This is a genomic window from Hymenobacter gelipurpurascens, from assembly GCF_900187375.1.
GTDB classification, from domain to species: Bacteria; Bacteroidota; Bacteroidia; order Cytophagales; family Hymenobacteraceae; genus Hymenobacter; species Hymenobacter gelipurpurascens.
Window position 1 is genome coordinate 2531801 of the sequence record NZ_FYEW01000001.1, and the last position, 230686, is coordinate 2762486.

General features: G+C 57.3%; 208 protein-coding genes, 1 other RNA gene and 1 pseudogene (2 of these 210 cut by a window edge). 109 read left to right on the plus strand and 101 right to left on the minus strand.

The features are described from left to right. The 6 genes from CFT68_RS10725 to CFT68_RS10750 form a co-directional block, all read left to right on the plus strand. Positions 1–3463: the 3' portion of an alpha-2-macroglobulin family protein gene (locus tag CFT68_RS10725; protein WP_088843412.1), read on the plus strand. Its footprint begins 2111 nt before the window's first position; 3463 of the gene's 5574 nt are visible here — the last part of the coding sequence; its start codon lies off the left edge, out of view; it ends in the stop codon at positions 3461–3463. A 97-nt stretch (positions 3464–3560) separates the two neighbouring features. Next, positions 3561–5981, plus strand: a complete 2421-nt coding sequence (pbpC, locus tag CFT68_RS10730; RefSeq protein WP_088843413.1) for a penicillin-binding protein 1C — start codon at positions 3561–3563, stop codon at positions 5979–5981. Between the two features lie 320 nt (positions 5982–6301). Next, entirely contained in the window at positions 6302–7654 is a 1353-nt protein-coding gene (locus CFT68_RS10735; RefSeq protein WP_088843414.1) for a TolC family protein, read from the plus strand. 24 nt (positions 7655–7678) lie between these two features. Then, complete coding sequence (locus CFT68_RS10740) at positions 7679–8839, plus strand: efflux RND transporter periplasmic adaptor subunit (protein ID WP_088843759.1); 1161 nt, start codon at positions 7679–7681, stop codon at positions 8837–8839. Positions 8840–9023: 184 nt separating this feature from the next. Then, positions 9024–12251: an efflux RND transporter permease subunit gene (locus CFT68_RS10745; protein WP_088843415.1), complete on the plus strand. Its 3228-nt coding sequence runs from the start codon at positions 9024–9026 to the stop codon at positions 12249–12251. 169 nt (positions 12252–12420) lie between these two features. Further along, complete coding sequence (locus tag CFT68_RS10750) at positions 12421–13341, plus strand: alpha/beta hydrolase (RefSeq protein ID WP_088843416.1); 921 nt, start codon at positions 12421–12423, stop codon at positions 13339–13341. A 17-nt stretch (positions 13342–13358) separates the two neighbouring features. Here CFT68_RS10750 and CFT68_RS10755 read toward each other — a convergent pair whose 3' ends face one another. Further along, positions 13359–13655, minus strand: a complete 297-nt coding sequence (locus CFT68_RS10755; RefSeq protein WP_088843417.1) for a hypothetical protein — start codon at positions 13653–13655, stop codon at positions 13359–13361. 194 nt (positions 13656–13849) lie between these two features. Here CFT68_RS10755 and CFT68_RS10760 point away from each other — a divergent pair, with 194 nt between their 5' ends. Both CFT68_RS10760 and CFT68_RS10765 read left to right on the plus strand, forming a co-directional pair. Then, positions 13850–14383, plus strand: coding sequence for a glycine zipper 2TM domain-containing protein (locus CFT68_RS10760; protein WP_088843418.1), 534 nt, complete (start codon positions 13850–13852; stop codon positions 14381–14383). Positions 14384–14487: 104 nt separating this feature from the next. After that, complete coding sequence (locus tag CFT68_RS10765; RefSeq protein WP_088843760.1) at positions 14488–14955, plus strand: YybH family protein; 468 nt, start codon at positions 14488–14490, stop codon at positions 14953–14955. Positions 14956–15035: 80 nt separating this feature from the next. On the opposite strand, the gene CFT68_RS10770 is transcribed toward CFT68_RS10765, so the two are convergent. Beyond that, the gene (locus CFT68_RS10770) at positions 15036–15443 is read right to left on the minus strand and encodes a DUF779 domain-containing protein (protein WP_088843419.1); all 408 of its coding nucleotides are present in this window, start codon (positions 15441–15443) and stop codon (positions 15036–15038) included. A 142-nt stretch (positions 15444–15585) separates the two neighbouring features. Next, entirely contained in the window at positions 15586–17115 is a 1530-nt protein-coding gene (locus tag CFT68_RS10775) for an aldehyde dehydrogenase family protein (protein ID WP_088843420.1), read from the minus strand. A gap of 168 nt (positions 17116–17283) precedes the next feature. Between CFT68_RS10775 and CFT68_RS10780 the strand changes: the two genes are divergently transcribed. Together CFT68_RS10780 and CFT68_RS10785 are read left to right on the plus strand one after the other, a co-directional pair. Then, complete coding sequence (locus CFT68_RS10780) at positions 17284–18234, plus strand: AraC family transcriptional regulator (protein ID WP_245815345.1); 951 nt, start codon at positions 17284–17286, stop codon at positions 18232–18234. Positions 18235–18381: 147 nt separating this feature from the next. Then, positions 18382–19608 (plus strand): MFS transporter, encoded by a 1227-nt coding sequence (locus tag CFT68_RS10785; protein WP_088843422.1) that lies wholly within the window; start codon positions 18382–18384, stop codon positions 19606–19608. A 73-nt stretch (positions 19609–19681) separates the two neighbouring features. On the opposite strand, the gene rfbD is transcribed toward CFT68_RS10785, so the two are convergent. The 5 genes from rfbD to CFT68_RS10805 form a co-directional block, all read right to left on the minus strand. Continuing rightward, the gene (gene rfbD / locus CFT68_RS10790; protein ID WP_262490708.1) at positions 19682–20593 is read right to left on the minus strand and encodes a dTDP-4-dehydrorhamnose reductase; all 912 of its coding nucleotides are present in this window, start codon (positions 20591–20593) and stop codon (positions 19682–19684) included. A 242-nt stretch (positions 20594–20835) separates the two neighbouring features. After that, positions 20836–21765, minus strand: coding sequence for a TIGR03915 family putative DNA repair protein (locus tag CFT68_RS10795; protein ID WP_088843424.1), 930 nt, complete (start codon positions 21763–21765; stop codon positions 20836–20838). After that, a complete protein-coding gene (locus tag CFT68_RS10800; RefSeq protein WP_088843425.1) occupies positions 21762–22658 on the minus strand; it encodes an alpha/beta fold hydrolase in 897 nt (298 codons plus the stop codon). The genes CFT68_RS10795 and CFT68_RS10800 overlap by 4 nt, the downstream gene beginning before the upstream one ends. Positions 22659–22715: 57 nt before the next feature. Next, on the minus strand, positions 22716–22901 hold the full coding sequence (locus CFT68_RS21505) for a hypothetical protein (protein ID WP_141106517.1): 186 nt from the start codon (positions 22899–22901) through the stop codon (positions 22716–22718). 111 nt (positions 22902–23012) lie between these two features. Further along, complete coding sequence (locus CFT68_RS10805) at positions 23013–24278, minus strand: putative DNA modification/repair radical SAM protein (RefSeq protein ID WP_088843426.1); 1266 nt, start codon at positions 24276–24278, stop codon at positions 23013–23015. Positions 24279–24501: 223 nt separating this feature from the next. Here CFT68_RS10805 and CFT68_RS10810 point away from each other — a divergent pair, with 223 nt between their 5' ends. From CFT68_RS10810 to CFT68_RS10830, 5 genes are all read left to right on the plus strand, one after another. Continuing rightward, the gene (locus CFT68_RS10810) at positions 24502–26436 is read left to right on the plus strand and encodes a BamA/TamA family outer membrane protein (RefSeq protein ID WP_088843427.1); all 1935 of its coding nucleotides are present in this window, start codon (positions 24502–24504) and stop codon (positions 26434–26436) included. A gap of 72 nt (positions 26437–26508) precedes the next feature. Continuing rightward, positions 26509–27402 (plus strand): CvfB family protein, encoded by an 894-nt coding sequence (locus CFT68_RS10815; RefSeq protein ID WP_245815346.1) that lies wholly within the window; start codon positions 26509–26511, stop codon positions 27400–27402. Positions 27403–27471: 69 nt separating this feature from the next. After that, positions 27472–27921 carry a hypothetical protein gene (locus CFT68_RS10820; RefSeq protein ID WP_141106518.1) on the plus strand — a complete coding sequence of 150 codons (450 nt, stop codon included), beginning with the start codon at positions 27472–27474 and terminating at the stop codon, positions 27919–27921. Between the two features lie 155 nt (positions 27922–28076). Next, a complete protein-coding gene (locus CFT68_RS10825) occupies positions 28077–28742 on the plus strand; it encodes an NAD-dependent epimerase/dehydratase family protein (protein WP_088843430.1) in 666 nt (221 codons plus the stop codon). A 76-nt stretch (positions 28743–28818) separates the two neighbouring features. Further along, entirely contained in the window at positions 28819–29388 is a 570-nt protein-coding gene (locus tag CFT68_RS10830) for a hypothetical protein (RefSeq protein ID WP_088843431.1), read from the plus strand. 68 nt (positions 29389–29456) lie between these two features. On the opposite strand, the gene CFT68_RS21510 is transcribed toward CFT68_RS10830, so the two are convergent. From CFT68_RS21510 to CFT68_RS10860, 7 genes are all read right to left on the minus strand, one after another. Then, on the minus strand, positions 29457–29750 hold the full coding sequence (locus CFT68_RS21510) for a hypothetical protein (protein ID WP_141106519.1): 294 nt from the start codon (positions 29748–29750) through the stop codon (positions 29457–29459). Between the two features lie 198 nt (positions 29751–29948). Further along, entirely contained in the window at positions 29949–30605 is a 657-nt protein-coding gene (locus tag CFT68_RS10835; protein ID WP_088843432.1) for an OmpH family outer membrane protein, read from the minus strand. Between the two features lie 142 nt (positions 30606–30747). Further along, positions 30748–31809, minus strand: coding sequence for a succinylglutamate desuccinylase/aspartoacylase family protein (locus tag CFT68_RS10840; RefSeq protein WP_245815347.1), 1062 nt, complete (start codon positions 31807–31809; stop codon positions 30748–30750). Positions 31810–31989: 180 nt separating this feature from the next. Next, complete coding sequence (gene rimK / locus CFT68_RS10845; RefSeq protein ID WP_088843433.1) at positions 31990–32934, minus strand: 30S ribosomal protein S6--L-glutamate ligase; 945 nt, start codon at positions 32932–32934, stop codon at positions 31990–31992. A gap of 78 nt (positions 32935–33012) precedes the next feature. After that, complete coding sequence (locus CFT68_RS10850) at positions 33013–33477, minus strand: ATP-dependent zinc protease family protein (protein ID WP_088843434.1); 465 nt, start codon at positions 33475–33477, stop codon at positions 33013–33015. 150 nt (positions 33478–33627) lie between these two features. Next, on the minus strand, positions 33628–34764 hold the full coding sequence (locus tag CFT68_RS10855) for a PQQ-dependent sugar dehydrogenase (RefSeq protein ID WP_170934765.1): 1137 nt from the start codon (positions 34762–34764) through the stop codon (positions 33628–33630). A 124-nt stretch (positions 34765–34888) separates the two neighbouring features. Further along, the gene (locus CFT68_RS10860) at positions 34889–35173 is read right to left on the minus strand and encodes a 2TM domain-containing protein (protein ID WP_088843763.1); all 285 of its coding nucleotides are present in this window, start codon (positions 35171–35173) and stop codon (positions 34889–34891) included. A 177-nt stretch (positions 35174–35350) separates the two neighbouring features. Here CFT68_RS10860 and CFT68_RS10865 point away from each other — a divergent pair, with 177 nt between their 5' ends. After that, positions 35351–35920 (plus strand): O-acetyl-ADP-ribose deacetylase, encoded by a 570-nt coding sequence (locus CFT68_RS10865; protein WP_088843435.1) that lies wholly within the window; start codon positions 35351–35353, stop codon positions 35918–35920. Between the two features lie 99 nt (positions 35921–36019). Then, positions 36020–36478 carry a DoxX family protein gene (locus CFT68_RS10870; RefSeq protein ID WP_088843436.1) on the plus strand — a complete coding sequence of 153 codons (459 nt, stop codon included), beginning with the start codon at positions 36020–36022 and terminating at the stop codon, positions 36476–36478. Positions 36479–36493: 15 nt separating this feature from the next. Here the strand turns inward: CFT68_RS10870 and CFT68_RS10875 are convergent, their stop codons facing one another. From CFT68_RS10875 to CFT68_RS10895, 5 genes are all read right to left on the minus strand, one after another. After that, complete coding sequence (locus CFT68_RS10875) at positions 36494–37300, minus strand: alpha/beta fold hydrolase (protein ID WP_170934766.1); 807 nt, start codon at positions 37298–37300, stop codon at positions 36494–36496. Positions 37301–37357: 57 nt separating this feature from the next. Beyond that, positions 37358–37912, minus strand: a complete 555-nt coding sequence (locus CFT68_RS10880; protein WP_088843438.1) for a DUF502 domain-containing protein — start codon at positions 37910–37912, stop codon at positions 37358–37360. 134 nt (positions 37913–38046) lie between these two features. Continuing rightward, positions 38047–38934 carry a 4-hydroxy-3-methylbut-2-enyl diphosphate reductase gene (locus CFT68_RS10885; RefSeq protein ID WP_088843439.1) on the minus strand — a complete coding sequence of 296 codons (888 nt, stop codon included), beginning with the start codon at positions 38932–38934 and terminating at the stop codon, positions 38047–38049. Positions 38935–38987: 53 nt separating this feature from the next. Then, a complete protein-coding gene (cmk, locus tag CFT68_RS10890; RefSeq protein WP_088843440.1) occupies positions 38988–39728 on the minus strand; it encodes a (d)CMP kinase in 741 nt (246 codons plus the stop codon). Between the two features lie 35 nt (positions 39729–39763). Next, a complete protein-coding gene (locus tag CFT68_RS10895) occupies positions 39764–40159 on the minus strand; it encodes a hypothetical protein (protein ID WP_088843441.1) in 396 nt (131 codons plus the stop codon). 362 nt (positions 40160–40521) lie between these two features. Between CFT68_RS10895 and ade the strand changes: the two genes are divergently transcribed. Further along, on the plus strand, positions 40522–42177 hold the full coding sequence (gene ade, locus CFT68_RS10900; protein WP_088843442.1) for an adenine deaminase: 1656 nt from the start codon (positions 40522–40524) through the stop codon (positions 42175–42177). 268 nt (positions 42178–42445) lie between these two features. On the opposite strand, the gene CFT68_RS10905 is transcribed toward ade, so the two are convergent. Together CFT68_RS10905 and CFT68_RS10910 are read right to left on the minus strand one after the other, a co-directional pair. Further along, positions 42446–42865: a response regulator gene (locus tag CFT68_RS10905; protein WP_088843443.1), complete on the minus strand. Its 420-nt coding sequence runs from the start codon at positions 42863–42865 to the stop codon at positions 42446–42448. Between the two features lie 41 nt (positions 42866–42906). Next, positions 42907–43881: pseudogene (locus CFT68_RS10910) on the minus strand (PLP-dependent cysteine synthase family protein); the annotation flags it as partial. A gap of 296 nt (positions 43882–44177) precedes the next feature. Here CFT68_RS10910 and sucD point away from each other — a divergent pair. Then, complete coding sequence (sucD, locus tag CFT68_RS10915) at positions 44178–45059, plus strand: succinate--CoA ligase subunit alpha (RefSeq protein ID WP_088843445.1); 882 nt, start codon at positions 44178–44180, stop codon at positions 45057–45059. Between the two features lie 368 nt (positions 45060–45427). Then, on the plus strand, positions 45428–46078 hold the full coding sequence (locus CFT68_RS10920; protein WP_141106520.1) for a hypothetical protein: 651 nt from the start codon (positions 45428–45430) through the stop codon (positions 46076–46078). Between the two features lie 5 nt (positions 46079–46083). On the opposite strand, the gene CFT68_RS10925 is transcribed toward CFT68_RS10920, so the two are convergent. Next, a complete protein-coding gene (locus CFT68_RS10925; protein WP_141106521.1) occupies positions 46084–46821 on the minus strand; it encodes an outer membrane beta-barrel protein in 738 nt (245 codons plus the stop codon). Positions 46822–46969: 148 nt separating this feature from the next. Between CFT68_RS10925 and CFT68_RS10930 the strand changes: the two genes are divergently transcribed. After that, positions 46970–48361 carry a mercuric reductase gene (locus CFT68_RS10930; protein ID WP_088843448.1) on the plus strand — a complete coding sequence of 464 codons (1392 nt, stop codon included), beginning with the start codon at positions 46970–46972 and terminating at the stop codon, positions 48359–48361. A 19-nt stretch (positions 48362–48380) separates the two neighbouring features. Here the strand turns inward: CFT68_RS10930 and CFT68_RS10935 are convergent, their stop codons facing one another. The 7 genes from CFT68_RS10935 to radC all read right to left on the minus strand — a co-directional run bounded on the left by CFT68_RS10935 (position 48381) and on the right by radC (position 56371). After that, the gene (locus tag CFT68_RS10935) at positions 48381–49115 is read right to left on the minus strand and encodes a hypothetical protein (RefSeq protein WP_141106522.1); all 735 of its coding nucleotides are present in this window, start codon (positions 49113–49115) and stop codon (positions 48381–48383) included. Positions 49116–49298: 183 nt separating this feature from the next. After that, complete coding sequence (gene rny, locus CFT68_RS10940; protein ID WP_088843450.1) at positions 49299–50996, minus strand: ribonuclease Y; 1698 nt, start codon at positions 50994–50996, stop codon at positions 49299–49301. Between the two features lie 128 nt (positions 50997–51124). Continuing rightward, positions 51125–51415 (minus strand): cell division protein ZapA, encoded by a 291-nt coding sequence (locus CFT68_RS10945; RefSeq protein WP_088843451.1) that lies wholly within the window; start codon positions 51413–51415, stop codon positions 51125–51127. Positions 51416–51445: 30 nt separating this feature from the next. Next, positions 51446–51742 (minus strand): hypothetical protein, encoded by a 297-nt coding sequence (locus CFT68_RS10950; protein ID WP_088843452.1) that lies wholly within the window; start codon positions 51740–51742, stop codon positions 51446–51448. Positions 51743–52031: 289 nt separating this feature from the next. Next, a complete protein-coding gene (pheT, locus tag CFT68_RS10955; protein ID WP_088843453.1) occupies positions 52032–54467 on the minus strand; it encodes a phenylalanine--tRNA ligase subunit beta in 2436 nt (811 codons plus the stop codon). Between the two features lie 216 nt (positions 54468–54683). Continuing rightward, positions 54684–55331, minus strand: coding sequence for a DUF1684 domain-containing protein (locus CFT68_RS10960; RefSeq protein WP_088843454.1), 648 nt, complete (start codon positions 55329–55331; stop codon positions 54684–54686). A gap of 275 nt (positions 55332–55606) precedes the next feature. Further along, complete coding sequence (gene radC / locus CFT68_RS10965; RefSeq protein WP_088843455.1) at positions 55607–56371, minus strand: RadC family protein; 765 nt, start codon at positions 56369–56371, stop codon at positions 55607–55609. A gap of 114 nt (positions 56372–56485) precedes the next feature. Here radC and CFT68_RS10970 point away from each other — a divergent pair, with 114 nt between their 5' ends. The 5 genes from CFT68_RS10970 (at position 56486) to CFT68_RS10990 (ending at position 61022) form a co-directional block, all read left to right on the plus strand. Continuing rightward, positions 56486–57736: a metallophosphoesterase gene (locus tag CFT68_RS10970; RefSeq protein WP_088843456.1), complete on the plus strand. Its 1251-nt coding sequence runs from the start codon at positions 56486–56488 to the stop codon at positions 57734–57736. Between the two features lie 178 nt (positions 57737–57914). Next, on the plus strand, positions 57915–58571 hold the full coding sequence (locus tag CFT68_RS10975) for a hypothetical protein (RefSeq protein WP_088843457.1): 657 nt from the start codon (positions 57915–57917) through the stop codon (positions 58569–58571). Between the two features lie 190 nt (positions 58572–58761). Then, positions 58762–59403, plus strand: coding sequence for a carboxypeptidase-like regulatory domain-containing protein (locus CFT68_RS10980; RefSeq protein WP_170934767.1), 642 nt, complete (start codon positions 58762–58764; stop codon positions 59401–59403). A 311-nt stretch (positions 59404–59714) separates the two neighbouring features. Continuing rightward, the gene (gene uvsE / locus CFT68_RS10985) at positions 59715–60629 is read left to right on the plus strand and encodes a UV DNA damage repair endonuclease UvsE (RefSeq protein ID WP_088843459.1); all 915 of its coding nucleotides are present in this window, start codon (positions 59715–59717) and stop codon (positions 60627–60629) included. Positions 60630–60656: 27 nt separating this feature from the next. Further along, positions 60657–61022 carry a hypothetical protein gene (locus CFT68_RS10990; RefSeq protein WP_088843460.1) on the plus strand — a complete coding sequence of 122 codons (366 nt, stop codon included), beginning with the start codon at positions 60657–60659 and terminating at the stop codon, positions 61020–61022. A gap of 28 nt (positions 61023–61050) precedes the next feature. Here CFT68_RS10990 and CFT68_RS21515 read toward each other — a convergent pair whose 3' ends face one another. From CFT68_RS21515 to CFT68_RS11015, 6 genes are all read right to left on the minus strand, one after another. Then, complete coding sequence (locus CFT68_RS21515) at positions 61051–61524, minus strand: hypothetical protein (protein ID WP_141106523.1); 474 nt, start codon at positions 61522–61524, stop codon at positions 61051–61053. Positions 61525–61558: 34 nt separating this feature from the next. After that, on the minus strand, positions 61559–62890 hold the full coding sequence (locus tag CFT68_RS10995; RefSeq protein WP_088843461.1) for a sensor histidine kinase: 1332 nt from the start codon (positions 62888–62890) through the stop codon (positions 61559–61561). A gap of 7 nt (positions 62891–62897) precedes the next feature. After that, complete coding sequence (locus tag CFT68_RS11000; protein ID WP_088843462.1) at positions 62898–63578, minus strand: response regulator transcription factor; 681 nt, start codon at positions 63576–63578, stop codon at positions 62898–62900. A gap of 11 nt (positions 63579–63589) precedes the next feature. After that, positions 63590–64456, minus strand: a complete 867-nt coding sequence (locus CFT68_RS11005) for a hypothetical protein (RefSeq protein ID WP_141106524.1) — start codon at positions 64454–64456, stop codon at positions 63590–63592. A 68-nt stretch (positions 64457–64524) separates the two neighbouring features. Further along, a complete protein-coding gene (locus CFT68_RS11010) occupies positions 64525–64905 on the minus strand; it encodes a hypothetical protein (protein WP_141106525.1) in 381 nt (126 codons plus the stop codon). Between the two features lie 149 nt (positions 64906–65054). Continuing rightward, positions 65055–65453 (minus strand): hypothetical protein, encoded by a 399-nt coding sequence (locus CFT68_RS11015; protein WP_088843465.1) that lies wholly within the window; start codon positions 65451–65453, stop codon positions 65055–65057. Between the two features lie 214 nt (positions 65454–65667). On the opposite strand from CFT68_RS11015, the gene CFT68_RS11020 reads away from it, so the two are divergent. Next, positions 65668–67002, plus strand: a complete 1335-nt coding sequence (locus tag CFT68_RS11020; protein WP_088843466.1) for an NAD(P)/FAD-dependent oxidoreductase — start codon at positions 65668–65670, stop codon at positions 67000–67002. 62 nt (positions 67003–67064) lie between these two features. On the opposite strand, the gene ssrA is transcribed toward CFT68_RS11020, so the two are convergent. Continuing rightward, positions 67065–67434, minus strand: a transfer-messenger RNA (tmRNA) gene (gene ssrA, locus CFT68_RS11025). Between the two features lie 244 nt (positions 67435–67678). Here ssrA and dnaX point away from each other — a divergent pair. The 3 genes from dnaX (at position 67679) to icd (ending at position 74512) form a co-directional block, all read left to right on the plus strand. Next, on the plus strand, positions 67679–69850 hold the full coding sequence (dnaX, locus tag CFT68_RS11030) for a DNA polymerase III subunit gamma/tau (RefSeq protein WP_088843467.1): 2172 nt from the start codon (positions 67679–67681) through the stop codon (positions 69848–69850). Between the two features lie 311 nt (positions 69851–70161). After that, complete coding sequence (locus CFT68_RS11035; protein WP_245815348.1) at positions 70162–73125, plus strand: M16 family metallopeptidase; 2964 nt, start codon at positions 70162–70164, stop codon at positions 73123–73125. A gap of 124 nt (positions 73126–73249) precedes the next feature. Next, positions 73250–74512 (plus strand): NADP-dependent isocitrate dehydrogenase, encoded by a 1263-nt coding sequence (gene icd, locus CFT68_RS11040; RefSeq protein WP_088843468.1) that lies wholly within the window; start codon positions 73250–73252, stop codon positions 74510–74512. A 644-nt stretch (positions 74513–75156) separates the two neighbouring features. Here the strand turns inward: icd and CFT68_RS11045 are convergent. Together CFT68_RS11045 and CFT68_RS11050 are read right to left on the minus strand one after the other, a co-directional pair. Then, positions 75157–76644 carry a serine hydrolase domain-containing protein gene (locus CFT68_RS11045; RefSeq protein WP_088843469.1) on the minus strand — a complete coding sequence of 496 codons (1488 nt, stop codon included), beginning with the start codon at positions 76642–76644 and terminating at the stop codon, positions 75157–75159. Between the two features lie 242 nt (positions 76645–76886). Then, positions 76887–77573, minus strand: a complete 687-nt coding sequence (locus tag CFT68_RS11050; protein ID WP_088843470.1) for a ferritin-like domain-containing protein — start codon at positions 77571–77573, stop codon at positions 76887–76889. A gap of 235 nt (positions 77574–77808) precedes the next feature. Between CFT68_RS11050 and CFT68_RS11055 the strand changes: the two genes are divergently transcribed. From CFT68_RS11055 to CFT68_RS11075, 5 genes are all read left to right on the plus strand, one after another. Beyond that, positions 77809–78108: a DUF3817 domain-containing protein gene (locus tag CFT68_RS11055; protein ID WP_088843471.1), complete on the plus strand. Its 300-nt coding sequence runs from the start codon at positions 77809–77811 to the stop codon at positions 78106–78108. A 138-nt stretch (positions 78109–78246) separates the two neighbouring features. Beyond that, on the plus strand, positions 78247–78564 hold the full coding sequence (locus CFT68_RS11060) for a cupin domain-containing protein (protein ID WP_088843472.1): 318 nt from the start codon (positions 78247–78249) through the stop codon (positions 78562–78564). Between the two features lie 563 nt (positions 78565–79127). After that, positions 79128–80366, plus strand: coding sequence for a DNA/RNA non-specific endonuclease (locus CFT68_RS11065; protein WP_170934768.1), 1239 nt, complete (start codon positions 79128–79130; stop codon positions 80364–80366). 48 nt (positions 80367–80414) lie between these two features. Further along, positions 80415–84701: a T9SS type A sorting domain-containing protein gene (locus tag CFT68_RS11070; RefSeq protein ID WP_088843474.1), complete on the plus strand. Its 4287-nt coding sequence runs from the start codon at positions 80415–80417 to the stop codon at positions 84699–84701. A gap of 120 nt (positions 84702–84821) precedes the next feature. After that, the gene (locus tag CFT68_RS11075) at positions 84822–85199 is read left to right on the plus strand and encodes a hypothetical protein (protein WP_088843475.1); all 378 of its coding nucleotides are present in this window, start codon (positions 84822–84824) and stop codon (positions 85197–85199) included. Positions 85200–85276: 77 nt separating this feature from the next. On the opposite strand, the gene CFT68_RS11080 is transcribed toward CFT68_RS11075, so the two are convergent. After that, positions 85277–85798 carry a DinB family protein gene (locus CFT68_RS11080; protein ID WP_088843476.1) on the minus strand — a complete coding sequence of 174 codons (522 nt, stop codon included), beginning with the start codon at positions 85796–85798 and terminating at the stop codon, positions 85277–85279. Between the two features lie 110 nt (positions 85799–85908). On the opposite strand from CFT68_RS11080, the gene CFT68_RS11085 reads away from it, so the two are divergent. The 4 genes from CFT68_RS11085 to CFT68_RS11100 all read left to right on the plus strand — a co-directional run bounded on the left by CFT68_RS11085 (position 85909) and on the right by CFT68_RS11100 (position 90080). Continuing rightward, the gene (locus CFT68_RS11085) at positions 85909–87105 is read left to right on the plus strand and encodes a pyridoxal phosphate-dependent aminotransferase (RefSeq protein ID WP_088843477.1); all 1197 of its coding nucleotides are present in this window, start codon (positions 85909–85911) and stop codon (positions 87103–87105) included. A 141-nt stretch (positions 87106–87246) separates the two neighbouring features. Next, on the plus strand, positions 87247–87735 hold the full coding sequence (locus CFT68_RS11090; RefSeq protein WP_088843478.1) for a hypothetical protein: 489 nt from the start codon (positions 87247–87249) through the stop codon (positions 87733–87735). A gap of 38 nt (positions 87736–87773) precedes the next feature. Beyond that, positions 87774–88442, plus strand: coding sequence for a hypothetical protein (locus tag CFT68_RS11095; protein WP_088843479.1), 669 nt, complete (start codon positions 87774–87776; stop codon positions 88440–88442). A 99-nt stretch (positions 88443–88541) separates the two neighbouring features. Further along, a complete protein-coding gene (locus tag CFT68_RS11100) occupies positions 88542–90080 on the plus strand; it encodes a serine hydrolase (RefSeq protein WP_088843480.1) in 1539 nt (512 codons plus the stop codon). 96 nt (positions 90081–90176) lie between these two features. Here CFT68_RS11100 and CFT68_RS11105 read toward each other — a convergent pair whose 3' ends face one another. Continuing rightward, positions 90177–91217: an NAD(P)-dependent alcohol dehydrogenase gene (locus CFT68_RS11105; protein WP_088843481.1), complete on the minus strand. Its 1041-nt coding sequence runs from the start codon at positions 91215–91217 to the stop codon at positions 90177–90179. 160 nt (positions 91218–91377) lie between these two features. On the opposite strand from CFT68_RS11105, the gene CFT68_RS11110 reads away from it, so the two are divergent. Continuing rightward, positions 91378–92034 (plus strand): cytochrome b/b6 domain-containing protein, encoded by a 657-nt coding sequence (locus CFT68_RS11110; protein WP_088843482.1) that lies wholly within the window; start codon positions 91378–91380, stop codon positions 92032–92034. A gap of 106 nt (positions 92035–92140) precedes the next feature. On the opposite strand, the gene CFT68_RS11115 is transcribed toward CFT68_RS11110, so the two are convergent. Both CFT68_RS11115 and CFT68_RS11120 read right to left on the minus strand, forming a co-directional pair. Beyond that, positions 92141–92869 (minus strand): DUF1990 domain-containing protein, encoded by a 729-nt coding sequence (locus CFT68_RS11115; protein ID WP_088843483.1) that lies wholly within the window; start codon positions 92867–92869, stop codon positions 92141–92143. Beyond that, positions 92862–93434, minus strand: coding sequence for a DUF1990 family protein (locus tag CFT68_RS11120; RefSeq protein ID WP_088843484.1), 573 nt, complete (start codon positions 93432–93434; stop codon positions 92862–92864). Before CFT68_RS11120 ends, CFT68_RS11115 begins: the two co-directional genes overlap by 8 nt. 151 nt (positions 93435–93585) lie before the next feature. Between CFT68_RS11120 and nfi the strand changes: the two genes are divergently transcribed. Then, entirely contained in the window at positions 93586–94272 is a 687-nt protein-coding gene (gene nfi / locus CFT68_RS11125) for a deoxyribonuclease V (protein ID WP_088843485.1), read from the plus strand. A gap of 73 nt (positions 94273–94345) precedes the next feature. Here nfi and CFT68_RS11130 read toward each other — a convergent pair whose 3' ends face one another. After that, complete coding sequence (locus tag CFT68_RS11130; RefSeq protein ID WP_212590385.1) at positions 94346–95908, minus strand: dienelactone hydrolase family protein; 1563 nt, start codon at positions 95906–95908, stop codon at positions 94346–94348. A gap of 126 nt (positions 95909–96034) precedes the next feature. Next, a complete protein-coding gene (locus CFT68_RS11135; protein WP_088843765.1) occupies positions 96035–96946 on the minus strand; it encodes a glutamate--tRNA ligase family protein in 912 nt (303 codons plus the stop codon). 232 nt (positions 96947–97178) lie between these two features. Between CFT68_RS11135 and CFT68_RS11140 the strand changes: the two genes are divergently transcribed. The 5 genes from CFT68_RS11140 to CFT68_RS11160 all read left to right on the plus strand — a co-directional run bounded on the left by CFT68_RS11140 (position 97179) and on the right by CFT68_RS11160 (position 102429). Continuing rightward, on the plus strand, positions 97179–97892 hold the full coding sequence (locus CFT68_RS11140) for a pirin family protein (protein WP_088843487.1): 714 nt from the start codon (positions 97179–97181) through the stop codon (positions 97890–97892). A 133-nt stretch (positions 97893–98025) separates the two neighbouring features. Beyond that, a complete protein-coding gene (locus CFT68_RS11145) occupies positions 98026–98604 on the plus strand; it encodes a nitroreductase family protein (RefSeq protein ID WP_088843488.1) in 579 nt (192 codons plus the stop codon). Positions 98605–98607: 3 nt separating this feature from the next. Next, entirely contained in the window at positions 98608–99318 is a 711-nt protein-coding gene (locus CFT68_RS11150) for a pirin family protein (protein WP_088843489.1), read from the plus strand. Between the two features lie 187 nt (positions 99319–99505). After that, positions 99506–101956, plus strand: coding sequence for an alpha/beta hydrolase family protein (locus CFT68_RS11155; RefSeq protein WP_088843490.1), 2451 nt, complete (start codon positions 99506–99508; stop codon positions 101954–101956). Between the two features lie 185 nt (positions 101957–102141). Beyond that, entirely contained in the window at positions 102142–102429 is a 288-nt protein-coding gene (locus CFT68_RS11160; protein ID WP_212590386.1) for a YMGG-like glycine zipper-containing protein, read from the plus strand. A 134-nt stretch (positions 102430–102563) separates the two neighbouring features. Here the strand turns inward: CFT68_RS11160 and CFT68_RS11165 are convergent, their stop codons facing one another. Continuing rightward, positions 102564–103613, minus strand: a complete 1050-nt coding sequence (locus CFT68_RS11165; protein ID WP_088843491.1) for a methyltransferase domain-containing protein — start codon at positions 103611–103613, stop codon at positions 102564–102566. 144 nt (positions 103614–103757) lie between these two features. Between CFT68_RS11165 and CFT68_RS11170 the strand changes: the two genes are divergently transcribed. Continuing rightward, positions 103758–104690, plus strand: a complete 933-nt coding sequence (locus tag CFT68_RS11170; protein WP_088843492.1) for a D-2-hydroxyacid dehydrogenase — start codon at positions 103758–103760, stop codon at positions 104688–104690. Between the two features lie 43 nt (positions 104691–104733). On the opposite strand, the gene CFT68_RS11175 is transcribed toward CFT68_RS11170, so the two are convergent. Beyond that, complete coding sequence (locus CFT68_RS11175) at positions 104734–105258, minus strand: GreA/GreB family elongation factor (protein ID WP_088843493.1); 525 nt, start codon at positions 105256–105258, stop codon at positions 104734–104736. Between the two features lie 148 nt (positions 105259–105406). Between CFT68_RS11175 and CFT68_RS11180 the strand changes: the two genes are divergently transcribed. Continuing rightward, on the plus strand, positions 105407–105985 hold the full coding sequence (locus tag CFT68_RS11180; protein ID WP_088843494.1) for a GNAT family N-acetyltransferase: 579 nt from the start codon (positions 105407–105409) through the stop codon (positions 105983–105985). On the opposite strand, the gene CFT68_RS11185 is transcribed toward CFT68_RS11180, so the two are convergent. Continuing rightward, the gene (locus CFT68_RS11185; protein WP_088843495.1) at positions 105974–106696 is read right to left on the minus strand and encodes a DUF72 domain-containing protein; all 723 of its coding nucleotides are present in this window, start codon (positions 106694–106696) and stop codon (positions 105974–105976) included. The genes CFT68_RS11180 and CFT68_RS11185 overlap by 12 nt on opposite strands. Before the next feature lie 318 nt (positions 106697–107014). Beyond that, a complete protein-coding gene (locus CFT68_RS11190; protein WP_088843767.1) occupies positions 107015–107761 on the minus strand; it encodes a DUF72 domain-containing protein in 747 nt (248 codons plus the stop codon). 331 nt (positions 107762–108092) lie between these two features. Between CFT68_RS11190 and CFT68_RS11195 the strand changes: the two genes are divergently transcribed. The 5 genes from CFT68_RS11195 to CFT68_RS11215 all read left to right on the plus strand — a co-directional run bounded on the left by CFT68_RS11195 (position 108093) and on the right by CFT68_RS11215 (position 115171). Beyond that, entirely contained in the window at positions 108093–108731 is a 639-nt protein-coding gene (locus tag CFT68_RS11195) for a 2Fe-2S iron-sulfur cluster-binding protein (RefSeq protein WP_088843496.1), read from the plus strand. After that, a complete protein-coding gene (locus tag CFT68_RS11200) occupies positions 108728–109711 on the plus strand; it encodes an FAD binding domain-containing protein (RefSeq protein ID WP_088843497.1) in 984 nt (327 codons plus the stop codon). The genes CFT68_RS11195 and CFT68_RS11200 overlap by 4 nt, the downstream gene beginning before the upstream one ends. Positions 109712–109922: 211 nt before the next feature. After that, entirely contained in the window at positions 109923–112145 is a 2223-nt protein-coding gene (locus tag CFT68_RS11205) for a xanthine dehydrogenase family protein molybdopterin-binding subunit (protein WP_088843498.1), read from the plus strand. Between the two features lie 47 nt (positions 112146–112192). Then, entirely contained in the window at positions 112193–114433 is a 2241-nt protein-coding gene (locus CFT68_RS11210) for a xanthine dehydrogenase family protein molybdopterin-binding subunit (protein ID WP_088843499.1), read from the plus strand. Between the two features lie 147 nt (positions 114434–114580). Beyond that, a complete protein-coding gene (locus tag CFT68_RS11215) occupies positions 114581–115171 on the plus strand; it encodes a hypothetical protein (protein WP_088843500.1) in 591 nt (196 codons plus the stop codon). A gap of 372 nt (positions 115172–115543) precedes the next feature. Here the strand turns inward: CFT68_RS11215 and CFT68_RS11220 are convergent, their stop codons facing one another. Both CFT68_RS11220 and CFT68_RS11225 read right to left on the minus strand, forming a co-directional pair. Next, positions 115544–115930, minus strand: coding sequence for a DUF3037 domain-containing protein (locus CFT68_RS11220; protein WP_088843501.1), 387 nt, complete (start codon positions 115928–115930; stop codon positions 115544–115546). Then, positions 115908–116699, minus strand: a complete 792-nt coding sequence (locus CFT68_RS11225) for a HipA family kinase (RefSeq protein WP_088843502.1) — start codon at positions 116697–116699, stop codon at positions 115908–115910. Before CFT68_RS11225 ends, CFT68_RS11220 begins: the two co-directional genes overlap by 23 nt. A 217-nt stretch (positions 116700–116916) precedes the next feature. On the opposite strand from CFT68_RS11225, the gene CFT68_RS11230 reads away from it, so the two are divergent. The 3 genes from CFT68_RS11230 (at position 116917) to CFT68_RS11240 (ending at position 120072) form a co-directional block, all read left to right on the plus strand. Next, positions 116917–117873, plus strand: a complete 957-nt coding sequence (locus tag CFT68_RS11230) for a 1-phosphofructokinase family hexose kinase (RefSeq protein ID WP_088843503.1) — start codon at positions 116917–116919, stop codon at positions 117871–117873. A 384-nt stretch (positions 117874–118257) separates the two neighbouring features. Further along, positions 118258–119049, plus strand: coding sequence for an SDR family NAD(P)-dependent oxidoreductase (locus CFT68_RS11235; RefSeq protein ID WP_088843504.1), 792 nt, complete (start codon positions 118258–118260; stop codon positions 119047–119049). Between the two features lie 240 nt (positions 119050–119289). Further along, positions 119290–120072: a DUF3891 family protein gene (locus CFT68_RS11240; protein WP_088843505.1), complete on the plus strand. Its 783-nt coding sequence runs from the start codon at positions 119290–119292 to the stop codon at positions 120070–120072. A gap of 22 nt (positions 120073–120094) precedes the next feature. Here CFT68_RS11240 and CFT68_RS11245 read toward each other — a convergent pair whose 3' ends face one another. The 3 genes from CFT68_RS11245 to CFT68_RS11255 all read right to left on the minus strand — a co-directional run bounded on the left by CFT68_RS11245 (position 120095) and on the right by CFT68_RS11255 (position 121611). Next, positions 120095–120526, minus strand: a complete 432-nt coding sequence (locus tag CFT68_RS11245) for a carboxymuconolactone decarboxylase family protein (RefSeq protein WP_212590387.1) — start codon at positions 120524–120526, stop codon at positions 120095–120097. An 89-nt stretch (positions 120527–120615) separates the two neighbouring features. Beyond that, on the minus strand, positions 120616–121194 hold the full coding sequence (locus CFT68_RS11250; RefSeq protein WP_088843507.1) for a Crp/Fnr family transcriptional regulator: 579 nt from the start codon (positions 121192–121194) through the stop codon (positions 120616–120618). A gap of 39 nt (positions 121195–121233) precedes the next feature. Continuing rightward, entirely contained in the window at positions 121234–121611 is a 378-nt protein-coding gene (locus CFT68_RS11255) for a cupin domain-containing protein (protein WP_088843508.1), read from the minus strand. A gap of 457 nt (positions 121612–122068) precedes the next feature. Here CFT68_RS11255 and CFT68_RS11260 point away from each other — a divergent pair, with 457 nt between their 5' ends. Continuing rightward, positions 122069–122410 carry a hypothetical protein gene (locus CFT68_RS11260; RefSeq protein ID WP_088843509.1) on the plus strand — a complete coding sequence of 114 codons (342 nt, stop codon included), beginning with the start codon at positions 122069–122071 and terminating at the stop codon, positions 122408–122410. A gap of 123 nt (positions 122411–122533) precedes the next feature. Here CFT68_RS11260 and CFT68_RS11265 read toward each other — a convergent pair whose 3' ends face one another. Next, entirely contained in the window at positions 122534–123028 is a 495-nt protein-coding gene (locus CFT68_RS11265) for a hypothetical protein (RefSeq protein ID WP_088843510.1), read from the minus strand. Between the two features lie 489 nt (positions 123029–123517). Then, a complete protein-coding gene (locus tag CFT68_RS11270; protein ID WP_088843511.1) occupies positions 123518–123802 on the minus strand; it encodes a TIGR03643 family protein in 285 nt (94 codons plus the stop codon). A 249-nt stretch (positions 123803–124051) separates the two neighbouring features. Here CFT68_RS11270 and CFT68_RS11275 point away from each other — a divergent pair, with 249 nt between their 5' ends. From CFT68_RS11275 to CFT68_RS11305, 7 genes are all read left to right on the plus strand, one after another. Beyond that, complete coding sequence (locus CFT68_RS11275) at positions 124052–125641, plus strand: ABC-F family ATP-binding cassette domain-containing protein (protein ID WP_088843768.1); 1590 nt, start codon at positions 124052–124054, stop codon at positions 125639–125641. Between the two features lie 270 nt (positions 125642–125911). Next, the gene (gene bla / locus CFT68_RS11280) at positions 125912–126805 is read left to right on the plus strand and encodes a subclass B3 metallo-beta-lactamase (protein WP_170934769.1); all 894 of its coding nucleotides are present in this window, start codon (positions 125912–125914) and stop codon (positions 126803–126805) included. A 67-nt stretch (positions 126806–126872) separates the two neighbouring features. Further along, a complete protein-coding gene (locus CFT68_RS11285; protein WP_088843513.1) occupies positions 126873–128117 on the plus strand; it encodes a DUF4153 domain-containing protein in 1245 nt (414 codons plus the stop codon). A 300-nt stretch (positions 128118–128417) separates the two neighbouring features. Further along, complete coding sequence (locus CFT68_RS11290) at positions 128418–128987, plus strand: hypothetical protein (protein WP_088843514.1); 570 nt, start codon at positions 128418–128420, stop codon at positions 128985–128987. A gap of 50 nt (positions 128988–129037) precedes the next feature. Continuing rightward, positions 129038–129502, plus strand: coding sequence for a hypothetical protein (locus CFT68_RS11295; protein ID WP_088843515.1), 465 nt, complete (start codon positions 129038–129040; stop codon positions 129500–129502). A gap of 329 nt (positions 129503–129831) precedes the next feature. Continuing rightward, positions 129832–132447 (plus strand): ATP-dependent chaperone ClpB, encoded by a 2616-nt coding sequence (clpB, locus tag CFT68_RS11300; protein WP_088843516.1) that lies wholly within the window; start codon positions 129832–129834, stop codon positions 132445–132447. 86 nt (positions 132448–132533) lie between these two features. Beyond that, positions 132534–132917: a hypothetical protein gene (locus tag CFT68_RS11305; protein WP_141106527.1), complete on the plus strand. Its 384-nt coding sequence runs from the start codon at positions 132534–132536 to the stop codon at positions 132915–132917. Between the two features lie 39 nt (positions 132918–132956). Here the strand turns inward: CFT68_RS11305 and CFT68_RS11310 are convergent, their stop codons facing one another. From CFT68_RS11310 to CFT68_RS11340, 7 genes are all read right to left on the minus strand, one after another. Then, positions 132957–133433 carry a hypothetical protein gene (locus tag CFT68_RS11310; protein ID WP_088843518.1) on the minus strand — a complete coding sequence of 159 codons (477 nt, stop codon included), beginning with the start codon at positions 133431–133433 and terminating at the stop codon, positions 132957–132959. Between the two features lie 336 nt (positions 133434–133769). Further along, the gene (locus tag CFT68_RS11315) at positions 133770–134030 is read right to left on the minus strand and encodes a hypothetical protein (protein ID WP_088843519.1); all 261 of its coding nucleotides are present in this window, start codon (positions 134028–134030) and stop codon (positions 133770–133772) included. A 131-nt stretch (positions 134031–134161) separates the two neighbouring features. After that, entirely contained in the window at positions 134162–134602 is a 441-nt protein-coding gene (locus CFT68_RS11320; protein WP_088843520.1) for a hypothetical protein, read from the minus strand. Between the two features lie 164 nt (positions 134603–134766). After that, on the minus strand, positions 134767–135492 hold the full coding sequence (locus tag CFT68_RS11325; protein WP_088843521.1) for a hypothetical protein: 726 nt from the start codon (positions 135490–135492) through the stop codon (positions 134767–134769). A 16-nt stretch (positions 135493–135508) separates the two neighbouring features. Further along, the gene (locus CFT68_RS11330; protein WP_088843522.1) at positions 135509–136426 is read right to left on the minus strand and encodes a hypothetical protein; all 918 of its coding nucleotides are present in this window, start codon (positions 136424–136426) and stop codon (positions 135509–135511) included. A 23-nt stretch (positions 136427–136449) separates the two neighbouring features. Beyond that, positions 136450–137157 carry an anti-sigma factor gene (locus tag CFT68_RS11335; RefSeq protein WP_088843523.1) on the minus strand — a complete coding sequence of 236 codons (708 nt, stop codon included), beginning with the start codon at positions 137155–137157 and terminating at the stop codon, positions 136450–136452. Then, complete coding sequence (locus CFT68_RS11340; RefSeq protein WP_245815349.1) at positions 137154–137702, minus strand: RNA polymerase sigma factor; 549 nt, start codon at positions 137700–137702, stop codon at positions 137154–137156. The genes CFT68_RS11335 and CFT68_RS11340 overlap by 4 nt, the downstream gene beginning before the upstream one ends. 445 nt (positions 137703–138147) lie before the next feature. On the opposite strand from CFT68_RS11340, the gene CFT68_RS11345 reads away from it, so the two are divergent. The 6 genes from CFT68_RS11345 to CFT68_RS11370 all read left to right on the plus strand — a co-directional run bounded on the left by CFT68_RS11345 (position 138148) and on the right by CFT68_RS11370 (position 146228). Beyond that, positions 138148–141588 (plus strand): T9SS type A sorting domain-containing protein, encoded by a 3441-nt coding sequence (locus tag CFT68_RS11345; protein ID WP_088843525.1) that lies wholly within the window; start codon positions 138148–138150, stop codon positions 141586–141588. Positions 141589–141703: 115 nt separating this feature from the next. Beyond that, positions 141704–142309 carry a HupE/UreJ family protein gene (locus tag CFT68_RS11350; protein WP_088843526.1) on the plus strand — a complete coding sequence of 202 codons (606 nt, stop codon included), beginning with the start codon at positions 141704–141706 and terminating at the stop codon, positions 142307–142309. Between the two features lie 200 nt (positions 142310–142509). Beyond that, a complete protein-coding gene (locus CFT68_RS11355; protein ID WP_088843527.1) occupies positions 142510–144876 on the plus strand; it encodes a M1 family metallopeptidase in 2367 nt (788 codons plus the stop codon). Positions 144877–145024: 148 nt separating this feature from the next. Continuing rightward, positions 145025–145381: a hypothetical protein gene (locus CFT68_RS11360; RefSeq protein WP_088843528.1), complete on the plus strand. Its 357-nt coding sequence runs from the start codon at positions 145025–145027 to the stop codon at positions 145379–145381. 30 nt (positions 145382–145411) lie between these two features. Further along, positions 145412–145786 carry a PH domain-containing protein gene (locus tag CFT68_RS11365; protein WP_088843529.1) on the plus strand — a complete coding sequence of 125 codons (375 nt, stop codon included), beginning with the start codon at positions 145412–145414 and terminating at the stop codon, positions 145784–145786. A 70-nt stretch (positions 145787–145856) separates the two neighbouring features. Next, a complete protein-coding gene (locus tag CFT68_RS11370) occupies positions 145857–146228 on the plus strand; it encodes a hypothetical protein (protein WP_088843530.1) in 372 nt (123 codons plus the stop codon). Positions 146229–146366: 138 nt separating this feature from the next. Here CFT68_RS11370 and CFT68_RS11375 read toward each other — a convergent pair whose 3' ends face one another. Beyond that, a complete protein-coding gene (locus CFT68_RS11375; RefSeq protein WP_088843531.1) occupies positions 146367–148415 on the minus strand; it encodes a S9 family peptidase in 2049 nt (682 codons plus the stop codon). 230 nt (positions 148416–148645) lie between these two features. Between CFT68_RS11375 and CFT68_RS11380 the strand changes: the two genes are divergently transcribed. Then, positions 148646–149503, plus strand: a complete 858-nt coding sequence (locus CFT68_RS11380; RefSeq protein WP_088843532.1) for an urease accessory protein UreD — start codon at positions 148646–148648, stop codon at positions 149501–149503. A 115-nt stretch (positions 149504–149618) separates the two neighbouring features. Further along, positions 149619–150788, plus strand: a complete 1170-nt coding sequence (locus CFT68_RS11385) for an acyltransferase family protein (protein ID WP_088843533.1) — start codon at positions 149619–149621, stop codon at positions 150786–150788. Between the two features lie 64 nt (positions 150789–150852). Here the strand turns inward: CFT68_RS11385 and ureG are convergent, their stop codons facing one another. The 7 genes from ureG to CFT68_RS11420 form a co-directional block, all read right to left on the minus strand. Beyond that, entirely contained in the window at positions 150853–151605 is a 753-nt protein-coding gene (gene ureG, locus CFT68_RS11390) for an urease accessory protein UreG (protein ID WP_088843534.1), read from the minus strand. 6 nt (positions 151606–151611) lie between these two features. After that, positions 151612–152295 (minus strand): urease accessory protein UreF, encoded by a 684-nt coding sequence (locus CFT68_RS11395; protein WP_088843535.1) that lies wholly within the window; start codon positions 152293–152295, stop codon positions 151612–151614. Positions 152296–152333: 38 nt separating this feature from the next. Next, entirely contained in the window at positions 152334–154049 is a 1716-nt protein-coding gene (gene ureC, locus CFT68_RS11400) for an urease subunit alpha (protein ID WP_088843536.1), read from the minus strand. A 157-nt stretch (positions 154050–154206) separates the two neighbouring features. Beyond that, complete coding sequence (locus tag CFT68_RS11405; protein ID WP_088843537.1) at positions 154207–154902, minus strand: urease subunit beta; 696 nt, start codon at positions 154900–154902, stop codon at positions 154207–154209. Between the two features lie 2 nt (positions 154903–154904). After that, on the minus strand, positions 154905–155573 hold the full coding sequence (locus tag CFT68_RS11410; protein ID WP_088843538.1) for an urease accessory protein: 669 nt from the start codon (positions 155571–155573) through the stop codon (positions 154905–154907). A gap of 169 nt (positions 155574–155742) precedes the next feature. Further along, positions 155743–157128: an NAD(P)/FAD-dependent oxidoreductase gene (locus CFT68_RS11415; RefSeq protein ID WP_088843539.1), complete on the minus strand. Its 1386-nt coding sequence runs from the start codon at positions 157126–157128 to the stop codon at positions 155743–155745. A gap of 362 nt (positions 157129–157490) precedes the next feature. Continuing rightward, positions 157491–158189: a peptidase associated/transthyretin-like domain-containing protein gene (locus CFT68_RS11420; RefSeq protein ID WP_141106528.1), complete on the minus strand. Its 699-nt coding sequence runs from the start codon at positions 158187–158189 to the stop codon at positions 157491–157493. Between the two features lie 111 nt (positions 158190–158300). On the opposite strand from CFT68_RS11420, the gene CFT68_RS11425 reads away from it, so the two are divergent. From CFT68_RS11425 to CFT68_RS11440, 4 genes are all read left to right on the plus strand, one after another. Continuing rightward, positions 158301–158699, plus strand: a complete 399-nt coding sequence (locus CFT68_RS11425; RefSeq protein WP_088843541.1) for an ArsR/SmtB family transcription factor — start codon at positions 158301–158303, stop codon at positions 158697–158699. A gap of 35 nt (positions 158700–158734) precedes the next feature. Beyond that, positions 158735–159064 (plus strand): (2Fe-2S) ferredoxin domain-containing protein, encoded by a 330-nt coding sequence (locus tag CFT68_RS11430; RefSeq protein ID WP_088843542.1) that lies wholly within the window; start codon positions 158735–158737, stop codon positions 159062–159064. 53 nt (positions 159065–159117) lie between these two features. Continuing rightward, entirely contained in the window at positions 159118–159813 is a 696-nt protein-coding gene (locus CFT68_RS11435; RefSeq protein ID WP_088843543.1) for a YjjG family noncanonical pyrimidine nucleotidase, read from the plus strand. A gap of 110 nt (positions 159814–159923) precedes the next feature. Then, positions 159924–160472: a hypothetical protein gene (locus CFT68_RS11440; protein WP_141106529.1), complete on the plus strand. Its 549-nt coding sequence runs from the start codon at positions 159924–159926 to the stop codon at positions 160470–160472. 506 nt (positions 160473–160978) lie between these two features. Here CFT68_RS11440 and CFT68_RS11450 read toward each other — a convergent pair. Next, positions 160979–161977 (minus strand): glycoside hydrolase family 43 protein, encoded by a 999-nt coding sequence (locus CFT68_RS11450; protein WP_088843546.1) that lies wholly within the window; start codon positions 161975–161977, stop codon positions 160979–160981. Positions 161978–162111: 134 nt separating this feature from the next. Here CFT68_RS11450 and pruA point away from each other — a divergent pair, with 134 nt between their 5' ends. From pruA to CFT68_RS11505, 11 genes are all read left to right on the plus strand, one after another. Continuing rightward, positions 162112–163779: an L-glutamate gamma-semialdehyde dehydrogenase gene (gene pruA / locus CFT68_RS11455; protein ID WP_088843769.1), complete on the plus strand. Its 1668-nt coding sequence runs from the start codon at positions 162112–162114 to the stop codon at positions 163777–163779. Positions 163780–164079: 300 nt separating this feature from the next. Beyond that, positions 164080–164469 carry an NADH-quinone oxidoreductase subunit A gene (locus tag CFT68_RS11460; protein WP_088843770.1) on the plus strand — a complete coding sequence of 130 codons (390 nt, stop codon included), beginning with the start codon at positions 164080–164082 and terminating at the stop codon, positions 164467–164469. A gap of 73 nt (positions 164470–164542) precedes the next feature. Further along, on the plus strand, positions 164543–165097 hold the full coding sequence (locus tag CFT68_RS11465) for an NADH-quinone oxidoreductase subunit B (protein ID WP_088843547.1): 555 nt from the start codon (positions 164543–164545) through the stop codon (positions 165095–165097). Positions 165098–165198: 101 nt separating this feature from the next. Beyond that, the gene (locus tag CFT68_RS11470) at positions 165199–165765 is read left to right on the plus strand and encodes an NADH-quinone oxidoreductase subunit C (RefSeq protein ID WP_088843548.1); all 567 of its coding nucleotides are present in this window, start codon (positions 165199–165201) and stop codon (positions 165763–165765) included. A gap of 17 nt (positions 165766–165782) precedes the next feature. Next, positions 165783–167051 carry an NADH-quinone oxidoreductase subunit D gene (locus tag CFT68_RS11475; RefSeq protein ID WP_088843549.1) on the plus strand — a complete coding sequence of 423 codons (1269 nt, stop codon included), beginning with the start codon at positions 165783–165785 and terminating at the stop codon, positions 167049–167051. A gap of 22 nt (positions 167052–167073) precedes the next feature. Beyond that, positions 167074–167643: an NADH-quinone oxidoreductase subunit NuoE family protein gene (locus tag CFT68_RS11480; RefSeq protein WP_088843550.1), complete on the plus strand. Its 570-nt coding sequence runs from the start codon at positions 167074–167076 to the stop codon at positions 167641–167643. A 20-nt stretch (positions 167644–167663) separates the two neighbouring features. Beyond that, positions 167664–169004 (plus strand): NADH-quinone oxidoreductase subunit NuoF, encoded by a 1341-nt coding sequence (nuoF, locus tag CFT68_RS11485; RefSeq protein ID WP_088843551.1) that lies wholly within the window; start codon positions 167664–167666, stop codon positions 169002–169004. Positions 169005–169047: 43 nt separating this feature from the next. Then, positions 169048–170049, plus strand: coding sequence for a 2Fe-2S iron-sulfur cluster-binding protein (locus tag CFT68_RS11490; protein ID WP_088843552.1), 1002 nt, complete (start codon positions 169048–169050; stop codon positions 170047–170049). A gap of 103 nt (positions 170050–170152) precedes the next feature. Beyond that, on the plus strand, positions 170153–171232 hold the full coding sequence (nuoH, locus tag CFT68_RS11495; protein WP_245815373.1) for an NADH-quinone oxidoreductase subunit NuoH: 1080 nt from the start codon (positions 170153–170155) through the stop codon (positions 171230–171232). Between the two features lie 55 nt (positions 171233–171287). Beyond that, entirely contained in the window at positions 171288–171854 is a 567-nt protein-coding gene (locus tag CFT68_RS11500; RefSeq protein WP_088843554.1) for a NuoI/complex I 23 kDa subunit family protein, read from the plus strand. 89 nt (positions 171855–171943) lie between these two features. Beyond that, entirely contained in the window at positions 171944–172453 is a 510-nt protein-coding gene (locus tag CFT68_RS11505; protein WP_088843555.1) for an NADH-quinone oxidoreductase subunit J family protein, read from the plus strand. Positions 172454–172578: 125 nt separating this feature from the next. Here CFT68_RS11505 and CFT68_RS11510 read toward each other — a convergent pair whose 3' ends face one another. Then, positions 172579–172956 carry a hypothetical protein gene (locus CFT68_RS11510; protein WP_212590388.1) on the minus strand — a complete coding sequence of 126 codons (378 nt, stop codon included), beginning with the start codon at positions 172954–172956 and terminating at the stop codon, positions 172579–172581. A 120-nt stretch (positions 172957–173076) separates the two neighbouring features. Then, positions 173077–173682: an RNA polymerase sigma factor gene (locus CFT68_RS11515; protein WP_245815350.1), complete on the minus strand. Its 606-nt coding sequence runs from the start codon at positions 173680–173682 to the stop codon at positions 173077–173079. Between the two features lie 344 nt (positions 173683–174026). Between CFT68_RS11515 and nuoK the strand changes: the two genes are divergently transcribed. The 4 genes from nuoK to CFT68_RS11535 all read left to right on the plus strand — a co-directional run bounded on the left by nuoK (position 174027) and on the right by CFT68_RS11535 (position 179533). Next, the gene (gene nuoK / locus CFT68_RS11520; protein ID WP_088843556.1) at positions 174027–174359 is read left to right on the plus strand and encodes an NADH-quinone oxidoreductase subunit NuoK; all 333 of its coding nucleotides are present in this window, start codon (positions 174027–174029) and stop codon (positions 174357–174359) included. Positions 174360–174512: 153 nt separating this feature from the next. Beyond that, positions 174513–176471, plus strand: coding sequence for an NADH-quinone oxidoreductase subunit L (nuoL, locus tag CFT68_RS11525; protein ID WP_088843557.1), 1959 nt, complete (start codon positions 174513–174515; stop codon positions 176469–176471). Positions 176472–176529: 58 nt separating this feature from the next. After that, the gene (locus tag CFT68_RS11530) at positions 176530–177999 is read left to right on the plus strand and encodes a complex I subunit 4 family protein (protein ID WP_088843558.1); all 1470 of its coding nucleotides are present in this window, start codon (positions 176530–176532) and stop codon (positions 177997–177999) included. A 124-nt stretch (positions 178000–178123) separates the two neighbouring features. After that, positions 178124–179533: an NADH-quinone oxidoreductase subunit N gene (locus CFT68_RS11535; protein WP_088843559.1), complete on the plus strand. Its 1410-nt coding sequence runs from the start codon at positions 178124–178126 to the stop codon at positions 179531–179533. An 81-nt stretch (positions 179534–179614) separates the two neighbouring features. On the opposite strand, the gene CFT68_RS11540 is transcribed toward CFT68_RS11535, so the two are convergent. From CFT68_RS11540 to aspS, 6 genes are all read right to left on the minus strand, one after another. After that, entirely contained in the window at positions 179615–180994 is a 1380-nt protein-coding gene (locus CFT68_RS11540) for an OmpA family protein (RefSeq protein WP_141106530.1), read from the minus strand. A 228-nt stretch (positions 180995–181222) separates the two neighbouring features. Beyond that, positions 181223–182014 carry a 3'-5' exonuclease gene (locus CFT68_RS11545; protein ID WP_212590389.1) on the minus strand — a complete coding sequence of 264 codons (792 nt, stop codon included), beginning with the start codon at positions 182012–182014 and terminating at the stop codon, positions 181223–181225. A 627-nt stretch (positions 182015–182641) separates the two neighbouring features. Next, positions 182642–183316 (minus strand): SdpI family protein, encoded by a 675-nt coding sequence (locus CFT68_RS11550; protein ID WP_088843561.1) that lies wholly within the window; start codon positions 183314–183316, stop codon positions 182642–182644. Continuing rightward, entirely contained in the window at positions 183313–183585 is a 273-nt protein-coding gene (locus CFT68_RS11555) for an autorepressor SdpR family transcription factor (protein WP_088843562.1), read from the minus strand. The genes CFT68_RS11550 and CFT68_RS11555 overlap by 4 nt, the downstream gene beginning before the upstream one ends. A gap of 74 nt (positions 183586–183659) precedes the next feature. Further along, positions 183660–184229 (minus strand): hypothetical protein, encoded by a 570-nt coding sequence (locus CFT68_RS11560; RefSeq protein WP_141106531.1) that lies wholly within the window; start codon positions 184227–184229, stop codon positions 183660–183662. 120 nt (positions 184230–184349) lie between these two features. Continuing rightward, complete coding sequence (gene aspS, locus CFT68_RS11565) at positions 184350–186113, minus strand: aspartate--tRNA ligase (protein WP_088843564.1); 1764 nt, start codon at positions 186111–186113, stop codon at positions 184350–184352. 300 nt (positions 186114–186413) lie between these two features. On the opposite strand from aspS, the gene CFT68_RS11570 reads away from it, so the two are divergent. From CFT68_RS11570 to CFT68_RS11600, 7 genes are all read left to right on the plus strand, one after another. Beyond that, positions 186414–187313 carry an ABC transporter ATP-binding protein gene (locus CFT68_RS11570; protein WP_088843565.1) on the plus strand — a complete coding sequence of 300 codons (900 nt, stop codon included), beginning with the start codon at positions 186414–186416 and terminating at the stop codon, positions 187311–187313. Positions 187314–187636: 323 nt separating this feature from the next. After that, positions 187637–191173, plus strand: coding sequence for an ABC transporter permease/M1 family aminopeptidase (locus tag CFT68_RS11575; RefSeq protein WP_245815351.1), 3537 nt, complete (start codon positions 187637–187639; stop codon positions 191171–191173). Positions 191174–191514: 341 nt separating this feature from the next. After that, entirely contained in the window at positions 191515–191976 is a 462-nt protein-coding gene (locus tag CFT68_RS11580) for a hypothetical protein (protein ID WP_088843567.1), read from the plus strand. 123 nt (positions 191977–192099) lie between these two features. Next, positions 192100–192666: a hypothetical protein gene (locus tag CFT68_RS11585; protein ID WP_088843568.1), complete on the plus strand. Its 567-nt coding sequence runs from the start codon at positions 192100–192102 to the stop codon at positions 192664–192666. Between the two features lie 110 nt (positions 192667–192776). After that, on the plus strand, positions 192777–193223 hold the full coding sequence (locus CFT68_RS11590) for a nucleoside deaminase (RefSeq protein WP_088843569.1): 447 nt from the start codon (positions 192777–192779) through the stop codon (positions 193221–193223). Between the two features lie 146 nt (positions 193224–193369). Next, complete coding sequence (locus CFT68_RS11595) at positions 193370–193978, plus strand: superoxide dismutase (protein ID WP_088843570.1); 609 nt, start codon at positions 193370–193372, stop codon at positions 193976–193978. Positions 193979–194183: 205 nt separating this feature from the next. Then, a complete protein-coding gene (locus CFT68_RS11600) occupies positions 194184–195476 on the plus strand; it encodes a nucleoside permease (RefSeq protein ID WP_088843571.1) in 1293 nt (430 codons plus the stop codon). 81 nt (positions 195477–195557) lie between these two features. On the opposite strand, the gene CFT68_RS11605 is transcribed toward CFT68_RS11600, so the two are convergent. Beyond that, entirely contained in the window at positions 195558–195977 is a 420-nt protein-coding gene (locus tag CFT68_RS11605) for a nucleoside-diphosphate kinase (RefSeq protein WP_088843572.1), read from the minus strand. A 374-nt stretch (positions 195978–196351) separates the two neighbouring features. Between CFT68_RS11605 and CFT68_RS11610 the strand changes: the two genes are divergently transcribed. The 6 genes from CFT68_RS11610 (at position 196352) to CFT68_RS11635 (ending at position 201347) form a co-directional block, all read left to right on the plus strand. Continuing rightward, complete coding sequence (locus CFT68_RS11610) at positions 196352–197395, plus strand: DHH family phosphoesterase (protein WP_088843573.1); 1044 nt, start codon at positions 196352–196354, stop codon at positions 197393–197395. A gap of 49 nt (positions 197396–197444) precedes the next feature. After that, a complete protein-coding gene (locus tag CFT68_RS11615; protein ID WP_088843574.1) occupies positions 197445–198503 on the plus strand; it encodes an FKBP-type peptidyl-prolyl cis-trans isomerase in 1059 nt (352 codons plus the stop codon). An 88-nt stretch (positions 198504–198591) separates the two neighbouring features. Further along, on the plus strand, positions 198592–199110 hold the full coding sequence (locus tag CFT68_RS11620) for an FKBP-type peptidyl-prolyl cis-trans isomerase (protein WP_088843575.1): 519 nt from the start codon (positions 198592–198594) through the stop codon (positions 199108–199110). A gap of 54 nt (positions 199111–199164) precedes the next feature. Continuing rightward, a complete protein-coding gene (locus tag CFT68_RS11625) occupies positions 199165–199752 on the plus strand; it encodes an FKBP-type peptidyl-prolyl cis-trans isomerase (RefSeq protein ID WP_088843576.1) in 588 nt (195 codons plus the stop codon). A 9-nt stretch (positions 199753–199761) separates the two neighbouring features. After that, the gene (locus CFT68_RS11630) at positions 199762–200259 is read left to right on the plus strand and encodes an FKBP-type peptidyl-prolyl cis-trans isomerase (RefSeq protein ID WP_088843577.1); all 498 of its coding nucleotides are present in this window, start codon (positions 199762–199764) and stop codon (positions 200257–200259) included. A 119-nt stretch (positions 200260–200378) separates the two neighbouring features. Continuing rightward, positions 200379–201347: an FKBP-type peptidyl-prolyl cis-trans isomerase gene (locus tag CFT68_RS11635; RefSeq protein ID WP_088843578.1), complete on the plus strand. Its 969-nt coding sequence runs from the start codon at positions 200379–200381 to the stop codon at positions 201345–201347. An 84-nt stretch (positions 201348–201431) separates the two neighbouring features. Here the strand turns inward: CFT68_RS11635 and recO are convergent, their stop codons facing one another. The 4 genes from recO to CFT68_RS11655 all read right to left on the minus strand — a co-directional run bounded on the left by recO (position 201432) and on the right by CFT68_RS11655 (position 206000). After that, positions 201432–202154 (minus strand): DNA repair protein RecO, encoded by a 723-nt coding sequence (recO, locus tag CFT68_RS11640; protein ID WP_088843579.1) that lies wholly within the window; start codon positions 202152–202154, stop codon positions 201432–201434. A gap of 174 nt (positions 202155–202328) precedes the next feature. After that, entirely contained in the window at positions 202329–204650 is a 2322-nt protein-coding gene (gene porZ / locus CFT68_RS11645) for a type IX secretion system anionic LPS delivery protein PorZ (protein WP_170934770.1), read from the minus strand. A 168-nt stretch (positions 204651–204818) separates the two neighbouring features. After that, complete coding sequence (locus tag CFT68_RS11650) at positions 204819–205445, minus strand: thymidine kinase (RefSeq protein ID WP_088843581.1); 627 nt, start codon at positions 205443–205445, stop codon at positions 204819–204821. Between the two features lie 222 nt (positions 205446–205667). Further along, the gene (locus tag CFT68_RS11655) at positions 205668–206000 is read right to left on the minus strand and encodes a 2Fe-2S iron-sulfur cluster-binding protein (protein ID WP_088843582.1); all 333 of its coding nucleotides are present in this window, start codon (positions 205998–206000) and stop codon (positions 205668–205670) included. Positions 206001–206034: 34 nt separating this feature from the next. On the opposite strand from CFT68_RS11655, the gene CFT68_RS21520 reads away from it, so the two are divergent. Then, entirely contained in the window at positions 206035–207216 is a 1182-nt protein-coding gene (locus CFT68_RS21520; RefSeq protein ID WP_141106533.1) for a hypothetical protein, read from the plus strand. 69 nt (positions 207217–207285) lie between these two features. Here CFT68_RS21520 and rodA read toward each other — a convergent pair whose 3' ends face one another. The 6 genes from rodA to purH all read right to left on the minus strand — a co-directional run bounded on the left by rodA (position 207286) and on the right by purH (position 215151). Further along, on the minus strand, positions 207286–208584 hold the full coding sequence (gene rodA / locus CFT68_RS11675; protein ID WP_088843586.1) for a rod shape-determining protein RodA: 1299 nt from the start codon (positions 208582–208584) through the stop codon (positions 207286–207288). A 26-nt stretch (positions 208585–208610) separates the two neighbouring features. Continuing rightward, on the minus strand, positions 208611–210455 hold the full coding sequence (gene mrdA, locus CFT68_RS11680) for a penicillin-binding protein 2 (RefSeq protein WP_088843587.1): 1845 nt from the start codon (positions 210453–210455) through the stop codon (positions 208611–208613). Positions 210456–210682: 227 nt separating this feature from the next. Continuing rightward, the gene (locus tag CFT68_RS11685; protein WP_088843588.1) at positions 210683–211216 is read right to left on the minus strand and encodes a hypothetical protein; all 534 of its coding nucleotides are present in this window, start codon (positions 211214–211216) and stop codon (positions 210683–210685) included. Continuing rightward, on the minus strand, positions 211213–212139 hold the full coding sequence (gene mreC / locus CFT68_RS11690; RefSeq protein WP_088843589.1) for a rod shape-determining protein MreC: 927 nt from the start codon (positions 212137–212139) through the stop codon (positions 211213–211215). The genes CFT68_RS11685 and mreC overlap by 4 nt, the downstream gene beginning before the upstream one ends. A 104-nt stretch (positions 212140–212243) precedes the next feature. Next, complete coding sequence (locus CFT68_RS11695; RefSeq protein WP_088843590.1) at positions 212244–213269, minus strand: rod shape-determining protein; 1026 nt, start codon at positions 213267–213269, stop codon at positions 212244–212246. 346 nt (positions 213270–213615) lie between these two features. Then, on the minus strand, positions 213616–215151 hold the full coding sequence (purH, locus tag CFT68_RS11700) for a bifunctional phosphoribosylaminoimidazolecarboxamide formyltransferase/IMP cyclohydrolase (protein WP_088843591.1): 1536 nt from the start codon (positions 215149–215151) through the stop codon (positions 213616–213618). A 301-nt stretch (positions 215152–215452) separates the two neighbouring features. Here purH and CFT68_RS11705 point away from each other — a divergent pair, with 301 nt between their 5' ends. Genes CFT68_RS11705 through CFT68_RS11715 form a run of 3 tightly spaced genes read left to right on the plus strand, consistent with a single transcriptional unit; the run spans position 215453 to position 218074 of the window. Further along, positions 215453–216664: an acyl-CoA dehydrogenase family protein gene (locus CFT68_RS11705; RefSeq protein WP_088843592.1), complete on the plus strand. Its 1212-nt coding sequence runs from the start codon at positions 215453–215455 to the stop codon at positions 216662–216664. Further along, on the plus strand, positions 216657–217430 hold the full coding sequence (locus CFT68_RS11710; RefSeq protein ID WP_088843593.1) for a PIG-L deacetylase family protein: 774 nt from the start codon (positions 216657–216659) through the stop codon (positions 217428–217430). Before CFT68_RS11705 ends, CFT68_RS11710 begins: the two co-directional genes overlap by 8 nt. A 38-nt stretch (positions 217431–217468) precedes the next feature. Beyond that, on the plus strand, positions 217469–218074 hold the full coding sequence (locus CFT68_RS11715) for a class I SAM-dependent DNA methyltransferase (protein ID WP_088843594.1): 606 nt from the start codon (positions 217469–217471) through the stop codon (positions 218072–218074). Between the two features lie 55 nt (positions 218075–218129). On the opposite strand, the gene CFT68_RS11720 is transcribed toward CFT68_RS11715, so the two are convergent. The 8 genes from CFT68_RS11720 to CFT68_RS11755 all read right to left on the minus strand — a co-directional run bounded on the left by CFT68_RS11720 (position 218130) and on the right by CFT68_RS11755 (position 224503). Beyond that, the gene (locus CFT68_RS11720) at positions 218130–219332 is read right to left on the minus strand and encodes a glycosyltransferase (RefSeq protein WP_170934771.1); all 1203 of its coding nucleotides are present in this window, start codon (positions 219330–219332) and stop codon (positions 218130–218132) included. Positions 219333–219552: 220 nt separating this feature from the next. Continuing rightward, positions 219553–220836: a BamA/TamA family outer membrane protein gene (locus CFT68_RS11725; protein WP_088843596.1), complete on the minus strand. Its 1284-nt coding sequence runs from the start codon at positions 220834–220836 to the stop codon at positions 219553–219555. Between the two features lie 118 nt (positions 220837–220954). Beyond that, the gene (locus CFT68_RS11730) at positions 220955–221869 is read right to left on the minus strand and encodes a geranylgeranylglycerol-phosphate geranylgeranyltransferase (protein WP_245815352.1); all 915 of its coding nucleotides are present in this window, start codon (positions 221867–221869) and stop codon (positions 220955–220957) included. A 172-nt stretch (positions 221870–222041) separates the two neighbouring features. Further along, the gene (locus CFT68_RS11735) at positions 222042–222236 is read right to left on the minus strand and encodes a cold-shock protein (RefSeq protein ID WP_088843597.1); all 195 of its coding nucleotides are present in this window, start codon (positions 222234–222236) and stop codon (positions 222042–222044) included. A 128-nt stretch (positions 222237–222364) separates the two neighbouring features. Continuing rightward, positions 222365–222868, minus strand: coding sequence for a KdsC family phosphatase (locus CFT68_RS11740; RefSeq protein ID WP_317044104.1), 504 nt, complete (start codon positions 222866–222868; stop codon positions 222365–222367). Positions 222869–222942: 74 nt separating this feature from the next. Next, positions 222943–223179: a Fe-S cluster assembly protein IscX gene (gene iscX / locus CFT68_RS11745; protein ID WP_088843599.1), complete on the minus strand. Its 237-nt coding sequence runs from the start codon at positions 223177–223179 to the stop codon at positions 222943–222945. Between the two features lie 105 nt (positions 223180–223284). Further along, on the minus strand, positions 223285–223647 hold the full coding sequence (locus CFT68_RS11750) for a 2Fe-2S iron-sulfur cluster-binding protein (RefSeq protein ID WP_245815353.1): 363 nt from the start codon (positions 223645–223647) through the stop codon (positions 223285–223287). 31 nt (positions 223648–223678) lie between these two features. Beyond that, positions 223679–224503, minus strand: coding sequence for a Rossmann-like and DUF2520 domain-containing protein (locus tag CFT68_RS11755; RefSeq protein ID WP_088843601.1), 825 nt, complete (start codon positions 224501–224503; stop codon positions 223679–223681). A gap of 162 nt (positions 224504–224665) precedes the next feature. Between CFT68_RS11755 and CFT68_RS11760 the strand changes: the two genes are divergently transcribed. Beyond that, on the plus strand, positions 224666–227386 hold the full coding sequence (locus tag CFT68_RS11760) for a T9SS type A sorting domain-containing protein (protein WP_088843602.1): 2721 nt from the start codon (positions 224666–224668) through the stop codon (positions 227384–227386). 239 nt (positions 227387–227625) lie between these two features. Here CFT68_RS11760 and ccsA read toward each other — a convergent pair whose 3' ends face one another. Together ccsA and CFT68_RS11770 are read right to left on the minus strand one after the other, a co-directional pair. Then, the gene (gene ccsA / locus CFT68_RS11765) at positions 227626–230229 is read right to left on the minus strand and encodes a cytochrome c biogenesis protein CcsA (RefSeq protein ID WP_088843603.1); all 2604 of its coding nucleotides are present in this window, start codon (positions 230227–230229) and stop codon (positions 227626–227628) included. Positions 230230–230248: 19 nt separating this feature from the next. Beyond that, positions 230249–230686: the final stretch of a hypothetical protein gene (locus tag CFT68_RS11770; RefSeq protein WP_141106534.1), read on the minus strand. Its footprint extends 699 nt past the window's final position; only the last 438 of its 1137 coding nucleotides appear in the window; its start codon lies beyond the right edge, outside the window; the stop codon is at positions 230249–230251.

Below are 230686 nucleotides of genomic sequence, written 5' to 3' on the forward strand. Positions count from 1 at the left end.
AGCCCAGAACCTGTTTGGCCCACCGGCCGCCGACCGCAAGTTCGAGGTAGAATTTTCGCTCAAGGAAAAGCCCTTCACCCCAAAAAACTACGCCGATTACACCTTCGCCATCAATAGCGGCGACAAACAGCGCGGCACCTACGGCGACCAGGTTTCTACGCCTATTTCCGACCGTTTCGAGAAGACCACCCGCGAAGGCACCACCGATGCCGCCGGCCGCGGCACCGCCACCTACGAGGTGCCCGATTATTCTGACCTAGGCATCCTGGAAGGCGCGGCCTTCACGACGGTATTTGATGAAACTGGCCGCCCCGTAAACCGCCTAGCTACCTTCGAGGTGCAAACCCAGCCGGTGCTGTTTGGGGTGAAAAACATGGATGAGCTGGTGCAAACCCGCCAGGCCCTGCCGGTACGGCTGGTGGCCCTCACGCCGGCCGGCAGGCCTACTTCGGCCCAGGCCACGGTGCGCGTGGTGCGCCTGCTCTGGGAAACGGTAATTGAGCGCCAGGGCGGCCGCTACATCTACAACTCGCAGAAGCGTGAGCAGGTGGTGCTGAGCCGCAACGTGACGGTAGCCAGCGGCGGCTCTGATGCCGGTCTGGGCTTCACGCCCACCTATTCCGGTGAGTACGAAATCCGGGTTTCTAGGCCAGGGGCCGTGACCTACGTGGCTCAGCGCGTGTATGCCTACGGCTACGGCGACACCCAGAGCAATTCCTTCGAGGTGAACAACGAGGGCGAGGTGACCATTGAGGCCGACAAGCCCAAGTACGAGCCCGGCGAAACCGCCAACCTCCTGCTGAAAACGCCCTTCCCTGGCCGCGTGCTTGTGACGGTGGAGCGAGACCGGGTGCTCGACCACTTCTACGTGAACACCGACGAGAAATCGGCCCGCGTGAGCATTCCCATTCGTACCGGCCACGTGCCCAACGTGTACGTGACGGCCACCGCCATCCGCGAAATCAAGGACAACCGCCTACCTCTCACGGTGGCCCGGGGCTTTGTGCCGCTGACGGTAGAAAAGCCCGGTGCCAAGCTGCAAGTAGCTATTAAAGCCCCCGCGCAAAGCCGCTCCCAGACCGCCCAGACCATTGAGGTAACCACCGCCCCCGGCGCCCAGGTAACGCTGGCTATGGTAGACGAGGGCATTCTGCAGATGAAGGATTACCGCAAGCCCGACCCCTACGGCTACTTCTATCAGAAGCGCGCCCTGGAAGTACAGGCCTACGACGTATACCCTTTCCTGCTGCCCGAACTAGGGACCAGCAGCACCGGCGGCGACGGCTACGACCTCTCGCGCCGCACCACGCCCGTGCCCAACCGCCGCGTGAAGCTGCTGGCCAAATGGAGCGGCGTGCTCACCGCCGACGCCAGCGGAAAGGCTCGCTACAAGCTGCAAGTGCCCCAGTTCAGTGGGGCCGTGCGCATCATGGCAGTGGCCTACAAAAACGACGCCTTCGGTTCCGCCGAGCACACCATGCGCGTTGCCGACCCGGTAGTCATCAGCACCGCCCTCCCCCGCTTCCTCAGCCCTGGCGACACGATTGACGTGCCCGTCACGCTGACGAATACGACGGGGAAAGCCATAGATGTACAAGCACTGCTAATTTCTGGCTCCATTAATCAAGCAGAAGTATTTTCAAAAAGCGGAGATGAAATTGATGAACTACCAGGTCATGAACATGAATATCTAAATCCGAAGGGTACAAGAAGCTATTTCATCAGACTACGCCCTAATGCTGAAAGGCGGGTACTATTTCATCTGGTAGCCAAATCAGTTGGTAATTCTGTAATCAAGGTTCGTGCTCATGACCTGAAGATGTCGGCTAAAGGTGGCGCTTCAGATATCTTCACTGAAACCATCGAACTACCCATCCGCCCAGCTTCGCCGCTGCAGAAGCGCACGGGAGCGGGCGTGGTGGCGGGCGGCGCGGCCAAGCAGCTGAACCTGAAAACCGACTTCCTGCCTTCGTCGCTGCGGAGCCAGCTGGTGGTGAGCCGCTCCCCAATGACGGAGTTTGCCAAGGACCTGCGCTACCTGCTGCAATACCCCTACGGCTGCCTGGAGCAAACCGTGTCGGCGGCTTTCCCACAGCTGTACTATGGTGATTTGGCCGCCACGCTAGGCCAGAAAACCGGCAAAACCGGCAAGGCTGGCCTGTTCAACCCCAACTACCACGTGCAGGAAGCCATCCGGAAGGTGGAAGCCCAGCAGATGTACAACGGCTCCCTCAGCTACTGGCCCGGCGGCGACTACGACAACTGGTGGGCCACCATCTACGCCGCTCACTTCCTGCTGGAAGCCCAGCAAGCCGGCTTTGATGTGAACAAGAATGTCCTCGATAGGGTGCTGCGCTATCTGCAAGCCCGCGTGCGCAAGCGTGAAACCGATACCTACAACATCATCCAGACCGGCGGCGTGATTCAGCCCGTTACGCTGGCCAAGAAGGAAGTGGCCTACTCCCTCTACGTACTAGCCCTGGCCGGCCGCCCCGATGCCGTAGGCCTCAACTATTACAAAGCCAACCGTCCCCAACTGGCCGAGGATTCGCGCTACTTGCTGGCGGCAGCCTTCGCCCTGAGCGGCAACCAGCGCGGCTACCAGAGCACCGTGCCCACCCGCTTCGGCGCCTCGCCCAGCATCGCCGGCCGTCAGCTCGATGGGGCTTTCTCCTCCCCCATCCGCGACGAGGCCCTGGTGCTCAACGCCCTACTCGCCGCCGACCCAGCCAACCCACAGGTAAACACGCTAGCCCGTCAGCTCAGTCGCCAGGTGAAACAGGCCGGCTGGCTTAACACCCAGGAACGGGCATTTGCGCTGCTGGCCCTGGGCAAGCTGGCGAAGAAAAACGCCGGTAGCACCGTAGTAGCTAGCCTGTTGGCCGATGGCAAAACTATCGGTAACTTCTCGGGCAAAGACCTCACGGTAAGCAACGTGGCCAACCGCCAACTGGCCCTGCGCACCAGCGGTAAAGGCAACCTCTACTACTTCTGGGAAACCGAGGGTATTTCGCCCACCGGCCAGGTGCGCGAGGAAGACGCCTACCTGCAAGTTCGTCGCCAGTTTCTGGACCGCAACGGCAACCTGGTGGGCTCTACCTCCTTCAAGCAAAACGACCTAGTAGTGGTGCGTATCACCATCCAGTCGGCGGAAACAGCAGGCGAGGTGAAGAACGTAGCCATTACGGACCTGCTGCCCGCCGGCCTGGAAATTGAGAACCCACGCATCGGGGCCGTCCGGGACCTGACCTGGGCCAAGGACGCAGCCCAACCCGATTATATGGATGTGCGCGACGACCGGATCAACCTCTTCACCACCGTTACTACCCAGCCGAAGTCGTTCTACTATCTCTGCCGCGCCGTAAGCAAAGGCACCTTCAAGCTCGGCCCCGTCAGTGCCGATGCCATGTACAACGCCGAGTACCACAGCTACAATGGGGCCGGCGTGGTGCGGGTACGATAAAATTACTTGTTGAAAGTTACCGTCATCCTGAGCGGTGCTTAGGATGACGGTAAGATTTGCTTTGTGCAGAGGAGTAGAAGTGATTTACCTTGCTAATATGAAACGGCGCACCGGCATGCGGATTCTGCTAGGCCTAGGCCTCTCCGTGCTGCTTCTGCTCGGCCTAGACCTGGCGTTTCCGTTACCTCCCGCGCCCCAATATTCGCCCATTGTGCTGGCCGCCGATGGCTCGGTGCTGCACGCCAACCTCAACCCCACTCAGAAGTGGCGGATGAAGACGGAGCTGCGCGAGATTACGCCGGTGCTGCGCAAGGCCATACTAGAGAAGGAAGACCGATGGTTTCGGTGGCACTTGGGCGTGAACCCGGTGGCGCTGGTGCAGGCGGCGGGGCGCAACGCGTTTGGCACTGGGCGCACTACCGGGGCCAGTACCATCACCATGCAAGTAGCCCGGCTACTAGAGCCGAAGGAGCGCACGTTTGGCAATAAGCTGCTGGAGATACTGCGCGCCACGCAGTTTGAGCTGCACTACAGCAAAGTCGAGATTCTGCAGCTGTACCTCAATCTTGTGCCCTACGGCGGCAATGTGGAAGGCGTGAAGTCGGCGGCGCTGCTCTACTTTCAGCAAACGCCCGATTACCTGTCTCTAGCCCAGACCGTCACGCTGGCTATCATCCCGAATAGGCCTAGGGGACTGGTGCTGGGCAAGAACAACGCGGCTGTGCTGCAGGAGCGCAACCGTTGGCTCCGGCGCTTTGGTGCGGCGGGGCTGTTTCCGAAGCAGGATGTGGAGGATGCCCTGCTGGAGCCCCTGGACGTGCAACGCCACGCAGCGCCGGCGTTGGCCCCGCATCTGTCGCGGCGACTAGTGCGGCAGTTTCCGCATCAGGCTATAATCCGGAGTGGCCTAGAGCGCAGCAAGCAAAGCAAGGCCGAAGACCTGACGCGCAACTACGTGCGCCGCCTCTACGAGCTGGGCATTACGCAGGCCGCCGTGCTGGTAGTAAATAACCGCACGCGGCAGGTAGAGGCCTATGTGGGCTCCGCTGATTTTCGGGACTTCGGAAACCAGGGCCAGAACGATGGTGTGGTTGCGGTTCGCTCACCGGGCAGCACGCTCAAGCCGTTTCTGTATGCCTTGGCGATGGACAGAGGCCTAGTAACGCCCAAGTTTCTATTGCCTGATGTGCCCACCAACTTCCAGGGCTACCGTCCCGAGAACTTCGACAAGCACTGCAACGGTGAGGTGACACTGGAGCGTGCCCTCGCCTATTCGCTCAATATTCCGGCCGTGCGCGTGCTAAACCAGCTCGGCGTGCCCACCTTCACGGATAAGCTGCGCCAAGCCGGCTTCCAGAATGTCACGCGCAACCGCACGAGGCTAGGCCTCAGCAGCATTCTGGGAGGCTGCGGGGCGAGCCTGGAAGAGCTCACGAACCTATATGTGACGCTGGCTGACGGAGGGCGGTATGAGAAGTTGCAGCTGACGGCACCTCACGATTCGCCTCACTCCCCGGCCCCCTCTCCAAGGGGAGAGGGGGAGCCTGATAACAATGGCAGCACAGAATCGTCAGGCTCCCCCCTCTCCTTTTCCGGAGAGGAGGGCCGGGGGGGTGAGGCGCCCGGAACCGCCCTTATCTCGCCTTCCGCCGCTTTCCTCACCACCGATATCCTCGCCCAGCTTACCAGGCCCGACTTGCCACTTGGCGCCGCCAGCAGCATGCGTCTGCCCAAAATTGCCTGGAAAACCGGCACCAGCTACGGCCGCCGCGACGCTTGGAGCATTGGGTACAATAAGCAGTACACCATTGGCGTCTGGGTGGGCAACTTCAGTGGGCAGGGCAGCCCGGCTCTCACGGGTTCCGAGGTAGCCACGCCCCTACTCTTCGACCTGTTCAATGCCCTGGCCTACAACTCGCCCAACGACTGGTATGTGCCACCGGCAGCGCTGGATTTCCGGCTGGTGTGCGCAGAGAGTGGCCTGGTGCCCAGCGAGAACTGCCCGAATCAGGTTATCGACTATTTTCTACCTGGTATCTCGTCGGGGCAGCGGTGCCAGCATGTGCGGGAAGTGCTGGTATCGGCGGATGGCGCTTTCACGTATTGCCGGGCCTGCGCGCCGGCGGCCGGGTATCGGCGGGAGCTTTACCCGAACCTCCTGCCTGAGGTAGTGGCCTACAAGGAAGCGCAGGGCATTCCGTATCGGCGGCTGCCGGTGCATAACCCACAGTGCCAGCTGGTACGAGGTGGCCTAGAGCGGGCGCCCAGCATCACTTCCCCAAGCGCCAATACGGAGTACGTGCTCAACCGCCACGAAAAGCAGCAGCTCCTGCTCAGCTGCACCACCGACAACGAGGTGCGCCAGGTGAGCTGGTACGTGAACGACCAATTTTTGCGAACAGCGGCGGTTACGGAGCGGGTTTTCGTTCGCCCGACTCCCGGCACCCTGAAGATTTCCTGCGCCGACGACCATGGCCGCAACACCGATGTGCTGGTGACCGTGACGGAGCTGGAATAGAGCGGCGTATGGTTGTGCTTATAAGTCGCTGTTCACGACAACTTTTCCCCGACTTCGCACGTCTCAAATAGACTTATTTCTACCGGCACGCTAACAAATCTGCTAGTAGCTGGTTTACACACTCTGTATTCCGGCACCGGGATACTTTTAGCGTCCGCTGCCGGTAAGCACTGGCCCCAGACGCTATTGCCCGCTCCGCTGAACATGCAGCCCCATTAGGCGCTCGTGTGTCCATCGGAGCAGCCGCTCTATCTGCCCCTATTGGGTCACCCAGCCCGCACAGCTTAGCTACGAATTGGCGTAGCTGCTATTCTTTTCCTATGAAACACATACAACAGGCGCTTCGGCTTCTGCTAGGCCTCATATTGCTTGCTCCGGCCTGGGTACAGGCACAACCTACGGCCCCACCAACGCCTGCCAACCAACTCACGCTGGAGCAGTGCCTGCAATACGCGCTGCAAAACCAGCCGGTGCTGCGCCAGGCCCGCATTGATGAGGAAACCAACGACGCCGACATTCGCATCGGGAAGGCTGGCTGGCTGCCCCAACTGGGCCTCAACGCCACCGGTCAGCACTACTTCCAGCTGCCCTACACGGTATTTCCGAATGCCGATGGCGTGAACGTGCCCCGTCAGATTGGCCTCAAAAACACTTCTACCATTGGCCTGGCCGCCACCCAGACCATCTATAACAACGATGTGCAGCTGGCTACCCGGAGCGCGCGGCCTTCCCGCCAGTTCTTCCAGCAGAACACGGCCAGTGTGCGCATTGATGTGGTATCGGACGTGAGCAAGGCGTTTTATGATGTGTTGCTTTCTCAGCGCCAGCTCGATGTGCTCAGCGAAGACATTGTGCGACTACAGCGCAGCCTGAAAGATGCCAAAGCCCGCTACGATGCCGGTATCGTGGATAAAACTGACTACAAGCAGGCTGAGATTCTGCTCAACAACTCGATAGTGGCCCGCAAGCAGGCCTTCGAGGCAGTAAAGGCGAAATCGGCGTATTTGAAGGAGCTGATGGGTATAGCCGGCACCCAACCGCTGGCCCTGCAATACGACACCGTGCGCCTCATGCGCGATGCCGTGCTGGACACCACCGTAGCCCTCGACCCTGCCAACCGCATTGAGGTGCAGCAGCTGCAAACCCAGAAAGCGCTGCAGGCCGCCCAGATCAGTTATTACCGCTGGGGGTTCCTGCCCTCGCTTTCGGCTTTCGGCAACTACAACTCCGTTTTCCAGAACAACAATTTCGGCGACCTGTACAGCCAGCGCTTCCCGAGCTCTTATGCTGGTTTGCAGCTGAGCCTGCCGCTGTTTACGGGCGGCCGGCGCCTCCAGAACCTGCGCCGCGAACGGCTCACCGACCAGCGCATCGACCAAGATATTCTCCTGACCCGCAACCGCATCAACACCGAGTTTGAGCAGGCCATGGCCAGCTACAAAAGCTACTACGCCGACTACATGATAGGCCAGCGCAACCTCGATTTGTCCAGGGAGGTGTACTCGGTGGTAAACCTGCAGTACCGCGAGGGCATCAAGACGTACCTCGACGTGATTGTGGCCCAAACTACGCTGCGCACGGCCCAGCTTAATTATTACAGCGCCCTGTTTCAGGTGCTGAGCAGCAAAGTGGATTTGCTGCGCGCCCAAGGCAACCTGCCTACCTCCTACTAGCCTTTCGCTGCTTCCCGAATGTATATGAACAAGACTCTTATTGCGCTGTCGTACGCTGCCAGCCTGCTGGCCTTTGCGAGCTGCGGCAAAAAAGAAGACGAAAAAGCCGCCGGTCCGCCGCCGGCGACGCCCGTGACCCTGGTAGCTGCTAAAGCTACTGATGCCGTGTATTACGATGAGTATCCGGCTACCGTGGTGGCCATTAATAATGTAGAGCTGCGCAGTCAGGTGGCCGGCTTCATCACCCAGATATTTTTCAAGGAGGGCGAAGTAGTACAGAAGGGCAAAACGCTCTACGAAATCGACCGCCGCAAATACCAGGCGGCCTACCAGCAGGCACTGGCAGGCCTAGCCAGCACCCGGGCCACCGTGCAGAATGCCAAGGTAAACCTCGACCGGTACCAGCGCCTAGCCCAGCAGGATGCCATTGCCAAGCAGATTGTCGATAATGCCTCCACGGCCTACGCCACGGCCCAGGCTCAGGTAGCGGTAGCCCAGGCCAATGTAGCCGCCGCCCGCACCGACCTCGACTATTCCCTGATAAAAGCCCCCTTCACGGGCCGCATTGGCATTTCGCAGGTGCGCCTAGGGTCGCAGGTGAGCCCAGGCTCTACGCTCCTCAACACCATCAGCGGCGAAGACCCCATGGGGGTTGACTTCGTGATTACGGAATCTGACCTCAGCCGCTTTGCCGATTTGCAGCGCCAGGCCGGCGGCAAAGACGACTCTACGTTTCGCCTGGAGCTACCGGATGGCTCGCGTTACACTCAGCCCGGCAAAATTCTGGCTATTGACCGCGGTGTAAATCAAGGAACCGGCACCGTCCAGATTCGGGTGCAGTTCACTAACCCCGACCGCAAGCTGAAAGACGGCATGAGCACCGTGCTGAGCGTGCTGAACCGCCAGTCGGGCCGCCGCATTGTGGTGCCTTACAAAGCTGTGGTGGAGCAGATGGGTGAAAACTTCGTGTTTATCGCCGGCGACAGCAGCAAAGCCTATCAGCGCAAAGTGGAGCTCGGCCCGCGCCTGCGCGACCAGATTGTGGTAATGAACGGCATTAAGGAAGGCGACAAGGTGGTAACCGAAGGCCTCCAGCGCCTCCGCGACGGCGGTCAGATTCAGGTGGGCACGCCCGCCCAGGCGCAAGCCGGCGGCAGTGCCCCCGCAGCTGCCGGAGCCAAGTAAAAAATTTAGAGCCAGCAGCTAACTCCCCTCCTCAGATGAGGAGGGGTTGGGGGTGGTTGACCAATCGTTGAACATCAACTAGCACTAGTCCTAAAAATCGTTCTAGGCCACTTCAACCACCCCCAGCCCCTCCTCATCTAAGGAGGGGAGCTAGCTAAGTAGCGCATCAGGTAAATACAACGACATGATTGCAGAAACCTTTATACGGCGCCCCGTCACGGCCATTGTCACCTCCCTGGTGATTGTGCTGGTGGGGGTGCTGGCCATCTTGAACTTGCCCGTAGGCCAGTATCCAGAGATTACGCCGCCTACCGTATCGGTAAGCGGCACCTACACCGGCGCCGATGCCCAGACGGTAGAGCAAACAGTGGCTACCCCCGTGGAAGTGCAGGTAAATGGCACGCCTGGCATGACTTATCTGCAAAGCAACAGCACCAGCAATGGGCAGATGAGCATGACGGTAAACTTTGAAGTCGGCACCGACATCAATATTGCCGCCCTGGATGTGCAGAACCGCGTAGGCATTGCTCAACCTACACTGCCGCAGGAAGTGCAGCGCTTAGGCCTAGTGGTGCGCAAACGTAACCCTAGCATTCTGATGCTGGTGGCTATGTATGCGCCCAAAGGCTCGCACAACACTACCTTCCTCGATAACTACGCCAACGTATTTGTAAAGGACGCTTTGCTCCGCACCAAAGGTGTCGGCGACATCGTGAGCCGGGCCGATGACTTCTCGATGCGCGTGTGGCTGAACCCCGATAAGCTGGCGCAGCTGGGCGTTACGGCCCAAGAAGTAACGGCTGCCATTCAGGAGCAAAACGCCCAGATTGCGGCAGGCTCCATTGGTGCCCCGCCCGCGCAAACCGGCCAGACATTTGAGTACATCGTGTTCGTGAAGGGCCGTTTGGTGGATACCGAGGAGTTCGGCAATATCATCGTCCGGACGCGCCCTGAGGATGGCTCCGTAGTGTACCTCAAGGATGTGGCTCGCCTAGAGCTAGGCAAGTTCAACTACTCCAGCAACTCCTTCGTGGATGGCAAGCGCGCCGCTTATCTACTGGTGTATCAGGCCCCCGGCGCCAACGCCCTCGAAACCTACGAAAACGTGCTGGCCACCATGGATCAGCTCAAAAAGCGGTTTCCCGTCGATCTGGACTACGTGGTGCCGTTTGAGTCGGCTACGGTGGTAAAGGTTTCGATTGAAGAAGTGCTGCACACGCTGGTAGAAGCCTTAGTGCTGGTAATTATTGTGGTGTTCCTGTTCCTGCAAAGCTGGCGCTCCACACTCATTCCGGTGCTGGCTATTCCGGTATCCATCGTCGGCACGTTTATACTGTTTATCCCGCTGGGCTTCACCATCAACACCCTCACTATGTTCGGCTTCGTGCTGGCCATTGGTATTGTGGTCGATGACGCCATTGTGGTGGTAGAGGCCGTGGAACATAACATGAACGAGCGGGGCCTGAGCCCCATGGAAGCCACGCTGCAGGCCATGCGCGAAATCTCGGCCCCGGTTATTGCCATTGCCCTGATTCTGGCGGCGGTATTCGTGCCAGTGGGCTTTATTCCCGGCATCACTGGCCGCTTATATCAGCAGTTCGCTATCACCATTGCCATTTCGGTAATCATCTCGGCCTTCGTGGCACTTTCGCTTACGCCGGCTTTGTGCGTGCTGCTGCTCAAGCCCCACAAACGCGACGAGAACTCCACTGGCCTAGACAAGCTGTTCTACAAGTTCAACACCTGGTTTGACAAGGTGACGGGCAAGTACGGCAACGGCGTACAGAGCGGCATCAAGCACTCACGCCTGGTCGTGATTATTCTGGTCTGCATTGTGGCCGGTACTGGCCTACTGTTCAAGAATAAGGCCTCCGGCTTTATTCCGACCGAAGATGAAGGCCGCCTCATTGTGACCTTCAACTTGCCCGAAGCTTCCTCTACGGAGCGCACCGTGAGCACCCTGAAGGAGGTCATGAAGGAGCTGAGCCAGGTGAAAGGCATCAAGCATTATGCTGGCCTAGGAGGTCTGAATGCCGTAAACTTCTCGTCTAAGTCGAACAGCGGTACCGTATTCTGCCAGCTGCAGCCTTGGGAAGACCGCAAAAGCAAGGAAGAGCAGCTGCAGGGCCTGATTGCAACGGTGCAGAAACGCCTGAGCCGCCTGCGGGAAGCTAATATTGTCGTGATTTCGCCGCCGGCTATTCCGGGCCTCGGCAACACGGGCGGTTTCTCGTTTGTACTGCAAGAGCGCGAAGCGGGCGGCGATATCAAGAACTTTGATGCCCAGCTCCAGAACTTCCTCGGCGCCCTGCGCAAGCGGCCTGAAATTGCGGCGCCATTCTCGTTCTTCACCGCCAACACACCAGGTTACCAGCTCACTATTGATCGTGAGAAAGCCAAGAAGCTGGGCGTATCTATTGCCGACATTGGCACGGCGCTCCGCACCTACCTGGGCTCCTCCTACGTGAACGACTTTACGGTGTACGGCCGCAACTTCCGCGTCGTGACGCAGGCCGACTCCATGTACCGCGCTGATATCAGCAACCTAGGCCAGTACTACGTGCGCAACTCTTCGGGCGGCATGGTTCCCCTGAGCACGCTCACGAGCTACAAACGCTCCGAAAGCGCCCCGCTGATTTCGCACTACAACCTTTTCCGCTCCGCTGAAATCAACGGCAACGCGGCGCCCGGCTACAGCTCCGGCGACGCCATTAAGGCGCTGCAGGAAACGGCGGCGCAGTCGTTGCCGGCTGGTTACGGGTTTGAGTTTTCGGGCCTGACTAGAGAAGAGCTGCTGGCTGGCGGACAAACGGTGTACATCTTTGCCTTGTCTCTGGCCTTCGTGTTCCTGTTTTTGGCCGCGTTGTACGAAAGCTGGTCGGTGCCGTTCTCGGTGCTGCTGGCTGTGCCGCTGGGCGCGTTTGGGGCCATTCTGGCGCTTACGTTCCTGCCCAAGCTCACCAACAACATCTACGCCCAGATTGGTCTGATTACGCTGATTGGTTTGTCGGCCAAAAACGCCATTCTGATTATCGAATTCGCCAAAGAACGGGTGGATAAAGGCATGCCGCTGGTAGATGCTACACTGGAGGCCGTGCGCCTGCGCCTGCGCCCTATCATTATGACGTCGTTGGCCTTTATTCTGGGCGTGCTGCCGCTGGTGTTTGCCTCCGGCGCCGGCGCCCAAAGCCGCCAGACCATCGGCTGGACGGTACTGGGCGGCATGCTCTCGGCTACCATCCTGGCCATCTTCATCGTGCCGGTGCTCTACGTGCTTATCACGCGCTTTGCCTACGGCAAGGAGAAACTGGCGGAGCTGGAAGCTAACTACAAGCCTGATGAAGAGCACGGTGGCCCCGCCCCCGATAAGCCCACCGACGAAGGCCAGCACCCCACTCCCAGCCCGGCGTAATAGGTCGATGACTTCAGCTTAAGTCAGACGTCATGCTGAACGGAGCCGAAGCATCTCTACCATGACTAATCAAATGATTTAGCCAGCGGTAGTGATGTTTCGGCTCCGCTCAGCATGACGTTCTTTTTTACCTTATGCCGTCCTACTCTATTCCTACTACCTACCCATTATGCGCAAACTCCTCTCCTTCCTCTTCTGTCTTACTATCGTGACAACTGCTCTGGCTCAAACTCCCTCTGTGATTCCATTGTACGCTGGCCTCGTTCCGGATTCCAAGCCCAGCAAAGTGCAGGAAACAATAGTCAACGAAAAGGGCAAAATCCGCATATCCAACGTGGTACAGCCCACACTCACGGTATACCGCGCGGCACCAGACAAGGCCAATGGCACGGCCGTTATCATTTGCCCGGGTGGGGGCTACGCGCGCCTCGCTGTAGACCATGAAGGCTACGATGTAGCCAAGCGCTTCAACGAAATGGGCATTACAGCCTTCGTGCTGAAATACCGCTTGCCCAATGCGCAAAGCCAAACAGATAAATCCATTGCGCCGCTACTCGATGCCCAGCAGGCCATCCGGCTGGTGCGGCAGCGGGCCAAGGAGTTTGGCATCAACCAGGCCCGGGTAGGCCTCATGGGTTTTTCGGCGGGCGGGCACCTGGCCTCTACAGCCGGTACACACTTCGCTAGGCCAGTCGGCGACACAAAAGACCAGACCTCCGTTCGGCCCGATTTTCTGATGCTGCTGTATCCGGTCATCAGCTTTTCAGATAGCCTCATGCACGCGGGCTCACGCAACAACCTCATTGGCGAGAAACCCACGGTAGAGCAAACGCGCCAGTATTCCAACGAACTACAGGTATCGGGGCAAACCCCTCCCACCTTCCTGGTGCATGCCCAGGATGATGCCACGGTGCCGGTACAGAACAGCTTAGTATTCTACGAAGCCTGCCTCAAACATAAAGTGCCCGTTGAAATGCATTTGTACCCGAAAGGCGGCCACGGCTTCGGGATGAACAATGCCACCACCAAAGACAACTGGACCGACCGCCTGCAGAACTGGCTGGATGCCGCCGGCTGGCTAGCGAAGTAAGCAGTGACCTAGCGGCACTATTCCCACCCAGGCTCCTCCCCAGTCCACCACACTTCCGTACCGGGCGGCACAGGTCCTGCGCCTTCCTGGGTGAGTAGCAAGGCGCGCATGTCGGCCACTTCCGGGCGCGATACTTCTTCCACGCTGGCAATTGCGGGCTCCTCCTGCCCGTTGGGGAAGCGCAGCGTAAGGGCTAGGCCAGTATGCAGGGCATAGCCGGCCAGCGCAGGCAGCGGAATAGATGGTAGCAACAGTACGCCTAGGCCAGTTAGGGGCACGCTCTCTGCCACATGCATCAGCAAGAGTTTTTTCATGGACAGACTTACGCAAAAATTCAGTTGAGAAGTGATGGAGAGTGTTTTTGCGTAAAATAACTCTCCATCATTGTTGTAGAGCCGGATAATTGTCGGGCTAAACCTAGCTCCCATCTGGTGCGTATTGGCATGGTGCTTGCAAAAGCCTACTCACCTAGTTAAATACAAGCACTCTGAACCCTAAAATTTTAGTCATGAAAAAGGTCAGCTTGATTTTCGCCTTTGTGATTCTGTTCTCCACTGTTTTCAGTGGTTTCGCCCAAGCGCAAAATAAAATTAGCTCCAGTGCCAAAGGTGCCGTTATTGGTGGCCTAGGCGGTGCTGCAGCCGGTGCACTTATCAACAAGAAAAACCGCGTAGTAGGTGGTGCCGTGGGTGGTGTTGCCGGGGGTGGCCTAGGCTACGCCATCGGTCGGAACGCCGACAACAAGCGCCGGGCCGAAGCTGCCCGCGTAGCTGCTGCTCGTCGGGCCGAAGCTAACCGCGCCGCTGCTTACCGCCAGGGCATTGCCCGTGGTGAAGCTAAGAGCCGCGCCAACGCAAACAACTCGGCTCTGGCAGCTGCCGCTGCCGCCCCTGCCGCTGCTCCTGCCATGATGAACAGCTTTGCCGGTGCAGGTGCTCCTGCCGGTAACTTCGCCATGAGCTCGGCTTATTTGCCTAACCAGCAGTACGGTCAGCGCGATGCTGCTTATCCTTCTTCGGAAGTACGTCGCAAGAGCTGGTAATCTGCTTTTTTGCTTCTAACACAAAGCCCAGGTCATTGTACCTGGGCTTTGTGTTACTTCGCATTTCGTTTCTTCGTTCTTCTCTCTACCAAAACCTTGTTTCCATGAAATCCTTTCTTGGCCTCCTGATGGGAGGCGCCTTGCTGGCCTCCTGCTCAAGCCCCAAAACTGATGCGGCTACGGCCGTGAATGTGCAAACGCTCAACCAGCAATTCATTGGGGCCTGGAACGCCAAAAATACAGCCGCGCTCGATACGCTGCTGGCCGACGACGTGCAGTACGCCCAGGGCGAGTCGCGCTTCAATGGCAAATCGGAGGTGGCTGACAAGTGGGTACGCGCTACCATGGGCACTATTTCCGACTTGAAAACCTACACCACAAGCACGGGTGCTGGCGACAACATCGCCTACGAGGCCGGCACGTTCTCTACGGACGTTCTGCCCGAAACGCCCGGCCAGCCCCACGGCGAAGGCGAAGGCAACTTTGTGCTGCTCTGGAAAAAGCAAAAGAACAACAGCTGGAAGCTGAGCTATGTGCAGCTGGAAGGCCTACCCGTAAAGGTTCGCAACTAATATACATTCTCCCTATTCCAGAAAAAGCCTCGTCTGCTAGCAGACGAGGCTTTTTCATGCCCATTCGGGTTTGTAGTGGCCTACTGCGTTTGTCCGGCCAGATATTCTTCGCCTTCCAATACCGGCGCCATATTCCGTGATTCTTCCTCCGTGAACAGCCTGGACCGAATCAGGAACCGCACGCCCAATGGTATTTCCAGCGAGAAGCTGGCGCCCCGGCCCTTAGTTACATCTACGGTGAGCTGGGTGTGTTGCCAGTACTCAAACTGACTGGTGCTCATGAAGAAGTCGCAGCCATGAATCTGGCCTAGCCACACATCGTTGCCTCCAATTCGAAATTCACCTTTGGTAAAGCACATGGGCGAAGAGCCATCGCAGCAGCCGCCGCTTTGGTGAAACATCAGGGGGCCATGCTCTTCCCGGAGCACATCAATGGTGGCTTCGGCAGCAGGCGTTATCAGGACACGTGGAGTGGGCTTGGAGGACATATGCAGGCAAGTTTCTGAAAATAGTAGAACGTCATGCCGCGCCTCGCGAAGCATCTCTACCCCAGATATAATCAAAGTTATTCTGGCGACAGAGATGCTCCGGCAAGCCCGGCATGACGTTCTGTTTCGGCTACTTACTGGCCTAGAAGAAACCGAGTTTCTGCTGGCTGTAAGAAATCAGCATGTTTTTGGTCTGGCGGTAATGGGCCAGCATCATCTTATGGTTTTCGCGGCCGAAACCGGAGGCCTTATAGCCGCCGAAGGGCGCGCCGGCGGGGTAATCGTGGTAGCAGTTCACCCACACGCGGCCGGCCTGGATGGCACGGGGCATCTGGTACAGCTCGTGTGCATCGCGCGACCATAGGCCGGCGCCTAGGCCATACAGCGTATCATTGGCCAGTTCAATGGCTTCTTCGTTGTCTTTGAATGTGGTGACGGACAGCACCGGACCGAAGATTTCCTCCTGGAAAATCCGCATTTTGTTGTGGCCCCGGAAAATGGTGGGCTGGATGTAATAGCCTTCGTTCAGCTCATCGTGGGCATGGTCGCGGTGGGCTTCACCACCCACCAGCACTTCGGCACCTTCCGCTTTCCCGATTTCCAGGTAGCTCAGGATTTTCTCGTACTGGTCGTTGCTGGCCTGGGCGCCCATCATGGTTTCCATGTCCAGGGGGTGGCCTAGCTTGATGGCTTTCACGCGCTCAATCAGGCGCGGCATAAACTCATCGTAAATATCCTCATGGATGAGCAGGCGCGAGGGGCAGGTGCAGATTTCGCCTTGGTTGAGGGCAAACATGGCGGCTCCTTCCAGGCACTTATCCAGGAAATCGTCGTCGTGGTCCATCACCGATTTGCAGAAGATATTCGGCGACTTACCGCCCAGCTCCATGGTTACGGGAATGATGTTTTCGGCAGCGTATTGCAGAATGAGGCGGCCCGTGGTGGTTTCGCCCGTGAACGATACCTTTTGCACGCGCTTGTTGCTGGCCAGCGGCTTGCCTGCTTCCAGCCCGAAACCGTTCACCACGTTCACCACGCCGGCAGGCAGCACGTCCTGAATCAGCTCCATAAGTACCATAATGCTGGCGGGCGTCTGTTCGGCGGGCTTCATCACGACGCAGCAGCCAGCGGCCAGGGCAGGCGCCAGCTTCCAGGTAGCCATCAGCAGCGGGAAGTTCCAGGGGATGATCTGGCCAACAACCCCCAGCGGCTCCTGAATCACGAGCGATAAGGTGGTTTCATTCAGTTCCGTAGCCGAGCCTTCTTCGGCCCGAATAACGCCGGCAAAGTACCGGAAGTGGTCGATGCACAGGGGCAGATCGGCGGCCATGGTTTCCCGAATGGCTTTGCCGTTTTCCACGGTTTCAACCGCCGCCAAGTGGGCCAGATTGGCCTCCATGATGTCGGCAATTTTCAGGAGCACGTTGCTGCGCGTAGTGGCCGAGGCTTTGCTCCAGGATTTAAAGGCTTCGTGGGCGGCGTCTAGGGCCAGCTCAATATCTTCTTTAGTAGAGCGGGCTACTTTGGTAAAGGCTTTACCATCAATGGGTGAGGGGTTTTCGAAGTACTGGCCCTTCACTGGCGCCACCCATTTGCCCCCGATAAAATTATCGTAGTGAGATTTAAACTTAGGCCGTTCAACGAGAGTGGTGGGTTTTTCTAGGGTTTCCATTGTAGGTCTGGGATGTGAGGTTTGGATAACCCAAGCTACCTTTCTTCCAGACCAGAATGGTTCTACTATCGTCGCACAAAAGCGGTCTATTGTCGCAAGTTGCTAGTGCCATAAGTGAGGACTCACTATCTTAGGTGCTGCGCCATCTGCGCCGTTCAGTTGTTTAGCATGAAAGTTACCCAACCGCCCATGCCGCACGCCCATCTGCCTGCTCCTATTGCCCTGCATCAGCAGCACCAACTCAGCACCTTGGTGGAAAACCGCACGGTGTATACGCTGGAAGCGTTTGAGCTCAATGTATTTGAAACCCACCAGACGGCTCACCAAGTACCCCTAAGCATGGGCAACCTGGTTCTGACAACCATGTTGCGTGGGCGCAAAGTCATGCACCTCGCCGGTCAGCCAGCCTTTGACTATTTGCCCGGCGAGTCGGTGATAGTGGGCGAGAACCAGACGATGGTTATCGATTTCCCGGAAGCTGATGAAGCACATCCCACGCAGTGCTTGGCCGTGGCCATCCCGACGGATACCATCCGGCAAACGGTGGATCTGCTCAACGAAAAACACCCGCGCGCCGAGGAGCACCTGCCCTGGCACCTCGATACCACCGACCACGCCCATTTCCAGAATACGCCGGAGCTGACGGGCACGTTGGAGCGCCTCGTGCAGCTCTCCCGCGACACAGGCCGCGTGAAGGACGTGCTGGCCAATTTCACGATTCAGGAAATGCTGGTGCGCCTGATGCAGACCCAGGCCCGGCAGCTGCTATTCCACAACTACCGCCAGCACCTGACTACTCACCGCTTTGCGCACGTGGTGCAATACATCAAGCAGCACCTCACGGAGCAGCTCACGGTGGAAAAGCTCAGCGAGCTGGCCTGCATGAGCAAGGCGACGTTCTTCCGGGTGTTTAAGCGCGAGTTGGGCCTCACTCCGGTCGAGTACATCATTCAGGAGCGGCTGGCCGAAGCCAAGCGCCTGCTGCAAAACCCACTTACCACCGTGGCGGATGTGTGTTTTCGGGCGGGCTTCAACAACACCGCCTACTTCCAGAAGCTGTTTAAGCAATATGAAGGCGTGACGCCGGGGCTGTACAAGAAGCAGTGTGCGGGCTGCTAACTGCTGAGATTATCCGGTGAGGGAAGCTAGTGGCCTAGGCCGTTCAGGCTAGGCTTGCTATGTCAATTTCACAACCTTATCTCTCCAAAACCTGTTACCAGAGGCCATTCGGAAAGCCACGTGCGCGCGGCGTCCATTACTTGCCTCATGAAAGAAGTAACAACGGCTGAGCTTCAGCCCGTGACAGAGAACGTACGTTCTACCCCCTCTACCCCACATCTTGCACCCGCCCTGGTGTGGCTGATGGCCATTACCTGCGGCCTGGTAGTCGCTAATATCTATTACAACCAGCCATTGCTGGCCGAAATCGGGCGCACGTTTGGCCTGACGGAAAGCCGGGTGAGCCTAGTAGCCACCATCACGCAGGTAGGCTACACGCTAGGCCTCTTGTTTGTGGTGCCGCTCGGCGACAAGCGTGAACGAAAAGGCCTGATCCTAATGCTGCTCCTGTGTGCGGCCGTGTGTATGGCCGGCGCCGCGTTTGCCCCTTCGTTCGCACTGCTCGCGGCGGCCAGTCTGCTTATCGGTATCTTCTCATCGGTGCCGCAGCTCCTGATTCCGATGGCTGCTTCCCTGGCCAGCGACGAAGACCGGGGCCGCGTAGTGGGCAAGGTGATGAGTGGCCTACTGATCGGGATTCTGCTTTCGCGCACCATTAGTGGCTATGTGGGGGCGCATTTTGGGTGGCGTACCATCTTCTGGGCCGGGGCGGCGCTGATGGTGATTCTTACGGGCATTCTGGCCCGCATGCTGCCGCGCAACCAGCCTTCTTTTGCAGGTAGCTATGGTAGCTTACTCGGCTCTTTGGGCACCTTGGTGCGCGACTTACCCATTTTGCGCCGCTCGGCGCTGGTGGGCGCGTGCATGTTCGCGGGCTTCAGTGCCTTCTGGACTACGCTGGTGTTCTTTCTGGAAAAGGAGTATCACTACGGCAGCGAAGTGGCCGGTCTGTTTGGCCTCATTGGGGCCAGCGGCGCATTTGCAGCTTCCTTCGCCGGCAAATCGGCAGACAAGAAAGGGGCCGACTACGCTCTGAACCTAGGGATTCTGCTGTTCCTGGGAGCCTATGTTCTGCTGGCATTTGGCGGCTACTACTTGCTAGGCCTCATTGTGAGCGTGGTAATTCTGGATGTAGGCCAGCAGATGGCCCACATTTCCAACCAGGCCCGCATTTTCACGCTGCTGCCCGAAGCCCGCAGCCGCCTGAACACCGTGTATATGACGGCTTGCTTTATTGGGGCGTCGGCAGGCTCATTCGTGGGTGGCCTAGCCTGGTCGCATTTTCAGTGGTTGGGCGTGTGCGGTGTCGGGCTGGCGTTTGTGAGTGCGGCTTATCTATTGAACCGCTTCTACGGGCGCCGGGCACTGGCCTAGCGGCATCTCATAAACCACAAAGAGCCGGATTCAGGATTGAATCCGGCTCTTTGCGTTTCTATATTATAGTAGCCTACAGGCGGCTCATGCACTTTTGCAGGCTGTCTTTCCAATACGGAATTTCCACGTTCAACTGCGTCTTGGCCTTGGTCTTATCCATCACCGAGTACGTTGGGCGGGTGGCTTTGGTCACGTATTCGGCTGTGCGCACCGGCACTACTTTCACATCTACTTTCCCCAGCTCGAAAATCACCTTGGCAAAGTCGTACCATGATGTAACGCCTTCGTTGCTGTAGTGATAGATGCCGAAGTTCTGATTACGGGTTTCGGTGATGGACAGGATGCAGCCCGCCAAGTCGATGGCATAGGTGGGCGTCCCGATTTGGTCCCAAATAACGCGCAGCTCATCTCGCTCCCGCCCAAACTTGAGCATCGTTTTCACGAAGTTGTTGGCGTATTCGGAGTACAGCCAGCTGGTGCGCAGAATGAAAAACTTCTCGGTGTAGGCCGGTATCACCTGTTCGCCTTCCAGCTTGGTCAGGCCATACACACTGATAGGAGCCGCTTCGTCGGTTTCTACGAGCGGCTGGTTGCCGGTGCCCGCAAACACGAAATCGGTGGAAATATGGATCAGCGTGGTGTCATACGCTTTGCACAGCTTGCTCAGGTTAGCTACCCCGTCTTTGTTCACTTTCCGGGCAATGTCTACCTCATCTTCTGCTTTGTCGACGGCCGTATAGGCGGCGCAGTTGATGCAATAGGTGGGCTTGTACTCCGCGAATACTGCCTCCAGAATGTCCGGATTCAAAATATTGGCCTGCTCTTCGGGCAGGAACTCTATCTCCGTTATGTTCTTCTCCTTCGCGACCTGCTGCAAACACTGGCCTAGCTGGCCAGACCCACCAAAAACGATTATTTTACTCATGAAGCAACGCTGTATAATGATTGTGCAGGCTCTCTTACGTGGCCTAGCAGCAAGTGGCAACCGATCTGTTATGGCCGCAATTTAGCGTTTTCGGCGGGGCCAATGATGTGCAGAGACACAAGCAAACTCATTTACTACTAAGCGTGCCGAGCCTCTTCCATCATGTAGCCCAAGCCCCAGACCGTCATGCTGAGCTTGTCGAAGCATCTCTACCGCTTCGTTGTAGGCAAGTTGTTTAACCAGAGGTAGAGATGCTTCGACAAGCTCAGCATGACGGTCTGGGAGGCACACACTGTTTATCTTCAACTACCCTGTTCCAAACAGGCTTGCCCAGGTGGGCGCTTGTTTTTGATGGGCTCGAAACGTTGCTCGCGGGGCTGCTTTTCGCTGAGGTAGCGCCAGTAGCGCAGGGGCATGTGGCGCCGGTGCAGCTTGATATTTTTGCGCTCCGGGATATTTACATGGTCGAAATACGACTGCCAGAGCAGCTTGAACAACGGCTCCCGCTCATCGAGCACCGTGGCCGATATATCAGTATTGCGCTGCGGGGCACTGGTTTCAAACTCCACTACATCGGTGCGGGTCAGGTCGTAGTAGAGGCCGTAGCGGCGGCGCTTGTCGAAGATCAGCCACCGCTGATCAGCATAACGCTTAGTGAAGTGGGGCGCGATGAGGGGCAGGACATCAAAGTCGGGCTCAATAGTGGCATGAAACAGCTCGTCGGAAGTTTTTTCGAAGCGCACGAAGGCTTCCATCCGGTGTTTTTCGCGGTACATCTGCTGCGCGATGTGCGCAATGCGGCGCACATTATCGTCAGCATAGTTCTCGGAGATGTCGCGGCCGGCGCGCATGGCCAGATCGGCGTAGCGAAACACCAGCAGCTCCCGGTCGGGCTGCTCACTCAGGAATACGTGAAACAGCCGCGTGCGCGCTTCCTGGTCCATGTAGCGGCGCAGGCCTTCCCACACCCGGGCAGCGGCCGCCTCGTCGGTATCAATTTGCACAGGCTGCGCAAACAGGCCGCCCTGCATGGTGCCTAGCGGCTGAATAGTATTGGGCGCGGCTTTGCGGGCATACACGGCAAACAGCACCGTCAGCAGGCCCTCAAAGGAGCCATCATAAACGTAATCCAGCGGCGGGTTCGTCAGCTGCGTTACGTGGGGAGCCGCTGCGCGGCTTCCGGCTACTTCCGTATTCCGGCGCCGATGGAGGGGCGTGAGAGAACGACTCATGCAGTTGGGTTTAGGAGAGAAGCAACCGGCTCAGCGGCCAAAAATTCCAGTAGCAGCTTATTGATGGCGGCTGGTTCTTCCTGGTGCAGCCAGTGCGTTGCTTGATCAAAATAGGTCAGCTCGGCGTTGTCGCATAGGCCTACGCTAAGTGCCGCAAGCTGGGGTTCCAGAAAAGCATCCTGGCGGCCCCACAGCAGCCGAACCGGCACTGTAATGCGCCCTATCTTGCCTACGCGCCGCGCATTTCGGAAGGCAGCCCGATACCAATTAATCATGCCCGTCAGAGCACCAGGCTGCGACCAAGCTGCTACGTATTGCTTTAAGTCTTCGGAAGTAAAAGTGCCCGGCCGGCTGGTGCCGCGCAGAGAGCCGCGGCCAAATCGGTACTGATTTCGCCGAAATAACTGCTCCGGCAACCACGGCAGCTGAAAGAAGAAGATGTACCAGCTTTTCCGCAGTTGTCGGGTAGGCCGGCTTAGCGCCTGGCCTAGCACCGCCGGATGCGGCACATTTAAAATGGCCACCCGCTTTAGCCGCTCCGGATGATTGGCGGCCAGCCACCACGTAACGGCCGCGCCCCAATCGTGCCCAATCACGTAGGCCACTTGTTGGCCCGCCGCATCCAAAAGGCCCAGAATATCGGCGCCCAGCTGGTCAATCCGATAATCGGATACGCGGCGCGGTTTGTCGCTGAGGTTATAGCCGCGTTGGTCGGGCGCCCATACGCGGTAGCCGGCGTCGGCCAAGGCCTTTATCTGATGGCGCCAACCGTACCAGAATTCCGGAAAGCCGTGCAATAGCACTACCAATGGCCCTTGCGCGGGGCCGCACTGCACTACATGCAGGGTAATGCCGTTGGTCCGGATGAAGTGGTGTTCGAGCTCATACGCCATGCCTGCTCTACCCCTTCCTGGGCCGCAGGGTTGCCGCCGCCAGTGGCCTAGGCCACCCTAGGCCGCTTCGGAGCGCTGCCGGACGCGCGTAGCATGTGCCCGGGCCGCCTCGCGGTGCAACTGCTGCACCACCGGAAGCAAATCGGCGAGCTTGCAGCAACAAGCTATACGGGCTACTTTCAAAGACTTAAGCTCTTCGGAAGACACAGTAGAGGATTCGGTGGCACGATGTGAGATGGTCATGGCGGAGGTTCTTGGGGTGCGGATAGATGGATGACGTGATTTGCTATTACTACTGATGTTATTCCTGTGTGCCTTCCTTCTCCCTATCTCTCCTCATAGCACATCGGCTCTCTAACTGGCCTGCGCGAACAAATCCAGCTGCTGCGTCACTAGGGCTGAGCGAACCGAACCGGCGCCGAACAGAATCTGCCGGCGGATGGTCTGCTCGTCGAAGTCGCGTTTTTCCAGCGCTTGGCCGCGGCACGTGAGGAAGTAGCGAGCCCGTTTCAGCACCACGCCAAACTTCTGCAGATGATCCAGTGTGATGGGCGCAAACCGGCGGGCCGCCACAATACGCTTAGCGGAGCGGGCTCCTACACCCGGAATGCGCAAGATCATTTCGTAGTCGGCGGAGTTCACGTCAACCGGAAACACGTGGCGGTTGCGCAGGGCCCAGGCCAGCTTGGGGTCCACTTCCAGATCGAGAAACGGGTGCGCCGGGTCCAGGATTTCATCGGCCTGAAAGCCGTAGAAGCGCATCAGCCAGTCGGTCTGGTAGAGGCGGTGCTCCCGGATAAGCGGCGGCTGCGTGAGCTGCGGTAGGCGGGCATCATCCGTAATCGGGATGTAGCCGGAGTAGTACACCCGCTTCAGGCCGTAGCCTTTGTAAAGCGAATCGGTGAGCTGAATAATCTGATGGTCGTTTTCGGCAGATGCGCCCACAATCAACTGAGTGCTTTGGCCAGCCGTAGCAAACTGCGGCACCTTCTTGAATAGGGCCTTTTCTTCCTTGTTCTGCTGAATTCCGTCCCGAATCTGCGCCATCGGCGTCAGAATCTCGGCGTAATTTTTCTCCGGCGCCAGGTTCTGCAGGCTCATCTCCGAAGGCAGCTCAATATTTACACTCAGACGGTCGGCATAAAGAGCCGCTTCCTGAATCAGTTCCTCAGAAGCACCCGGAATGGCTTTCACATGGATGTAGCCATTGAATTTGTGTTCCGTGCGCAGCTTTTTTACGATGCGCACCAGGCGCTCCATCGTGTAATCGGGCGAGGAAAAGATGCCGCTGCTCAGGAACAGTCCTTCTATGTAATTGCGGCGGTAGAAGTTCATGGTCAGATCTACCACTTCATCTACCGTGAAGGCGGCGCGCTTCACGTCGTTGGAGCGGCGCGAAACGCAGTAGGCGCAATCAAAAATGCAGTGGTTGGTGAGCAGAATTTTCAGCAAACTCACGCACCGGCCATCCTCCGTGTAGCTGTGGCAGATGCCCATGCCTTCTGCATTGCCCAGGCCTTTGTTTTCGTTTTTGCGCTTTCCACCGCTGCTGGAGCACGATACATCGTACTTCGCGGCATCTGCCAAAATACTTAGCTTTTCCTGGATACGCTCGTTCATGAAGGGCGGTTTGATGGCTTAAAAATAGCAGCTTGTGCTGAATTACGCACCATACTTAAAGACTAATTTCATTAGAATTGTTCCCCTGCATTTCGAAATTAGTTGTTGGATAATCTGAAACTTTTAGCACCTATCTTCACCTCTCCCCTTACAGAGAACATCCCGAAAAAGCGTGTTAAGCTGTACCTTGCAAGGAGGCCTGGCGATGAGCGGCAATAGAAATATGAAGTACTGGGTGCTAGTGGTGGGAATATGGTGGCTGACTGGCCTAGGCCTGCCCGTGCCCGTAGCGGCCCAGGTTATTCCAGCGCCTTCTCCCGACACGCTAAGCTCTACCGTGCGCCGCGACTCTCTGCGCCTGGTGGTCCGCCGCGACTCGCTTCGTCGCCGCTTCGATGAGGAGCGCATGCTCAACAGCCTCAAGGCCTATACCAAGCGCAAAACCATTGCGGGCAAGGTCGCTTCCGCGCTGTTCAATTTTACGGAACGCCGCGAAGACCGCGCCGGCCTGGATGCCGTACTGCTGGACCGGCAGTTTGATAAGCACAGCTACAAAGTGGTGCGCAGCATCAACATTCGCACGCTTGATGCCTTTGGCTTCAGCATTACCGATTCTACCCGTATTCCGCGCAACATCCTGGAAAAGAGCGGCAACGCGCTCCACATCAAAACCACCCGCTCCCGGATCCGGCAGGTGCTGCTGTTTCGGGTGGGCGAAGAGTTGGAGCCCCAGGATTTGTCGGAATCGGAACGTTTGCTGCGCCAAACCTCCGAGATTCTGGATGCACGCGTATTCGTGAACGAGCGCACCTCCTCCACCGACAGCGTTGATATACAAGTTATTACCAAAGACGTATTTAGCATCAGCGGCTCTTTCCAGCTGCGCGATGTGGGAGCCGGCGTAATAGGCCTACGCGACGTGAACTTCCTGGGCCAGGGCCACCAGATTCGGAACCGGTTTGAGTACGGCCGCTCCGATACGGGCCCCGGCGCCCAAACCTGGCGGTACTCCGGCAACTACCAGGTGCCGTTTCGCAACTTCATCTATGCCCAGGCTTCCTACCTGAAGGAGACGCGCAACGAGGAAACCGTCGTTCGGCTCACGCGCGACTTTTACTCCGTCAATACCCGCTATGCTGGTTCCGTGAGTTTCCGGCAGGTAAACGGCATAGTGGCTACTCAAGGCGATGGAACGGCGGAGTCGCCGTACCTCTTTGCGCCGCAGCGTTACAATGTGCAGGATGCCTGGCTGGGCCGGTCTTTCCAACTGACGAGCTACGACCTTGGCCACGAAAACCCTGGGCGCCTGATTGTATCGGCCAGAAGCATCGGGACCAACTTCTCCCGGCGCGCCTACCCCAACGACTACAACGCCAACCTACTGCTGGGCACCATTGGCTACAGTGTACGGCGCTACTATAAGGATAAATACCTGTTTGGCTTCGGCCGCACCGAGGACATCCCGACGGGCACCATCGCCAGCCTGACCACGGGCTACGAGCTGAACGAGCGCAGCAACCGCCGCTATTATGGTATGCGCCTGGCCTACGGCAGCTACAGCCCGCAGCGCGGCTACCTATATTTCAGCGGCGATTTTGGCAGCTACCAGCGCGTCCGCGACCAGGATTGGCAACAGGGCTCTTTGGGGCTAGAAATGCTGTATTTCACGCGGCTCTACCACACGGGCAACTACCAGTGGCGCCACTTCCTCTGGACGCGAAACGTCATTGGCCTCAACCGCCAAACCGGCGAACGGCCGCTGAGCATTCAGGGAGAGCATGGCCTACGGGGGTTTCAGCCGGGCGAGTTGCTGCTGGGCTCCAGCCGCATGGTCCTGAACTACGAAACCACCATGTTCACGCCCGTTTCCTTTCTGGGTTTCCGGATGGCGGCCGTTGCGTTTGCCGATATCGCGTGGCTGAATGCCAAAAATCCCAATCAGACTATTCCTTTGTTTGATTCTCCGTACACGGGCTTCGGGGTGGGTCTGCGGTTCCGCAACGAATACGCGGCCCTGCGCACCTTCCAGATTTCCTTCGGGTTTTATCCGCGCGGTATGAGTGCCCCCAATGGCATTCGCATCTTTGAGAACTCCCGCCCCTACTACGATTTCAGCGACTTTAGCTTCAACCAGCCCGGCGTAGTTCGGTACCAATAACCATCACAGAAGTGGCCTAGCGCTTACGTCCGGCAAGTGCTAGGCCACTTCTGTGCTATTTCAAAAGTACCTTTGCCCCTGGTTCTTTGCGTAAACAACGGAATCAGGCCACTCAGCGAAACACCCGCACCCATGCAACTAGGCGATTTTAACGATTTGGAAGTAGCCCGCGAGGTAGACTTCGGCATGTACCTGACCTCCGATGACGGCGATCTGCTGTTGCCGCGCAAGTACATTCCGGAAGGCACCCGCGTGGGCGATGTGGTACGTGTGTTTGTGTACCGCGACTCCGAAGACCGCCTGATTGCGACCAATCTGGAGCCCTTCGTCCGCGTAGGCCAGTTCGCGGCCCTTACTGTGCGCGATGTGACATCAACGGGCGCATTCCTGGACTGGGGCCTGGAAAAAGACCTGTTGCTGCCCTACAGCAACTTGCGGCGCAACCTGCGCCCCGGCGAGCGGGCCACGGTGTTTGTATATCTCGATGATGCCTCTGACCGCATAGTGGCTTCCGCCAAATGGGAGTGGTTCCTGAGTGATACCCCCTACCCCGGTAAAGTAGGTGACGCTGCCGAGCTGTTCATTGCTGAAGAAACCGACCTGGGCTACAAAGTCATTGTGGATGGCACTCACCAGGGCCTGCTTTACCACAACGAGGTATTCAAACCGCTCCGCCTCGGTGATGTGCACACCGGCTACGTACGCCAGATTCGTCCCGACGGTAAGCTCGACCTGAACCTGCAACGCATTGGCTACGATGAAGCCCTGGCGGCGGCCGAGTTGCTGCTAGAAGCCCTGCGCCAAGCTGGCGGTACCCTTCCCATCGGCGATAAAAGTGAGCCCGATGATATTTACCGGCGCGTGGGCATGAGCAAGAAAGTATTCAAGAAAGCCCTCGGCACGCTCTACAAACGCGGACAAGTACAGCTAGAACCCGAGCAAACACGGCTGGTGACCAGCGAGTAATTCCGGATGCCTGTTCTGTTAGAACCTTGTGACAATACCCACTTACTCTTCCGAACATTCTTCGATCTGGTGCAGCGCTTTGCTGGAGTAAGTCTAGTATTTGTTCCCATGCTACTGGTAACACTCAAAGCGTTTTTAAATAGAAACGATGGACGTTATGCACCAGAATGGGGCAATGGGTTCTTTGGGTTGCTGTTTCTTGGATTCCTCTCTGTTCTCAGCTTTTTATACATCTGGCAGCCTTACCAGAAGTCCGTTGATATTCAGGCGCATCAACAGATTACTACTGCCCTAGTAGACCGAATTTCATCCGAAGCCAGCAAGCGCACCATGTATTATGCTGAATATCAGTACATGTTTGCCGGTCAGCACTTCCGAGGAAAAGCACTTCTCCCTGAAACCCAGGCCGCTGATGCTATGACCTTTAATACTCAGATGTTCAGGGGTCGCAAGTTCCTGCTTCTGTTATCCACAGTACATCCTGAGAACTCGCTCATGGACGTTAACTGCCCACAATAGCTTTCACACCTCTGCTATTATTAGTGCTCAGGCAACACTATCAGGGTTTGCCACATCTGGCCTAGGAGCGGCGCACCGTTCGGGGCAAGTTTTCCGTACTCCCCAAACGCGCCGGTTGTTTCCTCTCCCTTTAGTCCGCCGTGCGCGGGTTGTCCATGCAGAAAACCGCACTTATTGCCGGGGCCAGTGGCCTAGTCGGCAGCCAGCTCCTGCCTTTGTTGCTGGCCTCAGAACGCTACATCCGCGTGATTGCGGTAGGCCGGCGCCCCCTGCCGATGGTGCACCCCAAGCTGGAGCAGCGCATCTTGGATTTCGACCATCTTGAAGACCACCGCCTCGAGCTGATTGCAGATGATGTGTACTGCTGCCTGGGCACCACGCTGCGGCAGGCCGGCAGCAAAGAGGCTTTCTATAAAGTAGATTATTTGTACGTAGTGAAGCTGGCGGCTCTTACGGCTAGCAACTTTGCCGCCCAATTTATGCTGGTGTCGGCTATGGGTGCCGATGCTGCTTCGCGCTTCTACTACAACAAAGTGAAGGGCGAAATGGAGGACGCGGTGCGCCAGACTCCCTTCCGGGCCATTCATATTTTCCGCCCTTCCTTACTACTAGGTCAACGCGCCGAAAAGCGCACTGGCGAACAGATTGGCGCCGTATTGCTGCGCCTGCTCCGGCCCGTTTTGCTGGGGCCACTTCGGCCCTACCGGGCCATTGAGGCTGGGGTAGTAGCCCGTGCCATGTTGAGCGCCGCCGAGGACGACGGCGGTGGCCTACGCATTCATACCTCAGCCGCCATTGCGCAGGAAGGACAGCTTCGTTAAAAAGAAGTCAGGAATATTTGGAGGCAGGTTGTACTTTTGCTGGAAGTCTACTTTCCTCACTTATTTCGATTTACGCATGAAGCGTCTGTTTTTTGTTTTGTTGTTCCTGGGGTTGCTGGGTTCTGTTGGAGGGGCGCATGCGCAGAGCAAGAAGAAAAGCAGCGGTGGCGGCGCTGGCTACACTACCGCCATAGGCCTACGCGGCGGTGGCTATTCCTCGGGCCTCACCGTGAAGCATTTCCTGAGCGGCAAGAATAATGTCGCCTTCGAAGGCCTCCTGACGCGTGAGTACGCAGCCCGTGGCGGCCGCCTGACGCTGCTTCTGGAAAAACACCTGCCCGTTTCCGACTTTAAAGGACTGCAGTTTTACTATGGTGCTGGCGCGCACATCGGCTCCTATCAGGGCCGCTACTACTTCGAGGACGTGCGCTTCCGCCGGGGTAAGAAGTACGATTACTACCGCACCTACTGGTATGATGATACCAGCTACATTGTGGGTGGTGCCGACCTGATCGTGGGCCTAGAATACAAGATGGAAGACCTACCCTTCGTAATTGGGGTAGACTACAAGCCTTTCTTTGAGGTATTCGATGGCTATACCGGCTTCTACAACGATGCTGCTGTAAGCTTGCGCTTCGCGTTCTAGTTTGTTTATCACCATAAAAAAAGCCCTCCTGCTAGATCAGGAGGGCTTTTTTTATGGCTGATTGACAATTAGTGCATGCGGTGGACGCGTGGCGGACGTGCGTTGTAGCCGTTGTAGTAAGGCCTTGGGGCGTACCCTGGCCTACGCGGCTCTACCACCACTACACGAGTCGGGCGAGGACGGTAGTAGGGCCTGGGGCGGTAGTAAGCCCGGGGCGGATACGGACGCCCATAATAGACGGGTGGCGGGGTGCCAACACCAACTACTACACCTGGCTGGGCCGTAGTAGCACACCCCGTGAGAGAGGCGGCTGACAGCACCAGAGCAACTAATAAAGCGGGAAATTTCAGAAGGTTTTTCATAGAGCAGCGTGTCCTTTCGTTAACCAAGGACTTCCTTTCTTTGACACCTTTATACGCTGCTGGTTTAAAGCCTCCCTACAAAAAAATCAGTAATTGCCTTGAGTAAGCATTTCGCCGTTAAGCTATTAACGCAGAACCGGCCGGCATTTCCTCTAGGTGGAAATGCCGGCCGGTTCTGCGTTACGTGGGTTTCGGAAGCTATTTCTTCCTGCTGGCGTATTCTGTATTCAGGTGCTTAAGCACCTTCGAAGTGATATCCAGGTCTTTGCGCCCGTAGGCGATGGTGCCGCTGGGAGCCGCAATCAGGATAAGGCGGTAGCCGTTTTGCTTGCCGTAGACTTCCATCTGCTTATTCATGCGCTCCAGCACTTGCTGGGTCATTTTGGCTTCTTCTTCCTGCGCCTGGCGCTGCAGTTTCTCCTGCTCCTGGCCTACCTGCTGCTGCCGGCCCTGTAGCTGCTGCTCGGTGCTGGCGCGCTGCTCAACGGTGAGGCTGGCGGCTTGCTGCTGATATTTCTGTACGGCGTTCTGGAAACCCTGTACCAGGGTTTTATTCTGTGCTTCCCAGCGCTTGGCCTTGGCCTCGAAGTTGCGGCGGGCGTCTTTCATACCTTGGTAGCCATCCAGAAGCTTGCCCGATTCTACGTAGCCCACCTTATCCGTATCGGCTACGGCCGTTAGGTCGGCGGGCTCCTCGGTCGTAACGGCGGTGCTGGTTGAGTCTGCGGTTTTTACGGTAGCGATGGGTTTGCGGGCAGGTGTGGCAGCAGGCTTATTGGCGAAATGCAGGTAAAACAGGACCGCTACGGCCAGAACTAGTATGGCATTTATAGCCAGTTGAAGAGAGTTTTTCATTCGAAGAATAAGAGGGAAATAAAGCAGCCTTTTGCGCGGCGCCGGCCAAAGAAACGAAAAAAGACCCGGCCCTGGTACTCTACTGTTCGGTTTACAGCGACGGGAAGTGGCCTACCAAGCCTGTTTTGGCGAAGGCACTGGCCTACAGCTCGTCTTCATCCGACTCGTCTACCTCCAGGGGCTTCATAGGTTTTTCCTCAAAAGGGGTGGCCAGATCGGCGCGGCTCGGCGACAGGTCCGTGCGGCCCACGTGCACCAGCGCATCACCCTGGTTCACGACCGGCATATGGTTCAGACCAATGATATACCCCGCTACCGGCGACTCTAAGCGCACAGCGTGCTCACCATACGGGTCAGCTACCGAGCCATATACCTGGCCCTTCTCAATATAGTCGCCCAAGTGGACATCGGTGCGGAAAAGGCCGGCGTAGCGAGCCCGCAGCCACGTAGAGCGCATGCACACCACGCTGGATGCGGCGGCGGGCACGGCCGTTTCTACCATGCCCAGGTGGTGCAACACCCGAAACGTGCCCGCAATAGCCAGCTCAATGCCGTTTTCATCGAGCCGCAACGATTCGCCGGTTTCGTACACGATAATGCGGCGCCCTTCCTGCATGGCTGTTTCGCGCAAAGAGCCGGACCGCAACGCCGCATGCAGCGTGAACGGAGCGGCAAAAGCAGCGGCCAGCGCATCGGTCTCGGCATCCTGGTGCAGCAGGCAGCGCACCTGTGAGATGTTGGCCCGGGCAGCGCCGCCCGTATGAAAATCAATACCATAGTCGATAAGCGGCATGATTTCCCGCATGAACCGGTGCGCTACCCTACTGGCCAGGGAACCGCGCGGGTTGCCCGGAAACGACCGGTTTACATCTTTCCCGTCTGGCACTTCCCGCGAAAAATTCAGGAACCCATAGATGTTCAGGATAGGAATAGCAATGATGGTTCCGCGTAAGGGCCGCAGCTGGTCGCGCCGAACCATGCGCCGGATGGTTTCAATACCGTTTACCTCATCTCCGTGCATGCCCGCCAGCAACAGCACCGTCGGCCCCGGCTCCGTGGAGCGGAATACGTGTACTGGAATATCAATAACGGTACCCGATGGCAGCCTTGAAATCACCAGGCGGGTAAGCACGCGTTGGCCGGGCTTAATCACCAGGCCATTGAGAACCAGGTCGGCAGGAGCAGCGGAAAAATCTGTCAGCAAAGCAGTACGGAGCTAAGGCGTGGCACAACGGTTCAAGCCCGGCGCAACTACCAGCAGGAAGCTGAGCGACGGCAACAGTGGGCGGCGTCAATTATCATTCCAACGAAAAAAGCCTTCTAGGCCACTTCGCCTACCATAAAACAGGCGGGCTCACTTGCTGAAGCGACCTGCTAGGCGGAGTTAGTCAGGCTGAGAATCGGGCATTACTTCCGATGAAACCTGCTTCACCGTTTTGGCTTTGGTTTTTTTCTTCTGCGAAAGCTGCTCGGTGTACTCAATGATTTTGCCGGCAATATCAAGGCCTGTAGCCTTCTCAATTCCTTCTAGGCCAGGTGAGGAGTTAACCTCCAGCACCAATGGGCCGCGCTTGCTTTGCAGCATATCCACGCCCGCAATGCCCAGACCCAGGGCCTTGGTGGCCAGCAGGGCAGCGGCTTTTTCAGCGCGTGTGAGCTTTACCAAGGTGCCCGAGCCGCCGCGGTGCAGGTTGGAGCGAAACTCGCCTTCCTTGCCCTGGCGCTTCATGGCGCCTACCACTTCACCATTTACTACAAAGGCCCGCAAATCGGCACCCTTGCTTTCCGCAATGAATTCCTGCACAATGATGCGCGCCTTCAGGTTGTGGAACGCCTCAATTACCGATTGGGCTGCTTTGGCACTTTCGGCCAGCACCACGCCCAAGCCTTGAGTTCCTTCTAGAAGCTTGATAATGACGGGGGCCCCTCCTACCTGCTGAATCATGGCGGGCACCTCATCGGAATAGTTGGTGAAGGCGGTTTTGGGCATTCCAACGCCCGCCCGGCTCAGAATCTGCATGGAGCGGAGCTTGTCGCGGCTGCGCACAATGGCCTGGCTTTCTACGGCCGTGCGCACCTTCATCATCTCAAACTGGCGCACCACAGCGCAGCCATAAAACGTCACAGAGGCCCCAATGCGGGGAATTATGGCATCAAAGCCTTCCAGCTTCTTGCCTTGGTATATGATACCTGGGTGGCCTTTTTCCAGTACCAGGTTACAATGCAAATGGTCCAGAACTATTGCCTCGTGGCCGCGCTGCTCAGCGGCCTCCACGAGACGAGTAGTCGAATATAGCTTCGGCTCACGCGAGAGAATCGCCAGTTTCATCGGATAGGGTGCTTGGAGGAAGATAGTAGAGCAGAAGCGCGCTCAAAGATACGGGGCCGCCCGCAAGCCGCGCGGCCCTCAGCTCGTAGTCAGCTGACTTTTGTACGATACGTTGCGACGGGATACGTCTACCAACAGACGGGCCTCGCGCAACAATACCCGGCCAATGAGCACGGGATATTTCATGTCGGAGCGGTCGGAAAGCGAGAATTCGGTCTCGAAATCTTCGCCGAAAAGCCGGATTGTTGTCCGGATAACATACCGTTCCTGCACCTCGCCGTTGGAGCTCCGAATATCGCGCAAAGAAAATTGCGCGAATTTCATGGGCATGCCGTCGAAGTTGGGGTGCGAGGTATCCAGCAGCTGCACATGCAGAAATGCCAGTCCGCTTGCGTGGGTTTCTACATGAATGTTGGAACAGTGGATAGCTCCGGTGTACGCACCGGTATCAACTTTGGCTTCCACGCCCCAAAGCTGAAAATCAGGGAAATCTACTAGCTCCCGCCGGCCTACCGTCCGCTTCGGCATACGCTGCTTTTTCATGGGCGGCAAGTAAGGGGGAAATAGTGAGATAGTGAAGGAGGTGAGATGAGGAAGGGGTGAAATGGTGAGTTTGGCGTTCTACTGGCCTAGGCTGCGCAAGTTGCGCCGACACAACGTCAAACGCACCATTTCACCACTTCCCCATTTCCTCTAGCCTTTGTAGCTGATGCGGTATACGGCGTCGTTTTGGTCATCGGAGACGAGCAGGGAGCCATCGGGCAGCACTAGCAGGCACACGGGGCGGCCCCAGGGCTGCTGCCCTTGCAGCCAGCCTTCGGCGAAGGTTTCGTAGCTCTTGGCCTGCTTGCCGGTGGCATCGAGACGGACGAGGCTGATGCGGTAACCGATTTTATTGCTGCGGTTCCAGGAGCCGTGTTCCGGAATAAAAATCTGGTTGCGATACTGCGCCGGGAATTTCTTGCCGGTGTAGAACTTCATGCCCAGCGCCGCTACGTGCGGCCCCAGCTTGCGGGCCGGCTTGGTGTACGTGCCCGCCGATTTGCCTTGGCCAAACTCCGGGTCGGGCACATCACCCGCAAAAAAGTACGGAAACCCAAAGTGTAGGCCAGGTCCGGCGGCGCGGTTCAACTCATCGGAAGGCAAATTGTCGCCGAGCTGGTCGCGGCCGTTATCGGTAAACCACATGGCCTTATCCTGCGGGCTCCAATCGAATCCGACGGTGTTGCGCACGCCATAGGCAAACGTCTCTAGGCCACTCCCATCGGCGTTAAGGCGGTTGATGGTCCCGTAGATAGGTTCTTCGGGCAGACAGGAGTTGCAGGGCGCGCCCACGGGCACGTAGAGCTTGCCATCGGGCCCGAAGGAAATATAGCGGTAGCCGTGCCAGTCTTTGCTAGGCAGCTTATCATACACCACCACAGGCTTGGGCTTCTGCTTGAGGCGTTGGGCGATGTTATCGTAGCGAATAATGCGGTTGATTTCGCCTACGTAGAGGGCGCCATTGCGCACGGCCACGCCATTTGGCGCATTCAGGCCCGTGGCTACCGTAATTACCTCATCGGCGCGGCCATCCTTGTTGCGGTCGGGCAGAGCAAATACCTTATCGCCTTTGGTGCCCACGTACACGGTGCCATCGGGGCCTACGGCTAGTTCTCGGGCACTTTTCACGCCCTTGGCAAAGTAGCTGATGGTAAAACCGGCCGGAAGCTTAATCTTGCTGAGGTTGACATCAGCTGCCGGAGCAGGCTTCGTCGGATGGGGAACAGAAGCCGCCAGGGCCAGCGGAGCCAGCAGCAATAGCGGAAGAAAACGGCGCTTTGTTATCATACTGCCCCAACTGCCAGCCCGGTGGTAAGGTTGCAGGAAAGCGCAGGTTTATGCGCCGGGTCGCCCATAAAAAAGGCCTGCCCCGAGTGCTCGGAACAGGCCTAGGCCAGTCGGCGGAATGCCGTTAGAGCTGGTCGGTGCGCTGCCGCAGGAGCTTATCATACTCCCGCTCCGAGAGGTTCTCGCGGCCCAATATTCCGTAGGTTCCGAGGCCCTGAATAGCCACACCGATTCCCCAGAACACCGTTGACCAAATGGGCCACGGAATGGTCGAATAGCTCCTATCGGTAAGGGCCCAGATGGTCCACAATAGCGCATTCACGGCGAAGTAGGTAAACAGATGCGACTTGAACTTAGCGCGCCGTTTTGCCATACGCCACAGTTGGGGGTCACGAGCAGGAGTTTCCATGACGAAGGGAGTTTTGGTAGTGATTGAATACTCAAACCTATGACTTTCATCAATATATAAAAATCCTAATTTACCCAAGCAGCTATACCTCATTCTGAACCGTAAAAAAAGAGCACTGAGCCGTTGTAGGCCACCACCGGCAACGGCTGCTCAAATACAGTAATACACCTACATACTATGCCCAATCCCTCCCCCGCCGTTAACTGGCGCGAGCAAGCTCGCGCTTTCGGCCGCATCCTGCTCTACCGCGGCGACATCACTCGTCTGGATACCGATGCCATTGTGAATGCGGCCAACTCCAGCTTATTGGGTGGCGGCGGTGTTGATGGAGCCATTCACCGGGCCGGTGGCCCCGAGATTCTGGCCGCCTGCCGCCGCTTACGTGCCGGGCACTACGGCAGTGGCCTACGCACCGGTGAGGCCGTTATCACAACGGGTGGGCAGCTACCGGCACGCCACGTTATTCATACGGTGGGACCTGTCTGGAACGGTGGACACAAGCACGAGCCGGAGCTGCTGGCCAACTGCTACCGCAACAGCCTGCGGTTAGCGCATGAGAATGGCTTAGCGAGCGTGGCATTTCCGGGAATCAGCACGGGCATTTATGGATATCCCAAACAGGAGGCCACAGCCATTGCCGTACGCGAGGTGAGAGCGTTTTTGGCGCACCACGAGCAACCCCAGTACATCGTGTTTGTGGCATTTGATGAGGAGAGCTTTCGGCTGTATGAGCAGGAGCTGCAATAGCCTGATAGCATGGAGAATAGAACGTGTAATTATTCGGATTAAAAGTGGTAAATTAGATAAGTATCCGTTCTTACCATCCCCTCTAAACCCCACCTTGCCATGGAACTCTCCCACCGCATTCCGTTGGCCGAACGTAAAGACAGAACCAGCGCCAATAACCCCGTCTGGATGGATGCTTTACGGATTCTGCTAGGCCTCTTCCTCTTTATAAAAGGTGTTACGTTTTTGGATAAATCCACCGACGTGTACTACCTCCTGACTCAGCAGCAGACGCTAGGCCACCTCAGCAAAGCCTCTTTCTTCTTCAGCATATTTCAGATGATTGGCGGCCTCATGATTGCCTTCGGAGCCCTGACGCGGTTCGCCTTTCTCTGCCAAATCCCGATCATGCTGGGCGCCATCTTCATCGTGAATCTGCGCAACGGCCTGAGCCTCCACAATATGGAGCTGTGGGTATCTGTAGTGGTGCTGGTGCTGTGCGTCGTCTTTATGATAGTAGGGCCAGGCAGGTTTTCCGTCGACAACAAAATATTCCGGCAACCCGCCAAACGCTCCTAACCCGCCGCCCTCCCGCTAGGTCACCTGCGTCTGCGGCAGCACTTCGGGGTGTCGGCGCAAGTAGGCCGTCACATCGTAGATCAGGCCGGCGTGGCCAGTATCCAGCAGAATCGTGCGGGCATTGGTGAGCGTAGCCGCAAACTGCTGAATTCCGGCAGGCGCAATAACCCGGTCGTGGCGACCCAGGAAAAAAGTAAACGGAATCGGCCGCTGGTTGAGCAGCCGCGCCAGCCGTTTCAGGTCAAAAGTCAGCCCCCGGAAGGCCGTCCAGCTACGGTACACGCGCAGGCGTTTTTCGCGGCTATCCAGCTGCCACTGCGCAAACCGTACGAGGTTGCCGTCTACCAAGCGGCGCTGCTGCAAGGTATCCAGAAACCCCAGCAGCCGCTGCGGGCGCAATACCGCGCGGCCCAGCAAGGCACGCATCCAGGGTGGCCTAGTGGCCAAGGTGTACCACAACTGCGAGCCGATACCATCAGGCGCAATCAGCCATAGGCTCATCACGCGCTCGGGAAACCGTTCGGCCGCTGTGAGGGCAAATTTAGCGCCCATGCTGAAGGCTAGCAGGCTAAACTTATCAATCTGGTTTTCCGTGAGGAAAACCTGCAGCAGCTCACCGAGGCGCTGTTTGGTGAGGGGCGAGTCAGCTTTGGCCAGGCGGCTACGGCCGTGGTAAAACAGATCAAAGGCGTACACTTTCACGTCGGCGCCTAGCAGCTGAATCAGGCTGCGCCAGTGTCCTTCGCCTTGTCCGTAGCCATGAAAGGCCAGTAGAACCTTTGAGCCGGAGCCGTAAGTGCGGTAATGCAGGTGCGTTTTCAATGCTATCAGAACAACGAACAACTGCTGAAAAGTGCCTACTACGCTGCACCTACTGGCCTAGGACAAGCGCGACACGCCGCCCGACACAATGAACTTCATCACCTCACTGCTGGGCAGATCCAGATACGTGACGTGGGTGGGCGGCACCAGCACCAGTTCGCCAGAGAAGTTGTAGGAGTGCGGGAAATACACGGCCAGCAGGTCGTCGCGGTGAATAGCAGCCATAGTGGCCTGTGTCACGAAGCCCATTTTGTATGTTTGCTCGGTGGCGCTTGTGCGCACCAGCACTGGGCGGTTGAACTTTTGATTGTCGCCCACGAAGGCATCAAACAGGTCCTTGAGGCTAGAATAGATGATGCTCACCAGCGGCGTGCGGTGCAAGAGCCGCTCCATGATGATGAGAAACGGCCGCACCAGGAAGGATTTCGCCACGTAGCCCACCAACGTAATCAGCACAATGGCCACTAACAGGCCTAGGCCAGGTATATCGAAGCTCAGCCCTGCAAACAGGTCATTGAGCCAGCGCAGCAGCGCGAAAAGGATGTAGAGGGTAAGACCAACCGGCGCAACGACCAGAAAACCGTTGAGGAAGTAATTGAAAAGACGACGCATGAGCACAGCAAGTGGCCTACGCAACCCGCGCAAGCCAAGAGCCGCAAGATACCGGAGCCCATGGAAAACAGTGCGGCCCGTCCGGAAAAACCGAACGGGCCGCTTATGTATCGAGCTTCGTTCTGACAGTAGCGCTAGGCTACGTGCATTTCTGCTACACCTTCAATGCGCTCTTTCACGCGCTGCATGAGCCACATGGGCGTGCTGGTAGCGCCGCAAATACCCACGGATTCAGCACCCTGGAACCACTCTTCGTCCAGTTCCTGCTCGTTTTCCACGAAGTAGCTGCGCGGATTGGTTTTATTCACAACGGAGAACAGCGCCTTGCCATTGGAGCTTTTACGTCCACTCACAAAGATGATGACATCGTGCTGCACGGCAAATTTGGCCAACGCCGGCTCTCGGTTGCTCACCTGTCGGCAGATGCTGTCATTGGCATCAAACGACTCTAGGGAGCCGCCAGCGGCGGCAATGCGCTCCTCTATCACCTGCTTCATGTGGTAGAAGCCGGCGGTGCTTTTAGTGGTCTGGCTGAACAGCGTGACAGGCCTGGTGAAGTCGATCTGGTCGAGGTCCGCCTCCGTCATCACAATAAGAGCCTCATTGCGCGTCTGTCCTGTCAGGCCGATTACCTCAGCGTGGCCCGGCTGACCGTAAATTACTACTTGCCCGTTTTGGCGGGTAGTGGCATCGAAGGCGTGCTTTACACGGTTTTGGAGCTTGAGCACTACCGGACAGGAGGCATCAATCAGCTCGATATTGTTGCGCAAAGCTAGCGCATAGGTCTCGGGCGGCTCGCCGTGGGCCCTGATGAGCACCTTGGCATCGTGCAGTTGCTCCAGCTGCTCCCGCTCAATGATGCGCAGGCCCAGGCCATGCAGGCGTTCCACCTCCATGCGGTTGTGCACAATATCGCCTAGGCAATATAAAGTCTCGTCGTGGGCCAGCTCGTCTTCGGCCATCTGAATGGCAAACTCAACGCCGAAACAATAGCCGGAATTCTTATCGATGGTGACGTTCATGTCTTCTCTCAACAATACTAACGCGCTGCAGGTGCAATTATCGGGCCTACCGATTAAATAACCGCTTCGCCGCTATTCCGTTCGCCGCTACCAAAATCGGAGCCAGCAACTGCGAGCGAGAACAAGGTAGCCGACACGCGCTCCAGTACAAAATCTACCTGCTCATCGATCATCATGTGCGTGGTATCGAGCAAAACCGCATCAGCGGCACGACGCAGTGGGCTTTCGGCGCGGGTAGAGTCAATGTGGTCGCGCTTGCGCAGATTTTCCACAATTTCCTCTACGGCCACGTGCTCGTTCTTCAGGGCTAGTTCCTCCTGCCGGCGTTCAGCACGCGTAATCACGTCGGCGGTCATGAACACCTTTACCTCGGCATCGGGGAACACGGTGGTTCCGATGTCGCGGCCATCCATCACTACACCGCGCTTGCGGCCCATGCGCTGCTGCTGGCGCACCAGAGCGTGGCGCACGGCCGGAATCACGGAAACCTCGCTTACGGAGTTGGAAATACGCATCTGCCGGATTTCATCTTCCCGAATCTCGCCATCAAGGCAAAGCTCATTGCGGCCGGTTTTGCGGTTGCGCTTGAACGTGATGTGCATGTCGTGCAGAGCCTGCTCGATGCGGGGAAGATCATCAAAACTGATGTTTTGCTCCAGCAGATATAGCGTCACGGCGCGGTACATGGCTCCGGTATCAATGTAGGCGTAACCCAGCTCAGCGGCTACGGCCTTGGCCGTGGTGCTTTTGCCGCACGAAGAGTAGCCATCAATGGCAATGACGATTTTTCGCATGACAAAGTCGTTGGGAACGGAAAAACTTAAAGGACTCACGAAATCCAGGTTTTGCGCACGGGAGTAGCGGTCAGCCGGTCCGGAATACCGGCAAAGAACTTCACGACCGACTCGGCTTCTCCTTTGGCTAATTGCTCGCTTACGCGGAAAAACGGGTTGAAGAAATGAGCACGGTTGATACCGACGCCCGTAGTTTTATCGGGGCCCTGCGCCCAGGTACCGCCATACGTATCCACTAAGCACTGGCCTAAAAAGCAGCCCAGGGCCATAACCACACCTTGCTTCTCCGAGTCTTTGACAATAGGGCGCTGTTCCTCAATAAATTCCGACAGGCGCTGCACGGCGGCGGCATCGAAGGCATTTACCTGAAGTTGCTGCCGTACCGCTTCGGCAGCGGCGCGCAGGGAGGCAAGGGGCGATTCAGTGGGCATAGGCAAAAGGTAAGGTAGAGCTAGTAAGCTAATCCGGGGCAGGCGGCGCACGTACTACAGCAGGTACGTTCATAGAAAAGGCTTTTCAGCCGATTTCCACAGACACGCATGGCCACCGCCTAATGACTATCACAGGGGCAAGGCGTTTTGCCAAATTTGGCTTTGCGCTTAAATGACGAGGTTTTTTTCTGCTGCGGGGTGCGGCTGGCGCAGCCCGTGGAAGCTAGGCCAGTGCCTCCGATGAGGGCAGCTAATAGCAAAGTCACAATCTTTCTCACAGCGCAGATTTTCGGCAAATATACGGTTCTTTACCCGTTAGCCGCTGGCCAATCTCAACTTTACCTTCGCCTCGTCCCTACCCTATGTCCGCCGAATTTCAATTCCAGGCCAACGTCATCAACCTGTTTTCCAATACGATAACGCCCGCCACGGTGCGCGTTGCCAACCGCCGCATTCAGTCCATTGAGCCCACCGGCGCTACTGCCCCCGATCCGGCGCTGCCGTACGCGCTGCCTGGTTTTGTGGATGCGCACGTGCACGTGGAGAGCTCCCTGCTAGTACCCTCCGAGTTTGCGCGCCTGGCCGTGGTGCACGGTACCGTAGCCACGGTTTCCGACCCACACGAAATTGGGAACGTGCTGGGCGTGGCCGGCGTGAAGTATATGTTGGACAATGGCCGGCAGGTACCGTTCAAGTTCTGCTTCGGGGCACCCTCGTGCGTGCCGGCCACCGCGTTTGAAACAGCCGGCGCCGAAATTACGGCCGCCGATATTGAGCTGTTGTTTAAACAACACCCCGAAATCGGCTACCTGGCCGAGATGATGAATTGGCCCGGCATCCTGAACCGCGACGAGGTAGTAATGGAGAAAATCCGGCTGGCCCAGCAGTACGGCCGCCCCGTAGATGGGCACGCCCCTGGCCTACGCGGCGAGGATGCCCGCCAGTACGCTTCCGCCGGCATCAGCACCGACCATGAGTGTTTTACGGCCGAGGAGGCGCTGGACAAGCTGGCCGTGGGCATGAATATTTTGGTGCGCGAAGGCTCGGCGGCCCGCAACTTCGAGGCGCTGATTGATTTGCTGCCGGAGCATTACGAGCACATGATGTTCTGCTCCGACGATAAGCACCCCGATACCCTCGTACTAGGCCACATCAACCAGCTGGTGCAGCGTGCCGTGGCCCGCGGACAGGATGTGCTAAAGGTGCTGCGCGTAGCCTGCCGTAACCCCGTGGAGCACTACAAGCTACCCGTAGGCCTGTTGCGCGAAGGCGATGCGGCTGATTTCATTCTGGTAGATAACCTCACCGATTTCCGGATTCAGCAAACCTATATCAACGGAGAGCTGGTAGCCGAACACGGCCAGACGCTGATTCCAGCCGTGCCCGTAGCGGTGGTTAATAACTTCCACACCACGCCCGTAGAGGCCGCCGACTTCCAGCTGCCTGCCCCCCAGGCTGCCGCTACCGTGCGCGTTATTGAGTGCTTCGATGGTCAGCTCATCACGGCCCGCCATGATTTGCCGGCGCGCGTGGAAGGAGGCCTAGTACTGCCCGATGTAGCGCAGGATGTCCTGAAGCTGACTGTGGTAAATCGTTACCAACCCGCTGCTCCTGCCGTGGCCTTCATTCAGGGTTTCGGGCTGAAGCGCGGTGCTCTGGCCAGCAGCGTAGGCCACGACTCGCACAATATCACGGCCGTTGGCTGCGATGACGAGAGCCTAGCCCGCGCCGTAAACCTGGTTATTGCCGCGCAAGGTGGCCTAGCGGTCGTTTCGCCGGAGGGCGAAGAGTTGGTGCTGCCGTTGCCCGTGGCTGGTCTCATGTCGGATCAGGAAGGCTACCACGTGGCCGAAGCTTATGCCGCCGTTGATGCGCTGTCGAAACAGCTTGGCTCTCCACTGCAAGCCCCATTCATGACGCTTTCCTTTATGGCCTTGCTCGTAATTCCCAGCCTTAAGCTTAGTGATAAAGGTTTATTTGATGGCGAGGCCTTCCGGTTTGTGGAGGCAGTGGTGTAGGCCAGTAGCTGACATTCTTCAGACACTGGTGCATGAGCAATCAACCGCTCCCCTTTTGCACGTCATCCTGAGCGGAGCGAAGGATCTTCTCACGATAGCACAAGGCGCTAGGCCAATTGTTCACGCGTGAGAAGATCCTTCGCTCTGCTCAGGATGACGTGCAAAGAGGAAAACAGCTCTGCCTTACACATAGCCAGGCCACACCAAAGCAAAAAGCCCCACTACCTAATCCGGTAGTGGGGCTTTTTATGCTAAAATCCGAAGGAAATTAGTTGTTCACGAAGCGCTTTTCCAGCAGCTTCTGCATCTTTTCCTCCGTGAGAGGTTTCGCGAGGTACTCTACGCCCTCATACTGCGCTACACGGGCGGTGTCGGCGGCGTGCATGGAGGTGGTGAGCACCGCCATAACGGTTTTCTCACGGGAGCTGGCGGGCAGCTCGTTGTAGAGCTTCAGGAACTCGAAGCCATCCATGCCGGGCATCTTCAGATCGACGAATACCAGCTCGGGTACGTCTTTCGTTGGGTTGCTGGCGGGGTCTTCGCCCCACAGAAACTGAAAAGCCTGGTCCGCTTTGGAAAACGTGTGTACCTGATCGGCTACGTTGAGCCGGCTCAGCAAGCGGTTATTCAAGAAGCTAGTAGTTTCGTTATCGTCTACCAGTACCACATTACGCAGTTTGCGAGCCATAGCTTTCAGAGGTTAAAGAGACACAAGCGGTGAGTGGCCTAGAGCCAGCCCTGCTCGCGCATCCAGTCGTCGTTATAAATTTTACCGAGGTAGCGCGTGCCATGGTCGGGTAAGATAATGACCATCGTATCGCCTTCCTTCAGGTGCTCCCTGGCATATTCCAGGGCTCCGAATACGGCCGATCCGCAGGACCATCCCACGAACAAGCCTTCTTCCTTAGCCAGCCGCCGAGTCATGACAGCGGCGTCTTTATCCGTCACTTTGATAAAAAGGTCAATCAGGTCAAAGTTAACATTCTTAGGCAGAATGTCTTCGCCAATGCCCTCAGTTTTATAAGGATAGATTTCGTTTTCGTCGAAAATACCCGTCTCCTTATACTTCTTGAATACGGAGCCGTAGGTATCGAGGCCTACCGCAACCACGGCCGGGTTTTGCTCCTTCAGGTACTGGGCCGTGCCGCAGATGGTGCCGCCCGTGCCCACGCCGCACGCCAAGTGCGTGATGGTGCCATGGGTCTGGGCCCACAGCTCGGGGCCGGTGCCCTCGTAGTGCGCCGCCGTGTTCGACATATTGTCGTACTGGTTGGGATAGAAGGAGTTCGGGGTTTCCTCGCTCAGGCGCTTCGCCACGGAGTAGTAGGAACGCGGGTCTTCGGGAGCCACATCCACGGGGCACACCACTACCTGCGCGCCCACGGCCCGCAGAATATCCTGCTTCTCCTTGCTTTGCTTGTCGCTCATCACGAAGATGCACTTATAACCCTTCGAGATGGCCGCCAGCGCCAGGCCCATGCCGGTGTTGCCGCTGGTGCCTTCGATGATGGTTCCGCCGGGCTTCAGCAGGCCCGCCTTTTCCGCATCTTCTATCATTCTTACGGCCATCCGGTCTTTCACGGAGTTGCCGGGGTTGAAGTATTCTACCTTGGCGAGTACCGTGCCTTTGATGCCGGCAGCCACGCTATTGAGCTTTACCAACGGCGTATTGCCAATGGCCTCAATGATGTTATTCAAGTACATGGGTGGGGGTGTGCGGTTTGTGAGAGAGGACCACAAAGGTACGAATTCCAAGCGGGAGGTTTTATGCACTTGCCATCTGGAGCGGAATGTAGGCACTGCTTTGGCAGGAGCAACTGGCCTACAACAGCGGGCTCAGGTATGCGTAGGGCGCTTTGTTCCGCCTCGGATACCAGCCTTTGCTGATTGACACCGTATGCCTTGCCTCCGCCCCAAAAAAGCCTACTTTTGCACACCGCTGGCGTAGGCTGGCGCGTATACCCCACCCTCAACCCGCATCTTCCTCTAACTCTTTTTCTATGAGTGTTCTGGTCAACAAGAATTCCAAAGTGATTGTGCAGGGCTTTACCGGCTCGGAAGGGTCGTTTCACGCCCAGCAGATGATTGAGTACGGCACCAACGTGGTAGGCGGCGTAACGCCCGGCAAAGGCGGCACCCAGCACCTCGACCGTCCCGTGTTCAACACCGTAGCCGAAGCCGTAGAGCAGGCCGGTGCTGATACCAGCATCATTTTCGTGCCCCCGGCTTTCGCTGCCGACGCTATTATGGAAGCTGCTGACGCAGGCATTAAAGTTATCGTAACCATCACCGAAGGCATCCCAACCAAGGATATGATTGCGGTGAAGGAGTACCTGAAAGGCCGCGAGGGTCTGCGCATGATCGGGCCAAACTGCCCCGGCGTAATGACTGCCGGCGAGTGCAAAGTGGGCATCATGCCCGGCTTCATCTTCCAGAAAGGCAAAATCGGTATCGTTTCGAAGTCGGGTACCCTGACCTACGAAGCCGTTGACCAGCTCACTAAAGCAGGCCTAGGCCAGACCACCGCTATTGGTATCGGCGGCGACCCGATCATCGGCACTACTACCAAGGAAGCCGTTGAGATGCTCATGAACGACCCCGAAACCGAAGGCATCGTGATGATCGGTGAAATCGGTGGCGGCATGGAAGCTGAGGCTGCTCGCTGGATCAAGGAAACCGGCAATAAGAAACCCGTTGTTGGTTTCATTGCGGGCCAAACGGCGCCTCCCGGCCGCCGCATGGGCCACGCCGGTGCTATTGTAGGTGGCGCTGATGATACGGCTGCTGCTAAAATGGCCATCATGCGCGAGTGCGGTATACACGTAGTTGACTCTCCCGCCGAAATCGGCGACACCATGCTGCGCGTATTGGGCGGTAAGTAATTTCTGCTCTCTCTTAAGTATTAGAAAAGGCGGCTCCCGATATCGGGAGCCGCCTTTTTTATTGGGATGATGGTATTCTAGCAACCATTGTTCGCTTTTACTGCTCTCAATCCCACATGCGACTCTCATTCCTCCTGCCTGGCCTAGCGCTCCTGCTGCTAACCCGCCTAGGCTACTCCCAACAGCTGCCAGATAGCACGGCACGCGTTGTGGCATTGCCTGATGTGACAGTGCGGGCCCATACCCAAATACAGACGCTGAGCCCTCCCGGAAAATCCCGAGGGCTACATACAGCGTTCGGCCGAGAACTGCCGCCTGGCGCGGGCGTAGCCGTCTGGCACGGCCCGCCTGATATAACTCGGCTGTACATGGTACGCGCCGTACGCCTGCGGCTGGGCTCGCGCTTACCGGAAGGCTTTGCTGATTTGCCCAAGCACCGTCGGAATTTTTCGGAGGGTGGCCTACGCATCCAGCTATGTTCCGGCACCCTGGCCACAGGACCTATGGAGCAGCAGCTTTTGACCAACCCTCTGCTGCTAACGCCTGCTGCCGCCGAGAACCGTACCGGCTGGCTGCGTTTGGATGTGGCGGCGCAACACCTCGTGCTTCCTGCTCAAGGATGCTTTGTGATTGCGGAAGGAACTGCCGGACCTCAGGAAACTTTCGTGCGCCGTCGCAGTCTGGTGCGCCCGCCTGATGGTCAGCAGCCACCCGAAGATTTCCTTTTCAGCAAGCACGACCGGCCTACGGGCAAGGGTACGCGGGTTTTTCGCTATGAGGAGCTTCAGCAGGCGGATGGCACTCTCCGGCTTGCCGCCACAAACCTGTTTCCGGCACTGGCCTACCTTGTGGTGGCCGCGCCCAGCGCGTGCCACTCCTGGCTGCGCGTGTCCACAGGCAAGCAGACACAAATCTGGCGGGCCGTTACGGAGCAGCAGGCCTCTACTCGTCAGCATCTGCCCGATAGTACTATCTACGATTATAACTACGAACTGGAATTAGAAGTGGAGGAGTTGTAGGCCACTCACCTCTTCCCATCCTGGCCGCCCACGTTTACAATCAGCCCAAACTGGAATACAGAGTTGGCCGCCTTCAGGTATTTGCGATGGCGCAATCCGAAGTTGCTGCCGCTGATAAGCTGGAACTGCACCGGCCCGATGAGTTCAATCCGTGTATAAGTGATAGGCTCCAGAAATACGTTGTCTTCGGGAGCATGCGGCAGGCCATCCAGCCGGAACTTATCGAGCTGCATGTAGCTCACCCGCAGAGCCGTACCATAGTTCACGGGCCAGTCGCGGCCGAATACGTGGAAGCTTTTGTGGTCTTTGGAGGTATAGTTGGCCTGCACGAAATACTTGGTCAGGTTGCCCTCCAGAGTACGCGTAACCCCTTCGGAAGGAGTGCGTTCCACGCGCTTGGTTTTGCCAATACCATAGCCGCCATACAGCTCCAGCACCCGCGTATCGCGGATGCGGGTGTAGTAGCCTAGGCCTACTTCCCCGAAATCGTGGTCTTCGGCGCGCTTCTTTTTATCGGTATGCAGGAAAGATACGGACCCCATCACGCCCAGGTGGTTGGTGGGTGAGTAAGCGCCCTGCACGCTGGTATTCTGGCTGAAGTTGGTTTGCAGGGTTCCGCTCCACTCGCCCTCCTGCGTCAGCAGGGGCACCTGCGGCGGCGGCGGAAAATACAACGAAGAACAGCTGGCCAGCAGGGGCAGCAACATCAGCAGCAAGAGACGCGCACAACGCAAAACAGGCATAGACAGAAAAAACAGCAGTAATCTGGGGCAGAACGACAAGCAGACGGTTTCGTTGTATGGTCATCGGCGCAAATGCACCGTATAGCCAGTACCTGTTCAGCTTTGATTGCCGGACAGGCCTACTCAAGCGCCTTAAGTTCTGCTTTTTATGCCTACTTCCTACGACGCCCTCATTATTGGCTCCGGCCAGGCCGGAAACCCCTTGGCTACTGCCCTGGCCAAAGCCGGCCGCAAGGTAGCACTGGTGGAGAAATACTTACTCGGCGGCTCGTGCATCAACTACGGCTGCTCGCCGGTAAAGGCTATGCTGGCCTCCGCCGAGCGTATGCACCAGGTTGCTACCTCCCAGGAGTATGGCGTGCTGAGTGAGCCTCCTGCCGTCGATTTTAAGGCGGTTGTGGCCCGCAAGGATACGATCATCCAGGAAATGCGCGACGGAGTGCGCAAGAACCTCACCAAGGAGGATTCCGGTATCACGGTCCTGATGGGACATGCCACTTTCACTGGCCCAAAATCAGTGCGCGTAACGGCTCTCGATGGCAGCACGCAGGACATCAAGGCGCCACTTATCTTCATCAATACGGGTACCAGTTCGGCCATTCCGCCCATTGAAGGCCTGGCCGAAACGCATTTCCTGACCAACAAAAGCATTTTGGAGCTGCAGGAGCTACCTGAGCATTTGCTCATTTTGGGCGGCGGCTACATTGGGCTGGAATTTGCCCAGATGTTCCGCCGCTTCGGGAGCCGCGTCACCATCATTGAGCACGCCAAAAACCTTCTGGAACGCGAAGACGACGACGTGTGTGAAGCTATGCAGCAGCAACTGGGTGCCGATGGCGTAGAGTTTGTGCTGGGCGCAGAAGTCCGGCGCGTGTCGCACAACCCGGAAGGCGAATACACGCTCACAGCCCACACCGCAGAAGGCGAACGGCGCCTACGCGGCTCTCACCTGCTGGTGGCGGTAGGCCGCCAGCCCAACACCGATGACCTGGGCCTGGAGGCGGCCGGTATCGAAACCAACGAGAAAGGCTACATCCTGGTGAATGAACGCCTGCAAACCAACGTGCGCGGCGTATATGCCCTCGGTGATGTGCACCCCGGCCCGCAGTTCACGCACCTGGCCTACGATGATTACCGCGTGGTGCGCGATAATATTCTGCACCGCAAGCGCCGCTCCGCCAAAGACCGACCGCTGCCATACGTGGTATTCACGCAGCCCCAGCTCGGCCGCATAGGCCTATCAGAAAACCAGGCCCGCGAGCAAGGGCTCGATTACCGGGTGGCGACGATGCCCGTGCAGTACGTAGGCCGCGCCCGCGAAACCGGCAATAAAGAAGGCTTCATGAAGGTGCTGGTTGATGAGCGCAACCACATCATCGGGGCCACTATTTTCTCGGAGCAAGGCGGCGAAATCATGGCGATGATTCAGCTGGCTATGGCCGGGAAGCTCACCTGCGACCAGTTGCAGAACATGGTATTCGCGCATCCGACCTGGGCCGAGTCACTGAACAACCTGTTTGCGAAGCTGGTCAAGGCGTGAGTAAGCGCTTGGCTTTTGCTTACGGCACAGGCATTATTGGCGGCTGCGGTTTGAACAGGTGAGGTAATAGAATAAGACTGATGGCAATGAATGTTCGGCTTTCCTTTACCCGGCCATATTCATAAGGTTCTGGAGTTACGGAGCTAGCACTGTATCCTGGAACACTGGTGATGCCCCAGGAAGTTTGCACCTGCAGCCAATGCAACGGCCCATCCGGCCCACCGAACCGAACGAATAACATCGGTTCTGAGCGCAGCATATGGCGTAGGGTCGAGGGGGCGCCGTTGTACGTCAGGTACTCAAAGTTGACCCGTGAAAGTCGGTAGGCCGCACCCAGCGCTATCCAGCCCGATTCTGGCCGATACGTGGCAGCCACTTCCCCGAAAACTTTATGGTAGCGGCTTTGTAAATCGACCAACTCGCCACTGCTAGAAAAGAAATGCGGCTCATAATAGCCTCGGGCGCTACGGGCGCGGCCGTACCCCGCTAGGCCACTTATCAGCCACTGCTCCGAGGGAACCCAGTAACTACCTGCTGCCACCTCAAACTGGCGGATACGAAAGAAGGACGTATCCTGTGAGTCGTTTTTCCAGTCGCCTGCAGCCCGCACCAGCACATGTCGCAACGGCGAGTATGTCGCGCTGCCTTCCCAACGCCCATTTAAGAAGGTACTTCCCTGCACTTCCAACTGGCCTTTATCCCGAATCTGGGGCGTGGAAGGCAGTATGGGCGCATACACGGAACAGCTGGCCATGCAAACGCCGATTCCGATACTAAATAAGACACGTAGTAGTTTAATCATATAAAGACATCAAGCCAGAAAGAGGAGCAGCCTGTCTCCGGTTTGGTTGCAGACTGGCAGTTAAAGCTTGCGCAAAAAAAGCGCCCCCGCAACTTTCGTCGCGGGGGCGCTTTTCATGGAAGTGGGTTAGCCTAATTACTTGGCGTAGGCCACTGCGCGCATCTCCCGGATAACCGTGATTTTGATCTGGCCGGGGTACTGCATTTCCTTCTCGATTTTCTGCGAAATCTCGTAGCTCAGCTCGGCGGCGCGCTCGTCGGTTACGTTCTCCGCATCCACCATTACGCGCAGCTCGCGGCCGGCCTGAATGGCGAAGCACTGGTTCACGCCCTTGAAGCCGTTGGCAGTTTCTTCCAACTGCTTGAGGCGCTTGATGTAGCTTTCCATCATCTCGCGGCGGGCACCTGGCCTAGAGCCCGAAATGGCGTCGCAGGCCTGCACTAGGGGCGAAATCATGGCCGTCATTTCCATCTCGTCGTGGTGGGCGCCGATGGCGTTTACCACGTCGGGGTGCTCCTTGTACTTCTTGGCCATCTCCATGCCTAGTATGGCGTGGGGCAGCTCCGGCTCCTCGGTACTTACTTTTCCGATGTCGTGGAGCAAGCCGGCGCGCTTCGCGTGCTTCACGTTAAGGCCTAGTTCGGCAGCCATAGTGGCGCAGAGGTTGGCTACTTCGCGGGAGTGTTGGAGCAGGTTCTGGCCGTAGCTGGAGCGGAAGCGCATCCGGCCTACCATCTTAATCAGCTCAGGGTGGAGGCCATGAATACCGAGGTCGATGATGGTTTTCTCCCCGATTTCCACGATTTCCTCATCGATGTTCTTGCGGGTTTTGGCCACAATCTCCTCAATGCGGGCCGGGTGAATCCGACCATCCTTCACCAGCAAGTGCAAGCTCAGGCGAGCTACCTCGCGGCGAACTGGGTCGAAGCCCGAAATGATGATGGCTTCGGGGGTGTCGTCTACAATAATTTCCACGCCCGTAGCGGCTTCCAGCGCTCGGATGTTGCGGCCCTCGCGGCCAATAATCTTGCCTTTTACGTCGTCCGACTCGATGTTGAACACCGATACGCAGTTCTCAATAGCGTGCTCGGCGGCCGTGCGCTGAATAGTTTCCAGCACTACCTTTTTGGCGTCTTTGGTAGCCGTGAGCTTGGCCTGGGCCACTACATCTTTGATGTAAGAAGAGGCCTGAATCTGGGCTTCGTTCTTGAGCGACTCTACCAATTGCTCGCGGGCTTCCGCGGCGGTCAGGCCCGAAATCGACTCTAGCTGTGTCGTTACCTGCTGGATCTTCTCGCCCAGGCTCTGGCGGGTTTCTTCCAGCTCCTGCTCTACTTCCTGCTCGCGCTGCTCCAGCTTAGCCAGTTGGTTTTCCAGCACCGTGCGACGCTTTTCTTCCTGCGCTTCCAGCTTTTCGCGCTGCTGCTGGGCCTGTGTTTCTACTTTTTCGCGAATAGCTTCGAGGTCTTTCTCCTTGCGCTGAATCTGCTCCAGCTGCTTTTGGGTAGTGAGGGTAAGCTGCTTGATGCTCTGCTCCTGCTCTACTACGGCGGCGCGGCGGTCGGTCAGTTCCTGCTCCAGGGCCTGCTTTTGGCGGCGACTCTCCTGCTCGAATTCCTGCTTGAGGTTGCGGAATTTATCCTTCGATTGCTGAATCCGCTCGTCGCGGGTACGGGTGGCTTGCGCTTCGGCGTCTTGCAGAATCTGCTGGGCGCGGGCTTTGGCGTCGGCTTCGTGGTCCTGCCGGGCCTTTCCGGCCAGCAGGCGCCCCACCACGATGCCGACCACAAGGGCCAGCACAGCGGCAAGAGCAATATAAACAGAGGTGGACATGGGCTATGGTTTTTGGGAAAGTGAAACCCATAGCATGAAAGCACCGCCAACGCCCGCGCGGCCGGCAGAGCCGATTGCCCTGCCCCGCTTCGGGCTCATTCTTCGCGCTGGCCCTGACCAAGTTGGGGTCAGACCAGCACCACTCCCGACAGTAGCTCGTCTAAGCGCGCGAGGCGCTCAGTCAGGGCCGCGTCGGTCCCGTCCTTTTCCTTGCTGACCTTCAATTGGTCAGCCATTGTTGATAGGGCAATCATGGCCAGCAGATCCTGCTTGTCCTGAATGCCGTACTGGTCCCGAAATTCCTTTATCCGCTCACTGAGCAGTCGGCCTGCCATACGCAGACGTTCCTCGTCCTGGGGGCTTACCCGCATGGGGTAATCCCGGTCAGCCACGCGGATTTTAATGGATAGTTCGGACATCAGTAGCTAGGGATGCGGTGGGTAAGGTGGTTACTCCCTCAAATAGGCAAGGCACTTATCTATTTCCCGGATGTATTCGTTAAGGCGAAGTTTCAGCTCGTTGGTGTTGGCAGGTTCTCCTGCTATGGTATTGACAAGTTTAACAATATTCTCCTGATTCTGGAAATCCTTCAACTGCCGCTCCCGGTCGCGCACATCAGCACGCAGATGCTGAATGGTGGTCTGGGCATCGGCTAGCTCCTCACGCAACTGCTGATAGGCAGCCACTAAGGTGGTCACCTGCCGCTCCATGCGGTCTAGTTGCGCAAGCTGCTTCGAAGAGGCCATTGGCAGAGAGAATATTTTTGGTGAAGGTAACAAACCGCATCCTCACAAACACTCTCCCCTACTCTGCTCGTTTCCATCAGGAGAAACGTCGGAGCCGAGGAGAGTGTTCAGGTGGCGTAGAGTTTCTTAAGGTTGCAGAAAGAAGTTTATTAGAGTAGTTGACCACTCCCAAACAGCTTCCACAAGCACGTCATCCTGACGAAGGAAGGATCTTATTATGAAGGAACGAGGCGCTAGGCCAGTTGTTCAGACGTGATAAGATCCTTCCTTCGTCAGGATAACGTGCTTTTTACCGCCGGATAACCGCGCCGGCCTGCTTCTCAAACTGTTGTATCAGGCGCTGCATTACGCCATCAATGGCCTGGTCGGTGAGCGTCTGGGTGGGGTCCTGGAGCAGGAAGCTGACGGAGTATGACTTCTTGTCGGCGCCGAGATTTTCGCCTTCGTATACATCGAACACGTTGAGGCTTTGCAGGAGCTTCTTCTCGGTGCGGCGGGCAATCTGCTGGAGCTGGTCGAAGGTGATGGTTTTATCCACCACCAAAGACAAGTCGCGGCGCACTTCCGGGAACTTGGGCATCTCGCGGCCGACCAGGGTGTTCTTGTACTTACGCATCAGCCAGTCCCAATCCAGCTCGGCATACCACACGGGCTGCGATACATCGAGGCGCTTCAGCACGGCGTTGGAAACGGCGCCCAAGTGGCCTACGGGCTGATTCTGGGCCAGCAGCGTGAGGCCACACGCCAGGTATGGGTGCTGCACCGGCTGCGACGCCGGGGCTGGGAAGCCCAGTGAGGCCAGCACCTGCTGCACCGCACCAGCCAGCTGATGATACGTGGCCTTTTCCGACTTCTGCTGCCAGGTTTCGGGGGCGGTATTGCCGGTGATGTAGATGACAAGTTGGTTCTTCTCCTGGTACGCACCATCGGAGAGGCGGTGGTAGGTCTTGCCGAACTCGTAGAGCTTCAGGTCGCGCTGGCGGCGGTTCACGTTGTAACGAATCACCTCTAGGCCACTCTGCAGCATGCTGGGGCGCATCACGTTCAGGTCGGCGCTGTTGAAGTTTAGCAGCGGCACCAGCGTTTCGTCCGTTTCGCCTTCCTTCTGGAAGTAGAGCGAGTTGGTGATGGAGTTGGTAATGATTTCGGAGAAGCCCTGGCCGCTGAGCAAGCGCGCGGTATTCTGGCGGATGATTTCCGGATCGGGGTTCGGGAATTTCGCCAAGAAGGAGGCCGAGTTGTGAGGGCGCAGGGCTACGTGGTTGTATCCGTAAATGCGCAGGATTTCCTCAATTACGTCGGCCTCGCGGGTCACGTCTACCTTGTGCGGCGGGACCGACAGAATCCATTCGGCGTGGCCGGCTTCGTCCTGCAGCTCTTCGGCAATCAGAATATCAAGATCGGTGAGGATCTGGCGAATACGCTCTGGCGCAATGAACTGGCCTACAAGCTTCTCCACGCGGGGCAGCCGGAGCCGCACAGCCATGTGGCCGATATACGTGGGGTACTCATCTACAATGGGCGCCGCCACAGTCGCGCCGGCTACTTCCTGCAGCAGCAAGGCCGCGCGCTTCAGGGCTATCGGCACCATGTGCGGATCGGTACCGCGCTCGAAACGGAACGAGGCATCGGTTTTGAGCTGGTGCACCTGCCCGGTTTTGCGCACAGCAGCAGGCTGGAAATAAGCGCTTTCCAGGAAGATGCGGGTGGTTTGGTCGGATACGCCCGAGGTTTTGCCCCCGAACACACCGGCCAGCGCCATAGGCGCGCCGTTAGCGTCGGCAATAACCAAGTCCTCGGGCTTCAGGGTGCGCTCTAGGCCATCCAGTGTGATGAATTTCTCACCGGCTGCAGCGCGCTTCACCCGAATTTTGCCTCCAGTAATCTGGGCGGCATCGAAGGCGTGCAGGGGCTGTCCTAGCTCGTGCAGCACGTAGTTGGTTACGTCCACCACATTGTTGATGGGCGAAAGGCCAATGCTGCGCAGGCGGCGCTGCAGCCACTCCGGCGAGGGGCCTACGTGTACATTCTCCAGCAGCAAACCAGCGTAGCGTGGGCTGGCTTCAGCATCTTCCAGCTCTACCGTAATATTCTGCGCTGCCTCAGCGGGTGCGTGGAACTGGCTGATATCGGGCAGATGGCAGGGCTGGCGCAAGAGGGCGCGCAGCTCCCGCGCCACGCCGTAGTGCGAGGCGGCATCGGCGCGGTTTGGCGTCAGGCCGATTTCGAACACTGAGTCGGAGCCCAGACCGAAGTATTCGGCGGCCGGCGTGCCATTGGGCAGTTCGGTATCCAGCTCCATGATACCAGCGTGCGAGGTGCCTAGCCCTATTTCATCCTCGGCGCAAATCATGCCTTCGGAAGCCGCGCCCCGAATTTTTGATTTCTTGATTTTGAATGGCTCGCCGCCGGTGGGGTGCAGCTCGGCACCCTCCAGGGCCACCACCACCTTCAAGCCGGCGCGCACGTTGGCAGCACCGCACACAATCTGGCGGGGCACAGCGTCGCCTACATCTACGGTGGTGAGGCTCAACTTGTCGGCGTCGGGGTGCTTTTCGCAGGTAAGCACAGTGCCGAGCACCAAGCCGCGTAGGCCACCCGGTACGCTTTCCAACTCCTCAATGCCTTCCACTTCAAGCCCAGAGCCAGTGAGCAGCTTACCGATTTCCTCGGCGGGTTTATCAGTAGGAATGAGGGTACGAAGCCAGTCGAGGGATATTTTCATGGGGAAGTTGCCAGTTATCAATTGCCAGTTGCCGGTTGCCCGGCGCGGCAAAGGTACGGATTTGGGTTGGCGGCCTAAAAGTTGGCCTAGGGCAGTATAATAAGCAGACCCGGAGAGGTATAGGCCACTCTGTCATTCCAACCGCAGGGAGGAATCTGGGTTAGCCTCTAGGCCAGTTTACCAGATTCCTCGCGCTGCTCGGAATGACAGTTCTTCTTAGTGCCCTTCACCTTCCGCGTGGGCGGCGTGGTCGTGGAATTCCTGCTCTCCGGCCCTTATTTCAATGGGCAGGCGGTTGTCGGCGGGCGGCACGGGGCAGGCGTAGCTGTTGTTGTAGGCGCAGTATGGGTTGTAAGCCTCGTTGAAATCGAGCACGATTTCGGTGGCGCCGTTCTGCGGCTTGACGGCATCGAGGTAGCGGCCACCGCCGTAGGTCGTGAAGCCGTTGGTGCGGTCGGTAAAGGGAACAAACAGCGTAGAATCCTGGCCGTCGGCCTTCAGAAACAACGTGAGCTTGTGCTCCTGCTTGTTCACGATAAAGGAGGCTCGGCCCCAGCGCAGGTATTTTTCGGCCTTGCCATCCGTGAGGGCCATCGGCACAGTATCGCGCTGGGAAAAAGCCTCCAGCTGCGCTTCAAACCGGTAGCCTTTATCCGGCGCGAAGTAGCGCAGGCTGTCGAAGGCCTGGCGCTGCTCCGAGCTGAGCGGGGAGCCTTGCACGCGGCGGTATCCATCATTTTTCTCCTTACGAGCCTTGCGCAGCCGAGCCGCATACTGGTCGTCGTTGAAGACCAGATCCTTGAAGAAATAGCCGAATACAATCAGCAGCCCGATGCCGATGAGAAGTTTGGGATTGATGCGCATGCGGGCAAAGGTACGCCAGCGCAGTTGTTGGTTGCTAGCTATCCATCGTCAGAGTGGCCTACACCCACACGTCATCCTGAGCTTGCGAAGGATCTTGTTACGCGTGACCGGCTGGCCTAGCGTCTTGTGCTGACGTGACAAGATCCTTCGCAAGCTCAGGATGACGTGCGGGTATGCTTCGTTATGAGACAGCTAGTTTGACCAAGATTATAAACTCAGCACGCGAGATGCTTCGCCTACGGTGCTGCGTGAGGTTCTATTTCCACTCAAGTGGCCTACAGCATTCCTTCATCAGCGAAGCTGAAGTAGCCTTGATCGGTGTAGATCAGGTGGTCGAGGACGGGCAGGTCTAGGAACTGGCCGGCTTCTTTGAGCTTGCGGGTGAGGGCGATGTCGGCGGCGGAGGGGTTGCGGTTGCCGCTGGGGTGGTTGTGCACCAGAATAATGGACGAGGCCAGCTGCTCCAACGCCTCCTTGAAAATCAGCTTCGGGTCGGCGACGGTGCCGGCTACCCCGCCCCTGCTGATGCTCACGCTGCGCATCACTACATTGGCCCGGTTGAGCAGAATCACCCAGAACTCCTCGTGCGGCAAATCCTGCAGGTGGGGCCGGATGAGGTTATGAATATCACGCGAGCTGGTGATAGTGACGCGGGCGGCGGCATCGGCTTCTTTGCGGCGGCGGCCCAGCTCCAGCGCCGCCACAATGGTAATGGCTTTGGCCTCGCCAATGCCTTTTTGGCGCATTAGCTCCTTAATGGAAAAGCGGGCCAGCGTGTTCAGATCGTTGTTGGCGGCATTGAGTACCAGCTTGGCTACATCTACGGCGGAGAGCTTGGCGGTGCCGGAGCCCAGCAGTATCGCCATCAATTCGGCGTCGGAAAGGGCCGCACGGCCTTTTTGCATGAGCTTTTCGCGGGGGCGGTCTTCCTCGGCCCAGCTCTTGATTCCGAAGGCCGTGGGGGTTTCGTAGCGTATTGGTGCGGAAGGCTCCTCAGCGTTATCCGATAGATTTTCGGTCAGATTGTCAAACTCTTGCATAGGGCACTCTTGTTGTAACGTCCGGAAAATAAAGCAAAAACCCGACTCCCGCGTCTGCGTTCGTACGCCCGGCCACTCAAACTACTGGTCGTTTACGGAGTTTCTACCCTCACTATGTCTCGTTCTTTTTCTGGTATTGTATTTCTGCTGCTGATTGTAGTAGCCGAATGGTATGGCCTACAGGCCGTTCGCACGGCGCTACAGAGCGCTACTCCGCTGGCCCGCCGTAGCGCCAGCATCTTCTACTGGCTGCTCACGCTCACCATCTGGGGCCTAGGCATCTGGGCTCTCATGAACCGCACGCAGCACGCCTCGTTCCGCTCCTATTTCGGGGGCGTATTGCTGGCCCTGATTGCGGCTAAAATCGTGATTATGCTGCCGCTTCTGCTGGAAGACGTGGTGCGCGTGGTGCGCTGGGCCGCACAGGCCCTGGGCAACAGGCCTAGCGGTTCTTCTGAGAGCAACGCCATTTCCCGCAGCGAGTTTATCAGCCGACTGGCGCTGGTGCTGGGCGCCATCCCGTTCGTGTCCCTGATATGGGGCATGGTGCGGGGCGGCACCGACTACACGGTGAAGCGCGTAACGCTGCGTTTCCCTAACCTGCCGGCTTCATTTGATGGCTTTAAGGTGCTGCAGATTTCCGATTTGCACACGGGCTCGTTCCAATCAAAAGAGCCGCTGCAGCGCGCCGTGGCCATGATTAACAAGCAGAACGCTGACCTTGTGTTCATGACCGGCGACCTGGTGAACAACTACGCCCACGAGGTTGAGGAGCACATCGAGACGCTGGCCGGCATCCAATCAAAACTCCCGATTTACTCCATTCTCGGCAACCACGATTATGCCGATTACATCAACTGGACCGAGCAAGGTGGCCTAGCGGCCAAACAAGCCAACCTGGACCGCCTGAAGCAGAACCACGCCAAAATTGGCTGGCGCCTGATGCTCGATGAAAGTCATCATGTGGAGCGCAATGGCGAAAAAATTGCCATCATCGGGGTGCAGAACTGGGGCGCGCGCATGGGCTTCCCCAAGTACGGCGACCTGGCCAAGGCCCACGCCCAGTCCGATGCGCCCTTCAAGATTCTGCTCTCCCATGACCCCTCCCACTGGGATGGCGAAGTGCATCAGTACAACGACATCGACCTGACACTTTCCGGGCACACCCACGGCATGCAGTTCGGCGTGAACCTGCCGTTTCTGAAGTGGAGCCCGGTGCAGTATGCGTACCGGCAGTGGGCGGGCCTGTATCAGCGGGGCAAGCAGTATTTATACGTAAATGCTGGCCTTGGCTTTATCGGCTACCCAGGCCGGGTGGGCTTTCTGCCTGAAATCACGGTGTTTGAACTGCGCCGGGAGGCCTAGGCCAGTCTGTAGTGGCCTAGCAGCCTAATGTCATCATAAAAAGCCCGCACCTTTCTGGAAGTGCGGGCTTTTTTTGGATTTATCGGGGTCTGTAGTAACCGCAACAGAACCGTAGGCGTATAGCCGCCATCAGGAATTTTTCCTGCCACTCTCTCCCTCTCTCAACTCCCTCATTCCCATGAAAAAGACCCTGTTTTTGCTTTCGTGCGCCGTAGGCCTCACGATGGCTTCCTGCTCGCAGGATAAGACCACTGACACCACCACGAGTGCCGATGGTACGACTACCACTACCACCACGACTACGACCACATCGTACTCGGAAGATGCTATCCAGCGCCGCGCCGACCGTATGGCGGCCGATATGGCAGCCAAAATGAAGCTCGACGATGCTACCCGCACCAAAATCCGGACGGTATACGTGACCCGCGGTCAGCGCATCGGTGAGCTGCAGCAGAAGTACGCTACCGACACCACCGGCATGGCCGCCGCTATGCGCGACGTGTACACGTCTTCTGATGCTGAAATGAAGTCGGTCTTCACAGACCCCGCTCAGTACACGGCCTACGAGTCGAGCCGCATGGAGTACATGGATGACCGCTACATGGACGATGACGCTATGTCGTCTTCCAACATGGATTCGTCTTCGATGGATAACTCGGCTACCAGCAGCACGCAGTCGTCGGATATGCCCGTGGGCACCGATGGCAAAGTGAAAGTGAAGCGCGACGGCGACGTGAAACTGAAAGACAGCGAAGGCAACAAGGCCAAGATTGACGCCGATGATGCCACGATGAAAGTGAAGCCCGAAGAAGGCGGCAAAACGGTTATTAAGTAACTGTTGCGCTAGGCCACTTTTTACTGGCCTAACCATATTTAAGAGCCCGCACCTGCAACGGTGTGGGCTTTTTTTGTCTCCATTGGACATTGATCGGTCGATTCATTTGCGTCCCTGGTAGGTTTAAGTGAATTTTCCCGATTGGTCTGCGTTAGTTTGTGCGTTGATGATAGTTGGCTTATTTAGTTCTATGTTTCGCTGCTGGCTGCTGCCACTTGTGTTTTTGCTGCTGAGTGTGGGCTTGGCCACGGCCCAGGTGCGTGTAACAGGCTCCGTATCGGATGCCAGCACCCGCAAGCCTATTCCGGGCGCCTCGGTGGTGGTGCAGCGCACTCGTATGGGCGTAATAGCCAACTTCGAGGGCGACTTCAGCATCTCCGCCGCTTCCACCGATACGCTTATTTTCCGGGCTGTCGGCTTCAAAGCGCAACGTATGCCCCTGGGCGGCACCGGCCTCTCGCAGCTGATTGTGCAGATAAAGCTCCGGCAAGACACCGTGCTGCTGGGCGAAGTGCGCGTAACGGAAGGCCGCCCCGACCGCGCCGCTATCAACAAGGCCTTGCGCAATATCCGGCGGCCCAGCACCGCGCCTACCAGCGCCGTGAAGCGCCCGCCAGCCCCCAAACCACTTTTCGCCGTAGATTCTGCGGCGCCCAAAGCCCCCACGCCCAGCCTGGCCAGCCCCGTGAGCCTGATCTATGAGCAGTTTTCCAGAGAAGGCAAGCAGCGCCAGAAGATGATGGAAATTCAGGCCCAGGAAAACGCCGAAAAAGCCCGCCAGGCCCGCCAGAAGTACAACAAGAACTTCAAAGACAACCACGGCTACGAATAAGGTGAAGTGGTGATTCAGTGAGTTCAATGTGCTGGCGGAGCTAGGCCTATTTGTCATTGCGAGCAGAGCGAAGGAATCTTTCCTTGTCGTAAGCAGTGCATCTGATAAAACTAAGAGCCCTTACTTCCCTAGCGGTGGTAAGGGCTTTTGAATAGGCCATTAGTTGGCGCTAGTGGAAGGAAAGGTTGCTTCGTCCTTCGTCCTCGCAATGACAGATAGGCCTAGCTCCGTCAGCACATCGAACTCACAAACTCGTCATTTCACTACATCACCTGTTTACCTCTTCACCACTTTTCTCGTACAGCCGGTATATGAAAATCGGCTATCCTTGCGTAAACGAGTCTTTGGACTGCACTTCTACCAGCACGTTCCGGCTGGCGTCTTACTCCGATGAGCGGCTGGAGCTCACGGTGCGCAACAACCTCAACTGCCTGCTGCGCATCCTGGAGTTTAATGTGGCCCAGGGCATGCTGTTCTTCCGCATTGGCTCGGGCGTGGTACCGTTCGGCTCCCACCCTATCAACGGGTTTCCCTGGCAAACGCACTTTGCGGCGGAGTTTCGGGCCGTCGGCGACTATATCAAGGCCCACAACATGCGGGTGTCCTTCCACCCCGATCAGTTTGTGGTGCTGAACTCGCCCGATGCCGGCATTGTGGAACGTAGCATTTCGGAGCTGGTGTACCAGGGCTCGATGCTGGATCTGATGGGCCTCGACAGCACGCACAAGCTGCAAATCCACGTCGGCGGCCTCTACAACGACCGGGAGCTGGCCATTTCGCGCTTTATCGACACCTACCGCCGCCTGCCGGCCCCCGTTACGGCCCGCCTGGTTATTGAAAACGACGACCGGTTGTTTAGCCTGCAGGACTGCCTGCGCGTGCACGAGGCCGTGGGCATCCCGATTCTGTTCGATAATTTCCACCACGAGTGCCTGAACCACGGCGAGCCAATGGCCGAAGCCCTGCGCCTAGCTGCTGGCACCTGGCATCCGGAGCGCGACGGCACCATGATGATGGACTACAGCTCTCAGGCGCCTGGCGAGCGGAAGGGTAAGCACACCACCTCTTTGGTAGAAGAGCTGTTTCGGGAGTTTCTTACCCATTTGCAAGGCGTGAACCCCGATATCATGCTCGAAATCAAAGACAAGGAAATCAGTGCGCGGCGGGCCGTAGCCATCCTGCACGAGCTGGGCCTGGCTACACCGCAGCCGGTTTCTATTCAATAATATCTCACCCGATTTCTACACTTCCTCATGGCAAATCAATCGAATTCTGCTGACGCGAAACAGCTTACCGAGACCCTGCAAGCGTTGCAGGGTGGCCTAACCAGCATTCCAATCAGTACTGCCAGCACCACCATCGATCAGTGGCAGGAAGTGCTGCAGCAAAGCGGCATTCCAGCCCTGCAGGACATCGACCGGGAGCTTGGCAACCTGCAGTCGTTGCTCACGGTGGGCGCAAGTGGCCTAGATGGTCAGGCAATTGGCCGATCCCTCAGCATGCTCGGCAGCCAGACTTCGCAGGTAGCCGCTACCGCCGCCCCGGAGCTGCGGGCCTCTCTTACGCCTTTAGCTGATTTTCTGCTCAAAGCCGGCGGCAAGCTGGAAGACCAGAAGTAATTAATTGTCCCATATAAAAAGGTCTAGTTTACGCTAGGCCTTTTTCGTGGAAATATGCGAACCAAAAGTCTACGACTTTATCTATTATCTGCAAATATGGTTCTGATTGGTTGTTGTCAAATTCAATTATTAATTCAGTTGCAACATAGCCATCTTGGACATATCCGTTTTGAACATATCCAGAAGAATAACTCCTGACCATATTTGATCGCCCTTTACTAACAGTGAAGTGTTTACCACCAGTTATTATATCATGTAATACACTTAGCTCTGGACATATTTTCTCAAATGCCTGTCTTAGGTCATACAGACTCTGATAATTACTTTTCTCATTTGTATTAAAAACCCAATCTAACAAATGCCAACCTGACAGCGCACAGTCTAAAGCTTTATAACCTAAAGCTTTATAACGTGAGCCACTATGGTTTTTGAATTCAGTATAATCATGAACTAACTTTTTGAATAAGTCAACGGATGATTCTAAAAGGTTGTAATCATTCATACAGAATCAATTCAATACGTTACAAATACATTTATCAAACAAGGGCAACCTGTACAGGCGGGAAAGTGAGCAGGAAAGAGGTACCCAGCCCCATGATCGAGTTGACTTCTAGGCGAATGTGGTGCAGTTCGGCAATGGTGCGCACAATGGATAGGCCTAAGCCGTAGCTGTCGGTATCAGCGGCGGCGCCTTTATCAAACCGATCAAACAGGCGCGGGAGCTGCTCTTTGCTGATGCCTAGGCCAGTATCCCGGATTTCCAGCACGTAGCCGGCTCCTGCGGGGTGGCCTAGCACATGAATCTGGCCCTCGGGGCGGTTGTACTTGATGGCATTGCTGACCAGGTTGAATAACAGCGTAAACAGCAGGCCGCGGTTGCAGTTCACCACCGCAAAATCGGGGGACACTTGCTGGTGTAGCGTGAGGTTATGCACTTGCAGGCGGTCTTGCAGCTCCTCGGCTACCTCCGCCACCAGCTGAGCCAATGAAACCGTTTCGGTGCGCGGGAACTGGTCGTTTTCGATTTTGGAAATCATCAGCAGCGACTTGATGATGGTGCGCAGCCGGTGCACTGTCCGCTGCGATTCTACCACGCGCAGCAGGTTCTCATCGGAGAGGCTCTCGTCGGCGAGCATATTATCAAAGCGGTACTGCAGGGCGGTGAGCGGCGTGAGCAGTTCGTGCGAGGCATCAGCAATAAACTTGCGCTCCTTCGTGAACGACTCCTGAATGGTCGTCATCATTTCCCGCAGGCTCTCATCGAGGTACCGGAAATCTGTGGTGCTGGTCGGGATGGGGTCGAAAGTGAAAGAGGCCGGGTTGTGCACGTTTTTCAGCCGCTTCCGGATGATGGTGTTCAGGGGTTCCAGTAGGTAGCGGAAGAAGGCCAGATCGGCCAGCGTGGTGAGGCCAATAGCTACCAGCAGAATGTAGAAGGCATAGCGGCGGAAGTTCTTCTCCGTTTCGCCAATGCTGCCCGTGCTCCGGCCAATTTCCAGCAGATACGGCTGCCCATCCTGCACAAAGGAGTAGCTGAGCACACGGTATTCCACAATCTCGTCCTCCACCGCCCGCTTCGAGTCCTCAATAACATCGATTTTAGGACCCGGCGGAATCTCTTCCAGGGAGATAAACTCCTCCTTCAGCAGGTTGTAGCTCCCATAAGACGACTGCTCGCCCTCGATAAAGGTAGAAATGCCTGTACGCCGGATGATGCGCAGCACTTTCTCTTTCTTTTGCTGCAGGCGCTGATCGGTGGAAAGCAGGGCCAGGCGGCTCATCACGGGCGGCAACACGCCCACCAGCAGCAGCAAAATCGCAATCCGCGACAAGGCATTGAACAGCGAAAATTTGGCCCCCAGCTTCACAAGCGCATTATTTCGGTAATACGGCCCGGTAGCCCAGTCCGCGCACAGTTTCCAGCCAAGTTACGTCGGCGTACTGGCCTAGCTTCTTGCGCAGATTTTTGATGTGGGCGTCAATGTAGTTCGAGTCGAACCCCGATTCGGGCAAATTGCCCCAAATGTGCTCCGTAAGCTGCAGGCGCGTAAGCACGCGGTTGCGGTGGAGCACCAGGTAGCTCAGCACATCAAATTCCTTTACTGACAACGACACTTCCTGATGCTGATGCAGCAGCCGGCGGTTTTGCACGTCCAGCTCAAACTCTCCGCAGGCTACCAGCGGCTTGTTCAGCCCGAAGCGGCGGCGCGTGATGGCGTGCATGCGGGCCAGCAGCTCCGGCAACGAAAACGGCTTGGCCAGGTAGTCATCGGCCCCCAATTCCAGGCCGCGGATGCGGTCTTCTACACTGCCGCGGGCTGTAAGAATGATAAAGGCCGCGGTGGAGTCGTTTTGCTTGGCTTCGGCCAGCACGTCCAGGCCGTCGCCGCCGGGCAGGCCTAGGTCTAGCAGCACAAAGTCGAACCCATTATCGGCCAGCTGCTCCGAGGCTTCCCGGGCGGTGCGGGCCACAGTACAAACAAAGCTTTGCTGGTGCAGAAAAATACCCAGCTCGCGCGCCATGGTGCGCTCATCCTCCACAATCAATACCGTCATCAGCCGTCGTACTAAAGGGTCAGGGAGATGCTGCTGGTGAAGTACGAGCGGGCCCGTGAGACATCTTCGGGCAGCAGATTGACGGGCACAGCATAGCGCCACGCGCCCTGCACAGCTACTTTCCCCAGGTGATAGGTAAGCGGCACGCGCAGCTCATAGTTCAGGATTCGGAACCGGGTGGTGCTGGTCGTGACGGTGGTTGTTCCGGAGCCAGTTCCGGGGTTTTTGCCTTTCCCATTGCCATTTCCGCGCTGCTGCTGTTGCACCAAGCTAGTTTCGGCAAAGCTCTGGGTACCGGCCGTCACGCTCACGCGTGGCTCAATGGAGAGGTAGCCTTTCGGCGTAAAGAGCTTGTCTATTTCGAAATAGCGGGAGTTATCCAGAATCAGAAACAAGTCGTTGGAGCCCCCAAACAGATAGGCCACATTCAGGCGCGAGTACACGTAGCCCCAGTCCCAGCCGACATAGCCATCCAGCGAGTTATTGACGCTGGATTTCACTAGTGGGCTGTTGGCGGCAAACAAAAACCGGGAGTAGCTCAGGGAGGCGTCTACGGTCTTGGACAGGTCGCCGTCCCAGCCTATGGAAAGGTCAGTTTCATCCACGAAGGTGGCCGTGTTCAGCAGGTTATAGCTCATCACCGAGCCCCACAGGCCTAATTTGCTGGTATACGTCAGCTCGCCGGCCGCGTAGGGGTAGCGGGTGGTTTGGGTGCGCCCGAAAAACGACGAGTTGTTGCCGTAGCTCAGGGCTGCCATAAGGCTGCTCTGTTTTGGGCTGGCCTCGGTGGGTGTGGAGAGGCCTACGCCAGTTTGGGCCTGCACTTGGCCTACTGCCAGGCCACTCACCAGCCACACTGCCAGCACACGATGTAACAAGGATAGACGAGGTATAGTGAGTAAGTAAGCGTACTGCTGAAAGCTCATCGGTAAAAGAAGGCGTAAGGCTATTGATGTCCGTGGCCGTGTCCGTTGCCTAGACCTCTTCCGCGGTTGGCGCTCCGGCTTTCGGCGCTGCCACGGGCACTCCGCGCGCTCCGCGGGCCACGCGCCGAGCGGGCACTGGATTTTTCGGTGCTTTCGCCCTGCTCATTTACGCGGGCGGGCTTGGTCTGCCGCCCCGCCAGCGGCACCGCTTTTACGGGGGCCTCCTGGGTTCCGGCAGCGGGCGGGGTAGTCTGTTTTTCGCCCTGGCCTAGCGCGGCCGCGGGGGCAACTACAGGCCTAGCAAGGGCCATCAGACCAGTTTCTGGGGCAGACTGCAGAGCTTCCGCTTGCACCTGGAAAGCGCCCAGCCAGAGGCTCAAGCAACACAAAAGAGGTTTCATATAGATACGTAATGCTAGGTTTCAGCCTTGGCGCTGGCAACTTACGGGGTTTCGGCAACTCCGGGCCTTCCTATCGACCAACAGGCCCGGCCCGCCCCCACAGATGTTGGAAGGCAGACCGGGCTTGCTAGCCTATGCGCCGAAACGGCTTAGCGCTTGCCGTGACCAGCGCCCGATTTATCGTGGCCAGCGGCATGCGTGCTGCCGGTCTGGCGGTTGCCGTGGCTCCGGTCGCCGCGGGCCGAGCGCTCTGGGCGGATTCCTTTGGCAGCTTTAGCATCAGAGCGAGCCACTGTGCTTACGGCTGCTCCTTTCGCAGCGCCTGTGAGCGTGGTGGTGGTGGCCACTGCGCTTACAGCCTGCCCATGATTTACGGGAGCCGCTTTCTGGACATCAGCATCGTCCTTATCCTCGTTGTGCTGCTTGGTTTTACCGTCGTGCTTAGCCTGCTTTGGAGCACGGCCGTCCTGAGCAACAGCAGTAGGAGTTTGAGCTAGGGCAGCAAAAGTGCACAACAGAGCAGCGGCCGAAAGAAGTGTCTTTTTCATGATGTGGGGAGTACAGTAGGTTGAAGAACACTACAAACCTATTTCTACAAGATGATGCCAACATGATAAGGTACCTTCAGCCAAAGCCAACCTTTCCGGCCTCACTCTCGTGCTTGTTGCTGGCCGACTGAGCCAGCACCTTTTCTATGCATGTGGGCCAGTAGCCAGCACAACTCTTTACTTTTCCGCTTCATACGCTCCGACGACGCCACTTATGGAAAGCTTGACCAAAATTGAAGACCTGGGCAAACCGCGGGTGGTGATTGTAGGAGGCGGTTTTGGTGGCCTGGAGCTGGCTCAGGCTCTGCGCCACGCTCCCGTGCAGGTTGTGCTGATTGACCGGCAGAACTACCACGCCTTTCAGCCCCTGCTCTACCAGGTAGCCACCGCCGGCCTCGCGCCCGATACCATTGTATCGCCGTTTCGGAAGATTCTGGACGAGCAAGAGAACTTCTACTTCCGGCTGGCTGAGGTGCAGGCCGTAGATACGGAGAAGCAACTGCTGGAAACCTCCATCGGGATGCTGCGCTACGACTATCTGGTGCTGGCCACCGGCGCCACCAGCAACTTCTTCGGCGACCAGCAGATGCAGCAGCACGCCATCACGCTCAAGAGCGTCTCGGATGCCATTGAGCTGCGCAACACAGTACTTTCCAACTTCGAGCAGGCCTTGCAGCTCGGCGATATGGAGAAAATCAATAGCCTGCTCGACTTCGTGATTGTGGGCGGCGGCCCCACGGGAGTGGAAATTGCGGGCGCCCTAAGCGAGCTGCGCACCCACGTATTTCCGCGCGACTACCGGGAGCTGAACTTCAAGGAAATGGACATTCACCTGATTCAGAGTGGCCCGGCCCTGCTGAAAGGCATGTCGAAGGAAGCTTCCGAAAAGTCGTTGGAGTACCTGAAGCAGTTTGGGGTACAGGTGTGGCTTGATCGGCGGGTGAAGTCCTACGACGGTTACACCGTCACGCTCAATACCGGCGAGCAGCTCGTAACCCGCACGCTCATTTGGGCAGCGGGCGTCACGGGCAGCCCCATCAGTGGCCTACGCCCCGACTGCCTCCTACCCGGCAACCGGTATCAGGTAAATGAATTTAGCCAGGTGGCGGGCTACGAAAACATCTTCGCCATCGGCGACATTGCCGCCATGAAAAGCGCGGAGTACCCCGAGGGCCACCCCATGGTAGCGCAGCCCGCGTTGCAGCAAGGCAAGCTCCTAGGTCACAATATCATCCAGCACTTGGCCGGCCGGCCCAAACAGCCCTTCCGCTACCATGACAAAGGCAGTATGGCCACCATCGGCCGCAACCACGCCGTAGCCGACATCAAGCTTTTTGGTCAGGACTTACGCCTGAACGGTTTCGTGGCCTGGCTGGCCTGGAGTCTGGTGCACGTACTCTCGTTGGTGAGTTTCCGCAATCGCCTGCTGGTGCTCCTTAATTGGGGCTGGAGCTATCTGAGCTACGATAAAGGCCTGCGTTCCATCATTGGGAGTAGTAAACCGCTGGTACCGCTGGAGCAGCCCCACGAAGAAAAGGCAGTGACCTAACCTTTGGGCATACGTAGGGGCAGAAAATAAAAAAGGCCTTCCCAATTGTGGGAAGGCCTTTTCAGTGGAGCTGCAGGGATTCGAACCCTGGTCCAGACAAGGAGAGCGTCGAGCTTTCTACGTGTGTATCTATGCTTAAATTTTCGAGACATTCCAGGCGCACATCAGGCCCTTGGTTTGTCCTTATCTGCTTGAGTTTCGCCGAAGGGTCGCAGCGCCCCCAGGACTATCCTACTACTTACGACGCCCCGAACTCACCCGTGAGAAGGAAGACGGGTGCGGGACGATGACAGTGCTTAGTACCTAGACTAGGCAGCCATGGCGTAGCTATACTCGCCGGTTGTTGTTTGGATGAATTTTTGGCGGGAGATTTATCCAACTCCCGACACGCTTACTCGCGACCTGCACAAGCTGTCAATTCCGGTCAGCCCCAATTTAGAAAGAACGAGACCCGCCACAAAGGACGGGGTGCGAATGTACGCACATCAGGGAGAAAACGTTGTGAAAGCTCGAAATTGTTCCCGCTAGGCCAGTCAACAAAGCGTTGTTTTTGCCTTATAGGCTGCTGCTTTTTCTGGCTTGCTAAACCCACAATAATTGTTCTGTTTCCTGTCTTCAACTTGGCCAAGAGCCCTTCCAAAGCCCGGGTTTTCGGGGTATCTTTGTGGCTAGTCGTATGGAGAATTTCGTTGTTTCAGCCCGCAAATATCGTCCCGCCACGTTTCGCAGCGTAGTTGGGCAGCAGCACGTTACCACCACGCTGCAGAACGCCATTGCCTCTCAGCATCTGGCGCAGGCGTTTCTGTTTTGCGGTCCGCGCGGGGTGGGCAAAACCACCTGCGCTCGGATTCTGGCCAAAACCATCAATTGCGAGTTTGTAGAGGAACATGTGCGTAAAGGACGCCCCGTTTCGGAGCTGCTGAAAACGCAGCCCGAGATTGTGCCCGATGCACTTCAGCAGTCTGCCGACCCCGATAACACACCTTTCGAGCTGGAAGCTTGCGGCAAGTGCAGCTCGTGCCGCGCCTTCCAGGAAAGCGCCTCTTTCAACGTACACGAGCTCGATGCCGCTTCCAACAACTCCGTAGAAGACATCCGCAGCCTCGTGGAGCAGGTGCGCTACGCCCCGCAGCAGGGCCGCTTCAAGGTGTACATCATCGACGAGGTGCACATGCTCTCGAATGCGGCCTTCAATGCCTTCCTCAAAACCCTGGAAGAGCCGCCGAGCTACGCCATTTTCATCTTGGCTACCACCGAGCGGCACAAGATCATCCCCACGATTCTCTCGCGCTGCCAGATCTTCGATTTCAATCGGATTCGGGTTGATGATATTCGGGGCCATTTGCGCTACGTGGCTACCCAGGAGCAGATCAAGGCCGAGGACGATGCGCTGCACCTGTTGGCCCAAAAGGCCGATGGTGGCCTACGCGACGCCCTGAGCATGTTCGACCAGATGGTGACCTTCTCGGGCCACGATCTGCGCTATAAGGATGTGGTCCAGAACCTGCATATTCTGGACTATGAGTACTATTTCCGGCTGGTTGATGCTTTGCTGACGGAGAACCTGTCTCAGACGCTCCTGCTGCTGGAAGAGGTAGTCCAGAACGGCTTCGATTTGCACAACTTCGTGGTGGGTGCCGCCGAGCATTTGCGTGGCCTGCTGGTGTGCAAGGACCCCATTACGGTGCAGCTGCTGGAAGTGTCTGATAACATTCGGGCGCGCTATGTACAGCAGGCCCAGGCCGCACCGTTGGCCTTTCTGCTGTCGGGCCTAAACCTGGTAAGCCAGTGCGACCGGGAGTTCAAGCAAGCCAAAAACCAGCGCCTGCACGTAGAGCTGATGCTGATGAAGCTGGCCTACCTCAACGGCGCCGTGCAGTTTGCCCGCGACATGGGTGCTGGCCCCGCCGCCAACGCTCAAGCCGCGTCGCCACAAAACGGCGAGGCAAAAAAAAAAAGTAGCGTAGCTCCTGCAGTTCCCGCCCCCGATGGAATGCTGACCACCAACGGTACGGCAGAAACGGCCGCAGCTTATATTCCGGCAACTGGAAACAGCCCTGCACAACCTGCAGTAGCCACCGTGCCTGCCGCCGCTCCTACCCCCGCTAGGCCACTTGCCCACGCTCCCGCTGACCCCGAGCCGATTGTGCCCATCGAGAGCGGTGTGGAGGAATTGCACAGCACGCCCAGCATTGAGGATGAAGCCGCCACAGAGGTGCCCGCTACCCGGCAGGCTCGCGACACGGTGCCACACGTGGAAATCGGGAGGCCTAGTATTGCCGGCCACGAGCCCGGCCAAACGCCCGTAACGGCAGCCCCCCTGCCCCCACCCCGCCCCGGTTTGCCCACTAGCAAGCCGATAGGCCTAGGCAGCAAGATACCTGGCCTAGGTAGCCTGAGCGCCATGAAAGCGCAAATGGAGCAGCAGGCCGCGGGCAAGGCTGCCTTAGTCGATACGGAACCCAGCGGCCCTACTATGGGCCTGGCCCCCATCAACGATGAGGTGCTGCAGCGGGTGTGGAAAGAGCTGCTGGAAGAGCGCAAGCAGCACAGCATGAGCGAGTACAGCGTGCTGAACCGCCCCGTGCAGGCTAATGAGCAGCACGTAGTAGTGCTCCGCGTGGACAATCCCGTGCAGGAAGACCAGTTCAACGAGTTCCGGGCCGGTTTCCTGGGCGAGCTGCGCCGCCGCACCGGCTACCCGCGCCTCAACGTGCAGGTGGAAGTAGTAGAGCGCGTAGATACCGGCCGCAAGCTCTACACCTCTACCGATAAGCTGGAATACCTGATGGAGAAGTACCCCATGCTTTCTGAAATGAAGCAGAAGCTAGGCCTGGATACCGATTAGGCCCTAGGCCAGTCGGCTGCTTTTTCCGCAGTGCCGCAACTCACAAAAGGACCGTGTGCCCCGAGAGCAAGCCGTTGTAGGCCAGTCGCTCGTAGGACACACGGTCCTTTTTTATGCCTCCCGATGAGGGGCTGGCAAACTCAGCAGTAGGCCACTACGGAGCTTGAAACACCGGGGTAAATACGTGATTCTCATACGCAAATTTTCGCACTTCGCAGGCTGGAGGGCTAAAGCGGGCTTTTTATTCCAATACAGGCCGCCTATCTTTGATTCCTTTATTCCTCGCCCTGCCTGTTGCGTCTGCGTCTATCGTGAAAAAACCCTTTCTGCTTTTCCTCCCGGCTATTGCGGCGCTTAGCCTTACCCAGTGCCAGACCAGCAAGCCGGTAGCCGCCACCGATACTCCTTCGGCCACTACCAGTTCTGCTTCACAGAAGGAATACAAGTACCAGACCGTAGAAGGCGACCCGCTCAAAGCGCGCATCTACACCCTGGACAACGGCCTGACCGTTTACCTCTCCGATTACGACGACGCCCCTCGCATTCAGACCTATATGGCGGTGCGCGCCGGCTCCAAGAACGATCCGCACAACGCCACTGGCCTGGCGCACTATCTGGAGCACATGGTGTTCAAGGGCACCTCCAAGCTAGGCACTCAGAACTGGGCCGCCGAGAAAGTAGAACTCGACAAGATTGAGGCTCTTTACGAGCAGTATCGTGCCCAGACTGATGTGGCCAGCCGCAAGAAGCTCTACCACCAGATTGACTCTGTATCGAGTGTGGCGGCCAAGTATGCCGTAGCCAATGAGTACGACAAGGTGATGGGTGCCATCGGGGCGAAAGGCTCCAACGCTTACACCTCGGTGGAGCAGACGGTCTATCAGGAGGATATTCCAAGCAATCAGATTGAGAAGTGGGCCGCCATTCAGAGCGAGCGGCTGGGCGAGATGGTGCCGCGCCTGTTCCATACGGAGCTGGAGGCGGTGTATGAGGAGAAAAACCGGGGCCTCGACAGCGACTTCCGCAAGGAGTTGGAGATGCTCAACCGCAACCTCTACCAGAAGCACGAGTACGGCACGCAGACCACCATCGGCACGATTGAGCACCTGCAGAACCCGTCTATCACCGAAATCAAAAAGTACTTCGGCCAGTATTACGTGCCGAACAACGTAGCCCTCTGCCTCTCCGGCGACCTAGACTACGACCAGACCATCCGCGTCATCAATCAATACTTTGGCAAGCTGCAAAGCAAGCCGGTACCGGCCTACACGCCTGCCAAAGAATCGCCCATTACGGCGCCTATCGTGAAGGAAGTAATCGGCCCAGATGCGGAGAACGTGATGCTCGGCTACCGCTTCCCCGGCGTGGCGACCCGCGACGCGCTGGTGCTGCGCATGCTGGACAAGATCCTGACCAACGGTCAGGCCGGCCTCATCGACCTGAACCTGAACCAGAAGCAGGCCGTGCTGAGCGCGGCTTCCTTCACGGATATCAACAACGACTACTCCTCGCACATTCTGTACGCTACGCCGCGCCAGGGCCAGAAGCTGGAGCAGGTGCGCGACCTGCTGCTAGGCCAGTTGGAGAAGGTGAAGAAAGGCGACTTCCCAGAGTGGCTGATTCCGGCCATCATCAACAACGAGCAACTGCAGCGCACCAAGAGCTACGAGAGCAACGAGGCTCGTGCTGGCGCCTTCGTGGAGGCCTTCGTGGCCCGCGAAGACTGGAAGGACTACCTGAAGCAATTCGACGATTTCGCGACCATCACGAAGGAAGAAGTAGTGCGTGTGGCGAACCAGTACTACGGCCCTAGCTACGTAGCCGTGTACAAGCGCACCGGCCAGGACCCCAACAAGGTGAAAGTGGTGAAGCCCGCCATTACGCCCGTTCCCGTAAACCGCGAGGTAGCTTCGGAGTTCTACAAAGAAGTAACCAACAAATCTACGCCGGAGCTGCAGCCTGTTTTCCTCGATTACAAAAAGGACATCCAGGAAACCAAGCTGGCTTCGGGCGTGCCGGTGTTCTATACCCGCAACGCCGAGAACAACCTCTTCAACCTGTACTACGTGCTCGATATGGGCACGAACAACGACCCGCGTCTGGGCCTGGCTGCCGATTACCTACAGTACCTGGGCACCGGCAAGTACACGGCTGAGCAGCTGCAGCAGGAGTTCTACAAGCTGGGTTGTTCCTTCGCCGTGAGCAGCGGCCAAGACCGCATTTTTGTGAGCCTGAGTGGCCTAGACAGCAATTTCGAGCCGGCATTGCAGCTGTTCGAGAGCCTGATTAACGCACCCAAGCCTGATGCCGCCGCGTTGCAGAACATGGTGGCCGGTGAGTTAAAGTCGCGCCAAGATGCCAAGCTGAACAAAGGCGTGATTCTGAATCAGGCCATGCTGAACTATGCTAAGTATGGCTCGAAAAACCCCTTCACCAGCCGCCTAAGCGAGAAAGAACTGAAGGCCCTGAAGCCCGAGCAGCTGACCACGCTCATCAAGCAGATTCCAACCTATCAGCACCGTGTGCTGTACTACGGTCCGCGCCCGGCTACTGGCCTAGTAACTACCCTGAACACCGACCACAAGACGCCTGCCACGCTCAAAGCAGTTCCGGCCGCGAAGGACTTCGCGGAGCAGCCCATGAACGCACGGAAGGTGTATTGGGTGGACTACAACATGGTGCAGGCGGAAATCCTGTTCCTGACCAAGGGCGACATCTACGACAAGAACATTGTACCCACAGTAAGCCTCTACAACGAGTATTTCGGGGGCAGCATGGGCAGCATTGTGTTTCAGGAACTGCGCGAGTCGAAGGCACTGGCCTACTCCGCCTCTTCGCGTTACGCCAACGCCGACAAGCTGGGCCGCAGCAGCTACAACCTCAGCTACATCGGGACGCAGAGCGACAAGCTGCCTGAGGCTATGGCCGGTATGGAAGCTCTGCTGAACGATATGCCGGTGGCCGAAGCCAACCTGCAGATTGCCAAGAACGCCATCCGCAACAGCATTGCCACGGAGCGCATCACCAAGTCGGATGTGCTGTTCAGCTACGAGCGCGCCAAGCGCCTGGGCCTCGACTATGATGTGCGCCGCGACGTGTATGAGAAGACGCAGAACATGAGCTTCGCGGATCTGCAGAAGTTTCAGCAGGCGAAAGTGAAAGGCCAGAACCAAACGATTCTGGTTATCGGCTCGAAAGACCGCCTCAATTTCAAGGAGCTAGCCAAGTACGGCCAGGTCCAGCAACTCACGCTGAAAGAGATTTTCGGCTATTAACCGGTAACCGTAGGCCACCTCTAGCCCGTCATGCTCTGACGGGCTAGAGGTGGCCTACGGTTCTACTTCTACTAACCCCACAACTCCTAAATAACTGTCACTTAACACCTGACATCTTTTTCCAATGGCAGAGAAAATCACCATCAAAAACGGCAAGCTGAACGTACCTGACCAACCCATCATTCCTTTTATTGAGGGCGATGGTACGGGTCCGGACATTTGGGCGGCTTCCGTACGAGTATTTGACGCGGCTGTGGCAAAGGCCTACGGCGGGTCGCGCAAGCTGATCTGGAAAGAGGTACTGGCTGGTGAGAAATCTTTCAAGCAGACGGGTAACTGGTTGCCCAATGAAACCCTCGACGCTTTCCGGGAATACCTGGTGGGCATCAAAGGCCCCCTGACAACTCCCGTGGGCGGCGGTATCCGCTCTCTGAACGTGGCCCTGCGCCAGGAACTAGACCTGTACGCCTGCGTGCGCCCCGTGCGCTGGTTTGATGGCGTTCCTTCACCTGTGAAGCACCCCGAGCTGACGGATATGGTCATCTTCCGCGAGAACACGGAGGATATCTATGCCGGCATTGAGTACATGAACGGTACGCCCCAGGCTCAGAAAATGCTGGAATTCCTGCAGGACGAGATGGGCGTGAAGAAAATCCGCTTCCCCGAGACGTCTTCGTTCGGCATTAAGCCTGTGTCGAAAGAGGGCACCGAGCGTCTGGTGCGCGCAGCCATTGAGTACGCCATTTCGCACAACAAGCCTTCCGTGACCATCGTGCACAAGGGCAACATCATGAAGTTCACCGAGGGCGCCTTCAAAACCTGGGGCTACGAGCTGGCTGAGCGCGAGTTCGGCGACAAAATATACACCTGGGCTCAGTACGATAAAGTATTGGCTAAGCAGGGCCAGGAAGTAGCCGACGCGCAGCAGAAAGCCGCGCTGGATGGTGGCAAAATCCTCATCAAGGACAGCATTGCAGATGCCTTCCTGCAGCAGATTCTGCTCCGTCCCGCCGACTACTCCGTAGTGGCTACCCTAAACCTGAACGGCGACTATATCTCCGACGCGCTGGCCGCCATTGTGGGTGGTATCGGCATTGCGCCCGGCGCCAACATCAACTACGTAACCGGTCACGCCATCTTCGAAGCGACCCACGGCACCGCGCCTAAGTACGCCAACCAGGACAAGGTGAACCCCGGCTCGGTTATCCTGTCTGGTGCCCTCATGCTGGAGCACCTAGGCTGGCAGGAAGCCGCCGACCTGATCTACAAAGGCCTCGAAGCCTCCATCGCCTCCAAGCGCGTCACCTACGACTTCGAGCGTCTGATGGAAGGCGCCACCCTGCTAAAGTGCAGCGAGTTCGGCAGCGAGATTATTGAGCGCATGTAGTTAGCTTGGCAATAGCCAATTAATAAGAAAACCCCGCGTTGGCTGTAAGGCTGGCGCGGGGTTTTCATTTCTCTTTACTTCTACATAATGTTAGGATTCTCTGATTCTCGAAAGCCGAATGTCATTATTGCTACGCTGCTTGCACCATTATTACTTATTTGCTCCCTATGCGGAAAGGCTTATCTATTGGAAACTTCTTGGGCAAGCGGCTTTACTTATCGGATAAGTATATACCTGCTGTTCATATTGATGAATATCACATCTCTTTTGATGAGTGGGTATTCGATAGTAACAGTTGTTGCTTACCGTCATATTTGGGAATATCAGCGAGGCAGCATTATTAACATTGTTACATTAACCTCTCTACCTGTCATTCTATTCTGGATATACTGGGCTCTTTCTTTTATAAAACAACAGTCAAATCTAAACTGGTAGAAAGCCACCATACACACTCATGATTCCGAGTATTTGTTGAAAGGCACAACACACCATTGAACAATAGTGAGTTCAGCGACGAGCTTACAATTGCACCCAGTAACATAGACAAGTTATTGCCATCGATAACTTCGCCCGACCTCCTCTATACCGAAAACAGGGCACCCACTGGATGCCCTGTTTCACTTCTGGCATACCTCATCTGCCTGCTATTTCAAGTTTTCCAAATACGCAGCGGCGCTGGTGTTTTTGGGGTTTAGGGCGAGGGAGCGTTGATAGTTTTTGGTGGCTAGCTCTTTGTTGCCAAGCTCGGCGTAGGTTTCCGCGAGGCTGTCGTAGGCGTTGGCACTTTCAGGGTAGAGGCCTACGTTCAGTTTGAATACTTCCAGGGCGTCTTTGGGCTTGGCCTGGCTTAGGAGGCGGTAGCCCCACGCGTTTACCTCATCCTCGGGGAGCTGGTACTGGGGGTTCTTTTTCTTTTCCTGCTTTACTAGAGCATTGGCATGTGAGAAGCCGCGCTTACGAAGCTCCTGGTGCAGCGCCCGGATGGTGGGCGGCAGGCCGAAACCGGCGGTGGCGCGCATGTCGGGGAGGTAATGGGCGGCTATTTCATCCACAAAATTATCAGGGTTGGCGCCCTGCAGGTTGGTCAGCACGATAATGGCCAGCTCATCTTTGGGGTATACAAATAGGGCGTTGCGGCCCCCTCCTACCGGCGCTACGGCCGGGTGCTCGGCCCGCGAGATGGTAGGCCACCCCAGCGCATAGCCGTTCAGGAATCCGCTGAAGCCCCGCTGCGTGCCGTTGTTCAGGACGCCCGGCGTCCAGAGAGCCGGGAGGCTACTGGCTTTCAGGAGTTTCCCCTGCTGCAGGGCTAGTACCCAACGGGCTAGTTCCTCGGCTGTAGAGTTCAGGCCGGCAGCCGTGCGTGTAAACGGCGGAAACATCTCAAATACATTCCGCAGCTGCTTGGAGCGGCCCATTTCCCCATCTACCATATGGTAGAAAGTGTAGCCCCTAGCGGTGTGGGGCACAACATCGTGGGCATCGCCAAACACCGTACGCGGCATCCCGACCACGTTGAGCTGCCTCTCCTGAATAAACTGCGCGAAAGGCTGACCGCTAAGCTTATCGATGATCTGGCCCAGCAGTACATAGTTGGTTTGGTTGTAGGCGAACTTCTCGCCGGGCTGGAAGTCCATGGGCTTGGTTTGCACCTTGGCCCAGATAGCACTGGCATTTTCCTCCGTCAGCAATTCGTCTTCCGACATTACCTCGGGCAGGCCGGAAGTGTGCGTGAGCAGCTGGCGGACGGATACGGGTTGCCAGGCAGCGGGTAGGCCACTCATGTAGCGCGAGGTAGGCGCAGCCAGATCCAGCCTACCGGCTTCTACCAGCTGCATCACGGCCACGCCCGTAAAGGCCTTCGTGATGGAGTTGATGGTGAAGCGCGTTTGTGCAGTTACCGGAATGGAGTCCTGGAGGTTGGCCACGCCATACTGGCCTAGCTTCACAATTTTGCCCCTCTGAACAACAGCCAGCTGTAGGCCCGGAATCCGCTGTTGGCGCATGCGGGCCAGTAGGAAGGCGTCGAGTGTATCGGCGGGCGTTTGGGCGTGGGCCTGGTAGCACCAAATTAGGAGCAGCAGTAGGGTGGCTACCCGGCTGAGCCAGGTGGTGATTGGGAGCGTTTTCATGGGAGAGAAGTAAGAAGTGCGCGTACTGATGAGCCGCCTACTGAGGCTGATGCCGGCAAGATGCGCAAACACCATATAGGGTTGCCCATATATTCTATTTTCTCCCCTTAAGTGGCCTAGGCCACTTCTATGCTATACAGGCCGAACGGATAAAAGCCAGAAACCCGTTGCTGACACACATGTACAATGTGCCAGCAACGGGTTTCCGGGTGAGCGTTTGTAGCGGCTAGTACCGCATGGGCCTAGGCCTGCTTCTCTTGTAGCTTCTGCAGTTCCTTGTAGGTTTTCTGCGACTGCTCGTACTGGCGCTCCACTTCCTGGCGAATGCCGCCGCTGATGGATTGGTCGGCCAGAGCTTCCTGATAGGCTTTCAGGGCCCACTCTTCGCCGTAGATGTTGGAGCCGAGGATGGCTTTTTCATCGGAGCCGGTGATGGCGGCTTTGGCATCCATCCAGCCACGGTAGAGCTTGCCTTTTACCGTGGTGCTGGTTTGCCGCTTGCCACCCTGCTCGCGTAGGTAGCCATTTAGCTCGTTGGCAAACTGCTGGCTCTGGCTTACTAGCTGCTTGTAGAAGCCGCTGAGTGCCGGGTCCTGGCTTTCGGTTACGGCGCGGCGGTAGCCTTCTATGCGGTCATTCACGAAGTAGAGCAGTTCATGCAAAGCATCGGCCTTCTGGCCACTGCCTGCCTTGCCCGATTTTCCGCTGCGCAGTAATGAGCCAACACCCAGTACGAGCAGGGCACCACCCACCACTTTTTGGGTGGTGCTCAGGCGGCCTATCATGTCGCCCATGCTGCCCTGGTTAAGCCATTTGGTGGCCTTTTCGGTGAACGAATCTTCTGAGTTGTTAGGGCTATCGGTAGAGAAGGAACGGTAAGCGCTTGGTTGGTTGCTATTCGTGCCGGTTTTTTGCGAGTTCTGGTTCATGATCAGGGAAATAATAGGATGATAGACTATCTGAGAATACGGTATTCTATATCAATGAGTTGAATGTTCTTTCCACTTGCGCTATGAAAGATCAGCCATTACTGACGGGTCGACTGAGCTTTGCTAGGCGCATTCGGCCCCTAAAGAGCCTCAGCAGCTTTGCGCCTTTTGGTAATGGTTTCCCTGCATCAGTCATGACCGTGGCCGTTGTATCTTGCAGCCTTTTACTGGCTATATGATTTCTTCTTTGTTGCGCAATTCGCTGGGCCGTTTGCGGGTAGTAGGGTTTCTGGAAGGCGTTTCGTTTCTGGTGTTGCTGGGCATTGCCATGCCGCTGAAGTATCTGGCGGGCCAGCCGGAAGCGGTGCGCATAGTAGGAATGGCCCACGGTGTATTGTTTGTGCTCTATGTGCTGCTCGTGATTCAGGCCGGCATTGGGCACAGCTGGTCGTGGCGGAAGATGCTGCTGGCGCTGGTGGTTTCGGTGGTGCCGCTCGGGACCTTCTGGGCCGACAAGAAGCTGTTCCGGGAGTAGCAGCACCAGCCGGCTGGCGGCACAGCTCCGGCGGGCCTCGAAGCTAGCTGACCAAAGTGGCCTAGCGGGCATGACGCCGGTCATGTTGAAGCCCCCGGGGGTGGCCTAGCTTTGGGTTAATCATCTACCCAAAGCACCATGTCTGTTACCTCCACTTCTTTTCGCAGCGGCAGTTTGCTTGCTGGCGGCCACACGCCCCTTGGAGAAACCAAAGCCCAGGTTTTGCTCGAAAAAAACGGGCAAAAAGTCATCTTCAAAACCTTCAGGCAGGGCGAAGTAATGCCCACGCACGATGCCCCCATGGATGTGCTGGTAACCGTATTAGCGGGCCGCCTGATCATCACGGTAGACGGCACTCCCACTGAAGTAGAAGCCGGAGACTACGTCATTATTCCGGCTGGTGCGCCTCATGCCTTATCGTGCCGGGAGCCAGCCCGAATCCTGATTTACCGGTAGTTTCGGTATTCGCTTTTTTAGAAGAGCCTTCCTTTGGGAAGGCTTTTTTTATGCCTGAGTAGAGCCGGGAGAAACTACGTAATGCGGCGGTTACGGCTTCTAGCACTTGTCTTTACTAGGCCAGTCTGCGTGAGTTGTTAGTAATATTCCTGGAGGATATAACTACGATTAACTCCACTATATAGCACTATAAAAAATCCGTGCGCTTGGAGTGACCTGAGCATCTGGGTAAACATATATTTTCAGGAAATATTTCTACTATTTTCTATACCTAGAAGATGGCTTAGGAGCGTTTAACCGATGATTTATGCTTTTCAATAAGCCTGGTTTTTCTATATAGCAATAATTGCACTATTGCATTATTGCATAGACATACCTACCTTTTGTTAACAATTTGGAAATACTGCCGTCCTATAAATGCCGTAGTTTTGCCATTCTGTTAGGCTTACTGTTCTGCTCGGAACTTGTTTTCATCATTTCACGCTTGCTGGTGTATGCCCAAATCTTTACGACGTGCTTTGCACTGTTGGTTGCTTTTGCCGTGTCTGGCCCTACAACCGTTTTTGGCCTCGGCCAACTCGCAGGAAAACTTTGATACTGGCAGCAAGCCAGATTACCCCACCGGCACAGTAGCCCTACCCTCAGGCAGCTGGATTCTCAACGATGCCTTGCTGGGCACCGCCGATGCCGACCACAAAAATGGCCCTCAGGCGGTACGGTTGCAGCGCAATGGCCTCCTGACCATGGGGTTCTTTGTGCCCAATGGTGCCTCTACCGTTACGGTGCAGCACGCCATTTATGGCACCGATGCCAGCAGTAGCTGGGAGCTATGGGCCCAGTCCGAAGCCTGCAACTGCAACAAATGGACGAAAGTAGGCAGCACCGTACTGACCACTAGCAGCACACTGCAAACGGCCGCTTTCACCGTAAATATCCCTGGCAAAGTAAAATTCGAGATTCGGAAGACGTCGGGTGGCCTAGCGCGGCTGGATATCGACGATTTTACCGTGACGGATTACAGCGGCGTCACGGAGCCGACCATTGACAACGTCAATCTGGCGCTGGGCAACCCCAGCGGCGCCGTAGCCGACCCCAGCTACCCCAACAACTACCTGTTGGCAAAGCCGCAATATGTAGTGGGCTACAACCGCGACCAAGGCAAACCCAACTGGGTAAGCTGGCATCTGGAAGCCGCAGACGTAGTATCGCTGGCCAACCGCCAGGACGACTTCCGCAATGACACTTCCCTGCCCGACGGATGGTACCAGGTGCAAGGCACCAGCTACGTAGGCAGCGGTTTCGATAGGGGGCACAACTGTCCTTCCGCCGACCGCACCTCCAGTGTGGAGAACAACTCGGCTACGTTTCTAATGACCAACATGATGCCCCAGGCGGCGGATAATAACCAAGGACCCTGGGCTGTTCTGGAGGGCTACACCCGCGATATTCTGCCTGGCAATGAGGTATACATTATCTGCGGTAGCTATGGTGTAGGTGGCACGGGGGTAAACGGATACATGGAGTCCATCGACCAAGGCCGCATTACGGTGCCTAACCGCACCTGGAAGGTGATTGTGATTCTGCCCGTAGGCGACAACGACGCATCGCGCGTGTCGGCTACTACGCGCGTCATTGCCGTGGACATGCCTAACACCAACGGCATCCGCAACACGAGCTGGGGCACTTTCCGCACCAGCGTAGATGCCATTGAGCAAGCTACCGGCTACGATTTGCTTTCGCAGCTCTCCGTTGAGGTACAGACCGCCATCGAATCGAAAGTCGATGCGGGTCCGGTTCAGTAGCCTTCAGTTTTCCTTTCCAACAGGTTTTTGCGGCATTGCTGTCACTATATGAAGCATACTTCTAATCATTCCTCCCTTTTGGGGCGGGCACGAAAGCTGGTTTCGGGGCTGCTTACTGGCCTAGCAACCACCGGGCTGCTGGCTACCTCTTTCTCCGCTCATGCTCAGCTTAGCTTAACCAGCTCGGCCCCGGTTACCGAGACGTTCGATGGCCTAGGCACCGCCGTCGGCAGCGTTCCGACGGGCTTTGTGCTGGCGGCCGGTGCTACAGGCATCAGCTACACCAACCCGGCCAACACCACCCTGACGACGCGGATAGGGGGCACTAGTGGCACCAACGCCATGAACAGTAGCTCTGCCGGCGGCGCGTATAACTTCGGTAATGGAGTGACGGCGACGGCCACTGATCGGGCACTGGGGTTCCTTTCGTCTAGCAGTTTTTCGGCTCCTCGTCACCTGCTGCTGGCCATCCGCAACAACACCGGCACGACCATCACGGATCTGGCAGTGGCCTACGATGTGGAGAAGTACCGCACTGGCATCAACCCCTACGAGTGGCAGTTCTTCACCAGCCCCGATGGCACCACCTGGACGCAGCCAGCCAACATGGTAGTGGCGTACGGCGCCGATGGCGCCAACGCCGTGGTAAATCCGGCGGCTACTACCTCCAAAACCTTTACTCTGAGTGGCCTAGCACTGGAACCCGGCGCTACTACTTACCTGCGGTGGTCATACGTGGGCACGCTGGGCAGCACCAATGCGCAGGCGCTGGGGCTTGATAACCTCAAACTTACGCCTACCCTACTGGGTGGCACGCCCGCCGCTACCATTGCAACGGGCAGCGTACCGACCACGCCCTTCTGCGTTACAAACACGGCCGGTAGCAGTGCTTTTGCAGTGGCCTACACCAGCAGCGGCAGCTACACGGGCAGCTACAAAGTGCAGCTCTCAGATGCCAGCGGCGTTTTCCCAACCAGCACTACGGTTGGCATTATCGGCACTGGCAGCAGCTCGCCTATTTCGGCCAGCATTCCGGCCGGCACGCCCAGCGGCACCCGGTACCGCGTGCGGGTACTCAATGATGCTCCCGCTACCTACGGCGCCGATAATGGCGCTGACCTGACCGTTAGCCTCACCCCCGATTCCAACCCGGTTACCGTTTCACCAGCCTCCGCCCAAACCGTCCCGACGGATGGCATCGGCGCTACGCTCGCGGCTTCGGCGGCGGCTACCTCTACTTACTCCTGGCAATTTAGCACCAGCCCAACGGGTACATACACGTCCATTGGCGGCGCTACGTCGGCTTCCTACCTAGTGAAAGGCTCCAGTTTCCCAGGTGCTGGCACGTACTACCTTGTTGCCCAGGCTACTATCACCACCAGCTGCGGTACGCTTACTACCCAGAGCGAGCCGATTGCCGTAACGGTATCGGCGCCGGTGGTGCCGCCGGGCGTGCAGGTTTCGGCCACTGGTCTGCCCAACTTTGGCAATACGGTGGTGGGTGCCGCTACGCAGCAAAAGACCTTTACCGTGAGCGGCACTAGTCTGACTGGCCCCATCACCATTACGCCCCCGGCTGGTTTCGAAATCCGGACTGGCAACAGCCCGTTTGCATGCTGCGCCATTGTGCTCTCGCCAGTGGGCGGAAGCGTGCCCAGCACTACCATTGAGGTGCGTTTCACGCCTACTGATGCGCAAGCCGCGCAGGCCTCTATTCCGGTGGCTACTACTGGCCTAGCCACGCAATCGGTAGCCGTAAGCGGGACGGGCATTGCCGCTGTTTATCCGGCTACGCTCAGCACTACCCCGGTTTCAGACCTTACTCCTACCAGCGCCACTACCGGCGGCGAGGTAGCTACCGACGGCGGCAGCGCCGTAACGGCCCGCGGGGTGTTGTGGGCTACCACCGCCAACCCCGTTCTGGGCGCTTCGCAAACTACCAATGGTGCTGGCATCGGTACTTTCAGCAGCCCGCTGACTGGCCTACTGCCCGGCACTACTTACTTTGTGCGGGCCTACGCCACCAACGCCACCGGCACTACTTATGGCGAGGAGTTTTCCTTCACGACGGTTACTGTGCCGCTGGCCGCAGAGCCTACTGCTTCCGGCACCTTGTCGGCCAGCCTGGTTACAAGCAGCTCCGCCCAGCTAAACCTGAGCGGCGGTGATGGCACGAAATACCTGGTGGTAGGCCACCTCGGCAGCGCCGTAGATGCTGATCCAGTAGATGCTACCACCTATACCGCTGACCTCGCTTTCGGGACGGGCAGCGTGCTGGGCAAAGGCAACTTTGTGGTGTACAACGGCACCGGCAACAACATCACTGTTACTGGCCTACGCCCCAATACCTCGTACTACTTCAGCGTGTTTGCCTTCAACGACAACAACACGCCCTACGCAGAGAACTACCTGACGACTTCGCCGGGAACTGTAGAGTTAACTACTCCGGCTCTGGCTCCTACGCTTCTGCTGGAAGAAAACTTTGAATACGCGGCGGGCTCCTTGCTCACGGCCAATAACTGGACGGCGCATAGTGGCGCCGGCAACCGCCCCGTGGCCGTTACTTCCACCGGCCTTTCATTCGCTGGCTACAACCTGCAAAGCGGCAACGCAGCGGCGGTTGCTGCCAACGGCGAAGACGTGAACCGGGCATTTGCCCCCGTGTTTGCCCGCACACCGGTGTATGCATCGTTCCTGGTGAATGCCTCTAATGCCTCCACCACCGGTGACTACTTCTTCCACCTGGGCCCTCAGACGATTGGCACCACATTCCGGGCCCGGGTATTTGCGCGCAAGACGGCAACGGGCAAAGTGCAGTTTGGCATCAGCGGTTCCGGCACTGCCGTGTATGCCCCCGAGGAATACGCTCTGAACACGACGCACTTGCTGGTGGTGAAATACACCTACGATGAAGCCGGCAACACGAGCACGCTCTTCATTGACCCCAGCACAACGGCCACCGAACCCAGCACTGCCGCGGCCAGCGTAACAGAGACCGGCACCATCGATAATATCGGCGCCGTGGCCCTCCGCCAGGGCACGAACTTCCCTACTCTGGTAGTTGATGGCATCCGGGTGGGTACTACGTACCGCGTGGCCCGTACTGGCCTCACCTGCACCGACCCTGTGCTAACCGTACCGACACTGGCTACAGCCCAGACTACGGCGGAGCAGTGCGGTGCCTCAGTGGTGTTTGCCGCTACCGCTTCGGCGGCTGGCACACCTGCGCCGGCCATTACCTACTCCATCGAGAAAGAGGGCGTAACGACGGCCATTACCTCGCCCTACCTCTTCCCGGTAGGTACTACTACCGTTACGGCCACCGCTACCAACGCCTGCGGCACCGACACCAAAACCTTCACGGTGACGGTGGAAGACAAGCAAGCACCCGTGGCCCTGACGCAACCCCTGACCGTGGCCCTGAGCCAGGGTACGGCTACCATAACGGCGGACCAGGTAAACAACAGCAGCTCCGATGCGTGTGGCATTGCTTCGCTAAGCCTGGACCGTACCTCGTTTAGCTGCGAGAACATCGGTGAAAACACCGTGACGCTGACGGTTACGGATGTGCATGGCAATACCTCCACGGCAACGGCCACTATCACGGTAACGGGCGAAATTCCGAAGCCTGCCATTGCCGTTACGCCTGGCTCTAGGGTATATACGGGTGGCATTGCTACCAATCTGTACCTGGGCTACGGTCCGCAGAGCGCCACGCTTACCGCATCGGGCGGCGTCAGCTACAGCTGGAGCCCCGCCACTGGTCTCAGCAGCGCTACCAGCGCGGCCCCGGTATTCACTGCCAGCACACCAGGTGTGTTTACCTTCACTGTTACCGTTACCAGTGCCTCGGGCTGCACCGCCACCAAGAGCGTGACCCTGACTGTCCGTGACGTACGCTGCGGCAACAAAAACGATAAGGTGAGTGTGTGTCATAAAGGCAAACCTTCCTGCATATCGGCGGGAGATGTGGCGGACCACCTCAGCCACGGCGACCAGCTGGGCGACTGCTCAACGGATGGCCTGACGGCTACTTCCTCGGCCAGCTCGCAGCTATCAGGCCAAGCCACGCTGGCAGCAGTGTTCGAGGCCTATCCCAACCCGTTCACGGACCGCACGGTGGTACACTTCCGGGCCGCTACTACGGGCCAGGCCCAGCTGCAGCTTTACAACTCGCTAGGCCAGCTAGTGAAGACGTACTACACCGGCATCGCGCAAAGCGGCCAGAACTACGAGTACACGGTAGATGGCAGCACGCTGCCTGCCGGTATCTACATCGGCCGCCTGGTGCTCGATGGCAAGATGCAGAACCTGCGCCTCGTTCTGTCGAAGTAACCGGCTTCTCTAGGCCACTACACAAGAAAAGGGGAACCGGCAGCGGTTCCCCTTTTCTTGTGTAGTGGCCTAGCCATTCAGCAAAAATGTATATATTAACTATTGAATAAACCTCCTCCTATGATGCCCACATTTCAGAAAGACCAGGGAGCCCAGCAGGTTGTAATTATCTGCATTTGCCTGCTGCTAAGTGCGGCACTGCCGCTTTGGGGCGAAGGATTGTTTGTGGATAAAACGGGAAACTTCTCCACCAGTCCGGCCCTAACAGTAGGCTTGCTGATGGCGCTGTTGCTGCGCTGGCGCCCGGCCCGCACCATCTTGTTTATCCTCACTATCCTCTACCTGTGCGTAGATTATTTCGCTTTTTCCCATGCGCCTGATAAAATAGGCTTCCTGCTTGTGGCCCCGCTGCACCTGACGGCCTTCCTCCTCTTGGGTTTCTCACGTAGCGTACAGCAGCATTTCCTGCGGCCTGCTTCTCAGGAACAAGTGGCCTAGACGCACAGAAAGCCCTTCATCAAAAAAACGAGCATCCCATCAGGTGCTCGTTTTTTTGATGGCCTACCCTGACTGGCCTAGCGCAAGCCTGCCTGCGCCACTCGCGCCGTCACGAGCAGCTGACCTACGTGGCGGGTAGTATGCTCGGCGGCGTGCACCAGCAGCCCCATCACGGTGCTGGGCAGCTGCTGGCGCCCCACCGCCCGAAACTCCGGCAACGAGGCCTCCGACGTAGTGCGTAGCGTGGTCAGCATTTGGTCTACGGCCTCCTGAAAACGTTGCACCAGCTCTGCGGTGGTATTGGGTAAGGCGGGGCCATCTTTTTCAGCAGCTAGGTACCGGAACTGGGCTTCCGTGAGCGGCTCCTGGCGCGCGTAGGCCTGCATGCGGTCCAGCACGCCGGCCAGGTGGCGCAGATGAAACCCCACGGAGGCCACCCCAGCGGGCCGAGCCTCCAGCAGTTCATTGGGGAAGTGGCCTAGGGCGGTTTCTACTTCATCGCGGGCCTGCAGCAGGGCATGGGCCAGCGGCTGAAGCAAGGGGGCTACATCGGGCAGCGGACCGCGCAGCCAGACTTCGGGGAGAGCAACTGAAGACATAGCCAGGAAACCGAATAAGCCCGGCCAGGGTTGCAGCGTCCGGGCTTTCGGGCCACAGAAGTTTTTCTCAGAAGTGCCTGGTTCCCGCTAGTAGGCCTATCTTTAAGCCCATGCTTCAACCTTCGCAGCGTGGAGTGGCACTACCCGCTTCCCCTTACCGCAAACTTAGTCCGTACGCCGAGGCTGCCCGCCAGCGCGGTATCACGGTGCATCCGCTCAACATCGGGCAGCCCGATATTGAAACGCCTCCGGCCATGCTGGCGGCCGTGCAGCAGGCCGATATCCGGGTGCTGGAATACGGACCTACGGCGGGCACCATGAGCTACCGCGAGAAGCTGGCCACCTACTATCAGAACCTGGGCCTGCAGGTAACGGCCGAGGATATTCTGGTGACAACCGGCGGCAGCGAGTCCATTTCGTTTGCGCTGCTGGCCTGCCTCAACCCCGGCGACGAGTTTATTGTGCCGGAACCATTCTACGGGCCCTACAACGCGTTTGCCATTTCTACCGGCACGCACGTGGTAGCCGTGGCCTCGCACCTGGAAAACCACTTTGCACTACCACCCATTGAGGAGTTTGAGCGCAAGATTACCCCGCGCACCAAGGCCATCCTCATTTGCAGTCCCAATAACCCTACGGGCTACGTGTACAGCCGCCAGGAGCTGGAGCAAATCAAGGACCTCTGCCTGCGCCACAACCTGTATCTGCTCTCCGATGAGGCCTACCGGGAGTTTTGCTACGATGCCGAATATACCAGCGCCCTGCACCTGCAAGGCGCCGACGACCACATCGTGCTGCTTGATACCATCTCGAAGCGCTACAGTGCCTGCGGGGCCCGCATCGGGGCGCTGGTCACCAAGAATAAGGCCCTCCGCGACATCGTGTTCAAGCTGGCCCAGCTACGGGTGTGCCCCCCTGGCCTAGGCCAGCTGCTGGCCGAAGCGGCCGCCGACTTGCCCGAGGACTATTTCGACCACACCAAAGCCGAGTACCTGGCCCGCCGCGACCTGATGGTAAGCCGCCTCCGCGCCATGCCCGGCGTGCAGTGCCCCCTGCCGCGTGGCGCGTTCTACGTGCTCTGCCACCTGCCCGTCGACGATGCCGACCTGTTTGCGAAATGGCTGCTGGAGAAGTTCTCCTACCGCAACGAAACCCTCATGGTGTCGCCCGCATCCGGCTTTTATGCCACGCCTGGCCTAGGGCGTCAGCAAATGCGCATGGCCTACGTGGTAAACCAGGACGTTATCAACCGCGCCATGGATTGCCTGGAGGTAGCCCTACGCGAGTATCCAGGTCGGCAAGAGTAGCAGCGCAACCTGTCATTCCGAGTGCAACGAGGAATCTGGGTTAGCTTCCGGAATATCCCCCAGATTCCTCGCTGCATTCGGAATGACAGCTTTATGTGCTTTCCCGTATCTTCTGGGCTGATTCTTGCCTGTTTCCGCCCTATGAAACGCTTTCTACCTCTTCTGCTTCTGCCGCTGCTGGGTGCGGCATCAGGTCCTGCCCAGCAAGATTCTACCACGGTGCGGGCCCTGACATTGCGCATCAATGGGCAAGCAGTGGCGACGGACACCAGCAGCTCCCGCTTTTTCCTAAGCGATTCTCGCACGCTACGCCTCAACATTATCAGGGCCGATGACCCCGATGGGGAAGGCCTCACCATTCTGATTGACCGTTTCCCTATCCAGGCAGGCACCTACAGCTTCCAGGAAATCCTGAGTGGCCGCAACCGCGACGCCTCCTACCGCTTCGGCAACACAGCTGCCTACTCCAAATCGTGCCCCGATAATCCCGGCTCGGTTACCATCACGGCCGTGAATGGCGAGAAGCACTGGCTAGCCGGCTCCTACCGTTGTACCGTCTGCGAGTCGGGCCGCGGCGGTAAGCGCTTTACCATGGAAGGCACGTTCCGGTATCCGGTGGAAAAGGAGTAGTCAGTTGGCTACCTTGCTGATAAGCAACATCTATTCTAATGCTCTATCAGCTCGGCACCTCGATTGACTTCCTAATTATCCTTCTGGATTTTGTGGTGGTAGGCCTGTTAGTCTACCTAAGAAAACCGCGCGACACCTTCTACAAACTGTGGGCAATTTTGGCACTGGTACTGCTGGTGTTGCCATTGAGCGGATTTAAATTCCTATTCAGCTCGCCGGGTACGTTGGCCTCCTCACCTGGCCTTATCACCATCAGGAATCCTGAGCAGCGGATGGCCAAGCTGTATTATCTGCGGCATTACCCGAATGAGAAATGGCAAGTGGATTGGGTTGAGTATATGTGGTCTTCTGGGAAAGAAACAGTACTGGAAACGGAAGGACAAGATGGCCTGGAAGTGGCCTACAAACAAGCTAGAAAGTGGCATTATGCTCCCATTCGGTTTGATGGCTCTTACCAAACTAGTATCATCTTTCCGCAGGACTTCACGGCCGTAGATACTTCCGGCCACATTGAGGAGGCCGAAAACAGGCACCTGCTTGCGGAATGTATCACCTGGCTTTCCAACCTGCTTACTCTGTGCAGCATAGGCCTAGTAGGCCTCTTACTCATTAGAGGAATCCGGCGCATCAGGCCCGGTAAGCTTCGCCTGTGGGTTGGGGGTGTGGCCGTTTACCTCCGAGTGCACATTCAGTCGCCTGACAAGTAAAGCGTAACTGCTGGCAGCGCGTGAGAGTGTGGCAGATGGCTAGTAGCTTTAAGCTTTCCTGACGCGGCCATCGTAGGCCACAGCCACTTTCCTTCTTTTATGCATTTTTCTTTTCTCCGGACTGGCCTACTGGCGGGCGGACTCCTGCTGAGCTCTCTGGCGCAGGCCCAGTCGGTGGGCAATTCAGCGTTTGTAACCGATAGCCTCGACAGCTACATCCGGCGCGGCATGCGCCAATGGCAGATTCCGGGGCTGGCCCTGGTAGTGGTGAAAGACGGCAAGGTGGTAGTGCAGAAAGGCTACGGCGTGCGTGAAATGGGCAAGTCTGAGCCCGTGGATGCCAACACACTGTTTATGATTGCCTCCAACACCAAGCTGTTCACGGGCACGGCCCTGGCCAAGCTCGATGGGGAGAAGAAGATCAGCCTTGATGAAAAAGTAACCAAGTACCTGCCCGATTACCGACTCTACGATTCGGTGGCCTCCCAGATGGTCACGGTGCGCGACCTGATGAGCCACCACTTCGGCTTCAAGACCTTCCAGGGCGACTTCAGCTTTTTCAAGTCCAACCTGGAGCGGGGCGAGATTGTGCGGCGCATGCGCCTGATGAAGCCCGGCGGCCAGTTTCGGCGCGACTACGGCTACAGCAACTCCGGATTTGTGGCGGCCGGCGAGGTGATTCCGGCCGCTACCGGCGGTACCTCCTGGGAAAACTACGTGCAGCAAAACTTCCTGCAGCCGCTGGGCATGAGCAGTACGTTTGTATCAGGCGCGGGCTTTGCGCAACGCTCCAACATCGCCTACGCCTACTCCAACACGTTTGGGCCGCTGGCGAAAGTACCGTTCGATAACTGGGACAACATGGGCCCCTGTGCCAGCATCGTATCCAACGTAACAGACCTGGGTAAGTGGCTACGTTTTCAGCTGGATAGTGGCCGCTATGAGGGCAAGCAGGTGATGCCGTGGGCGGCGCTGCGCAAAACCCGCGACGCCAATACCGTTATCAGCTCCCGTAAATCAACCATCTATCCTACGCACTTCACCACCTATGGCCTGGGCGTGGAGGCAACCGACTACAACGGCCGGCAAACGTTCTGGCACACAGGCGGGGCCTCGGGGCAGGTGAGCAATGTGTGCTTTGTGCCCGAAGCCGGGCTGGGCATTGCTATTCTGACCAACAACGACAACCAGAGCTTCTTCGAACTGCTGCGCTACCAACTGCTCGACAGCTACCTGGGGGTGCCCTACGTAAACCGTAGCGCCCAGGGCCTGAAGCGCAAGCAGCAGTCCGAGGCCACCCAAGTTGACCCAACGAAAGCCCTGGCAGCCCGGGTTGCCAAAAAGAACAAGCCGGCGCTGCCGCTGAGCGCTTACGTGGGCGAGTTCGAGAACAAGCTCTTCGGCCACATCACCATCCGCCAGAAAGGCAAGCAGCTGCTGATCCAGTTCCCCACGCATCCGGGCCTCACCGCCACCCTCGACTACATGGATGGCCAGGAGTTCCGGACGACGTATTCCGACCTGGTTTTTGGGGTGATGCCGGCCAAGTTTGAGCTAGAGGGCAACAAGGTGAAGAACGTGGAGCTTCGCGTGAACGACTACGTGGAGTACGACCCCTACGTGTTCGTAAAGCTATAGCCCTAGGTCACTGCCAGCGCCATAAAAAAGACCGCTCACTCTTCACAATAGAAGAGTGAGCGGTCTTTTTTATGAACAGCTACTGTTATTCAGCGCTTAAATCGTAGCCAAGTCCAGCACGAAGCGGTACTTCACGTCGGACTTGAGCATGCGCTCGTAGGCCTCATTGATGTAGTCCATGCGGATGAGCTCGATGTCGGACATCACGTTGTGCTCGGCGCAGAAGTCCAGCATTTCCTGGGTTTCCTTGATGCCGCCAATCAGCGAGCCGGCAATGCGGCGGCGCTTAGCAATCAGGTTGAAGGCGTGCAGCTGTGGCGCTTCCGGCGGTACGCCCAGCAGCACCATCGTGCCATCTACGCGCAGGGTGTTGATGTAGGGCACCAGATCCATGGGCGCTGATACCGTATTGATGATTAGGTCGAAGTAATTCGACACCGATTTCATCGACTCCGCATCTTTGGTCACCACGAACTTGTGGGCACCCAGGGCTTTGGCATCAGCCTCTTTGTTGGGCGAAGTGCTGAATACCGTTACTTCGCAGCCCATAGCGGCGGCAAATTTCACGGCCATGTGGCCTAGGCCACCCAGACCCATTACGGCGACCCGGTCGCCGGTCTTGGCGTTCCACTGGCGCAGCGGCGACCAGGTGGTAATGCCGGCGCACAGCAGCGGCGCCACGCGGGCCAGATCCAGCTTCTCCGATACGTGCAGCACGAATTTCTCGGTTACCACCACTTGGTTGGAGTAGCCGCCGTAGGTGATAGTGCCGTCGCGGTCCTGGGCGCCGTACGTGCCCACGAATCCTTCGTCGCAGTACTGCTCCAGGCCCTGGTTACACTCGGGGCAGTGCTGGCAGGAGTTCACCATGCAGCCTACACCAGCCAGGTCGCCGGCCTTAAAGCCTTTCACGTGCGCGCCTACTTCCACTACGCGGCCCACAATTTCGTGGCCGGGCACCATGGGAAATACGGAGCCGCCCCACTCGTTGCGCACCTGGTGCAAATCGGAATGGCACACGCCGCAGAACAGAATCTCGATGCGTACATCATGCGCGCCTACATCGCGGCGCTGGAAATCAAAAGGAACCAGAGGAGCATTCACGGCCGGAGCCGCGTAGCCTTTTGCGTCAGTCATAAAAAAGCGGGTTATTGAGGGGAACTGCGGAAAATCAGCACAGAACCCTTCAAACTACTTTGGGTCATTGATTGTTTGCGCCGCCCCCGCTGCAACCCTACATTTTTCAGCTCATCCTTATACCTTACGGCTCCCAATCTCTCCCCTCAGCATTCCGCACATGACTCCTCAAACCCAACACACGCCCGTGACAGCTACCGGCGTCAAGCGTAATTCGCTGGGCCTACGCATCTGGCACTGGTCAAATTCCGCGCTGGTATCAGTTCAGCTAATCACCATTTTATTTATGTCGGTGATTATTAAGGTGAAAGGCTTAGCGCCCGATTTCAGCAAAGCGTTGGCCAAGCAAGGCGTGGATATTGCTCCCGAGAAGCTGCGCGGCCTCACGAGCATTGTGGCACACCGCATCTGGGACTGGCACATTTGGTTCGGTATTGCGCTGGCGGTGCTACTGGCCTACCGGGTGCTCGTAAGCTTTCAGCAGCGCGGCGGCCAGCGCACGGCGGCCAAACTAGCCCGCCTGAAAAACCGCGCTGCCCAAGGCGACTCTGAGGCCCGGCTGGGCGTATGGGTGCGCTACTCCTACCGCTTCTTCTACCTGGTGCTAACCGTGATGGTAATTACAGGTTTGATTCTCGTGTTTGAGGATTATTTCCGCGCCATCGAACACACAGCCAAGGAGATTCATAACTTCTCGATGTATATCGTTATTGCTTTCGTGGTAGCGCATATTCTGGGCGTGTTCCGCGCTGAGGTAACGCACGAGCCCGGCATCACCTCCGACATGATCCACGGCGGCGAACAGGTAGAGGCCTAGAACGACTTGCTACTTCAAAAAAGGACCGGCATGCTAAGCAAAGCATGCCAGTCCTTTTTGTGGTGCCGGGTAATCTGCCAAAGGCCTCTATTAGCCCGATACTAGCCTAGGAAGTGGCTTTGTCCATCTGCTGTTGCGCATCTTCCTGCGAGGCGGCTGGCTGCACGGGCGGTGCCTGCTGCTGGTCAGGCGTGTGCCAGCCTTTCAGAAGCATTTCCTCCACCTGCGCCTTCAGTCTCTTGACTGATTGATTGGAGAAGCGCTTCTGCAACGTGCGGCCAAACAGCCGAAACCCGATCCAGTAGAAGGGGTTGCGGATACGGCCCGTCTGCGAGAAGGCATGAATATGGAACTTTACGCGCCCGGTAGTGAGGTTTTTATGGACGGTAAACTCAATCTGGCCGCGCTCAAAGTGGCCTTCCAGGGTGCGGTAGTTGTAGCCCCACACCTGTTCCGCTTCTCCGTTGGGCAAGGGGCGCTGCTCATCCGTTACGTTGCCAATACGCACGCCAAACCAAAACGTAAAAAACAGAAATTGCCCGCGCAGCACCATCACGCGCTGCTCCAGGGGCTGATCGGGCAGGAAAATGCCGGTAATGAGGCCGGGCGGCGGAAACGTATAATTGCGCAACACCTCGCGGGCGGCCGCCCAGGAGCCATGCGCCTCCGGGGGGCCGGGTGTTTCGGTGGGCAGTTCGGTTTCGTAGTCGTCTACATGCCAGCCGTTGGCCACAGTATATTCGGCGGCCCGGTCGAGGTCGAAGTTGACGCCGGCGTTGGCGTAGGCCTCTAAGCGGGCTTTCTGGAGTTCGTACAGAGGGGCAGATTTAGGCATCGCGCGAGACGTGGGTTTCGGAGTCTGTCTGCTTAACGGTTTCTACGTGCACAGGACCGAGAATCAGGCCGCCGCTGGCTTCGCCCACCCGCTCACAGAAGGTTTCCCAGGTTTGCTGCTGCACCCGCTTGCCCATACCCAGCGTGTCGTAGGTGAAAGCCACCAGCCCGTCGCGCGAGCGAGCCCACGAGTGAATCTCAAAGCGCACAGTATCGGGCAGCGCGGGGTGCTTCTTCAGGGAAAATCGGATGCGGCCCGCCTCAGGGTGGTTTTCCAGAGTCACGAGCTCAAAAAAGTCTTCCCCGATTTTCGATACGCGCACATCGCCATTCCAGGGGCCCAGAATCTTGATGCGGAATTCATCATCCACATTCAGCTGGTGTTCAGTGCCCTTGGCTTTGCTAAAATCAGCCAGCAGATCGGGCGAGAAGTGGGGGATGTCATTTTTCACCTGCTCAAACAGCTCAGAAATCGGGCGGCTTGGGTGCTGCACATCAATCCAGTAGCGCCGCTCAAAAAGAGGGCCGCTGCCGGTGTCGGCGGTTTGCTCGGGTTTGTTGCTCATAGCGAAGGGAGTACGGAGAGTTCTAGGCCACCTAACGTGCGCGTTGGAGCCGGGGTTAGCGTAGCGCTCCGGCTTTCTCATTTGCCAGGCCACTGCCGGAACCTGCGCGGGCTTCTGCCAGTACACCAAACCTCCCCTCACTTGCTCCGCTATGGCCTACTACCGCCCCTACACGCCCCCCGCCGATCCGCTCATTGTACGCGACCTGACCAACCTGCAGAACGACATGCGCGCCCGCGTGCGGCTGGAGCCGCTGGCCGCCGAGCCCACCCTCATTGCCGGCTGCGACTCCTCGTTCCCGACCCCGGAAACCATCTTATCGGTATTTATCCTGATGCGCTTTCCGTCCCTGGAAATTGTGGAGAAAGTGTACGCAACCAGCGTGGTGCAGCTGCCTTACATCCCTGGCCTGCTGTCCTTCCGCGAAGCACCCAACGTGCTACTGGCCTACGAGAAGCTGCAGCAAAAGCCCGACATCATTATGGTAGATGGCCACGGCATTGCGCACCCACGCCGCATGGGCATTGCTGCGCACTTGGGCGTACTGCTCGATAAACCTACTTTCGGCGTAGCCAAACAGAAGCTCACCGGCACATTTGTGGAGCCTGGCCTCACGAAAGGCAGCATCTCGCCGCTCCTCGATAAAAATGGGGAGCTGCTGGGCGAAGTAATCCGCAGCAAAGACAAAATCAACCCGCTGTTTGTGAGCCCCGGCCACCGCTGCGACCAGGCTACCGCTACCCGCCTCACGCTGGCCTGCCTGCGCGGCTATAAGCTCCCCGAGCCCACCCGCCTCGCCGACCATTGGGCCGAAGAGTTTAAAAAAGAAGTGCGGTAACCAGGTTACCGCACTTCTTTCTAATAAGCTGCTTGAGCATTTCCCTAGGCCACTATTTCCTTCAACCAAGGAGCTATTTTCCGGCTGAGCCTGCGGCAGGAGCACCCAATGCTTTCAGGCGTTGCTCGGCATTGCTATTTTTGGGGTTCAGTTCCAGGGAGCGGCGGTAGTGCATGATAGCCGAAGAGGTATCCTTGTTGTTTTCATCGGCTTCACCCAGGCTATCGAAGAGGTTGAAGCTGTTAGGGTAGAGCTCGGTGCCAAGGCGGAAGATGGCTAGAGCTGCCGGCAGGTCGTGGGCGTCGCGCATCAGCTGATACCCCCAGTTATTAAGCGCGCCTTCGGAGAGGGTAAATGCGGCGTCCTGCTGCTGCACCCGCCGGTAGATTTCCAGTGCGTGGCCGAAGCCCTCCTGGGCCAGCGCGGCTGCAAAGCCAGCCTGCGTGGGCACGGGGCCGGTTTGGGCCGGAAGGTGGTAGACCCGGGCCATATGCGCCGGTACGCCATTTTGGGCGGGTGTGCGGTTCAGGAACTGCTGGCCAGCTGGAGCTATCTTTAGGGTGGCGTTCAGGAATTCTAATGTGTAACGGCAGGTCCAGTGGTAAGCGGCTTCCACTTCGGCGCGGGAGTACTCCATGAAGTGCTCTGGTTGAGCCACGCGCAAAGCCACCGTGGAGAAATCCAGATGCTCCATGGGATTCATCACTACGTGGTATAGGTCGGCGTACTTGGCCTCATTGAGCAGCATTGATGAGGTTTCCATCTCGTTGGCACTCAGCTCCCGCACCGATTCGGGCCGGCGCTGCACGTACAGCCACGGCACCGTGAGCTGGGTGCGCGATACGGCTTTGGTATTGTCGCGGTACTGGGTTCCATCGAAGCTGACCAACGCCTGAATGCGCGAGTCTTGGGAAGCCGCCAAGGCATTGGCGAGGCCACCCCAACTCCAGCCCGCGGCAGCTACATGGGCCATATCGGTCTGCGGTAAGCTTTGGGCATACGACAGCAGAAACGCCATATCGCGGGCCTGACTGTCGAGTCCTTCCTGGTCAAAGTTCATGAGGCTAGTGTGCGTGCCCAGGCTGCGGCTGGCCAGCACTACGTAGCCGTGGCTGGCGAGGTATTCGCATAAGTCGGCCGCGTCGTGCGCTGTGCTGCCGCCACCGGCCGCATAAATCACTACCGGAAATTTGCCGGCAGCAGTAGCAGCATTCCGTACGGCCCACATGCGCTGATCAAATAGTTTCTGTGCCTGCTTCTGCCCTACTCTGGCGGCCACCCACTGTAGCTTATTAGCCAAGAAAGCGTCGGTTTCTGCATCGGTTCGGGTGAAGTTCTCATCAGTAGCTTCGGTGCGCAGATAGTCCGCATACCGAATGGGAGTTCCTCCCTTCTGGGCGGGGTACCACACCAACGTCTGTACGGGCCGGGCCCGCTCGCCAGTGACTGGCTTCCCGGTTACGGCATCGGTGCGGCCTTTATAGGCCCTCGTGTAGTCATATTGTTGCACCACCCGCATTCCTACGGCGTGTGGCCCGCGCGTGAGTCCGGCAAAACCAGATTCTGCCTGCGCAACATAGCCCATACTACACAGTAGCACGAGCAGAACGATGCGAAGTATTCCAGAGCGTAACATAAGAAGAAGATTGAAAAGGCTAGCAAACTCCTGATGCCCAAACATACAAACTGCTACTATGCAATGCAAGGTACTTTGCATAAAAAAATCAATATTCGACTCATTGTGGGCTGGCGTACCACACTGCTAGGCCAGTCGCTGTACTTCCGCCTGCAGCTTCGCCAATGACTCGCCTGCTTCCGACGACAGGCCTAGCAACCGAGCTACGGCGGCATACACCATCTGCGGTCCGCTAGCTTCTGCCAGTATTCCGCGCTGATGGCCGGCCTGCGTTGATTTGGAGAGCTTCTGCCCATGCTCATCCGCCAGCAAGCCGTGGTGCAGAAACTGTGTTTTCTGGAAGCCTTCCGCCTTCGGCAGGTACTGACCTAGCCACAACTGGGCGGCGGTGCTGGGCAGCAAGTCCAGCCCACGCACAATAAGCGTGGTGCCCAGTCGCACATCATCCAGCACCGAGGCTACCTGATACGCCGCTACGCCGTCCTTCTTGCGCACCACAAAATCGCCTAGCGACTGGCCTAGCGGCACCACCATAGGCCCTTGACCTAAATCAGGGAAGCTGATTTGGGCGGCTTCTGGTACGTGGGCGCGCCAGGCCACATCCGTAGCATCAATCGGCAGCTGAACGGGGCGGCAGGTGCCGGGGTAGCGGCCATCGAGCAGGGCCAGCCGGGCTAGCTCCGTGCGGGAACAGCGGCAGGCGTAAAACAAACCGGGGTAAGTGGCCTGGGCCACTTGCAATGCGGCTTTATAGTGGCCTAGAAAGTAGCGCTGGGAATAGTGCCGCTCGAAATCATCGGGGCCGTTGGGGCCGTGGTCGTAGTCGAGGCCGAGCCACTCCAGGGTGCGGAAGATGTTCTCTAAGTACGCGGGCCGGAACCGGGCGCGGTCCAGATCATCGATGCGCAGATGCAGCTGACCCTCGGCGCGGCGCACCAGCAGCCACGTCAGGGTAAAATTGACGGCGTTGCCGAGATGCAGAAAGCCGCTGGGCGTGGGCGCCAGGCGCGAAACAACAGGAGAAGCAGGAAATTCCATAGGCCAGTCGGCTGGCAAAATACAGCCTTCCGGCGCAATGCGGCCCAACCAGCGGCGCCAGGCCACTTCCCTCCTACTTCTGCAACAAGCCATTGCGGCCCTTCTCAATACATAGACTGATATAAATATTTTGGTTAAGCGAGAACTTTTGACATTTAACCTATGTATGTACATATATTACATTACCTTTGAACCCTGAACCACTGGCCTAGGCCACTTTTCACCTTAGATTATGCAAACGCTCCTTCATACCGCCGACTCTCGCGGACACGCCAGCCACGGCTGGCTCAACTCTTACCACACGTTCAGCTTCGCGGGCTACAACAACCCACAGCGCATGCATTTTGGGGTATTGCGCGTGCTGAATGATGACACCGTGGCGGCGGGAAACGGCTTCGGCACCCACCCCCACGATAACATGGAAATCATTAGTATTCCCTTGGAGGGCACGCTGGAGCACAAGGACAGCGCCGGCAACCACGGCATTATCCGGAGCGGTGATGTGCAGGTGATGAGCGCCGGCACGGGCATCGCGCACAGCGAAAAAAACCACAGCCACACGGAGCAGGTGAAGTTCTTGCAGATCTGGGTGTTCCCGAACAAGCGCAACGTACCATCTCGCTACGATCAGCAGACCTTCCGGGCCGAAGACCGCCACAACCAGTTCCAGCAGGTGCTTTCCCCGAACCCCGATGATGCCGGCGTCTGGATTCACCAGGACGCGTGGTTCCATCTGGCCGATTTTGATGCCGGTTTCGAAGCCGAGTATCAAGTGAAAAAGCCCGGTAACGGCGTGTATGTGTTTGTGCTGGAAGGCGATGCCACGGTGGCCGGCCAGGCTCTGCACCGCCGCGACGGTTTCGGCGTATGGGACACGACTTCCTTCACCGTACAAGGCGATTCAAACACTCGCCTGTTGTTGATGGAAGTACCCATGGACCTCTAGGCCAGTCGGAACTGTACCGCTGTCATGGCGAGCCGGAGGCGAGGAAGCTGGGTTACTGGCCTAGAAGCCAACTCATATTCCTCCCTTCGGTCGGCATGACAACACTATCATAAAATCAGCGCATCAACTTATCATGAAAACTGCCGTCACCGCTTATCCTATTCAGGAGAGCATCAGCAAGCGTTGGAGCCCGCGTTCTTTCGCCCAGCAGCCCGTAGATCCGGAAACGCTCAACCAGGTGTTTGAAGCCGCTTCCTGGGCTCCCAGCGCCATGAATGAGCAGCCTTGGCGCTACATCTACGCCCATAAGTCGGACCAGGAAAGCTTCCAGAAAATGGTAGACTGCCTGCTCCCCGGCAACCAGCCCTGGGCCAAGAATGCGCCCGTCCTGATCCTGGCTCTGGCCAAAACCCACTACGATAACGGCACGCCCAACGGCGCCGCCCTTCACGACCTGGGTATGGCCAACGCCAACCTGATTACAGAAGCAACCGCGCTAGGCCTGCACGGCCACTTCATGGGCGGCTTCGATCAGGCCAAAACCCGCGAGCTGTTTGAGCTGCCCGAGTCGCTGCAGCCGGTGGTCATCATTGCCTTGGGCTACATCGGCGAAGCCGAGCAGCTGGAGGAGCCCTTCCTGAGCCGCGAAAAGGCCCCGCGCCAGCGCAAGCACCACGCCGATATTGCTTTCCGCAACCAGTTACCCAATTAGGTTATGCCATTTCGTATTACATCGGCCGCCGACCGTGGCCTGAAAGACATTGGGTGGCTGCAAAGCAACTTTTCGCTCAGCTTCGGCCCCTACGCCAACCCAGAGCGGGCTGGCTTTGGGCTGCTGCGCGTGTTCAACGACGATTTTGTACAGCCCGGCAACGGGTTTGGCCTGCACGCCCACGCCAACATGGAAATCATTTCCATTATGCTGGCCGGCAGCATGAACCACATTGACTCCTTGGGCTATAAGGAGGTGGTGCACAAAGATTGGGTGCAGATTATGAGCGCCGGCAGTGGCCTACGCCACGAGGAGCACAACGTGGGCGACGACGAGGTGAACTTCCTGCAGATCTGGATTGAGCCTAAGCTGCAGAACGTGACGCCCCGCTATCAGCGCCGCCATTTCCCGCAGGAGAAGCGCCGCAACCAGCTCACCACGGTTGTCAGCAACGAGGAAGGCACGGCGCACTGCTGGATCAACCAGAACGCCAGGATTTCGCTAGGCCACTACGAGGCCGGCCAGCACCTGGAATATGCGCTCAATCCCCTGAATAAGTGCGTGTACATCTTCGTGATGGATGGCCACCTAACCGTGAACGGCCAGGCCGTGAGCCGGCGCGAAAGCATCGGTCTCTGGGAAACCAACCTGGTGCGTATAGAGGCTACAGCCGAGAGCCAGTTTATTGTGATTGAGGCCCCCGTCAATCATTAAATCCGGGCAGAAATGTCTCAGTAAAAAGCCTTTCCCTCACGGGAAAGGCTTTTTGCATTAAGCCCGTATAAGCGCCGCACGGCCAGTCTGGCGCAACTCTCTGATAGGTTGCAACTAGTACTAGAAAATTCGGGGCAATGTTCCGTCCTTTGTTTTATACTTCTTTCCTGCTTCCCGAATTGACTGTATGAAGATACTTCTCCTCACGTTGGCCCTGAGCGGTGCTGCACTCGGCCTCGCGCAGGCCCAGGAGCTGCCCTACCAGCTACCGCCTAAAGCTATTGCGGCCCTGGCCGATGCGCCACCTATTCCGCGCGTGAGCTTTGCCTCCAATGGCCAATGGATGCTGTTGCAGGATGTGCAGGCGATGCCCGCCATCTCGGATGTTTCGCAGCCGGAACTGCGCCTGGCTGGCCTACGCATCAACCCGCGCACCAATGGCGCCAGCCGCGTGAACTATGCCACCAACCTGCGCCTGCGCCGCCTGCCCGAGGGCAAGGAGCTGCTGGTGCAGGGTTTGCCGGCCAAAGCCCGCATCAGCGAGGTGCAATGGTCGCCGGACAACACGAAAATTGCCTTCACGCACACTACCTCCGACCACATTGAGCTGTGGCTGGTTGATGTAGCTTCGGCTTCGGCCCGCCTGGTCCCGAACCTGTTTCTGAACGGCATTTTCGGTTCCAGCTACGAGTGGATGTCGGATAGCAAAACCCTCATTGCCCGCGCCGTAGTAGGTGGCCGCGGCGAGGCGCCCAGCACTCTGGCAGCGCCAGCCGGCCCAGTTATTCAGGAAAATGTGGGCAAAGCCGCCGGCGCCCGCACTTACCAGGATTTGCTGCACACCCCCGTTGATGAACGCCTTTTCGATTACTATGGCCTAGCGCAGGTAGTGAAAGTGGGCCTCGATGGACGCATGGCACCACTAGGCCAGCCCGGCATTGTGCAGGAAGCCGAGCCCTCGCCCAACGGCCGCTTTATTCTGGTGAAAAAGCGCCACCGCCCCTACTCCTATACCCTGCCCGTGAGCAGCTTCCCGATGCGGGTAGAAGTCATCAACCTGGAAGGCTTGGTAGTAAAAGAACTGGCCGAGCTGCCGCTGGCTGATAACGTACCCACCAGCTTTGACGCCGTGCCCACTGGCCAGCGCCGCCACGGCTGGCGCGAAGACGCTCCCAACACCATTTTCTGGGTAGAAGCCCAGGACGGTGGCGACCCGAAGAAAACCACCGACGTACGCGACCGGATTTTTGCGCTGCCTGCTCCTTTCGATGGGCAGCCGCAGGAGCTGGCGGCTCTGCCGTTGCGCTTCCAGGACATCCATTGGGGTACCGATAAGCTGGCCCTCGTAGAAGGTCGCCGCTGGTCGGACCGCCACGAGACGATGTGGACGCTGGATCTGGCGACCAAAACCTCCCTCACCCCGCTCTTCGACCGCTCTACGCAAGACACGTACGCCGACCCCGGCACCCCTTACCTGACGCGCAACGCCCAGGGCCGCTACGTGCTGGCCACCGACGGCACCAGCGAATCTATCTATCTGCTGGGCACTGGCGCCTCAGCGGAAGGCGACCGTCCTTTCGTGGATGAGCTAAACGTACGCACCAAGAAAAGCCAGCGCTGGTGGCGCTCCGAGGCCCCTTATTACGAGGTGCCCGTGGCCTTGCTCGACCTCAACAAGCGTCTGTTCGCCACCCGCCGCGAATCAGCGCAGGAGGCCCCGAACTACGTGCTGCGCGATGCACGCAGCAATAAAGTGACGCCCCTCACCAGATTCGCCAACCCTTATGCCAGCCTCGGCAACCTGCAGAAGCAGGTACTGAAGTACAAGCGTGCCGATGGCGTGGAACTCACGGCCAACCTCTACCTCCCCCCAAACTACAAGAAGGAAGACGGCCCGTTGCCTACCCTGATGGAGGCCTACCCCGTAGAGTTCAAGAACAAAAAGGACGCTGGCCAGGTCAAAGGCTCGCCCTACACCTTCACGCGCCTCAACTGGGGCTCCCCCGTATTCTGGGTAACGCAGGGCTACGCCGTGCTGCAAGGCACCAGCATCCCGATTGTGGGCGAGGGCACCAAGGAGCCTAACGACACCTACGTAGAGCAACTCAAGGCTTCGGCTAAAGCCGCCATCGACGAAGGGGTGCGCCTGGGCGTGGTAGATGCCAAGCGCGTGGCCGTGATGGGCCACAGCTACGGCGCCTTCATGACCGCGAACCTGCTGGCGCACACCGACTTGTTTAAAGCGGGTATTGCGCGCAGCGGCGCCTACAACCGCACGCTTACGCCCTTCGGTTTCCAGGGCGAAGAGCGCACCTATTGGGAGGCGCCTGAGGTGTACAATCAGATGTCGCCGTTCAACTACGCCAATAAGATCAAGACACCCATTCTGCTGATTCATGGCGAGGCCGACAACAACTCCGGCACCTTCCCCATCCAGAGCGAGCGGTTCTACAACGCTCTGAAAGGCCACGGCGCCACGGTGCGCTATGTGGTGCTGCCAGCAGAGTCGCACGGCTACGCGGCCCGCGAGTCCATCATGCACATGCTCTGGGAAATGAACTCCTGGCTGGATAAATACGTGAAGAACCCCGGCAGCGCCGTAGCTACGCCCGAGGCCAGCAACGCCCCAGTTAAGTAAAGCATTCGGCTACTTTTCCCAGCAACCCTAGGCCACTAGCCTGGGGTTGTTTTTTTGCTCCTTAGTGACATACAACTTCTTCACTCAGAGCGCCCAGATAATAACGACGCTCAACTACAACCTGAACTTTAGCGCTTACGTTTTAAGGCTTACTAATCGTTTCTCTTCCCTAAAACCCACACGTTATGAAGACGTTGAAAGGATATATCGCCATGTTTTCGGCTGTTCTGCTGTTGGGCGCTACGGCTGCACCTCAAACGGCTGAAGCGCAGACTGCTCCTAAAAAAGGCTGGAGTAAAAAAGCCAAAGGTGCCGCCATTGGCGGTGGTGCCGGTGCCGTAACCGGGGCTGTTCTGGGCGGCGGTAAAGGTGCTGTGGTTGGTGGCGTAGTTGGCGCCGCTGCCGGTGGCGTGGTTGGCCGCAACAAAGACAAGAAAAAAGACCCCGCTCGGTATAAAACCTACAAGAAGTAACCTGATTTCACAACCAACAAAAAGCCCCGATCTAGCCAGATCGGGGCTTTTTGTTGGTTGTGAATATTTTGAAAGGCGCTTCAAGACTGTTGAAACGGCAACAGAACTACTGCTAGAAGCAATGCATAACTGGCCTAGCAGCCGCAGGAAACCGCGTCAGCGGCACCTGCGCCTTCCGTAGCCGGAGTTGGGCCGCAGGGAAACAGGCCGAAGTGCTGGTCTTTGTTGCCGAGCACTTTGAAGTGCGCACCGTAGCGCGTGCGGCTGACCATGTCGGCGGTGTTGCCGCACACGAGCATAGGCCTACCGGTTTCAAAACGGTGGTGGTCGTCGAGCTCGAAGGCGTGGGGCTGGCCGGGCACGGTACCCTGGTAGATGGCTACCTGACCGTAGTCCTCGCACTTGTCTTCCAGGTCGAGCTTGAAGGCGCGCAGCGTGAGCGAATAGAACTTGATGTTGCCGACTTTGGCCTCAATCTCGGGGTTGTTGATGGTGAGGCGGCGCTGCTCCGTGAGGCGGTAGTCGCGGATGCCCAGGTTCAGGAGCAGACGGCGGAAGTCGTCGATGTAGAGCGCGCCGCTGAGGCACTCGCCGTACAGTACCGGATCCTGGCGTAAGGCTTCGGGCACGCGGCGGTCGGCGAATACGTCGGAGATGTGCAGCTCGCCGCCGGGCTTCAGCACCCGGAAAATCTCGCGGTAGGTGGCCTCTTTATCGGTACTGAGGTTGAGAACACAGTTGCTCACAACCACATCCACGCTGTTATCGGCCAGGTCGGCAGTACGCAGGTCCTCGATGTAGCCATGCCGAAACTCCACGTTGGGCTGCTGGTAGCCGAACTTCTCGGTGTGCGCCTGGATGTGGCGCCTCGCTACCGAGAGCTGCTCTTCGGTCATATCCACCCCAATGACGTGGCCCTGCTCGCCTACCAGCTTGGAGAGCAAATAGGCGTCGCGGCCACTGCCACTGCCCAGGTCTAGCACCGTGCAGCCTTCCACGGCCGGGGGCACGCACACACCACAACCGTAGTATTTTTCCAGCACTTCGGGCTCCAGCTGGGCCAGAATGCGCTTGTGCTCGGCCGGAATATCGTCGGTGCAGCAGGCATTAGTTTTCAGATCCTGGCTGGTGCGCAGTTGCTGACCGTAGTAATCTTGGACCTGCTGTTGAATTTGTTCTTCCATGGGGTTGAGAAGCGTCTAAGGTTGCCTGGGCAAGGTACGTAACAGCCCCTTGGCGCGGGCTGAGGGAGCAGAATGGCGGCAGTTTTTCAGGTAGTTACAGCGGCTCCTGCAACCCTTCGGCCGGAAGCGGTAGTATGAGGGCCTATGCGTCTGTTTATCTACCCTACCCTCTCCGACTCGGCCCGGGCCTTGTTGCTTCAACAGCTTCCCACCGATGTGGTTCCGACATTCCGGCAAGATCTGGCGCCGCAGCAGCAGCAATCCAATTTCCAGCAAACCGAAATCCTGCTCGGCAACCCGCCCGTAGAGTGGTTCCAGTTGCCCCCGAGTGGCCTACAGTTCTGGCAGATAGACTCGGCCGGTATTGAGCGTTACCACGCGGTACAGCTCAGCTGCCCGGTGGCCAACGTGGGCGACTTTTTCGCGTGGCCCTGCGCCGAAACGATGCTGGCGGGCCTGCTAGGCCTCTATCGGTGCATCCCGAAGCTGGCGGTTTGGCAAGCCGAAAAGCACTGGGAGGGCGTGCCCGTACGGCAGCAAACTGGCCTACTGCGGGATAAGCGGATAGTTATTCTGGGCAGTGGCGCCATTGGGCAAGCCGTGGCACAACAGCTCTCCGGCTTTACCAGCGCCGTTCGATTCCTGGCCCGCACCGACCCAAAGGCTCAGTTGCATTCGAAAGAGGAACTGAAAGCTGCCCTCCCCGAGACGGATATCGTGGTGAACTGCCTGCCCGGCAGCGCCGCCGGCTTCTTCTCCGCCGAGCTTATCAACGCCATGGCACCCGGCAGCATTTATGCCAGCGTAGGCCGCGGCAACACCACCGACGAGCCCGCCCTGATTGCCGCCCTGCAGGCTGGCCGTCTCGGCGGGGCCGTGCTCGATGTGACTGCCCAAGAGCCCCTGCCCACTGATAGCCCACTCTGGACTATACCTAACGTGCTGCTCACTCAGCACAGCGGCGGCGGCCAGCCCGAGGAAGATGAAGGCAAAGTGCGGATTCTGCTGCGCAACCTGCACCATCTGCGCCATCAAGAGCCGCTGGAAAACCAAGTGGAGCTGAGCCGCGGGTATTGAGCGCCACACACGCTGAACGATGTGGTACACTCTAGAGAAGCCGCTAGGCCACCTCGTAGGTAATACTAGTCACCTCTACTACTTCTTCTTTGGGGCCGAGGCGTAGCGTGACGGTTTTGCCTAGTTTGGCGCCCTGCACCGCCCGCGCAATAGGCGCCACGAAAGCCACCTTGCCTTCCGCCACCGAAGCCTCATCCACTCCCACAATCGTGAAGCGGCGCTCCAGGCCGGGCTTGCCGCCGCTACGCGTTACGAGCGTAACGGTAGCTCCGAAGCGTACCTCCTTGGCGGGTTGCCCGCGTGGGTCTACCACTTTGGCGCTGGCAATGCGGTCATTCAGGGCCGTGATGCGGCCGTTATACACCGTGAGCTGACGGGTGCGGTCGGCTTCGTTTTCGCGGTTGGCTTCGGCCACTGTGCGCTCCGCTTCAAGCGTCGCCAGCTCGGCGCGGAGCTGCTCTAGGCCAGTGGGCGTGACATAGTTGGGCGAGCCGGGCGGCAGGGCCGGCCGAGGCGGAATAATGGGAGCTTCGAGGGAATCGTCTTCTTTGGTGAATGCGCGGCTCATGCTGATTTTTAACGCAGCGAAAGACGGGTGGTTGCGAGTCCCTTATCGGCTGCACTTCAGAATTTCTCTGACTGCTACACCAGTTCTTACTACTTGATTGCTTGAAGCCTAATACTCCTAGTTACCTTCCGCCTTCTCTTCTCTTCCCATGTCAGAACACGCAGACTTTCGCCTAACTACTTCTCGCCTAATCTTACGCCCACTGCAACCCTCCGATCTGGAAGCGTTTGCTGCGTATCGGGCCGACCCTGAAATTGCTCGTTATCAGAGCTGGGAGCCTTATAGTTTGGCGCAGGCTACCGAGTTTCTGGCAAAGTACGGACAGCAGCCAGTGCCCGCAGCACCTGGCGGCTGGGTCCAGATAGGCATTGCGGAGCGCGCCACAAACAAGCTGCTCGGCGACTGTGCGCTGCATTTGCATGAGCACGAACCCCGAATAGCCGAAATCGGTGTTACGCTGTCTGCCGCTGCTCAAGGCTCAGGGTATGCCACCGAGGCCCTGCAGGCCTTATTCCAGTATCTGTTCACGGACTTGCAGCTGCACCGGGTGGTTGCCGTCACCGATAGCCTAAACCTGCCCACGGCCCGCTTGCTCGAAAGAATTGGGATGCGCCGCGAGGCTCACTTTCGCCAAAACATCTGGTTTAAAGGAGCTTGGGGCGATGAATTTCAGTATGCACTGCTACGAGAAGAGTGGCTGGCCCAGCAAAAGAGCCTAGGCCACTAAAGCCTGCATCTGCTTGGCGTTGCCGATGGCCGAGGCATCAATATCGTTATTGAAGTATACGTAGGCCTGTTTTACGTGCTGGCTGTCCTGAATTTCGTTGGTGATGCGGCGCAGAAAATCCTCGCTGTACGGCGACTTATACAACTCCGGAGTGCCGTGGAAGCGGTAGTACAGAAAGTCGGTGTTGGCCACCACCTCATCGGGCAGATGCGGGTGGCTCTGGCCGGCGAAGGCAATGCGCCGTCGCGAGAGTTCCTGAAACACCTGTCCCTCCCACCAGCTCAGGTGCCGGAACTCCAGCACATTCTGGTAGGCCGGATCGAGGCTTTCCACGATGCGCAGGAGGCGCTCCTCGGAGAACGTCATGCGCGGCGGCAGCTGAAAAAGCACGGGACCCAGCTTTTCCTTTAGGCCCTCCTGCACAGTGCCGTAAAAATCGGCGAGCAGCTGCGTGGTATCATGAAACTGCTTGTAGTGCGTAATGAGCCGGGGCGCTTTCACTGCAAACCGAAACTCCGGAATGCTATTCTGATACCACGGCTCCAGAAACGAGAGCTGCGGAAAGCGGTAGAAGGTCACGTTCAGCTCCAGCGTCTGGAAGTGCTGACTGTAGAATTCAAACCACCGCCGCTGAGGCAGCTTTTCGGGATAGAAGGAGCCCTTCCAATGCTTGTAATGAAAGCCAGAACAGCCAATGTGCCAAGCAGGCATGAGGTAAGAGGTAAGGTGGTGATGAGGTAAGGTGGTGATGAGGTAAATTGTCTTCAAAAGCCCGTCATCCTGAGCTTGCGAAGGATCTTCTCACGCCTGAACAAGTGGCCTAGCGCCTCGTGCCCACGTGAGAAGATCCTTCGCAAGCTCAGGATGACGTGCTAGAGTTATCGGGTTAGTCACACAACATCAGCACGCGAGATGTCTCGACAAACTCGACATGACGTTCTGAGTATTTCTCAGAGTACCATTTCTAACTCTGGCCTACGGCGCCTTATCCGGCGAGGTTGGTAGCGTTGAGCTAGCTTCCGGGCTTTCCTAGGCCACCTTAGCCGTTCCTTCCAGCAGCTTCCGCAGCGTATAGGCGTTGAGCACGCCCGCCCCGCCAATGCCATTATTGAAGTACACGTAGGCCTGTTTCACGCTTGGCGCGGCTTGTATTTCATCGGCTATGCGTTGCAGAAACTCCTCGCTGTACGACGACTTATACAGCTCCGGCACGCCGTGAAAACGGTAGTACACCATGTCGGTGTTGGCCACTACCTCATCGGGCAGCGGCATCGGGTGGCTCTGGCCCACGAAGCTGATGTGGTGGCGAGCCAACTCGCGGAACACCTCCCCTTCCCACCAACTGGGGTGCCGAAACTCCACGAAGTTGTTGAACTCCGGATCGAGGTTTTCGAGCATGCGGCCCATCAGCTCCTCCGTGTAGGCCGCCTTGGGTGGAAGCTGAAACAGAATCGGCCCTAGTTTTTCGCGCAGTCCTTCGCGTACGGTTCCGTAAAAATCGGCCAGCACGGGTGCGGCTTCGGCGTTGAACTTCTTGTAGTGCGTGACGATGCGCGGGGCCTTCACCGCGAACTGAAAGCCTTCGGGGCTTTGGTCGTACCAGGTTTCCAATGCCTTCAGCTCCGGCATTTTGTAGAAGGTCACGTTCAGCTCCAGCGTATTGAATTGGGTGCAGTAATACCCAAACCACTTCCGTGGAGGCAACTCTGGCGGATAAAACACGCCTTTCCAATCCCGATAATGAAAACCCGAACAGCCAATATGAATTTCCGGCATGATGCGCAGCAAATGGTAAACGAGCTTCTACGCAACCAGTGGCCTGGCGGCTTCTAGTGTAGAGCTTTGGGAATACTGAACTGCCGAAAGAACATCGTGTCGAGGTTGCCAAGACATCTCGCAGGCATCGTTGTTAGGCTAATTCACATCACGTACATTTTACCAACCAGCTGCTCAACCTCACCCATTTGGCTACGTAAACAAAAATCTGTGCCTGAATGGCAACGGTGCGGATTGGCAACCCCTTTTCTACGTCCGCTGACTTATACGCGGCAATTCCCCTGACTACTCACTGGCGGGCTCCCGGAGCTCAGCCATCACTCTTTGAATTATGGCAGACGAGAAACCTGGAACTCCTCCGGAAAACGCAGGCCACGACGGCAACCGTCGGGATTTTCTAAAAAAATCAACCTTGCTCACGGCCGTTGCCCTCACACCGGGGCCAATGCTGCATGCTGCTGAGGCGGCCTGGGACGAAAAAGTAGCGGCGGCTTTCGAGAAAGTACCGCTGAAGCTGGAAGTAAACGGCGTAAAACACAAGCTCTCGGTAGAGCCCCGCACCACGCTGCTGGACCTATTGCGCGAGCAACTGCACCTCACCGGCACCAAAAAAGGCTGCGACTACGGCCAGTGCGGCGCCTGCACCGTGCACGTAGATGGTGAGCGGGTAAACTCCTGCCTGCGCCTGGCCGTGATGGAAGACGGCAAGAAAATCACGACCATCGAAGGCCTCGCCGACGGCGACAAGCTGCACCCCATGCAGGAAGCCTTCGTGAAGCACGATGGTTTCCAGTGCGGCTACTGTACGCCTGGCCAGATTATGTCGGCGGTGGCGTGTGTGCGGGAGGGCCACGCGGGTTCCGAGGGAGAGATTAAGGAGTACATGAGCGGCAACATCTGCCGCTGCGGCGCTTATTCCAACATTGTAGCGGCCATTCAGGACGTGAAAAACGGCGGTCAGAAAGTATGAACCAGTTCCAATACATTCGGCCCACCAAGCAGAAAGCGGCCATTGATGCGCTAGCCAAGGATACCTCGGCACAGTTCGTGGCCGGCGGCACCAACCTCATCGACTTGATGAAGCGCGGCGTGATGAACCCGCAAAAGCTCGTGGACATCAATAAGTTGCCGCTCGGCAAAATTGAGCGCGAAAATGGTGGCCTACGCATTGGGGCGCTGGCCTCAAACACGGCGGTTTCTGAGGATAAGCTGGTGCTGTCAACGCAGCCGCTGCTGGCGCAGGCCCTGAAGGCGGGTGCTTCGGCCCAGTTGCGCAACGTGGCCACCGTGGGCGGCAATATGCTGCAGCGCACCCGTTGCACGTATTTCTACGACACCACTATGCCGTGCAACAAGCGCGAGCCGGGCTCCGGCTGCGGCGCTCTGGAAGGCATCAACCGCATGCACGCCATCTTCGGCTTCTCCGATAAATGCATTGCCGTGCACCCGTCGGATATGAGCGTGGCCCTGGTGGCCCTCGATGCCACCGTGCTTGTGAGCGGCCCCCGCGGCGACCGACGCATCCCGTTCGCCGACTTCCACCGCCTCCCCGGCGACACGCCCCAGAAGGACACCAACCTGGAGCAAGGCGAACTGGTTACTGCCGTAGATATTCCCGACGGGCCCTTTACCAAAAACGTGCACTACCTGAAAGTGCGCGAGCGGGCTTCCTACGCCTTCGCTCTGCTCTCGGTAGCGGCTGCTCTGAGCCTTGAGAACGGTACCATCAAGGATGCGCGTTTGGCCATGGGCGGCGTAGCGCACAAGCCCTGGCGCCTCAACGAGGCCGAGAAATTCCTGGTGGGCAAGCCCGCCACGGAAGAGTCGTTCCGCCAGGCAGCAGACATAGCCATGCGTGGCGCCAAAGCTTTTAAGCACAACGCCTACAAGCTAAAGCTCGGCCCCAACTCCATTGTGCAGGCCCTGAAAAATGCCGCCGCAGTGGCCTAGAGCAGTCTTTAGAGCTAGAATCCAGTTCCTGAGGAGGGGTTGACAACCGTTGTTTACAGAAACGTCCTGTCGGGCTTGTTGAAGCATTTCGCTTGAATCGTTGCGCTAGCTATTACAGACCTGAGCACGCGAGATGCCCCGACAAGCCCGACAGCAGGTTCTCAAGTAATCGTCCTAGGCCAGTACCTCCAGTCCCCATTTCCCCTATCCTATGCCCAAGCAACCCGCCAAAGAAGGAGTCGTCGGCAGCCCGATGCACCGTGTAGACGGCCGGCTGAAGGTGACCGGTGCGGCCCGCTATGCGGCAGAGCATCAGGTGGCGGGTGTGAAGCACGGAGTACTGGTACTGAGTACCGTTGCCAAAGGACGCATCAGGCAGCTCGACACGGCCACGGCAGAAAAAGCAGCGGGGGTGCTGGCCGTAGTTACGTACCGCAACTCTCCCAAAGTACCCGGCTACTCCAGCGCCACAGCCGCCAGCAATCCGCGGGTAGAAGGTCAGGAAATCAAGGTTTTCCACGACGACCAGATTCACTTCTACAACCAGCCCGTGGCCTTGGCCATTGCTGAAACGCTGGAACAGGCGCGCTATGCGGCTTCATTGGTGAAGGTGGCCTACGAGCAGCTGCCCCACCAAACCAACCTGGCCGCCAACCTCACAAAGGGTACGGAGCCCAAGAAAGAGAAAGACTATACCCGCGGACAGGCCTACGCCTACCGCACGGCCCCCGTGAGAATAGAGCAAGAGTATGCAACACCCATACAGGTGCACAACCCCTTGGAAATGCACGCCGCCATTGCGCTGTGGGAAGGCGATAAGCTCACCGTCTATAACAAAACGCAGGCCCCCAAGCTGGCCCAGCAGGATTTGATGCGCCTGTTTCAGCTGCCTGAGGAGAACGTCCAGGTTCACTCGCCTTTTGTGGGCGGCGCGTTTGGCGGCGCTTCCCGCATCTGGCCCCAGGAAACGGCGGCTATTCTGGGCGCCAAGCACGTAGGCCACCCCGTGAAGGTGATGCTGCGCCGCGAGCAGCAGTTCAACCTGGTGGGCTACCGGCCACGGTCTATCCAGAAGATGGGCCTGGGTGCTTCTTCGGATGGAGCCCTGCTTGGCATTACGCATGAGGCTTTCGGCAACACCTCCCAGTATGAGCAGTTTCCGGAGCGCATTGTGCACCCCACTAAATCGGCGTACCGCACGCCCAACATGAACACGGTGTACAAGGTGGTGCCCCTAGACGTAAGCACGCCCTGCTGGACGCGTGGGCCCGGCGAATCGAGTGGGTCGTTTGCTCTCGAATCGGCCATGGATGAGCTGGCCTACGCGCTTCAGATGGATCCCGTGGCGCTACGCCTGAAAAACTACGCCGAGACTGACCCCGAAAACGACAAGCCCTGGGCCAGCAAGCACCTGCGCGAGTGCTACGAGCGCGGCGCCCAACGTTTTGGGTGGAGCAAGCGCAACCCCGCACCCCGCGCCATGCGCGAGGGCGACTGGCTTGTAGGCCAGGGCATGAGCTCAGGCATCTACAAATCGGAGCGGCAGGAGGCTACGGCCAAGGCCCGCCTGATGGCTGATGGCACCCTGCTTATCCAGAGCGCTACCGCCGACACCGGTCCTGGCACGGCCACCATTATGACCCAGATTGCCGCCGATGCCAGCGGCGTGGCCCCCCAGAACATTCGTTTTGAGCTAGGTGATTCCGCTTTGCCGCCGGCGCCCATCCAGGCGGGTTCACACACGGCTACCTCGGTGGGCACGGTGGTGCATGAGGTGTGCGTGGCGCTACGCGAACAGCTTCAGACGATGGCCCGCAATCAAACCGGCTCCGCGTTCAGCCAGGCTTCTCCTTCTGACTTGGTGACGTTGGGTGGCGAGCTACACCTGGCCCAGGATAGCAGCAAGCGGATTTCGTACGTGGATATCCTGAAGCAGCAAAACCTGCCGATGCTGGAAGTCACGCGCCAGTCGAAGGGTGGGCCGGAGCTCAAGGAATACTCCGGCAAATCATTCTGCGCCAACTTCGTGGAAGTGCGCGTGCATGCGCTTACCGGCGAGGTGCGCGTGAGCCGCGTAGTATCGGTAGTAGATGCCGGGCGCGTGCTCAACCACACTACGGCCCGCAGCCAGGTGCTGGGCGCGGTGGTGTGGGGCATCGGGCAGGCTCTCATGGAGCAGGTCGTCATCGACCACCGCTACGGCAACTTCCTCAACCACGACCTAGCTGAATACCACGTACCCGTCTGCGCCGATATGCCCGAAATCGACGTGCAGTTCATCGATAAACCCGACCCCATCATCAGTCCTACGGGCGCCAAAGGCCTCGGCGAAATTGGCTTGGTTGGCTTCGCGGCCGCCGTGGCCAACGCCGTATACCACGCCACCGGCACGCGCGTGCGGGAGCTGCCCATCACCCCCGACAAGCTCATCTGAGTGGCCTAGGCCAGCTTGTCGTTCACATTTGCTACTTCTCTCGACTTATGGATTCTTCTCTCACTTTCAAGGATAACATTGGCAAGCCCATGGACCGGGTAGATGGCCGCCTGAAGGTTACGGGCGCCGCCACATACTCTGCCGAGTACAAGCTGCCCAACCTGGCCTACGCCGTGCTGGTGGGCAGTACCATCACGAAAGGCCGCATTACGGGCGTCGACTCGAAGGCCGCTGAACGGGCGCCGGGCGTGCTGGCCGTCATCACGCACTTCAACTCGCCTAAGGTGCCAGGCTACGACACAGCCGGCAAGGACCCTTCGCAACCCGCTACCGTAGGCGGGCCGATCAAGGTGTTCAAGGACGACAAAATCCACTTCAACGACCAGACCATTGCTGTGGTAGTGGCCGACACGCTGGAGCGGGCCCGCTACGCGGCGGGCCTCGTGAAGGGCCAGTACGCGAAGGAAAAGCACCAAACCAACCTCGAAGCCAGCAAGCCGCAGGCCTTCCTGCCTACTTCGGCCAAGAAGAACCCGAAGTCGCCGATGAACGACTACCAGCGCGGCCAGGTGGATGCCTACAAAACCGGCGCTATCAAGCTGGAAAGCGAGTATGTGATTCCGACGGAAGTGCACCACCCGATGGAGCTGCAGGCCATTACGGCCCACTGGGAAGCCCCCGACCGCCTGACGATTTACGACAAAACCCAGGGCACCATGGCCACCCGCCGCGACTTCGCGAAGGAATGGAATCTGCCCGAGGAAAACGTGAAGGTGATTGCCACGTTCGTGGGCGGCGCCTTCGGTAATGCCCTACACAGCTGGCCCCACGAGTCGGCGGCCATTATTGCGGCCAAAGTGGTGAACCGCCCGGTAAAGCTGGTGCTCACGCGCGAGCAGATGTTTACGATGGTGGGCTACCGACCTTACACCTGGCAGAAGCTGGGCATGAGCGCCACACCCGACGGCAAAATCACGGCCATCACGCACGAAAGCATCGGACAAACGTCTTCCTTTGAGGAGTTTACCGAATCGACGCTGGCCCAGACGCGCATGATGTATCAGTCGCCGAACGTGACGACGCGCTACCGCCTGGCCTCCCTCGACGTGAACTCGCCCATCTGGATGCGCGGCCCCGGCGAGGCTACTGGCGCGTTTGCCCTGGAGTCGGCCATGGATGAAATGGCGCATCTGCTGAACCTGGACCCGATGGAGTTCCGCCTGCGCAACTACACCGAGCAAGACCCCGAGAAAAATAAGCCCTGGAGCACCAAGTTTCTGAAGGAGTGCTACCAGCTGGGAGCTGAGCGCGTTGGCTGGAACAAGCGCCAGCTCAAGCCCGGCTCCCTGCGCGACGGCGACTGGCTGATTGGGTACGGCATGGGCGTGGGCACCTTTGGGGCGCACCGTGGCGCGGCTACGGTTAGCGCCCAATTGCAGCCTAACGGCACGGTGCTGCTCCGGTGTGCCACCACCGATATCGGCCCCGGCACTGGCACCGCCATGACCCAGATTGCCGCCGACACGCTAGGCCTCTCGCCCAAGCTCATCACGTTTGAATTGGGCAATTCCAGCTTCCCAAAGGCCGGTACGCAGGGCGGTTCCTCCACCGTAAACAGCGTGGGCCCCGCCGTGCAGGAGGCATGCTTGGCCCTCAAAGACAAGCTACGCGGACTGGCTGGCAGCAGCAATGCCGCCTTCACTTCGGCCCGGAAAGAAGACGTAGGCCTCTCCGATGGCTACCTGACGCTCAGCGGAAACTCGGCCAAGGTGCCTTTCGCTGATCTGTTGAAGCAGACGGGCGGCGAGGCCGTTACCGTGGAGGCCAAGCCCGGCGACGAAGGCCAGAAATATTCCATGTACTCGTTCTCCGTGCATTTTGCCGAAGTGCGGGTGCACCAGCTGACCGGCGAAGTGCGGGTGAGTAAGCTGGTTTCCTGCGCTGATGCGGGCACCATCGTAAACGAAAAAACAGCGGGCAACCAGATGAAGGGCGGCGCCGTGGGCGGCATCGGCATGGCCCTGATGGAACACGCCATCATCGACGACCGGTACGGCCGCTACGTCACGAAGGACTTCGCCGACTACCACGTGCCCGTGCACGCCGACTCACCCGATGTGCAGGTGGCCTTCGTGAACCAGCCCGACCTGCACGTAAATGCCCTCGGCACCAAAGGCATCGGCGAAATTGCCATTATCGGCGTAGCGCCGGCCATTGCCAATGCCGTGTTTAACGCCACCGGCAAACGCGTACGGGAGCTGCCAATTACGCCTGATAAGCTGATTTAAGTGGCCTAGGCCAGTTGCCTTACACGATACATGAAGAACGCCATGCCTGATTAGGTGTGGCGCTCTGTTTTATGGACGCTTCGCTACCTAGCGAGTAACCTAACGTCCACTCAAACAGTAAATCAGCTGTACCCTTTCCCTACCCTCATGGACACTCCCCGTACGTTCTCTGCCGATACCGAAGCGGCTCTGTGGCAACAAGTAGCCGCCGATATGGCCCAGGAACCCGACTTGCTGGAATACACGGCCAACCTGCAGCAGAATGGCCACACTATTCAGCTGGATATTGATATAGATATGGGTGGAGGCTTTGAGGGAGGGTACGAAACCACCACGTTCACGGCCGTGGTACCTAGGCCAGTAGCGCTGCGGTTTGCCCTACACGAGCAGGACTGGATTCATGAACTCGGGAAGCTGCTGGGCCTGACGGATGTGGAGCTGGGCTACCCCGAGCTGGACGCCGCCTACATCATCACCACCAACGACAAAGAGGCGTTACGGGCGCTCTTCTCTGATCCGGCTATCCAGCAAACCCTGCTTAAGTACCAGGAAATGCGCCTGACGCTGGCCCCCTCCCATCACGAAGACGACAGCGAGCTGTACCTGACCTTTCTGAAGGAACAAGCTATTCTGGAGCCTGAGCAGCTGCAGGAAATCTACCACCTGCTTTATACCCTATTGCAGCAGTTGGCCCCCACGTCGGTGGCGGCGGTTCCCCTATCCAATCTGCAAGCCTAGGCCACCCTACCGCCCCAAGTTGGTGCAGGCAGGTGGCCTAGTGGCACACAGTATTTCCATACGGCCCGGCATATTGTCGGGCCGTGTTGATTGGTGGGTTTTGCCAGGAGCTGAATAAGCCGCGTAGGCTAATCTATTTGCCGGGGATGATGCCGATCCAGTGCAGCACCCAGCCCAGCAGATATACGGCGGGAATAATCATCCCGTAGGCCCACCAGGGCAGGTTGCCGAGGCGCTGACCCAATCCTGAGTATCCAGCGAATCTTCTTGGTCTAGTTTCCATGGCCGTGTCTACCGTAACGCATTGTGTATCTGAAGATACGAAATAGACGCATGGAACACAACAGCTTCTGCCGGCGCTTAGCCCACCGCTTACTGAACTAGTTGGGCGTACAGGCTTGCCAGCGTATCGGCGGGGTCTTCGCACAGGCCAGGGTGCACGGGCGAGGTTTGCACAATGGTGCTGCGCGTGGCCGTAAGCCACCGAAACCGCGAGGCCACCGCCAGCTGCCCGATGGGGCCACCCTCTTTACGCCCGCCGCAGATGCGCTCAAAAGAACGCAGCCGTTCCGCTAGCTCTACCACATCCAGCTCAGCCCCTGCAAAGGCGCGCAGGCGGGCTTCCGGAACCTCATACCGCGCCTGCAGAAACCCGCGTGAGGCGCAGTACAGAATTACGCCCACATTGAGAAACTCCTCGCGCTCTACACGTGGTACCACGCGCAGCACGGCGTACTCATACAAGTGCTTCACGGGCATTTTTGGCTTCCTGAACAAAGTTTTCTGATGCGGCCAGACGGGCCGTGAGGAACCGCACGTAATTCGCGCGCTGCTCCTCCACTGTCACATCGGGCTCGGCGAGCCACTCGGCGGGCACTACGTCTACAACCGCGCGGAGGCGCTCCGGCGTGAGCAGCGTGTGGCCTAGGGCATCGGCGGCGGGCAGCTCACTGGCCTGGGGCAGCAGCACATGGTCCTTCACCTGCGGAAATGGGCGGGGCTTGGGCTCGGCCCAGCTGGGGCCGGCGTGGTGCACATAGAGAGCCGCGCCGTGGTCAATTAGCCACAGCTCCTTGTGCCACATAAGCAGGTTGGTGTTGCGAGCGGTGCGGTCTACGTTCATCGTGAGGCAGTCGAGCCACACAATCAGCGAAGCCAGGCCGGGCTCAATGGTATTCACCAGCGGATCGAAAGTGCTGGCACCGGAGAGGTAGTGCAGGCCCAGGTTGAGGCCCGTACTGAAGCGCAGCAGATCCTGAATTTCCTCGTCGGGCTCGGTGCGGCCAAAGGCCTCATCCAGCTGGCAAAACACCAGCTCCGGCAGCTGCAGGCCCAGCACACGGGCCAGCTCGCCTACAATCAGCTCGGCTACCAAGGCCTTCAATCCTTGGCCGGCCCCCCGGAATTTCACCACGTACATAAATCCATCGTCGGCTTCTACCAGGGCTGGCAGGGAGCCGCCCTCGCGCAACGGGGTGACGTAGCGCGTCACGTCAACGGTTCTCAGAGAAAGGTCACTGGCCTGCATAGAGCACGAAAAAGGTGGAATAGGCCGCGCAAAGGACGAACAATTCCGGCAGTATTGGTTGCCTGGGCCTGCCGCCGGGCCATTGCTCCAGCCTGGGTCAGCCGTATGTAGGCTAGCGCGAATTGTAGACCAGGCAACCAAGCCCTGGGTTGGCAGTACATATCTTCACGCACCAGCCCCGGGCTGGGCATTTTTCACTAGGCCACTTCTCGCACCTATGGCACGCATCGTTACGCTCACGCTGAACCCCGCCGTGGACAAAAGCACCACCGCCGACCACATCATCCCCGACCAAAAGCTGCGGTGCGCCACGCCTAAATTTGAGCCGGGCGGCGGGGGCATCAACGTATCGAGAGCCCTGAAGCGACTGGGGGCAGACTCTATAGCGGTGTTTCCGGTGGGCGGCCCCACAGGGGTACTGCTGCAGGAGCTACTGGCGCTGGAGGAAATTGAGCAGCACCCGGTGCATACCGTGAGCCGCACCCGCGAGAATTTTATTGTGGTGGATGCCTCCAGCGGTCAGCAATACCGCTTCGGGATGCCGGGCATGTTGCTGGATGTGGAGGAGCAGCAGCAGATTCTGACGGTGCTAAAGGGCCTGACGGAAATCCCCGAATTCCTAGTCATCAGCGGCAGCCTGCCGCCCGGCGTAGAGCCCGAGTTTCTGGTGCGGATAGTACGGGCAGCCAAGGCCCTCGGCATTAAAGTGGTGATAGATACCTCGGGCCCGGCGTTGCATCAGGTGCTGAATGAGGGCGTGTACCTGGCCAAACCCAACGTGGGGGAGCTCAGCAAAATGGCCGGCGTAGATGAGCTCGACAACGAAGCCGTAGCGCAGGCAGCCCACACCCTCGTCCGCGACGGCAAGTGCGAAATCGTGGTAACCTCATTGGGGCCCCAGGGCGCGTGCGTTGTCACGAAGGACCTGGTAGACCATATTCCGGCGCCGGCCGTGAAGAAGCGCAGCACCGTGGGTGCCGGCGACAGCATGGTGGCCGGCCTGGTTTATGGCCTGCTGACTGGCCTAGGCGTGCGCGAAACCGTGCGACTGGGCATAGCCTGTGGCTCGGCGGCCACCATGAACCCCGGAACGGAGCTGTTCCACAAAGCCGACGCGGAGAAACTATACAAGTGGCTCCTGCAGAACACCATGACAGCGGCCACAGCAGCCTAAAAACCAGCCTGTTCTAATCATGCTGAACGGCGGGGTGTATTTAGCGGGCGCTAGATATACCCCGCCGTTTTAGAGTTTTCAGACACAGCCCATATCCACACGGGCCTTGCTTTTAGGGAGCAGGGCCCGTTTTGTTGTGTATCACCGGGCCCTGACTGGCGGCCCGCCTTGATCAGCAACTGCCTTCTGAGGTGGTGTAGTGTAGGAACTAGGCCACTCTCAGGGCAGCCATTACTCCTCAGCCCTAAAGGTGGGCGCTTGCGAAGCAGCTGGTTTCACTTGTCGATCAGGCCGACGGCTCCATTCTGAACGGTCTTTTTTAAGCATTTCATCCTATAAATAAGTAAATTAACCATATCATCATTCACTTAAGCCTTATCAGCCATGAACGACCAAACCGCTTTAATTACCGGTGCCTCCAGCGGCATAGGGTTCGAGCTGGCCCGCTGCTTTGCTCGCGACGATTACCGCGTGGTACTCGTGGCCCGGCACCTCGAAGAGCTCCAGGAAGCTGCCCGCCTGATTCATCAGGAGTTTGAAGGCATAGATATTATTCTGCTGCCGTTTGATCTGAGCCTGCCGGAAACACCCCGGCAACTCTACGCCGAAACCAGCAAGCGCGGCCTGCAGATTGATGTGCTGGCCAACGACGCTGGCTTTGGGGAAACCGGTTACTTCTCCGACATCGATATTCAGACGGAGCTGAACATTATTCAGGTAAACGTGACCTCACTTGTTCACCTGACCAAGCTATACCTGCGCGATATGGTAGAGCGCAATTCAGGGCGCATTCTGCAGGTTGGCTCCATTGCGTCGTTTTCGCCCAGCCCCTGCCAGGCCGTGTATGCCGCTACCAAGGCGTTTGTGCTAAGTTTCACGGAAGCCGTTCAGCATGAGCTGAAGCAGAAGAAATCGTCCGTGACGATGACCATCCTGTGCCCACCACCCACTGATACCAACTTCTTCCGGACGGCTCACGCCGAAAACACCCGTGCCGCCAACCACACGGTATCGGCCCGCGCGGTAGCCGAAGAAGGCTACGACGCCCTGATGGAAGGCACGGCCCGCTCCTTGCCTACGCTCAATGCCAAGTTCAACTTCTTCTCCAGCCTGCTCCTCCCCGACTCCGTGCTGGCCACCCTCATGAATACCCAGTTGCACGCCACCAGCAAGTAAGCCTTGCGGCCACACACCTTAGACCTTTCACCAACAGGCCGCGCCGCACTGGTTTTATCCAGTAGGGCGCGGCGCTGTTGTTTGCAGTTGATACCGTTAGTGTATAGGACTCCTAACGCGTCTGGACGGTTGCCACGAGACCATCAGGCTTCAACTCGGCAGACGCTATAGCCTGATTACGAAGACACTACTCCCCTAATAACCCTTTCCATTCACGCCTAGGCCACTCTACCCGCTTCTATGATTGTTCGTGCCACGCCCAGCAGTTTCATTTGTATAGCCCAGCATGAGCACGCCCAGGTATCGGGCCAGCTGGCGGAGCACTGGCAGCTGCCGTATTTCGAGGGAGTAGCACGGCGGCCCGAGGTGCTGCTGGCCATTCAGGAGCACGACCGCGCCTGGATTCCGCTGGATGCGGAGCCACTCTGGAATGAGCAGGCTCAGGCCCCGCATTCTTTCCTCGACTATCCGCCGGCTGCCCGGCTGCAGCACTATCAGCAGGGCATTACGGAGGTAGAACAGCAAGCGCCCTACGCCGGCCTGCTGTGCAGCCTGCATTACACCAGCTTCCCGGAGCTAGCGAAGCACCCCCTAGGCCTGCAGTTTCTGGCGATAGAAGCCGAGCGCCAACAGCGCCTGAAGCAGGAGCTGCAGCTAACCGATGCGGCCCAGACCGCTACACTGGAGTTCCACAAGCGGCTCCTGCGCTTCGCCGATAATCTTTCCCTGTATCTCTGCCTTAATGAGCCGGGCACTTCCAAAGCTCAGGAACACCCGTGGTACCAGGCGGGCATTCCGTTCTCTGATTATTTCTCCTTTACCCATCAGCAATTGGTGCAGGTAGAGTGGCCTACGCGGCACCAAATGCACATTCATCCCTCTCCATTTGCTGATGCCTTTGCCGTGTCCTTGCGCTACCAGGAACTGCCTAAAGCCCGGTTGGCAGCGGTAGGCCTAGGCCAGTGCTTTGCGGAGGCACCCGTTGAGGAACTAGAAGTCTGGGTGCATTCCGGGCAGGCCTAGCCCTGTACATGCCGACTTTATTCTACCCCAGCGGCAGTTCTGTAGAAATGGCAATCCGATTCCAAGCGTTAATAACCACAATGGCCATAATTGCCTGGGCCAGGTAGTGCTCATCAAAAAGTGCGGCAGCTTGCTGATACGTGGCATCCGACACACCGGCTTGCCCGATAAAGGTTACTTCCTCCGTCAGGGCCAGCAGCGCCTTTTCTTCGGGCGTGAACAGGCTGGTTTCGCGCCAAGCGTTCAGTAGGTACAGCCGCTGTTCCGTCTCTCCATCTTTGCGGGCCTCCTGAGTGTGCATATTGATGCAGTACGCGCACTTATTTAGCTGCGAGGCACGCACCTTGATAAGGTGTTTGTGGGCGTGGCTGAGCCCGGACGTGCTCAGGTACTTTTCTAGCCCATACATGGCTTTGTAGGCCTCCGGCTCGGTGGTTTGCAGGTTGAGTCGCATCTTCAAAAAAGTTTTTGGTTGAAGTATGCGACAAAGCTCCGACCCAGCGGCTCGGAAAAACTTAATCTAGTTTAAGAAATGCCGAGCTGCTACCGATGCCCCACTTTTGCCCTGATCTTGCTCAGGAACTCCGGCGTAAATCCCAGGTAGGAAGCCAGCATATACTGCGGCACCCGCTGCACAAACGCCGGAAAATGGTCGTTGAAGTGATGGTAGCGCGCTTCCCCCGAAAGGCTGTAGAGCAACTTCATCCGAAACAGGGCCGCCGCGGCCGCCTTCTGCAGCAGAATACGGAAGTAGCGCTCCAGTTGCGGCAGCTGCCGAAATAGCTCCTCCTGCACCCGCTTCTCCAGCACCACTACCTCTGCGTTTTCAGTAGCCTGCATGTAGAATTGGGAGGGCACCTGGTTATCGAGGCTGGCGTAGTCGGTGAGCCACCAGTTTTCAATACCAAACTGAATGGTTTGCTCGGTGCCTTTCTCGTTCACCAAATACGTACGCAAGCAGCCTCGCAGCACGAAGTAGTTGGCCGTGCACACTTGCCCCTCTACCAGCACATGCTCTTTGCGGGCAATAATCTGGTGGCCTAGGTACGTCTGGAGCAAGTCGCTTTCAGCCTCGCTGAGCGAAACATACTGCGCAATATGCGCCAATAAAGGACCGTACATCAGGGGGAGTATAGAGGAGCACCGAGGCCAATAATCCCGCTAGGAGCGCTTCAAACCCAGGCGCTCCACCGTTTCGCCCTCAAAGTCGAACTCAATGAGGATGGCCTGCTCTTCGCCTATCACCCAGCCATCGTGGCCGGGCGCAATGGCCACTACTTGCGGCGCTGCATACTCTTCCTGGGTGCCATCGGCGTACTGAATACCGAGCTTACCGGCGGCCAGAAACCCCACGTGCGCGTGCTGGCACAGCTCCGTGCCTACCACCGGCTTCATATCCTTCGACCACCGGAAACCGGCCGGGTACACCACCCGCTTCACCCGCGAAGTGCCGGTGGTGCGCACTACATCTACCTGCACACCGCCTACTTCACGACGGGTGGCATCTTTCAGGGGGCCGAGCAATGATTCCGTATTCATAGGTTGGGCGGGGTTAGGTCTGGAGAAGGAAGCGCTTTGCCTGAATATAGCAGATGTAGCGTGTAGTCCAGGCCTCTCGCGCGGAGCCTGCTTTACGGCATCTGAATTTAGGGGTGTTCTTCTGGCATTATGCGCTCCTACGCTATTCGGCCCCATGCATCATTCCAAAGTTATAAATGTCTATTTATCAGATAATTATCATACACAATGCCTAAATTTTCAACATTAAATTTCACTTACTAAATAGTAATGTATAAGATTCCGGGCCTGATTTGGCTCCCACAGTAGGCGCTGTGGTTTCGGTACCCTTGCTACGAGAGCAGAGAGGCCCATTGCCAAGTGACCGGTTGAGCTTGTATATGTTTTGCGCCGCTTTGTTCGCCTGGCCGCCGCTTAACAACTGGGAGGTGATGCGGTCCTAGAGGTACACATTCCTCACCAACCAAACCCTATCACTATGGATTCGTCCACCTCATCATCAAACAGCCAGTTAAACGACACCCTCCAAGCCCTAGGTGGTGGCCTAAGCGCCGCTGCGCCGGCTGCCGCAGGCAACATCGATAGCTGGATTTCTACCCTCAACGGTGCTGGCAGCCCTGCCCTGAGCGCTATTTCCTCAGAGCTCGAAAACCTGAAAACCGCCATCGGTAGCGGCGACGGTTCCCAGATCAGCCAGTCGTTGAAAACGCTGGGTGAGCACACAACTAAAGCCGCCGAAAGCGCCACGCCCGATGCCAAGTCGCAGCTCCAGCAGCTAGGCCAGACATTGAGCTCCGCTGCTACGTCTTTGCAAGGCTAGGCCTCTGCCCAACACTTAAGCGAAACGGCTACTTCCCGATGAGGAAGTAGCCGTTTGATTTTTAGCGGCCTGAGCTTTTGCAGAAAATAGCTACCCCCGGCGGCAGTGGGCACATTGACTGGCCTACGCCTGGGAGCCGGCTGCGCGCAGCGACTGATACAGCAGGCTGGCGGCCGCCTGCAATAGCGGCAGATCGGTGGTACGCTCTTCACAGCGCTGCATATCGTAGTGGCATAACGTGCCGAAGGGTTTGCCCGCCTGGTCGCGGACGAGCACCCCACAGTAGGATATCACGGGAGTTTCAATACGCCCTTTTACCCGCGCATCGACGGAGGCATCCGTGATTTCGAGGGGCTCCTGCTGTTGGCCTACCAAAGAGCAATACGTGGCAGCCATGGGGGCATCATCTCCCTTCAGCAGGTCGGGGTGGTAACGGTCGAACAGCACCTCATTGCGCAATATGTCCCCATCGAAGCGAAAAACACCGGTATACTGGTGAGGCGTACGGTGATTGAGGTATTTGAGCGCGGCATGTATGCCATGCTCATGCAACTCGTTGCTGAATGCCGCTATTTCGCGTTGCATAGGGGCATCCTGCCCTTCGGAAGAAGAAATCATAGCAAACACTTTTTGCGGCTGAGATACTGTAGGACTGGTTACGACTACCCCAGACAAGGTGCGCAAAAACCGGTTTTTGCTGCCGCAAGATACTACACTTCGCCCATTATGGCTTTTACTGCAATTAATTGTAAATGTCGGAGGTCATCATCTACCATAAGCCGTGCTGGAGCGGAAGGAGGCGCTACTAAGCTGTTTGCATTACTTGTTCCGGACACCATGTCGATATCTCCCCGTTGAGCGTAAGGGGGACTTGGGGCGCGCCCGGCGAGATGCAATTATGCGTCTCTACACCGTGTTGACGATACTGCTGCTACCTTAAGCAGCCTCCTAGAGGATGTTGAGTTGCCTACGTGTCTTATCGGCATTCTATAACTGGCCTAGCACAACTAAGCTGGCATAATTAGGCAGACCAGGGTTTAATTACGGAAAGCCACTGGCAAAGTATCCATCTAGCGCTGAAGACTTAAGAGGACACGCGTAGTGTACTTATCTGCGTTTGGATATAGTGTTGAGCGTGATGCTACGCTGCAGGCTGGATTTAAACCGACCATCGTCTACTGCGCTTTTGGCTTGGTGCTTGGTGGCGCGGCCCTGCACCCTGGCCCGCCACATGCGCCAGGAAGAGGCCTTCATTTCCCGCCGCATTAGTTTGATCACCTCCGCCTCCGAAAGGCCGAATTGCAGCTCTATGGCTTCAAACGGCGTGCGGTCTTCCCACGCCATTTCGATAACCCGGTCAATATCAGCGGCCATCAGGGCTTGTTCTTTCATGGTCGGTTTCCTTGAGGTATCACTGACTTGTAGGCCAGTTATTCTATAAGCGCAACAAGCGGTAAGTGTTTCTGGCCTTTGGGTAAAGATGCTGCAATGGGCCTAGTAGGCCACATAAAGCAAGAAATCGTATTTTTGCCTTTACCAACAGCAAGCACCGGTTTATGTAATAGCTGATTTCTTTCCACAATCGAGTAGCCACCCCACTGTGTGGGCGGCTATATCCAATTGCATTTTGAGGAAGAAACCATGTTACTGCTACAGAACCTTGGGTATGCACACCCCAATAAAGATGTGCTGTTTGATGGCCTGAACCTAGCTATCAACGACCACCAGAAGATTGCCCTGGTTGGCCATAACGGCGTTGGGAAATCAACCTTACTGCAGCTACTTGCGGGTCTTTTGGCGCCCTCCAGCGGGCGCGTACAGACCAGTTCCGTGCCGTACTACATCCCGCAGCATTTCGGCCAGTTCAACAATCTGACCGTAGCCCAGGCCCTGCGCATCGAAGGAAAAATCCGCGCCCTGCAGGAAATCCTGAGTGGCCTAGCAACGGACGCCAATATGGCCTTGCTCGATGATGACTGGACCATTGAGGAACGCAGTCAGGAAGCCTTGCTGCACTGGGGCTTGGCTGATGTAAGCCTGACCCAACCTATGGCTAGCCTCAGCGGCGGGCAGAAAACCAAGGTTTTCCTGGCCGGCATTACCATTCATCAGCCCGACATCATATTGCTGGATGAGCCCAGCAACCACTTGGACACGGCCGGCCGGCAACTGCTCTACGACTTCATCAAGACCAGCCCCAGCACCCTGCTGGTAGTGAGCCACGACCGGAAACTGCTGCACCTGCTTGATACAGTATGCGAGTTGAGCAAGCGCGGCCTGGCCCTGTACGGCGGCAACTATGAGTTCTACGCCGAGCAGAAGCAGGTGGAAAGCAACGCGCTCAGCCAGGACGTAAAGAACCGCACAACCGCCCTTCGCAAAGCCAGGGAAACCGAGCGCGAAGCCCTGGAGCGCAAGCAAAAGCTGGATGCTCGCGGCAAGAAGAACCAGGACAAAGCCGGCCTACCCACCATCATGCTGAATATGATGCGCAACAGCGCCGAACAAAGCACGTCGCGCCTCAAAGGCATTCATGCCGAGAAAGTGGGCGCCCTTTCCCAGGAGCTGAGCGAGCTGCGCAAGGAGCTACCTGATACCGATAAAATGAAGTTCGGCTTCGATGATTCTACCCTACACAAAGGCAAAATCCTCATCAGCGCCGCTGGCCTGAACTACAGCTACGGTACGCGCCTGCTGTGGCCTGAGGGCCTCAGTTTTCAGATTCAAAGCGGGGAACGGCTGGCCCTGCGTGGCCTCAACGGCTCTGGCAAAACGACCTTAATAAAGCTGCTGCTAGGCCACCTGGAGCCTACGCAAGGCACGCTTCATCGCGCCGTAAACAAGGCCGTGTACATAGACCAGGAGTATTCCTTACTGCAGAACCAGCTTTCGATATACGAGCAGGCGCAGCAGTTTAACACCACTGGCCTACAGGAGCACGAAGTCAAGATTCGCCTCAGCCGCTTCTTGTTTACGCCCGCGTATTGGGACAAGCCCTGCAGCACCCTAAGCGGCGGCGAGAAAATGCGGCTGCTCCTGTGCTGCCTCATGATCAGCCAGCAGGCCCCCGACCTCATCATTCTGGATGAGCCCACCAACAACCTCGATATCCAGAACCTCGATATTCTGGCCGCTGCCCTCCACGACTACCACGGCACCCTGCTCGTGGTATCGCACGACGAAGTATTCCTGGAGCAGTTAGGAATTGAGTGGACTATTCAGCTAGCATAGCCCTGCAGCGCATAGACACATACGTTCTAAGCACGTCAGGCAGCGCCAAAGACCTATTATAATTAGCTTCAGCAGCCCTTCTGCAGGCCTTCCTATCCATAAGCCCCTAAAGCTCACAAACCGGTGTAGATAAAATTTCAACTGAATTTTCTTGTTAACTTTGAAAAACAAAGTACTTTTGATACCGTAGAAATTAAATAACTCATTCTTCCAGCATTTCGCATTTCAGCTGCCATGAATAGCCTCAGCAGGACAAAAAAAGCATGGAGCTTGAAGCGCCTATTCCTGCTAGGCCTAGCGCTCGTTTTTGCGGTGGCCGTTCTGGTGCTACTTCCGAAATGGAAGCAATCCTCAGATAACGGCGGGCAATTGCCACGTGAGCCGTTCCGCATTGCTGGCAACCTCTACTACGTGGGCACCCGGGACGTTACCTCCTTCTTACTCACCGGCCCCAAGGGCCACGTGCTGATTGATGGTGGCTACCCTGGCACCGCCCCTATGATTCTGAAAAGCATAGCCACGCTAGGCTTCAATATCAAGGATGTCAAGCTTCTGCTTAACTCTCATGCCCACATTGACCATGCAGGTGGCCTAGCCGCATTGCAGCAGGCTTCGGGAGCACAATTATGGGTGAGTGAGGCAGATGCCGCTTTGGTTTCCTCAGGGGGAGTTAGCGCCCGGAACATGGCCCCGGTGAACGGGCTGATATACCTCGGCATCATGCGGTATCCTGCGCCCCGCATAGACCACCAGTTCCGGGATGGGGCCCAGATCAGCTTAGGTCCCATCCGCCTTACGGCGCACGTCACGGCGGGCCACACGCCTGGCTGTACCACTTGGGCGTTTCCAGTGCAGGAAGGCGACCGGGAGCTGCTAGTAGTCAGTGTAGGCAGCCTGTCGTTGCCCATGCCTCCTTCTCTCTTTAATTGGAAATATGATGCGGCCTTGCGGCAGGAGTTGGAGCGCAGCTATGCCACGCTCCGCAGCTTACCCGCCGACATCTACCTCTCCTCCCATGCGCGTGCTTTCAGTTTGAAACGCAAGTTTGAGGAGCGCGCCTCAGCCCCCACCCCCGTAGCTCCCTTCCTCGACCGGGCGGGCTATCTGGAAGACATACACAAGGCAGAAGTGGCCTACCACAAAGCGCTGCAGGAGCAACAGTAGTTGCCTCCATATACAGTTCACGTAGCGCTTACCCAGAAGTTATTCAGCAACTCTAGGCACACCCGATATGAAAGCCGAAGTACTCCAAAACCTAGACAACCCAAGGCAGCTGGAAAAGCTCTACCGCGACAACCGAGCTACGTTTAAACGGGAGTTTAATTCTGTATATCCTAGCATTCAGGAAAACCCGGTAGCGCAAATCTGGAATGAGCGGCTCAATTATGAGGGCGATGGAATTTCCTGGGGCGCCGGTCGGGAGGTGGTGTTTGTACTTCTGGCTGCTAGTATCGCTGGCGTTATTGCCAAACTCCCGGAAATATTCGGGCTACAACCAGATTACTTCTATCCGCGCAATATTGCTTTTATCGTTTTTCCGCTGCTGACTATTTATTTCGCCTGGAAGCAAAAACTGCCTGCTACGTCTGTAGCAATTATTACACTTATAATAGTAGCATCAGTTATCTACATTAATTTATTGCCTCGCAACGACCGGAGCGATACCTTAATACTGGCCTGCATTCATCTGCCTTTGCTCCTGTGGGCAGTGCTGGGCTTTGCTTACGTGGGGAATGCGCCGATGAGCACGAATCGGCGCCTGGACTTCCTGCGCTACAATGGCGACCTAGTGGTGATGACCACTATTATTCTGCTGGCCGGCGGCCTGATGAGTGCCATTACCATCGGCCTATTCAGCCTGATTGGCCTGCGGATCGAAAATTTCTATATGTCATACATAGGTGCCTGGGGAGCCGCCGCTGCCCCCATCGTTGGGACTTATTTAGTGCAAACCAACCCTCACTTGGTTAATAAAGTGTCGCCAATAATTGCCAAAATATTCACCCCTTTGGTCTTAGTGATGCTTGTTATTTATCTGGGGGCAGTCGTGTACACAGGCAAAGACCCCTATAACAACCGCGACTTTTTACTGATCTTCAATATTCTCCTGATTGGCGTAATGGCACTCATTGCCTTTTCGGTGGCTGAATCCTCAAAAAGCGCCACCCGAAAATTCGAGAATTACTTATTGCTAGGCCTATCTATTGTTACTATCCTGGTGAACGGCGTGGCACTTTCCGCTATAGTATTTCGAATATCGGAGTGGGGGATTACGCCCAACAGGTTGGCAGTGCTTGGTGGAAACGTGCTGATTTTATTTAACCTGCTGGTAGTGGCCTACCACTTGTTTAGAACTGCGAAAGACCCGAAAGAAATTACGAGTGTGGAGAATAGCATCGTGTCTTTCCTACCGATGTATGGGCTATGGGCCGCGCTAGTGGTGTTTGTTTTCCCTCTGGCTTTCCACTTCAGATAAGGCGCTGCTAATGCACTTCCCCAAGTGACGTGAGGTGTATTCTCCAAGCACCACACAGGACCGCACAATACACTGTTAAGTAGGGATTTTACACAGTCCCTTAATGAAGCCTTAGAATTTACTTTGAAATACAAAGTTCTTTTATTTACTTGTAGCTGCTAACCCAAGGATCCTTGTTGACTCTGCCTGCAGGTACCGCAAGCACTTTAGCCGCTGCTTTACTAGGCCAGTGCAAGCTCCAAAGAGCCGTTAGCATCCCCTTTTGAGACTTTTAAAACATCAACTTAGTCCACTACTATTATGACACTCTCTAAAAGCATTCTGCGCGTAGCCTTAGGCACGGGGCTCCTGCTGCTCATCCCCCTGACGGCAAAACTATTTCTCTCTGATATGCTCTGGACTCTAAGCGACTTCGTTTTCGCTGGCGTCCTGCTTTTCGGCGCAGGTATGACGTTTGTTCTCATTGCACGCATGAGCAACAATGCCGCATACCGGCTGGGAGCCGGTGTGGGAGTGGCCGCAGGCCTATTGCTGCTTTGGGCGAACATGGCCGTAGGCCTAGTTGGGAGCGAAGATAACCCCGCCAACCTGCTCTACGTCGGGGTGCTAGCAGTTGCTCTCATTGGATCACTTGTGGCGCGCTTTCGGCCGCTGGGCATGTCCAATGCCATGTTTGCCGCCTCGCTTACCTACGTGGTGGTAACAGCCATAGCCCTGTTTGTCTGGAAGCCTACGGGTGCTGCAGCTGAGCCCAATGTTCACCTGCTGAATGTATTGGTAGCGAATGGCGTCTTTGCCGCCATCTGGGCCGTTTCGGGTTGGCTGTTCCGCCGCGCCAGCACCAGCAGCCTGAACCAGCAACTGGCCTAGCAGCGCAGCTTATTACACAGTATCATCTCTAACCCTAATCTAGTATTCCAATGACCATATCTCACTTGGTGCTGGCTGGCATCGCGCTGCTTCTCATGGGGCTCTTTTATTTGCTGATAGCTAGCCGGGGCCGCACTGGTGCCTATAAACTGGCCGTCGTCGTCGTCGTGGCTGCCTCCCTCCTACTAGTGTGGGGCAACCTGGCGGTGGGCTTCATCGGCAGCGAAGACAACCCCGCCAACCTGCTGTATGCTGGGGTGCTGGCCGTCGGCTTCATCGGGGCCGTTTTGGCGAAACTACAGCCGCTCGGTATGGCAAAGGCCATGTTTGCCACGGCTCTTGCGCAGTTTGCCGTTCCTTTCGTGGCCATGGCCATCTGGCGGCCCGAGCTTAACTTGGGTGTGCTGTGGGTGATTGCGCTGAATACCGTTTTCGCCGGTCTGTGGGTGGCAGCAGGGTTGCTTTTTCGGCGGGCAGATGCTGCTGGTGAAGGTTTGGGCCGGGCGGTGGCCTAGCAGAACAGCAAACCTAAATATAGTATTGACCAACAAGCGAAACCGGACTACAACTACAGAGGTTGCAGGCCGGTTTTGCTTGCTACGCCAACTGCTGTCGATGCACTGATAATGTGTAGCATATAGAATAAACCTGTTTCCTCTCTCAGCTATGCCTATTTGACTTTGCACAATGCTGTATCAATCCAGATCAAGACAATATGACTTATAAAAATGATATAAATTCATTGATAACAGCCAAAAAGTCAGCAAAAGATCTTCTGCACCCCGTTTGCTAAGCATCTCGTAGAACTTCTTACCCGAAGCACCTACCTAACGACTTAGCAATCATGAACTTCAATAACTATACGATCAAGGCACAGGAGGCCGTGCAGAAGGCCACCGAGATTGCCGGGGGCAATCAGCAGCAAGCCATTGAAACCGGCCATTTGCTCAAGGGCCTCTTCCAGAGCGACGAGAATGTGCTGTCGTTTCTGGCTAATAAGCTGGGGGCAAACCTCAATATCCTCACGCCCCGCCTCGATGCACTGGTAATGGGCTACCCCAAAGTAAGCGGGGGCTCGCCCTACCTCTCCAACGAAGCCGCCGCCGCTTTGCAGCGCGCTACCGGCTTTCTGAAGGAGTTCGACGATGAATATGTATCGGTGGAGCACTTGCTACTGGGGCTGCTGGGCGGTAAAGACGCCGTAGCTACCCTGATGAAGGACGCCGGCTTCAATGAGAAAGACCTGAAAGCTGCTATCAAGGAGCTGCGCGGGGGCCGCAAGGTAACTTCGCAAACTGCCGAAGACCAGTACCAGAGCCTCAACCGCTACTCCCGCAACCTCAATGAGCAGGTGCGCACCGGCAAGATGGACCCAGTTATCGGCCGCGACGAGGAAATCCGGCGCGTACTCCAGATTCTGAGCCGCCGCACCAAGAACAACCCCGTGCTGCTCGGGGAGCCTGGCGTAGGTAAAACCGCCATTGTGGAGGGCTTGGCCCAGCGCATTGTGGCCGGCGACGTGCCCGAGAACCTCAAGGACAAAATCATCATGTCCCTGGACATGGGTCTGCTCATTGCGGGCGCCAAGTACAAAGGTGAGTTTGAGGAGCGCCTCAAGTCTGTTATCAAGGAAGTAACCGACTCCGAAGGCCAGATCATCCTGTTCATCGACGAGATGCACACCCTCATCGGGGCCGGCGGTGGCGGTGAAGGTGCCATGGACGCAGCTAACCTGCTCAAGCCTGCCCTGGCTCGCGGCGAGCTGCACTCCATCGGGGCTACTACCCTTAAGGAGTACCAGAAGTACATTGAAAAGGACAAGGCCCTGGAGCGCCGTTTCCAGGCTGTAATGGTAGATGAGCCCAGCATTGAGGACGCCATCAGCATCATGCGCGGCATCAAGGAAAAGTACGAGCTGCACCACGGCGTACGCATTACCGATGATGCTGTAATTGCTGCCGTAGAGCTCAGCTCGCGCTACATCACCGACCGTTTCCTACCCGACAAAGCCATCGACCTGATGGACGAAGCCGCCGCCAAGCTGCGCATCGAGCTGAACTCTATGCCCGCTGAGCTGGATGAGGTGCAGCGCCGTATTATGCAGCTGGAAATTGAGCGCGAAGCCATCCGTCGTGAAGATAACCGCGACCGGGAAGCCGTGCTCAGCAAAGAGCTCAGCGAGCTAACCGCCAAGCGCGACACCCTGAAAGCGCAGTGGGAAAACGAGAAATCGGCTCTCACCAGCATTCAGACCGAGAAGGAAAACATTGAGCGCTACAAGCTGGAAGCCGACCAGGCCGAACGCCAGGGCGACTACGGCCGCGTGGCGGAGCTACGTTACGGCAAGATTCAGGAGGCTGAAGCCAAGCTGAAAGTCCTGCAGGATGAGGCCAACGAAAACAAAGACGGTGGCACCATGCTGCAGGAAGTGGTAACTCAGGAGGACATTGCAGAGGTAGTGGCCAAGTGGACCGGTATTCCGGTGAGCAAGATGCTGCAGTCGGACCGCGAGAAGCTGCTGAACCTGGAGCAAGAGCTGGGCAAGCGCGTAGCCGGCCAGAGTGAGGCCATTGCGGCTATTTCGGATGCGGTGCGCCGCTCCCGGGCGGGCCTACAAGACCCTAAGCGGCCCATCGGCTCGTTCATTTTCCTGGGCACTACCGGCGTGGGTAAAACCGAGCTGGCCAAGGCCCTGGCCGAGTACCTGTTCAACGATGAGAACAGCATGGTGCGCATCGACATGAGCGAGTACCAGGAGCGCCACGCCGTGTCGCGCCTGATTGGCGCGCCTCCCGGCTACGTGGGCTACGATGAGGGTGGTCAGCTGACCGAGGCCGTGCGCCGCAAGCCGTACTCCGTGATTCTGCTCGACGAGATTGAGAAGGCCCACCCCGATGTGTTCAACATTCTGCTGCAAGTGCTGGATGATGGCCGCCTCACCGACAACAAAGGACGAGTGGCGAACTTCAAGAACACCATCATCATCATGACCTCGAATACGGGCGCTGACATCATTCAGAAGAACTTCAAGGAGCTGAATGAGTACAACCACGACGAAGTGGTGGACCGCACCCGCGACGAAGTAGTGGAGCGCCTGAAGCAGCACATGCGCCCTGAGTTCTTGAACCGCATCGACGAGATTGTGATGTTCCAGCCGCTCAAGCGCAAGGAAATCCGCAAGATCGTGGACATCCAGTTCAAGCAGATTCAGCAGCGCCTGGAAGAAGCCGGCATTCGGCTGGAGGCCACCGACGAGGTGCTCGACTTCCTCGGTGAGCAGGGTTTCGACCCGCAGTTTGGCGCTAGGCCACTCAAGCGCGTGCTCCAGCGCCTGGTGCTGAACGAGTTGTCGAAAGACATTCTCTCGGGCCGCGTAACCAAGGACGCTGTGGTGGAAGCCGTGCTGGAAGACGGCCACCAGATCCGCTTCAACAACGTGGAAATTCCGGCTGTTGGGTAATTATCATTATTAACAAAAAGCCCCGCTGGCAGTATGCTAGCGGGGCTTTTTTTGCTAGTATTAGACCTTAAAATATATCTATCTCCATGAAAGCTGTAGTTCGAGTATTACTTCTAGTTGTATCGATTCTGATTTTTGATCATGCCAGCACTTGGGCGCAAAGTACGCCTCCTGCAGAACCCTCCAGCAGTAGCTCCGGCGAGATAGCCGTTATGCGCGTGTATGAAGGACGCGGTTCTTATGGTTCTCGAATTGTAGTGGCCTACGAGAATGGTAAAGTTGATGAAGAACAGTTCAAGGATTTCAAAGGGGAATTCAGCACTAGCATGACTCAGAAAGTGCAGGTTGCCATATCTAAATTATACAAAGCCGGCTACGTGCTGCTACAGGCATCCGGCGGCGGCATGAGCGAAACAAATGTGTATACCAATTTGGTAATTATTGAAACCTTCGTTTTTCGGAAGCCCTAGAACATGTTTTCACCCACGCATCAGCTGTATGTAGGTGACCTATAAGATGGCCCGTTCCAGCATCATAGTCAGGCGCCGATGAAGCTGGCGCTGCACCCGTTTCGGGAGGGGCTGATGCTGTTCATATAGCCTAACTGCTTCCCTCTCCCGCTCCTTCGAGTTCCGGCCCCAAGTGCTTGGGCCAAGGATTGCCAGGGCCACGCTACTGAAACCGCCTAGTACTGCTCCTACAGCAGGCCAATCGGAGGTTGTATCGGGCTGCCCGGTACCGAATATATCAATATAGAACTCAATTTGAGACCCCGAATAGGCGGCAACTCCTGCCAGAACAGGTGCTAGGCCAGTCATAACCCGGCCCCGACGGCGGTTGGCCAGAAACAGGCTGTGTAGCGCCTGCAGCGTATCGGCGCGGGTGAATACCCGGGGGGTGCTGGCCGCCGGAGGAAGCGTTTGAGACTGCGCCTCGGTTGTAGAGAGTAGCAGTAGGCCTGTCAGCCATCCTATCAGCGCTTTCATAGAGAATTTAAATAGAGTTTATATAATATATAGGTTTTCTATTTAAATTACCTCCCTCCTATTTCCCTACATGCCAAAAGCCCTGCCAGCGTAATGCCGACGGGGCTTTTTTATTCGTGGTTGGTTCTGCTAATCAAGCAGTTCTTTCAGCCTATTGTGGAGCTGGCGCTGTATGTGTTTTGGTAGTGGCCTACGCTGCTCATACAGCAACAGCATCTTCTGCTCAGCTTCTTTGGAATTTCCCAGCCACGAATCCGGACCGCATACCACTAGCAAAACACTCCCTATGCCACCTGCAAAAGCCATAACAATAGCCGAAGTTGAGGCATAATCAGGTTACGAGCTAGTCAGCAAATTGGTGCTTCCCATAGGTATTTGTGACCATCCATACACAGTAGTACCAACGGCAATTGGTGCCAAGGCAGTCATAGTCCGGCCGCGGCGGCGGTTCTTGAGAAACACACGATGCAAGCCTTCCAGGGTATCGGCATGGGTGAAGACGCGGGGCGCTACGGGGGCGGGCGCTAGTGCCTGGCTGTGGCCCGCAAACGAGTAGGCCAGTAGCATGCCTAGCAGCAAAGCAGGGAGTGTTTTCATAAAGGATATCTATACCTGATGAGCTGTAGGATAGTACTCAAACCCTGTTTTCGCGCAACCCTGAGGCTATCTGCACTGCTAGTACCGGCCCAGTGAAGCCAGCGCCAACTCAGTTTGGCTATAGCAGCCCTTTACTTTTTGCGGGAGCCACGCTGGGTTAGCAGAGGCAGCCAGGCGGCCACATCCTCGGGCAAAGGCTGCCCATTTTCCAGCTGGGCCATTAGCTGCCGCTCGCGCTTGCGGCTGAAACGCACCAACCCCATGGCACCCATTACGGCGGCGCTTGTGCCCACACTGGCGTTTATGCCGGTGCTCCAGTCGGCATCACCTCTGACGGCATAGCTGGTAGCGCCTCCTATTAGCAGACCGCCGCTAACCGCTCCAACAGTGCTAGCCAGCCGACCCCACTTAAACAGCTTATGCACTTGCTGCCGCAGGCTATCGGGCAAAGGTCTGGGCACGGCTACCGGCGCAATTGTGGTGGTGGGCGTTATGACCGGGGTGGTCTGCTGGGCAAAACCAGTGCTGATACTCGCCGCGAAAAGCCCGAGGGCTACTAGGGTATTTTTCATATCGTTGGGTTGGTTAAAAATAAGTTCAGCTAACCGATTACAGCATCGTACTGGTACACATCAGTGGTTATGTTCCTTCACCTGACTAAGGGTGGTATGTAGGTGTTGCCGACTGGTATTGGTAGTGCTTGCCAAGCGCCACTAGGCCTAGCAGGATCGAGTGGTTACTTACCAAGTGCCAGACCAATTCGGAACTCCGCCATCAATTCCGGATCGAAATGCCAGCTTGCATGACGCATTATAGGTGTCCATTGTAATCCTACGTTGCCATCAACGAAGCCATAGCGCCCTAGGCGCCGCTGTAGGCCATAGCACATGCTGGGTGTAGCAGTATTAGCATAATACTTTTCAACATCACTATAAGGGATATAGCTAATGTTGGTCTGGATAGCCGCTGAAAAGTAGTTAGCTGAGAAGTTGTTGGCGCTTTTGCCCTGCCGGATGCGCTTTTTAAGATTATAATAATAACGGCCAGCTACCTGAGCGCCCATATCGAAGTAACGCTTCGTGTATCGGGTAAATTGCTGATTGCTGGGATTGTACACAAATTGCCAACCCGGCTGCGCGGTAGGGTTAAGCTCGCCCAAAACCGAGAACAAAGTACCCAGTTTGCGCTCATAGATCAGATATACGCCGTACCGAAAACGGCCAAAGTCGTACCCCACATCGTTGAGGCCCAGTTTCCACAACTGGCTTTCCTCAATCTGGGACCTGATCAGGTAGTTGTAGCGCTCCTTGAGGTTGAAGTCGGACTGGTCGCTTTCCTCTTCTTCGTAGCTGATGCGGGAAGAATCGGGGGCGGCTACCTGGCCTAGGGCAGACTGGCTGGCGAAAAGCAGGAGCAGAAACAGGCCTAGCAGGCTGGCTCGCGGAAAGAAATAGGTAGTCATGGAAGATAAGCGGAAGCTAGCGACGAAGCAGTAAAGGATTGATCTGAAGCGTGACGGGCGCGTACGAGGTGTTCACGCGGATAAGTGGATCTGTTTTGCGGTACTGCACCTGGAAGAAGGTGCGCGTGTTGACAACGCCCGGAGAAAAAGTAGTGTTAGCAGGCAGTTTTATGTTGCCGTGCAGGGTGGTGAACTCGTAGCTATACAAATCCATCTGGGGCGACACAATCGTGACCTCGGTGCGGGCGGCCGTGATCTGTAGGCCAGTCAGGCCCGCCGTGGGCTCCACCCGAATGCTGCCATAAGTATTGTAAATGGTATAGCGGCCGGCGGCATCGGTGAGGCGAATGGCGGCTTTGTCGGCGTGGCAGGTGAATGTCAGGTCGAGGTTGCGGGCCGTAATATCGGCGTACTTGCTCGTGATGGTAAGCTGGCCCTGCAAATCCTGCAGCTTTATCTGGCCGAACTCCTGCAGAATTTCCTGTAGGCCACTCAGGGAAGTGAGCATAGTTTCGCCGTAGGCATTGGTGATCTGCAAGCTGATTTTGGCGGGCACCCACAGCGTGTATTCGGCCCGCAGGTTGCTTTGGAGCGTGGTGCCAGCGGCCAGCGTGAAGAAGTTGCGCAGGTTCACATCGTTGCCGGTCTGCTCAATGCGGTATTGCATCACCTGCAGTTCCCGCTCGGCCACGGCGCGGTCGGGGTGCTTGGCCACGAGGCGCAGCACCAAGCGGGCGGTGGGTTTATCCCAGCCCTGCACATGCACGGTGGCTTTTTCGCCCTGCACATAGATGCGGGTGGTGGGCGTGAGCGGGAGCGTTTTCTCGATGGTGCGCGTCACGACCTGCACTTTGGTTTGCGCCTGGCCTAGCGTGGCGCTACTCAGCAAAAGCAGCACCACCAGCCAGCACCGCCGACGCTGCCGTTGGGGCATGTGCCTATATAGAAGTTCCAGCATCAGGTTATCAATAATTGAATAAGCTCTTTCGTGACGGTTGCTTTGAGGGCCGTGACGCGGGTTTGGTAGCGTACCAGTTCCGGGTTGCTACCAAAGCGCTGCACTTCCTGCTGCAGGCGCTTTTCCTCCGCGTCCAGCTCGGCCATCTGCTGCTTTAGGCTCCGGAACTCCGGCGACTGGCAGCCAGCCGGCACCTTGGTGCATTGGGCATTGATGAACGCCATGCCTTCATGCTCTTCGGCCACGTCATCGGGCAGCGCCAGGGGCTCTTCCGTGGTGTTGAGCGGGGCCGATACGGTTTCCACGCTATAGCTGACGCGCTCCGTGGTGGCTATCGGGATGGGGGTAGCGCTAGGCCAGTAGTGCCACGCCAGCAGCACCAGCAGCCAGCTGGCGGCCATGGCTCCTACGCGCAGCACCCGCGCTGTAGGCCACATGGGGCGCACAACTGCCGGCGTAGGCCATACTGGTTGGATTTCCGCTATAGGCTCTTGGTCTAGCTCGGCCAGTATATTGTCCCAGACCAGTTCATCGGGCTCATGCTCGGGCAGCTCATGGCGCACCTCATCTAGGGCCGCCGCAAAGTCGAGCTGCTGTACAATACGTTCCCAGGCCTGCTCCGCTGGTACGTGCTGAGGCAGGCTGGCAATAGCTTTATGGAGATGAATGCGACCAAACTCGGGGCCTTCTTCAATTTCTTCTTTCATCGGCGTAGTTCCTGAAGTTTTCCCTGCAGCAGGCGCTTGGCGTGGAAGAGCTGCGACTTGCTGGTGCCTTCCGAGATACTGAGCATCTCGGCTACTTCGCGGTGGGCGTAGCCTTCTACCTCAATCAGGCAGAAAACGGTTCGGTAGCCCGTGGGGAGGCTCTGAATAGCTCTTTCCAGAAGCTCACCCGTCAGGTTATCGTGCCAGCAGATGCTGGGCTCGGGGTGGCGCTGCTGGTCATAGACCTCCATGCGCTGCTCCCGCTGCTGAATCACGAGGGCCCGGCGCACCACAATGGTGCGGATCCAGGCACCCAAAGCCGCATCCTGCCGAAAAGCGGCCAGGTTACGGAACACGTCCACGAAGGCATCCTGCAACGCATCCTGAGCCAGTTCCCGGTCGTTGAGAATGCGCAGCGCACACGAGAACATAGCTTTTTTGTACCGGTCGTAGAGCTGCCGTTGAGCCATCCGGTCTTGCCGGATGCAGCCCGCTAGCAGCTCTTGGTCTACCAGTAGTGTATGGGGAGTAGAGGTTGTTGACAAGCAAGTAGCGCTGTTTGGCCTAAAGTGCTGGCGGCCCGCAGAAAGGTTGGTTGGGCCCTAAAAATATTCTGAGTAGTGGCCTACAGAGACTAGCAGGCCCAAGCTACGCAGCCCTAACCGCCGGAAACGCATGTAGCTCTGTGGGCAAGGGCTATGTGCCAATCTGCTCCTCAATGAAGATCAGGGGGGACCCCAAGCTGGACCGTATACTGAATAGAACCTTGTTTATTTTTCACTTTCCTCGGGCATATCCTAATAAATCTATCATATTTACTTATTCTAATTTAATAGCACTTAAATCTTACCAAAGTAATCTTCTCTTTGCCTTTCCTGCTTTGTGCTTGCAGGCCACTGCTTTACTGCTGCCGTGGTCTCGGGGCCTGTTGCAGAGGAGCACGCACATTTTCCGGCATTTCCTTTCCTTATCTACCTCTCACCTAGTTATATGCCCTCAACTCTACAGTTCTCTACAAGCACCTTGTGTCAGCAGCCTAAGCGGCTTTGGCCCCTGCTGGCGGCCGCTCTAGGCCTATTAGGTTCGCAGCCCATTGCCGCGCAGCAAACGTTGCGGAAGCAGCTGGCCCCGGTTCCGGCCCAGACGTCCATCAGGCTGCCTTACGCGGCTCCAGCAAGTCACGTGGTGGCCGCCTTGGCCCGGCCAACAGTAGCCCACGGCGTGCAAGCCAGCATCAGCTCCACGGCCACTGGCGGCAACTGGAGCGACCCTACCACGTGGGCGGGTGGCATAGTACCCAGCGCCGCCGATGAGGTGACCATAGTGGCCGGCGCTACTGTAACGGTAGATGTAGCTGCTGCCTGCGCTTCCCTCACTATTGCCAATACGGCCTCCCTGCTCACTTCTACTACCACGGCCTACCAGCTGCAGGTGGCCGGCAGCGTAACCAACAACGGCACCCTCGACCTAAGCAACAGCGCCACAGTGGGTACTGATCTGCGGTTTACCGGAGCGGGCAGCGCCAGCTTCACGGGCACGGGCACTACCGACCTGCAAACCGTTTCATTGGCCAAATCTGTGCGCGATGATGTGGTGGATATGAACCTCCCGACCCTCTCCGTGAAAGGTAGCGCCACCACCGGCGACGGGTTCCTTATTACACGCGTCGGCACCCCCTTGGCCGATGACATGACCGGCACACTGAAGATTTCCGGTTCGGCTACTATCAGCAACAAAGTAGTAGGTGGCGCTGCAGGCTACACACTGCCCGCCACGGGTGGCCTATGGCTGAGCAACGCCAATTTCACGGTGCTAGGTCAGACGGGCTCGCCCACCATCAATGGCCTGCTGCGCATTTCGGCGGGCACGTACAATGTGGGTACTGCCTCGGGCAACTCTCTGGGCTTTGGCACCGGCGCACTGTACACGCAGGAAGGAGGCACGGTAAACATTGCCGGACGTCTGAACACCGCCAACGCCATCACCTTTACCATGAGCGGCGGCGACCTGAACGTGGTAACCGTTGGCAATGCATCTGCTAGCAGCTTCAGTTTCTCTCTCTCCAATAACACCGCCGCCAACACCCAGACTATTTCGGGTGGCACTATTACGCTGGTGCAGCCAAATACCAACGCGGCCATTGTGGCCGCCGATTACTACGTTTTGGGCAGCATGACCGCTACTGGCGGCACATTGCGCATAGGCACTGGCGCTACCACGGCGCCGGCTACTGGCCAGGCCACCTTCCGGCTGGCTGGCAATGCCCCCGGTCTGCTGATTGATGGGACAACCACGGCTAAAACTGCCTTGTTGGCGGCTCAACTGGTGGTGCGCGGCAATACAGTAGTGCAGGCCACTTCCACGCTCGACCTAAACGGTTTCTTGCTGCTGCAGGCGGGCCCCACATTTACCAACAACGGCACCTTCACGGCTAATACGTCGGCGAGTGGTTCTACCATTCCGGGCAGCCGCTTGTATTTTCAGAGCAGCGCTGCGCAAACCCTGAACGGCACTGGCACCTTCACCAGCCCTATTCGCCAAATCACCTTCGAGAATACGGGCGGTGGCGTAACCATAGCAGCCCCTATTGCTGCTACCAGTGTAGCCATGTTTACGGGTAATGTACTGGGCGCTAACAACCTGACTATTGGCGGCGGTAACCCAGTGTTCAATAGCATTCAGTACGGCGTGACGGGTAGTACCACTACCGCGGGTAATTTCGATGTGGCACCGGCATTCAATCTTGGTAGCGGGGCTCTGCAGTTGATTTATGCCCCAGAAACGGCCCCTCGCACCACCGGCTTCGAAATACCGGCGTCGCGGGCCGTAGACGTTATCACGATGAGCAACCCTGCAGGCGTGGTAGTAGCAGGCGGCAACATTCAGGTGGCCGGTGTGAGCAATGCTTCCGTGCTGCTTTCCAATGGCATTATTACTACTTCTCCCTCCAATACACTCATCATTGGGGCCGGAGCCGGCGATTTTCCGGTGGGTTCTGCCCTCAGCTACGTGAAAGGCCCGCTGGGCATCACGGTGAATAGCACTACCCCCGTTTCGCGCACTTTCGCCGTTGGCGATGCTACGGGCTGGCGTCCGGTGGTGCTTATGGGCATCAGCACCACGGCGGCCCAAACATTCACGGCTACGGTAGTTGGTGGCGCCACGGGCGGCACGGTTTCCGGCGCCCTTTCCAGCCTGAACCCTACACGCTACGTGCGCATACAAAACACGGCCAACTTACCTGCTTCGGCCCGTGTGCAGCTCAGCTATGGAACGAATGACATAGCGGGCGGCACGGCTACCACGGTGGTTGCGCAGGCAGCTACCGCTACCGGCGTTTTCGTATCGCGGGGCGGAGCGCTGGCTACAGTTCCCACAACCGGCGTCGTTTCAACTCAGGACCTGACACCCGGCAACGACTTCTTTGTGCTGGCTAACACCGAGGGCGGTGTCCTGGCTTCCTCAGCGGCCAGTGTATGCGGGGGCACTAATGCGGGCGTCATCACGCTTACCGGCAACCAGGGCACTGTGGTAAATTACCAGGCCGACAGTGGCACCGGTTTCCAGGATGTGGCCGGCACCAACACGGGCGCTACCTATGCCTTCGCCAACCTGACGGCTACCACCACGTTCCGCGCCGTTATCCTGACGGCTGACAACCGCACCGTGTACTCGGCTCCCGTTACGGTAACCGCAACGCCAACTCCTTCGGCAGCCTTCAGCTACGCTACTGCCACCTACTGCCTGGGCGCTGCCAACCCAACGCCCACCATCACGGGCGCAGCCGGCGGCACATTCAGCAGCTCAGCCACCGGCCTAGTGATTGATCCGGCAACGGGCGTTATCAACCTGGCTACCAGCACTGCCGGCACCTACACCATTACCTACACCGTAGCCGGCACTTGCGCTAGCACAGCTACGGCCACCATTACCATCAATGCCACACCTGCTCGCCCCACGGTAACGGTAGTGTACAATGGCCTCACTACTACGCTCACCAGCTCAGCGGCTACCGGCAACCAATGGTACCTGAATGGCACAGCCATTGCGGGCGCCACCAACCAAACCTACGTGGTGAATGCGGCAGCCCAATATGGCTCTTACACGGTGGCTACTACGGCCAGCGGCTGTGCCTCCCAGCCTTCGCAGCCGCTCGTAGTAACGTCGGCCGTGAAGCCGCTGGCCGGCACCTCCCTCACGCTGTTCCCCACGCCTACTACCGATGGTCACCTCACCCTGGAGCTGAAAGGCTACACCAAAGCCGTGACGCTGAGCATCTACAACGCTGTAGGCCAGCAGGTGCGTAGCCTGACGGTGCCCGCGGGTCGTCAGCTGCAACCTCTCGACCTGAGCCAGCTGCCCGGTGGCATCTATATCCTGCGCGCGCAAACCGCAGGTGGCCTAGATGTTCGTCGGATTGTGAAGGAATAGCCTTCCGATTTTTCTGTGATTGGAAAGTCCCGCTGGCCTTGTGCTGGCGGGACTTTTTGCTGGCCCGCAAGTTCCTGGCCTCGGTCAAATTCCTCAGGTCGTGTAGCTTTGCCATATGTCGGTATTCCAAACGTATCTACAGCTCGGGTTTCTCCATATTTTCAACCTGGGTGCCTACGACCACATGGTGTTCCTGCTGGCCCTGTGCGCGCCCTACGTGCTGCGCGACTGGCGGCCGGTGGTGGCCTTGGTCACGAGCTTCACCGTAGGCCACTCGCTCACGCTGGCGCTGGCTACGCTGGGCGTGGTCAACTACTCGCCTCAGCTGATTGAGGTTCTGATTCCTATCACTATCCTGATTACCTGCGTGGCCAATTTGTGGCAAGCCAGTAGGCCAGTCAGTCGGCCCAGCCCCAACCGCCGCGAGCCCGCCAGCCGGGTTTTCCTGACGCTTCCGAACCTTCTGGCTGCTATGTTTGGCCTGATTCATGGCCTCGGCTTTTCCAGTTACCTGCGTGAGCTGCTAGGCCACCAGAGCCGCCCCGTACTGGAGCTGCTGGCCTTCAATGTGGGCGTAGAGCTCGGCCAGTTGCTCATTGTGAGCCTGATTCTGGTTGTGGGCTTCATAGTGCTACGCATCTTCGGGGCCGCCCGCCGCGACTGGCTGCTTGTAACCACCGGCGCCGCTCTGGGCATTGCTCTCACGCTACTGGTGAAATAGTGAAGTGGCCTAGGCCTGGCATGGCGAGCAGCGCGAAGCACCAGAAGCAGCTCTGCACCATTTCACAAATTCACAATTTCATCTCTTCGCCACGCAACTCCGCTAGGCCAGTTGGTGTCTTTCGCGGCACGCGAGGATAAGCGGCGCTAGGCCAGTATCTTCGCTTTTGTAAGGCGTCTTTCACTCCCCTTTTGCAACCTATGTTGAAACCTACTCTGCTGGCCGCTGGGCTGGTGGCTTTGCTGGCCGCTCCGGCGCTGGCACAGAACACCAATTCCGGCACCGACAAATTTGCCCAGCTCGGCCAGGAGCTGCCCACGCCCAACACGTACCGCACCGCCTCAGGCGCGCCGGGCCGCGACTACTGGCAGCAACGCGCCGACTACAATATCAAAGTGACGCTTAATGATGCCGACCAGAGCATCAGCGGCACCGAGGATATTACCTACACCAACCTCTCGCCCGACAAGCTCACGTATCTGTGGCTGCAGCTCGACGCCAACATCTACGACCCCAAGTCGATGACGGCGTCCACGCAAACGGCCGAGCTGAAGGATAAGATGTCGTTTCAGACGCTGGAGTACCTGGAGCGCACCAGCTTCGACGGCTCGTTCAAGATCGACGACATCCGGATGAAGGGCGGCAACAAGCAGCTTGCCCACACCATCAACTACACCATGATGCGCGTGGACCTGCCCCAGACGCTGGCCCCCAAGCAGTCCGTTACGTTCACGGTGAAGTGGCACTACACCGTTAATGACCAGAAGAAGACGGGTGGCCGCTCTGGCTACGAGTACTTCGAGCAGGACAAGAACTACCTCTACGAAATTGCCCAGTTCTACCCCCGCATGGCCGTCTACGACGACGTGAACGGGTGGCAGCACAAGCAGTTCCTAGGCCAGGGTGAATTCACGCTGCCCTTCGGCGACTACAAAGTGGCCATTACGGCTCCCGCCGACCACGTAGTAGGCGCCACCGGTACCCTGCAGAACCCCGACCAGGTGCTGACCTCTACGCAGCGCAAGCGCTTCGATCAGGCCAAAGCTTCCTCGAAGCCTGTGGTGATTGTGACCCAGGACGAGGCTACGAAAGCCGAGCAAGGCCGCGCTAAGGGCACCAAAACGTGGGTGTACGACGCCAAAAACGTGCGTGACTTCGCTTGGGCTTCTTCGCGGAAGTTCATCTGGGATGCTATGGGCTTGAAAGTGGAAGGCAAGCCCGTCGTGGCTATGTCGTACTACCCGAAAGAGGCTAACCCGCTGTGGGGCCAGTACTCTACGCAGGCCGTGGCGCACACCGTTAAGACCTACTCCAAGTTCACTATTCCGTATGAGTATCCGGTGGCTATTTCCGTGCACGGCCCCATTGGCGGCATGGAGTACCCGATGCTTTGCTTCAACGGCTACCGCCCCGAGGCTGACGGCACCTACTCTTCGGCCACGAAGTATGGCTTGATTTCGGTGGTTATCCACGAGGTAGGCCACAACTTCTTCCCGATGATTGTGAACTCCGATGAGCGCCAGTGGACCTGGATGGACGAAGGCCTGAACACGTTCATGCAGTACCTCACGGAGCAGGAATGGGAGCGTGGTTATCCATCGCGCCGCGGCGAGCCGGGCCAGATTGTGCCGTACATGGCCATGAACCCGAACCTGCAGAACCCCATCATGACGAACTCGGAAACGGTGCTGCAGCTGGGCAACAACGCCTACGGCAAGCCCGCCACCGCCCTGAACATCCTCCGCGAGACCGTAATGGGTCGTCAGCTTTTCGACTACGCCTTCAAGACTTACGCCCAGCGCTGGGCCTACAAGCACCCCAAGCCCGCCGACTTCTTCCGCACCATGGAAGACGCTTCCGGCGTTGACCTCGACTGGTTCTGGCGCGGCTGGTTCTACGGAACCGAGCACACTGATATGAGCATCGAGAGCGTGCAGTGGTACAAAGTCGATTCCAAGAACCCTGACATTGAGAATGCCGCCCGTCGCGAGGAACTGAACGCAGCCCCGAAAAGCCTCTCTCAGCAGCGCAACCTCCAAGACATCAGCAAAACGCTGGTAGACGAGCGCCCTGAGCTGAAGGACTTCTACAACAACTACGACCCTTTGGCGGTATCGGAAACCGACAAGGCCCGCTACCAGCAGTACGTATCGAAGCTGAAGCCGGAGCAGCAGGAAATCCTGAAGAAGGGCCTGAACTTCTACCAGCTCGATCTGAAGAACCTGGGTGGCCTAGTGATGCCCGTCATCATCCAGATGACCTACGCCGACGGCACCAACGAAGTGGTGAACATCCCCGCTGAAATCTGGCGCCGCAACAACGCCGAGGTAACGAAGGTGTTCATCACCGAGAAGCCCGTGGCCTCGTTCACCCTCGACCCCTACCTGCAAACCGCCGACACGGACCTCTCGAACAACGGTTTCCCGCGCAAGCTGGCGCCTTCCCGCTTCGAGCTGTTCCAGCAGCAGCAGCAGCAGCCTAACCCCAACCCAATGCAGCAGCGCAATGTATCGTCGCAGCAGCCCAAGCAAGGTGGTGGCACTACCGGTGCTACGGGTGGCAACTAAGCTTCCTTTCGTGTAGATTTAAAACAGCCGGGCCAGTTGGTCCGGCTGTTTTGGTTTATAATCAGCTGTTTTTATGCGAACAATATTCTTTAACCTCTTGCTTATGCTTTCTTCTTGTTACTCATCAGACCAAAAATCGAAGCAGAATATGGATGCTTCTATCACCCAGCGAGGTTCGTTAGTGAAAGTAGAAGTCAAAGCCGTAGACTTTCTCATTACCTCATTTAATGCTATCAATTGCCAAAACTTCTCGCAGCAATTTCCAGAAGCTTCAGTATTAGTTATCAATAAGACTTCCGATTTGCTCGCCATAAGTCAGGAGATAAACCTTCTCAAATCTGATGCATCCACAACGGCCATGAATACTAGAGCACAAGTCACGCTGCATTATCTTGACGGTCATACATCTACTCTTTGTTTGAGTAAGTTTGGTATGCAGCAGGATGGTCAGAATGTGACGAACAATACTAAGTTGCGTACACTTCTTGGGCTAACTTTTCCTTAATAACTCCACCCACCTCACTTTTATCATCTCATGGGACTTCTCGATGCCATCCTCGGTAATGCGTCTGAAACCGACGCGCAGGAAATTCAACTGGAGCTAAGCCAGCTGCTGGCCCCCGGCGAAGAGGTGCGCAACGCCTACGCTGTCATCCGCGACTTACTGGTATTCACCACCAAGCGCCTGATTCTGGTAGACAAGCAGGGTGTAACGGGCAAGAAGCGGGAGTACCTGAGCCTGCCTTACCGCAGCATCGAGCGGTTTTCTATGGAGACTACCGGCCATTTTGATATGGATGCGGAGCTGAAAATCTGGGTGCGCGGACAGACGGAGCCCATCAGCAAGACCTTCCGCAACGATAAGAACATCCACGATGTGTACCGCGCCCTGAGCGAGTTTGCGCTGTAACGGGAGTGGCCTACGTGCAACCTCAGCGCGCTTCCGTGGCTCCTGAGGCTATACTGAACCCCACCGAACTATGCGCCCTCTCTACTCTCTACTTCTCGTAGGCCTATCTGTAGCAGCTGCTTCACTGAGCGGTTGTCAGAAAGAAGATTCCTCCCTTCCGCTGAACTCCGTGAAGGGCTTAGTGATAGGCACAAGCTGCAACGGCACGCTCATTCAACTGCCAGATGGCCCCAACGTTGGCCGGACGATCAACTACAACAACAAGGAATATCCCAACGTCTTTGGCACCTATTCCACCCTATCGAACACCCCATTGCAACCGGGCCAGACGATAACCTTCAGCCTCCGCAAGGCGAGTAAAGTAGAGTCGGAATCTCGCATCTGCTTAGCTATCTACAGCACGTATGATGTGCCCCAGCTGGTGATTGAGCCACCAAAATAGTGACTGGCCTAGGCCAGTAAGCTGACACAAAAAAGCCCCTTGCAATTATGCAAGGGGCTTTTTTGTGTCAGTATTCGTTTGTCTGTCATGCTTAATCAGGCATGACCACCTTTTAGTTTCGTTTTCAAGTTTCCTGGTCTACTGGCCGCCGGCGGTAGTGGTGCCGGCTTTCAGATATTTGTCGTACCAGGCCAGGTACCGGTCGTAGCGGTCCTTCACGTAGCTGGGCTTGTTGATGCCGTGGAACTGGCCGGGGTAGATGATGAGCTGGGTGGGCACTTTCAGGCTCTGCAGGGCCTGATACATCTGCTCGGTGTTCAGCAGGGGTACGTTAAAGTCCTTCTCGCCGCACAGGAAGAGCGTGGGGGTGCTGATCTGGCCGGCGTGGAAGAAGGGGTACGAAATGCGCATCCATACATCGGTGTGCTCCCAGGGAGTGCCCAGCTCGGTTTCGTAGTCGCGGATGTATTGGTCGGTGCCGTAGCCAGCAAATACGTTGGCGATGCCGGCGCCGCTGGTGGCGGCTTTAAAGCGCTTGTCGCGGGCAATAAGGTGGTCGGTAAGGATACCACCGTAGCTCCAGCCGCCTACTCCCAGGCGGGCGGGGTCAGCAATGCCTTGCTGCACGGCGTAATCTACCACCGACAGCGCATCTTCGGAGTCCTTATTGCCCCAGTCGGCGTAGATGGCGCGGCAATACTCCAGGCCGCGCCCCGAGCTACCGCGCGGGTTGCTGGCCACTACAGCGTAGCCGTGAGCCGCCAGAATCTGCCACTCCGGCGAGAAGCTGTACGCGAACTGCGATACCGGACCACCATGAATGCGGAGCACCGTGGGGTACTTCTGGCCCGCTTGGTAGCCGACAGGCTTCACCAGGAAACCACTCACCAGCGTACCGTCCTTGCTCTTGCCCTGAATAGGATCCGTGGCGCCGAGCTGCACGGTTTTCAGCCACGCATCATTCTGCTTGGAAATGGGGCGCAGGGCTTTCTTTTCGAAAGCAAACACCTCATCGGGCAATTGTGGCTCGCTGTTTACTACCACTATCTGGCCTTTGGGGCCGACTTCAAACTCCGTGATTTCGCGCTTGCCATCCAGCACGCGCTCCACTTTACCACCGTTGGCCGGCACGCGGGCCAGCACTTGGGCGCGGTCGTCTTCGAGCAGGAAATACAGGCTCTTGCCATCCTTCGACCACTGGGGCTTGAGCGTATTGCGGTCTAGGCCACTGGTGAGCAGCTTGGGTGTGCCACCGGCGGCCGGAATTACGGCCAGCTGGTGCAGGCCATACACGAGCTGATCTTTCGGGCCACCTTCCACGAAGGCAATCTGCTTGCCATCGGGGCTCCAGGCGGGGCGGCCGCTCCAGTTGCTGGGGGCGCTGTCGGCTACATCGCTAGTGGTGAGCTGGCGCGGCTGGGCGCCGGGCGTAGCATCAATGGCGTAGAGGTCGAAGTTGTCGTGGCGGTCGGGGTCGTCGCCGCGCTTGCTCACGAATACCAGCTGCTTGCCATCGGGGCTCCAGGCCGGCGAGTACTCGTCATAAATGCCTGAAGTGAGCTTGGACAGCTTGCGCGCCGCCACATCAAACACGTACAGGTGCTGGCGCTGCTTGTTGAGGTAGCCATCCACATCCTGCTTGAACTGAAACCGATCCACGACAATAACGGGCGGCGTTTTCTTCTTGGCCTTCTGCACCACCGTCAGCGAATCGGGGTCGGCGTCGCGGATGATGAGGGCCAAGCGCTTGCCATCAGGTGCCCACACGTAGTCGGATACGCTGCCTTTGAGCTTGGTTACCTTCTCGGCCTCGCCGCCGTTGCGGTTCAGCAGCCAGAGCTGGCTGTGGCCATCTTCCCCCTCGCCCCGGCTGGATAGAAAGCTCAGGTAGAGCCCATCGGGCGAGAAGCGTGGGGCCGTTTCATTGTCGGGGCTGGTGGTTACGCGCAGGTTTTGCGTGCCATTGTAACGGGCCATCCACACGTCGGCGTTGCCTTTGTCGGCGGCGGTATCGGCCTGGCTCACCACGTAGGTCACCCACTGGCCATCGGGCGAGAAGTGGGCGTCGCGCACGTCGCGCAGTTGTTGCAGGTCGCGGGCCGTGAGCGGGTGCGGGGCCGGCGAGGTAGTCTGCGCGGCCACCCCGAAGGGCAGCAGCAAGCCCAGTATGGGTAGTAGATTTTTCATATGCTGAGGGAAGTGAATGCGAAAGACTGGCCTAGGGCCGGCAGGTTGCGTTTTAGCGTAGATACAAACCTCAAGATAAGCCCGAACTTTGAGGGTTGCGCAATAGAAAATTATGCCCCGCCCGCCTGTTTACTCTCAATGGTTGTGCTTAGCGCCGCATATTTGTGCTATCTCGCGGGGTTTCGCGTTCCGCTAAGCCCAGGCCACTCTCCCTTTCCACCTTGCCTCTTATGCCTGCACCTGCCGATTGGAGTGAAATTGCCGTGGCGCAGGTCCGGGGCCAGTCGGTGCTGGTGGCGAGCCGCAATGTGCAGCCGCTGAAAATTCTGAACCCGCGGGCACCGGGCGGTGGCTGCCACGTGGTGCTTTCCAGCTACGGGGGCGGCATGGTGGCGGGCGATACTATCCGGATTCACCTCACGGCTCACGCCGAGACGCGGCTCCTGCTAGGAACCCAGGCGAATACCAAAATTTTCCGCTCCATGGATGGCAAAGTGGCGGAGCAAACCGTGGAAGGCACGCTGGAAAGTGGCGCGCTGGCCGCCGTGCTGCCCGACCCCGTGGTGCTGCAGGAAAACAGCCGCTACCGCCAGCGCCAGCATTGGCACTTAGCCTCTGGTGCCGTGCTGCTGCTGGCCGACTGGCTTCACTCGGGCCGCATGGACAACGGCGAGCAGTTTGCCTTCACTTCTTTTGATTCAGAGCTGCGCATTACGGTAGCTGGCCGCCTCACAGTCCTGGACCGGTTTGCCTTCCGGCCCGAAGAGCACATTGCCACCTCGCCTGCCAACTTCGACCGGTACCAGACCACGCTTTCCGTGTACCTCGTAGGCCACCCCGATGACGCGCGTTTCCTAGCCTTGGCCCGTACGCTGGAGCAGCTGCAAACCATCAGCCGCGCCGCTCTGCCCGATGATTTATCGAAGCAGGAATTTGTGGTGGCCGTTACGCCTTCGCGGCCCGGCGTATATCTGCTGCGGGCGCTGGGCACCAGCCGGCAGGCGCTGCAGCCGCTCTACGAGGCGCTAGGCCAGTCTCTGGAACAAACCGAGCTGCTAGGCCACCACCCTGGGCGGCGCAAGTATTAGCGGCAACCGGAGCCGTAATATCTTGCGGCTTGCCCTCAAATGCCCGACCTGGAACGAAATCCTCGTTCAGCTTTTCCCTTGTTATCCTTATCCTCATCATTATAACCCTCATTCTATGCTGATTAAGAACCCCTCCGCTACCGCACCACCCGAAACCCACCGAGTGGCTAGCCGGCTGGTTTCGCTGGATGTGTTTCGGGGGCTGACTATCGTGCTTATGCTGCTGGTGAACAGCCCCGGCGACTGGCACTTCTACTACTCCCCTATCACGCACGCCGACTGGAACGGCTTCCATCTGGCCGACCTCGTATTTCCCGCTTTCGTGTTCATCATGGGCGTGGCGCTCGTGTATGGGCTGGCAACCGTTCGAGAAACTCCTGATCTACACGCTAAAACGTTACGCCGCGTGGCGCGCCGTGTCCTCGTGATGGTGGTGCTGGGGCTGCTGATCGGGCTGCTGCCGAACTTCTACTTTACCTCGTTTCGAATTTTGGGCGTGCTGCAACGGCTGGCTTTGGTGTACGGCCTCAGTGCCCTCTGCTTTTTGAAGATGAGCTGGCGCCAGCAAGCCTGGCTGACGGTGGCCCTGCTGGTGGCCTACGCGGTGCTGTTGCAGCTGGTGCCGGTGCCGGGCCTGGGCTACGCCAGCCTGGAGAAATCAACGAACCTAGGCGCCTGGCTCGACCGTCTGCTCATCGGCAAGGAGCATCTGTATACTAATGAAGAAGGTTGGGATGCGGAGTCGTTGCTGGGCACGCTTCCTGCCTTGGCCAGCGGTCTGTTGGGCGTGCTCGCGGGCCAGTGGCTGCGCGCTACCGGTCCCGATGCGCCTACCAAAACTGCCTGGCTTTTTGTGGTGAGCAGCGGCACGCTGGTGCTGGGCCTGATCTGGAATGGCTGGTTCCCGATCAACAAAGCCCTATGGAGCAGCTCCTTTGTGCTCTACGCCGGCGGCTTATCGGGCCTGATGCTGGCGGCGCTGTATTTCGTGCTCGATGTGCAGCAGTGGCGCCCCCGTGGCCTGTGGCTGCTGCTGGCTTGCGGGAGCAACACGCTCGTCGTGTTTTTCGGGGCGGAAGCAATAGAGCGCATCCTCACGCGGCTTAAGCTCCGCCACCCCGATGGCTCCGTCTTCTACCCCCGCGACTGGCTCTATGACACACTCTGCCGCCCGTATTTTGCCAATCCTTACCACGCCTCCCTCACTTGGGCCATCGTGTACACCTGCTTGTGGATAGGCCTACTAGCCTTCTTGTACCGCCGCCGAATCTTCATCACGGCCTAATCCTAGCCGCTGCTACAAGTGGCCTATGCTGCTGTAGGCCACTTGTCGCCATACACGTTTCAGCTTACCGCCGATCTTCCCGCACGGCTTCCAATGCACGCGCTTTGGCGGCATGAATGTGGCCTATAATTTCCTCCAGACCCACGCCGTGCAGGGCGCGGGCGAACAGAAACGGACCTTCGCCGCGCATCTTACGGGCATCATGGTCCATTACGCCCAGGTCGGCGCGCACGAGCTCGGCCAGGTCGGTTTTGTTGATGACAAGCAGGTCAGATTGGGTGATGCCGGGGCCGCCTTTGCGCGGAATTTTGTCGCCGCCCGACACATCGATGACATAGATCGAATAATCGACCAGCTCGCGGCTGAAGTGTGCCGCGAGGTTGTCGCCGCCGCTTTCCACGAATAGGTAGTCGAGCTTGTATTCAAAGCGCGTCATCAGGCCTTCCAGCGCATCCATGTTCAGGGAAATATCCTCCCGAATGGCGGCGTGCGGGCAACCGCCGGTTTCTACGCCCACAATCCGGTCTTCGCTCAGGGCGCTGTGCCGGATCAGAAACTCGGCGTCTTCGCTGGTAAAGATGTCGTTGGTGACCACGCCCAGTTCAAACTCGTGGCGCAGCCGCTCGCACAAGGCTTTGAGAAGGGCAGTTTTGCCCGTGCCCACCGGACCGCCAATGCCTACCGTGAAGGCGCGCTTGCGGAAGTTGCGGTAGGGCGGCAGCCGCCGGGTTTCGCGCTGCGCAAAGTCGCCCGGCGACTCGTACGCTTCGTGCGCATGTCCGTGCAACAGGAGCGCCAGCTTATCAATAAAGGTCATAGGAATCTAGTTTTGGAACAGACGGGAATACACCTGCTCATGCAGAATCTGGGCGGCATCGAGCAGGCTGGCTGAGCGCGTGGCAGTACGGTAGTCGGCCGTTTCGGCGCCCGCCAGCAGGTGGTCAAAAAGTGCGTAAAAATCGTTCTGCAGGCGGTGGCCTTCCATCGGACCCAGGCAGCCCCGCCGGATAGCTGAACTGATTTGGTCGCGCAGCATTAGGTGCAGGTACAGCGTGTGCAGCTCTTGGCAGCTATACCCTAACTGCCGCAAGCACCGCGCCAGCACCGGCACAAAATGCAGCGGCAGATCCTGAGCCTTGAACTCCGCGCTGAGGTGGTCTAGGCCACTTTCCGGGTAGAACGTGCTGAGCAGCCGCAGCCAGTTCTTGCTTTGGGCCAGACTGGCGCGGTGCAGTGTGGGTACCAGCAGCATGGCATCATACTCTTCTACGATATGGCACAATGCATCGGTATCTGTAGGCCACTCGGCGGCGAAACAAGCGCTTAGAAACGGTACATCGAGGCTGATAATCTGCTGCAGATACGAATACAGGTAATTGCGTAGCCCCGCCGCATTGCGGATCAGCCCAAACGTGCGGCTGCTTTCCAGCCCGTAGGAGTATGCAAAGCCACCCGTCGGCAGGGCCGAATCGGCGAGGTGCAACAGACGGGCAAGGCGGGTTGGCATCAGGAAAGTGTGAAGTGGCCTAGGCCAGATATTAGAGGTTAAAACAGGTTGTACAGCTGCGTCAGTGGCAACTTGGTGGCGGGCTCGCAGGTCAGGTGCACGCCATCGACGGTGACGCGGTACGTTTCGGGGTCCACGGCAATATTGGGCAGGTAATCGTTTAGGGCCATGTCCTTTTTGGCGACGCTGCGACAGCCTTTTACGGCCACCACGGCTTTTTTCAGGCCATACGAAGCCCGCACGTGCCCCACCGATGCCGCTGATACGAAGGCTATGGAAGTCGGCCCCGTAGCACTGCCGTAGCTCCCGAACATGGGCCGCGAGTACGACGGCTGGGGCGTAGGAATGGAGGCGTTGGCGTCGCCCATCTGGGCCCGCACAATCACGCCGCCCTTAATAACCATCTCGGCGCGAGAGCCGAAAAAAGCCGGTTTCCAGAGCACCAGATCAGCCAGCTTCCCGATTTCTACGGAGCCGATTTCCTCTGAGAATCCGTGGGCACGGGCTGGGTTGATGGTGTACTTGGCGATGTAGCGGCGGGCGCGGAAGTTGTCGGTGCCGCGGTCAGTGTCTTCGGGCAGCAGACCGCGCTGCTCCTTCATTTTGTGGGCCGTTTGCCAGGTGCGCGTGAGCACTTCTCCCACCCGGCCCATGGCCTGGGAGTCGGAGGAAATGATGCTGAGTGCGCCCAAATCGTGCAGAATATCCTCGGCGGCAATCGTCTCGCCCCGGATGCGGCTTTCGGCAAAGGCTACATCTTCCGGAATGTTCTTGTCGAGGTGGTGGCACACCATGAGCATATCTAGGTGCTCGTCGATGGTGTTGATGGTAAAGGGCCGCGTGGGGTTCGTGGAGGATGGAATCACGTTGGGCTCCCTGCAGATTTTAATGATATCGGGGGCGTGGCCGCCGCCGGCGCCCTCGGTATGGTAGGCGTGAATGGTGCGGCCCTTGAAGGCAGCCGTGGAGGTTTCCACAAAGCCGCTTTCGTTGAGCGTATCGGTATGAATGCAGACCTGCACATCGTACTGCTCGGCTATACTCAGGCACATATCAATGGCGGCAGGCGTGGTGCCCCAGTCTTCGTGCAGCTTGAAGCCTACGGCGCCGGCCTCCAACTGCTCCCGCAACCCTTCGGGCCGGGAGGTGTTGCCCTTGCCAAGAAACCCAAAGTTGAGCGGAAAAGCATCCGTAGCCTTCAACATCATCTCAATGTAAAACGCGCCTGGCGTGCAGGTGGTAGCATTCGTGCCCGATGATGGCCCAGTGCCGCCGCCCAGCATGGTCGTCACGCCGGAGGCCAACGCCTCTTCAATCTGCTGCGGGCAGATGAAGTGAATGTGGCAGTCGATGCCGCCGGCCGTCAGAATCTGGCCTTCGCCAGCTATTACTTCCGTGGTTACGCCTACCACCATGCCGGGTGTCACGTTGGGCATAATGTGCGGGTTACCCGCCTTGCCGATGCCTACAATCCGGCCGTTCTTGATGCCAATATCGGCCTTATAAATGCCAGTATAATCGAGTACCAGGGCGTTGGTGATGAGCAGGTCCAGCGCTTCTGCTTGCGGAATTCCGGCGGCCTGCCCCATGCCTTCGCGCAGCACCTTGCCACCCCCGAACTTGCACTCCTCGCCGTAGGTGCAAAAGTCCTTTTCTACCTCAATGATAAGGTTGGTATCGCCCAGGCGCACCCGGTCGCCGGTAGTGGGGCCGTACATATCGGCGTAAGCGCGTCGGTCGAGGGAAAGAGCCATATAGACTATTGGTTTTAAAGCTGCCTGTACTGTTGATTCTGCTACACTACCTGTCATGCTGAGCTTGCCGAAGCATCTCTACCACTTCTCTAGGCCAGTTGGTTAGCCAGCGGTAGAGATGCTTCGACAAGCTCAGCATGACGGGCTGTGCAAATTCTTAATCAAGTGGCCCATTAATTCGTCCGTTACCGCCGTACACCATCCGCTCGCCGGCCAGCGCCACCAATTCCACTGGCTTCCGTTCACCGGGCTCGAAGCGCACGGCCGTGCCGGCCGGGATGTTGAGACGAAAACCGCGGGCGGCGGTCCGGTCGAATTCCAGCGCCTCGTTGGTTTCATAGAACGGGTAGTGCGACCCAACCTGCACGGGCCGGTCGCCGCGGTTGAGCACTTCTACTGTTATAGTTTCACGGCCCTCGTTTAGCGTAAGCGGCGCATCAGCCAGCAGGTATTCTCCGGGGGTAGCTGTGGCTACTGGAGCGGCAGCTACTGGCCTAGGGGTGCGGGTGAGGCCGGAGCCATAGAGGGCCAGCTCAGCAGAGCCTTCTTCCCGACAAATGGGGTAATGTACCGTCACGAGTTTGGTGCCATCGGGGAACGTGCCTTCAATCTGCACCTCACTCAGCAGCGCCGCCACGCCGGGCAGCACATCCTGGTGGCCTAGAATATGCTTGCCCTTGTTCATGAGCACGGCCACGCTCTCCCCATCCCGGATAAACTCTAGGAGCTGGGTAGCCAGTAGTGCTACGGCTTCGGGATAGTTCAGGGCCAGACCGCGGGCGTAGCGCTTCTGAGCTACCACGCCGGCCTGGTGCAGCACCAGCTTATCCAGGTCTTTGGGCGAAAGATGCATGGCTAGTCTAGAAGTGTAGTAGAGAACGGAGAGTTATACAGGCTCATGCGGGTTTTGGCGGCGGGTGCTTGTGCGGCAGGGCGTTGCGCACTCATGCCTGCCTTTTCCGGCTTCAAATTGCTGTAGAGCATCCAGCCACCGTAGCCGATGCTTACCAGCGCGGAGGCCACCACCAGACCCAGCCGAAGTGTGCGACTGAAGCGCATGCGCTGGGTGAACGGCACGCTCATCAGACTGGTGGCGCCCAGCATGCCTAGTACCGAGCCCAGCCCGAACAATAGCAGGTAGGCCACTCCCAGCCAAATGCTGCTGATGCTACCCATTACCAGCAGCACCAGCGCTCCGCTGCCCGCCAGCCCATGCACGAGGCCTACGGCGTAAGCGGTACTGCGCCGGTAGCGCGCCGGGGGCGGGCCTTTGCTGTAGTAGGCCCTGTTGGTCAGGCGGCTCAGGCCCATCAGGAGTAGCATGGCGCCCACAGCTGCTTCAAAATAGTGAGAGTGCAGCAGCGTGAGGCGGGTGCCCAGGAGCATGCCACCAAAAACTACCAACGTGGTAGTGTGGCCTAGGCCCCAGTACAGGCCATCTTTCACGGCCAGCAGGCGGCTGTCGTGGCGAGCCACTAGGGTGCTGACGGCAATCAGGTGGTCGGCTTCAAATGCGTGGCCCATCCCTACCAGGAAAGCAAAAGATATGGGCAAAAGATTGTGCATGCAGAAACCTTAGGGCAAAAGATGAGCCTTAATCTAAGGGCTTTTCCCAAGAAATTATGCAGACTCTACCCCATATCACCCCAAAAAGAAACCCCACCTTGTGGGTGGGGCTACTTGTTTTAGTGAACTAGGCCTGTGTTTTTACAGGCTCCTGAATAGCGGGCGGCGTTGGGTTATACTGGGGCGTTGCATTGAAATGCTCTGCGTTGGCTTTGCCCTTATCATCCTTAAAGTCGCTGCGCTTATAGGGCCGGATGATGAGGCGCAGCGCTTTGTCGGAGCTGAGGTAGCTGGTAGCCCAGTCCACGAACGTAACGATCTTGTTGCGGAAGCCGACCAATGTCATTAAGTGCACAAATAGCCAGGTCAGCCAGCCTAGGAAGCCGCCAAAATGCTTTTCGCCGGGCAAATCTACTACGGCGCGGTTGCGGCCCACAATGGCCATGCTGCCTTTATTGGTATAATGGAAGGGCTTCATGGCCTCGCCGCGCATAAAGCGCTTGAAGTTGTCGGCCAATTGCTCGGCTTGCTGAATGGCCACGGGGGCCAGCATGGGATAACCGCGCGGCATCTCGTCGGTGACCATGTTAGCCACGTCGCCGATGGCGTAGATGTTGGTGGTACCCTGGACCCGGTTCACATGGTCGACATTGATGCGCTTGTTGCGCGCCACCACGGCCTCGGGTAGGCCGGGCACGTCGGCACCATTCACGCCGGCGGCCCAAATCACGTTTTCGGTACGGATAAACTCGGTATCGGAAGTGTAGAGTTTGCAGTCCTCGAACCGCTTGGCCGAGGTGTTGAGCCGGATATGAATGTTCATATCTTCCAGATACTTCCTGGCCTTCTGCTGCGACTGTTTCGACATGGGCCCCAATACCTCGCCGCCGGCCTCTACGAGGTAGATTTCCATTTGCTTCAGGTCGAGCTCGGGGTAATCTTTGGGCAATACGTCTTTGCGCATCTCGGCCAGAGAGCCACATATTTCCACGCCGGTGGGGCCGCCACCTACCACTACCACGTTCATCAGGGCCTGGCGCGCGGCGGGGTCTTCCTTCAGCAGGGCTTTCTCGAAGTTCTGGAACAGGAAGCTGCGCAGGTTCAGGGCATTCGGGATGCTCTTGATCTGCATGGCGTTGCGCTCAATGCTTTCCAGCCCGAAAAAGTTGGTGAGCGAGCCGGTAGCCAGCACCAGGTGGTCGTAGCGGATGTCGCCGATATTGGTGATGACCGTGTTGCTGCCAGGGTCGATGCGCTGCACATCGGCCATGCGGTAAAAGAAGTTGTGCTGCCCGGCAAAGATCTTGCGAATGGGATACGCAATGTTATCCGCCTCCAAGGCGCCGGTGGCTACCTGGTAGAGCAGGGGCTGAAAGTTGTGATAATTATTGCGGTCGATGACCACTACCTGCACCGGCGCGTCGGCCAGATCTTTAGCCAGCCGCAGCCCCGCGAAGCCGCAGCCCACAATGACGATGCGAGGTTGTGATGTAACGGGAAGATTGGTATCCATAAGACAGGAAAGCCTGGCCGCACTGGCGCGGCGTGCTGTGGCAACAGTGCCATAATCCTGTACCGTAAAAAGCGGACGCAGGTTGTGCACGAGCTTGTCGCTAGTTCTAGGCCAGTCTACTGAGCGGAGCTACTGGCCTAGAACTAGCGGCGTAGGCCAGTCGGTCATTGCGAGCGGAGCGAAGCCATCTTTCCTTCTCGATTACATGGGCCGTTGATACACAATAAAGCCCTTACCTCTACTATAGGAAGTAAGGGCTTTTGAGTAGATCAAGGAGTCGCGCACGGATTAAGGAAAGATGGCTTCGTCGTGCCTCCTCGCAATGACCTGAATATGTCGTCGCCAGGGAGAGTGGCCTAGGCCTAGTAGTCGATGCCTTCCTTCTTCTTGAACTCGCCGCTCTTTACCTGGTTGATCAGTTGCAGCCAGCTAAACGGGTTCAGGAGTGGGTTGTTGGTGCCCGGCGTGGGGGCAGTGCCCATCCTTAGCGACTGGTCGTACTGCTGCCGCTGCATGGTCTGGCGGTAGTTGCCGGTACTCGTGACGGGCAGGTTGTTGAACATGCGGCGCATCACCTGCTCATTCAGGTTTTCGGCGGCCGAGGAGCCCCGCTCCTTGGGCAGGTTAAGAGCCAGAAAGGCTTCTTTGAAAGCTTTCTCAGTGGCATACGGGAAGATGCGCACTTCAGGCAACACCGTGGCATCCTCACGCAGAGACACAATAACGGAGTAGCTCTGGCGCGGATAATCCTCCGGGATAATCACATATTGGTTGCGGTAGCCCAGGCTCCGAATCACGATACTATCACCGGCCAGCACGGGCAGAGAGAAGTAGCCGTAGGCATTGCTGGCGGTGCCGCGGCCTGCTTTGGGCACGAAGATAGCCGCGCCCGGTACGCCCAAAAGTGAGTCGCCGGTGGCCACGATGCCCGTGAACTGCACCACGCGGCGCTGGCCCTGCGCCTGGGCGCCGTGTGGCGCCACAAATAGGCCTAGAGCCAGCAAAACCAGCAGAAACAGGGCCGGCAAAGAGAAGAAACGAAATCGAACCACAGCAGACATACAGGGCGTTACAGATTACAAGTATACGGCTCTTTCGGGGGCCGCTGGTTGGTTTGGTGTAAATTCGGGCCGACTCTCGCCGGCCTTTCCTCCTGCCCTTCCTAGCTAAAGATGCGTCTGAAACACTTTACCGTTGCATTTGGTCAGCAACTATTCAAAGCCTTCGGCGACGACAGCCGGGTGCGCATCCTGCATTTGCTCTGGCGCAACCAGGAAATGTGCATTTCCGACCTGGAGCAGGTGCTGGACTTCACCCAAACAAAAACCTCTCGGCAATTATCTTACCTGAAAAATGCGGGTTTGGTGAATTTTCGGCGGCTCGATAACTGGGTTTTCTACTTTATTAAGGATGAAGCCCAGGACTTCGTTCACCAACTGCTCGGCTATATGGAGCGCGACCCGCAGCTGGTGCACGACCAGAAGATCTACCAGACGCTCTGGTCGAATCGGGAGCTGGCCGCGTATAAGCTGCAGAATCGCCGCTGGACGGGCACTTCACTGGAGCGCTAGGCCAGTCGGCACCGCCCAGCTGCTTACTATTGCTTATGAAATCTGCCTCTGCCGTTACGCGTCTGTTTGTTTGTACTGCCCAGAAGGATGAAGTGGGGAAAGACGTAGCTAAGGCGCTGAAAACAGAGCTCAAGAAGCAAGGCCTCAAAACCCTCCTGACGGGTGGCACTACTCGCAAAGTGCGCGTGCAAACCTGCAACTGCCTCGACCTCTGCAAGCACTGCAAAAAAGGTCCCGGTGCGGCCGTCGCCATCTACCCCGACAATGTTTTTTATGGCGACGTGAAGCCCAAAGACGCTTCCGACATTGTGCGGGAACACCTCGGCGACGGGCGTGTTATCAAACGACTACTGCTGGATGGATAGCACCTCACGCTTAGTCTGTCACTTCCTTACTCTTCACTTGCCATCATCTTCCCTTGAAATACCGCCATATTTTCTTCGACCTCGACCACACGCTGTGGGACTTTGAAACCAACGCCGACGAAACGCTGCGGCACTTATATGATGACCACCAGCTAGGCCGGTATGGCACGTTCACGGTGGACGAATTTATCCGGGTGTATTCGGACATCAACCACGGGTTGTGGCGGCTGTATCAGAACAATAAAATCACGCAGCAGCAATTGCGTGCTACTCGTTTCCCGCGCACTTTCGTAAAGCTAGGCCTATCGGAGGAAGATTCGCCGGCCGGTATTTCGGAGCAGTTCACGGATATTCTGCCTAAGAAGTCGGCGGTATTCCCCTACACCTACGAGGTGCTGGACTACCTGCGCGACAAAGGCTATGAGCTGCACCTGATTACGAATGGCTTCAAAGACATTCAGTACCTGAAGCTGAATGCCTCCAGCCTGACCGATTATTTTCAGGAAATAGTCACCTCGGAGTGTTGCGGCCACCTCAAGCCCGACACGCGCATTTTCCAGCACGCGCTGGAACGGACCGGCGCCACCGCCCCGGAAAGCCTCATGATTGGCGACAATCTGGAGTGCGACGTACTAGGTGCCTATAATGCCGGCATCGACCAAGTGTACTTCAACCCTGAAAAGCGTCGCCACGCCATCCAGACCACGTATGAAATTGCGTGCCTGAGTGAGCTAAAGGACATTCTGTAGGCCACTGAACAGCCCCCGCTCGCCCGTCATCCTTCCTGCATCAGGATGATATGTGGATCAGTAGAGCTGTCTTGGCTGAATAATTCCTGCGTGGCCTACCTTTGCCACCGATGACACGATTAATTGGTTTTTCCGGACGCCGGGGTAGTGGCAAAGACACGATTGCCCGTCTTATTCAGCAATTGCAGCCGGAGCGGCGCTGGCATATTCGCTCCATAGGCGAACCAATTAAAGCTGTATGCGCCGCGCTGGCCGGCGAAGGCACCGCGCCTTACTTTTCCCAGCAAGGCAAAAAGGAGAAGTTGCCCGCCTTTGGGCGTACCCGCGGCGAGATGCTGCAGCAAGTAGGCCTAGCGCTCCGCCAGTGGGAGCCCGATATCTGGGTGCAGGCCTTTTTCTCGCAGCTTCCCAATGAGCAGTTCACCCTCATCCCGGATGTGCGCTTCCCCAACGAGGCCGACCTCATCCGCAGCCGCGGCGGCATTATGCTGCGCGTGGAAGGCGACCCGCTCCACCAGCGCGGCGACGGCACCCGCGACGACGAGCATCTCAGCGAAACCGCCCTCGACCAGTATTCGCACTTCTCGGCCACTCTGCACAACAATGGCTCCTTCACTGACCTAGAACGGCAGGTAAAAGAGCTGCTAGGCCAGTTGTAGATGGTACCCTCAGATCATGGCGCAGCAATCTGCTCTGAGTTTATGGGTTCGGGCGTGGCTACTCCTTCCTCTTGCCGGCGTTGCGCTAATGGTTACGCTCTGGAAAACGGGACAACGGTGGCGTATTCTACATGGTACCAAGGCACCCGCAAAAGTATATCAGCATCTGGGCAAAGAGGGCTCAGGCAGCAGTGGGGTTTATTACTTGCTCGTCAAGTACCAACACCGGCAAGGCAACGCGCTTCAGGCGCGCGTAGTCACGGACAGATACACGCACGATTCGTTACAGGAAGGTGCTACCGTTAAGGTGTGCTACTTTGGCCAGGATCATCAAAATACGCTTTTGGCAACCGAATGGGCATTTAGCGGCCAGCTGATGGTGATTAGTGCGGGGTGTCTACTTTGCTTGTTCGACAGCATAAGTACGAATCGGGAGTGGCGAAACCGCAGGCCAGACGGGTATCTAGCAGACTGAGAATTCCTTCCTAGGCCACTGCACACTTCTTTCAAACCACTGGCGCGGGCTGTGCCTTCCACGACGGCGTGCCGCCCGTCACGAGCCTAGGCCACCCGTCCACGTATTCCAACCGATCCAGGAGCAGCACACGACGCGAGTAGCCTTGTTCGGCGTCAATGGCATCGAAGGTGGGCTGGCGGGGGTCGATGGCATGGTAGGCCAGCCAGTCGTGGCCCTCGGCATCCTTGATTACGCAGTTGTGGCCGGGGGCGCGCCAATGCTCGTTGCCTTCCAGCAGCATCCGGTAGGGGTCATCGGTAGCTTCGGCCAGCGTTTCAAAAGGCCCCATGGCCGAGCGCGAACGGGCCACTAGCACACCGTAATGGGCATCATCGCCACAGCAGTTATTGCCGGAGTAGAACAAGTAGTACCACTCGTCGCGCAGCACCACCCAACTGCCTTCCACCAGTTGATCGTAGCGCTTCGGATCGCCGGCACCGGCCGGATAGATGAGCTTGCGGGTTTTGCTGCCCGGCAAAAAGGATATTCGGTCGTCGGCGAGTTCCCGCACCATCAGGGGGCCAAAGCCGGAACCCCAGTACAGGAGCTTTTTCCCGGTGGCGGGGTCGTCGAAGGCCATAGGGTCGATGTTACGGAAGCCAGGGCCGCACTGCAACGGCTGGCCGATGTCCGTGAAAGGTCCGGCGGGAGCCTCGGCTATGGCGACGGCTAGGCATAGGCCACGCTTGGCATTCGGCTTGGCAGAGTAATAGAGGTAGTAGCGGCCAGCGTGCTCACTGACGTGCGGCGCCCATATTTTCTGAGTTCTGCTTGCCCAAACGGGCTTTTCCGGCAACCCTTCTCCCAAGTACTCCCAATGTACCAGATCAGTGGAGCGCGCTATCTGCAGGTTAATGATGACGCCTTCCCGTTTGGTTTGAGTGCCGTAGGCATAGTAGAACCCATCTTCAGCCCGAATAATAGTAGGGTCCGGGAAGTCATCATTCCAGATAGGATTCGTGTAGTGCAAGTGCGGCGGCTGGATCATTTGCAGAGAAGGCTAGGCCAGTATCTACGCTTCCTACGTCTTCTTGATAGGCCTAGGCCTATCATTTGTGGCGGCTGGCTACCTTTGCCTCTCCCACCTACGTCTTCAACCGTCCACCTAAACTTCGCCTGCGTATGGCCACTGGCTTTTTCAACGTCCCCGTCCCGATTAACGAACCCGTAAAAGGCTACGCTCCCGGCTCCCCCGAGCGCCTCGAACTACTCAAGACGCTCAAAGAGCTGAAGCAGCAGGAGCGCGACATCCCGATGTATATTGGTGGTAAGCCAGTGCGCACCGGCAACACCCAGCGCATCAGCCCGCCCCACGACCACCAGCATACCCTAGGCCACTTCCACGAGGGCGACGCGTCGCACGTGCATCAGGCCATTGACGCCGCCCTGGCCGCCCGCACCCAGTGGGCCGAGCTGCCATGGGAGCATCGTGCGGCTATCTTCCTGAAAGCCGCCGACCTGCTGGCCGGCCCCTATCGTGCCCGCATCAACGCGGCCACCATGCTGGGCCAGAGCAAAAATGCGTTTCAAGCCGAGATTGATGCCGCGTGCGAGCTGATCGACTTTTTCCGCTTCAACGTGCACTTCATGCAGCAAATCTACCAGCAGCAGCCCGAGTCGCTGCCCGGTATGTGGAACCGCCTGGAGCAGCGCCCTCTGGAGGGTTTCGTGTTTGCCCTCACGCCTTTCAACTTCACTTCTATCGCCGGCAACCTCCCTACTTCGGCGGCCATGATGGGCAACACAATTGTGTGGAAGCCGGCTTACACGCAGATCTATTCGGCGCAGGTGCTGATGGAACTGTTCCAGGAAGCCGGCGTGCCCGATGGCGTTATCAACCTCATTTATGTGGACGGTCCTATGGCCGGCGACATTATCTTCTCGCACCCTGATTTCGCGGGCATCCACTTCACCGGCTCTACCGGCGTGTTCCAGAACATCTGGAAAACCATCGGCCAGAACATTCATAAGTACCGCAGCTACCCGCGCATTGTGGGCGAAACCGGCGGCAAGGACTTTATCCTGGCGCACCACTCGGCGCACCCCAAGCAGGTTGCTACGGCCATCACGCGCGGCGCCTTCGAGTTTCAGGGTCAGAAGTGTTCAGCGGCCAGCCGCGCCTATATCCCGAGCAACATCTGGGACGAGGTGAAAGGGTATCTGCAGGAAGACCTGAAGTCCATCAAAATGGGCGACGTGGAAGACTTCTCGAACTTCGTCAATGCCGTTATCAGCGAGGTTTCCTTTGATAAGCTGGCCAAGTACATTGATGCCGCCAAGCAGGATGAAGGCGTTGAAATCATTGCCGGCGGCGGCCATGACAAGTCGAAAGGCTACTTCATCGAGCCCACGGTTATCGTGACCAAAGACCCCAAGTACGTGACAATGTGCGACGAGCTGTTCGGCCCCGTTATCACGATTTACGTTTACGATTCGCAGGAATTCGAGAAGATTCTGGACGTGGTAGATGGCACCTCGCCTTACGCTCTCACCGGCGCCATCTTCTCCCAAGACCGCTACGCCATCGATCTGGCTTCCAAGAAGCTGGTGCACGCGGCCGGCAACTTCTACATCAACGATAAGCCCACTGGCGCTGTCGTAGGCCAGCAGCCTTTCGGCGGTGCCCGCGCCTCCGGCACCAACGACAAGGCCGGCTCTATGCTGAACCTGCTCCGCTGGGTTTCGCCGCGCGCCATCAAGGAAACCTTCGTGCCGCCGGTAGATTACCGCTACCCCTTCCTGGGCGTAGACAACCACGAAGACCTCAATGTAGCTAAAGGCGGCTTCTAGGCCAGTCAGCTACCCAGCAAAACGCCACTTCGGGAAACCGGGGTGGCGTTTTCATGTTTACTAGGCCTCGTTGTCCGTTAACAACGGAACCCGCAAGGAGGGTAGCCGCTGGTAGCGGAGATACTCCTGCATTGTGTACCGGTGGGGAGTAGCAGGCCCGGGCAGTAGTATAACGAAAAACAGTTTATAGTCAATCATACACCTTTATCCTGCGGCCGTGTTTCACCTTTGTTCCCCGCGCTTTTCGCGCTACCTTTGCCTTCCATGCCGTTCCTGAGCGGCCCTTACCTGTCGACGCCTATGCTTCTCGCAGTTCCAACCAACTACCAGCCTTCTGATTTTCTGCCGATTATCGTGCAGTTTGTATTGGCTATTGCCTTTGTGGCTTTTGCCATGATAGTCTCCCACCTCGTGGGTCCGCGCCGCAAGAGCGTGGTAAAGGATGAGGCCTTTGAGTGCGGCATCGAATCGGTGGGCAACGCCCGCACTCCTATTTCGGTGAAGTACTTCCTCACAGCCATCCTGTTCGTGCTCTTCGATGTGGAGGTAATCTTCATGTACCCTTGGGCCGTGAACTTCCGGGCTTTAGGTAAAGATGGCTTTATCGAGATGATTGTGTTTCTGACCCTGCTTATGGCAGGTTTCGCATACGTCATCAAAAAAGGCGTATTACGCTGGAATGAGGCCTAGTAGCCAAACTTTTAAGTCGTAGCTACTGTTCAAAAAAGCGGGGTAACCGGCTTTCTTTAACTGACTTTCTCTGATGGATAATAGAGTTCCTGAAATCAAAACGGTAGACGCACCTGAGGGCATCGAAGGTGCTGGCTTCTTCGCCACGTCGCTGGAAAAAGTGGTGGGCATTGCTCGTGCTAACTCGCTCTGGCCATTGCCTTTCGCTACCTCATGCTGCGGCATCGAGTTCATGGCAACCATGGGCTCTCACTATGATATCTCCCGCTTCGGCTCGGAGCGCCCTAGCTTCTCGCCTCGCCAGGCCGACTTGCTAATGGTGATGGGGACTATTGCCAAGAAAATGGCTCCCATCGTGAAGCAGGTGTACGAGCAGATGGCTGAGCCTCGTTGGGTGCTGGCTATGGGTGCTTGCGCCTGCTCAGGCGGCATCTTCGATACGTACTCCGTGCTCCAGGGCATTGACCGCATCATTCCGGTTGACGTGTACGTGCCCGGCTGCCCACCCCGCCCCGAGCAGGTGCTAGATGGCCTGATGCGGGTGCAGGATCTGGCCAAAAACGAATCATTGCGTCGTCGCAACTCGCCTGAGTATCAGGCTCTGCTGGCATCTTACAATATTAAGTAAGGAGATAGGAGCTGGAAGCGAGAATTCGTTCTCTCTAGATGGCTTCGCTAATTCACTTCTTTCTAGCTCCTAACTTCTAGCTCCTAGCTTCTCTCAAAAGAATGGCTGAACAGAACGAAGAATCCCCGGCCGCTCAGGAAACTGCGGCAGCCCTCGACCCAGCGGCGCAGAAAAATGCGCAATTGCTAGATCTGCTGCACCGCCTGTTCGGAGCCGACACTTTCATGGATGTGGAGCAGCCGTATGGCCTCCTGACGGCAACCACCACGCGCGAGCGGATTCACGATATCATTGGTGGCCTACAGCAGGACCAGGAGTTACAGCTGAACTTCCTGACAACTATGTGTGGGATTCACTATCCGGAGAATGAGGGCAAGGAGCTAGGTATGATTTATCATCTGCACAGCCTGACCCAAAACATCCGGCTGCGCCTCAAAATCTTCTTCCCGATTGCCGACCCCGTAGTGCCCACGCTGACGAACCTCTACTCCACCGCCAACTGGATGGAAAGAGAGGCCTACGATTTCTACGGCATCATCTTCTCGGGCCACCCCAACCTCATTCGTATCCTGAATGTGGAGGACATGGACTACCATCCTATGCGCCGGGAATACGCCCTCGAAGACGGCACCCGTGAAGATAAAACCGACCTTTTCTTCGGCCGCTAGGCCCCTGATACCTTATCATGGCAGTTAACGACACGCTGGAAGGCACCCATAAAATCATCGAAGAAGCCCGGGCGCAGCAGGCGCGGATTAATCCCCTGGCGCCTACGGTAAACGACTTCAACCAGGAACTCACGACGCTGAACCTGGGCCCCACACACCCCGCTACGCACGGCATTTTCCAGAACATCCTGCAAATGGATGGCGAGCGGATTGTGTCGGGTGTTCCTACTATTGGCTATATCCACCGGGCCTTCGAGAAGATAGCCGAACGTCGGCCGTTCTATCAGATTACGCCCCTCACCGACCGGATGAACTACTGTTCGTCGCCCATCAACAACATGGGCTGGCATATGACGGTAGAGAAGCTGCTCGGCGTGACGGTTCCGAAGCGCGCGCAGTACATGCGCGTGATTCTGATGGAGCTGGCCCGCATCACCGACCACCTGATTTGCAATGGCATCTTAGGCGTAGATACGGGCGCTTTCACCGGCTTCCTCTACCTGATGGAGGAGCGCGAAAAGGTGTACGAGATTTACGAAGAAGTAAGTGGTGCCCGCCTCACCACCAACATGGGCCGCGTAGGCGGTATGGAGCGCGACTTCACCGATGTGGCTATTGCCAAGCTGCGTGCCTGGCTGAAGACCTTCCCAGCCGTTATGGCGGAGTTCGAGAAGATGTTCAACCGCAACCGCATCTTCATGGACCGCGTGGTCGATGTGGGCGGCATCTCGGCTGAGCGTGCTCTGAACTACGGCTTCACAGGCCCTAACCTGCGTGCTGCCGGTGTCGACTACGACGTTCGGGTAATGAATCCCTATTCCAGCTACGAAGATTTCGAGTTCGAAATTCCTGTGGGCACGAAGGGCGACACCTACGACCGTTTCATGGTGCGCAACGAGGAGATTTGGCAGAGCCTGCGCATCATCAATCAGGCGCTCGAAAACCTTCCCGAAGGCCCGTACCACGCTGATGCCCCGCATTACTACCTGCCTCCCAAGCAGGCGGTATATAAGAATATGGAAGCGCTCATCTACCACTTCAAGATCGTTATGGGCGAGATTGAGGCACCGGTCGGTGAAGTGTATCACTCGGTAGAGGGTGGCAACGGTGAGTTGGGTTTCTACTTGGTTTCTGATGGCGGCCGCACCCCGTACCGCTTGCACTTCCGCCGTCCTTGCTTCATCTACTACCAGGCCTACACGGAAATGGTAGTAGGCCAGACACTCTCCGACGCCATCGTGACGCTGTCGTCGATGAACGTGATTGCGGGGGAGCTCGACGCGTAGTTTTTTGCTGAATTTGACTTTTATGGAGACGACTGCCGTCAAGCCGCAATTTTCCGAAGCCGCTCAGGCCGAAATCAAGCGTCTGCTTACCCATTACCCTGAAGACCGACGCAAGTCGACCTTGCTGCCTATCCTGCACATTGCCCAAGCCGAATTTGGCGGCTGGGTGAGCCCAGAGGTTCAGGATTTGGTAGCCGAAGTAATTGGTATCAAGCCAATTGAAGTGTATGAAGTTTCATCCTTCTACACTATGTTCAACCTGAAGCCAGTAGGCAAGCACGTGCTGGAAATCTGCCGCACGGGCCCTTGCATGTTGCGTGGTTCCGATGAGTTGACGGCTCACCTGGAGCGGATTACAGGCGCAAAGGTGGGCGGCACGCCTTCTGAGGACGGGCTGTTCACTTTAAAAGAAGTGGAATGCTTAGCGGCTTGCGGCTTTGCTCCCATCGTGCAAGTGCGTGAGAAATACTACGAGCAGTTGGATACGCCGGAAGCTGTAGATGCTATGCTCTCTGAGCTGCGCAACCAAGTGCACCGCCCTGCCCTGCCGTGGGAAGAAACTGGCCTACCAAACGCACTGGCCAACAACTAACGTCTTTCAGCTCTGAATCTATGGGACGCAAACTGCTGACCGAACATATTAACGTTGAAGGCATCGACACCTTTGAGGTATACCGCAAACACGGCGGTTACCGCTCAGTGGAGAAAGCCATCAAAACGATGACTCCCGATGAAGTAGTGGAGGAAGTCAAGAAGTCGGGCCTGCGTGGGCGCGGCGGCGCTGGCTTCCCTACCGGCATGAAGTGGAGCTTCCTGGCGAAGCCCGAAGGTGTGCCGCGCTACCTCGTCTGCAACGCCGATGAATCGGAGCCGGGCACCTTCAAGGATCGTCAGTTGATGTCGAAGCTGCCCCACTTGCTGATTGAGGGCATGATTACGAGCTCGTACGCGCTGGGCGCCAACACCTCGTATATCTATATCCGCGGTGAGTTGTTGTACGTGCTGCGCATCCTGGAGAAAGCTATTGCAGAGGCCTACGCCGCTGGCTTCCTCGGCAAGAACATCCTAGGCTCCGGCTACGACCTCGACTTGCACGTGCACCCAGGTGGTGGCGCGTATATCTGCGGTGAGGAAACAGCTCTGTTGGAATCGTTGGAAGGCAAGCGGGGGAATCCGCGTAACAAGCCTCCATTCCCGGCTGTGCAAGGCCTTTACGCTCGCCCCACGGTAGTTAACAACGTGGAGTCGATTGCGGCCGTGCCAGTTATCGTGAACGAAGGCGGCGACGAGTATGCCAAAATCGGTGTAGGTCGGAGCACAGGTACCAAGCTTTTCTCTGCTTGCGGCCACCTCAACAAGCCCGGCATCTACGAAATTGAGCTAGGCCTGCCTGTTGAGGAATTCATCTACTCCGATGAGTACTGCGGTGGCATCTGGAAAGGCCGGAACTTGAAGGCAGTAGTAGCCGGTGGTTCATCCGTTCCAATTCTACCTACGGAACTTATCCTGAAAACAGCGGCTGGTGAAAACCGCCTCATGACATATGAGTCGCTTTCCGACGGTGGCTTTGTGACGGGCACAATGCTCGGCTCCGGTGGCTTCATTGCCATGGACGAGACGACCTGCATCGTGCGCAACACCTGGAACTTCTCTCGTTTCTATCATCACGAGTCGTGCGGGCAGTGCTCGCCTTGCCGTGAGGGTACGGGCTGGATGGAGAAAGTGCTGCACCGTTTGGAGCACGGCCATGGCCACATGGAAGACATCGACCTGCTGGTAAGCGTGGCCAAGCAAATCGAAGGCAATACTATTTGCCCATTGGGCGAAGCGGCTGCCTGGCCGGTTGCGGCTGCTGTGCGTCACTTCCGCGACGAGTTCGAGTGGCACGTGACCCATGCCAAGCAAGCGGCCCAGCCCGGTGCTGTTTTCCCTGGCAACGCAGTTCTGGCTTAATTTTCTATTGACTCTTCTCTTCCCTTTCTGGAAGCTCTGAATAATGGCTAAAATAACCTTTGATGGCGTTGAGGTAGAAGTTCCGGACGGAACCACTATCCTGAATGCAGCCCGCCAGATCGGGGGCAGCATCGTTCCCCCGGCCATGTGCTACTACACGCCGCTCAAAGGCTCGGGTGGTAAGTGCCGCGCCTGTCTCGTGCGTGTAGCGGCTGGCTCGGCCAAGGACCCGCGCCCGATGCCTAAGCTGGTTGCTTCGTGTGTAACGCCTGTACAGGACGGCATGGTAGTCGAGAATACGACTTCCGAGCAGGTACTGAACGTGCGCAAGGGCATTGTGGAAATGCTGCTCATCAACCACCCCCTGGACTGCCCCGTGTGCGACCAAGCTGGTGAGTGTGACCTGCAGAACTTTGCTTTCGAGCATGGCGTGTCCACAACCCGCTATCAGGAAGAGCGTCGCACCTTCGAGAAAATCGATATCGGTCCGCTGATTCAGCTGCACATGACGCGCTGCATTCTGTGCTACCGCTGCGTGTACACCGCCGACCAGATTGCCAAAGGCGACCGGGTACACGGCGTACTAGGCCGCGGTGATGCTGCTGAAATCGGTACTTACATCGAGAACATCATCGATAATGACTTCTCCGGCAACGTCATCGACGTATGCCCCGTGGGAGCTCTAACCGATAAGACGTTCCGCTTCAAGCAGCGCGTATGGTTCACAAAGCCGGTAAATGCTCACCGCGACTGCCCTAAGTGCTCCGGTAATGTAGTGTTATGGTATAAAGGCAAAGACGTACTTCGCACTACCGCCCGCAAGGACGAGTATGGCGAGGTAAAAGAGTGGATTTGCAACGAGTGCCGCTTCGAGAAGAAGGAAACATCGGACTGGACAATCGAAGGACCAGCCCACATCGACCGTTCTTCCGTTATTTCGGCTAACCACTACGAGTTGCCAGTGCTCAACCAATCGGTTATTGCCGATTTGCCCGAAAGCACCCAGCGCGAACTGGAAAAGAATCCTCCACTGAAACTAGGGTAATCAGTTGCCAGTTGCGGAGTTGCCGGTTGCCAGTATGGGCACAATCGGCACTCCAAACTACTGGCAACTGGCAACTGGCAACTGACAACTCATAATTGAAATGATTGAACTACCCGCACTAGGCTGGCAATCCATTGTCATCTTCGTTGTATTCGCAGTTTCCCTGCTGATTGCAACGTACTGCACCTATGCTGAACGTGTTATTGCAGCATTTCTGCAGGACCGCGTAGGCCCCGACCGTGCCGGCCCATATGGCCTGGCGCAGCCCTTGGCCGATGCGGTGAAGATGTTTACCAAAGAAGAGTTCTTTCCGGGTGGCGCGAACAAAGCATTGTTCGTATTTGGCCCTTGCCTGGCCATGATTACTGCCCTGATGTCGTCGGCGGTAATTCCATTTGGCAATAACATCACCTTTGGCAACAACGCTTTCTTCCTGCAAGGCATTGAAGTAAACATTGGCATGCTATGGATCTTCGGCGTGGTTTCGCTAGGTGTTTATGGCGTGATGATTGGCGGCTGGGCTTCGAATAACAAGTTCTCCCTACTAGGTGCCGTGCGGGCAGCCTCGCAGAACATCAGCTACGAGCTAGCCATGGGCATGGCTCTGATTGCCGTGCTGATGATGTCGGGCACACTATCACTGCGCGAAATTACGCTGCAGCAGTCGGTAGCTGGTGAGTGGCATTTCTGGAACATTGCCAAGCAACCGCTGGGCTTTATCATCTTCCTAGTGTGCGCTTTCGCAGAAACTAACCGTACGCCTTTCGACTTGCCAGAGTGCGAAACGGAATTGGTAGGCGGTTACCACACCGAGTACTCTTCGATGAAGCTAGGCCTCTACCTGTTCTCTGAATACGTGAACATCTTCGTGGTTTCGGCCGTGATGAGTGTACTGTACTTCGGCGGCTTCAACTTTCCCTTCCAATACGAGCTGCGCGATTGGTTTGTGAACAGCCAGGGTTGGGAACTAGGTTCGGCTCAGAACCTGATTACGATTCTGGGCACACTAGGCCTGTTCGCGAAGATTTTCGCCTTCATCTTCTTCTTCATGTGGATTCGCTGGACTCTGCCACGCTTCCGCTACGACCAATTGATGCGCCTTGGCTGGACCATTTTGATCCCGCTGGCCGTCATCAACATTCTCATTACCGGCGGGCTGATCCTGTTCGGAGTGATTCAGTAACATCCACTACTTTGCCAGCATCTGCTTTGCTGGTTCTGGCAAAAGGACTTTGTATATGCAACTCACCAACCGAGCCAAGAAATTAGAGAAAAAGCCGATGACGCTGGCTGAGCGGGCTTACCTGCCGGCCATCTTCCAGGGGCTTTCTATCACGATGCGTCACTTCTTCATGAAGAAGGCGACCATCCGTTACCCCGAAGAAACGCGTCCGTTCTCGCCGGTGTTCCGGGGCCTGCACGTGCTCAAGCGTGATGAACAGGGCCGGGAGCGTTGCACGGCTTGTGGCTTGTGCGCCGTAGCCTGCCCCGCCGAAGCCATTACAATGGTAGCTGGCGAGCGGAAGAAAGGCGAAGAAGGCCTGTATCGTGAGGAGAAGTACGCTATCAGCTATGAGATTAACATGCTCCGTTGCATCTTCTGTGGCCTCTGCGAAGAAGCTTGCCCGAAAGCCGCAGTATATCTGCAGCCTGATAAAATGGCGCCACCACGCTTCGAGCGTGATGAGTTCGTGTACGGCAAAGACCGTTTGGTAGAGCCGGTTGCTCCGGATCAGCGTTCCGTTCGTGGCATTCAACTGACGCCGGAACAGGCCGATGCGTTGCGCACTAAGCTGGCCGTATAGCACCATCAGGCAGCAAGTGGCCTAGCGCTTATTTGTTAGCAACTTTCGTTCATGCTTTACCAACGGTACGTTGGTCTTACCTTCGTTACATGTCTCCACTCTTTCTTTTTCTGTCATTTGTGGCGCTGCTGAGCGCACTGGGCGTGGTATTCGCCAAAAATCCGGTGCACAGCGTACTGTTCCTGATTCTGACGTTCTTTTCCTTATCGGGGCATTATTTGCTGCTGAACGCGCAGTTCTTGGCCGCCGTGAACATCATCGTTTATGCGGGAGCAATTATGGTGCTGTTCCTGTTCGTGATTATGTTCCTGAATCTGAACATTGACACGGAGCCACACAAGCCCGCTCTGGCAAAGATTGCCGCTGCTGTGGCAGGTGGCTCGCTGTTGCTGATAATGGTGGCCGCCATGCGCGACATTCAGCCTACGGGCTACGAAGCTGCCACCTTCAACTCCCAGATTGGTATGGTTGATCAGTTGGGTCTGGTTCTATATCGCCAGTATCTGCTTCCTTTCGAATTAGCCTCTGTGCTTTTCCTGGTAGCAATGGTCGGTGCCGTAATGCTAGGCAAACGCGAAACCGGCGAACGACACTTTTAGCCTTCATCTGCACTTATTAAAAAAGGCCACTGATAAATCAGTGGCCTTTTTTAATGCTTATCTGGGCAGCATTTGTGTAGTGAAATGGCACCGCCCAAAACAGGCGGCGGGCACATTACCAGCGTCTATACGGTGGAGGAGTGAGGATCTTCAGTGGATTTACGGCGCATCCAAGCTGGGCCAGCACAAGCGCCTTCCATTTTCTGGCGAAATTTTTCCCGCTCTTCGGGCGTGAGGTGGCCTAGGCGGCTTTCCATCTTTTGCTTCCACTGCCGACGATGACGGGCCCAACCGGCGCGGCCTCCTCGCCCCCAGCCCCCAAACAAAATGCGGGTAAGGCCCAACAGGCCTAGCGCCTGCCAAATACTAATAAACGGGCCATGGAACAGCTCAGGAACCAGCCAGTTCCACAGGCTCATGGTAACGTAGGCCGCCAGCGTGACAAAAAGCGCGGCAAAAAGGACGAATTTGAGGCCACGGAGCAGCCAGAAGGAGGGTTTCATTTCACTTATGGGAGAAGGTCTGGGGTGATAGGCCTGTTAGGGGCCAGTACCCCAGACGGGGTGATGTGAGGGAATTTGTCAGGGCCGAACTGTCTAGGCCAGTTCAGCGGTCTGCAATCATCAATCTGTGAATAACTCAGTGTAGAGCTTTTGCAGCCGTTTGCGCAGGTGCTGCACGGCGTAATGCTTGCGGGAAATGAGCGTTTTGAGGGGTACGCCGGTTTCCTCTTCCATTTCCCGGAAGGTTTTTTCCTCCAGCTCATGCCAGATGAAGACCTCCCGTTGGGCCGCTGGCAGTTCGGCTAGCGCATCAGAAAGGGCTTCCATCAACGTCTCGCGCAACAAACGATTCTCCGGAGCATCGTCGGGGGCGGGCAAGATGTCGGCCAGCAGCAGGGAGCTTTCTTCGTCGCCTAGGCCAGTCGGCAGGAATTCATCTTCCAACGACGCCGTTTTCTTACGGCGGTACAGGTCCGTGATTTTGTTCCGTGCCACCCGAAAGAGCCAGGCGGCCGCCTGCTCCACGGGTTTAAGCAGCCGGTAGCTTTCAACTAACTCGGCAAATACGTCCTGCAGGACGTCTTCAGCCTCCGCCTCGTTCGGAATACGACGGCGGATGAAGGCCAGCAGCCGCTTGCGTTGCGTGCGCACAGCTTCCTGGATCTGCAGGTCCTGGTGGCCAGCCGTCATGAGCGGGGCTTCGAGTGGGTAGGCAATGGTTTCCATTCTACTCCCGCTGACGTGGAGCGGGGGAAGATACTTTATGCTAAGCAGAAAATATTCTCAGGTAGCCCAGCTACAGAATCCGTGCGTCTAATTTGCGAAGGGTTCTGCAGGTGTTTGAGGCTTGTTGCGCTTCCTGATCAGGACTTACGCATGGAAGTCCGGAACCTTGCTCTGTATTTGTATAAGCTCGGTTCCATAATGAGCAGCGAATCTTCGCCTGCGCAGCGGTAACTGGCGAGTGGATTTTAAGGTGGCGTTTTCCAATTTTCAGGATACCTTTGCCAGCTAATTAACGAGTAGCTGTGCTTTCGCCAGCCGCTTCATTTCGCCGTCAGCTCTACCGCATGGACCAGAACATACCGCAGGTTATTCAAACGGTTCCTCTTCAATATTACGTCTTCTTTGCAACCGCCTTGTTTTCCATTGGCGTGGTTGGGGTCCTGACCCGACGTAATGCCATTATCATTTTTATGTGCGTGGAGTTGATGCTCAACGCCGTAAACGTGCTCCTGACGGCTTTCTCGGCGTATCGGTCCGATCCGAATGGCCAAATCTTCGTGTTCTTCATCATGGCTGTAGCTGCCGCCGAGGTGGCCGTAGGCTTGGCCATCATCGTGATGATCTACCGAAATCTCCAGAATACCGACGTCAATCTGCTAAACCGACTGAAGTTCTAACCCCTCCCCCAACCACTTTCGTCCGGGAGAGTGGCTTAGAGTATTAGTGCAACGACAGGACAGACTTGTTGTAGCACTGATGTAAGCCCTTCTTCCTAATGATTCCGCGAGTTAAGCGGAAAGGTAGTTGGGGAGGAGTTCACGCAGAATCTTATGCAAGAACAAGTAACGCAAGTAATTCCTGCCGCCGGCGCGCCGTACTCCACGCTGCTGTACGTGCTGATTCCGCTGCTGCCTTTCCTGGGTTTCCTGGTGAACGGACTGCTGAACAAGCGGCTTTCGGGCACCGTAGCCGGCATTATTGGTAGCGCCACGGTGCTAGGCTCTTTCCTGATTTCGGCGATGCTGTTCGCCAACTTCAGCTACCCCTATACCGTCACGCTGTTCGACTGGATTTCGGTCGGCTCGATGCAGATTCCCTTCTCCTACCAGATCGACCAGCTCAGCCTGATTATGCTGCTGCTCGTGACGGGTGTGGGCTTCCTGATTCACGTGTACAGCATCGGCTATATGCACCACGACGAGAACGTGGGCAAGTTTTTCGCCTTCCTGAATCTCTTCGTGTTTTCGATGCTGGTATTGGTGTTGGGCGCCAACTTCGTGATTCTGTTCATTGGCTGGGAAGGTGTAGGCCTCTGCTCCTACCTGCTCATCGGCTTCTGGAACAAGGAAACTCACAACAACAACGCCGCTAAAAAAGCCTTCATTATCAACCGCGTAGGCGACTTAGGCTTCCTGCTTGGCATTTTCCTGATTTATCTGACTTTCCAATCGGTGCAGTACGCCGAGGTATTTCAGAAGGCTTCCCTCAATCAGTTCGGTCCCTACACCGTAAGCATCGTTACGGTGATTACGTTGCTGCTGTTCGTGGGTGCTTCCGGTAAATCGGCGCAGATTCCGCTGTACACCTGGCTGCCCGACGCTATGGCCGGCCCTACTCCGGTTTCGGCCCTGATTCACGCCGCCACCATGGTAACGGCGGGTATCTACATGATTATCCGCGCCAACGTGCTGTTCACGCTGGCTCCCGAAACGCTGGAAGTTATTGCCGTTATCGGTGCCGCTACGGCGCTGTTTGCTGCCACCATCGGTCTGGCTCAAAACGATATTAAGAAGGTACTGGCCTATTCCACCGTTTCGCAGCTGGGCTACATGTTCCTGGCGCTGGGCGTGATGGGCTACAGCACTTCATTGTTCCACGTGCTGACCCACGCCTTCTTCAAGGCCCTTATGTTCCTGGGGGCTGGCTCCGTGATTCACGCCATGAGCAACGAGCAGGACATCCGCCGCATGGGTGGCCTACGCAAGGCGCTTCCCATCACGTTCATCACTTTCCTGATTGGCTGCCTGGCTATTTCTGGCATCCCGCCCTTCGCCGGCTTCTTCTCGAAAGACGAAATCCTGACCCACGTGTACGAGCACAGCAAAGTGCTGTACGCGGTAGGCCTATTCACTGCCTTCCTGACGGCGTTTTACATGTTCCGCCTGCTGTTCCTCACCTTCTTCGGCGAGTTCCGCGGTACTGAGGAGCAGAAGCATCACCTCCACGAGTCGCCGGCTTCTATGACGCTGCCGCTCATCGTGCTGGCTATTCTGGCCGCCGTGGGTGGTTTCATGGGTGCGCCCATGTTCTTGGGCAAGCACTACCTCGCCGACTACCTCGCGCCGCTCTTCACCTACTCGCGTCAACTCAAGCCCGAGGCATTTGCTGGTGAAGTTGATCACGCTACGGAGTTGATGTTGATAGGCTTATCCGTAGGTGCTGGTGTGCTAGGCATCATACTGGCCTACGTGCAGTACGTGAGCCGTGGTGCCCGCCCCGCCGAGGACGAAGCGCAGCGCTCTGCTCCCGAGAACGTAGTGTACCACAAGTACTACATCGACGAGCTATATAACTCTCTGTTCGTGCGCCCCATCATGGGTCTCTCGAAAGGCCTGTACCGCTACGTAGAGAATGGCATCATTGATCCGGTAGTTAATGGCCTAGGCCGCATCACAATGGGCGGCGGGCAGCTGCTGCGCTATGTGCAAACCGGCTCCGTGGAAACATACCTCATCCTGATGGTTGTAGGTGTTGTGCTCGTGCTGGCGCTGAACTACCTGAAATTCTAATCTTCCTCTGACGGCCGGACCGGACGCTTTTCCGGCTTCACCCGCATCCAGATAACGTATGCTGACTGTTATCCTTCTACTCTGGCCCGTGGTGGCCGCCCTGCTGCTGCACTTCTTTAAAGGCGGCGCTGCCCGGGTGGCGGCGTTTGGCGCGGCGCTGGTCGAATTTGTGCTGGCGGTTTACGCAGCCATCACTTTCAACTCAAACCACACCGGACAATTCTCCTTCAACCACGAGTGGATTGCCTCCGCGGGTATCAACTTCCATGTAGGAATGGATGGCCTTAGCCTGCTGCTGGTGCTCCTGACGACCTTTCTGGTACCGATTATCCTGCTGGCTGCCTTCCGCCGCAACTTCGAGAACGAAGGCGCCTTCTATGCACTGGTGCTGTTCATGGAGACTGGCCTAGTGGGCGTATTCACGGCCCAGGATGCGTTTCTGTTCTACTTTATGTGGGAAGTAGCCCTGATTCCGATCTACTTCCTGGCTGGTGTATGGGGCGGCGTAAACCGCGCCAAGGTTACGTTCAAGTTCTTCCTCTACACTATCGTCGGCTCGCTGTTCATGCTGGCCGGCTTCGTGTACCTGTATTTCCAGACCGGCCCAGCGGCCAATGGCCTGGCGGCGCACAACTCCGATATTGCTTCGTTCTACAACCTGAACCTGAGCGTACAGGAGCAGTCGTGGTTGTTCTGGCTGATTTTCGCGGCCTTCGCCGTGAAGATGCCCATCTTCCCCTTCCACACCTGGCAGCCCGATACCTACACGGAGTCGCCGGCACCGGCTACCATGCTGCTCTCGGGCATCATGCTGAAAATGGGTATCTACGGCTGCATGCGCTGGTTGCTGCCCGTGGTGCCGCAGGGCGTAAGCCAGTGGCAGAATTTGGTGCTGGTTCTCGCCATCATCGGCATTATCTACGGCGCTATCATCGCCATCCGTCAGCAGGACGTGAAGCGTCTGATTGCATATTCCTCGCTCTCGCACGTTGGCCTCATGGCGGCGGGCGTGTTCTCGCTCACCCAGATAGGCCTACAGGGCGCCAGCATCCAGATGCTGGCCCACGGCATCAACGTGGTGGGTATGTTCTTCATTGCCGACGCCATTGAACGCCGCACCGGTACCCGCAACATTGCGGATCTGGGTGGCCTAACGCGTCAGGCGCCAGTTCTAACGGTGTGCTTCCTGGTGCTCCTGCTTGGCACGGTGGCCTTACCCCTCACCAACGGGTTTGTGGGTGAGTTCCTGCTGCTGGCCGGTGTGTATGAGTACAACGCCTGGATGGGTGCGGTAGCCGGTGTTACTATTATTCTGGCCGCCGTGTACCTATTGCGCATGTTCCAGCGCGTGATGCTGGGACCAGACTCTACTTTCACTGCCACGTTTACTGACCTGACCGGTGCCGAGCTAGCCGTACTGGTTCCGCTCATCGTGCTGGTATTCTGGATTGGCTTGTTCCCGAACATGTTCCTGCACCTGTCGGAAGGCAGCGTGATGGGCATCCTGAACGAGGTAGTAAAACGATAACCTGTAGCGCGAAGCTTCCGCTTCGCGTATCGTTGAACGACCCGGTTTGCCCCGGCATCCGGTGCCCGTTCAACGATTCCAACGATACGCGAAGCAGAAGTTTCGCGCTACATTGAGATAGAACATGAATTCAATCATCCTCTTATCTGTTCTCGGCCTCGGCAACCTGTTCCTAGGGTTTCTGCGCTCCAACCGACTGCTACTGCCAGCTGCCATGCTCATACTGGCGCTGGTGTTTGGCGTCAACCTGATCGACTGGAACGAGGGCGCGCATTCGTACTTCAACGATATGCTGGTCATCGACAACTTCTCGGTGGCTTTCACAGGCATCGTGGTCCTGACGGCGTTCCTGCTCCTGCCCTTCTCGCACAAATACGTGCGCGATGGTCAGGCAAATCTGGCCGAGTACTATTCGCTGCTGCTGTTCTCACTGGTTGGAGCCGTAATGATGGTGGCCTACAACCACCTGCTGATGCTTTTTATCGGCATCGAGACGCTGAGCATTGCCATGTATGTGCTGGCCGGCTCCGATAAGCGCAACCTGCGCTCCAATGAAGCTGCCCTGAAGTACTTCCTGATGGGTTCCTTTACTACCGGCGTGCTGCTCTTCGGAATGGCGTTGGTGTACGGCGCCACGGGCACCTTCCAGCTGTCCCAGATCAGCTTCGCGGTCCAGAACCCCATCAACGACTCGCTACAGCCCATGCTATATATCGGGATGCTGATGATGCTGATTGGCATGAGCTTTAAAGTATCAGTAGCGCCTTTCCACTTCTGGACGCCCGATGTGTACGAAGGAACGCCCACGTTCTTCGCGGCCTTCATGAGCACCGTAGTGAAAGCGGCCGGTTTCGCGGCGTTCCTGAAGTTGCTGGTGCAGGTATTTCCTGCCGCCTCAGCCCAAGGGGTGTGGCTCCCTACCCTGACGGCCATGTGCGTACTAACGCTGCTCATCGGTAACGTCGGGGCCGTAGCGCAAAACAGTGTGAAGCGGATGCTGGCCTACTCCAGCGTTTCGCACGCCGGCTACCTCCTGATTGGCCTAGTGGCCTTCAACGGACAGATGGAAGGCGCTTCTGCTAACGGCATTTTCTTCTACTCACTGGCCTACTCAGTAGCCACCGTAGCTGCCTTCGGCGTGCTGAAACTGGTAGCCGATCAGCGCCAGCGCGAAGACTACAACGGCCTGAATGGCCTGGCCAAAACCAACCCGCTATTGGCCTTTGTGATGACAGTAGCCATGCTGTCTTTGGCGGGCATACCGCTCACGGGAGGATTCTTCGGCAAGTTCTTCATCTTCTCGGCGGCGGTAGAAAATGGCTATATCGGTCTGGTTGTATTTGCCGTCGTGATGTCGATGGTGAGCATCTACTACTACCTGCGTCCTATCATTGCCATGTACATGCGCGACACCGATGTGACGACTGCCGAGCCAGTGTATGTGGGCTCGTTCCAATCGGTGGCCCTGCTTGCGCTGGCGTTGCTGACAGTAGTGTTGGGCGTGCTGCCCGGTCTGATAAGCGGTATTCTGTAAGCTGAATTTTACTTGCATACAACGACAAAGGAGTGGCTCGGAGGCCACTCCTTTGTCGTTGTATAGGCCTAGGCCACTCTCCTACTTCTTCAGCACCCGAACACTGATACGCCGGTTCAGGGCGCGGCCTTCAGGGCTATTATTGGAGGTCAGGAAGAACTTACCGCCGTAGCCTTTCGCCTCCACCCGATTAATGTCGACTCCCATGGCTCCTAAGGCAAGCATAGCCGTTTTGGCGCGCTCCTCGCTTAGCTTATAGTTATTTAGCGCATTGCCGGTACTATCGGTATAGCCGCCGAACTTTACCTTGGCTGTCGGGAATGTTTTCAGGATGCTGGCAATATTGCGTAGCTGCTGCTGCGAATCGCCCGTCAGGGTAGCCTGTCCGGGGTCAAAATAAACCCGGTCGCAGTTGATCCAGCCTTTGGTGCGGTTCACAGAATCTACCTGCATTCCAGGGTCGGCCAGAAACGTGTATAGCCGATTTTCGGTGGAGTTCAGCCCCACTTTCTGCACGGTACCATCGGCGAGCTGCAGAATTGTGGGCTGGCCTGTATCGTAGATGTAAGTATCAGATTCCAAGTCGTAATGCCCGGCTGCTACTCCCGTATTGGCGGTGGCCACGGGCGCGGCAGGCCTGCTTTCCTCGCCTCCTCCCATCAGGGAAGCAGTAGAGGCTGTGGTTAAGGCGTTGCCGTTGGTAAGGGCCGATAGTCGGTCGTGCCCCAGGAAGTAGCCTAGGCCTACCGCGAGCAGAACTATTCCGCCCCATTGCCAGCGCATTGAGCCTCTGGGCAAATCTTGGGGAGCCTGGGCCGGTGGCGTATAGGCCATGCCGCCACCAACGCTCGTCCAGGAGCCAGGAGCTACGCCTGTGGAGGCCAATGCACTGCCTGGCATTGCTTTCTCTAGGTAAGGCTCTGCCTGTGGCTTGCGGATGAAACCGGGCAGGGCATGCATAATATCGGCCTCCTGCCACTGCAACCAGGCCAGCAGCCCGGGCGCCTGCAACTGGTGTTGGCTGGCATAGGCCCCCAAGGCTCCCAGAGTAAGCGCCACTGCACCGCCCAGAATGCCTTCCGCAGCGGCCGTTCGTACGCCTGTTGCGGCTGCCATGCGCTGGAGCGTCATGCCATACGCCTCAGCAAGCAGGCTTTCCATAATGGCGGTGCCCCTACTGATCCAGTTGGTGCTGCTCAAGGCCTGCACCTCATGAGGGAGACCGGCGGCGGCGGCTTCATGGGCCAACTGCCATATTGTTTCGGCCCCATCTTCGCGCTGCCCTCTCGTTAGTAAGCAGTTAACAACCAGCGGAATTGCCTGAATTACTGCCTGCCTTGCTTTGCTTTCCTCTTCCTGAAATTTGTTACTTAATAAACTAACAGCCTCTTCAGAAAAAGAACTCATCATTACGTCCAACACCTTCTGTTCCATCACGATGACATTAAGTTGATGATGCACACAATATACTGAATTACATAAAATCAATATTATTTCTCAAAATAATTAAACTTATATATTATCAGTACGATATCTCTTTACCTATTTCTCCCTTGGCAAAAAGGTGCTTTCCTGTTCTCGTAGGCCAGTTTGTTCCCGTGCTTCTTATGAGGCGCACATTATTAGCCACTGAAAATATTTTTCAGAGAGGCTATGTATTCAAACTATCGGCCTAGGCCTGTGGCGTGGTCAGGCGCGTTTCATCAACACGGTTTCTTCGTCGGCATAGCGCACGGCATCATCGGGGAATGGCTCATCGCCCCGGAATTTCAGGAGCAGCCGGGCAGTAGTGATGATGTCTTTCTGACAATAGCGGGCTATACGCGCTACGTCGTTTTCCTCATAGTACACTCGTGCCACATCTTTCCCTTGGATGTCATCCTTGGGAGTTGGAATGCCGAACATAGCGGCCAGCAACGACAACGACGTGTAGGATTTCCGGTCGCCGAACTTCCAGAGCTCCATTGTGTCCAGATGGGCTACCTCCCAGGGCTTTTTGCCGGCTACATCGAGGTGCGAGGGCAACGGCAGCCCGTTGATGAGAATACGCCGCGACAAATAGGGCAGATCGAACTCTTTAGCGTTGTGGCCACATAGCCGGAAGTGCGGCCGATGACTGATAACCTCGCTGAACTCGCGCAACAGCTGTCGTTCATCGTGTCCGTAAAACGACTTGACGCTGAAGGTCAGCTGTCCGTCGGGCACCTGCCGGAAGCGGCCTACGGAGATGCATACAACTTTCCCAAACTCAGCGTAAATACCGGCCTGCTCAAATAGGGAGGCCGCGTGCAAATGATCGGGCAAGGGCGCAATATGGCTGGCGTGCGAAATCCAGCCCTTTTCGCGGCGCAATGCATGGCACTTGTGTTCCCACAGCTCTTTCAGCATTTCCTCCAGATCGTCGTGGCACCCCACGCACGGCACGGTTTCGATATCGAGCACAAAAATCTCATCGAGCTTGAGGTCATGAAGCAAACGCATAGTCAGGAGGTAAAACCGTCGGAAAACCCAAGATAGAGTATTTCAGATAGGATATAGAGGCTTTCCGCCGCTCCTAGGCCACTTTTCGCTTTTCCGCACATTCCACATGCGGTACGCTGGAAGCGCAAGCCAGCAAAATACCCATTCAAGTCTCCGGCTTGCTACAGAGACTTGAATGGGTATTGCAGGTAGTCGTGAGCTGAACGCCCTACCGCTTAAGCGGCTGAGAAATCGGTTCTGAGGGAGCTATGCCAGCGCGGGCTTATTGGTGATGCACAGGCCTAGTAAAGTGATGAGGAGCTGATGCCGTGGTTTGCTCATAGTAGTAAGAATTGCAGGGTTTCAGCTAGTCAGGCAGATTGAAAGAGCATTTTTGCCTTTGTTGCTACGGACAAGCAATTCAAATATCAATAATTAATCTTTGATTAGCAACACGACATAACTCCTATATAATTGACAGGGACGTTTTCTTATTGCCCTCTGATCAGCAACTTGGTTAGCTTCAGCCTGAGTAGGGGCGAGTGCTGTTGTCAGTGGTTAGGAGTAGTTTTTCTTGAAAAAAAGCTCCGTTCTTTTCAGCCGTTTTCGCACTTCCTATTACCCTGAGTGGCCTAGCGGATACGCTTTTTACTGTTTTCCGCTGGTTGACAGCTGTTGGTTTGCTTGCCGGTAGAGCCAATACGAATAGGCGTAGGCCACTACTACTGTTCCCAAAACGCCTGTCAGCAGCGCGCCGGTGGCTACTTCCCCCGGCCATACTAATGCCAGTGCGGCACTTGCTAGGCCAGTAACAAAAAACAGGCGGCCGCTCAAGCGGTGCGTACGGGCCCAGATATGCGGAAACTCCAGCGCCCAGGGTGTCCGGATTCCTACAAAATAGTTGGGTGGCACGGTGGTCAGGTAGTTTCCTATCAACGCGAAAAACAGGCCTAGCACCACGTTTAATAGTTGGCCGGGCTGCTTTTGGGGGTGCAACGCCGCATACAGACTAAGCATATTGAGGCCCGCCATAAGGCCTACCAGAGCCAGCGTGAGCTTCTGAAAATTAGGAGTAGTTGTATCCAGACGCCGTTTAGGATCGAGGCGCGGCAGCACCAGGAGTAGCAAGTAGAGGCCTAGCGGCAGTGCTACACACGGCAGCCACATATTTTGCTTAGCCGTGAACCCGTTGGCTTGCCCATTGGAGCCGAAGTGGGTAGGAATCTGGCTGGGCAGCGCGGGCCAGGTGTAGGCCAGGTACAGCGCCGGAAGCACGATGGCGGCCAGGGTCAGGAGGGGCCACAGGGAGAACTTGGATTTCATACGATAGAATCTGACGACGGCTTGAACTGCAGCAGCCACCCGAGCAGCTCGTCCATCACCGTCATGTTAAGAGTATAAGTCACGAATTGCCCCTGCTTGTCGCTGCTCACTAGGTCGGCCTGCCGCAGCAGATCGAGGTGGTGGCTGATGGTGGGCTTGGAGAAGGAAAACTGGTCCGCAATTTCCCCCGCCGTGAGCGGCCGCTCGCGCAGCAGCTCCAGTATGGCCCGCCGGGTGGGGTCGTTGAGGGCTTTGAAGAGGGTATTCAATGTGCTTAGGTGTTTAGATAAATGTCTAATTACTTTTTCAAATAAGCAATAGGCCTCCAGGATTTTGCTTGGGCTTATTTATTTTTTCTATAACCCGAATAATCCGACGTTGCCTTCAAGTATCGAATGAAGTCGGCTTCTTTCGTGACAGGATACACCTTCAAGGGCTCTGGTGCTGTAGCATTGACGATTGATAGCAGCGCTACTAACTCTGGCACATAGTTATTATTCCAGAATAGCTCAGTCGTTTTTCTGTCTTTGGTGAGGACTACCTCAGCCTGAAACCCATCCTCGATCCACACATTATTACTTCGCGAAGCTATAGAATCCGGATTGGCACGGCGCATGATTCGCCGAAACGCCCGGGCGTGTTGGGCACTTATGGCGTTGCTATATATACGGACAGGCGTGGCTCCTGATTGATAAGCTGTTTTGTACAGCACTACCTCGTGCTGGTTTAATACATAGGTGACCTGATAGACATCTATTAAATACTGCAAAGGCCGCGTGAATTTCACGGAATCTCGGCCGTACTCGCGCCAGCCATATTCCCGATGCGCTAAGGTAAACTTGACCTCGAGTCGTTGTTTTTGATGCTCTTGTTGTTTTGTAGCACTAGCGCAGAGAAACAGTAAACTCAACAAGCATAATCTGATAGGCATAAGCACGTCGTAATTATATAGTGGTTTGACAACCTAATAAAGCCAAAAAGCGGCGCCTGATATATCAGGCGCCGCTTTTTGGCTTTATTAGGACCGTATATGTTACTTCGCCACCACGTCCGTCTTGATGCTCAACTCTTTCAACTGAGCACCGGAAATCTGCGAGGGCGAGTCGATCATAACGTCGCGGCCGGAGTTGTTTTTGGGGAAGGCGATGAAGTCGCGGATGGAGTCGGCGCCGCCGAAGAGGCTGCAGAGGCGGTCGAAGCCGAAGGCGATGCCGCCGTGGGGAGGCGCGCCGTACTCGAAGGCGTCGAGCAGGAAGCCAAACTGCGCTTTGGCCTCCTCGTCGGAGAAGCCCAGCAGCGAGAACATACGAGCCTGCACTGCGCGGTCGTGGATACGGATGGAGCCGCCGCCCACTTCTACACCGTTAATCACCATATCGTAGGCGTTGGCGCGCACCTCCCCAATGGTTTCGGGGTTATCGAGCAAGGCTACGTCCTCGGGCTTGGGCGAGGTGAAGGGGTGGTGCATGGCGAAGTAGCGGCCCTCCTCCTCGATGTACTCGAGCAGCGGGAAGTCAACCACCCACAGCGCCGAAAAAGTATCCTTATCACGCAGGCCCATACGCTGACCCATCTCCAGTCGCAGCTCGGAGAGAGCCTTGCGGGTTTTATTCGGCTCGCCGGCCAGCACCAGCAGCAAGTCGCCGGGCTGGGCCTTGAAAGCAGCTTTCCACTCCTGCAGGGCTTCCTGCGAGTAGAACTTATCCACCGACGACTTCACGGAGCCATCGGCTTCGATGCGGGCGTACACTAGGCCAGTCGCGCCAACTTGGGGGCGCTTCACGAACTCGGTCAGCTCATCAAGCTGCTTCCGGGTGTACATGGCCGAGTTGAAGGCGTTGATGCCCACCACTAGGCCAGCGTTGTCGAACACGGGGAAGTTGTGGCCTTTTACCACGTCGGTCAGCTCCACAAACTTCATCTCGAAGCGCGTATCAGGCTTGTCGTTGCCGTAGTAGCGCATGGCATCGGCGTAGGTCATGCGGGGCAGCGTCCCGATTTCCAGGCCTTTCACCTCGCGGAACAGGTACTGTACTAGGCCCTCGAAGGTGTTCAGGATGTCTTCCTGCTCCACAAACGACATTTCGCAGTCAATCTGCGTGAATTCCGGCTGGCGGTCGGCGCGCAGATCTTCGTCGCGGAAGCATTTCACGATCTGGAAGTAGCGGTCGAAGCCCGACACCATCAGCAGCTGCTTGAACGTCTGGGGCGACTGAGGCAGGGCGTAGAACTCGCCGGGGTTCATGCGGGAAGGCACCACGAAGTCGCGGGCACCTTCGGGCGTGCTCTTAATGAGCACGGGCGTTTCTACCTCAATAAAGGCCTGGCCATCGAGGTAGCGTCGGGTGGCCTGGGCCACGCGGTGGCGCAGCATCAGGTTCTGGCGCACGGGGTTGCGGCGCAAATCGAGGTAGCGGTACTTCATCCGCAGGTCGTCGCCGCCATCGGTGTCGTCCTCAATCAGGAAGGGCGGCAGCTTGGCTGGGTTCAGCACGTCCAGCTTCTCCACCCGAATCTCGATGTCGCCGGTGGGCATTTTGTCGTTTTTGGAGTAGCGCTCGGCCACTTTACCGGTCACGCAAATCACAAACTCGCGGCCGAGCTGGCGGGCCTGCTCGCGCACTTCTGCTGACTCAACGCCTTCCTCCAGGGCCAACTGCGTGAGGCCATACCGGTCGCGCAGCACAATCCAGAAGATGCCGCCCGCGTCGCGGGTGCGCTGCACCCAGCCGCACAGCGTAACGGTTTGACCAATATGTTCGGCGCGCAGTTCGCCGCAGGTATGAGAACGAAGCATAAGTCTATTTTTTGACGAAGATACTAGGCTACGTGAACAGTAGGATAAATGAACGTCAGGCAGAGCTTGTCTAAGCATGACGTTCATTTATCCTTGGAGTAACTGACTATACACCTGTACTTGGGTACATCACTCTCCGCGGGAAACGCCGCTGGCTAGGCCAGTTGGCCCCCACTTAGGCCGGGTTGGTTGAAAAGCCGGGGTTGATCATACCTCTTTTTCTATGTTTGATAGGAGCCTTTCCTTTAGGTATTCGGCTTCCCTACTCATCTGTCAACCAACTTCTTTCGCCCCGCTCTCATGGAACTGGCCATTGAACACCTCTCTAAGACATACCCCAACGGCACCCGCGCCCTTCACGATGTATCGTTGCGCATTGCGCCGGGTATGTTTGGTTTGCTGGGCCCAAACGGTGCCGGCAAATCGTCGTTAATGCGCACCATTTCCACGCTGCAGGAGGCCGACTCGGGCAGCATCCGCCTCGGGGACCTGGATGTGTTGCGCCAGCCGGAGCGGGTGCGGCAGGTGCTGGGCTATCTGCCCCAGGAGTTTGGCGTGTACCCCAAAGTGACGGCGGCAGAACTGCTGGAGCATTTCGCGGTGCTGAAGGGCATCAGCAACAAGAGTGAGCGGCGGCAGGTGGTAGATGCCTTGCTGCACCAAACCAACCTCTGGGAAGCGCGCAATAAGAACCTGGGCGGCTACTCCGGCGGCATGAAACAGCGCTTCGGCATTGCCCAGGCCCTGCTCGGCGACCCCAAGTTGATTATTGTGGATGAGCCTACCGCCGGCCTCGACCCCACCGAGCGCAACCGCTTTCACAACCTGCTGGCCGAAATTGGCGAGAACCGCATCGTGATTCTGAGCACGCACATCGTGTCCGACGTGTCGGATCTGTGCCGGCAATTCGCCATCATCAATAAGGGTCAGGTGCTCTATACTGGCGACCCGCTGGTGGCCATTGAGGAAATGCGCGGACAGATCTGGCGACGCCACGTCAGCAAAGACGAGCTAGGCCAGTACCAGCAGCAGTTCTCCGTGATTTCCTCACGGCTATTTGCGGGCCAGACCATCATTCACGTGCACAGTGTTGCGCAGCCCGGCAACGGGTTTGAGGCCGTAGAGCCCACACTGGAAGACGTGTACTTCGCCCGCATTTATGCCGCCGAGCAGGTAGCCGCAGAAGCGGTAAAAGGATAATCATACGTCAGGCACTGGCCTAGAACCAACCCCAGCCCGTCATGCCTGATCTGGCGTCCGCGCAGTCGAAGCATCTCTACCGCTGGCTAACTCAACATTGGCCTAGAACAGCAACGAAGCGGTAGAGATGCTTCGACTGTGCGGACGCTAGATCAGGCATGGCGGGCTGGAGTGGGGTCTTTTTCTGCTTCCTTAACGCTAGGCCAGTACCTGTTGCTCCCCTTCAAAAGACACCCTATATGTTTCGAGAGATATTCCTTTTTGAGATACGCTACCGGCTGAAACGGCCAGCCACGTACATCTACTTTTTCCTGCTGACCGCAATGGCTTTCCTGCTCATGCTGGCAGTAGGCGGCGTGTTTGGTGCCAACGTGACGGTGGGCGGCGGAGGTGGCCGAGTGCTGGCCAACTCGCCTTATCAGATTATGGCTATCCTGATGGTGATGAGCCTGTTTGGGAGCTTCATCACGTCCTCTATGATGGGGACGCCGGTGTACCGCGACTTCGAGCACCGCACGCACTGCTTGTATTACACCACGCCCATCAGCAAGTTCGGCTACCTCGGTGGGCGCTTTATGGGCTCGTTTGTCGTGACGGTGGGCATTTTCCTGGGCGCGGCGCTAGGCCTGTGGCTGGCCACGTACTGGCCTACGATGCTGCCCGCCAAGCTGGGGCCGAACCATTTGGCGACCTACCTGCAGCCGTACCTGCTCATCGTTATCCCCAACCTGTTTCTGACGGGTGCTATCTTCTTCACCGCCGCCACGCTGTCACGCTCGGCACTGGCCATTTACCTGGGTGGGGTGCTGTTTCTGGTGCTGTACTCCATTAGTGCGGGCCTACGACAGAACCTCGACAGCGAGACGCTCAAGAACCTGCTGGACCCGCTTGGCAGCAGCGCCATCGACCTGACGCAGCGCTACTGGACAGTAGCCGAGCGCAACACGCAGTTACTTCCCTGGAACGCATACATGCTGCAGAATCGGTTGCTGTGGGGCGGTGTAGGCCTCCTGACACTGGTAGCGTGCTATTTCTTTTTCCAGTTCTCCTTCGCCAACAAAGGGGCTTCCGGCTTGCGGCCCAAAGCGGCGCTGGGCGTGGTGGCCCGGCCAACCTCACTACAGTTGCCCACCGTGACGCCGCGCTTCACTCCTGGCCTGGCGTGGGCTCAGCTGGGCCGCCTGCTTCGGCTGGAGTTTTTCAGCACTATCCGCAGTGTGTACTTTATCGGCATTCTGGGGGCTGGGCTGCTGTTTCTGCTGATTTCAGGCCTGCAGGTCGGGAAAATTTATGGCACCAATACCTACCCGGTTACGCCGGTGGTGGTGCAGCTGCTGGTGGGCACGTTTGCCTTGTTCCAGCTCATTATCATCACGTTCTACTCGGGGGAGCTGGTATGGCGCGAGCGGGACTCCAACGTCAATCAGATTTATGATGCCATGCCGATGCCCAGCTGGGTGCCGTTTGTGGCGAAGCTGGGTGCCCTGATGCTGATTCAGGTGCTGCTCTTGGCCCTCGTGATGCTCTGCGGAATCCTGCTGCAAACCGGCATGGGCTACTTCCGCTACGAGCTGGATGTGTATGTGAAGTACCTGTTCGGCTTTCAGCTCATTGATATGCTGCTGCTGTGTGTACTGGCCATGCTGGTGCAGGTAATCGTGAACAACAAGTTCATGGGGCACTTCATCATGATCCTGTACTACCTGTTCAACATCTTCAAAGGCCAGCTAGGCCTAGAGCACAACCTCTACAGCTACAACTCCGACCCCGGCGTGCAGTACTCGGCCATGAATGGCTTCGGCCACTTCGTGCTGCCTTACTTCTCCTTTAAGTTTTACTGGGCGCTGTTTGCGGTGTTGCTGGCACTGGCCAGCAGCTTGCTGTGGCCAAGAGGCACAGAAACCCGCTTCTCGTGGCGCTGGCAGCAATTCAAAAGCAGCTTCTCGCCAGGTTTGCGCGTGGTGGCAGGCGTAGCGCTATTGGCATTTGCGGGCCTAGGGGCCTACATCTTCTACAACACCAACGTGCTCAACACCTATAGCACAACCGCCCAGCAGCAGAAGCTGCAGGCCGGCTATGAGAAAACCTACAAGCGCTACGCCAAACGGCCGCAGCCGCGCATTGTGGCGGTAAACCTTGCCGTGGATATGTTCCCGGCGGAGCGCGACATCCGGTACCGCGGCTCCTATTGGCTGCTCAACCGTAGCGGCCAACCCATCGACTCAGTACAGATTCTCAGTGACGGCGAGGCCGATATCAAGCAGCTGACCCTGGCCCGGCCCGGCAAAGAGGTGCTGCATGACAAGATAGATGACCTCGATTTCCGGATTGTCCGCCTCACCCAGCCCCTGCAGCCCGGCGACTCGGTGCAGCTAAACTTCGACCTGGCCTACACCAACCCCGGCTTCAAAAACAGCGGCTCCAATACCAGCGTGGTGTATAATGGTACGTTCGTGAACAACCAGCAGCTGCCGCGCATCGGCTACCAGGAGGCCTACGAGCTCGGCGACGACGACGTGCGCAAAGAGCAGGGCCTGCAGCCCAAGCCGCGCATGGCCTCGGTCAACGACTCTGCCGCCCGCATGCGCAACTACATCAGCAGCGACGGCGACTGGATTCGGTTTGAAGCTATCCTCAGCACCTCACCCGACCAGATTGCCATTGCGCCCGGCTACCTGCAGAAGGAATGGACCAAAGACGGCCGCCGCTATTTCCACTACAAGATGGACGCGCCCATCCTGAATTTCTACTCCTTCCAGTCGGCCCGCTACCAGGTGTACAAGGACCACTGGAACAACATCCCGATTGAGATTTACTACCAGCCCGGCCACGAGTATAACCTCAAGCGCATGGCTACCGGCGTGAAAAAGGCCCTGGCATACTATACCACCAACTTCGGCCCCTACCAGCACCGCCAGGTGCGTATTCTGGAATTCCCGGGCTACAACAGCTTCGCGCAGAGCTTCCCGAATACCATTCCGTTCTCGGAAAGCATCGGTTTTGTGGCTCACGTCGATTCTCTCGACCCCGATGATATCGACTATCCGCTTTACGTGACGGCCCACGAGGTGGCGCACCAGTGGTTCGGCCACCAGATTGTGAGCGGCAACGTGCAGGGCGGCACGCTCATGTCGGAAACGCTGAGCCAGTACGGCGCCCTCATGGTAATGAAGCACATTTACGGGGACGAGAAAATGAAGCGTTTCCTCAAGTTTGAGCTGAACTCTTACCTGACGGGCCGGACGATGGAGCGCAAAAAGGAAGTGCCGTTGTACCTGGTAGAAAACCAGCCCTACATTCATTACCGCAAAGGCTCTTTGGTGATGTATGCCCTGCAGGACTACCTCGGCGAAGCGGCCGTGAACGACGCCCTGAAGGAGTACCACGACAAGGTGGCCTACCAGCGCCCACCGTTCACCAACTCCGTAGAGTTTGTGGACGTGATGCGTAAGCACACCCCTGACTCCTTGCAGTACGTCGTGACGGACCTGTTTGAGCGCATCACGCTTTATGAGAACAAGGTAGATTCGGCTACCTACCGCAAGCTCCCGAACGGCCAGTACCGCGTGCAGTTCACCGTGGACACGAAAAAGCTTTACGCCGACTCGCTGGGCAACGAAACTGCCGACTTGAAAGCCCGCGACTTTATTGATGTGGGTGTGATGGGCCGCAAAAAAATTAACGGAAAGTCGCAGACGGTGCCGCTGCTGCTGCAAAAGCGCCGCCTCACGCCCGGCCGCAACCGCCTGGAATTCACCGTACCCGAGAAGCCCGACCGCGTCGGCATCGACCCCTACAACAAGCTCATTGACCGCAACCCGAACGACAACGTGAAGGCCCCGGAAGAGAAGAAAGCGTAGGCTTTTAGAGTGGCCTAGGGTTGTAATCAATAACAAAAAAGAACGTCATTCCGAGCTTGCCGAGGAATCTCGCGTGCTGATGTTGCGACTCTAACTCACGGCGCGAGCGAGATGTCTCGACAAGCTCGACATGACGGGCTTTAAGTATACTTGTCAAACAGGCCTAGAACCAAAGCCCAGCCCGCAACGGCTGGGCTTTTTGGTGGGAAAAGGCCAACTACAGCTTTGCTACCTTTGCGGCCAGAAACCCTGGCGGCGCTAGGCCACTAAAATTGGCCCGGAATCTGCAAAGGGCCTTCTCAACACTGCTTTTCTGCTATCCCGTCTGTCTTTTCCTGAATATGAAACGTATCGTTCTCTTCGCTGCTGCCCTGCTGGCTTTCTCCACCGCCCAGGCCCAGACGTCGCCTACCAAAGTCAAAACCAAATCCAAGACGGCCAACGGCACGGAAGTGAAAACCAAGTCGGAGGGTGAGGCCGAGCCAGTTACGCTCAATGGCCCCATCAAGCGCGTAGAAACGCTCTCGGGCATCGATATTTTCCCGACTTCGGATGGGCAGCGCATCATGCTTAGCTTCACGCAGCAGTTCACCAAGCCTGGTACGCTGGTGATGACCAACTACAAAAAGATTCCCGTGTACACCACGGCTCTCGACCCACAGAACAACACCGGCGAGCCGGTAGATTTGGGCCGCATTCCGGCCGGCTCTTACCTGGTAGAAGCCAAAACCGGCAACTACGTGTACTGGAAGAAAGTCAACATCAAGTACCCTTCGCAGGCCGTTTCCAAGAAGCGTCGCTAGGCCACTCCTGGCACCTTTATAGCTCCGAAATCGTCGTGGTTTCGGAGCTTTGCTTTATAGGCTACCTCTGGCATGGCCTAGCTGAGCGGCTTCTTTTATAGTTCTGTTTTGCTTTCTCTTTATATGAAAACTCCTTTTTCTTTCCTGCATTTTGCGCCGCTGTTGCTCGTATTGGGCGCTTTGCTGGCCTTTGCCGGCCCCAAGCTGAAGAAGACGGCCATCACGAAAAACATTTCAGTGGGCGTGCCCGATGGGTTCCAGCCCCTCCCCGACGATGGTATTGCAGCTAAGTACCCGGCGCCGCGCAAGCCGCTGGCTGTGTTCAGCAACCCCAGCGGCCGCGTCGATTTCAGCGTGGCCCAGAAGCCTACCACCTTCACCAACCGCGACTATGCGCTGCTGCTGAAGATTTACAAGGCCAGCATTCAGAACATGTATTCCAAAGTGCAGTTTCTGAAAGAAGACATCCGCACCGTGAATAAGCGCGATTTTATCATGCTGGAGTTCGTCTCGACGGTGACGGATACCCGCCGTGGCAGCAACCTGCCCCCTATTCGCAAATACCAAATTGTGCAGTACGCCATCGAGGGCGACCAATTGTTTGTTTTCACCTTCGATGCTCCCGCCGAAGAGCAGCCCCAGTGGCAGCCTATTGCACAAGCCATCATGACGAGCATTGTGATGAAATAGGCAGCTAAACGATGGATTGAAAAGAGCGGTAGCGCTGAGAAAGCTCAGGGCAACCGCTCTTTTGCTTTTCTATTTGTTTTGTATCTCGAGCCTCTCAAGTATTTGATTGTATGACTCTTTCTCTGTATTCCGACGAGCAGTATATGCGGGAAGCGCTCAAGCAGGCGCGCTACGCATTTGAAGAAGATGAAATTCCGATTGGCGCCGTGGTCGTGATGGATAAGCAGATCATTGCCCGGGCCTACAACCAAACCGAAAAGCTGCACGACGTGACGGCCCACGCCGAAATGCTGGCTATTACGGCGGCGGCCAACCACCTCGGCAATAAATACCTACAGGAGTGCACGCTCTACGTCACGGTAGAGCCCTGCGTGATGTGTGCCGGTGCCACCGCCTGGGCCCAGCTGCGGCGCGTGGTGTACGGCACTGCGGAGCCGAAATTCGGGTTTCGGCGCCACGGAAACCTGCTACACCCCAAGGCGGAGCTTGTTACGGGCATCTTGGCGAATGAGTGTGGCGCCTTGATGCAGGATTTTTTTGCCCGGAAGCGGAGATAACGCACAATCGGCTACTTTTGGCCGCGTTCGTAACCCTAAGCCGGTTGCAGCGGTTATAACCTGACGTGCGCCACTGCCTCTGCTGAGGCAACTGGCCTACGGCAGGAAATTGTCTCCTCCCTTTCCACTTAAAACCTATACCAATCATGGCTTTCGAACTGCCCCAACTACCCTACGCCTACGACGCTTTGGAACCGCACATTGATGCGCAGACCATGGAGATCCACCATACCAAGCACCACCAGGCCTACGTCACCAACCTGAACAACGCCATTGCTGGCACCGACATGGAAGGCAAGTCGCTGGAAGAGTTGATGCACAACATTGCGGCTGCCCCGGCGGCTGTGCGTAACAACGGCGGTGGCCACTGGAACCACTCCCTGTTCTGGACTATTCTGGGCCCAAATGGTGGCGGTGAGCCCACCGGCGCAGTTGGCGAGGCTATTACGAAGGCCTTCGGTAGCTACGAGAAGTTCAAGGAAGAATTCACGAAAGCCGCCACCACGCGCTTCGGCTCGGGCTGGGCCTGGCTATGCAAGCAGGCCGATGGCTCGGTACAAATCTGCTCGACGCCTAACCAAGACAACCCTTTGATGCCCGACACCGGCTGCAAAGGCACACCCGTGCTGGGCCTCGATGTGTGGGAGCACGCCTACTACCTCAAATATCAGAACCGCCGCCCCGATTATATCGCGGCCTTCTACAACCTCATCAACTGGGAGGAAGTAAATCGTCGTTTCTCTGAGGCTAGCTAAGCTTCTTCAGCAAATTAATTTTATTAGAAAGCCCTTCTGCATTGTGCGGGAGGGCTTTTTATTTATCAAAAATGGCCGCAACCTTCTCCCGCACTATCGGAGCATATGCATAGCATATCAGACAAACTGGCCTACACCGCCGGAAAGATTTCCTGTATCTTTAGGTTCGAAATTCTGTCCCCCCACCTTTCCCAACCGAATTTGCATGAGTACGAAGCTACGTCTCATTATTCTGAGCTTTTTACAGTTTTTTATCTGGGGCTCGTGGCTGATAACCATCGGAGCGTACTGGTTCCAGACCAAGCAGTGGTCGGGCGCTCAGTTCGGAGCCATTTTCTCCACCATGGGCATTGCTTCCATTTTTATGCCCTCGCTCATGGGCATCGTGGCCGATAAATGGATGAATGCCGAGAAGCTCTACGGGTTGCTGCATATTCTGGGTGGCCTAGTGCTCCTCACTATCCCGATGGTAGCCGACCCCGGCACGTTCTTCTGGGTGATTCTGCTGAACATGATCTTCTACATGCCCACGCTGGCCCTCTCCATTGCCGTGTCGTACTCGGTGTTGAAGCGGGAAGGGTTTGATGTGGTCAAGGCTTACCCGCCCATCCGGGTGTGGGGCACCATCGGCTTCATTGTGGCCATGTGGACGGTGAGCTTGCTGGGCTTCGAGAAATCGGCCAGCCAGTTTTACGTAGCGGCCGGCGCGGCCATCCTGCTAGGCCTGTACTCGTTCACGCTGCCCAAGTGCCCGCCTACTGCCAAAGACACCCCGAGCCGTTCCTTGGTAGATGTACTGGGCCTCAAGTCGTTTGCGTTGCTGCGCGACACCAAGATGCTGACGTTCTTCCTGTTCGCGCTGCTACTGGGCGCCGCGCTGCAGCTCACCAACGCCTACGGCGACACCTTCCTGCACGATTTCGATAAGGTGCCCGCTTACCAGGACACGTTTGCCGTGAAGTACCCGGCCATTATCATGTCCATCTCGCAGATTTCCGAGACGCTGTTTATTCTGGCTATTCCCTTCTTCCTGCGCCGTTTTGGCATTAAGCAGGTGATGCTGTTTAGCATGCTGGCCTGGGTACTGCGCTTCGGCCTACTGGCCTACGGCACCCCCGACAACCCCGGCATCTGGCTGATTGTGCTGTCCTGCATCGTGTACGGTATGGCCTTCGACTTCTTCAATATCTCCGGTTCGCTGTTCGTCGAGACGCAGACCGCCTCCTCTATTCGAGCCAGTGCCCAGGGCTTGTTTATGATGATGACCAACGGATTCGGCGCCGTACTCGGCAGCTCCGTGAGTGGCCTAGTGATTGAGAAATACTTCACCGCCGCCGATGGCGTAACCAAGGATTGGCCTAGCATCTGGCTGGCGTTTGCGGCTTATGCGCTAGTTATTGCGGTGCTGTTTGTCATCCTTTTCAAGCATAAGCACACCACCGAGGAAGTAGTCGACGTGCAGCATGCCGAGCCTCTACTCTCCACGGAACAGGCCTAAGCCACTCCTGCTTCAACAAAAAAGCCGCTCTGCACTAGGCAGAGCGGCTTTTTTGTTGCTTTAGTAGGCTAAGCGGAAAGCTTAGAATTGCTCGTCGGCGGCGAAGAAGAAGTCACCTTCAATCTTAGCATTTTCGTCGGAGTCAGAGCCGTGTACGGCGTTGGCTTCGATGCTCTTGGCGTATTTCTTCCGGATGGTGCCTTCAGCGGCCTGGGCGGGGTTGGTAGCGCCAATCAGGGTACGGAAGTCAGCCACCGCGTTGTCTTTCTCCAGGATAGCCGCTACGATGGGGCCCGATGACATGTACTTCACCAGGTCGCCGTAGAAGGGGCGCTCAGCGTGTACTTCGTAGAATTTGCCGGCGCGCTCAGCGCTCAACAGTACTTTTTTCAACGATACGATGCGGAAACCACCCTCTTCGATCATGCTCAGGATACCACCGATGTGGTTTTCCTGGGTAGCGTCGGGCTTAATCATCGTGAACGTGCGGTTGGTGGCCATATGAATGGGGCTAGAGTGAGGTTGGAATAAAATCGTGAAGGAGAAGCAAAGGGACTTTGCGGCCGCAAAAGTAGCCGTTTTATTTGGTGCAGTGAAGCTCCATTGGATTTGGAACTACTCAGCAGGTAGCTCAACCATGTGGAGTACCGGCTAAACTGCCTTCCCGATTGAACCTTCTGACGCTGCCGTTGCTTCTGCCTTTTATGCAAAAGATAACGCCCCTTACGGCTCCTAGGCCAGGGTGTTACGGAATCGGGAAGCAGTTAAACGCACCAATATGATGGGGCTTTTGTTGAAACCCAGATTATTTCCGACTTTTGCCGTCTTTGTACGCGGCCTAACCGACCGAATTTCAGTCACCTACCCCGTAGGCAATGTCCACAATATCTGAGCTGAAGGAGCTGCTGTCGCAGCCCCGTCAGGTTTTTATCACCACACACCACAAGCCCGATGCTGACGCCCTGGGCTCTTCGCTAGGCCTAGCGGGCTACCTTCGCAAGAAGGGCCACACCGTTACGGTCGTCACGCCCTCCGACTACCCCAGCTTTCTGGCCTGGATGCCCGGCAACGACGACGTAGTGGTGTACGAGCCGCGCAAGAACGATGCACAGGTGCGCGAAATCATTGGTACGGCCGAGGTGCTGTTCTGTCTCGACTTCTCCTGTCTGGGCCGCATCAGCGAGCTGGGCGAGTACGTGCGGCAGGCCCCCGGCAAGAAAGTGCTCATCGACCACCACCAGGAGCCGGAGCACTTCGCCGACCTCGATTACTCCAACCCTAAAGCGGCGGCTACGGCCGAGCTGGTGTTTGAAGTTATCCGCGACCTGGGCGACCAGGACCTGATTGACACGGGCATCGGGGAGTGCTTATACGCCGGCATCATGACGGATACGGGCTCGTTCCGCCACCCCAGCACCTCCCGCAATGTGCACCTGATTATTGCTGAGCTGCTCAATGCCGGTATTAACCTGAGTGATGTGCATCGCCGCATCTACGACTCACACTCAGAGGAACGCCTGCGCTTTCTGGGCTTTGTGCTGAAGGATAAGCTGGTAGTGCTGCGCGAGTATAATACGGCCTACATCGCCATTACGGCCGATGAGCTGCGCCAGTACCACTCCAAAACCGGCGACACCGAAGGCCTAGTAAACTTCGCCTTGAGCATTGAAGGCATTGTGTTCGCGGCGGTGTTCATTGACCGCGGGCAGGCTGTGAAGATTTCCTTCCGCTCCGTCGGCGACTTTTCGGTGAGCGAGTTTTCGCGCCGTAATTTCGACGGTGGCGGCCACCACAACGCGGCCGGCGGCATCAGCCATACTTCGCTTCCTACCACCGTAGACCGCTTCCTAGGCCTGTTGCCCGCCTATCAGACTGACTTGGTAGCGGCTCCATTGGCGGTTGGCCCTCCGTCGGCATAATTCGGCGTAACTTGGCCGCACAGTTTGTTTTAACCCCCTAAACCCTTTCATGCTCTTCCAACGCAACTTTCTGAGCCTGGCCCTCGCTGCCGGTGTTCTGGGCCTCGCTTCCTGTAACAAGGGCGCGGGCGACTTCGGTAAAACCAAGTCGGGCATCGAGTACAAAGTATTCAAAAACGAAGGAGGCAAGTACGACTCCCGCGACATCAACGCGGATGGCGATGCCACTTATAAAGACCGGATTGGTAAGATCATGGCCTTGCACGTGGAGTACCGCACCGGCAAAGATTCGGTGTTGTTCAACTCGCGCAAGCAGCAGATGGGCTTCCCGGTTCGCGTGCCCCTCGACACGGTGCGCAAAGTCCAGCGGGGTGGCCTAGAAGAAGCTATTTCGTTGTTGCAGCCCGGCGACTCGGCCGTGTTCCGCTTCAACGTAGACACCATCTTTGCCAAGTCGTTCCGCCAGCCAGTGCCGCCGTTCATGCAGAAAGCCGGCAAAACCATGACCATGTTCGTGAAGGTGGATAAAATCCAGACCCGCGACGAGGCCATGGCCGATGTGCAGAAGATGCAGGGTGAGCAGCAGAAGAAAATGGAGGCCTACGCTGAGCAGCAGCTCAAGAAGGACGACGTGGTGCTGCAAGACTACATCAAGAAAAACAACCTGAAGGCCCAGAAAGACGCTTCCGGCGTGTACTACGTGGTTACGCAGCCTGGCTCGGGCGTGAAACCCAAGCAAGGCCAGATTGTATCGGTGAAGTACAAAGGCACCTTGCTGGATGGCAAAGTGTTCGATACTTCGGAGAAAGCGCCAAACAACGGCAAGCCAATCGAGTTTCCCATTGGTGTAGGCCAGGTAATTCCGGGTTGGGACAAAGCCATTCCGCTCCTGAACAAAGGGTCGAAGGCTACTATCCTGATTCCATCGTCGCTGGCCTACGGGCAGCGTGGTGCCGGTGCTGATATTCCAGCTGATGCTGTTCTACGTTTCGATGTGGAGCTAGTAGACGTGAAAAACGCTCCGCCGCAGCCCGCTGGCCCTAGCCAAGCGGATATTCAGCGCCAGATAGAGCAAATGCAGCAGCAACAGCAGCAACAAGGCCGATAACGAACGGATCGGTATTCGAAGTCCCCGGTCCGGTGCAACCGGATCGGGGATTTTTGTATCTCCTTTTCACAGACCTATCTTTTTGCCAGTGAAACAGTTCATTTCCCGCTTCCGCCCGGCTTTCCTGCTGGTGCTCTTTTTCTCGCTCATGTCGCCGGGGTTGTTTTCCTGCATGAAAAACAACGACCCGGTTCTCGATACCACGGATTATACAGTTCGTGATAAGGAGATTATTGAGGCCTACATCAAAGCCAATAACCTGACGGCCCAGCGCCAGGAGCCCTCGGGCCTCTACGTGGTAATCACGGAACCCGGCACGCTTCCCTTGCCCACTAAAGGCCAGACGGTTTCGGTGCTTTACACTGGCACTACACTCGACGGCAAAGTGTTTGACTCTACGGCCAGCCGCGGCAATACCCCTTTCGATTTTCCGATCGGCATGGGGAAAGTAATTGCGGGCTGGGATGAAGGCATTGCCTTGCTCGGTAAAGGCGGTAAAGCCACCCTGCTCATTCCTTCGGGACTGGCCTACGGCCCGTACGGCATCGGGCCCATTGCACCGAATTCGGTGCTGCGCTTCGATGTTGAGGTAACGGATATTAAGTAATTTCAGGACGGCGGACTCACTTTCTGATTCCGTGCTTCTTTTCTGCTCTCACTCATGCACAACGTATTTTCCCTGGCCCGTCCTACCCTGCTGCTCCGTTTGGCAGCTCTGCTCCTGGTTTCGACGCCTATCCTGTCTGCCTGCGACTCCAAAGGCACGCTCGCCGAGCAGCAGCAGAAAATCATTGACAACCAGAAGGTAACCGACGACGCCACGATTCAGGCTTATCTGAAGCGCCACAACTATACCAGCGCCGACTACACCCGCACTACCTCGGGCCTGTACCTGATCAGCCTGAAGGATGGCCCCACTACTCCGGTTCCATCGGGCGCCACTGATAACAAAATCAAGGCCGGCCAGAAGGTGACCATCAACTACGTGGGCAAGTTTATCGGCGAAGCCAACGACGGCCAGATCTTCGATAACTCCAGCACCAACCGCACGGCTTGCGGCTGCCTGAGCCTCACGGCTGGTGCCGGCAGCGTAATTGCCGGTTGGGAAGAAGCACTCCTGCTGATGCGCCAAGGCGACCGGCGGCTGTTGCTGGTTCCCTCTTACCTGGCCTACGGCCAAGGGGCAAGCAGCGGCATTCCGGCTAACACGCCGTTGCTCTTCGATATGGAGGTGCTGACCGTAAAATAAGTACTGACTATGGCCTACGCAATCCGACATTGGTTACCAAGCCTGGCTCTTTTTCTGGGAGCTGGCTGGGGAGTGTGTCCGGTGCTGGGCCAACAGGCACTCCCAACTGCCCCAGTGCAATCCTCGGCCGATAGCCTGCTGGTGCGGGCCACCCAGACCAAATCGGGGTTGCGGTTTGCCGTGCGCCAGCCCGGCCAGGGGCCAACGGCCCATTCCGGCGATAAGGTAACGGTGCACTACACGGGTTTCCTGCCTGATGGTCATGTGTTCGATGCCTCCGTGAAGCAAGGCGGCCCCCTGAAAGTGCGTGTAGGCCGCGGCGAGGTTATTAAGGGCTGGGACGAAGCGCTGCAGCTGTTGCCGGAAGGCACGCGGGCACGCATCTGGATTCCGGCCCGACTGGCCTACGCTGCTAAAGGCGTCCGCGACCCGGATGATGAGCGGCGCTACCTGGTGCCTCCCCACACTGACCTGGTGTTTGAGGTGGAAATTCTTCGGGTGAAATAAGCGACGTATTTTCCGGCCCCGTTGTTCTGCCTGGCGCAGACGGCGGGGCCGGGCTGCGTTTTCCTCTTCTGTTCTTTACTAGCGAAACCGCCTGCGCGGACCGCTTTATCGTTGTTTGTATGTTTCCATTGCTGCGTATTCGCGCGTCGTGGCCGGCCCTGCTGGGGGTGGCGGCGCTTATGTCTTTCCAAGGCGACCCGGCCTCTTTCAATAAGCTGAAATCGGGGGTGGAGTACCGGATTTTTCACCTGGAGAATGGTCGCTACGTGCGGCGTCCGGTGCTTCCGCCTACCGGCGACCCAACGTATGCCAGCCGCATCGGCCAGATCATGAGCCTGCACCTGGAATTCCGGTCCGCCAAAGATTCCGTGCTGATGAACTCGCGTAAGCAATCGGCTGGGCAGCCGGCCCGTGTGCCTCTCGACACGGTGCGCAGCGTGCAGCGGGGTGGCCTGGAAGAAGCCGTAGCACTGCTGCAGCCCGGCGACTCGGCCGTGTTCCGCTTCAACGTAGATACCATTTTTGCCAAGTCTTTTGGGCAGCCCGCCCCACCGTTTCTTCGCAAGGCCGGCAAGACCTTCACGGTGCTGGCCAAGGTGGATAAAATCCAGACCAAGGAAGCGGCCATGCAGGAAGTGCAGGAGATGATGCGGCTGGAGCAGGAGAAAGAAAAGCAGCAATCGGCTCAGCAGCTGGTAAAGGAGGATGCCCAGATTCAGGCCTACCTCAAGCAAAACAAGCTAAAGGCGCTCAAGACGCCCGGTGGCGTCTACTATGCTATCACGAAGGCCAGCAAAGGCGTGAAACCCACTGCCGGCCAAACGGTGGCAGTGTTGTACAAAGGCATGCTGCTGGATGGCAAAGTCTTCGATTCGTCGGAGAAGAACGGCGGCAAGCCCATTGAGTTTCCGCTAGGCCAGGGCCGCGTGATTCCGGGCTGGGACCAAGGCATTGCGATGCTCAACAAAGGCTCGAAAGCGGTGTTGCTTATCCCCTCTTCCCTGGCTTACGGAGCCCGGGGAGCCGGCGCCGATATTCCGCCAAATGCTATCCTGCGCTTCGATGTGGAGCTAGTTGATGTAAAGTAAAAGCACGGTTTCACATAATCGGTTTCACTAAAAAGGCCCGCTATGCTCAGCATAGCGGGCCTTTTTAGTGAATTCTGCAACGCCTTACAGCTCTGCCAGCACTTCGGAGAGGACCGACAAGGACCTGATGTCGCCGAGGCGCTCTACATGAAGCTGATAGTAGCGGATGAGCACCCCCAGCAATTCGCGGCGTACGCGACCATTGGGCACAGCGGCCGTAGCTGGCTCACGCATCAGGGCATCGAAATAGGTCTCGAACTCCTGGAAACGCAGGGCAGTAGGCCCGTGCCCAGCTGCTCCGCCCGGCACTTCGGCGGCAAAGGCTACCTGCGAGGTTATCTGCTCCCCGGTTTCAGGGCCAAAGCCCAAGTAATGACTGAGCTGCAGCAGAAACGTGAGGGCGAAGTTCTCGAAGCCTTCCTCCTGTCTGTCGAATGCCAAGATAGAATCGTGCAGGAAGGTGAACATAGGTTCGTTTTCCTCTTCTTCCAGCAGCACCCGACTCGTTATTTCCGATAGCAGCAGGGCAATACTGCTCTTGCGCACATCGTAGGGCAGCGTGCGGAACGGCTCAGCGCACCGGAATTCCGAAAGGCGCGTGATGCCGCCCTGCCGCGAGGTGTAGGCCACCAGATCCAGCATGGTGAAGGGCTGAAACAAGGCAATGCGCCCAGGCGGCTTCGCCTTGCGCACTCCATTCACGATGTAGCTCTGCAGCCCCAGCCGCTCCGTGTACACGCGGGCGATGATGCTGGTTTCGCGGTAGCGGATGAAATTGAGAACGATACCGCGGGTTTTGATTAGCATGCTAGTAAGAGCTGAAGGGCAGAAAGGATACGAGGAAACCGACGGGGTGGCCTAGACGAAATGGAAATTGCTCAACCAGCCGACAACCCATAGCAGGCCGCGTCTCGCAATCAGTCTGAACAAGCAACTGTACTCCTCTCGTTCCCTGAAAACAAGCTTCTAGGCCACTACAGCCTATTTTTCTACCACCGCAATCTTGCTGATGCAGCCGTTTTTCCCCTCCGCATCCGACGACAGTACCAAGTACACCCCCGACTGCACTTTGCGGCCGTTGTAGTCTGTTAGGTTCCAGACCACCGTGCCGCCATTGGCGCGGGTCTGGTACACCAGTTTCCCGGTGACGTCGGTGATTTTGACTAGCCCATTGTTGGCCAGCCCCGATACACCTACCTGCCCGGTGAAATTTGTGCGCACCGGATTGGGAGAAACCTTGGCACATTCAGGCTTGCCTTCCGTGACGGTGGCCGAGCCGCGGTAGGCCACTACGCCCGCATCCGTGGCCACGAATACCTCGCCGGTTTTGTCGTTCACGGCTACATCCACAATCCGGTTGGAGGGTAGCGGACTATTGTCGGTGGTAAAGTGCTCAATAGCGTCGGTGGCGTCTTCGTTGAAGAGCCACAAGCCCCGGTCGGTGCCAAACCATTTGCGGTTGCCGCCATCCACGGCAATGCAGCGTACGGCTTCATCGCGCAGCGCCACAAACCCCGAGCCCTCACCACGGCGCACAAACGGCAGCTGAAAGCTCAGGCCATTGCTGGAGTCGAAGGCCGAAGCGGGGTCGTTGAACACGGCCGGGCCTTTGTCGGTAGCCACCCAGATTTCGCCCTGGCGGTCGGTCACGATATCATAGATAAAGCTGGAAGGCAAACCGTCGCTGTCGGTAAAGCTTCGGAGGCTGCCGCTTTCGGGGTTGTAGGCCACTAACCCATATGTTCCGCCAACGGGCGCACGGGCCCGAGATACCCACACGCCGCCCACTTGGTCCAGGGCAATGCGCTCCAGGTTTTCGCTGCCCGCGAAGTATGGGGTGGTGGTCCAGGTAGTAGTAGCCGGATCGAACACGAACAGGCCAGATGTACCGGCCACCTGGTGCCGGTTCACTACCCACACCTTACCGGCTGCGTCGGCAGTTATGTCCGTTATTCGCGTGTACGTAACGTCGGTTGCGTTGGCACTGCGCAACGGATTGGGAAGCCCCGAAACGGGGTTGAAGAGCCGGAAATTGCCGGGTCCCTTCCATTCCATCACACCATTGCCATAGCTAGCTACATATAGCGTTCCATCGGGGGTGCGGGTGCCGCGCACGGGGTCCAGCAGATTGGGGTACTGCGCACTTGGCAGCGTGGCGCTACTGATGGTAGTCCATTGGCCTTGTGCGTACTCGTAAAAGCCCACCTGGGCCCGCTCCTGCAAATACCGGTCGCCGTAGGCCCCACTGAACACATCTACCGTATTGGTACGCGCATCGGCCAGAATGCTGAATGACTTGGCGCTGCCTGGTGCATTCGTGATGAACTGCTCCGCCTGCTGCCCATCTGCCGTTACTTTCAACAGGCCATTGACAATGTCTGCTACGTAGTAGCTGCCGTCCTTTGCGCGCAACGTGGCGCGGGGGTCCCGAACCAGGGCTGGTCGAAAGGTAGTAGTGACCACACCCGTGCCTGTGTTCAGTAGTGATACTTTCTGGTTATCGGTCACGAGCAGGCCGGCCCGGGAGGAAGTCAGCTGCCGGAACTCCAGGCCAGTAAGCCCCGCTACTCCACGCCAGCCAGCCGTGGGCGTAGCGGGGTTGTAGCTGTACAGTCGGTCGCCATTGATGCCCAGGTAAATAAGGCCGTTGTGCACCCCTACCGACCGAAATGGGTCACCAGGGCGCACTGCAAAATCGGTGGTCCAGGCGCGGTAGTCGAGCAGGTTATCAGTGAGGCGGGCGCGCAGCACGCCTGCGGAGGTAGCAGCCACCAGCACGCCATTGCTGGCCGCCGTGGAATACACCTGCACCACGGTGCCACCCGGCCCAATATTGGTGTACGAGTCCCGGATTTCAAGCTTTACCAGATCTACTGCCACAATCCCGAAGGTGCAGGCCAGGTAGGCCGTCCGGTTGCTGATGCTGATCTGGTTGATGGCCTTCGTGCCCTGGATTTCCTTGCGCACAATATCCCCAATGTTCAGAATGGCACCGTCGGAGAGGCGCAGAATATCGAGGTTTGTGTTGCGGTAGGCCACTACCAGCTGCTGACTAACGGAGTCGTAGGCCACCGCACTGGCGCCTACATCGTGCAATCCGTCGCGGCGGGAGAGCAGCCGGGTGGTGTTCAACACCTTATCGTAGTAGAAAAAAGCATCTTCGGTGGCTACATACACGCGGCTGCCCACATCGGCCAACGACTTGGCCCGGTTGATAGGCAAGTGCAGCTGCCAGTCGCCGAAGCCGGCCGTCGACTGGCCTACGGCAGTTAGGGCTGCCAACAGGAAGACGGCGAGACTCATCACTCCCCGGCACAAGCGTATAAGTTGAGTCATCGGCAGGAAATAATGGCGCAAATAGAATACCAGCAAGGTAACGACGAGGGGCAAGCTTTCATGCAGGGCGAAGCTCCGGTATTCCGGATGAGTCAGCCAGCAATTACGTTCCGCTCAACTAACCCCAACGCAGGCCTAGGAAGCGGAGGCTGATTTGCTAACCGGCTCGCTGGATTTTTCCTTCATGCCTTCCTGAAAGCAATGGCGGCAGCGCGCTTCGTAGACATCGGTTTCGCCTAGCAGAATCTTGTCTTCGGAAGCAGCCATCCGGAAGGAATAAGAAGCAATTTCGCCGCAGCACACGCAAATAGCATGCACTTTCGTCACGAATTCGGCAACCGCCATTAGAGCGGGCATCGGCCCGAAGGGCTTGCCTAGGAAGTCCATATCGAGGCCAGCCACGATGACGCGCGTGCCGCCGTTGGCCAGCTGCACGCATACATCTACCAACGACTCATCGAAGAACTGCGCCTCATCTACACCCACTACATCGCAGCCCCCGGCCAGCAGCAGCATTTCCTGCGCCACCGGCACCGGCGTAGAGCGGATACTGTTGGAGTTGTGCGATACTACATCCTCGGCGTGGTAGCGCGTATCGAGGGCTGGCTTGAAGATTTCGACCCGCTGACGGGCTATTTTGGCACGGTTAAGCCGGCGAATCAGCTCCTCGGTTTTACCCGAAAACATGGAGCCGCACACAACTTCAATCCAGCCCCGGCGCGCAACGCCCGGACCCGTACCAACGCGGGGTTCTATAAACACAAGGCTATCAGTTGTCAGTGGCCAATTGTCAGTTTCCTGACTTGATTCGGAACATCTAAAGTACGGTTTTCGGCGGCTTGCCTCAAAGCTAAGGGTGCCATTTCCCGGGGTAGGCCACTCTTAGGCTCGGTTAAATGCTTTAGTAAATAACTCAGCACAAGCCCGGTAGAACCGCTCAGGTTTTTGGGCGCGTGGGCCGCCTCCTTGTCAGATACCAAGTAGCTACTCCGGGGCGTTGAGGTACCGGACGTGGGGCAACTGCACAGGCTCCGGCACCTGGCCTAGCACGTCGCCGGTGGGCAGGCGCGTCTGGCAGGTGAGGCGCTCGGAGGTCAGCAGCCGGCCCATGGCGCGGTAGCGCAACTCCGCATCGGTGGGTGGCGTTAGGTGTTCGGCTCCCTGTAGTATCCGGAGGCGGCACGTAGTACAGCGTCCTTTAGCGCCGCAGGCGTGCATCCAGTCGTGGCCGGCGGCTTGCAGCGCTGCCAGTAAGGTGGAGCCGGCCGGCACCGAAACCGGGGCCGCAGGCAGATTTTGAACCGTTAGAGTGGGCATCTTTCCCTAAATTGCCCGTTGAATCAGGCTTTCAATGAACAACAAATATAGCCTCGCCAAGCGCGAACAATACGGACGTCTGTTGGCCGCTCTGCTCTGCGACCAGCACTTTGGAGCCCGCCCCACCGCTACGCTCGATGGCCCCGCGGTGCTGCGCTTCACGCCTATCCGGCAGATAAATCTGTTTGTGGTGCAGCGGCTGCTAGGCCAGTGGATGGCCGAAATGGGTAATCTGCGCAGCCCTTATTTCGACTTTGAGGATGCTGAGGTGCGCCAGGCTCTCACGCAGTTCATGAATGTACTCTCGCGCCGCATCAAGCTCAGCCGCCCTGTGTTTGAGCCCCTGCTGGCCGATTCCATCTGCGATACGCTGCTGGGCGCCATTGATCCCGCCGAAACGTTTAGCCGAAAGCTGATGGGCGAACAAACGTCGGCCTCCCCCCAGAAGCTGCGCGAAACCCTGCGCTACCTAGACCTCAATAAGCCGCTCTTCGAAGGCTTCCTAGACACGCTACCCGCTGAGCAGGTGCAGGAGCGCGACTACCTGCTGAGCCGCTTCCGCCTGTATCTGGAGCACGACACTCAGGAGCTGCAGCCGTTATCGGCGTTGGTGCAGGAGTTTAATGCGCTGCTGCCGCTCACCGAGGCTGATTTGTACGAAGAGGGCCCGCCTTCTACGCACCCCGCCGACAAGCCCAAGGAAGCCGAAGAAGCCGCTCCGGCAGAAAAGCCTGCCCCGGCTCCAGCACCCACACCGGCCGCTGTTGCTGAGCCTGCCGCCCCTGCTCCGGTACCAATACCCGTAATAAAGGCTCCCGCCGCTCCAACGGAGCAGCGCGGTACCGCTGCTGAACCAACTTCTGCTACAGCGGTGCCTTTGTATGCCAAGCTTCAGGCGGAGCAGACTTCGGCTCCTTCCTTAAGTGAAACGTTGCGTTCAGAGCGCCCGGCAGCAGCTACTCTGGCTGAGAAAGCACCGAAAGTAGAAACGTTGCGCGAGGCTATTTCCATCAATCAGCGGTTCAGCTTCATCAATGAGCTGTTCAATGGCGAGAACATGGAATACCACGCCGTAATTCAGCACCTCGACACGCTGCCGAACTCCGACTCGGCGAAGCGCTACGTGACCGAGAACCTGGCGGCGCAGTACAATTGGGCCCGTAAGGAAGAGCACGTCAATAAGCTGCTAAAGCTGATTGAGCGCAAATTCGCGTAACCTCACTTCCCGGATTAACAGCCAACCACCGCGCTACAGGTCTTGCTAGGCCAGTAGCGCGGTGTTTTTTTAGTACCGCTCCAAATCCTGCTTGCGGTAGGCATCAATGGCCAGCAGGATGAACAGCAGCGTGGTGAAGGACCACAACGAGGACCCCCCGTAGCTGAAGAACGGCAGTGGAATACCTACCACAGGCGCCAGGCCGATGGTCATGCCGATATTGACGCAGAAGTGGAAGAAGATAATGCTGGCGACGCAGTACCCGTAGGTGCGCCCAAATACCGATTTCTGGCGCTCCGCCACATACAATATCCGGCCCAGCAGCGCCATAAAGAGGATTATCACGACGGTAGTCCCAAGCCAGCCCCACTCCTCTCCTACCGTGCAGAAAATGAAGTCGGTACTTTGCTCAGGTACGAAATCGAACTTCGTCTGCGTGCCCTGCAGGAAACCTTTGCCCGCTAGGCCACCCGAGCCGATGGCAATCTTCGACTGGGTTACGTTCCAGCCTACGCCCAATGGGTCGGCGGAAGGGTTGAGCAGCACTTCAATACGTTTGCGCTGGTGCGGCTGCAGCACGTTGTTGAAAAAGAAATCAACCCCAAATACCATCCCGATTACCACCGCCCACACGGATACCGCCAGCGCCAAATGATGCCGAAACACCCGCGTATTGAAGGCAAAGACCAACCCCAGAATCACAGTAAACGCCCCAATCAGCCAGAGCTTGGGCACCAGCAGCGAAAGGATAAGCACCACGCCGGCCGCGGCCAATACCAGCAGAATAAGCGGCGACATTCCTTCCCTGAAATAGGCCAGCAGAAAGGCACCGAACACCAGCGCCTGGCCGGTTTCATTGGCCGCAATGATGAGCAGCGGCGGTAGCAGCGTGAGGCCCGCCAGTACCAGTTGGTCGCGAAAATTCTGCTGACGCAGATTGATACCGGCCATATACCGCGACACAGCCAGAGCCGTGACGAACTTGGCAAACTCGGCCGGCTGCAGACGCACCGGCCCCAGTTCCAGCCAGGAGCGCGACCCTGCAATAGGCCTAGCAATGAAGGGCGTGACAATGAGCAGCAAAATCATGGCGCCGTAGAGCACGAAGGCAAAAGTGTCGTAGGCCTTGTAATCGACGACCAGCAGCACCACAATCAGCACTAGTGCCGTGCCTACCCACAAAATCTGCTTAAACCAGTTGTAGGCCATCAGCTCCTGAAAGCTGAGGTGACTGAAGGGGTCAGCGGGGGCATCGGGGGAGTAGCTGGCCGCATACACATTCAGCCAGCCCACCCCCACCATGAGCAGGAAGATGAGAACCGTCACCCAGTCGATGCTGCGCGAATATCTGGCCGGAGAAGTGGACATAGGGTAATAGTCAGTATAGGGCCTTATTAGTGTTTGCGGCGGCTGACAAATCGTTCGGCCGGGCCCGGCAGCCACACCTCCCAGCGCTTACGCCAGGGAGCTATGTTGCCCCGCAGGTATTTTTCCATGAGCAACGAAGCCAGCGGTGCGGCAGAGCTGCCGCCAAAACCCGCGTTTTCGATGAACACGGCAATAGCAATTTTGGGGTCTTCGGCGGGCGCGAAAGCGGCGAAGGTCGCGTGGTCGTCGCCGTGAGGGTTTTGCACGGTACCGGTTTTACCGGCTACCGAGATGCCAACATCTAAGAGGCTGGCGTTGCCGCCCGTGCCGCCCCGGCTATCCACTACGGCCTGCATACCCGGAATTATTTCCTCAAAATGAATAGGGTCGACGCCCACCGTGTGGCGCACTGTGTACTGGGGTAGCGGGCCACCCTGCCCGATGCCTTTCACGAAGTGGGGCGTGTAGTACCAGCCCCGGTTGGCAATGGTAGCCATGATATTGGCCATCTGTAGGCCAGTGATACCGATTTCACCCTGCCCAATGCTGAGCGAATACACCGTGCGGAAGTTCCAGCGGTGGAAGCCGTTGCGCTTGTCGTAGAAATCTGGGGAAGGAATAAGTCCTTTCTTCTCCTGCGACAAATCCACGCCCAGCTTCTCGCCCAGCCCGAACTTCATCACCTGCCGGCGCCACTCGCCTAGACCTAGGCGAGCATCCTCGAAGCGGTTATCGGAGCGCCCACGCAACACGGCGGCGCGCATCACCTGGTAGAAATACGGGTTGCAGCTGTTCTTGATGGCCAGGCCTACGTTGCTGGGGTACTCGTGGCGGTGGGTGCAACGCACCAGCTTCCAGTTGCACGGAAAGCCTGTTTGGGGTGTTACTACGCCCATTTGCAGGGCTACCAGCTCATTCACCAGCTTGAAGGTAGAGCCAGGCGGGTATGTAGCCATCAGGGCCCGGTTGAACAGCGGCCGCTCGGGGTTATTGAGCAGCTCCATGTAGCGGTTGCCCATGCCCTTGCCCGAAAGGGTAGCCGGCTCAAACATTGGCGCCGACACAAAGGCCAGGATTTCGCCCGTCTTGGGGTCGATGGCCACTACGGAACCCCGCTTGCCTTGCATCAGCTGTTCGGCGTAGGCCTGTAGGTCAGAATCGATACTTAGGTGCAAGTCTTGGCCGGCCACGGAAAGCGTATCGAATTCCCCGCCCCGGAAAGCGCCTTTCTCGATGCCACGCACGTTTACCATACGGTACTGCACGCCGCGGCGCCCCATCAACTGCTCCTCGTAAAACGACTCCAGACCCGTAATACCGAGAAACTCGCCCGGCATGTATTTGGCGAACTTGGGTTTTTCCAGGAAAGCGGGCGTAATGGCGCCTACGTAGCCCAGGGCGTGGGCCATAGTTGTGGTGTTGTAGGAGCGGGCCATGCGCGCCTTCACGCTGAAACCGGGAAAGTCAATCAGGTTGTCCTGAATGGCCGCCAGCTCCGGTGTGCTCAGGTTTTGCACCAGCGGCGAGGCCTTTACGCGGCTGAAAGCACGCGCTGCCTGCAAACTGGCGCGCACTTCCTCTAGAGGCAACTGCAGCAGTTGGCAAAAACGGACCGTATCAAGCTTTTTCACTTCCCGGGGCACCACCATCAGGTCGTACACAGGCGTGTTCTGCACTAATATCTGGTCCTTACGATCGTAAATCAGGCCGCGGTATGGCGGCTGCACAATTCGCTGGAGTGTGTTGCGGTCGGCAGCCAGCTTGTAGCTACCGTCGAGCACCTGAATGTAAAAGAGGCGTGCTGCAAACAACAGTGCCACGCCCAGGAAAATGGCATGGACCACGTATTTGCGGCCTTCAAGGTATTGCAAAGCGGTGGATTCTGAGAAGTAAGCACTTACGGCCCATCGGCCGGATTAGCAAAGGTACAACGAATGCCAGCGTCTGCCAGTGTATAGCGGCAGAAAGAGTGCAAGAGGATCTGGCTGCTAGGCCACCCTAACAGCAGCGGCCTTACTTGTGCAAACAGCAGGACCAAACAGGAGTTCAGCGCGCCGCAGAATTTACGCACCCGCTTATAGGCAAGCCGGAAAGTGGCCTAGCGACTCCGACGGCGTGTTGGAAAGAAAACGAGCTGAATAATCAGGAACACCAGGCCTGTATACAGCGTGCTCACCAGTATTTTGGCCAGCGTGAGGCCCAGGGCCTGAAAGCTTCCTAGCTCCAGCAGAAAAAAGGCGGCATGGTGTATCCCGATGAGCAAGAGCAGATACACCATAACCCATTGCGCGCCCATCTGATGAATATTCACAGAATCCTGCGCGTCGTAGCCATCACGGGGCGTGAGCAGGCGCAGCACCCAGGGGCGAAGGTAGGCCACCAGTACCGCTGCCGCTGCGTGTACGCCTCCTGAGTCGAAGAATACGTCCATCATGTAGCCCAGGCCAAAGCCAAGCAGCAGCTGCACCACGATGGGAGTACTAATGGGCAGAAACAGCAGAAAACCCAGGTAGAAAAAACACCAGCCTAGGTTGAACAGCACAAAATCGGGCCCGCTGATGAGCAGCAGGTAGAGACCCGCGTACAGAAAGAAGCGCAGAATCTGCACCAGAAGGGTTCCTACTCCACTCATGGCTGATTCTCGATTTCGGGTTTCATACCAGCACGGGCTTCTACGGTGTCGCGCTCAATTTTCGGCCGGCTACTGACTACATATACGTAGGTCAGGTTGGTGAAATTCACGGCCAGCCGCACCTTTATCGTCCAGAAATTCTTATCTGGCTCTTTTACAAACGATTCAATGGTGCCTACCATCACGCCTTCGGGAAATACCGCGTTGTAGCCGGAAGTCACGACGGTATCGCCGCGCACCAGCTTGTTCTGGCGCGGAATGTTGTCGAGCAGTACGTATGCGGGGTCTTCGCCCAGCCACCGGATGGTGCCAATGGTACCATCGCGCTGAATGCGGGCTGATATGGTGGTTTTGGAGTGCAGAACAGAGGTGAGGGTAGAGTAATGCTCACTCGTGACCAACACGCGGCCTACTACCCCCGCTGCCGCTACTACGCCCATGCCAGGCTTCACGCCATCCATGGCGCCCACATTCAGGGTGAGGAAGTTGTCGACCCGGCGCTGGGTGCTGCTTACTACACGTGCCGGAATCAGCGGGTAATCTGGGTCACGGGTAGGAATTTGGCGCAGGCCCAGCAGTAACGAGTCGGGCCGGCCCAGGGTGGCCAGCCGGGCCTGCGTGAGGCTGTCTTTGCTTACCGGCAACGAGTCGGCTTGCCGGGCACTCAGGTCAGGCTTATAGAGTTGCTGCCGAAGCAGCGCGTTCTCCTTTACCAGTTCATGGTTCACCTCCACCAGCCGGAAGTAATCATAGATGCGAGAGCGCAAGTCCAGCACCTGGCCTACATAGCTATTGGCCGAGTTGTAGAAGGCTGCCCGTTGATAGGCACTGTTGCGCACCAGCAGAAACAAGCTCAACACTTCCAGCAGCGCAAACACGAGGATACCTCGGAAGCGGAACAGAAAGGCGAACAGGTTACTCATGGAAGAAGCTAGGAGTTAGAAGTGAGAAGTGAGGAGCCGGAAGGTAGAATGACAAACAGTCTCATTCTAGCTCCTAGCTCCTCACTTCCAGCTTCTATAAAATATTACGTCAGCAGCACTCCGCGGAAGCCCACGATGTTTTTGATGGCTGCACCCGTGCCGCGCACCACAGCACGCAGAGGATCTTCGGCGATGTGGATAGGCAGCTTGGTTTTCACGGCCAGGCGTTTGTCTAGGCCACGTAGCAAGGCGCCACCGCCGGTCAGATGAATACCGTTTTCGTAGATATCGGCCGACAGCTCAGGCGGGCTGATTTCCAGCGCCTTCAAGACAGCTTCTTCGATTTTGGCTACCGATTTATCCAAGGCAATGGCAATTTCTGCCGAGGTCACTTTGATTACTTTCGGAATACCGGTCATCAGGTCGCGGCCGCGTACCTCAAAATCGGGCGGCGTTACTTCCAGCTCAGTGAGAGCCGCGCCTACTTCAATTTTGATGCGCTCGGCGCTACGCTCCCCAATCAGCAGGTTGTGCTGGCGGCGCATGTAGTCGAGAATATCCTGGTTGAATACGTCGCCGGCCGTCTTGATAGACTGGTCGCAAACGATACCCGACAGTGCGATTACGGCAATTTCCGTGGTGCCACCTCCAATGTCGATAATCATCGAACCCACGGGCTGCTCCACATCGATGCCGATACCGATGGCGGCGGCCATGGGCTCCTGAATCATCCAGACTTCTTTGGCGCCGGCGTGCTCAGCGGAGTCGCGTACGGCGCGCTTTTCCACTTCCGTGATGCCCGACGGGATGCAGATGACCATGCGGTGCGAGGGCTGGAACAGCCGGTTGCGCGTGTCAATCATCTTGATCATGCCCTTGATCATTTCCTCGGCGGCGTGGAAATCGGCAATAACGCCATCCTTCAAAGGGCGAATGGTTTTGATGTTGTCGTGGGTCTTTTCGTGCATCTGCTGCGCTTGCCGGCCCACGGCAATTACCTTATTCGTAGTACGATCTTTTGCGATGATGCTCGGCTCATCCACCACGATTTTATCGTTGTGAATGATGAGCGTGTTGGCCGTGCCCAGGTCAATGGCAATGTCGCTGGTCAGAAAATTAAAGAAACCCATCGAGTAACGGCAAGTAAATTGAGAACGGGCTAATTGCGCCCGTCAAAAGTGGGGGCAAAAGTAAGCAAGTTTCGGCGAAGCCCGACATATGGCCGCGTCATTATCGGATGACGCGCTGGCTAGGCCAGTCCACAAACCGGGCGGCTTGCAACAAGGTGCCGCTCCCAACGCGCAGAATGGCTATTCATTGCAGAACCCACAAAAAATCATTCCCGCATCTTACACACAAAATCCGCCCCTGTCGCCAAGCCGGCGTCAGAGACGGATTCATAGTCAATCAGTTATACTCTTCCTGAAAACAAGTGGCCTAGCGATGATGTGTGCATTGCTAGGCCACTGGTGTTGCTTAGTGTTTGAAGTGGCGCACACCGGTCATGACCATAGCCATGCCCAGTTTGTCGCAGGCCGCAATGCTGTCGGCATCCTTGATGGAGCCACCGGGCTGCACCACGGCCCGAATGCCCGCTTCACCGGCAATTTTCACGCAGTCGGGGAAAGGGAAGAACGCGTCGGAAGCCATTACGGCGCCTTTGAGGTCGAAGCCGAAGGAGTGGGCTTTCTCGATGGCCTGCTTCAGGGCATCGACCCGCGAGGTCTGGCCTACGCCGGATGCCAGCAGCTGTCCGGCCCGCGCCAGCACAATGGTATTGCTCTTGGTGTGCTTGCAGACTTTGAGGGCAAACTCCAGCGCAGCCACCTCCTCTGCCGTGGGGGCCGATTGAGTAACCGTCCGGAACTCGTTGGCGCCTTCCATCGCGCGGTCGAAGTCCTGCTCGATGAGGCCATTGAGCAACGTTTTCACTTGCTTGGCGGGGAAAGCCACCGGCTTTTGGCGGAGCAGAATGCGATTTTTCTTGCTTTGCAGAATCGGTAGGGCATCAGCGGCAAACTCGGGAGCAATCAGTACCTCGAAGAAGAGCTTGCTCAGCTCCTCCGCCGTTGCCATATCCACGGGTTGGTTCACGATGATCACGCCGCCGAAGGCCGAAATCGGGTCACAGGCTAGGGCGTTCAGGTAGGCCTCTTTCAGCGTCTCGGCCTGAGCTACCCCGCAGGCATTGGTGTGCTTGAGGATGGCACAGGCGGCGGGGCCGCCGGCAAATTCCTGCATCAGGAGCACGGCGGCGTCCACATCCACAAGATTATTATAGCTGAGCTGTTTGCCGTGGAGCTGCTCGAAAAGGGCCGTCAGGTCGCCGTAAAAGGTACCCGCCTGGTGCGGGTTTTCGCCGTAGCGCAACGGCGTGGCGGGCTTCTCACTCAGCTTCAGTACGGCACTGCTCAGCTCCGTGCCCTGCGCCATGTAGCGGAAAATCTGGGTGTCGTAGTGCGAGGTTGTTTCGAAGGCGGCGGCGGCGTAATGGCGGCGGTCTTCGAGGTCGGTAGCGCAGTTTTTGGCCGCCAAAAGCTCCGTAACGGCCGCGTATTGGTCGCGGCTGCTCACCACCAGCACGTCGCGGAAGTTCTTGGCCGCTGCGCGCAGGAGTGAGATACCGCCGATGTCAATCTTCTCAATCACGTCCTGCTCAGCGGCGCCGGAAGCTACGGTTTCCTCGAACGGGTACAGATCCACAATCACCAAATCAATGGGCGGAATCTGGTGCTGCTCGGCTTCGGCCAGGTCGCTGGCTTCGTGGCGACGGTGCAGAATACCACCAAATACGGTGGGGTGCAGGGTTTTCACACGCCCTCCAAACACGGCCGGAAAGCCCGTCAGGGTTTCTACAGCCGTAACCGCGGCACCCTGCTCTTCAATAAACTGCTGCGTGCCGCCCGTAGAATACATCGTGACGCCGTGCTGCTGGAGCAGTGCTACCAATGGGCCCAAACGGTCTTTGTAATAAACAGAAATGAGGGCGGAACGAATGGGCTGCGAGGACATAGCAAACGGGCTTGAGTGAAAAGCGAAATGCGCTGCGAAGGTAGGCACACCCCAGGCGCGCTGCCACCCAAGCGTGTTACGGAATTGTTACGCCCTAGTATGTCGGCCCTCAGCAAGGCTCCCGAGAGACGCTGTCAGCCTTCATTTTTCATCCCCAGAAAAAACCAAAGGCTGCGCTTATCTGGTTGTGTACACTCTGCGTATATGCGCTAAGCAAGCTCAACTTTGAGGCATGAGCTACTTACCTGTTTCTACTTAGCAGCCGGCTTGTGTAGCTGGCATCACCCGTTTCTTGTTTTGTATGCCCGTGCCCGAAATTTTTGCCAGCACTGTTGGTAGTGCTTCTTCTGCCTCTCTTAAAAAGCCGTCCTTACAACACCCTCCCCTCCCGTCGGGCAAGGCGGCGGAAGAAGCTGCCGCTGCACTGGCACCGCGCCTGTTTGCCCAAGCCCCCCACTCCGACCAGGAAGGCGGATTTCCGACGGAAGAGTTTGGCTGGCTTCGCGAAACCGGCTTATTGACCGCTGCTTTACCCATTGAATTGGGCGGTAGTGGCCTAGGCGAGCCGGCGCAGGCCCTGTCGTTGCTGCGGACGCTGCGGCATATTGGTCGGGGCAACTTGGCCGTAGGCCGGGTATTTGAGGGCCACGTAAATGCCTTATTGCTGATGCAGCGGTTTGGACGCCCGCAGCAAGTCGCTCACTGGGCCGAAATGGCCCAGAAAGGCCATCTGTTCGGTGTTTGGAATACGGAAGCGCACGATGGAGTTACGCTCGAACCGCTGGAGAATGGCCGCTACCGTCTGCAGGGCAGCAAAACCTTTGGCTCCGGGGCTGGCCACGTCACTAGGCCACTACTGACGGCTAAGCTGCCCGATGGCGGCTGGCAAATGCTGATTCTGCCCGCTACCGAGCAGACGCCTGCCTTGGATGCCTCCTTCTGGCGGCCATTGGGCATGCGCGCTACCGCCAGCTTCCGGGTTGATTTCACTGGTCTGGAAGTGGGCTCCGATGACCTGCTAGGCCACCCCGGCGACTACTACCGCCAGCCGTGGTTCAGTGGGGGCGCCACGCGGTTTGCGGCAGTACAGCTGGGAGCCGCCGAAGCCATTTTCGATGAGACCAGACGCTTTCTCAATGCCTTGGGCCGCACCGATGACCCCTATCAGCGCCAGCGGCTGGGCGAAATGGCCTTACTGGTAGAAAGCGGCAACCATTGGCTTCAGGCCGCGGCTACGCACGAGGCCCGGGCAGCCGACACTCCCAATCCGGAAGCCAGCGTAGCGCATGCCAACATGGTCCGTACGGCCATTGAGGAAATTTGCCTGCGCGTGTTGCCGCTGGCGGAGCGCTGCGTGGGAGCCCGCGGACTGCTGCGCCCAGAGCCCTTCGAGCGCCTGCACCGCGACCTGACGCACTACCTGCGCCAGCCAGCCCCTGACGCTGCCCAAGCCGATGTCGGGCGCTTTGCCTTACAGAATCCGCAGCTTGCTTACCGCCTGTGGCATGAGTAGTACGTCAGCAGGTTCCTCTACTTTGTTCGCCGAGCTGCCCACTCGCCCTCCGGAAGCGGCAGCGGCTTTGGGCCCAACGGTGGTTATTGCGCCCCACCCCGACGATGAATCGCTGGGCTGTGGCGGGCTGCTGACCTTGCTCCGGCAAGCAGGCTTGCCGGCCTGGTGCGTGCTCGTGAGCGACGGTAGCATGTCGCATCCACATTCCCAAAAGTTTCCGGCCGCTGCTCGCCAGGCACTGCGCGAGCAGGAGCTGCGGGAGGCTCTGGCTTTGCTAGGCCTGCCTGATGATGCCCTGCTTCCCCTGGGCCTCCCCGACGGCAGCGTGCCCATGCCTGACACGGAAAGCGGGGCCGTTGCAGTAGAACGGCTTACCGAGTTTCTCCGCACTACCAGGCCGCAAACGGTGCTGGTGCCCTGGCGGCGCGACCCTCACCCCGATCATCGGGCCACTTACCAGTTGGTGCAGGCAGCGCTAGGCCAGTTACCTCAACCCGTGCTCCTGCTCGAATACGTGGTGTGGGCCTGGGAACGGGCCGCTCCCGCCGATTTGCCACAACTCGGTGAAGCCCAGGGCTGGCAGCTGGATATTACGCCGGTGCTGGCACAAAAGCAGCGGGCCATTGCGGCGCACCGCTCGCAGCTAGCCGGTGGGCCGATTGATGATGACCCCACCGGCTTTACGTTGGCACCTTCCATGCTGGCGCATTTTTCTAGGCCAGTGGAAGTATTTTATGAGAGTGAGCCTCGTATGATGAGTCGTTAGCCGGATGCTTTTCTCCGCCCTGTTCTACTGTACGCGCTATGCAGACCAACCCAAACCAGCCCAATACACTGCCTCCTGACTATTTCGATGCCGTTTACCGCGCCAATGAGGATCCGTGGAACTTCGAAACCAGCCAATATGAGCACGAAAAATACGCGGCTACTCTAGCAGCCCTTCCGCGCCCGCACTACGCTGATGCTTTCGAAATTGGCTGCTCCCTAGGTGTCCTGACGCAGCAGCTAGCCCCCCGTTGCGGACACCTGCTGGCCGTGGATGTGGCACAGGCCGCCCTCGATAAAGCCCGCCAGCGCTGCGCCGCGCTGCCGCAAGTTGAGCTGCAGCTTATGCGCATACCCGAAGAATTTCCTGCGGCACGACAATTTGATCTGATTCTGGTGTCGGAAGTAGGCTACTACTGGAGCCCCGAGGATTTGCAGCGCTCCACCGACCTTATGCTGGAAGCGTTACGCCCCGGTGGGCAGCTGCTCTTGGTGCATTGGACGCCTCCCGTGCACGACTACCCCCTCACTGGTGATGATGTGCACGAATTTTTCCTGGCAAAAGCAGGTCCAACAGGTTCACTGCGCCATATAAGCGGCCAGCGGCAGGAAACTTATCGGCTTGATCTGTTCGAGCGAATATAAGCTTCACTGCAGGGCCTGCCGGCTTGCGGCTTTATAACAGGCTGATGACTGGACCCTAGGCTGCTTGTTGGCTGATCCGCAGCTCGTAGGCCGCTAACTCGCGACGAAGGCAGGCAATGGCTTCACTTAGTGGCAACGGGGGCCAATAACCGCGCGGCACGCTGTACTCCTCCCAGCGCGCCAGCACCCACTGCCACAAGTGCCCAAAGGTGCTACTGTTGCACAGCTGGTGCTCCAACGCCCGTACAGACAGGCCTAGCTGCTTACTCAACAGGGGCAGCGTAGATGCTGATGCGCCTTGCCACAAGCGGCGCGTCAGGCCCCGAATCTGCCACTCTGCTACCAGGCGCGCAGGGTTATCTACCAGCGGTTCCTGCTTCGCTTCGTGCAACGTGGCCCATTGCCGTAGCTGCCACGAGAGGCCTACCGCTACCCTTCCCTGCTGCCGGTTGGAGGTATACACCCGCACTTCCGGACTGTGGCGCAGGCACAAATCATGGCGAAGCAGGGCTTGGTAAAGAGCCTCATCTTCGAGATACGGCACTATGGGCAAGCCACCTACGCGGCGGTACGCCTTGGGCGTGAGGGCAAAACTAGCTCCAAAATGCTGATGGTGGCGGGGCCATGGGTCGGTGGCTACCGGGTCCAGAAGGGCTTCGAGGCGCACGCGTAGCAGGTGGTACGTGGCATCCTGCAGCTGTCTTCTGCGCACGGGGCAGTACGCCACGGTGTCCGTCAGAATGCGGCCGCCCACGGCGTCGGCGCCCTGCGCGAGGGCAGCTTGCGTGGCGGCCAACCATGTGGGTGCCACCCGGGTATCGGCGTCGGTGCTGGCAATAAAGCTTCCGGGGGTTTCTACCTGCTCTAGTCGGCGGCAGGCTTCATCCATCAGCAGGCGCCGGGCTTTGCCTACATGCGCTTCCTGAGGCGGCAGAGTCAGTTCCAGAATATGGAGAGCCAGCGTAGGATGCTGACGACCGAACTGCCGGGCTACCTCGGCCGTGGCATCGTGGCAATTGTTGGCCAGCACCACTATTTCATACAAGCCATGGTCAAGCGGCAGGCCCTCGAGGGTGGTTTGGGCCGCGAGGGCCGCTAAGGTAGCAGGCAGGTTTTCTGCTTCGTCTTTGGCAGGAATAATAACGACAGCCTGAAGCCCAGGCTTGGGCAGAACGGGTACTCTCACCCAATCAGTGAGCAAGGCAGCAGCCGTATTTTCCTGGACGGCATGGAACAGCGAGGGAAGGGCGGAATTCACAGCACTTTCTACGCAACCAGCAGCCAGAAGTCACACACAATTTCTATTGATGCCGCAATTTTTATGCTTTTTTTAAGACATGAGGTTATTCCTCAGGTTGCCCGGCCCTTTCGTGTTAGCTGAACGCTGCCTGTGAAGGAGTACAAACAGTGAGCTATTGATACAAAAAAGCGCCTCCCCCGTAAGGAGAAGGCGCTTTAAAAGCATCAGCTCAGGCCGACTAAAAAGCCTCGCCCACAGCGAAGATAATTCCGGAGTTTCCACCCGACCCGACGCCATAATCGAGGCGTATGTTTAGCCGGTCGCGGCGGTTGAAGCGGAAGCGGGCTCCTAGGCCACCCGCTACTTTGGTGTCGCTGAAAGTATAGTCGCCGAGGCGTGGCGCCACCTGGCCTACCGCGCCAAATACGACGCCATCAATCCGCCAGAAAAGCTTCTGCCGGATTTCAGCCTGCGCCGTAGTGAACTGACGGTCGCGGTACTGGGCCTCGTAAATACCACGCATCAGGTACGCATTGTTGTAGAGTGAGCCGCCCAGCGTGGCACCCATGCCGCCCAGCTCCCGGAACGGCACTTTGCCCGTATGGTATTGCCCCATAAACTGCAGGGCCAAAATGGTATTGTTTGATCCAAACAGCGGATTAAAATGCCGCGCGTCCACCATGTATCGCGTGAACTTATAATCGCTGCCGAGCGCACCGCCATTGAACAGCATGTGGGCATCCAAGAAGTTGCCGGTGTAAGTAGCCAGCAGGTTGTCGCGGCCATCGTACAAAATGGCCGGACCGATACCGGAAGTCGTGTATCCCTCCCGTTGGGTGGCTGGGATATTGAAGTATTGTGTGGCAGGATTATTAACCGGGTCCTGAGGGTCCTTCAGCTCTACCTTACCTAGGTCGGTGAGTCGGTACCGAATCCCGACAAACAGGTTGGGCACTACCTTGGCCAGCACCTTTTCATCAAATACCCACAGCGGGTACTTAATCTGGGTTTCATCTGCTTTGCGCGTATTATTCCCGATGCCGTAGTAGTTGAATACCAGATCGTAGTAGCTCAGCTCGCCCGAGAGGTAGAATTTCTCCTCCGGCGTAAAAATGGTGTGCGTGAGCTGCACGGTAGTTTGCTTTTTCTGCGAAATCCAGGCAATAAGACGGGCATTGGACTTGCGCACCATCGTATCCGTCCCGAAGCGCCATACAGGCAGAATGGCTAGGCCACCTGCCGCACCCGTTTCCTGCTGGTAAAAGGCAATTGGCACCGGGATGAAGCTGGGCTTATTGGGGTCGGAAGGTGTGAGCTTTCTGGCCGATGAAGGCGCCAGCGCCCGGTTGAGTCCTACAGGAGCCCCCGGTAATGCGGCTTCATCGGGTGTGGTGGTTGGTGCGGTTACTACAGCCGAGACCAGTAGTGCTGCAGAGTCGGCAGTTGTTGCAGGAACCGATTGTGCCAGAGCGGCGGGAGCAGCTAGCGTGCTTAGTGCTAGCAGCGGGTAAAGAAAGCGCATACGTGGATGGCTAGAGGACAAAGGATGGATTAATATACAGAATAACTAATATTTATCCGATAATGCGGCAGCTGGCATCCTGTATTTCTGTGCTAACGCAACAGTAGGCTCCGCGGTTTTACCCCGCCAGCAGCATCGAGAGTACCCCGGCCAGCATAATCCATTTGCAGACTGCGCTCAGCTGCGCAAAGTGCCGGCGGCGGTCAGCGCGGCGCAGCCTGTAGGCCAGCCAGCTCAACGGTAACAGCACCAATGCCAGCAGCCATAGGCCTAGCCCCCACTGCCTGATTTGCACCATTACCTGCTCTACGCCCAAGAGCAGCACCAGTAAGCAAGCCAGAAAAAAACCGGCTACCCACTTCGTGCGGGCCACTCCCCATACGATAGGCAGGGTCCGGCAGTCGTGCGCGGCATCACCCCGCATGTCTTCCACATCCTTCACTATTTCGCGTACTACCGTCAGCAGGAAAGCGGCCAGCGCATATAGCCACACAGGTTTGCTGCCAGTGCGCAGCTGCAACTCAGGCAGCAGCACCAAGGCAGCCGTAAGGGCTGCGATACTCACATTGCCAACCAACGCCACTCGCTTAAACCGCGCCGAATAGCCCCAGAGCAACAGCGCGGAGCCTAAGTTTACAGCACCTAACAACGGCGACAACGCCCCGCTCACTACCACGCCCAGGCCCGAAAGTAGCACATGGGCCATCATGGCGTGGCGCCGGTTTACGGCCTTGCCCACCACCAGCCGGTCGGGCCGATTGATGGCGTCAATCTTCACATCATAGTAATCGTTGATGATGTAGCCCCCGGCGGCTATACTCAGGGCAGCCAGGGCCATCAGGCCAAACGAAGAGGCCAGGACTTCGCGCCACGGCGCATCTGGCAGTAGCAATGCCTTGCGCACCAGCAGCAGGCACAAGGCCATAATCAGCAGATTGGGCAGCCGGATAAGGTGAGCCAGCTGCCGCAACGGGCCGGGGCTGGCCGTAGTCGGTAGCTCGGGGTGCGTAGGGTCGGAAGCAGCGGCAGACATCAACACACGGATAGAAAATAGAATGAGTGCAAAGATGCACCGCCCTCCCCTACAGGCCTAGCAAGAGCATTCAGATACCTGTTCTGGCCACACCATTGGCCAATAGAAAGCCCCTTCCGATGTCGGGAGGGGCTTTCCTCACTTTTACTGAAAACGTGAGTAGGCGGTTTGCCTATACTTTCTTCACATTCACGGCATTAACACCTTTGCGGCCTTCCTGCGTTTCGAATTCCACGCGGTCGTTTTGCTGCACCTGGCCCCCGTTTAGGCCAGTGATGTGAACGAAGAAATCTTCATTCGTGCCGTCTTCCGTAATGAAGCCGTAGCCCTTCGACTCATTAAAGAATTTTACGGTTCCTGTTTTCATGAAATAAAAAAAATGGTGTGAATGATTGGTGGGTAAATATAGAGGGATTTTGGAAAAGCACAACCCCGCCTTGTAGGGGCGGGGTTGTGCTTTTGGCTAGTGGCCTAGAGTAGATAGTTAACAGCGCTTTACCACGTATTCTGCGTGCGCATCACGTCTTCTATCAGCTCCCGAACGGCACCTTTTCCACCGGTTAAGGTGGTCGTGTAGTTACTGATTTCGCGCACGTCGCGGGCGGCATCGGCGGGGCAGGCGGCCACGGCACACCGGCGCATCACTTCGGCATCGGGTACATCGTCGCCCATGTACGCAATGTGCTCTACTTCCAGGCGGTAGGTGTTGATGTAGTTGTTGAAGATCTTCATCTTATCATCAACGCCCAGGAAAATATCGCGGATATCCAACGACTCCAAGCGCTTGCGCACCCCTTCCTCCTCGCGCCCCGAAATCACGGCAATGCGGTAACCCTTGCGCAAGGCATGCCGAATGGCAAAGCCGTCGCGGATATGAAACGCCCGTGCCTGCTCACCGGAGTTGAAGGCCAGCAGCGTTCCATCGGTCAGCACGCCATCCACATCCAGCACAAAGGTTTTAATAACGGACAAGTCCGGGGCGGTACTCATTGCACTCATAAGCGAAGTAAAATACGAACTGGGCTCAGGCCCTGTAGGCCACTCCTGTGGGCACTAGATGAGCGCCAGGCTTTCTATTGATTATCGCGCCACTCATACACCCACTTGGCCTGGATCTGCTCCAGGTGGCCTTCGGTGGCCTGCTCACGGGTGCCTTCAAAGTTGGGCAGCGTCAGGACCCACTCCAGCAGATCGGTGAAGCGAATGCGGTAGATTTTCGCCTCATTGAATTCGTTGCCGAACTTCTCATACAGCGCCATGGCAATATCCTCATGGTCACTCCACTTAATCGGGGGCTCGAAATGGGCCATATTCTTACGGGTGCGTTAGTAGGTGACAGTTGGCAGAAAGCATGCAGGCTCAGAAGCTATAGCAGCCTCCTGAAGCCTGGCAGCAAACTACAACTGAAAATGATATTAGTGGCCTAGGAAGTTCTGCGGTGGAATCAGCACCACCACATCCTGGTTGCCTTGCATTACGCACTGGCACCCAAGGCGGGAGTTGATGCGAGGGTCTACGGCCCGATCAATGAAATCCTCTTCCTTATCACTGATTTCGGGAAGGTCCTGCTCGCCCTGTAGCACGTAGATATGGCAGGTGCTGCAGCCGCAGACGCCGCCGCAGTTGTGCTGCAGCTGGATGTCGTTGTTGAGGGCAACGTCCAACACTGACTCGCCCTGGGCGGCCACGTGGGTCTGGTCGGGCTGGCCGTCCTGGAATTTGAAGGTGATATTAACGACTTTCACGAGTAGCGCGTTGAACGGGCAAAATGCGGGCACAAAGGTACGTTCCCCTCCCCCCGAATCAAAGCTATAAAGGGTCTAGGTTGTTTTGGGCGGCGCCGGCGGCTTGCTGCTGAATGCTCTCCGACAGCACCTTATACAGCTTCTGCCAACCCGGATAAGCCACTAATGCCGCCTCATGGCGGGCCAGCGTAGGCCTATCGTGGCGGGCGGCGGGGCCGGTTTGCACCGTGAAGGGTGGGTGCGCCAGGGCCTTATCAATGGTTTCGCGCACCAGCGGTGTCAACAGATCCAGGGGCAGGTTTTCATCGGTAAGCAACGCGTGGCTGATGCCCAGCAAATGGTTGGTAAAGTTGCAGGCAAACACGGCGGCTACGTGCAGGCGCAGGCGCTGCCGGGTGTTCACGAGGCGCACATCATGGCTAAGGGAGTGGCCTACCGCCAGCAACTCGGCTTCGCCGGCGGCGTCGGCAGCTTCCACGCACAATGGCACCGTAGGCCAGTCGAGGTGGCGACCGGGGCTGAAGGTTTGGAGCGGATATAGCACGCCGCCCCGTATGCTAGGCCACTCCTCAAACACACTAAGCGGCAGGGCACCAGCCGTGTGTACTACCAGCGCACCATCTGGAAAGCGGGCAGCCGCCAGTACGTCCCGTACTGCTGCATCGGGCACGGCCACTATATACAGATCGGCGGCGGGCAGCGTGGTTGCGTTGGTGGTGGCCGTGGCACCAGGCAGCTGGACCGCTACTGCAGCGGCTGAGGCAGCAGAACGGCTCCATACCTGCACTACCCGATGGCCGGCCTCCTGCAACGCCGGCCCCAGATGTTGCGCTAGGCGGCCAGCACCGAGCAGCACTACTGTTCTGCTTATTGACAATTCAGGAGACATACACCAAATTTGAAACTCATGAAAATTATGACTCCGTATTGAAGATTCATCAGGTTATAATGACGTTATTTATGAATAATTCAACGATCTGAATCAAGGAAGCTGCATGTACTATCAGCTCCAACTCGCCCTACTGTCACTCACATTACTTTTTCTTCGCGCATGAAACACACCTACACAAACAGATTGCTCACACCATGGCGGGGGCTGTTGCTGGCCGCTTTGTTAGGCTTGGGGGCAGGTACCGCCCAAGGGCAAACCCTCAACTTTCCGCTGGCCAGCGCCACGAATGTAGCAGGCACTTACGCCGATCTGGGTACCACTGGCACTGCTATTTCTACACCGAACACCGACGATGCTAACTCTAGCGCACAGTCCATCGGTTTCCCATTTAGCTTCAACGGACAGTCGTTTACGGAGTTTGTGCTGAACACGAACGGCTACATTAAGCTGGGCAACACTGCCCCCGCAGCACCCTATTTCTTCGATACCCAGGTGGCAGCAGCCGGTGGCCCGTTGAACAACACCTCGGAAACTAACCTACTGCTTCCCTTCAATATTGATCTGGAAGCTTCCCCTACGGCGGCGGCAGAATACCGGGTAGCGACTACTGGCACGGCGCCCAACCGCGTGTGCATCATTCAGTGGAAAAACGTCAGCGACAAGGTTTCGGGCACGTTTGGCAAGCAGCTCGGCAGCTTCGAGTTTCAGGTGAAGCTCTACGAAACCATCAACCGGGCGGAGTTCGTGTACGGCACGGCCACGGCAGGCCCGGGTACCGACACATTTAAGTATGTGGCGGTGGGCCTGAAAGGCTCCGGCAATGCCAACAATCAGCTTATCACGGCTGTAAAAGGCTCTACGCAGGCGTGGAGTGGTACCATCTTTACGGGTGCCAACTATACAGCCACCACCAACGCGCACAATATTCGTAAATCTGCCCTGCCTGATGCGGGCCGTACTTACCGCTTCACGCCGCAGCAGGCTAAGGATGCCGCCGTTTCGCTGGTATACACCCTGGGGAAGCTTCCGGTACCTTTTGGTACGCCCCACGTAATACGGGCCTTCATCCGCAATATCGGCCGCGAAGAATTGGTCAATGTTAATATAACGCTTACGGTGACGGGAGCCAACAGCTTCACTAACGTAAAAACGCTGACCTCTCTGCCCGCTGGGGCAGCAGGTACGCTGTCGTTTGATGCGTTTTCCCCTACCGCTACGGGCAACAACAACATCAGTGTAACCATTGCCGACGACGACGACAACCTCAACAACACAGCCACCTTTGTCCAGCAGGTAAATACCACTACTTACGCGTATGCGGATGCTACCAGCCCGGTATCGAATAGTGTTGGCTTAGGCACCGGCTCTGCTATTCTGGCAACGAAATACACCACCAGCGAGCCGCGCACCGTAACGGCAGTTTCAGTACGCCTGGAGGACACTAAAACTGTCGGCAACACGCTGTACGCCGTAGTTTGTGATAAGAATGGCGCCATCATAGGCCGGTCTGCTGACTACGTAGTTACGGCTGCCGATATCTCAAAAACCAAGGTATTCACGTTTGCTGCCCCTCTTTCCGTTGCCATCGGGGACTTTTATACCGGCATTGCGCAAACTGCTAATGCCACTACCGGCTACTTCCCTATCGGGGTTCAGGCCGAGAATCCTACGCGCACAGGTGCCTATTATCTGCTTGATCTGGCCGGTGGCCAGCCAGCCGATGTGGCAGGCAACAACTTAGGCCGTTTGCTTATTGAGGCTACTATGGGTACGCCCCCTACGTGCCCTCCGCCATCTGCCATAACGGTAAGCAGCATTACTTCTACCTCAACCATCGTAAGCTTCACGGGGCCTGCTAACGGCACGGGGTATACTATACTCTACGGCCCTAAAGGCTTTGACCCGAACGCTACCACCGGCGGCACTTCTGTAGCGGCTGCTTCGTCGCCGTTTACGCTGACGGGCCTGAGCGCTTCTACCGAGTACGATTTGTATATCCGGGCCAACTGCGGTGCCGGCGACCTGAGCGCCCTCACTGGCCGGGTTACCTTCACCACGCTTTGCACGCCCCCTATCATCACGGCATTTCCTTACACCGAGAACTTCGATAACGTCCTGGCAGGACAGCCTTTCGCTTGTGGTATTTCAGTAGCCGATATCAACGCCGACAATAACACGTGGGCGTCAGTTGCTTCTACCACTCTCGCGGCATCGACCCCAAATGCCATAATGTACACTTATAACACCACCGATGCTACCAAAGGGGCCGATGACTGGTTCTTTACACCAGCATTGTACCTGCGGGCCGGGTCGCGCTATCAGCTTTCGTTTAAGTACCGCACCAGAGTGGTGGCAGGCATTGCTACTGCCGAGAAGCTGGAAGTGAAATATGGATCGGCCACTACGCCGGCTGGGCAGCCCAACCTGCTGTGGCGGAACGAGAACCTTACCAACACAACCTACCAGAGCACTACCGCCGGCACTGCAGCCGGTCAGGTGATGCCTATCACGCCCGCCGCTGACGGCAACGTGTACATCGGTTTCCACGCGTTCAGCGCCCCCGATCAGTTTGCCGTGCTAGTGGATGATATTGCTATTACCTCAGTCGTAACAGGGGTTTCTGATGCGCTCGTACGTGCTGTCAATGTTTATCCGAACCCTACGGCTGGCGTGTTTACCGTGGAAGTGCGCGGTGCTAATGCTAAAGGTGGCCTAGAGGTAGAGGTAACGAATCTGCTCGGTCAGCGCGTGCACACAGCCAACATCCGCGACAACTTCGAGAATAAAGTCAACCTCTCGAGCCTAGCCAACGGCATGTACACTGTGAAAGTGAAAGCCGGCAACGACTACATGATTCGCCAGATTATCGTGCAGAAATAGCAGCCAGTTTGCATAAAAAAAGGGTCGCCAAATGGCGACCCTTTTTTTATGCATATCCTTCGCTAAAGTGGCCTAGGACTAGAGTAACCTGCCGCACCAAGCCCTTTGTGAACAGTCGGGAACCCCACCTCACACGCCTATACACCACTGAGGTGGCCTACAACTACCGAAAAGTAAACGCCTCACCTAATAACTAGGTGAGGCGTTTACGCTTATGGATTTTTACGAGTCAGGAAACTCTAGGCCACCTGCCGCGACTTTTGAATCGGGCGAGGACGAGGTGTTGCGGCGGCTTCTGGTTGAGCTGGCTGCACCGCTACTTCCACATCACGGCGGCGCTTGTAGAGGGCCATACCAAAGCCTACGGCCATGAGTAGCGTGCCACTCCAGAGTAGGTTGATGAAGGGCTTCTCCATTGCCTTCAGAATGATGTAGTCTTTCTGCGTAGTGCTTACCCCGAACGTAAACTTGCGGTTGTTCGGATCTACGTTTAGGAAGCTCAGGCGCAAGCCCAGGTCTTCTACTTCATCTGGCACGCGGCCAATCATGCGGTTACGAACTACGAATACGGGGTGTACGTGATACTGCTTTTTCTCGCCCGTTACCAGGAAGTCGCCCTGAATGGCTAAGTCGCCTTTGGCCAGGCCTAGGCCAGCCGTTTGGTGCGCTGGCTCTACCCCGCGGAATACCGCAAAGTAGTCGTTCAGGAAAATGGTGTCGCCTACGCTCAGCGTGTGCTCCTGTACTTCGCTCCAGTCCTTCTCCTTATCGGGTGGGGGCACAGCGCTGATGTGCGAATAGATGTCGTGGCCGAGGAACTTCTTGATATCGGGCGAAGCCAGTAGGCCACCCATCTCCTCGTTCACCTGGCCGCGCGGATACAGCACGAAGGTTTCGTCGGTTTTGCGGTCTTTATACTCTACCCGGTAGTAAGTATTCTCGGGCATTATATCGACTGTGTCGCCGGCTTTGTAGTACACTTTGTCGCCGCGCTTGATATCGGCGCGCGCCAGGGCTTTGTACTCATCAGCGGTCTGGAACAGCAGCTGCTTATCCACGTAGCCAGGCACGCCAGGAGCATCAACGTACTGCCCAGTGTAGCTCACATCGTACTTGCCCATGGGAGCCTTATCGTTGCGCCACAGCAACACGTTGTCGCGGTTGGTTTCCTCCGGGAATTCGCGCGAGTAGAGCAGGCCCGATACGTTCTGGGAGATAATGTTGGAATAGCCCGACGAAGCCAGGATACCCAGCAGCATCAGGGCAATGCCCATATGCGCCACGCCGCCTCCCGATAGGCTCACCTTCCGCCGAATCAGCGTCAGGACCATGCTCAGGTTGGCCAGCACCCCAAACAGGCCCGCCGTCAGGAGCGTTATATACGTCAGGTTCATCTTCAACCCGTTGTACTGCACCAGCAGAATTACGAGGGCCGCGCCGAGCAACGACAGGATGCCGGGCACCGTGAGCGAGTTCGTCAAGGATGATTTATCATTCTTCTGCCACCACATGATCTGGGCCAGACCCGAGAAGAAAGCCACGCCCACGCCCATCCAGAGCTGAATTTTGGTGTAGTGCTGAATCTGATCGGCGGGCAACGCCAGGTTTGACTTTACGCCTACGAAGCCTAGAAACGCGTTGTACACCGGAATACTGGTGGTTACCAGCACCTGGAACGCGCCCAGGCACAGCACCGTAGCACCCACAAACACCCACAGCTCAGGGTTATAAGTTGTCAGCTCTTTCGGCGAAATCGGAATCTGCTTCCAGCGGTATATCAACAGAGCAATGGCCAGCACCATGAAAGCCATCATGTAGATAATCAGCTGGCCAGATAGGCCTAGGTCGGTGAAGGAGTGCACGGAGGCATTGCCCAGCACACCGCTGCGGGTCAGGAAGGTGGCGTAGAGTACCAGCAGAAACGTGGTGATAACCAGCACAAACGATGTGCGCAACGCCGTGCGACTACGCTGCCACAGCACCAGGCCGTGCAACGAGGCCACCAGCACCAGCCACGGAATGTACACGGCATTTTCTACCGGGTCCCAGTTCCAGTAGCCCCCGAAATTTAGGGTTTCGTAGGCCCAGTAAGCACCCATCATAATGCCTACGCCCAGCACTAGGCCACCTACCAGCGTCCAGCGCAAGGCCGGGCGCACCCACTTGGTGTACTCGCGTTTCCAGAGGCCCGCAATGGCGAAAGCAAAAGGAACGAGCGTCAGGGCAAAGCCCAAGAACAGTGTGGGCGGGTGAATCACCATCCAGTAGTTCTGGAGCAGGGCATTCAGGCCAGTGCCATCTTTCGGCACAAAGTTGGGGTCGGTCTTGAAGACCGGAATATCGAGGAAGTCGCGCAGCAGAATAAATGGCGATGAGCCAACTTTGACGCCACCGAATACCACGCCCAGAATCATGCTGGTAAGGAACAGCTGCACGCCCGCAAAAATGGCCATCACGGGAGCTTCCCAGCGCTTATTGAAGCGCATGATGATAAAGCCCAGAATTACCTGCCAGAAAATCCAGAGCAGGAAAGATCCCTCCTGCCCTTCCCAGAAGCAGGAAATCATGTAGTACACCGGCAAGTGGTTGCTACTGTGGCTCCACGCGTAGTAATACTCGTAGCGGTGCGTGTATATGATAGTAAACAGGCACGCCACCACGGAGAACACGGCCACACCATGCAGCAGGAAAGCACCCCGACCAATCCGAAGCCAGGAGGCATCAGTTTCGCCCAGAGGCTGGTTGTGGGTCGCCATGAAGTAGGAATACGCCGCTATCGTGGCCGCCACAAAAGCTACGATGACACTCAGGTGTCCGGCGTCGCCGATGAAGGTATTTAGCATGAGAATCGGGGTTCTGCTGTTACTGAGAAGAAGATGGGGCCGGCACCAGTAGCGTCAGCTCATCGGAAGTAGGCGGGTGGCCGGGGCCAATCGTTTGGGTGATGCGCACACGCACCTGCTGCACACCTTGCCGCTGCAAAAGTACAACCGGCAACAGGCTCATTTGCTCAATCTTTTTCTGTTTGATTACTTGGCGGTTACCAACGACGCGTCCAGTGGCCGCATCGGTAGCCACTACGGAGAGTTTCGCCCCGGTTTTATACTGGCCTAGCGGCACGCGCAAGTAGCGCAAAGAGGTGTCGCGCTGCATGGGCAGCAGCTTGCTGTAGGCCACCCAGCGCTGCTGCACCAGCACAGGCGGCTGGTTGTCGGTGGCTTCCGCAACTACTTGGTACAAGTAGCGGCCAGGTTTTGGAAGCGTATCGGTATAGCTGTAGGCCACTACCGGCGCGCCATA

Coding starts and splice junctions, on each gene's coding strand:
- pbpC (WP_088843413.1), top strand. CDS start 3,561: ATGAAACGGCGCACCGGCATGCGGATTCTGCTAGGCCTAGGCCTCTCC.
- CFT68_RS10735 (WP_088843414.1), top strand. CDS start 6,302: ATGAAACACATACAACAGGCGCTTCGGCTTCTGCTAGGCCTCATATTG.
- CFT68_RS10740 (WP_088843759.1), top strand. CDS start 7,679: ATGAACAAGACTCTTATTGCGCTGTCGTACGCTGCCAGCCTGCTGGCC.
- CFT68_RS10745 (WP_088843415.1), top strand. CDS start 9,024: ATGATTGCAGAAACCTTTATACGGCGCCCCGTCACGGCCATTGTCACC.
- CFT68_RS10750 (WP_088843416.1), top strand. CDS start 12,421: ATGCGCAAACTCCTCTCCTTCCTCTTCTGTCTTACTATCGTGACAACT.
- CFT68_RS10755 (WP_088843417.1), bottom strand. CDS start 13,655: ATGAAAAAACTCTTGCTGATGCATGTGGCAGAGAGCGTGCCCCTAACT.
- CFT68_RS10760 (WP_088843418.1), top strand. CDS start 13,850: ATGAAAAAGGTCAGCTTGATTTTCGCCTTTGTGATTCTGTTCTCCACT.
- CFT68_RS10765 (WP_088843760.1), top strand. CDS start 14,488: ATGAAATCCTTTCTTGGCCTCCTGATGGGAGGCGCCTTGCTGGCCTCC.
- CFT68_RS10770 (WP_088843419.1), bottom strand. CDS start 15,443: ATGTCCTCCAAGCCCACTCCACGTGTCCTGATAACGCCTGCTGCCGAA.
- CFT68_RS10775 (WP_088843420.1), bottom strand. CDS start 17,115: ATGGAAACCCTAGAAAAACCCACCACTCTCGTTGAACGGCCTAAGTTT.
- CFT68_RS10780 (WP_245815345.1), top strand. CDS start 17,284: ATGAAAGTTACCCAACCGCCCATGCCGCACGCCCATCTGCCTGCTCCT.
- CFT68_RS10785 (WP_088843422.1), top strand. CDS start 18,382: ATGAAAGAAGTAACAACGGCTGAGCTTCAGCCCGTGACAGAGAACGTA.
- CFT68_RS10795 (WP_088843424.1), bottom strand. CDS start 21,765: ATGAGTCGTTCTCTCACGCCCCTCCATCGGCGCCGGAATACGGAAGTA.
- CFT68_RS10800 (WP_088843425.1), bottom strand. CDS start 22,658: ATGGCGTATGAGCTCGAACACCACTTCATCCGGACCAACGGCATTACC.
- CFT68_RS21505 (WP_141106517.1), bottom strand. CDS start 22,901: ATGACCATCTCACATCGTGCCACCGAATCCTCTACTGTGTCTTCCGAA.
- CFT68_RS10805 (WP_088843426.1), bottom strand. CDS start 24,278: ATGAACGAGCGTATCCAGGAAAAGCTAAGTATTTTGGCAGATGCCGCG.
- CFT68_RS10810 (WP_088843427.1), top strand. CDS start 24,502: ATGAAGTACTGGGTGCTAGTGGTGGGAATATGGTGGCTGACTGGCCTA.
- CFT68_RS10825 (WP_088843430.1), top strand. CDS start 28,077: ATGCAGAAAACCGCACTTATTGCCGGGGCCAGTGGCCTAGTCGGCAGC.
- CFT68_RS10830 (WP_088843431.1), top strand. CDS start 28,819: ATGAAGCGTCTGTTTTTTGTTTTGTTGTTCCTGGGGTTGCTGGGTTCT.
- CFT68_RS21510 (WP_141106519.1), bottom strand. CDS start 29,750: ATGAAAAACCTTCTGAAATTTCCCGCTTTATTAGTTGCTCTGGTGCTG.
- CFT68_RS10835 (WP_088843432.1), bottom strand. CDS start 30,605: ATGAAAAACTCTCTTCAACTGGCTATAAATGCCATACTAGTTCTGGCC.
- rimK (WP_088843433.1), bottom strand. CDS start 32,934: ATGAAACTGGCGATTCTCTCGCGTGAGCCGAAGCTATATTCGACTACT.
- CFT68_RS10850 (WP_088843434.1), bottom strand. CDS start 33,477: ATGAAAAAGCAGCGTATGCCGAAGCGGACGGTAGGCCGGCGGGAGCTA.
- CFT68_RS10855 (WP_170934765.1), bottom strand. CDS start 34,764: ATGATAACAAAGCGCCGTTTTCTTCCGCTATTGCTGCTGGCTCCGCTG.
- CFT68_RS10860 (WP_088843763.1), bottom strand. CDS start 35,173: ATGGAAACTCCTGCTCGTGACCCCCAACTGTGGCGTATGGCAAAACGG.
- CFT68_RS10865 (WP_088843435.1), top strand. CDS start 35,351: ATGCCCAATCCCTCCCCCGCCGTTAACTGGCGCGAGCAAGCTCGCGCT.
- CFT68_RS10870 (WP_088843436.1), top strand. CDS start 36,020: ATGGAACTCTCCCACCGCATTCCGTTGGCCGAACGTAAAGACAGAACC.
- CFT68_RS10880 (WP_088843438.1), bottom strand. CDS start 37,912: ATGCGTCGTCTTTTCAATTACTTCCTCAACGGTTTTCTGGTCGTTGCG.
- CFT68_RS10885 (WP_088843439.1), bottom strand. CDS start 38,934: ATGAACGTCACCATCGATAAGAATTCCGGCTATTGTTTCGGCGTTGAG.
- cmk (WP_088843440.1), bottom strand. CDS start 39,728: ATGCGAAAAATCGTCATTGCCATTGATGGCTACTCTTCGTGCGGCAAA.
- CFT68_RS10895 (WP_088843441.1), bottom strand. CDS start 40,159: ATGCCCACTGAATCGCCCCTTGCCTCCCTGCGCGCCGCTGCCGAAGCG.
- ade (WP_088843442.1), top strand. CDS start 40,522: ATGTCCGCCGAATTTCAATTCCAGGCCAACGTCATCAACCTGTTTTCC.
- CFT68_RS10905 (WP_088843443.1), bottom strand. CDS start 42,865: ATGGCTCGCAAACTGCGTAATGTGGTACTGGTAGACGATAACGAAACT.
- sucD (WP_088843445.1), top strand. CDS start 44,178: ATGAGTGTTCTGGTCAACAAGAATTCCAAAGTGATTGTGCAGGGCTTT.
- CFT68_RS10920 (WP_141106520.1), top strand. CDS start 45,428: ATGGTACGCGCCGTACGCCTGCGGCTGGGCTCGCGCTTACCGGAAGGC.
- CFT68_RS10925 (WP_141106521.1), bottom strand. CDS start 46,821: ATGCCTGTTTTGCGTTGTGCGCGTCTCTTGCTGCTGATGTTGCTGCCC.
- CFT68_RS10930 (WP_088843448.1), top strand. CDS start 46,970: ATGCCTACTTCCTACGACGCCCTCATTATTGGCTCCGGCCAGGCCGGA.
- CFT68_RS10935 (WP_141106522.1), bottom strand. CDS start 49,115: ATGGCCAGCTGTTCCGTGTATGCGCCCATACTGCCTTCCACGCCCCAG.
- rny (WP_088843450.1), bottom strand. CDS start 50,996: ATGTCCACCTCTGTTTATATTGCTCTTGCCGCTGTGCTGGCCCTTGTG.
- CFT68_RS10945 (WP_088843451.1), bottom strand. CDS start 51,415: ATGTCCGAACTATCCATTAAAATCCGCGTGGCTGACCGGGATTACCCC.
- CFT68_RS10950 (WP_088843452.1), bottom strand. CDS start 51,742: ATGGCCTCTTCGAAGCAGCTTGCGCAACTAGACCGCATGGAGCGGCAG.
- pheT (WP_088843453.1), bottom strand. CDS start 54,467: ATGAAAATATCCCTCGACTGGCTTCGTACCCTCATTCCTACTGATAAA.
- CFT68_RS10960 (WP_088843454.1), bottom strand. CDS start 55,331: ATGCGCATCAATCCCAAACTTCTCATCGGCATCGGGCTGCTGATTGTA.
- radC (WP_088843455.1), bottom strand. CDS start 56,371: ATGCAAGAGTTTGACAATCTGACCGAAAATCTATCGGATAACGCTGAG.
- CFT68_RS10970 (WP_088843456.1), top strand. CDS start 56,486: ATGTCTCGTTCTTTTTCTGGTATTGTATTTCTGCTGCTGATTGTAGTA.
- CFT68_RS10975 (WP_088843457.1), top strand. CDS start 57,915: ATGAAAAAGACCCTGTTTTTGCTTTCGTGCGCCGTAGGCCTCACGATG.
- CFT68_RS10980 (WP_170934767.1), top strand. CDS start 58,762: ATGTTTCGCTGCTGGCTGCTGCCACTTGTGTTTTTGCTGCTGAGTGTG.
- uvsE (WP_088843459.1), top strand. CDS start 59,715: ATGAAAATCGGCTATCCTTGCGTAAACGAGTCTTTGGACTGCACTTCT.
- CFT68_RS10990 (WP_088843460.1), top strand. CDS start 60,657: ATGGCAAATCAATCGAATTCTGCTGACGCGAAACAGCTTACCGAGACC.
- CFT68_RS21515 (WP_141106523.1), bottom strand. CDS start 61,524: ATGAATGATTACAACCTTTTAGAATCATCCGTTGACTTATTCAAAAAG.
- CFT68_RS11000 (WP_088843462.1), bottom strand. CDS start 63,578: ATGACGGTATTGATTGTGGAGGATGAGCGCACCATGGCGCGCGAGCTG.
- CFT68_RS11010 (WP_141106525.1), bottom strand. CDS start 64,905: ATGAAACCTCTTTTGTGTTGCTTGAGCCTCTGGCTGGGCGCTTTCCAG.
- CFT68_RS11015 (WP_088843465.1), bottom strand. CDS start 65,453: ATGAAAAAGACACTTCTTTCGGCCGCTGCTCTGTTGTGCACTTTTGCT.
- CFT68_RS11020 (WP_088843466.1), top strand. CDS start 65,668: ATGGAAAGCTTGACCAAAATTGAAGACCTGGGCAAACCGCGGGTGGTG.
- dnaX (WP_088843467.1), top strand. CDS start 67,679: ATGGAGAATTTCGTTGTTTCAGCCCGCAAATATCGTCCCGCCACGTTT.
- icd (WP_088843468.1), top strand. CDS start 73,250: ATGGCAGAGAAAATCACCATCAAAAACGGCAAGCTGAACGTACCTGAC.
- CFT68_RS11045 (WP_088843469.1), bottom strand. CDS start 76,644: ATGAAAACGCTCCCAATCACCACCTGGCTCAGCCGGGTAGCCACCCTA.
- CFT68_RS11050 (WP_088843470.1), bottom strand. CDS start 77,573: ATGAACCAGAACTCGCAAAAAACCGGCACGAATAGCAACCAACCAAGC.
- CFT68_RS11055 (WP_088843471.1), top strand. CDS start 77,809: ATGATTTCTTCTTTGTTGCGCAATTCGCTGGGCCGTTTGCGGGTAGTA.
- CFT68_RS11060 (WP_088843472.1), top strand. CDS start 78,247: ATGTCTGTTACCTCCACTTCTTTTCGCAGCGGCAGTTTGCTTGCTGGC.
- CFT68_RS11070 (WP_088843474.1), top strand. CDS start 80,415: ATGAAGCATACTTCTAATCATTCCTCCCTTTTGGGGCGGGCACGAAAG.
- CFT68_RS11075 (WP_088843475.1), top strand. CDS start 84,822: ATGATGCCCACATTTCAGAAAGACCAGGGAGCCCAGCAGGTTGTAATT.
- CFT68_RS11080 (WP_088843476.1), bottom strand. CDS start 85,798: ATGTCTTCAGTTGCTCTCCCCGAAGTCTGGCTGCGCGGTCCGCTGCCC.
- CFT68_RS11085 (WP_088843477.1), top strand. CDS start 85,909: ATGCTTCAACCTTCGCAGCGTGGAGTGGCACTACCCGCTTCCCCTTAC.
- CFT68_RS11090 (WP_088843478.1), top strand. CDS start 87,247: ATGAAACGCTTTCTACCTCTTCTGCTTCTGCCGCTGCTGGGTGCGGCA.
- CFT68_RS11095 (WP_088843479.1), top strand. CDS start 87,774: ATGCTCTATCAGCTCGGCACCTCGATTGACTTCCTAATTATCCTTCTG.
- CFT68_RS11100 (WP_088843480.1), top strand. CDS start 88,542: ATGCATTTTTCTTTTCTCCGGACTGGCCTACTGGCGGGCGGACTCCTG.
- CFT68_RS11105 (WP_088843481.1), bottom strand. CDS start 91,217: ATGACTGACGCAAAAGGCTACGCGGCTCCGGCCGTGAATGCTCCTCTG.
- CFT68_RS11110 (WP_088843482.1), top strand. CDS start 91,378: ATGACTCCTCAAACCCAACACACGCCCGTGACAGCTACCGGCGTCAAG.
- CFT68_RS11115 (WP_088843483.1), bottom strand. CDS start 92,869: ATGCCTAAATCTGCCCCTCTGTACGAACTCCAGAAAGCCCGCTTAGAG.
- CFT68_RS11120 (WP_088843484.1), bottom strand. CDS start 93,434: ATGAGCAACAAACCCGAGCAAACCGCCGACACCGGCAGCGGCCCTCTT.
- nfi (WP_088843485.1), top strand. CDS start 93,586: ATGGCCTACTACCGCCCCTACACGCCCCCCGCCGATCCGCTCATTGTA.
- CFT68_RS11130 (WP_212590385.1), bottom strand. CDS start 95,908: ATGTTACGCTCTGGAATACTTCGCATCGTTCTGCTCGTGCTACTGTGT.
- CFT68_RS11135 (WP_088843765.1), bottom strand. CDS start 96,946: ATGGAATTTCCTGCTTCTCCTGTTGTTTCGCGCCTGGCGCCCACGCCC.
- CFT68_RS11140 (WP_088843487.1), top strand. CDS start 97,179: ATGCAAACGCTCCTTCATACCGCCGACTCTCGCGGACACGCCAGCCAC.
- CFT68_RS11145 (WP_088843488.1), top strand. CDS start 98,026: ATGAAAACTGCCGTCACCGCTTATCCTATTCAGGAGAGCATCAGCAAG.
- CFT68_RS11150 (WP_088843489.1), top strand. CDS start 98,608: ATGCCATTTCGTATTACATCGGCCGCCGACCGTGGCCTGAAAGACATT.
- CFT68_RS11155 (WP_088843490.1), top strand. CDS start 99,506: ATGAAGATACTTCTCCTCACGTTGGCCCTGAGCGGTGCTGCACTCGGC.
- CFT68_RS11160 (WP_212590386.1), top strand. CDS start 102,142: ATGAAGACGTTGAAAGGATATATCGCCATGTTTTCGGCTGTTCTGCTG.
- CFT68_RS11165 (WP_088843491.1), bottom strand. CDS start 103,613: ATGGAAGAACAAATTCAACAGCAGGTCCAAGATTACTACGGTCAGCAA.
- CFT68_RS11170 (WP_088843492.1), top strand. CDS start 103,758: ATGCGTCTGTTTATCTACCCTACCCTCTCCGACTCGGCCCGGGCCTTG.
- CFT68_RS11175 (WP_088843493.1), bottom strand. CDS start 105,258: ATGAGCCGCGCATTCACCAAAGAAGACGATTCCCTCGAAGCTCCCATT.
- CFT68_RS11180 (WP_088843494.1), top strand. CDS start 105,407: ATGTCAGAACACGCAGACTTTCGCCTAACTACTTCTCGCCTAATCTTA.
- CFT68_RS11185 (WP_088843495.1), bottom strand. CDS start 106,696: ATGCCTGCTTGGCACATTGGCTGTTCTGGCTTTCATTACAAGCATTGG.
- CFT68_RS11190 (WP_088843767.1), bottom strand. CDS start 107,761: ATGCCGGAAATTCATATTGGCTGTTCGGGTTTTCATTATCGGGATTGG.
- CFT68_RS11195 (WP_088843496.1), top strand. CDS start 108,093: ATGGCAGACGAGAAACCTGGAACTCCTCCGGAAAACGCAGGCCACGAC.
- CFT68_RS11200 (WP_088843497.1), top strand. CDS start 108,728: ATGAACCAGTTCCAATACATTCGGCCCACCAAGCAGAAAGCGGCCATT.
- CFT68_RS11205 (WP_088843498.1), top strand. CDS start 109,923: ATGCCCAAGCAACCCGCCAAAGAAGGAGTCGTCGGCAGCCCGATGCAC.
- CFT68_RS11210 (WP_088843499.1), top strand. CDS start 112,193: ATGGATTCTTCTCTCACTTTCAAGGATAACATTGGCAAGCCCATGGAC.
- CFT68_RS11215 (WP_088843500.1), top strand. CDS start 114,581: ATGGACACTCCCCGTACGTTCTCTGCCGATACCGAAGCGGCTCTGTGG.
- CFT68_RS11220 (WP_088843501.1), bottom strand. CDS start 115,930: ATGCCCGTGAAGCACTTGTATGAGTACGCCGTGCTGCGCGTGGTACCA.
- CFT68_RS11225 (WP_088843502.1), bottom strand. CDS start 116,699: ATGCAGGCCAGTGACCTTTCTCTGAGAACCGTTGACGTGACGCGCTAC.
- CFT68_RS11230 (WP_088843503.1), top strand. CDS start 116,917: ATGGCACGCATCGTTACGCTCACGCTGAACCCCGCCGTGGACAAAAGC.
- CFT68_RS11235 (WP_088843504.1), top strand. CDS start 118,258: ATGAACGACCAAACCGCTTTAATTACCGGTGCCTCCAGCGGCATAGGG.
- CFT68_RS11240 (WP_088843505.1), top strand. CDS start 119,290: ATGATTGTTCGTGCCACGCCCAGCAGTTTCATTTGTATAGCCCAGCAT.
- CFT68_RS11245 (WP_212590387.1), bottom strand. CDS start 120,526: ATGCGACTCAACCTGCAAACCACCGAGCCGGAGGCCTACAAAGCCATG.
- CFT68_RS11250 (WP_088843507.1), bottom strand. CDS start 121,194: ATGTACGGTCCTTTATTGGCGCATATTGCGCAGTATGTTTCGCTCAGC.
- CFT68_RS11255 (WP_088843508.1), bottom strand. CDS start 121,611: ATGAATACGGAATCATTGCTCGGCCCCCTGAAAGATGCCACCCGTCGT.
- CFT68_RS11260 (WP_088843509.1), top strand. CDS start 122,069: ATGGATTCGTCCACCTCATCATCAAACAGCCAGTTAAACGACACCCTC.
- CFT68_RS11265 (WP_088843510.1), bottom strand. CDS start 123,028: ATGATTTCTTCTTCCGAAGGGCAGGATGCCCCTATGCAACGCGAAATA.
- CFT68_RS11270 (WP_088843511.1), bottom strand. CDS start 123,802: ATGAAAGAACAAGCCCTGATGGCCGCTGATATTGACCGGGTTATCGAA.
- CFT68_RS11275 (WP_088843768.1), top strand. CDS start 124,052: ATGTTACTGCTACAGAACCTTGGGTATGCACACCCCAATAAAGATGTG.
- CFT68_RS11285 (WP_088843513.1), top strand. CDS start 126,873: ATGAAAGCCGAAGTACTCCAAAACCTAGACAACCCAAGGCAGCTGGAA.
- CFT68_RS11290 (WP_088843514.1), top strand. CDS start 128,418: ATGACACTCTCTAAAAGCATTCTGCGCGTAGCCTTAGGCACGGGGCTC.
- CFT68_RS11295 (WP_088843515.1), top strand. CDS start 129,038: ATGACCATATCTCACTTGGTGCTGGCTGGCATCGCGCTGCTTCTCATG.
- clpB (WP_088843516.1), top strand. CDS start 129,832: ATGAACTTCAATAACTATACGATCAAGGCACAGGAGGCCGTGCAGAAG.
- CFT68_RS11305 (WP_141106527.1), top strand. CDS start 132,534: ATGAAAGCTGTAGTTCGAGTATTACTTCTAGTTGTATCGATTCTGATT.
- CFT68_RS11310 (WP_088843518.1), bottom strand. CDS start 133,433: ATGAAAGCGCTGATAGGATGGCTGACAGGCCTACTGCTACTCTCTACA.
- CFT68_RS11315 (WP_088843519.1), bottom strand. CDS start 134,030: ATGAAAACACTCCCTGCTTTGCTGCTAGGCATGCTACTGGCCTACTCG.
- CFT68_RS11320 (WP_088843520.1), bottom strand. CDS start 134,602: ATGAAAAATACCCTAGTAGCCCTCGGGCTTTTCGCGGCGAGTATCAGC.
- CFT68_RS11325 (WP_088843521.1), bottom strand. CDS start 135,492: ATGACTACCTATTTCTTTCCGCGAGCCAGCCTGCTAGGCCTGTTTCTG.
- CFT68_RS11330 (WP_088843522.1), bottom strand. CDS start 136,426: ATGCCCCAACGGCAGCGTCGGCGGTGCTGGCTGGTGGTGCTGCTTTTG.
- CFT68_RS11335 (WP_088843523.1), bottom strand. CDS start 137,157: ATGAAAGAAGAAATTGAAGAAGGCCCCGAGTTTGGTCGCATTCATCTC.
- CFT68_RS11345 (WP_088843525.1), top strand. CDS start 138,148: ATGCCCTCAACTCTACAGTTCTCTACAAGCACCTTGTGTCAGCAGCCT.
- CFT68_RS11350 (WP_088843526.1), top strand. CDS start 141,704: ATGTCGGTATTCCAAACGTATCTACAGCTCGGGTTTCTCCATATTTTC.
- CFT68_RS11355 (WP_088843527.1), top strand. CDS start 142,510: ATGTTGAAACCTACTCTGCTGGCCGCTGGGCTGGTGGCTTTGCTGGCC.
- CFT68_RS11360 (WP_088843528.1), top strand. CDS start 145,025: ATGGATGCTTCTATCACCCAGCGAGGTTCGTTAGTGAAAGTAGAAGTC.
- CFT68_RS11365 (WP_088843529.1), top strand. CDS start 145,412: ATGGGACTTCTCGATGCCATCCTCGGTAATGCGTCTGAAACCGACGCG.
- CFT68_RS11370 (WP_088843530.1), top strand. CDS start 145,857: ATGCGCCCTCTCTACTCTCTACTTCTCGTAGGCCTATCTGTAGCAGCT.
- CFT68_RS11375 (WP_088843531.1), bottom strand. CDS start 148,415: ATGAAAAATCTACTACCCATACTGGGCTTGCTGCTGCCCTTCGGGGTG.
- CFT68_RS11380 (WP_088843532.1), top strand. CDS start 148,646: ATGCCTGCACCTGCCGATTGGAGTGAAATTGCCGTGGCGCAGGTCCGG.
- CFT68_RS11385 (WP_088843533.1), top strand. CDS start 149,619: ATGCTGATTAAGAACCCCTCCGCTACCGCACCACCCGAAACCCACCGA.
- ureG (WP_088843534.1), bottom strand. CDS start 151,605: ATGACCTTTATTGATAAGCTGGCGCTCCTGTTGCACGGACATGCGCAC.
- CFT68_RS11395 (WP_088843535.1), bottom strand. CDS start 152,295: ATGCCAACCCGCCTTGCCCGTCTGTTGCACCTCGCCGATTCGGCCCTG.
- ureC (WP_088843536.1), bottom strand. CDS start 154,049: ATGGCTCTTTCCCTCGACCGACGCGCTTACGCCGATATGTACGGCCCC.
- CFT68_RS11405 (WP_088843537.1), bottom strand. CDS start 154,902: ATGCATCTTTCGCCCAAAGACCTGGATAAGCTGGTGCTGCACCAGGCC.
- CFT68_RS11410 (WP_088843538.1), bottom strand. CDS start 155,573: ATGGGCCACGCATTTGAAGCCGACCACCTGATTGCCGTCAGCACCCTA.
- CFT68_RS11415 (WP_088843539.1), bottom strand. CDS start 157,128: ATGGATACCAATCTTCCCGTTACATCACAACCTCGCATCGTCATTGTG.
- CFT68_RS11420 (WP_141106528.1), bottom strand. CDS start 158,189: ATGTCTGCTGTGGTTCGATTTCGTTTCTTCTCTTTGCCGGCCCTGTTT.
- CFT68_RS11425 (WP_088843541.1), top strand. CDS start 158,301: ATGCGTCTGAAACACTTTACCGTTGCATTTGGTCAGCAACTATTCAAA.
- CFT68_RS11430 (WP_088843542.1), top strand. CDS start 158,735: ATGAAATCTGCCTCTGCCGTTACGCGTCTGTTTGTTTGTACTGCCCAG.
- CFT68_RS11440 (WP_141106529.1), top strand. CDS start 159,924: ATGACACGATTAATTGGTTTTTCCGGACGCCGGGGTAGTGGCAAAGAC.
- CFT68_RS11450 (WP_088843546.1), bottom strand. CDS start 161,977: ATGATCCAGCCGCCGCACTTGCACTACACGAATCCTATCTGGAATGAT.
- pruA (WP_088843769.1), top strand. CDS start 162,112: ATGGCCACTGGCTTTTTCAACGTCCCCGTCCCGATTAACGAACCCGTA.
- CFT68_RS11460 (WP_088843770.1), top strand. CDS start 164,080: ATGCTTCTCGCAGTTCCAACCAACTACCAGCCTTCTGATTTTCTGCCG.
- CFT68_RS11465 (WP_088843547.1), top strand. CDS start 164,543: ATGGATAATAGAGTTCCTGAAATCAAAACGGTAGACGCACCTGAGGGC.
- CFT68_RS11470 (WP_088843548.1), top strand. CDS start 165,199: ATGGCTGAACAGAACGAAGAATCCCCGGCCGCTCAGGAAACTGCGGCA.
- CFT68_RS11475 (WP_088843549.1), top strand. CDS start 165,783: ATGGCAGTTAACGACACGCTGGAAGGCACCCATAAAATCATCGAAGAA.
- CFT68_RS11480 (WP_088843550.1), top strand. CDS start 167,074: ATGGAGACGACTGCCGTCAAGCCGCAATTTTCCGAAGCCGCTCAGGCC.
- nuoF (WP_088843551.1), top strand. CDS start 167,664: ATGGGACGCAAACTGCTGACCGAACATATTAACGTTGAAGGCATCGAC.
- CFT68_RS11490 (WP_088843552.1), top strand. CDS start 169,048: ATGGCTAAAATAACCTTTGATGGCGTTGAGGTAGAAGTTCCGGACGGA.
- CFT68_RS11500 (WP_088843554.1), top strand. CDS start 171,288: ATGCAACTCACCAACCGAGCCAAGAAATTAGAGAAAAAGCCGATGACG.
- CFT68_RS11505 (WP_088843555.1), top strand. CDS start 171,944: ATGTCTCCACTCTTTCTTTTTCTGTCATTTGTGGCGCTGCTGAGCGCA.
- CFT68_RS11510 (WP_212590388.1), bottom strand. CDS start 172,956: ATGAAACCCTCCTTCTGGCTGCTCCGTGGCCTCAAATTCGTCCTTTTT.
- CFT68_RS11515 (WP_245815350.1), bottom strand. CDS start 173,682: ATGGAAACCATTGCCTACCCACTCGAAGCCCCGCTCATGACGGCTGGC.
- nuoK (WP_088843556.1), top strand. CDS start 174,027: ATGGACCAGAACATACCGCAGGTTATTCAAACGGTTCCTCTTCAATAT.
- nuoL (WP_088843557.1), top strand. CDS start 174,513: ATGCAAGAACAAGTAACGCAAGTAATTCCTGCCGCCGGCGCGCCGTAC.
- CFT68_RS11530 (WP_088843558.1), top strand. CDS start 176,530: ATGCTGACTGTTATCCTTCTACTCTGGCCCGTGGTGGCCGCCCTGCTG.
- CFT68_RS11535 (WP_088843559.1), top strand. CDS start 178,124: ATGAATTCAATCATCCTCTTATCTGTTCTCGGCCTCGGCAACCTGTTC.
- CFT68_RS11545 (WP_212590389.1), bottom strand. CDS start 182,014: ATGCGTTTGCTTCATGACCTCAAGCTCGATGAGATTTTTGTGCTCGAT.
- CFT68_RS11550 (WP_088843561.1), bottom strand. CDS start 183,316: ATGAAATCCAAGTTCTCCCTGTGGCCCCTCCTGACCCTGGCCGCCATC.
- aspS (WP_088843564.1), bottom strand. CDS start 186,113: ATGCTTCGTTCTCATACCTGCGGCGAACTGCGCGCCGAACATATTGGT.
- CFT68_RS11570 (WP_088843565.1), top strand. CDS start 186,414: ATGGAACTGGCCATTGAACACCTCTCTAAGACATACCCCAACGGCACC.
- CFT68_RS11575 (WP_245815351.1), top strand. CDS start 187,637: ATGGCTTTCCTGCTCATGCTGGCAGTAGGCGGCGTGTTTGGTGCCAAC.
- CFT68_RS11580 (WP_088843567.1), top strand. CDS start 191,515: ATGAAACGTATCGTTCTCTTCGCTGCTGCCCTGCTGGCTTTCTCCACC.
- CFT68_RS11585 (WP_088843568.1), top strand. CDS start 192,100: ATGAAAACTCCTTTTTCTTTCCTGCATTTTGCGCCGCTGTTGCTCGTA.
- CFT68_RS11590 (WP_088843569.1), top strand. CDS start 192,777: ATGACTCTTTCTCTGTATTCCGACGAGCAGTATATGCGGGAAGCGCTC.
- CFT68_RS11595 (WP_088843570.1), top strand. CDS start 193,370: ATGGCTTTCGAACTGCCCCAACTACCCTACGCCTACGACGCTTTGGAA.
- CFT68_RS11600 (WP_088843571.1), top strand. CDS start 194,184: ATGAGTACGAAGCTACGTCTCATTATTCTGAGCTTTTTACAGTTTTTT.
- CFT68_RS11605 (WP_088843572.1), bottom strand. CDS start 195,977: ATGGCCACCAACCGCACGTTCACGATGATTAAGCCCGACGCTACCCAG.
- CFT68_RS11610 (WP_088843573.1), top strand. CDS start 196,352: ATGTCCACAATATCTGAGCTGAAGGAGCTGCTGTCGCAGCCCCGTCAG.
- CFT68_RS11615 (WP_088843574.1), top strand. CDS start 197,445: ATGCTCTTCCAACGCAACTTTCTGAGCCTGGCCCTCGCTGCCGGTGTT.
- CFT68_RS11625 (WP_088843576.1), top strand. CDS start 199,165: ATGCACAACGTATTTTCCCTGGCCCGTCCTACCCTGCTGCTCCGTTTG.
- CFT68_RS11630 (WP_088843577.1), top strand. CDS start 199,762: ATGGCCTACGCAATCCGACATTGGTTACCAAGCCTGGCTCTTTTTCTG.
- CFT68_RS11635 (WP_088843578.1), top strand. CDS start 200,379: ATGTTTCCATTGCTGCGTATTCGCGCGTCGTGGCCGGCCCTGCTGGGG.
- recO (WP_088843579.1), bottom strand. CDS start 202,154: ATGCTAATCAAAACCCGCGGTATCGTTCTCAATTTCATCCGCTACCGC.
- porZ (WP_170934770.1), bottom strand. CDS start 204,650: ATGAGTCTCGCCGTCTTCCTGTTGGCAGCCCTAACTGCCGTAGGCCAG.
- CFT68_RS11655 (WP_088843582.1), bottom strand. CDS start 206,000: ATGCCCACTCTAACGGTTCAAAATCTGCCTGCGGCCCCGGTTTCGGTG.
- CFT68_RS21520 (WP_141106533.1), top strand. CDS start 206,035: ATGAACAACAAATATAGCCTCGCCAAGCGCGAACAATACGGACGTCTG.
- rodA (WP_088843586.1), bottom strand. CDS start 208,584: ATGTCCACTTCTCCGGCCAGATATTCGCGCAGCATCGACTGGGTGACG.
- CFT68_RS11685 (WP_088843588.1), bottom strand. CDS start 211,216: ATGAGTGGAGTAGGAACCCTTCTGGTGCAGATTCTGCGCTTCTTTCTG.
- mreC (WP_088843589.1), bottom strand. CDS start 212,139: ATGAGTAACCTGTTCGCCTTTCTGTTCCGCTTCCGAGGTATCCTCGTG.
- CFT68_RS11695 (WP_088843590.1), bottom strand. CDS start 213,269: ATGGGTTTCTTTAATTTTCTGACCAGCGACATTGCCATTGACCTGGGC.
- purH (WP_088843591.1), bottom strand. CDS start 215,151: ATGTCCTCGCAGCCCATTCGTTCCGCCCTCATTTCTGTTTATTACAAA.
- CFT68_RS11705 (WP_088843592.1), top strand. CDS start 215,453: ATGCCCGTGCCCGAAATTTTTGCCAGCACTGTTGGTAGTGCTTCTTCT.
- CFT68_RS11710 (WP_088843593.1), top strand. CDS start 216,657: ATGAGTAGTACGTCAGCAGGTTCCTCTACTTTGTTCGCCGAGCTGCCC.
- CFT68_RS11715 (WP_088843594.1), top strand. CDS start 217,469: ATGCAGACCAACCCAAACCAGCCCAATACACTGCCTCCTGACTATTTC.
- CFT68_RS11725 (WP_088843596.1), bottom strand. CDS start 220,836: ATGCGCTTTCTTTACCCGCTGCTAGCACTAAGCACGCTAGCTGCTCCC.
- CFT68_RS11730 (WP_245815352.1), bottom strand. CDS start 221,869: ATGTCTGCCGCTGCTTCCGACCCTACGCACCCCGAGCTACCGACTACG.
- CFT68_RS11735 (WP_088843597.1), bottom strand. CDS start 222,236: ATGAAAACAGGAACCGTAAAATTCTTTAATGAGTCGAAGGGCTACGGC.
- CFT68_RS11740 (WP_317044104.1), bottom strand. CDS start 222,868: ATGAGTGCAATGAGTACCGCCCCGGACTTGTCCGTTATTAAAACCTTT.
- iscX (WP_088843599.1), bottom strand. CDS start 223,179: ATGGCCCATTTCGAGCCCCCGATTAAGTGGAGTGACCATGAGGATATT.
- CFT68_RS11755 (WP_088843601.1), bottom strand. CDS start 224,503: ATGTCTCCTGAATTGTCAATAAGCAGAACAGTAGTGCTGCTCGGTGCT.
- CFT68_RS11760 (WP_088843602.1), top strand. CDS start 224,666: ATGAAACACACCTACACAAACAGATTGCTCACACCATGGCGGGGGCTG.
- ccsA (WP_088843603.1), bottom strand. CDS start 230,229: ATGCTAAATACCTTCATCGGCGACGCCGGACACCTGAGTGTCATCGTA.